We start from the raw sequence: 225,626 nt of genomic DNA, 5'->3' as shown, positions 1-225,626 counted from the left end.
TCGGCAATGGTGCGGGAATACGCCCCGCTATGTCGGTAGCGGCACGGCCACGGCCCTCATCACATTGCAAGGCTACCGCCTGACGACCGGAACGCCTGTCGATGTCAGCGCATGGGACGTGGCGGGCACCAGCTATGTCTGCTATCCGGACGCTGGTCCCGAAACGCTGCTTGCCGCGCTCCTCGAAGCCGCTTGTACCGATGCGGGTCTATGCGGCCTCGGTATTGCGGCACTCCGACGCCTGATCCTGGCAGACGCGCGGTTGCAATTTACCCTCAGCAACCAGAATGCATTGCGGTTTCCCCTATGTTTCGGGGCGGGCACACTGATCGACACACTCTATGGGCCGCGCCCTGTTGAAACGCTCCAAAAGGGGGATTTCGTGCAGACCGCCGATCACGGGCCGCAACCGATCCTCTGGATCGGGCATCGCCGTGTCGAGGCGAAAGACCGTTTTGCGCCCATCCGTTTTGCCGCAGGGACGCTTGGCAACACGCAGCCGCTTGAGGTGTCGCAACAGCACCGGATGCTGATGCGCGGCTGGCAGGCCGAATGTCTGTTTGACGAGGACGAGGTGCTTGTCTGCGCAAGCGATCTCCAGAACGACCGCACGATCTATATCCGGCAAGGCGGGATGGTCGATTATTTCCATCTGCTCTTCGACACCCACGAAATCATCTCGGCCAATGGCATTCCGTCCGAAAGCTTCCACCCCGGTCAGGCCGGACTGGCCAGTCTGCAACAGCCACAGCGTCGCGCTTTCCTGCAGCTTTTCCCAGAGCTTGCCGCATCGCCGCCCGCGCTTGCCCGCCCCTGTCTGACCGCGCATGAGGGCCGAATGCTTGCCGATTATCTGGGCCTGTAAAACAAAACCGCCCCCGAGGGGGCGGCGATGTCAATCATCCATTTTGAGCGCGGCGATAAAGGCCGATTGCGGAATTTCGACCTTGCCGAACTGCCGCATCTTCTTCTTACCGGCTTTCTGCTTTTCAAGCAGCTTCTTCTTCCGCGTCGCGTCCCCGCCATAACATTTGGCGGTCACGTCCTTGCGCATGGCCGAAAGGGTCTCGCGCGCGATCACGCGGGCACCGATCGCGGCCTGAATCGGGATCTTGAACATGTGACGCGGGATCAGGTCTTTCAGCTTCTCGCACATCGCACGGCCACGCGCTTCTGCACGGTCGCGATGGACCATGATCGCCAGCGCATCCACCGGCTCGTCATTCACGAGGATCGACATTTTCACAAGGAAATCCTCACGATAGCCGATCAGCTGATAATCGAAGGACGCATAGCCCTTGGTCACCGATTTCAGACGGTCATAAAAGTCGAAGACCACCTCGGACAGCGGCAGGTCATAAACCGCCATCGCGCGCGAGCCCGCATAGGTCAGGTCCATCTGGATCCCGCGACGGTCCTGACACAGCTTGAGCACATCGCCCAGATATTCGTCGGGCACCATGATCGTGGCCTTGATACGCGGCTCTTCGATATGGTCGACATAGGTCAGATCCGGCATATCCGCGGGGTTATGCAGGTCGATGACCTCGCCATCCTTCATATGCAGCTTGAACACCACCGAGGGCGCCGTTGTGATCAGGTCCAGATCATATTCGCGTTCCAGACGGTCGCGGATCACCTCGAGGTGCAAAAGACCAAGGAAGCCACACCGGAAGCCGAACCCAAGCGCCGCCGAGGTCTCCATCTCGGCACTGAAGGACGCATCATTCAGCTGAAGCTTTTCGATCGCGTCACGCAAGGCCTCGAAATCGGCAGCATCAACGGGGAACAGACCACAGAACACCACCGGAATCGATGGTTTGAAGCCCGGAAGCGGTTGCGCACAGGGCTTTTTGTCATGGGTGATCGTATCGCCCACCTTGGTGTCGCGCACCTGCTTGATCGAGGCGGTAAACACCCCGATCTCGCCCGGACCCAGCTCGGCAATATCGACCATCTGCGGTTTGAGCACGGACAGGCGGTCCAGCTTATAGGTGGCGCCCGTCTTCATCATCTTGATCTGGTCGCCCTTCTTGATCACGCCATCCATGACGCGGATCAGAACGACAACGCCCAGATAGCTGTCATACCAGCTATCGACCAGCATGGCCTTCAGCGGTGCGTCCCGCTCGCCCTTGGGCGCGGGCAGACGGTGGACAATGGCTTCCAGCACATCGGGGATACCAAGGCCGGTCTTGGCCGAGATTTCCACGGCATCCGACGCATCGATGCCGATCACGTCTTCGATGTTTTCCTTCACCCGTTCCGGATCAGCGGCGGGGAGGTCGATCTTGTTGAGGACCGGCACAATTTCATGGTCGGCATCAATGGCCTGATAGACGTTGGCCAGCGTCTGCGCCTCGACGCCCTGCGAGGCATCGACCACCAGAAGCGAGCCCTCAACGGCCTGCATAGAGCGCGAGACCTCATAGGCGAAGTCGACGTGGCCGGGGGTGTCGATCAGGTTCAGGATGTAGGTTTTGCCATCCTTCGCCGGATATTCGATCCGGACAGAGTTCGCCTTGATCGTAATACCGCGCTCGCGCTCGATATCCATCGCATCAAGAAGCTGCGCCTTCATGTCACGTTCGGCCACCGTCCCGGTCATCTGGATGAGCCGGTCGGCGAGAGTGGATTTACCGTGGTCGATATGCGCCACGATGGAGAAATTGCGAATACGGTCGAGATCGGTCATGGCGCGCGATATATATAGGTTTCGACGTTGCGGGAAGAGAAATTCACAGGGCAGGCCCTAAGCTACCCGAGAATGACCCGCTATGGCCTGTGGAAAAGTGTTTGGCAAGCCTTCCGCGCATGTCACGGGGCCAATTCATGCGAATCCATTGACCTTTCGCGAAGGCCGCGCAAGTTAAGGCAGGTATCATCCCAAGGAGACCGCCATGATCCTGTCCGTGCCCACTATGACCTGCAACCATTGCAAAGCGGCTGTCGAAAGCGCCATCGAAGAGGTTGGCGGCAAGGCGGACGTCTTTCTGGAAGACAAAGAGGTCGAAGTCACCGGCCTGCCCCCCGAGACCGTTCTGGCAGCCCTGAAAGGCGCGGGCTATCCGGCAGAAATCGTCGAATAAGACTTCACGTTCCGGCGAGCGGCACATGTGAGCTTTGAGATGTCATTCATATTTTGTTAACTATCTTGGCAAATTAAAGATGTGCGAGCAGCGCCCATAAAATCGACCCAAAAACATCGAGGCAGAGCATGAAAAACGTCATCCGGATCGCAACCACTGCGTTCACCCTGAGCCTGTGCATGGGCTCCATCGCCAAGGCCGGCCCGCTGGACCGCGCCTGCCAGCAAGGCGGACGCACCTCGAATTCCGAGCTGTGCAGCTGCATCCAGAATGTCGCGGACATCACGCTCAGCAATAGCGACCAACGCCGCGCCGCCAAGTTTTTCACCGACCCCGACAAAGCCCAGGAGGTCCGCACCTCCAGCCGCCCCTCCGATACGGACTTCTGGGCGCGCTACAAGAATTTCGTTTCTGCGGCAGAGGGCTATTGCGGCTAAGCTGCATCGCTCTGCATATGGATCGGGCCGGTTTTCCGGCCCGTTTTCGTCTCAGCCCCGCGCCTGAAGACGCTCTATCACATGCCGGGACCCCGCCTCGATCAGGTGCAGGACCCCGTCGAAATCACGGGTATAATAGGGATCCGGCACCTCGCCCGCGGCCAGATCCTCCGGCAGGAACAGCCGCAGCTCCGCCCCGCCAGAGCGCGGCGCCAAAGCGCGGGCATCCGCCAGATTTTGCCGGTCCATCGCCAGAATCAGATCGAATCGGGTAAAATCCGCAGCCTGCAACTGGCGGGCGCGCAAATCCGACAGATCATAGCCACACGCCCGTGCCGCAGCTTGCATCGGGCCATAGGGCGGTTCGCCCACATGCCAGCCACCGGTGCCCGCCGAATCGGTGACCACCGCCAGACCCGCCTCCCGCGCCATATCGCGAAACACGCCTTCGGCGGCAGGGGAGCGGCAGATATTGCCTAAGCATAGAAACAGGATACGCATAGGAGGACCCTAAAGCAGGAGAATACTATGGCCAAGCCCGTACAGAAGATCGTGATTCTCACCGGTGCCGGTATTTCCGCCGAAAGCGGCATCCGCACCTTCCGCGCGTCGGACGGGCTATGGGAAGATCACCGGATCGAGGATGTGGCCACGCCGGAAGGGTTCGAGGCCGACCCGGAGCTGGTGCATGAATTCTACAACATGCGCCGCGCGGCCTCCAGTGCCGCCCGGCCCAATGCCGCCCATATCGCGCTGGCCAGACTTGCGGCCGACCCGCGCTATGAGGTGCTGATTGTCACGCAGAATGTGGATGACCTGCATGAAAGAGGCGGTTCGCAAAATGTCATCCATATGCATGGCAGCCTGTATGGCGCGCTGTGCCATGCCTGCGGCGCACGCTGGCCCGCGCCCGAGGTGATGCAGGCCAGCACCCCCTGCCCCGAATGCGGCCAGCGCGCCACCCGCCCCGATATCGTCTGGTTCGGCGAGATGCCCTACCGCATGGACGAAATCTGGACGGCCCTGCGCGCCGCGGACCTGTTCGTCTCGATCGGGACCTCGGGCAATGTCTATCCGGCGGCGGGGTTCGTACAGGATGCTTCGCGGGCCGGAGTGGCCACGCTGGAACTGAACCTTGACCCCTCTTCGGGGACGTCACGTTTTGACGAATCCCGTCATGGTCCTGCCACAGAACTTGTGCCAGACTGGGTGGACAAGCTGCTGGCATAGGCAAACTGCGCAAAAACCTGCAGGGGAGGCGGCGTATTCAGCGATGAATCGCTTGACCTGAGCCGCGTTTGCTCGTATTTCCCGCGGACAGAATTCTGGGCGCTGCTCTTGCGGCGCCTTCATATGTTGCGAAAACGGGCGATCTTCGCCCATATGGAAACAAAGGATGATGCCATGTCGCGCGTTTGCGAACTAACCGGCAAAGGCCCGATGACGGGCAACACTGTAAGCCACGCGAACAACAAGTCGCGTCGCCGCTTCCTGCCGAACCTCAATGATGTAAGCCTGATCTCCGAGACCCTCGGTCAGTCGTTCAAGCTGCGCGTCTCGGCTCATGGCCTGCGCTCGGTCGACCACCGTGGCGGTCTGGATGCGTTCCTTGCCAAAGCAAAAGACGCAGACCTGTCGGTCAACGCTCTGAAAATCAAAAAGGCCATCGTCAAGGCACAGGCAGCAGCCTGATCCCCGCGATCCTGACGGATTTCCGAACCCCGTGCCTCAGGCGCGGGGTTTTTCATTACGACGACACGGCCAAGTTGATTGAAATCATTTGGCCGGCAGGATGGCACATCCTATAACCCGTTCCATGAGAATGCTGCGGCAACTGCCCTTTCTGATCCTTTTTCTGGCAGCTGTCTTCGCGCTGACCAGCGTTGAATTCGCGTCAGCACGTGGCCAGACCCGTGCGGCAGGCCAGATCGTGCTCTGTAGCGGTCAGGGGCTGGTCACTGTTACGGTCGACGCCAATGGCACGCCGATTCGCCATGTGAAGATCTGTCCGGATATGGCGTTGGCGCTTCTGGCATCGCTTGTACCGACAGCGCCGGCGCTTATCCGCCCCGAGGGCATGCACCGTTTCGCCCCTGCCCCGATCACGGCGCGCCTGCGCGGCACGCATTCCGTTCCTCCCAAAGCGCGCGATCCTCCTGCCTCGGTCGTCTGACATCCGTTTCTGTTACCGACACCCGACGCGATCTTTCAGGAGAGTTCCATGATCCGCTCTATGCTTCTGGCCGCCACGGCCACCCTTGCCTTTGGCCTGCCCGCTTTTGCTGATGGCATCCTTATCCATGACGCCTATATGCGCGTCTCTTCCCCCGTCGCCAAATCCGGCGCGGCCTTCATGACCATCGAGAACCAGTCCGACACCGCCGACCAGCTTGTTGCGGCGCATTCCGACATTGCCGACCGGACCGAGCTACATACCCATAAGGAAGCCGCCGACGGCATGATGCAGATGCTGGCCGTGCCGGAAGGATTCGCCATTCCGGCGCAGGGCACGCATGCGCTGGCCCGCGGGGGCGACCATATCATGTTCATGGGATTGAAAGCCCCGCTGAAAGAGGGCGATCATGTGCAGGTCGTGCTCGATTTCAAAAATGCCGATCCGGTCACGGTCGATATGAAAGTCACGATGGGCGAAGCCGGTATGGATCATAGCGCGATGCATGGTCAGAGCGCCATGCAGGGCCAGAACGCTATGCTGGGAATGTCGCATAGCGGCATGAACCATATGTCTCAGGGCAACTGACCCACCGCAAAGATGCGCCCTTCCGGGGCGCATCTCAGCCCAGCAGGTCCAGCATGCTGGCGGCCGCCACCGCAGGCGCGGTCCGGCCCTGCGCGACCTGATCCCCCAATCCGGCCATCTTCGCACGGATCTCGGGGTCGGTGCGAAGGCGGGCAAGCAGCCCCTCACGCACCTCGGCCTCGAACCAGTGGCGGGCCTGCTCGGCGCGGCGGGTGGCAAAGAACCCCTCCTCCTTGCGCCACTGCGCCAAGGCGCAGATCTCGTCCCATGCTTTTTCCAGCCCCGCCTCTTCCAGCGCGGAAACCGCCATCGCCTTGGGAAAGCCTTCGGGATCTTGCGGGCGCTTGCGCAAAAGCCGCAGCGCACCGGCATAATCGGCCACCGTGCGCATTGCCGTCATCTTCAGGTCCCCGTCGGCCTTATTCACCAGCAGGATGTCGGCCATCTCCATGATGCCGCGTTTGACGCCCTGCAATTCATCGCCCCCCGCAGGGGCCATCAGCAGCACGAAAAGATCGACCATATCGGCCACCAGCGTCTCGGACTGCCCCACCCCGACCGTCTCGATCAGGATCAGGTCGAAGCCCGCCGCCTCGCACAGCAGGATCGCCTCGCGGGTGCGCCGCGCCACGCCCCCCAGATGCGCCTGCGACGGCGAGGGGCGGATAAAGGCGTTGGGGTCGCGCGAGAGCTGCTCCATCCGCGTCTTGTCGCCAAGGATCGACCCGCCCGAACGCGCCGAAGACGGGTCCACCGCCAGCACGGCCACCTTCTTGCCCTGCCCTGTCAGCATCAGACCGAAGCTCTCGATAAAGGTCGATTTGCCCACACCGGGCGTGCCCGAAAGCCCGACCCGCAGCGCGGCCCCCTGACCGGCCAGCATATCCAGCAGCCGCAAGGCCTCGGCCCGATGGTCGGCACGGTTCGATTCGATCAAGGTAATGCCACGCGCCAAAGCGCGCCTGTCACCCGCAAGAATTCCCTGAGCCAGATCCTCGGCGGTATTGCGCATAGCTTTCCTCCCATCGGCCAATCGTCGCTACCAAGCGTAAAGATGTGAGCATGTGTGAAACGCTCTCTGTTTCTTGCATCGCGCAAAAGGTATATGTCCAGCCCATAGCCGAAAGGGCTGCAGATTTCGTCACGACGAAAGGACCATCATGAGATCACGGATTGCGCGCAAAATCGGCCTCGCCACAACACTGGCCCTGCTGGCCTTCGGGCAGATGGCACGGGCCGACCAGAGCGACCAGATCGTGTTCGATGTGCAGCTCAAGGGGCTGAAAGCGGGCGAATTGCTGATCAATGGCAAGGTCGAGAATAACGGCTACGGGGCCAATGGCACGTTGCAGACCTCGGGCCTGCTGGGGTTTCTGCGCAAGCTGCGCTATGATGCCACCACCAGCGGACATATCACCGGCAGCCGCTTCACCCCGACCCGCTATGTCGAAAAAGCCGACACCCCCGACCGCGACCGCGTCTCCACGATGGTCTATAACCGCGGCACGCCGATTTCGGTCAGTCAGGAGCCGCCGCGCAAGCCCCGCAGCACCGATCTGGACCCGACCCAGCAGCATGGCACGGTTGATCCGCTGACCGCGCTTTATTCGGTGCTGCGCTCGGTGACCCCCGATGAGGCCTGCAACCGCTCCGAGCAGATCTTTGATGGCACCCGCCGCAGTCAGGTCACGCTGAATGCGCCGCAAAAGCAGGGCAATACCGTGGTCTGCACCGGCGAATACCGCCGCCTTGCGGGGTTCTCGAAATCGGACATGGCCAAGAAATCCGTCTTCCCCTTCACGCTGACCTATAGCCCGACGGGCAACGGGCGGCTGGAAGTGACCGAGATCACCACCGACACGATCTATGGCGAAGGCCGTCTGAAACGGCGCTGATCCCGTGACCCGCCTGCCGATAGACACCGTCCTGCCCGAGCTGCAACAGGCCATCGCCCGCGAGGGTCGCGCCGTCCTGATGGCGCCGCCTGGCGCGGGCAAAACCACGCGGGTGCCACTGGCGCTGATGGATCAGGTCAAGGGCCGCATCCTGATGCTTGAACCCCGCCGTCTGGCCGCCCGCGCCGCCGCCGAGCGCATGGCCGACACTTTGGGCGAAACGGTAGGCCAGACCGTGGGCTACCGCATCCGTGGCGAGGCGAAGGTATCGAAAACCACCCGTATCGAGGTGGTCACCGAGGGCATCCTGACCCGCATGATCCAATCCGACCCCGAGCTTTCGGGCGTGGGCTGTGTGATCTTTGACGAATTCCACGAACGCTCGCTGAATGCCGATCTGGGGCTGGCCCTGGTTTGGGAGGTGCGCGGCGCGCTGCGCGATGATCTGGCGGTGGTGGTGATGTCGGCCACGCTGGACGCGGGTCCGGTGGCGGCCATGCTGGAGGATGCGCCGGTGGTGGTGTCGGAAGGCCGCGCCTTTGCGGTAGAAACCCGCTGGCTGGACCGCCCCGTAGACCGGACAATGCGCTTTGAACCTGCGCTTGCGGGGCTGATCGAACAGGCCGCACGCGAGACCACAGGCAGTATCCTTGCCTTCCTTCCGGGAGAAGGCGAAATCCGCCGTGTCGAGGGTCTACTGGCGGGCCGTCTGCCCTCCGATGTGACCATCCGCCCGCTCTTTGGCGCGATGGAATTTGCCGCGCAACGTGCCGCGATCGAGCCTGCCAAGACGGGGCGCAAACTGGTGCTGGCGACCTCGATTGCCGAGACCTCGCTGACCATTCAGGATGTGCGCGTGGTGATCGACGGGGGCCGCGCCCGCCGGATGCGCTTTGACGCGGGTTCGGGCATGGCGCGTCTGGTGACCGAACCCGTCAGCCGCGCCGAGGCCGAACAGCGTCGGGGCCGTGCAGGCCGTGTGGCCGAAGGGATCTGCTACCGCCTCTGGACCAAAGGTGCCGAAGGGGCGCTGCCCGCCTTCCCGCCCGCCGAAATAGAGGTGGCCGATCTGTCGGGCCTTGGGCTTGAGCTGGCGCAATGGGGGTCTGACGGCAGCGATCTAGCCTTTCTGACGCCGCCTCCCGCGCCTGCGCTGGCCGAGGCGCGGAGCCTGCTGGAAGGTCTGGGCGCGCTGGAAGGCATCAGCCTGACGCCCCACGGGCAGGCTTTGGCCCGCCTGCCGCTGCATCCGCGCCTTGGCCATATGCTGCTGAAGGCGGGCCAAGGTGCCGCCGATCTGGCCGCGCTTCTGGCCGAGCGTGACCCTCTGCGCGGGGCACCCGCCGATCTGACCCTGCGTCTGAAAGCCGTGCGCGACCCGCGCGGATTTGCCGCCGATCACCCGTGGCAGCCCCATCGCGGCACGATAGAGCGCATCCGTCAGGAAGCCCGTCGTCTGGCAAAGATGGTCGATCATACCACCGCGCTTGAGCCCGCCGAGATGGCTGCGCTGGCCTATCCCGACCGTGTGGGGCTACGCCGTTCCGGCGATCAGCCGCGCTATGTGCTGTCGGGGGGCAAAGGGGTGCAGGTGGCCGATGGAGACCCGCTTGGCTCGGCCCGCCTGATTGTCGCCACCGATACCAATGGCGACCCGCGCGAGGCCATGCTGCGCCAAGGCACCCAGATTTCCGAGGCACAGATCCGCGGGCTGTTTAGCGAGCAGATCCAATGGGTTGATCTTTGCGAATGGTCGCGCCGCGAGGGCCGTGTGGTGGCCCGCAAGCAGGAGCGTTTCGGCGCTTTGGTGCTGGATGACCGGATCTGGAAAGACGCCCCGCGCGAGGCTTTGGCCCTTGGCGCGCTGGATGGCATCCGCCAGATCGGCCTGCCCTTCTCCGATGCCGCGCGGCGCTTTCAGGCGCGTGTGCAACTGCTGCACCAAGAGGGCGCAGAGCTTCCCGCCTTTGACGATGCTTCCCTGATGGAACGCGCCGAGGACTGGCTTCTACCCTATCTGGGTGGCAAGCGGACGGAGTCGGACCTGCGCAAGATGGATATCACCGACGCCCTGCGCGGCCGTCTTGATTGGGAACAGCTACAACTGGTCGACCGCCTTGCGCCCGCGCATTTCGAGACGCCTCTTGGGCGGCGCGTGCCCATCGACTATGGCGGCGAACATCCCGGCATCGAGATCCGCCTGCAGGAGATGTTCGGCGTCACCTCCCATCCCAGCATCGGCCCCAAACGCCTGCCGCTGCGGGTGACGCTGCTATCGCCCGGCCATAAGCCGATACAGGTGACGCTGGATATTCCGGGCTTCTGGGACGGGTCCTATGCGGATGTGCGCAAGGATATGCGCGGGCGCTACCCCAAACACCCTTGGCCCGAAAACCCGCGCGAGGCCGACCCGACGCTGCGTGCCAAACCCCGAAACTGAAAAGGCGGCCCCGAGAGGGCCGCCCTTTTATTACTTCTTGCCAGGCTTGCCGTATTTGGCTTTCGGCTTGCCCTTATCCTTGGGGTTCGGCTTGTCTTTGAAGGACTTGCCGGCGGGCTTGCTGAACTTGCCCGCTTTCCCTTCGCCCGCTTCGTCGCGGCTTTTCCACGACTTGCGCGGCGCGCCATCGTCGGAACCACCCTTACGATGCGGCTTCTTGAACTCGCGGTCGCCACGATCACCACGATCACCAAAATCACGACGCGGGCCGCCCGGCTTGCGGTCCCATTTCGCGGGGCGCGGGTTCGGACGGTCAAGACCCTCGGGGGCTTTGTCCAGCACATCCACACCGCATTTATCCTCCAGCGACCGCTCGGGGCCGACAGATTGCAGGAAGCGGTCGGCCGCATCAGCATGGATCTGCACGAAGGTATGGTCATTCATGATACGGATCGCACCGATGTCACGGCGGGTCAGATCGCCCGCGCGGCAAAGCATCGGCAAGAGCCATTTCGGATCGGTGCCGCTGTCACGGCCCATCGACAGGCGCATCCAGGTCGAGCGCTCGAACTCGACCTTCGCACGCGGCTTCGGCCCGTCCACGCTGATCGGGGTGATGTCTTCGGGCGCGGAACGCCCCGCAATGAAGGCACGCGCCACGGCTGCGGCCAGTTCGGTCGCGTCGAACCGTTTGAGCAGCGCCTGAACCGCCTCTTTCTCGTCGTCCTGAATGGGCTCGACCAGCGACGGCTGTTCCAGCATCCGCACACGATCCCGCTCCAGCACTTCCTCGGCCGAGGGCGCGGGTGCCCAGTCTGCGGTGAGGTTGGCGAATTTCAACAGGCGCTCGGCCTTGGCCTTGATGTTGATCGGCACGACCAGAGCGGACACACCCTTGGAGCCCGCACGCCCCGTCCGGCCAGACCGGTGCAGAAGCGCCTCTTTGTTCTGCGGCAGATCGGCATGGATCACCAGTTCCAGACCCGGAAGGTCGATCCCGCGCGCGGCCACATCGGTGGCGATACAGACACGGGCACGGCCATCGCGCATCATCTGCAGCGCGCGCGAACGTTCCTCCTGGCTGAGTTCGCCCGACAGTGCCACCACGGCAAAGCCACGGTTCAGCAGCTTGGTCGTCAGGTGGGTCACCATCGCGCGGGTGCCACAGAAGACAATCGCGTTGCGGGCCTCGTAGAAGCGCAGCAGGTTGATGATGGCGTTCTCGCGATCCGAACGGTCCACGACCAGCGCGCGATACTCGATATCGCTGTGCTGTGCCTTGCGATCGATGGTCGAGATCCGCTGCGCATCCTTCTGGAAGGTGCCAGCCAGACGCTCGATCTCGGGCGAAACCGTGGCCGAGAACATCAGCGTGCGACGCTCTTCGGGGGCTTCGTTCAGAATGAATTCCAGATCCTCGCGGAAGCCCAGATCCAGCATCTCGTCGGCCTCGTCCAGAACCGCAACCTGCAGCTCCGACAGATCCAGCGCGCCACGGCGGATGTGGTCACAGATCCGGCCCGGCGTCCCCACGACGATATGCGCCCCGCGTTCCAGCGCACGGCGTTCGTTGCGCGGGTCCATACCGCCAACCGCGCCTGCGATGATCATGCCAGCGGCGCCATAAAGCCATTCGAATTCGCGTTTGACCTGCAGCGCCAGCTCGCGCGTCGGCGCGATCACGATGGCACGCGGCACATCGGCGCGGGTAGGCACACCCTCGGCCAGAAGCTGCGCCGACATGGCCAGACCGAAGGCCACGGTTTTCCCCGAGCCGGTCTGCGCCGATACCAGAAGGTCTTTCTCCGCCAGAGCAGGGTCACCCACAGCGGTTTGCACGGGGGTGAGGGTTTCGTAGCCTTTCTTCTCCAGCGCGGAGGCAAGCGCGGGGTGAATGGCGATATCAATGCTCATGGCGGGGACTTTCGGGTCTGGAATGGAACGGGCGCACTCAACTGCGGCGCAAGGGGCGGCTCATACGCCCTTTGCGGCCTTCTGTATAGGGGGAATCTGCGCCTTTGGTTACGCGCTCACACCCATTTGGCTATCGGCGGAAGGCTCATCAAGACCGCATCGGCATTGTGACCGGTTTCCAGACCGAACTTCGTTCCCCGATCGTAGACTAGATTATATTCGGCATAAAGCCCGCGATGGATAAATTGCGCCTCACGGTCGGCATCGGTCCAAGGCTGGTTGCGGCGTTTTTCGGTCACCGGCAGAAACGCCTTGAGGAACGCGCGGCCCACATCCTGCGTGAAGGCGAAATCCTTGGCCCAATCGCCGGTGTTCAGATCGTCATAGAAGATGCCGCCCACACCACGGGCGCGATTACGGTGCGGGATATAGAAATACTCATCCGCCCACTCCTTGAACCGCGGGTAGTAGCTTGCGTCATGCCCGTCACAGGCCGCCTTGAGTGCGGCGTGAAATTCGGCGGTGTCCTCGTCATATTCGATACAGGGGTTCAGATCCGCCCCACCCCCAAACCACCATGCCCCCGGCGTCCAGAACATGCGGGTATTCATATGCACCGCAGGGGTTTGCGGGTTCTGCATATGCGCCACAAGGCTGATCCCCGAGGCCCAGAAGCGCGGATCATCCGCCATCCCCGGCACGCCACGCGCGGCCATCGCCTTTTGCGCGCGCTCGCCCAATGTGCCCCAGACGGTCGAGATATTGACGCCCACCTTCTCGAAAACACGGCCTCCGCGCATGACGCTCATCTTGCCGCCGCCGTGGTCCTCGCCATTGGGGCCTGTGCGGACGGTGGGCGTGACCTCGAAACGGCCTGCGGGCGCTTCGGCATGGGGACCTGTGACCTGACTGTCCTCCAGCCCCTCGAAGGCCGCCACGATCTTGTCGCGCAAATCGGAAAACCACTGGCTGGCGCGGGCTTTTTCGTCTTCGAACAGGGGCTGGTCGGTCATGGGGTCTCCTTTTCCTGCCCGCAGTCTTAGCGGGCCGCAGCGGCAGGAGCAAATAGCAGTTTGGTGCAAAGCCCCCTAGCCGACCGCAGAGGCAGAAGCTAAGCTGATGGCCGGAGGAGGATCCCATGACCCGCATTTTCACCCCCGCCCTGCTTGGCCTGAGCGCCCTTGGCCTGCTGGCCGCCTGCGGCACCCCGCAGGAGCGCTGCATCAACCGCTCCACCAAGGAAATCCGCGTGCTGAACGGGCTTCTGGAAGAGGTGAACGGCAATCTGGCACGCGGCTATGCGTGGGAAAGCTATGAGGTCGAGCGCCAGCATTTCGGGATATGCGGCTATGAAACGCATGAAACGAAAGACGGCAAGAAGATCCGCCGTCCTGTCCATTGCTGGAAAGAGGTCACCGAAACATTGCAACGCCGCGTGCCGATCGATCCGGCCTCCGAGACGCGCAAACGTGACGGGCTGGTGGCCAAGATCCAATCGCTCGAGCCGCAGGCGCGCGCGAATATCGCCGCCTGCAAGGCAACCTACCCCGAAGAGTGATCAGAAAACCGGAACCTGCACCGCATCCAGCAACCCGCGCCCGCCGTCGATGCGGATGATCTGGCCGGTGGTGAAGCTGGCCCCCGAGGACGCCAGAAACTGCACCGTCTCGGCCAGTTCATTCGGCGCGGCGATCCGGCCCAAGGGCGTGCCCTCGATGATCTCTTCGCGCCATTCGGCGTTTTCCTTCAGCGCGTCCTGCAAAGAGCGGCTCATGACAGAGGCAAAGCTGACCCCGTTTACCCGAATGCGATGCGGCGCCAAAGCCACGGCCAGCCCGCGCACCGCTTGTTCCTGCGCCGCACAGGCGATGGAATAGGCCAGCGTTTCGGGCTGCGAGCGCGTCGAGGCCAGCGTCGAGATATTGATGATCGACCCGATCTCGCCCTCGGTGCGCCCGTCTTTCTCGGCCTGCGCAATCATACGCTTGGCGGTCAGCTGGGAAATCCGCAGCGAGGATTTCATATTCTGCTGCAGCATGTCATCCAGCACGGTCTGGTCAGGGTCCAGCGGGTCGCAGGGCGTGAAGCAGCGGTTGGTATTGACCAGAATATCCACCCGATCAAAGGCATCGATGGTCGCCGACAGAAGATTCGCCACATTCAGCTTCTGGCACAGATCACCGGCAAAAGTCCGCACCGGCCCCTCGGATGTGTCGGTATCGGCGAATTCGTCCTTCAGACGGCTTTCGTCGATATCGGCAAACATCACATTGGCCCCGCGATCCACGAAATGGCGCGCAATGGCAAGCCCGATCCCGTGGGCCGCGCCCGTCACAATGGCGGTCTTGCCGGAAATGGAAAGCGACATGCAGTCTCCTGCGGAGTGGTTGAAGCAAAGACGCGGCCGGTTAGCGGCCGCGTTTGGTCTGAGTATCGGCCTTTGCGGCCTGCGATTTCGTCAGCGGCTTTTCGGCATAGAACAGCTTGAACTGCGCATTGCCGCCGATGTCCTCGACATGGTGGAAGACCTGCCGCAGCGTGTCCTCATAGGGAAGATGGCGGTTGGCCACCATCCAGAGCTTGCCCGAAAGCGACAACATAGAGGCCGCTTTGCGGATAAAGGCCTGCCCGAGGTTCGGATCACCCGCATGGCCCACATGGAAGGGCGGGTTCATAATGATACCGGAATAGCGGGCGGCAGGCTCGTAGCCGGTGACATCCTCCCAATGGAAGCTGGCACGCGGGTCGGTGATATTGCGCTTGGCGCAGTCGAGGGCGGCATAATCGGCCTCGATCAGATCCAGCGTCTCGACGCCCTCGCGCGCAAGGATCTGCGCCGACAGCCAGCCCCAGCCCGCACCCAGATCGGCCAGACGCGCCGGAAGGCGGCCCGGCAGCGCCTGCGCCAGAAGGGCCGAACCCGCATCAACCTTATCCGCCGAGAACACGCCGGGGGTGGTGACAAAGCCCTCGGTCGGGGTTTGCGCCTGCACGACCCAATCAGCCAGCGCCCCGCGGCGCGCGGCAAAGCGGAAGACCTTCCCATGCGCCTTGGCAATCGCCGCCGAGGGCGCCACCAGAGGCTTGAGCGATTTCAGAACCGAATCCACACCGTCATTCTTGGCGCCATCCACCACGATCATCCCGCCGTCGATCACCAGATCGCATAGGCGTGCCAAAGCGTTGCGGGCCTCCTGCTTGGCGCGGGGCAGAAAGATCACCGCCGCCGCATAGTCAGATGACTGCGGCGCAGGGCTGACGGTATACCCGCGCGCGGACAGCCCCGCGTGATCAGGCGCAAAGCCCTGCACCAGCTCAAGCCGGTCTTTCGGCAGATCGGAGAGATCGGTTTCGGCCAGAGCGCCGATCACAAGGATGGTGCCGTCCTCCGGCAGGGGCGCCTGTTCCAGCGCCAGCGAAAGTCTGGGATGTGTCATGGGGTCGCGTCGCGGAGTACCGCGCTCATTCCTTTTCCATCGTGCATTGCAACGGGTGCTGATGGCGGCGCGCAAAATCCATGACCTGCGCAACCTTGGTCTCGGCGATCTCGAAGGAGAACACGCCAACAACCGCCAGACCCTTTTTATGCACGGTCAACATAATCTCGAAGGCCTGCGCATGATTGAGGCCGAAAAACCGTTCGAGGATATGCACCACGAACTCCATCGGGGTGTAATCATCATTCAGCAGCATCACCTTATACATCGGAGGCTTACGGGTTTTCGGCCGCGTTTTCGTAGCAAGGCCGGCATCGCCGTCATTGCCATTTTCATCATCGGCCATCATGCTGAAGGGCTTGAAGTCGCCTGTCATCATCGCTTTCCCGGGTTCCGAACATCTCAGGTCTCGTGGCGAATATAGGAAGACGGGGGCGGAAGGAAACCCCTTCTGCCTCTGCTCGCAATTCGAACGTTAAACTCTGACCTTACAATAGGGAGTAAATAGTGCCGCTGACAATGCTGGGTTTCGACGCCGATGACACGCTTTGGCAAAATGCGAGGTTCTTCCGGCTCACACAGGAGCGATTTGCCGAATTGATGGGCGAATTTGTCGAGAAGCCCCATCTGGACGCGCGGCTTCTGGCGGCAGAGCGCCGTAACATCGGGCGCTATGGCTTTGGCGTCAAAGGGTTTACATTGTCGATGATCGAAACCGCCATCGAGGTTTCCGAGGCCCGCGTCGATGCCACAGCGATCGCCGAATTACTGCAGGCAGGGCGCGAGATGCTGGCCCATCCCATCGAATTGCTGCCCCATGTCGAAGACACGATTGCCACGCTCAGCCAGGATCACAAACTTGTCCTGATCACCAAAGGCGATCTTCTCGATCAGGAACGCAAATTGGCGCAATCGGGGCTGGGCCCCTATTTTCAGGCGGTCGAGGTGGTTTCGGAGAAAACCGCCGCAACCTATACCCGCCTCTTCAACCGTCACGGGCGCGGGGCAACCAACGGCGTGATGGTTGGAAATTCAATGAAATCAGACATCCTGCCGATGCTTCAGGCAGGCGGCCATGCGGTCCACATTCCCGATGGTACACAGCCCTGGGCGCTGGATCATGCCGAACCGCCCGAGTCCCATCCTCGACTCACCACGCTTGGCTCTATGGCGAATCTGGTGGAGTCGATCCGCATTATCACGCGCCCGTGAATGAATGTGAGTAAAAACCTCTCACAGGCGCGTGAAAAATGATTAACTGCCGTAAGGGAATGGAGTGTTAAGGAAGGGTTAATGGCACAATATGATGCGCATATTGTCGACATGCCACCTACATGATGTGGTGATGCAAGAAAACCGCAGTAAAGGTGACTGAAACTTCCCAATTTTCACAAACGATTCCGCGTGTTATCGTTCTTTCCATAAGCCCCACTTTAAAATCAAACCGGGGCACCGAGGCAGATATAAGGATAAGAACCGTGACCACGCTTTTGCGCTGGATCCGAGCAGGAGTTTGCGCGTTCTTCACATTGTTGCTTTTGCCGTTGGCTGTGTATGCCGCGCCCTATGCAGCCTATGTGATGGACATGCGCTCTGGTGAGGTCCTCTACGAGAAAAACGCCGACACGCGACTCTACCCTGCGTCATTGACCAAAATGATGACGCTCTACATCGCCTTTCAGGCTATCGAAGCCGGTGAGGTCAGTCTGGATTCCGAAATCACCGTGTCGCAAAATGCGGCCTCCCAGCCCCCGTCACGGCTGGGGCTGCGCGCCGGTCAGAAAATCAAGCTGCGCTATCTGATCCGTGCAGCGGCGATCAAATCGGCGAATGACGCGGCCTCGGCCATCGGGGACGCGCTTGGCGGCAACGAGGCCAACTGGGCCGCACGGATGACCGCCACCGCCAAATCGCTTGGCATGAAAAATTCGACCTTTCTCAATGCCAACGGCCTGACCCGCAAGGGGCATATGTCGACCGCCCATGACATGACCATTCTCGGGCGTCATTTGTTTTATGATTTCCCGCAATATTACAACATCTTCTCGCGCCGTTCTGCCGATGCCGGCATGAAGACCGTCTATTCGACCAACCGCCGCTTCCTTGACGCCTATAAAGGCGCGGACGGCATCAAGACCGGTTACACCGTGGCTGCGGGTTTCAACCTCTGTGCTTCGGCGCAGCGCGGCGACGAGCGGATCATCGCAACCATCTTCGGCGGCACCTCGACCGCACAGCGGAACGCGAAAATGGCGGAACTGCTGGATCTGGGCTTCAAACGGGTTCAGGACCACAGCCCCGTCAACAAGCCCAACGCGCCCGACATGATCGAGCTGAACCAACCCAGTGCCGGTATGCTGGTGGCCAGCGCACCCATGCAAAGCAGCCCGCGCCCGCAATCGCGTCCCGGTGTGGCAACCCATGATGCGGATGCTATCGCAGCCGCCGTGGCCGTGGCCAATGCCGCCCCTGCGGTGGACACGGAGGCCGTGGAAGACGCCGTGGCAATGGCTTCGACCGATGGTCTGGAAGCCAGCCCGCGTCCGGTCTCGGCCCCCAATCGCAGCTTCGCCACCGCCAAACCCGCCGACGAGAGCGAGGATCTGGCAGGCGAGGAAGTCCAGATGGCCAGCGTTCAGGACAGCGCCGACGAAGAAGACGAGGCGCAGTTTGCAGGCGAGATCGCACAGGGCGATACCGATCCGGGTGGTCCTATCTTCCAGCAGACCAGCAAACCGCAGCCGGAAACTCTGGCGATGATGGGCAAGGGCAAGAAATCCGATACGGTGATTCTGGCCGCTCTGAACCCGCCGCAGGCAAGCGCCTCGGAGACGCCGCGTGTCGTGGCGCGTGCGTCCAGCTCGGGCGGGCGGAACTGGGGCGTGACACTGGGATTGAAGAATTCCGAATTCCACGCCCAGCAGGACATGCTGAAAGTGGCGCTGATGGAAAGCGACACCTTGGGCGATGCCCTGCGCAAAGTGGTCAAGCGCAAGCTCGGTTACGAGGCCACCTTTGTCGGCATGAGCCAGCAACAGGCCAGCCTTGCCTGCGCCCGCCTGGCCGCACGCAGCATGGAATGCGGCGTCGTCGGCCCCTGAAGCCACTCTTCTATCTGCCCAATCTCACGGACTGCATCCCTGATGCGGTCCGTTTTTCTTTGGTCTCCTGACGGCGCGTGCCCTTTCACGGCGCAAAGGGGGGCTCTGTGCCGGTGGACCTTGGTGAGGACGGTGGGGCGGGCACATTGCGGCGCGCCATTGATCCGCAGCACGCATATGCAAAAACCGCCGACAGGACGGCGGTTTTATCGCGGCAGGCACCCTGCCCTTGGCTGACGGCCCGCGCAAGTCCCGAGACTAGCCCTTGGGATGATCATCCCACGCGGTCGACAGGATACGTTCGGCATCGCCTTTCGGGTCTTCGAACTGGCGGCTTTTCAGCGCCCAGAAAAAGGCCAGCAGGCCCACGCCCCCGAGGAAAAGGGAAATCGGAATCAGAAATCCGAGGATCGACATTAAACCCGCCTTTCGAGATTACTTGAGCCGCAAGGAGTTGAGGGACACGGTAATGGAACTGGCCGACATCGCAAGGGCTGCAGCCAGCGGCGTGGCCAACCCCAGAAGCGCGATCGGCACGGCAATCATGTTATAGCCGATGGAAATCGCGAAATTCTGCTTGATCCGCGCACGGGCTTTGCGCGCAATCTGCAGGGCCTCGGCAATCGGCTCCAGATTCTGGCCCAAGAGCACGATATCGGAGGCCGTGCGCGCGGCATCAAGCGCCGAGGCCGGAGAGATCGACACATGGGCCTGCGCCAGTGCAATCGTGTCATTCAACCCGTCCCCCACCATCAGCACATGATGGCCTGCCCCGGACAAAGCGGCCAGCGTCGCAGCCTTGTCTTCGGGGCGTGCCTCGGCCTGCCAGTCGGCAATCCCCAGACGCGCGGCCAGTGCCGAGACCGCAGCTGTGGTATCGCCCGACACCAGCCGAACCGAAAGCCCCCGCGCCACACAGGCACGCACGGCTTCAGCCGCTCCGGGGCGCAAACGGTCCTGAAAGCGCAGGCGCGTCAGGTTCCCCTGCCCCGCATCAAGCCATGTGCCCTCGCCCTGTGCGCCTACCCAGTCGGCCCGTCCCAAACGGATCCTCCGCCCCTGATCGCGGGCCTCGACCCCACATCCCGGAACTTCGCAAAGGCCCTCCACCACCTGAGGCTCGACGCCTTCGGCGCGTAGCATTTCAGCCAGCGACACGGAAAGCGGATGCGACGAGGCCGCCGCAAGAGCAAGGGCAATGCGGCGCGCCTGTGCCTCCATCCCTGCCAGATCCGCCGGTTCGGGCAGGCCCATCGTCAGCGTGCCGGTTTTGTCGAACACCACGCAATCCACTTCGGCCAGCCGCTCGAGCGCGCTGCCATCCTTCACCAGAAGCCCCTGCCGGAACAGCCGTCCCGAGGCGGCCGTCACGACGGCAGGCACCGCCAGCCCCAAGGCGCAGGGACAGGTAATGATCAGCACGGCTGCGGCGATATTCAGCGCCAGACGCAGATCGCCCGAAAGCCACATCCATACCGCAAAGGCTGAAAAGGCCATCAGATGCACCAAGGGCGTGTAGGCACGGGTCGCCCGCTCGGCCAGCGTGGTGTATCGGGTCCGCGCGGTCTCGGCAGCGGCCACCAGCTGGGCCATCCGGTGGAGCGAACTGTCGCGACCGACAGCGGTCAGACGCACCAGCAGCGGCCCCGTCAGATTGACCTCCCCCGCCGAAAGCACAGCCCCCGGCCCGACGCTGACAGGCAGGCTCTCACCGGTCAGCAAGGACCGGTCCGTTTCCGAGCGCCCCTCGAGCACCACCCCATCCGCGGCGAGCCGCCCGCCCGGACGCAGGCGCAGGTGATCGCCCACGCGCAAATCCGCCACCGGCACTTCGGTTTCGCCCGCATCGGTCACACGCCATGCACGCGGCACCTCCAGCGCGGCCAGCTCCTCTGCGGCAGAACGCGCCGCCGAGCGCGAGCGGTAATCCAGATAGCGCCCGACCAGCAGGAAAAAGATCAGCATTACGGCTGCGTCGTAATAGGCATGCCGCCCTGAATGGATGGTTTCAAACAGCGACATCCCTGTCGAGAGCAGGATCGCCAGCGAAATCGGTACATCCATTCCCAATCTGCGCGCCCGCAGCGCCCGATAGGCCGAAGCGAAAAAGGGCTGGCCCGCAAAGATCACCGTCGGAAAGGCGATCGCTGCCGAAATCCAGTGGAACATATCGCGCGTGGCATCGCCCGCCCCCGACCAGACCGCGACCGAAAGCAGCATGATATTCATCATGGCAAAGCCCGCGACCCCGATCCGCATCAGATAATCGCGGCCCTGCCTGTCTGTCTCGGTGGCGCGCAGCACATCAGGGTCCAGCTCATGCGCCTCATAGCCGATGCCCTCCAGCGCGCCGATCAGCTGCGCGGCGGTGATCTCCGGCCCCGCCTGCACCGCAACACGCTTCAGCGTCAGGTTGACCCGTGCATCGCGCACCCCGTCAATCGCGCCCAGACAGGCCTCGACATCGGTGATACAGGCCGCGCAATGGATCGAGGGCAAAGACAACGACAGGCTGGGGGCCGCGATGGCACGCCGCGCCAGATCCTGCGCCGCAGGGGCTGCGATACAGGCCGGACAGGCCGAAACAGCGGTTTCGATATCTGGCGCAGCGCTCACCGCTCAGTTCCTGACAAACAGATCGATCCGCTGCCGGAAGGCCGTGCCATCCGCCGCCACCGCATCAAGATGCACAAGCCACGCCCCCGGTGCCAGAGTGAGATCGGCCAGATAGGCCCCGTTCACCCGACGGAATTGCGGGGTGACATCCTCGCGCGACATGGTGGTGCGCCCGACAAGCGCGGAAAACCGCGAGACCGGCGCGGGCAGGCCCTCCTTATCCGTCAGCCGGAAGCTGAGCTGGCCATTCTCGTAAAGCGGCTCGACCGTCCAGCCAAGCGCCTGTTGCGCCGCCCGCAATGTGTCGAATTGCTGGCTTGCCACATAGGAATTGGTCACCTCCAGCCCCGGAAAGCTGGAGATCGCATTATAGGCCATAAAGATATTGACCCCGATAATCACCGAAAAGGCCCCGACCACGGTCACCAGAACATGTTTACCGGTCAGTTCACGCGTCATCATCTCAGTTCCGCCCCTTGCCGTTAAAGACCGTTTTTTCGGTTACAGACCGGTCGCCATCCTTCTGGCTGACCCGTAGAACCAGATCGCTGCGTGTCGCATCGGCCAGCGCCGAACCGCGCACCGCTTCCAGATAGAGCCGCGCCGACAAGGTCGTATCGGCAGGCACGATCACCGACGCCCCGTCCCGTCCCTCGACCTTGACCCTCAGACCATCCACAGGCTGGCCATCCATACCGGTCACCGAAATGACATAGGCGGTCGGGTCATGCTCCTTGTTGCGCAGACGAAGCGCATAGATATTGCGGATCGTCCCGTCGGGCTGCGTGACATAAAGCGGCGAACGGTTCGGCGTAACGTTGAACTCGATCGGCGAGCGCACCAGCAATGCCACGATCAACCCGACACCGATCCCTCCCCAGAGCACAAAATAGATGATCGTGCGCAGCCGGAAGATATGCCGCCAAGGGCTGACACGGGCCTCGCCTTTCTTCTCGCGCTCCTCGTCGCGCAGCGCCATATAGCCGATCAGCCCGTGCGGCTGGTTGGTTTTGTCCATGATCTCGTTGCAGGCATCGATACACAGGCCGCAGGTGATGCATTCCATCTGCTGGCCGTCGCGGATGTCGATCCCCATAGGGCACACATTCACACAGGCATTGCAGTCGATACAATCCCCCTGCGCCGCATCGGCTTTCACGCCCTTTTTCAGCTTGCCGCGCGGTTCGCCGCGCCAGTTGCGATACCCGATGGTCAGGGTATCCTCGTCCATCATGGCGGCCTGAATGCGCGGCCACGGGCAGGCATAGATACAGATCTGCTCGCGGGCGAAACCGCCGAAGAAGAAGGTCGTCGCGGTCAGCACCAGCAGCGTAAGATAGGCCACCATCGCCGCCTGTCCGGTCACCAGCTGGCGCAACAAGGTCGGTGCATCGGCAAAATAGAACACCCACGCCCCGCCCGTGCCGACGGCGATCACCAGCCACAAGGCCCATTTCAACGCGCGCTTACGGATCTTTTCTCCCGTCCAGCGCGAACGCAGAAGGCGGATCTGCGCGTTCCGGTCCCCCTCGACCCAGCGTTCGACATGCATGAAAAGATCGGTCCAGACCGTTTGCGGACAGGCATAGCCACACCACACCCGCCCCATCGCAGCGGTAAACAGAAACAGCCCGAGCCCCGCCATGATCAGCAGGCCCGCCACGAAATAGAATTCATGCGGCCAGATCTCGATCATGAAGAAGAAAAACCGACGATTTGCCAGATCGACCAGCACCGCCTGATCGGGCAATGCCGGACCACGGTCCCAACGCACCCAAGGCAGGATGTAGTAGATGCCCAGCATCATCCCCATCAACCACCATTTCAGGCTGCGGAACTTACCACGGACATGGCGCGGAAAAATCGGCTCGCGGCTGGCATAGAGCGGCGGCGGGGCGACAGGATCTGGGGCGCTCACGGTGCAATCTCCTTGGGATCGTCGTCAGGTCGGAGTTCTGAATGCGCTTTCCAACCTCACCTTTCCTTGACTTGCGTCAAAATTCCACTTTGGCATGCATTTTTTCGAATACAATTGACCAAAGGTGCTACCCCCGCAGACGCCATAAAAAAGCGGCCCAAGCAAAGGCTTGGACCGGCAGTCATGATTGTGGATTTATAAAAAAGCACCGGCACCCCCATGGAAACGCGCGAACAGGACAAGGTGCCGGTGCACTCCGCGCCAAGCTTTAGGGCATGGCGCGGAGATCTCGTTTACTGGCCGCCGCCCAGACCGTGGACATAAGAGGCCACAGCGCGGATCTCGGCTTCGCTCAGGCGGGTGTTCCAGTTGGGCATCACACCGAAACGGGCGTCATGCACGGTCTTGGTGAGGGTGGCGACATCGCCGCCGTAAAGCCAGATCGCATCGGTCAGGTTCGGCGCGCCTTGGGACTTGTCACCGGTGCCATCTTCCATGTGGCAGCTCGTGCAGTTCTCTTCGAAGACCGCCGCCCCTTCTTTGGCCAGATCCGCATCGAAGTCCTGACCGGAGATCTGGCGCACATGCTGCACGACCTGCGCAATCTGCTCTTCATCCAGAATACCGTCGGTGCCGAAGGCAGGCATCTGGCTATAGCGCGCCTCGCCATCGGGATCGGTTTCGTTACGGATACCGTGGGTGACGGTGAAGTAGATATCGTCGATCGTCCCACCCCAGAGCCAATCGCTATCCAGAAGGCTGGGATAGCCCAGACCCTGCTGGCCACCGGCCCCTGCCCCGTGACATTGCGCACACCATGTCTGGAACACCGCAGCCCCCGCATTCTGGGTATAGTTCACCAGTTCGGGGTCCTGAGCGATGGCCGCGAGGTCGGTATTCACCAGTTTTTCCTCGACGGGCGCATTCATCGCATCGAAGCGCTCCAGATCGGCTTCAAGATCGGCGCGGGTCGATTTGTGCAACAGCCCCGGCGTTGCCCCGTTCAACAGCGGCCATGCGGGCATCGCAACCGAATAGCCCAGAGCGAAGATGATGCAGGCATAGAACGTCCACAGCCACCAGCGCGGCAGGGGGTTGTTGAACTCTTCGATACCATCCCAGCTATGGCCCGTGGTCGAAGGATCATTCGGCAGTTTCTTGGGTGTCTTGCTCATTTGCCCACCTCCTTGTCGGCTGCGGTTGCGGGACGGTCCTCGTGACGGAACGGGATGGAGGCGCTGTCGCGCTGTGCTTTGCGGGCACCGGGCCGGAAGGCCCATAAGATCGCGCCCACAAACATCATCACCATGAACAGCAGCATCCAGCTATCGGCAAATTCACGGAAGATATGATAGTCCATCATGCCCTCCTTACCGGCTTGCATCGCGTTCGAAGGTCGAGAAATCGACCATCGTGCCCAGAACCTGCAGATAGGCGACCAGCGCATCCATCTCGGTCACGGCGGGCTGACCATCAAAATTGCGCACATTGACACGGTCGTCATAGCGCTCGAACAGGCCATCGGTATCGGCATAAGGATCCAGCTGGGCCGCGAAATCGGCCTTGGCCGCCTCGATCATATCGGAGCTATAGGGCACCCCGACCGCCGCATCGGTTGTCAGACGTTCTTCCAGATGGGCCGTATCGATCAGACGGTTCTTCAGGAAGCCGTATTTCGGCATCACCGATTCCGGCACGACCGATTGCGGGTTGGTCAGGTGATCGACATGCCACGCATCCGAGTAACGCCCGCCCACACGCGCCAGATCCGGCCCCGTGCGTTTGGACCCCCATTGGAACGGGTGGTCATACATCGATTCCGCCGCCAGCGAGTAATGACCGTAGCGTTCATACTCGTCCCGCATCGGGCGGATCATCTGGCTATGGCAGACATAGCAGCCCTCGCGGACATAGATATCGCGGCCGGTCAGTTCGAGGGGGGTGTAGGGGCGGACCCCTTCCACCTTCTCGATCGTGTTCTCGAGATAGAACAGAGGCGCGATTTCGACGATCCCGCCGATGGTCACCACAAGGAAGGAGCCGATCAGAAGCAGCGTCGCGTTCTTCTCGATGATCCCGTGTTTATCCAGAATGGACATAGGTCTCTCTCCTTACTCTGCCGCAACAGGTGCCGCAGCCACGGCCTTGGGCTGCTTGGCAACCGTCGCCCAAAGGTTCCAGGCCATGATCAGCGAACCGGTCAGATACATCACACCCCCAAGAGCCCGCACGACATACATCGGGAATTTGGCGGAAACGGTGTCAGCGAACGAGTTCACCAGGAAGCCCTGCGCATCCACCTGACGCCACATCAGACCTTCCATGATACCGGTCACCCACATGGAGGCGGCGTAGAGCACGATCCCGATCGTCGCGAGCCAGAAATGCCAGCTGACGGCCTTGAGCGAATAGAGACGCTCGCGTTTCCACAGTTTCGGAACAAGGAAGTAGAGCATCCCGAAGGTGATCATCCCGTTCCAGCCAAGCGCGCCGGAATGCACGTGACCGATGGTCCAGTCCGTATAGTGCGACAGCGAGTTGACGGCCTTGATCGACATCATCGGACCTTCAAAGGTGGACATGCCGTAGAAGCCGATGGACACCACCATCATACGGATCACCGGATCGGTGCGCAGTTTGTCCCACGCGCCCGAGAGCGTCATCAGACCGTTGATCATCCCGCCCCAGCTGGGCATCCACAGCATGATCGAGAACACCATCCCCAGCGTCGAGGCCCAGTCGGGCAGCGCGGTGTAATGCAGGTGGTGGGGACCAGCCCAGATATAGAGGAAGATCAGCGCCCAGAAGTGGATGATCGACAGCTTGTAGGAATAGACGGGACGCTCGGCCTGTTTGGGCACGAAATAGTACATCATCCCGAGGAAGCCTGCCGTCAGGAAGAAGCCCACCGCGTTATGGCCATACCACCACTGCGTCATCGCATCCTGCACGCCCGAGAAGAGCTGCACGGATTTCGACCCGAAGATCGAGACCGGCAGAGCGAGGTTGTTGACGATATGCAGCATCGCCACAGTCACGATGAACGAAAGGTAGAACCAGTTGGCCACATAGATATGCGGCTCGCGGCGTTTGAGGATCGTGCCGAGGAAGGTGATCAGATAGGCCACCCACACGACGGTCAGCCACAGATCGACATACCATTCCGGCTCGGCATATTCTTTCGACTGGGTGGCCCCGAGGATATAGCCAGACGCCGCCAGAACGATGAACAGGTTATAGCCCCAGAACACGAACCAGCCGAGGCTGCCGCCAAACAGGCGCGCCGCCGAGGTGCGCTGCACCACATAGAAGGACGACGCGATCAGCGCGTTCCCGCCAAAGGCGAAGATCACCGCAGAGGTGTGTAGGGGACGAAGCTTGCCGAAATTCAGATAGCCCTGCGCCCATTCGAAATTCAGCGCCGGAAAGGCCAGCTGGAAAGCGATGAACACGGCGACCAGAAAGCCGACGATACCCCATAGAACCGTTGCCACCACGCCATAGCGAATGACACTGTCAAAATATTCCGTTTGCGAGACGGGTTTGGATTTTTCCATTCCCCGCATCACCCAGATCAGTGCAATCACAGCCGCCACAAATACTTCGATCGCATTCACGGTATAGGCGAGATCGCGGCCATAGCTGGCAGCAATCGCGGCAAGCACCGCGACGAGCCCCAGCATAGCTAGCTTGAGATAATCCCACATATTGCGTCCCTTCGTCTTATTCTCCCCTGCTCAAATGAAAGGGGCACGACTTCAGTCCCTTTTGCGGGGGACGCCTTCACTATGCATTGATCTGCATCAACTCTTCGAGAGGGCAAAAAGTAGGTCTTCAATCCATGAATTGATCCTTGTCAAAGTGGTGAATTAGAAGCAGGCATATGATATTTTCCGAACTGAAATGACGAGGCAAAGCCATGTCCTATAAATCTATTCTGACTATTGTTACCGATCTGGGCGCGGCGAAAGCCCAGTTGGACGCGGCCGTTGTGATGGCCCGTCAGGAGCAGGCGCATCTTGATGTGCTCTGCCTCGGCGTCGATGTTTCGCAGACGGGCTACTATTATGCAGGCGCAACTGCCTATGTTCAGAAGGAAATCATCGAACAGGCGCAAGACGAAGCCCGCAAGATCGAGGAAGGCGTGCTGGCGCGGCTGAAAGCCGAGGATATCCGCTGGGCCACCGAAACCATGGTCGTCCAGCTTGGTTCGATCTCTCCGGCTGTGGCGATCCGCGCGCGGTTTGCCGATCTGGTCGTGATGGGACGCCCCTATGGCGAAGATCGTGGACAGGAAATCGAGGCCACCATCGAGGCCGCCCTGTTCGAGGGCAATGTGCCGGTGCTGATCGTCCCTGACGATTTCAATGGTCGCCTGAGTGGCCGCCATGTGGTGGTTGCGTGGAATCAGTCCGACGAATCGCTCAATGCGGTGCGCGACGCCCTGCCGCTGCTGAAAGCTGCGGAGAAGGTGGATATCACCCTTGTCGCGCCGCCCGCACATGGGCCCGAACGCGCCGATCCCGGCAGTGCGCTTTGCCAGATGCTTGTGCGCCACGGTGTGGCCGCCGAAGTGACGGTGCTGCCCAAAACCATGCCGCGCATCTCCGATGTGATCAATCGCCATGTCAGCGACACGAGCGCCGATATGATCGTGATGGGGGCCTATGGCCATTCGCGCTTCCGCGAGGCGATTCTTGGCGGGGCAACCCGTCACATGCTGGAAATGGCTGCCGTTCCGGTGCTGATGTCGCATTAAACCGGCAAGAAATCTCTGATGGCACTCACGAACGGGCGGCTTTATGCCGCCCGTTCTACACTGTGCTGGACAGTCGTGCCGCCACACCCCAATCCTGCGGCTGTCACCCGAAAAACCGGCCATTGGAGACTGGAGAGACTGATGCGACTGCTCGCCCTGCCCCTGATAGGAACCCTCGCGCTTGCGGCCTGCATGCCGCCGGGCAGCGCCAAGCCGGATGCAGGGAACGTGGCCGCAGCCGGACCGATCCCCGCAGGGTTTCAGGGCCGCTGGGGCATGAGCCTGAACGACTGCACCTCGACGAAGGGCGATGCCAAAGGGCTGATGACGGTCAGCGCCGATACCCTGACCTTTTATGAATCGCGCGGTGTTCTGACCGAACCGCAGGAACAATCCGCAACCAAGCTTGCGGGCCTGTTCGACTTTACCGGCGAGGGCCAGTCATGGTCCTATCACGAAATGCTGGAATTGAAGGACAAGGGCCAGACCGTGATCCGCACCGAAACCGGCGATGGCGCGGCCCCTGCCCCGCTACGCTATACGCGCTGCCCGATCTGATCGGGGATCAGGACCGGGGGTGGCCTGAGCCTGCCGCGGCTGATCTCGACCGCCGCGCCGGACACATGGACCGAGGCCAAGCGCCCGCCCCGACAGATCACGCGCAGTCCAAGATCCGAGATGCGCCCCATCTCGACACCCTGCTGCAAGGCAAAGCAGGTCTCGCCATCCCGCAGAGCCCCTCGTGCCAGAAGCTGCGCGGCAAAAAGTGCGGTGGCAGACCCTGTCGCGGGGTCTTCGGGAATACCGCCCATCGGGTCGAACATCCGCCCCTGCCAGCGATACGCCCCTGTGGGCGCATAAAGATACACCCCCGCCGCCGCCAGCTCTGTCTGCAAAAGGTCGAAGGCGGGCTGCACCGGCCACGCCCGCGCCAGCGCCTCTGTATCGCGCAGACCGATAAATGCAAAACGCGGCCCGCCAGCAATCACCGCCAGAGGCGCGTCATCCAGATCCGCAGGGTCTAGCCCAAGCGCGGCGGCACAACGATCCAGCGCTGCGCTCTGCGGCAGGTCGTCGGGCAGGCATTCGGGCAGGCGTTCGGGCAGGACAGGTGCCTGAAATTCGGCACGGATCTCTCCGGCCTCACGCCAGACACGCACCGGCACAAGCCCCGCTTCCTCTTCCAGCACCAGCACACGGTCGAAATCGGCCCCGTCCGTATCCGGAGCAAGATCCTCAAGCGCCAGAAAGATCGCGCAGCCAATGGTGGGATGACCGGCAAAGGACATTTCGCCCTGCGGATAGAAGATCCGGACGCGGGCACGGTGGGCCGGATCGGCGGGCGGAAAGACGAAGATCGTCTCGGAGAGGTTGAACTCGCGCGCGATGGTCTGCATCTGCGCATCGCTCAACCCCGTCGCATCGGGCAGAAGGGCAAGCGGATTTCCCGCGAAGGGCGTCGTTGTAAAGACATCAAGCGTGACAAACGCCCTAGTTGAAGATCCCGCCATCCGCATCATCTCCCGCCTCAAGCTGCAACGCATCCATATCGGGCACGGTCACATGGCGCTTGCCTTCCAGCGAAATGATCCCGTCCCGCTTGAGCGCCGAAATCTGGCGCGACACCGTTTCAAGCGTCAGGCCCAGATAATCGGCCATCGCCTCGCGGGTCAGCGGCAGATCGAATGTCATACTTTCCGAGGGGTTTTTCATCTGCAAGGACGCATTGCGCCGCGCGATGATCGACAGCAGCGAGGCGATCTTCTCGCGGGCGGTCTTGCGCCCCAGAAGCAGCATCCATTCACGCGCGGCATCCAGCTCGTCCAGCGTCATCTGCAACAGGCGCTGCGCCAGATGCGGAGTGCGCTCGATCATCGCCTCGAAAGGCTTGCGCCGGAAGCAGCACATCAGCACATCGGTGGTGGCCGTCACGTTGTAAGCGGCGTTGGACCGCCCCGGACGCCCGACAAAATCCGAGGGCAGCAAAAGCCCCACCATCTGCGTGCGCCCGTCTTCCATCGCCTGCGTGATCGTGGCGATTCCCGTCACCACAGAGGCCACGAATTCCATTTCATCACCGGCCCAGACAATGGTCTGGCCCGCCTCGTAGGTGCGGTAGAACTTGATCGCCTCAAGCTCGTCGATTTCCTCCGCGCTACAGCGAGCACAGACCGCCCTGTGGCGGATGGTGCAGTCCCCACACTGAAGCGTGAGCGAGGGCACATCATCTTTCGTAATGGACATTTGATATGAGTCAATTTCTGCTGCGCGTTGATCTTCTAAACATATCTGCATGGAACACAAATCGCAACTCGCCCGTCTGGGATTGTTTGACGCACGCGTCCCCCGCTATACCAGCTATCCGACGGCCCCGCATTTCAGTGCGGATGTGGGACCGGAGGCCTTCTCCTCTTGGATCGAAGCCATCCCTGCGGGAAGCTCTATCTCGCTTTATATGCATGTGCCTTTCTGTCGGCGGCTCTGCTGGTTCTGCGCCTGCAGAACGCAGGGCACGCAAAGCGCCGAGCCAGTGCAGGCCTATTCCGAAGTGCTGCTGCGCGAGTTGAAAATGCTCAAACAGCGGCTCGCCCCAGGCGTCACTTTGTCGCGGCTGCATTGGGGGGGCGGCACGCCGACGCTGATGCCCGCCGATATGATGCGCCGTCTGGCCGAGGCCACCTTCAACGCGGTGCCTCTGGCCGAAGGGGCCGAATTCTCGGTCGAGATCGACCCGAACGAGATCGATGCCGCACGTCTGGATGCGCTGGCGCAGTCGGGCATGAACCGTGCCTCGATCGGGGTGCAGGATTTCGATCCTGAGATCCAGAAGATCATCGGGCGCGACCAGAGTTTCGAGGTGACGGCCCGCGCGGTCGAGATGATCCGGGCACGAGGCATCTCCAGCCTCAATGCCGACATCCTGTTCGGCCTGCCACGGCAGACGCCGCAGCGGATTTCGTCTTCGGTGCAGAAACTGCTGTCGCTGGCCCCCGATCGTGTCGCGCTTTACGGCTACGCCCATGTGCCGTGGATGGCCCGTCGCCAGAACATGCTGCCCTCCGACGAATTGCCCACACCGGAAGAGCGGCTCGACCTGTTCGACCGCGCGGCGATGCTGTTCCGCGCGGATGGCTATGACACAATCGGCATCGACCATTTCGCGCTGCCCGATGACGGTCTGGCCGTGGCGCAGAAGGCAGGCCAGCTACGGCGCAATTTCCAGGGCTATACCGACGATCAGGCCAATGTTCTGGTCGGCCTCGGGGCCAGCGCGATCTCCCGCTTCCCGCAGGGCTATGCGCAAAACGCCTCGGCCACGGGCAAGCATGTGGGCGCGATCCGCGATGGCAGCTTCTCGACGGCGCGCGGCCATATCCTCAGCCGCGAGGATCACCTGCGCGCACGTATCATCGAAGCCCTGATGTGCGATTTCGAGGTCCGCACGGATGACCTTCTCCGCCATCATGATGTGACGCTCGCCCATCTGACACAGATGTTCAGCCATTGTGCGGCCGAATTCGAGGACTGCGTCGAGATGACAAGCTTCGGCCTTGTGATCCCCGAGAAAGGCCGCCCCCTGACCCGTTTGATCGCGCGGTATTTCGATGCCTACGATCTCTCGAAGGCGGGCCATAGCTCGGCCATCTGAAACCAGCGTTAGGGGGCAAAGCCGGAGGGGGCAGTGCCCCCGACCGAAACGGAGCGGGGCTCGATGCCCTGCTCCGTTTCGCTCCCCCCGCAGGACAAGGGCGCGCCTGCCCCCGCTCCCCCACAAGGCGGCAACACGCTGGAACCGCCTCAGGCACGCCCTGCGGTTTCGACAAACTCGACAAGTCTGGGCAGACACTGGCGGCGCAGATCATATTGCGCGACCATATGGGCACGCGCGGCAAGCCGCATCGGGATAAAACGCTCGGGCGCGGCCAGAGCCGCGATCAGCCGGTCCGACCACCCCTGAATATCGAAAAAGCCGACCAGCTCTCCGGTCTCCCCATCCGCGATCATCTCGCGCACGGGGGCGGTATCGGAGGCCACGACATGGCACCCCGCACTCATGCTTTCCATCAGCGACCAGCTCAGCACAAAGGGATAGGTCAGATAGGCATGGGCACGGCTGACCTGCAGCATCGCGATATAGCGGTCATAGGGGATACGCCCCAGAAAATGCACCCGCGAGAGATCCAGCCTGTCGCGGACCTCGTTGAGATAACGCTCTTTCCAGCTGATCCCGTCTTTCGGGGGGCCGCCGTAACTCTGCCCTTCCTCGCCCACGATCAACACATGGGCCTCCGGACGCGCCGCCAGCACGTCGGGCAGCGCCCGCATGAAGCTGTGATAGCCGCGATAGGGCTCCAAGGAGCGGTTGACGAAGGTCAGCACCTCGTCTCCGGGACGGAAACGCAGCCCCTTTTGCGCAATCTCGAAAACCGCATCGGGGTTGGGGCACAGCCTGTCGGTATCGACCCCGTCATGACAGATGGTGATCTTGTGCCGGAATTCGGGCTGGAAGGTCTCGGCCTGAAACCGTGTGGGGCACAGGGCCGCATCGGCCTGCACCATGGTCTGGATCAGATGTGCCGAGCGCGCCACGGTCGAAATACGGCTCTCGAACATGTCACGGGCGAATTCGGGATCGAAATCGGTATCAAGCCCCGATGTCCGGTACATCAGTTCGCCATAGATCAGCAGTCGCGCTTCCGGCCAGACCTCGCGCAGATACAGGGTCTCGCCCCAACCGGGATGGCCGAAAATCACATCCGGCACATAGCCATGCTCGCTGCGTAATTGCCGCGCGGCACGGGCCGCCTTCATCCCGCGCTCGGAAACCTGCGCATACATCCGCGTAAGGTTCGACGACAGGGTTACCTCGTCGGGCTGGCGGTATTTCACCACCCTGACCGGTGAAGGGCGGGTGTTTTTCTCGGCCGTCAGGGCCAGAACATCATGGCCGCGCGCCTGAAGCGCCGGAGCCAGATGCGGAAACTGGCCGGGAAAGTTCTGGTGCGCGAAGAGGACCTTCACACCGCCTCCCCCAAAGCTGCCGCCATCAGGTTGCGGGTATAACCGGTTTTGGGGTTGGCAAAGACATCGCCCGCCGCGCCCTGCTCGACCACCTCGCCGCGCTTCATCACCAGAACCTTATGGCTCAGCGCCCGCACCACCCGCAGGTCATGGCTGATAAACAGATAGGCCAGCCCGTGTTTGCGTTGCAGGTTGCGCAGAAGATCGACGATCTGCACCTGCACCGTCATATCCAGCGCCGAGGTCGGCTCGTCCAGAACCACCACTTTGGGGCGCAGGATCATGGCGCGGGCAATGGCGATGCGCTGCCGCTGCCCGCCCGAGAATTCATGCGGGTAGCGATGCATCGCCTCGGGCGGCAGGCCGACCTCTGCCATGATCTCCGCCACCATTTCGGTGCGGTTGCGCCCGGGCTCGAGCCCATGCACGGTCAGCCCTTCGGCGATGATCTGTTCGACCGTCATCCGCGGGCTGAGCGAGCCGAACGGGTCCTGGAACACAATCTGCATATCGCGGCGCAGCGCGCGCAGGCGCTTGCCCTCCCACTGGGCGATATTCTCGCCCGCATAGATGATCGGCCCGTCGCTTTCGATCAGCCGCATGATGGCCAGCGCCAGCGTGGTCTTGCCGGACCCGCTTTCACCCACAATGCCCAGCGTCTCCCCCGCCCGCACCGACAAAGACGCGCCATTGACGGCCTTTACATGGCCGGTCACTTTGCGCAAAAGCCCGCGTTTCACGGGAAACCAGATCTTGAGATCCTCGGTGCGCACCAGTTCCGGCGCATCCTCGGGCACCGGATCGGCAAGACCTTTAGGTTCGGCGGCCAGCAGCTTGCGGGTATAGGGGTGCTGCGGATTGGCAAAGATTTCCTCGGCCGGCCCCTGCTCGACGATCTCTCCATTCTGCATGACACAGACACGGTCCGCGATACGGCGCACCACGCCAAGGTCGTGGCTGATGAACAGCAGGCTCATGCCCATGTCGCGCTTCAGATCGGCCAGCAGGTCAAGGATCTGCGCCTCGATCGTCACATCCAGCGCGGTGGTCGGCTCGTCGGCAATCAGCAGATCCGGCCCATTGGCCAGTGCCATCGCGATCATCACCCGCTGGCGCTGCCCGCCCGAGAGCTGATGCGGATAATCGGCCAAACGGCTTTCGGGGTCGGGGATGCCGACCTTATCCAACAGCTCGACAATCCGTGCCTTGGCCTGCGCGCCCCGCACACCCTGATGCAGCGCCAAGCTTTCGCCCAGCTGCTTTTCCAGCGTATGGAGGGGATTGAGCGAGGTCATCGGCTCCTGGAAGATGAAGCTGATATCATTGCCGCGCACCTTGCGCAGAAGGCGCTCGGGGGCGCCCACCATCTCCTGGCCCTTATAGCGCACAGACCCCGACAGATGCGCATTCGGCCCCAGAAGCTGCACCGAAGACAGCGCCGTGATCGACTTACCCGAGCCGGATTCCCCCACCAGCGCCACGGTCTCGCCCTGCCCCACGGTAAAGCTGACGCCCTTCACCACCTCCGGCCCGCGCCCGAAACTGATCTTCAGGTCTTTGACATCGAGGATCGTGGTCATTGGAACACCTTGCGCGGGTCGAAGGCATCGCGCACGCCCTCGAAGATGAAGATCAACAGCGACAGCATCGCCGCGAATGTGAAGAAGGCCGAGAGCCCGAGCCACGGGGCCTGCAGGTTTTCCTTGCCCTGCTGCGCCAGTTCCCCCAGCGAGGGCGCCGAGGACGGCAGCCCGTAGCCAAGGTAATCCAGCGAGGCCAGCATCGAGATCGTGGCGGTCACCACGAAGGGCAGCATGGTCAGCGTAGCCACCATCGCATTGGGCAGGATATGGCGGCGCATGATCGTGCCGTCACTCACCCCCAAGGCCCGCGCGGCGCGGACATATTCGAAATTGCGCGCGCGCAGGAATTCGGCGCGCACGACCCCCACCAAGGCAGGCCAGCCAAACAGGATCGACACAAAGACCAAGAGCCAGAAACTGCGCCCCAGAATGGCGAAAAGGATGATGATCACATAGAGCGAGGGCGTCGAGGCCCAGATCTCCAGAAGCCGCTGGAAGACGATATCGACCTTGCCGCCGAAATAGCCCTGCACCGCCCCCGCCGCGACCCCGATCAGCGAGCCGACGCCGGTGACGATCAAGGTGAACAGGATCGAGGTGCGGAAGCCGTAGATCACCCGCGCCAGCACATCATGGGCGGTGTTGTCGGTGCCCAGCCAATGGGTGCTGTCGGGCGGCGAGAAGGCCGGCGCGACATCGCTGATGGTGCGGTAATTATAATGGATCAACGGCCAGATCATCCAGCCGGTCTCGACCTTTTCGCCCTCGACCGTGCCTTTCTCCCGCGCCTCTTTCATATAGGTCTCGGGGTCGTCCCAGCAGGCCTCGTTACCGCCGGTGACAATCAGGCATTGCACCTCCGGCTCGCGATAGACGGCTTCGGTGCGGAAATCCCCACCGAATGTGGTCTCGGGGTAGAACCGGTAGGCCGGAAAATAGAAATGCCCGCGATAGTTCACCACGATGGGCTTGTCATTGGCCAGCACCTCGGCAAACAGCGAGGCGACAAACAGCACGCTAAAGATAACCAGCGACCAGAAGGCGCGGCGATTGGCTTTGAAATTCTGCCAGCGGCGCCGGTTGAGCGGGGAAAGTGCCATATCAGCCGCCCCTCTTCTCGAAATCGATCCGTGGATCGACAAAGACATACATCATATCCGACAGGATGCCGACCACCAGCGAGATCAGGCCGAAGACGTAAAGCGTGCCGAAGATCACAGGATAGTTCCGCTCGACCGCCGCCTGAAAGCCCAGAAGACCGAGGCCGTCGAGCGAGAAGATGGTTTCCACGATGATCGACGACCCGAAGAACACGCCCAGAAAGGTCGAGGGGAAGCCCGCGATCACGATCAACATCGCATTGCGGAACACATGGCCGTAAAGGACGCGATGTTCGGTCAGCCCCTTGGCGCGGGCGGTGACGACATATTGCTTGTTGATCTCGTCAAGGAAGGAGTTTTTCGTCAGCAGGGTCAGCGTGGCGAAACTGGAGATCGTGATCGCCGTGATCGGCAGCACGATATGCCAGAGGTAATCCTTGGCCTTGCCGAGCGTGCTCAGCGTGTCGAAATTATCCGACGTCAGGCCCCGCAGCGGGAAGAGCCTGTAACAGGTCGGGTTCCAGCTCTCGGGGATAAAGGGGATGTGGAAGCAGTTGCCCGACACAAACAGCACCAGCAGAAGCACCGCAAACAGGAACCCCGGAATGGCATAGGCCACCACGATCACCGCCGAGGTCCAGGTGTCGAAGGAGGTGCCATCGCGCACCGCCTTACGGATGCCCAGCGGGATCGAAATCAGATAAGCCAGCAGCGTCGACCAGAGCCCCAGCGTGATCGACACCGGCATCTTCTCCGAAATCAGCTGCATGACCGTCTCGTTGTGGAAGTAGCTCTTGCCGAAATCGAAGGTCAGATAATGCCCCATCATGATGAAAAACCGCTCGACCGCACCGATTTTTTCGGTGCGGCATTCGGGAGCGGTGACAGAAGGCACCCCCTGATAGCCCTCTTCGCAGACGATCCGCGAAAAGCCCATCTGCACTTCCAGCTGGGCGAGCTGCTGCGGCGAGATCCCCCGCGCGCCCTGATAGCCCTGGTCATCGCCGCCCTGCGCCTGTCCGGAATCGCCGCCGCCGCCGGTCAGGTTGCGCATGGAATCGCCGCCCCCCTCGACCCGCGCAAGGATCTGCTCGATCGGACCGCCGGGGACAAATTGCGTGAGGGTGAAGTTGACGATCATGATGCCGAGAAGTGTCGGTATCACAAGAAGCAACCGCTTCAGGATATAGGCGCCCATAAGTGGCCTCGCCCCTTTTCTGCCCGAGCCCCTACGCGCTTACAGCGCGCCGGAGGCCTTCAGTTTTTCTGCTTTTGCGGCGTCATACCACCAGAAATCCATCTCGCCCAGCGAATAGGGCGGAAGGGTCTGGGGGTGATCGAAGATGTCATAATACGCGACCGTATAGGTGTTCTTGTACCATTGCGGCACCCAGAAGCGGATCGCCCGCAGCACACGGTCCAGCGCATGGACACGGGTCGTCAGCTCGTCTTCCGCCGTGGCCTGCTCGACCAGCGTGATCAGCTTGTCGACCGCCGGATTAGCCAGACCCATCGCGTTGAAGACATCCCCCACGGATTGCGACCCGAAATATTGCTGCAGATCGGACCCCGGTAGCAGATCCTGCCCGAAATGGCTGATCACCATATCGAAATCATGGCTGCGTTCGCGGCTTTGATATTGCGCGTCATCGACACGCTCGTTGACCGCCTCGATACCAAGCTGTTTGAGGTTCTCGACATAGGGGTTGATGACACGGTCCATCGACTGGCTGTCATTGAGAATGTCGATATGCAGCACCTTGCCATCCTTGCGGCGCAAACCGTCGCTGCCCACGGTCCAGCCCGCCTCCTCCAGAAGCTTCGCCGCCTGACGCAGGTTCTTGCGATCCAGCGCACGTTCACCCGATACGGGGGCCATCACCGCATCCTCCGTCAGCACCCCTTCGGGCAGATCGGCCTTCAGCGGCTCGAGGATTTTCAATTCTTCGGGGCTGGGCTTGCCAGTGGCCTCCAGCGGCGAATTCTCCCAGATCGAATTCACCCGCTCGTAAAGCCCGTGAAACAGCGTCTTATTGGACCATTCGAAGTTGAACGCCAGCCCAACGGCCTCGCGCACCTTCGGGTCCTGAAACATGGGGCGGCGCATGTTCAATACGAAAGCCTGCCCCGAGGCCACATTCCCGTCGGGCAGTTCGGCCTTGACCACCGCCCCGCTTTTCACAGCAGGAAAGGTATAGCCTGTCGCCCAGCTATTGGACGACGCCTCGTTGCGGAACCTATAGATCCCCACCTTGAACGCCTCGAAAGCGGCGTTGTAATCACCGAAATACTCGATGCGCAGCTTGTCGAAATTGTTCCGCCCGCGATTGATCGGCAGGTCCTTGCCCCAGTAATCGGGATTGCGCTTCCATGTGATCGAGCGGTTGTTCTTATCGCTGTCATACATATAGGGGCCGGTGCCGACCAGCGCCTCGGGGAAGGTCTTGTCCAGCGTCAGATTGAGGCGCTCGAACTGCTTTTGCTCAAAGACGGGCAGCCCCCCCACCATCTGGATCACATCGCGGCGCGGCGCATCCTTGGTGAAGGTATATTTGATCGTATGGTCATCCAGCACCTCGGCAGAGGCCACCTGCTGCGCCACAAGCTGACGGAAGCTCGACAGACCATAATCGCGCAGCTGCTCGAAGGAAAACAGCACATCCTGCGCCGTCATCGGCGTCCCGTCCGAGAAAGTGATGCCCTCGCGCAGATGGAAGATCACCCAGTCCTTGGACACAGGATATTCAAGTGTCGTGCACATCAGGCAATAGCTCTGCCCCACCGTATCGGAGGTGCCGGTCAGAATGCTTTCCTGCGGCACCGAAGCCAAGGCCGCAGCGCGGCCTTGCACCGAGTAGGGGTTGAAATTATCGAAGGCCCCGACCGTCCATTCCGACATCTCCCCCCCTTTCGGAGCCTCGGGGTTCACATAGTCGAGATGCTGGAAATCTGCGGGATATTTCAGATCATTCAGGGTCGAGATCCCATAGGCTTTCACCACGGTCTGACCACCGACCTGCGCGGCCCCCACCTCGCCCGCAACCTCTTGCGCCGCCACCGGTCCGGCAAGCAGGGGGCTTGTGCATCCCAAAACGGCAATCATAGCAAAAGGCATCATATATCGCCGCGCTCCGCGCTCTTGCGGAACCGCCTCTACAGGCGCCTTTGTCATGTCATGCATTACCGTTCCTTTCACACAGGCTGGACCCCGTATAGGTAAAACTGCGAAAGGCCGCCTATCAAGTTGCTTCTGTGTGAAACACCTGTGAAGGCACGATTTTTCATGAGGATGCGCAGGATTGTGAAGCGGTGATGCAAAAAGAGCCACCCCCGAGGGCGGCTCTTGGAACGGTCTCTGCTTGGCGTGAAGGCCGCGGTTATTGCAGGCTTTCGATATAGGCGACCACATTGGCGCGGTCTTTGGCCTTTTTCAGACCGGCAAAGGTCATCTTGTTGCCCGGAGCGAAATCTTTGGGATTGGTCAGCCATGCATCCAGCGCCTCGTAATCCCATGTGCCGCCATGCCCCTTCAGCGCCTCGGAATAGGCGAAGCCATCGACACTGGCGATCTGGCGCCCGACCACGCCATCCAGATGCGGCCCCACAGCATTCGTGCCGTCAACCTTGTGGCAGGCCTTGCATTTATTAAAAACCTTGGCACCGGCGGCGGCATCCCCCTCGCCCATGACGACCTCGACCACATCCTCGGCCGGTGCCGCCGCACTGTCGCCGCCAATCAGACCACCGGGCGCATCGGTCATGCCCGCTGTCTGTGCATCATTGCCGCCCACAGTATAAAGCGCCTGCGCCGCCCAGCTTCCGACAAGAAAAAACAGCACAGCGCCCACCAGACCGAGGGCCGCTTTGAAGAGGTTAGAGAGTGTGAACATGGCTCATCCCGGGATGGATCATCGTCAGTAATTGCGACCATTTAATATCACCAAATGGTGAGCACTTTGACCGAGATCATGTTTTCGCTTTAAATCCGCATCTGCCGCAAGCCGGACCTATCCTGTCTGGCGACGGCGTCCCCGCCCTTCGTAAAGCCATGCCCCCACTGTCAAAAGTGCCGCCAGCACCAGCCATGCCCAAGCGGGGAGAACCGGCATCACACGGATATCGGCCACTTCGGACGCCCCGCGCGGCGTGATCCCGATCCAGCCCTGCCCGGCCGAAGGCCGGCCCTCGCGCACGCTGCGAATCTGCGGGATCCCCTCTTCCAGCCGCGTCACAGCCCCGCCAGAGCCCGCCACCGCCTGCGCCAGTGGCGCGCCCGAGGCAATGGTCTGCTCATATTCTCGCGGACTGGCCGGACCCAGCGCCACAACGCGGTCCATATCGCCCTGTTTCAGCCGGTACAGCCCCGCCTCGGACGCGGCCCATTGCGCGGTAAACCGCCCCGGTGCGGTTTCTTTCAGATCCACCTGCGCGGTCGTGCCATCGGGCCTGGTAATGGTGACAGGGCCGGTTTTCTCGGCCATGCTGCGACGGACAATGGTAAAGCCCATCGCGCCGGGCTGGACCTCGGCATACAGCGCCTCTTCCTCCAGCTCGGGCTCTTTCATCTCCCAATGGGCGATACGTTTGAGCAATTCCAGCTGCGGCCCGCCCCCGTCATAGCCGCGATCCCACAGCCATGCCTGATCGGATGCCAGAAGCGCCACCCGCCCCTTGCCTTCGCGGCTCATGACCAGAAGCGGCGCATCCTGCGCGCCCGTCAGCACGGTCTCGCCGCGCACATCACCCAGTTCGATCTGGCGCAGCCAATGGCCCCAATGCTTGGTCCCGCCATCCTTCGCGGGATCGACCGGCGGCATCCCTGCCAGCCCCGCCGTCACCGGATGGCGCATCCCCAGCTTGGTCGGGCGCGGCAGATAGCTCTGCGAGAATACCCGCCCCGTAGGCCGTGCCGGCAGAATGTCCTTGAGCGGCGTCTGCCAGAGGCTTTCGACAGTGGCGAATTCCGGCCCCGCCGATACCAGAACCGCGCCGCCATCGCGCACATATTGCGCGATATTGGCAAAATAGCTTTGCGGCAGGATGCCCCGCGCGGCATAGCGGTCAAAGATGATCAGATCGAAGTCATGGATCTTGTCAACGAACAGCTCGCGGGTCGGAAAGGCGATCAGCGACAGTTCCGACACCGGCACCCCGTCCTGCTTTTCCGGCGGGCGCAGAATGGTGAAATGCACCAGATCCACCGCAGCGTCCGATTTCAGCAGGTTCCGCCATGTGCGCTCGCCCGCATGCGGCTCGCCCGACACCAGCAGCACGCGCAACCTGTCGCGCACTCCGTTCATCTGCACCACCGCATCGTTATTGCGGTCGGTCAACTCGCCCGCGACCGGCGTCAGCGAGAACTGCACCACATTCTGCCCGCCGTGGTCCAGCACCAGCGGCAGCTCCAGATCCTCGCCCACATTCACCTGATAGCTTTGCGCGGCGGCCCCATCGATGGCAATCTTCAGCTCGGCCGTTTTGGGCGCCTTGTCAGGCACCTGCCCCATATCCTCGACCTTCAGCCGGATCGAGACGGGTTCTCCGATAATCCCGAAGCTCGGCGCGGACTGGATCACCAGACGGCGGTCCCAATCCGCCTTATGGCCCGTCAGCAGCACCTGAAGCGGCGCGGGCAGATCCGGCATCAGCCCCGCGTCATGCGCCTGCCCGTCGGTCACCATCAGCGCGCCCGCCACCCGTGCACGCGGCTCGGCAGCCAGCGCCTCGGCCATAGCCGAGCCCAGCAGCGTGCCCGCATTCTCGGGCGCATCGCCCACCGTGATCCGGCGCAACTCCGTATTGGGCCGCGCCTCGATCTGGCGGGTCAGGCTGGCCACCGCCTTGTCGGTCTGTGCGCTACGATCCGACAGGTTCTGGCTGGCCGAGCGGTCGTCCAGCAGGAACACGATATCCGAAAGGCTTTTGCCCTCTTCCGTCTGGATCGACGGTTGGGCCAGCGCAAGAAGCAGCACCGCAAGCGCCATGCCCCGCAAGGCCCAGCCGCGCAGCCCCCGCCAGAGCGCGACCCCCACGGCCAACCCGCAGATCACGCCCGCCAGCACCAGACTCTCCCACGGCACCAGGGGTGCCCAGATCACCGAGAGGGTGTTCATTACTGACCAAGCCTTTCCAGAAGTGCGGGCACATGCACCTGATCGGATTTATAATTGCCGGTCAGCACATGCATAATAAGATTGACCCCGAACCGGCGCGCCATCTCGCGCTGCTGGTCCCCGCCCATGCCGCGCCCGACCGGCAGCAGCGGGTTGCCGCGCGCATCCACGGCCCAGGCCCCCGCCCAGTCATTGCCACCAATTACCACGGGCGTCACCCCGTCATTGAGATCACGGAACGGCATCCCCTCGGCCTGTGCGGCCTTGCCATCCGCCGCCTCGACCCAGACCGGCCCGTCATAGCGCCCGGGAAAGCTGGCCAGCAGATAGAAGGTCCGTGTCAGCACATGGTCGGGCGGAATCTGTGTCAGCGGCGGAATATCGAGCGGCGCCGCCAGAGCCTTGAGCCGCTGCCCCTCGGGGGATTCGCCCATACCGGCGGTATCGGCATCGCGGGTATCGAACAGTATCATGCCGCCCCCTCGCAGAAAGCGGTTGAGCTTGGCATAGGCTTTGGGGCTGGGCGCAGGCTGGTCCGCTGTCACGGGCCAGTAGATAAAGGTGAAAAGCGCCAGATCATCGGTTTCCAGATTCAGCGCCATCGGTGTCGAGGGTTCGACGGTGGTGCGGGCATAAAGCGTGTCCGACAGCCCCTGAAGCCCCGCCTGCGCGATGCGGTCCACCTCGGCATCGCCGGTCACCACATGCGCCAGCACCACATTGGACGCGGCAGCAATCGCACGGTCAATCGGCATCTGGTCTTGCGCGCGGGCCTGCTGCCCCGCCAGTCCGCAAGCCAGCGCCACAACCGCCGCTCCGGCCAGATGCGTGGCCCGCGGCCCGCGCAGCCGCCCCGACAGCAGAAGCGAGGCCAGAATATCCACCACAAGCGCCAGCAGGGCCAGCCCGAGCAACGCGCCCTTCAGCGGCCGCGCAACCTGCGTCTGCGCCCCCTCGACGGGGATATCCGCAGGCCATATGGCGGGTGCCAGCCGCCGGTCCGGTGCCACGGCATTCAGGGCCACAGCGCGGTCATCGGCGGTATAAAGCCCCGGCTTCAGATCCGGACCTGCCGGCCCTGCGGCCAGCGTCTCGCCTGCGACACCGCCGGCGTTTTCGGCGGTCGAAAGCCGCCCGAACCCGTCAATCAGCTTTTGCGGCACCCATGTCGTGCCCGCCAGCTCGCCCGGATCGGGCTGCGCAGGACGGCTGGAAATAGCAAGACGTTCAAGCATTTGCGGGAAAAGTCCGGAAAGCGGAAGGGTAGACCATTCGGCATCCGCCGCCACATGGAACAGCACAAGCTGCCCGTCCCCCAGTCTGGAACGGGTCACCAAAGGCGTCCCGTCAGCCAGCGCGGCAATGGTGCGTGAAGCCAGATCCGGTGCCGGATCGGCCATCACCTGCGCCTTCACGGTCACATCGGACGGCACCGTCAGCCCCGCGAAGGGCGAACCGGCGGGAAACGGCGCAAGCTGGCGTGGCTGTCCCCAGCTCATCGTCCCCCCGATCGAGCGCCCGCCCGCCCGCAGATGCACCGGCAGAAGGGGGTCGCCGCTCAGATCGGCCGCGGCCATATGCGGCCCCGCAAAGCGTACCAGCAACCCGCCCTCCTCGACCCATTCGGCCAGACGGTCAGGAGCGGAAATCTCGGCCATATCGGCCAGAATGATCACATCGGGATTGGCCACCAGCACATCGTCCAGAGTGCCCTCGATCAGATCGGCGGTGGGCTTGAGAGCCTCACGCAGATAATGGGCAGGGTCCAGCAGCTCCAGCCCCTCGCGCGAATTGGTGCCCGACACCAGCGCCACCTTGCGCCGTTTGACCGCGTCATCGGTCAGGCTCACCGCCCCTGCGGAACGGAGGCCCACCACGGCAAAACGGCTCACACGATTGCGCAGCTCGGGCGGCAGATCAAAGAGCGCCACGCCAGCTGCCCCCGCCATCGTGACCGGCACACGGGCCAGTTCCCGCTCGATCCCGTTAGGGTCGAGCCCGATGGCCGCGACCTCGATGGTCGCGGTCAGCGGGGCTTGCGACCTGACCGGAACCTCGACGCCACTGTCCCTGATCCGCGCAGGCCCAAGCGCGATCACCGGCGCCTGAGACTGCCAGACGGTCAGCGGCCCGCGCGCCTGCAAGGCCTGCACCAATGCCGCGCGTCCGGCGCGGTCCAGCCCGTCCGAAATCCAGAGCGTCTCGAATTTTCCCTTCGGCAGGATCTTCGCCGGTTCGATATCCTGCGGCTCCCATGCCATAGGCTGCACGCCCGCCAGCCCCTGCGCCACGGTCTCGGCGCTCAGGAATGGCGGCGGCTCGGGCGGCGGGTCACTCAGCGAAATCAGCGCCACGGGCCGCCCGTCGGCCTGCGCCTGAGCCAGGGCCTGCGAGATCCGGTCCTGACGGCGGCTCCAGTCGCGCGCCGAGGCCCAGCTGCCATCGGTCAGAATGACCAACGGCCCCGATGCTCCCTGCACCGACATCGCGGGATGCAGCACCGGCCCCGCAAAACCGACAATCGCGGCAGCAACCGCCAGCATCCTGAGCGCCATCAGCCACCACGGCGTGCGCGCAGCCTGCACTTCCTGATCGGACAGCCCCAGAAGCAGTGCCACACCGGGAAACCGGCGGCGCACTGGCGCGGGCGGCGTGGCGCGCAGCACAAGATACAGCACCGGCAGGGCCACCAGCCCCAGCAACAGCCAAGGGGCGGTAAACCCGACGGGTCCAAGACCCCACATCAGCGCCCCCTTTCCAGCGCGGCATGCAGCCAAAGAAGCGCCGATTGCGCCGTCTCGCCGGTATGATGGGTTCCAAACTGCCAGCCCGCGGCCCGTGCCATCCGGGCCAGCCTGTCGCGCCGCTCGGCCAGACGCAAGCGGTAGCGCGCACGCAGATCACCGGCCTTACGGGTCTCGTGGCGCAGGCTCCCCGCCATCGATTCAAAAATCGTGCGGCCATCAAAGGGGAAATCCTCCTCGACAGGGTCCAGCACCTGCAGCATTACCCCCGTCACGCCGCGCTCCGAAAGGCGCCGCAGGCTTTCGGCCATACGTTGCGGATCGCCCAGAAAATCCGACAGGAAAACCACCTTCGATTGCGCCCGCACGGCAGAGGTCTCGGGCACGCCGTAATCATCCACCGCACCGGCCTGCGACATCATCTGCGCCAGCGTCATGATCTGCCCGCGCCCCGGCTTGGGGGTCACCAAGGCCCCCGTCAGCCCCACCCGCTCGCCCGAGCGGACCGACAGAACTGCCAGCGCCAGCGCCAGAAGCCGCGCCCGCGCGCCTTTTTCCGGTCGGGCATTGCGGCCGGTCTCGGCCCCTGTAAACTGCATCGACGCGGCATCATCCACCCATAGATGCAGCGTCTGCGCCAGTTGCCATTCGCGCTCCCGCACGAACTGGCTGTCCGAACGGCCCGACCGCCGCCAGTCGATAAACCGTGCCTCGTCGCCGCTATGGACAGGGCGGTATTGCCAGAATTCCTCGCCCGTTCCCGCACGGCGCTTGCCGTGAAAGCCCATCTGCACCGTGCGCGCAAGCTGTTCTGCCGCCAGAAGCAGGGGCGGCAATGTCGCCGCCTGCTGGTCGGCCTCGCGCCGCAAGCCCAGCACGGGAGCCTGCGAAACGGGCGCTTTTGTCATCGGAGCTTTGGAGGCGTTCACGCCGCAACCTCTTTCGCGGCTCTGGACGCCACCTCCTGCGCCACATCGGCAATGATCTGCGTCAGGTCGTCACCACGCGCCCGCGCCGAGAAACTCAGCGCCATGCGGTGCACAAGAATGGGCTCGGCCAAGGCCAGAACATCCTCGACCGAAGGGGCCAGACGTCCCTGCATCAGCGCCCGCGCCCGCACCGTCAGCATCAAGGCCTGTGCGGCCCGCGGACCGGGCCCCCAGGACAGTCTGTCCTGCACCAGCGCCGAGGCATCGGGCTCGTTGGGGCGGCAGGCGCGCACCAGATCAAGGATCATCTCGACAACCGAAGCCCCCACCGGCATCTGCCGCACCAGATTTTGCGCGCGCAGCAGCTCGTCGGGGGTGAACACCTCATGCGCCTCGCCCAGTTCGGCCCCCGTCGTGGCCAGCAGGATCGCACGCTCGGTTTCACGGTCGGGATAGACCACATTCACCTGCACCAGAAAACGGTCAAGCTGCGCCTCGGGCAGCGGATAGGTGCCTTCTTGGTCAATCGGGTTCTGGGTGGCCAGCACATGGAAGGGGCGGCCCAGCGGACGGCTTTCTCCGGCAATCGAGACCTCCTGCTCCTGCATCGCCTGCAACAGCGCCGACTGGGTGCGGGGGCTGGCGCGGTTGATCTCGTCGGCCATCAGAAGCTGGCAGAACACCGGCCCTTCGAGGAAACGGAACGCCCGCGCCCCGTCGGGGGCGGTCTCCAGCACCTCCGAGCCCAGAATATCGGCGGGCATGAGGTCAGGCGTAAACTGGATGCGGCTCGATTTGAGCCCCATCACGGTGGACAGCGTATCCACCAGCATGGTCTTGCCCAGACCCGGCAGCCCCATCAAAAGCGCATGCCCGCCCGACAGCATCGCCGCCAAAACCAGTTCCACCACGCGCTCCTGCCCGATGAAACGCTTATTGATCGATTCCCTTGCCGCCATCAGCTTTGCGCCAAGGGTTTCAATTTCAGCGACAAGATCGGTAGGCTCGGTCATGACAATGCTCCGCGAAAAGTATTACATATAGAAAACCAGATTACGCCTCAAAACCAAATAGCTAATTCAAAGGCCCGCATGACACAGACACACAAGCCCGTGAAGGCCCCCACCGCCGACGGGCTGGCAGCAGCGGCCCGTCAGGCCACGCAGAAAGGCCCGCCGCCCGTGCATCTCTGGAACCCGCCCTTCTGCGGCGATCTGGATATAGAAATCCGGCGTGACGGGACATGGTTCTACCTTGGCACCCCGATCGGGCGCGAGGCTCTGGTCAGGCTTTTCGCCTCGATCCTCAAGCGCGAAGGCGACGCGTATTTTCTGGTCACTCCGGTCGAGAAAGTGGGCATCCGCGTGGTCGATGCCCCCTTTCTGGCCGTCGATGCCGACGTGACCGGCACCGGCGAGACGCAGCAGATCCGCTTTACCACCAATGTCGGCGATACGGTCACCGCCAATGCCGACCATCCGATCCGCGTCACTCTCGACGCGCAGGGAGAGCCCTCCCCCTATGTACATATCCGGCGCGGTCTTGAGGCACTGATCGACCGAAAAACCTTCTACCGTCTGGTTGACCTCGCCCAAAGCGGGAAACATGGTGAAGAGGACTGGCTGGGGTTGTGGTCGGAAGGCCGATTCTTCCCCATCATCCCCATGGCGGAGCTTTGAATGCCGAAATTTGCAGCCGATCTGGATCATCTCTTCTCTGACCGTCCGCTCATGACCCGGTTCTCTGCCGCGAAATCTGCCGGTTTCGATGCCGTCGAGATGCGCAGCCCCTATGATGCAGCGGCCCCCGATCTGCGCTATCAGCTGGTGATGAACGACCTGTTCTGGACCGGGCTGGACGCTCCGCCACCCAACTATACCGGCGGCCTGCCGGGCTATGCGGGGGTCGCGGGCCAAGAAGACCGCTTCCTGCGCGATCTCAAGCGGGCCCTGCGGGTGGCCGACGTGCTGAAATCCGGTTTCCTGACACTGCTGGCGGGACCCGAAGCGCAGATCGGCACCCTGATCGGCAATCTCAAGGCCGCCTGCAAAGCCCATCCGAAAGCGCGTTTCATGATCACCCCAGAGGGGGCGGGCAGCCTGCTGCCCGATCTGGCAAGCTGTGCCCATGTGCTTGCGGAAGTCGGCGGCAAAAACCTGTTACTGGCCGCTGATCTGCGCAGCCCCCTTGCTTCCGGCGAAGACCCGATTGCATGGGTCACACCCTACCTGCCGCAACTTGGCCACCTTTGGCTGGCAGGGGCCGATGGGCACGAACCTGCGGGCGAGTCCCTTGATCTGGCGGGGCTTTGCGCCCATCTCGACGCGGGCGGTTATTCCGGCTATGTCTGCGCCAACTATACGCCGCGCGAGACCACCGAAGGCGGGCTTGCATGGCTGAGGCGCATCATAGGGGACACTCCCTCCGAGGAGCCCGCCCCCAAGAAGACACGGGGGCGACCCCGCAAGGCGAAAGGCTGAATTGCCATGATCAAGCAGGTGATCTGCATCAACTGGGGCACCAAATATGGCCCGCCCTTCATCAATCGCCTGTACGCTATGGTCGCGCGCAATATCACGCCGCCCTTCACCTTCACCTGCTTTTGCGACAACCCCGAGGGCATCCGCCCCGAGGTGAAGACCGAGCCCCTGCCCGAGATTCCGGTTGAAATCCCGAAGACCCGCAAAGGCATCTGGCCCAAGGCGCGCCTTTGGGGGCCGAAGCTGGGCAGCCTGACGGGCAATGTGCTGTTTCTGGATCTGGATCTGGTGATCACCGGATCGCTGGATGATCTCTTCACCTATGGCGACCCTGATGGCGTGGTGCTGTCGCGCAACCCCGCCAAACCCTTCGAGCGGCTGGGCCAGACCTCCTGCTTCCGCTTTCCGGTGGGCAAGCTCCTGCCCCTGCAAGAGACATTCTGTGCCGATCCTTTGGGCGTGGCCGAGGAATATGTCTATGAGCAGCGCTTTGTGACCCGTAATGCGCCGGGCGGCATCGACCTTTTCCCGAAGAACTGGGTGCAGCATTTCCGCTATCAATGCCTGCCGGTCTTCCCGCTGAACTGGGTGATGCCCGCGCGCAAACATCCCGATGCCCGCGTGGTGATCTTTCCGGGCGGGGTCTACCCGCAGACCGCCATCGAGGGCGGCTGGCAGGGGCGCGAGGGGTTTACCCTGCGCGACCATCTTGCCAATTTCCCCAACCGCCCCGAGAACGAGGGCTCGGCCTTCCGCTATCTGCGCCACTTCATGAAGCCTACGCCGTGGATCAAAGAGGCGTGGCGCGAATAGCACTCAGGCAGGGTGGGGATCGGGGCGGGCATCCGCACAGCCCAAAGCCGCGCTTTCGGGTTCAAGCGTCACATGGGCCAAGCCGAACCGTTCGACCAGCATCGCCTTGGCCCGCGCGATAACGGGCGCATATTCCACCCCTTCGGCCAGCACGATATGCGCCTCGCAAGAGGTACGCTTTTCATCGATCTGCCACAGATGCACATGATGGACCCCCGTCACGCCCTCGATCTGGCCCAAGGCCTCCTTGATCTCGGCGCTATCACGCGCGGCGGGCGCGCCCAGCATCAGGATGCTGGTGACGGGTTTCAGATCCGCGAAAATATGCCACAGAATGAAGACCGAGATCAGCACCGTCAGGATCGGGTCCACCAGCCGCCAGTCCCAGATCAGGATCACCGCACCGCCGATGATCACCGCAACCGAGGCCCCCGCATCCGCCAGATTATGCAGGAAGGCCGCGCGGATATTCAGGCTGTCTTTCGAGAGCTTGAAGGTCAGCGCAGCGGTGCCCAGATCAACGATCAGCGCCAGCCCTGCGAGAATCAGCACGGTCCAGCCCTCGACCTCGGGCGGGTCGATCATGCGCCCCACCGCCTCGGCCAGCAGCCAGATCGAGATCAGGATCAGTGCGATATAATTGGTGAAAGCGGCCAGCACCTCGGCGCGGGACCAGCCGAAAGTCATGCGCGCATCATGGCCCCGCCGCGCCAGCCTGCGCGCGCCAAAGGCAAGGATCAACGCCGCCGCATCCGAGAAGTTATGCACCCCGTCGGCCACCAGCGCCATCGAGCCTGCCAGCGCTCCGCCCACGACCTGCGCAACCGTCAACGCCATATTGATCGCCACCGCCCAGACCACGGCACGGTCGCCGCTCGCGGGGTCCAGATGATGGTGGTGGTGATGGTGGTGATCATGCGGCATGGGTGGCCTCCCTTTGGGACCACCCTAGCGCGGGGCTGGCGGCTGCACAGCCAGCCCGTATATCACGGTCGCGTGATCAATGCGCCTCGGCCCAGGAAAGCCCCTGCCCCGCATCGACAATCAGCGGCACATCAAGCTTCACCGCAGGCTCGGCGGCGCCTTCCATGATCTCGCGGGCGGTGGCGATCAGCCGGTCCACATCAGCCTCGGCCACCTCGAAGATCAGTTCGTCATGGACCTGCAGGAGCATGGTCGCGTCAATACCCTTGATCGCCTCGGGCATACGCACCATCGCGCGACGGATGATATCGGCAGCCGCCCCCTGAATGGGCGCGTTGATCGCGGCGCGTTTGGCAAAGCCCGCCCCCGGCCCTTTGGCATTGATTTCGGGGGTGTTGATCCGGCGACCGAAGAGCGTTTCGACATAGGCGTGCTCTTTGGCGAAGGCCGTGGTGTCCTCCATATATTGGCGGATGCCGGGGAAACGCTCGAAGTAGCGGTCGATAAAGCCCTGCGCCTCGGCGCGGGGGATGCGCAGGTTGCGCGCAAGACCGAAGCCAGAGATGCCATAGATGACGCCGAAGTTGATCGCCTTGGCCTGACGGCGGATCATCGGGTCCATGCCCTCGACGGGGGTGTTGAACATCTCGGAGGCGGTCATCGCGTGAATATCCACGCCCTCGCGGAAGGCCTGTTTCAGCGCGTCGATCTGCGCGACATGAGCCAGAATCCGCAGCTCGATCTGGCTGTAGTCAAGGCTGACGATCCGGCGGCCCTCGGGGGCGACAAAGGCCTCGCGGATGCGGCGACCCTCATCCGAGCGGACGGGGATATTCTGCAGGTTCGGGTCGGTCGAGGCCAGACGCCCCGTATTCGCCCCCGCAATGGAATAGGACGTATGCACGCGACCCGTCTCGGGGTTCACATGGGTCTGCAGCGCATCCGTATAGGTGGATTTCAGCTTGGAAATCCCGCGCCAGTCGAGCACCGCCGAGGCCAGCTTGGCGGCTGCGGGATTGCGGTCTTCCATCGTGGTGATGTCTTCGAGCACATCGGCGCCGGTCGAATAGGCACCGGTCTTGCCCTTCTTGCCGCCCTCGACGCCCATCACGTCAAAGAGGATCTCGCCCAGCTGTTTCGGCGAGCCTACGTTGAATTTCTGGCCTGCGATCTCGGTGATCTCGTCTTCAAGCTGCGCCATCTTCTGGGCGAAGACATTGGACATACGCGCCAGCACCGAGGCATCGACCTTCACCCCCGCCATTTCCATATCGGCCAGAACCGGCACGAGCGGGCGCTCCTCGGTTTCATAGATCGTGGTGGCCTTCTGCGCATGAAGCTGCGGCTTGAAAAGCTGCCATAGGCGCAGGGTGATATCGGCATCTTCGGCCGCATAGGCTACGGCTTTATCAAGCGGCACCTTGTCGAAGGTGATCTGCGATTTCCCCGAGCCGATCAGATCCTTGATCGGAATGGGCTGATGGTTAAGATACCTGTCCGAGAGCGTATCCATCCCGTGGCCATGCAGCCCCGCATGGAGCGAATATGACAGAAGCATCGTATCCTCGATCGGTGCCATGCGGATGCCGTGGCGGGCGAGGATTTTGAAGTCATACTTCATGTTCTGCCCGATCTTCAGGATCGAGGGGTCTTCCAGCACGGGTTTCAAGAGCGCAAGCGCCTCTTGCAGGCCCATCTGCTCGGGCACAAGCTGCGCGCCACCGAAGAGGTCATCGCCGCCTTCGGTATGGCCAAGCGGCAGATAGGCGGCTTCATTGGGCTCAATCGCCAGCGAGACACCGACCAGATCGGCCTGCATCTCGTCAAGCGAGGTCGTCTCGGTATCGATGGCCAGCCAGCCGCGTGCGCGGGCTTTATCGAGCCATTTGGCAAGCGTCGCGGCATCCTTGATATGGACGTAATTCTCGGGGGTGAAGGGGGCCGCCTCGGGGAGGGTCACTGCGCTCCCCCCCGCCTCGGCGGCCCCGCCCGTGGTTTTCACCACGGGCTCTGGCGCGGGTGGCGGCGTGGTGCCGGATTTCTCGGCGACACGGCGGGTGAGCGTGCGGAATTCCATCTCATTGAGGAATTTCATCAGGGTTTCCGGCTCGGGGTCGCGGACCTCGAGGTCGTCCAGCGTGAAATCGATGGGGGTCTCTGGGTCCAGCGTCACAAGCTGTTTCGACAGGCGGATCTGGTCGGCATTGTCGATCAGGGTCTGGCGGCGCTTGGGCTGTTTGATTTCACCCGCCCGTTCCAGCAGCGTTTCCAGATCGCCATATTCATTGATCAAAAGCGCCGCCGTCTTGATGCCGATCCCAGGAGCGCCCGGAATATTATCGACCGAATCGCCCGCAAGCGCCTGCACGTCGATCACCTTATCGGGGGTCACGCCGAATTTCTTCTCGACCTCTTCGGGACCGATCTGGACGTTCTTCATCGGGTCCAGCATCTCGACCCCGCCGCCGACAAGCTGCATCAGGTCCTTATCGGAGCTGAGGATCGTCACCCGACCGCCTGCTTCGCGCGCCTGACGCGCAAGAGTGGCGATGATGTCATCTGCCTCATAGCCCGCCATTTCCTTACAGGCGATATTGAAGGCCTCGGTGGCCGTACGGGTCAGCGGGATCTGCGGGCGCAGGTCCTCGGGCATGGCCTCGCGATTGGCCTTATACTGGTCATAGAGGTCATTGCGGAAGGTATGGCTGCCCTTGTCGAAGATCACCGCCACATGGGTCGGCGCATCCGCACCCTTGGCCTCTTCGACATATTTGAACAGCATATTGCAAAAGCCCGACACCGCTCCGATCGGCAACCCGTCGGATTTGCGCGTCAGCGGCGGCAGCGCATGATAGGCGCGGAAGATAAACGCCGATCCGTCGATCAGATGCAGGTGGCACCCTTTGCCAAAACCTTCCGCCATATGCTTCCCTCCGGTCAGCTTTTACATACCTGTATTTCGAGACGTTCTGCCATGATCCGCCGGTTTCTTCCAGTTCTACCGGGACTTTCTTTTCCCCCTCGGACAAGCAAGCCGCCCGACATCTGACCGGGTTACCGACAACCTTGCCCGAAGGGAGATACCCCTGCGAACTCTCCGAGGACACGACCAGTTACCCTACGGGATGCGCCTCTATCGGAGAGAAAGGGGATTGGTGAAATGACCGTGGCTCAGGACGCGGCGCATAGGGATCTGCGCGGCCGGATCCATTACAAGACCTTGTTTCATTACAAGACCTTCTACAGGCACATGGGCGCAACGCCAGTGACATGAGCCAGCCGATGTGGCCCGTGAGACCAGCAGACCGCACAGATCCTGTTCGCCGATCAGGGCACCTATACCGGCAGCCCCCCCACGGATAGGGCCGGACAGGGCGCCGGCAGATGTCCTGATGGGCGCGAAGTGCAGATCCGGAACCGGTCCGGCACTCACATTGCTGAATACGTCGCGCACAAATATGGCAGCCCGCCTCTGCGCTGCGATCGGGCTGAAATCCCGATTTTGCAACTCTCAGGCGGCTTCATCCGATGCACCGGCCAGCATCTCGCGACTGACAAACTCCAGAAAGCGGCGCCAGGCTGTTTCATAGGCCTCTGTCCAGTCGCGCCCCAACTGGATCGCCAGAGTCGCCACAAGGGCCTCTATCACGGCGGGATAATGTTCGGCCCGCACCCCGTGCCCGCGATGGTCACGCCCCAACTGGCGCAATGCCCGTGACAAGTCTTCGGGTGCGTTTTCATAAGACAGCAAAAGCTGCAGCGCCCCCGCAAACTTATCGGCCTGACGCGCGATAGATCTGGGGAAAAGCGGCTCCATCTCCGGATGGCGGGTCAGAAGATAAAGGTAGAAATCCTGCAAAAGGCAGGGCCTGCGCAAAAGCGCCTTTGCGTAGCTATCGCGAATAAGTGCAGTCAGGCCCTTGTCCAGCACGATCCTTCCCTCCGAAACGTGACGCAACGGTAGGAAGAATAGCTTAACAGGGGCCTAATCGCGATGCGGGCATTGGTTCAAATTGAATCAACCCGCAGGGTCAGTGCCCCGTCTTGGCATGCGCGCGGTCGATCACATATTTCTTGTCGCAATATCCGCATTCGACAAAGCCGGTTTCGGGCGGAATGGCCAGCCAGACACGCGGATGCCCCAAAGCCCCCACGCCGCCATCACAGCACACTTTCCACGTCGTCACGATTTCGGTTTCAGGGGCTTCCGGCACAGAAGGGGTCGGGGTAGCGGCAGTCTGGGTGGTGGCGGTCATCGGTGGCTCCACTATATTAGGGACAGGCAGCAAGCGCCCGGGTTCGGGCCCATGATACAGCAATGCGAAAAGGACCGGCAAGTGGCAGGATCGGCAATCGAGATCAAAGGTTTACGGAAAACTTACGCAGGCACGCGCCATGCGCCCCCGAAAGAGGCGCTGAAAGGGCTGGACCTTGATATTCCCGAAGGCTCGATCTTCGGACTGCTCGGGCCCAATGGCGCGGGCAAATCGACCACGATCAATATCCTCGCAGGGCTTGTGCGTAAAAGCGCAGGTCAAGTGAAAATCTGGGGCTTCGATCAGGATGAGAATCCCCGCCAGTCGCGGGCGGCCATCGGCGTGATGCCGCAGGAAATCAACATGGACCCCTTCTTCAAACCGCGCGATCTGCTGGAACTGCAGGCAGGGCTTTATGGTGTGCCCAAAGCCGAGCGCTGGACCGACGAGATCCTCGAACTGGTGGGACTGTCGGATAAGGCGGAAACCTATGCCCGCAGCCTTTCGGGCGGGATGAAACGCCGTCTGCTCTTGGCCAAGGCATTGGTCCATCGCCCGCGGATTCTGGTGCTGGACGAACCGACAGCGGGGGTGGATATCGAACTGCGCAGCATGCTGTGGCGCAATGTCCGCAAGCTGAACGAACAAGGCATGACGATCATCCTGACGACCCATTATCTGGAAGAGGCGCAGGAGATGTGCGACGAAATCGCCATCATCAATCATGGTGATCTGATCATACGCGACAGGACTGAGGCGCTTCTGGCACAGATGGACGCCAAAACCATGCTGATCACCCCAATGGGCGACGCCCCCGACATCACCCTGCCCCAAGGCGTGCAGCTGACCCGCCGCGAAGACGGGCTGCTGGCCTTCGACTACAACCGCCACAAGACCTCGGCCAATGCCATCCTTGATGCCGTGCGCGCCGCCCATATCGACATTGCCGACGTCAAAACCACCGAGGCCGATCTGGAAGACGTGTTCCTCTCCCTCACCTCGGGCCACTAAGGAGGGGGCAAGGCCCCCGACCGGTTTTGCCGGGGCCTCGATGGCCGCGGTGAAACCGTCCCCCCAACAGAAAAAGGGGCACCCCGAAGGGCACCCCTTTCCCGCATTCACAAACCCAAACTCAGGCCGCTTTCAACTGCAACTCGCAGGGCGCGATAAACTCGCCATGCAGCGCGGCAATCACCGGCTTCAGGCTCGGGCGCTCCAGCACGAATTGCACATCCACATTGCGCGGACCCTGCGTCGCGCCCAAAGCCTCATGGCCTGCTGCCGCAATCGCCTGCAGCCCGCGCGTCAACGTCGATAGCCCGTTCAGATCGCGCCCGATGATCGAAGCCATCGCCAAGGGTCGCGCCGAGACCTTGGCCGAGGGGTAGATCCGGTTCAGATCCTGCTCCACCTGCCGCGCCACCTTCAACGAGCAATCGACATAATGGGTGATCGTATTAGCATTCGACGCCTTGGAGATGATGCGCACATCATGGCGCGTCAGCACCTCGAGGATCGCCGCATCATAGCCCTTCACCCCCACCATATCCTGCTCGAACAGCTCAAGCGCCAGAATATCGAGGCCAGTGATGATCTCGACGGCTGGCGTATCCGCCGGCTTGTCGTCGATCAGCGTGCCCGGATCGTCAGGCTCAAAGGCGTTGGTCACGCGCAAAGGCACCTCGGCCTGACGCAGCGCCTTGGCTGCCTTGGGGTGGATCGCCTCCATCCCCATATTCGACAGCTGGTCGGCCACGTCATAATTGGTATGGCCCAGCTTGCGCACGGCGTCTTGGCCCACAAGGTTCGGGTCCGCCGAAGACAGATGGAATTCTTTATGGATGATCGCCTCGCGCGCGCCCGTTAAGGCCGCCAGCCGCGAGAAGGTCACCTCGGAATAGCCACGGTCGAATTCGGCCATCAGCCCTTCGCGGCATTGCGCATAACCCGTGACAATCGGCATCTCACAGGTCAGATCCACGCCCTCAAGCCCCGCTTTCAGGCGGCCCTCAAGATCGGGATCGCCCTCTTCGCGCCAGCCCGACAGGTCGACAAACCGCGCCGCCACGCCTGCGCGTTGCAGCATCAGCGTGGTGACATAGGCCGAATGCGCCTCGCCCAGACCCGACAGCATCTCGCGCATCGCCAGCATATGATCCGACAGCCGGAAATGCCCGTAAGAACACAGCCTTCCGAGATCGATCAGGCAGTTACGCGCGCCATCAATCCGGTCACGCACGAAACTATCGGCCTGCGCCAGATCGGCGGGGTGGTCCAGCACCTTGCGATGCGCCTCCCCCATGGCCTGCGCCACAACATCCAGCGCTTCCAGCCAGCCGTGATCATTATCGGCATCGGCAAAACGCGCATAGACGCCGCGCTCGCCGGTCTTCTTATGCTCAAGAAGCAGGTTGGTGATGCCGCCGAAAGCCGAGACCACGAAGACACGGCCATAAAGCGCGGCCCCTTCGCGGCCCCCGATAAACAGCGTGTCGCGCAATTCGCGCACGCGGCTCATCGAAGTGCCACCGATCTTTTCGACGGTATGAGCGGGATATTGCGGAGTACTGCCCATGCTGGCTTACGCCTTCTCCAACTCGTCCGCAGGCGCGTAAGAGCCGTCCTCGCGGTGCACTTCCTTGCCGGTCACCGGCGGGTTGAAGCAGCAGGCCATAACCAGATCCGCGCCCTCATCGGCAATCAGGCGGTGACGGTCATGGAGGTTGAGCGCATACATCACGCCGGGCTTGATCTCATGGGTCTTGTTGCCGTTATCCAGCTCGATGATGCGGCCAGTGCCGGACATGCAATAAACGCTCTCGAAGTGGTGCTTGTAGTGGAACTCATGCTCCGAGCCCGCTTCCAGCGTGGTGATATGGAACGAGAAGTTCATCTTGTCATCAGCCAGCAGCATGCGGACCGAGGTCCAGCGCTCATTGGCCACGGCTTTATCGGTGTTCTTCAGTTCGTTGAAATCACGTACAATCATAGTGGTCTCCTATTCATTGGGGGCTGGGTTATTCGCCAGTCCGGATTACTTGCCAGCGACTTCGCGGGCCGACTGGATCAGGATATCCAGCCCCTCGCGGAAGATCGCATCCGGCGTGGTCAGCGGTGCCAGCACCTTGACCACCTGGTCTTCATTGCCCGAGGTCTCGATCACGAGGCCCTTTTCAAAGCATTTGCCGCAGATCTCGGAAGCGCGTTCGCCGGTGCCGACATCCACGCCCTGCATCAGCCCGCGGCCCTTCAGGAAGGCGCCATCAAACATCTCGGCCACCTCTTGAAGCGCGGTGGTCAACACCACAGCCTTATCGGCCAGCTGGCGTTGGAAGGCGTTATCGGCCCAGAACTTCTCGATCGCGGTTTTCGCGGTCAGGAAGGCATGGGTATTGCCGCGGAAGGTGCCGTTATGCTCGGCGGGGCCCATCACGTCATGCTCGGGGCGCACCAGAACCAGCGCCATCGGCAGGCCCATGCCCGAGACCGATTTCGCCATGGTCACGATGTCGGGCTTCACACCCATTTCTTCAAAGGAGAAGAAGGTGCCGGTCCGGCCACAGCCTGCCTGAATATCGTCGATGATAAACAGCGCGCCATGCTTGCGGGCCACGGCCTCGACGCCGCGCACGAAGTCCGGCGATGCGGCATTCAACCCGCCCTCGCCCTGCACGGTCTCCATGATGATCGCGGCGGGCGCATCCACGCCACCCGAAGCATCCGACAGCATCTGGTCCAGCAGAGCGACCGAATCCACGCCCTCGGCATAGCCATCAAACGGCATGCGGGTCACGCCCTGCGGCATCATCCCAGCCCCACCACGATGATAGCCATTGCCGGTCGCAGCCAGCGCGCCCATGGTCACCCCGTGGAAGCCATTGGTGAAGGCGATGATATTCTGACGACCCGTCGATTTACGCGCGATCTTCATCGCGGCCTCAACCGCATTGGCGCCAGTCGGGCCGATGAACATCAGCTTATGGTCCATATCGCGCGGACGCAGGATCAGGTCGCGGAAGACCTCGATGAATTCGCCCTTGGTATCGGTATGGAAATCAAGCGCATGGCCCAGTTTATCCGCCATCAGGTGGTCAACCAGAGCCTGCTTCATATCGGGGTCGTTATGGCCGTAGTTCAGCGACGAACAGCCCGCCAGAAAGTCGATGTAACGTTTGCCATCAGCGTCGAACAGCTCCGAGCCACGGGCTTCGGTGAAAACGGTATCGAAACCACGGCAGTAAGAGCGGGCATCGGATTCGCGTTGGGTAAAAATCGTCCGGTCGTTTGCTTTGTCAAACGGCATAAAGAACCTCTTGGGTTTGATATGGGGGAAATGGGAAGAAGGGGGCGGATCAGGCCGCCGCCATCGCCTCTTCCTCGAATGTGATGGTGACCATGTGCTCGGTTGCAGCATGGCCTGCGAAGTGGTCATCGCGGTCGAAATGTGCAGCCGATGTCAATTCGCCGCCAACAGAGCGCGCGAAAGACCGGAACAGGCCCCATGAAGCCTCGTTCGATTTGGTGATGGTAGTCTGCAGGCGGGCACAATCCGCCGTCTCGGGGCGGTCAAGCAGATGGGCCAGCATACGCTTGCCCAGGCCAAGACCCCGCGCTTCGGGCGCCACGGCCACCTGCCAGACAAAAAGGGTATTGGGGGTCGAAGGCGGGATATATCCCGAAATCCAGCCAACCGGCAGGCCATCCTGTTCGACCAGAACACAGGTATCGCGGAAATGGTCGCATTGCAGGAGATTGCAATACATCGAGTTCTCGTCCAACGGCTTGCACCGCGACACCAGCGACCAAATTTCCGACCCGTCCTTCGCGTCCGGCTTTCGGAAGGTAAGCTTTGGCTGTTTCATGACTTCGACTGTCGGCACGATTCCACTTCCTCAGTTGCTTCGTCAATCTAATTAGATCATCAAAGTATAAATTTCAACATTCAAAGTAATTTTCTTTTCCATTGTTGAAAATGCGGGCTTAAATTTGCTATAAACCCATCGAAACCCTAAGTGACAAAGGGAATATCCGTTAGTCAAAGCAAAGGAAATCGTAATTGCCCACCGCCTCCGCCTCTGCGATATTAAGCCATTCGAAGCTTCTAACCAGTTATGGAGACGGTATGAGCAGCGACCGTACCGATATGAGTCTTATTGCCCTGCGCCGCATCCTGCGTGCGACCGAGCTTTTTGGCCGTGACCTTGCGAAATCGGCGGGGCTGACGCCTGTGCAGTTCCGTGTCCTGCAAGTGGTGGCCGAAAAGGGCTGGTCGACCGCCAAGGCGATCTCGACCCGCATGGGGGTCAGTCAGGCCACCGTCACCTCGCTTGTCGACAAGCTGGTCGATAAAGGCATGGTCGAAAGGAAGCGGTCCGAGATCGACCGCCGCCAGACCGATATTGTCATCACCGAAGCCGGCCACCACGCGCTGGACGAAGCCCCCGACGCCCTGCAGCAGCGCTTTGTGAAGAAGTTCGAAAATCTGGCCGACTGGGAGCAGGCCCAGCTTGTGGCCTCGCTGGAACGCGTCGCCGCGATGCTGGATGCGGGCGCGATCGATGCAGCTCCCGTGCTGCATTCAGGGGATATTACGCCAAGACAATAAGCAGATACGCGCCCTTCGGGGGCGTATGGGCCTTGGGTTTCCGCCAAGGCAGCCGATTTCCGTTTGACGCTCGCAGGGCATGCGGTGTCCCATATAGGCAAGGCAGCGCCCGAACAGGTGCTGCCCGCCACCGCACGCCCATCGGCCCCAGCCGGTTTACGCCAGCAATTTCAAGACGGAGACTCCATGCCCATCGAGAATGCCCCCTTCAGCCTGCCCGAATATCAACGTCGCATTGCGCTGGTGCGCCATTCGATGGCCGAGCGCGGGCTGGATGTGCTGTTTGTCACCAACCCCTCCAACCAGTTCTGGCTGACGGGCTATGACGGCTGGTCCTTCTACACCCATCAGGGCGTCATCCTGACAATGGAGGGCGACCCGATCTGGTGGGGCCGGATGATGGATGCCAATGGTGCCAAGCGCACCGTCTGGATGGGCGACGAGCAGATCCGGTGGTATGCCGACCGTATGGTGCAATCCGACACGGTGCACCCGATGGAAGACCTCGCCTCGCATCTGCGCATCCTTGGCCACGGTCAGGCGCGAATCGGGGTGGAGATGGAGACCTATTTCTACACCGCCCGCGCCCATGCCGTTCTGGCCGAGGGCCTGCCCGACGCCACGCTGGTGGATGCGTCGGTGCTGGTGAACTGGCAGCGGCTGATTAAATCCGACGAAGAGCTGCGCTTCATGCGCCGTGCCGCGCGGATCTCGGAGCTGGTGATCTCGCGCGCGGTCGAGCTGATCGAGCCGGGCTATCACAAGCATGATCTGGTGGGCGAGCTGTATAAGACCGCCGTTCAGGGCGAGGATGACAGCTGGGGCGATTACCCCGCCATCGTGCCGATGCTGCCCTCGGGCGCGGATGCCTCCGCGCCGCATCTGACGTGGAATGGCGAGGCGTTCCAGAAAGACCAGATGACCTTCGTTGAACAATCGGGGTGCTACCGGCGCTATCACGCGCCGCTGTGCCGCTCGGTTTACTTGGGCAAGCCGCCGCAGCATATGCTGGATGCGGCGCAGGCGCTGACGGCGGGGCTGAATGCCGGGATCGAGGTCGCCCGCCCCGGCAATCGCGCCTGCGACATTGCCCGCGCTTTGGACACGGAGCTGCTGAAAGTGGGGATCGAGCGCCCTGCCCGCTGCGGCTATGCGGTCGGCTGTTCCTACCCGCCGGATTGGGGCGAACATACCGTCTCGCTGCGGGCGATGGATGAGACCGTGCTGCAACCGGGGATGACCTTCCACTTCATGCCAGGCCTCTGGATGGACGATTGGGGGATGGAAACCACCGAAACCATCCTGATCCGTGAGGATGGGCCCGCCGAGCCGCTGTGCAATATCGAACGCAAGCTCTTCGTCAAAGACTGAGCTTGGAGGGAAATATGTCAGATCTTCAACATGCACGGGCTATTCTGGGAGACCTGATTGCTTTCCCCAGTATCTCTTCCGAGAGCAATCTTGATATCATCACTTATTGCGCCCGCCATCTGGAAGCGGCAGGCGCAAGGGTAGAGATCCTGCGCGATCCGTCAGGGAAAAAGGCCAATCTCTGGGCCACGCTCGGGGCGGAGGGGGATGGCGGGCTTGTGCTTTCGGGCCATAGCGATGTCGTGCCGGTGGCCGACCAGAATTGGCGCACCGACCCTTTCGAGATGCAGGAAGAAGACGGTCGGCTTTACGGGCGGGGAGCATGTGACATGAAAGGCTTCATCGCCTGCTGCCTGACCAAAGCCGAAGATCTGGCGCGCATCGCCGGTCAACACCCCATCCATTTCGCGTTCACCCATGATGAAGAGGTCGGCTGCCTTGGTGCGCGCGCACTGACCGACACGCTTGCCCAACGCAACCTCCGCCCCCGTCTCTGCATCATCGGCGAGCCGACCGAGATGCAGGTGATCGAGGGCAATAAGGGCTGTTGCGAATACAGCGTGACCTTTTCGGGGCTGGAGGGCCACAGCTCGGCCCCCGAACGCGGCGTGAATGCGGTGGAATATGCGGCGCGCTATATTGCCCGCCTGTTGGAGCTGCGCCAGCATCTGGTGACCCGCGCCCCTGCGCAGTCACGTTTCGACCCGCCTTGGACCACATTGAATGTGGGACGGCTGCAAGGGGGTGTGGCCCATAATGTAATTGCCAATCATGCGGTTCTGGACTGGGAATTCCGCCCCATTACCAGTGATGACATGCATTTCGTGAAATCCGAGGTCGCCAGCCATGTTGACACCCTACTGGCCGAGATGCGCCAGACCCACCCGCAGGCCAGCATTCTGACGGAAACCATAGGCGAGGTCGCGGGGCTGGAACCTATGCCGGAAAACGAGGCCCGCGATCTGGTTTTCGGGCTGACGGGGCACAACGAGGCGGCCTGTGTCCCTTTTTCGACAGAAGCCGGCCTGTTTCAGGCGCTTGGCACCGATGTGGTGATCTGCGGCCCCGGGTCAATCGCGCAAGCGCATAAGCCTGACGAATTTGTCAGCCTTGACCAGATGCAAAGCTGTCTGACCATGTTCGATCGGCTGATTTCCGACCGTTCATAGGCAGAAATCCGTTCATACGGGAATATTCACGATAATGACGGAACTTGCGGAACCTGCATGATTTTCGTGTGTTATGGCCCCAGAGACAAAGGAGTCGCACCATGACAAAACGTATTTTCCCCGCCCTTATTCTTGTTGCCGTCAGCGCGCTTTCGGCCTGTTCGACGGTGCACGGCTTCGGTCAGGACGTTTCGACCGCAGGTCACGTTGTCCAGCGCGAAGCGGTAGAAGCCCAACGCTGATCCCGCATGGACGGCAGCCCCCGGTGCATTCTGCTGTAGCGGGGGCTTCCGGATCGGGGCGGGTTTCGCCCCCTTAACGTCGGGCGCCCCAAGAGACAGAGGCGTATTGACGGGTATAAAATTCGCCCAGCAAACCGATCATCATCAGCGCCAGCCCGACATAAAGGGCATAGGGCCAGTTCGAGAAATGCGGATTGTAGTTGATGAACGTGTAGCCGCGTGCTTGGTCGATTGTGTGAAATAGCGGGTTCCAGCTGAACAGGACCAGCATCTTGTGCGGCAGGGTATTGGCCAGAAACATCTTGCCGGACGCGATCATATTGGCGCGGGAATAGACCTGCTGGATCACCCCCACAACATCGGGGGCCCAAGGCTTGGCCGCCAGAAACACCATCCCGATCGCCACACCGGTAAACCAGCTCAGCATCACCATCCCCAAGGCACCGACCCAGTTGTAAAACGAGATCGGCGTGAATGCGGCGTGATAGACATAGAGCACCGCCACAATCGACAGCATCTGGATATAAAGTGCGCCGAGAGCAGCCGCAGTAATCGAGACGGCGGTCGTCATCGGGGCGTGTTTCATCATGGCAGAGGTCGGCCCTTCCGCCCCGAAGACCGCGCTCATGGCCTTGGCATGGGTCATGAACAGGAACACCCCGCTCATGATATACAACAGGAAATCACCGCGCACCGTACTGCCGCGACCAAGCAGCGCATACATGACATAGAAGGTGAAAACGAGGATCATCGTCTGCATCATGTTCATCAGCAGCCCCACCAGCGCATTGCCGTGGGTTTTGCGGATTTGACGCACCGTCGCATGATAGATCAGCTCCAGAAGACTGAAGGTTGACCCGATTGTCGAATTACTTTGTTGCGCTCTGAACATAATTCCGCACTCTGCCTCGTAGGACTGAATATGTCTTGCAAAACTTGCTGTTTACTTGATGCCCTATCATAACTGTGACACCTAAACAGTACTAAGCGGCGAACGTGACGGATTGGAGACCTCATGGATTATGAAAAGCTCGTGCCAACCATTCGCAAACTGGCTCTGGAAGCCGGCGACCGAATCATGGAAATCTATGATGGTCCGGATTTCGAGATCAAATCCAAATCCGACGACAGCCCCGTAACGGCCGCTGACGAAGCGGCGGACAAGATCATCTCGGACGGGCTGCGCGCGGCGTTCCCCGATGTGGCTCTGGTGACCGAGGAACAGGCGGCAAGCCATGATCTGACAGTATCGACCTTTTTGATTGTCGATCCGCTGGATGGCACGAAAGAATTCATCAAGCGTCGCGGCGAATTCACCGTGAATATCGCCTATGTCGAAAACGGCGTACCGAAAGCGGGCGTGGTTTACGCCCCTGCGATCAAGCGCCTCTTCTACACGCTCGCCGATGGCCGCTCGGTCGAGGAAAAAGGCAGCTTCGACAAAGAGCAGCCCGGCGAGATCAGCCCGATTACGGTTTCGACCCCCGATAACCGCGCGCTGATGGTGGTGGCCTCGAAATCGCACCGCGATCAGGCGACCGATGACTATATCGGCCAGTATGGCGTGAAAGACATGACCTCGGCCGGATCGTCGCTGAAATTCTGTCTGGTCGCGACCGGCGAGGCCGACCTTTATCCCCGCCTTGGCCCGACGATGGAATGGGACACCGCCGCAGGGGATGCGGTGCTGCGTGGCGCGGGCGGCCTTATGATCAACTTCGAGGATCACAAGACCTTCTCTTATGGCAAAGACGGTTTCCGCAACCCCTTCTTCATCGCCTATGCACCGGGCGTCCTGCTGGTAAAATAATGTCGACCCTTATTGTTATTCCGGCGCGCTACGCATCGACCCGCTATCCGGCAAAACCGCTTGTGGCCCTGACCGGTGCCACAGGCGAGAAAAAGACCCTGATCCGCCGGAGCTGGGATGCGGCCATGTCGGTGCAAGGCGATCTGCGGGTTGTCGTGGCCACTGATGACGAGCGCATTAGGGCCGAGGCCGAAAGCTTCGGCGCCGAGGTGGTGATGACCTCGCCCGAGTGCCGCAATGGCACCGAGCGCTGCGCCGAGGCCCATGCCAATCTGGGCGGCGGCTTCGATTATGTGGTCAATCTGCAAGGCGACGCGCCGCTGACGCCCCCCTGGTTTATCGAGGCGCTGATTGCGGGCATCAAGGGCTGCGATCTGGATCTGGCGACGCCGGTCCTGCGTTGTGAGGGCGCGATGCTGGAGGCGCTGAAGGAGGACCGTCGCCATGACCGCGTAGGCGGCACCACGGCTGTCTTCGGGGCCTCCCATCAGGCGCTCTATTTCTCGAAAGAGGTCGTGCCCTTCACAAGCCAGACCTATGCGCCCGATGCACCGACGCCCGTTTTCCATCATGTCGGGGCCTATGCCTATCGCGCCGAAGCACTGGCACGCTATCCCGGGTGGGACATCGGACCGCTCGAACAGCTCGAAGGGCTGGAGCAGCTGCGCTTCCTCGAAAACGGCCATGACATCCTCTGCGTCGAGGTCGAATCACGTGGCCGCCAGTTCTGGGAACTGAACAATCCTTCGGATGTGAGCCGTATCGAGGCCATGATGGCGGAAATGGGACTCGCCTAAAAGTTTAGAACTGCTCGGTATTTGATCGAGCAGTTCTTATAAACATTTAAAAATTAGTTAATTCGCATAAAATTTCCGCAACGTTAACTCAACCTCAGGGTTATTTTCCATTCGCCAAAGCAGCGGAGATCAGCTTAAGCTGTGAGGGACGGCTTGATTAATCCGGAAATCTCAACAAATTAAAAATGCCGTGACACGTTGAACTAAATTGCGCGTTCGCGCGTTCTGGGAATTGATGCGACATCGCGATCTTGTTTGGAACCAAACTTCGTGTGTAACATTGATTAAACTGAAATGGATGCAACTCCGCATCCTAAACCAAAAAGGTGCTTGATGACACGTAAGGTCACTAAAGCGGTCTTTCCCGTTGCAGGTCTTGGAACCCGCTTCCTCCCCGCGACCAAATCTATTCCTAAAGAAATTCTGACGCTGGTTGACCGGCCGCTGATTCAATATGCCATCGACGAGGCACGCGCCGCAGGCATCACCGAATTCATTTTCGTGACCTCGCGCGGGAAATCCGCACTCGAGGACTATTTCGACGACGCCCCCGAACTGGACGCCTCCCTGCGTGCCAAGAACAAGACGGCGATCCTCGAAGAGCTTGAAAAAACCAATATGCCCTCGGGTGCCATCGCCTATGTCCGCCAGCGTCGCGCGCTGGGTCTGGGCCATGCGGTCTGGTGTGCGCGCCGGATGATCGGCGACGAGCCCTTCGCCGTGATCCTGACCGATGACGTGATCGCAGCCGACAAGCCCTGTCTGGCACAGATGATCGAGGCCTATAACGAAAATCCCGGGAACTATGTTGCCGCGATGGAAGTGCCCACCTCGAAGATCTCGTCCTACGGTGTGCTTGATTGCGAACAGGTCAACGGCAACACCTATAAGGTGAACGGCATGGTTGAAAAGCCGCCAGCCGAGGAAGCGCCCTCCAATCTTGCGGTCATCGGGCGTTATATCCTGACCCCCGAAATCCTGCATAACATCGATGCGGCGATCCAGTCCAACACCACCGGTGCGGGCGGCGAGTTCCAGCTGACCGATGCAATCGCGCAGGACATCGAAGCGGGCAATCCGGTTTACGGCTTCCGTTTCAACGGCCAGCGTTATGACTGCGGCTCCAAGGCAGGCTTCCTGCAAGCGACCGTGGCCTTTGGTCTGGCACGCGATGACCTCAAAGACGAATTCGCCGAATATCTGGGCGATGTCATGACGATGCGGGCTGCTGCAGAGTAAGATGACCAAACATGTTCTAGTCACAGGTGGTGCGGGCTATGTTGGTTCGCACGCTTGCAAGGCGCTCAAGCAGGCAGGGTATATCCCTGTCTGCTTTGACAATTTATCGACCGGCTGGAAAGAGGCTGTCAAATTTGGCCCTCTTGAAGTGGGAGATCTGCACGATCGCGCCCGCCTCGACGAGGTCATTGCCAAGTACCAACCTCTTGCCATCATGCATTTCGCGGCCCTGTCCCTTGTGGGCGAGTCGATGAAAAACCCCGCAAAATATTGGGCGACCAATGTGAATTGCGCGCTGAACCTGATTCAGGCAGCCACCGATGCAGGGATCGACAAATTCGTCTTTTCCTCCACCTGTGCGACCTATGGCGATCAGGATGGTGTGGTGCTGAATGAACAGACCCCGCAATTCCCGATCAATGCCTATGGCGGGTCCAAACGCGCCATCGAGGATATGTTGCGCGATTTCGGCAATAGCCACGGGCTGCGCTCGGTGATCTTCCGCTACTTCAATGTGGCAGGGGCTGACCCCGAGGCAGAGGTGGGCGAACAACATGTGCCGGAAACCCATCTGATCCCGCTGATGCTGGATGCAATCGCCGGAAAACGTGCAGCGCTGACGGTGTTCGGCTCGGATTACGAGACCCGCGATGGCACCTGCATCCGCGATTATGTCCATGTCTCCGATCTGGTCGATGCGCATGTTCTGGGGCTGAAATGGCTGGAAGAGGGCAAACCCTCCGAGGTCTTCTGCCTAGGCACCGGCAACGGGTTCTCGGTGCGGGAAGTCATCGCGCAATCGCGCAATGTCACCAATCGCGAAGTGCCCATCATCGAAGGCGACCGCCGCGAGGGGGATGCCGCCGTGCTGGTCTCGGGGTCGGTGAAAGCGAAAGACGTGCTGGGGTGGACCCCCAAACGTGCCGAGCTGGAAACCATGATTGCCGATGCATGGCGCTGGCATCAGGCGCCGGAATATGCAGAATAATTCCTGACCCAGTCAGGAGACCTGCCCGATGCAGACCCGAACGCTCTGGTCTGCATACCGGTTGCGGCAAAAACGACAAAACGCTCTTCTGCGCGCATGGATGGCGCGCAGAAGGCTTACGCCCCCGCCGCGCCCCTTTGCGGCCCCGTCCGATGCGCCTGTCCTCTTCTGTTGCCTGCGCAACGAGATGGAGCGTCTTCCCGCCTTTCTGGAGCATTATCGCCGCCTCGGCCTCGGCCATTTCCTGATGGTCGATAACGGGTCGGAGGATGGCAGCACGGCCTATCTCGCGGCGCAGCCGGATGTCTGGCTCTGGCAGACCGGTGCCAGCTACCGCGCCGCGCGGTTCGGCATGGACTGGATCAACGGGCTGCTTCTGGCCTATGGCCATGGCAGATGGTGCCTGACGGTCGATGCCGACGAGCTTCTGGTCTATCCCGACCACGACAGGCTGCCTTTGCCCCGGTTGACCCGCAAGCTGGATCAGGCGGGACAGGATGTCATGGCCGCGCTGATGCTGGATCTCTATCCGAAAGGGCCTTTGTCGGAGGCGCATGACCTGCACGATCTCACCGAATTCGACGCTTGGGGCTATGACTGGGAGTATCAGCCACGCTACGGCAATATCTCCATCCGTGGCGGCCCGCGCAAACGCCTGTTCTTTCGGGACCGTCCGGATCACGCCCCCCATCTGCATAAAACGCCACTGCTGCGCTGGCACTGGCGCTACGCCTATCTGAGCTCGACGCATCTGCTTCTGCCCCGCCGGTTGAATGGCGGCTTCGATGCACGGCGGAACCTGACGACCGGCGCGTTGCTGCATAGCAAGTTTCTGGCCTCGTCGATGGACCGCGCCCGCGAGGACCAGCACCGCAAGCAGCATTTCACCCATGTCGAGAACTATCACCGCTACTACGAGGCGCTTACCAAAAATCCGGCCCTTTGCGGCGCTCCCTCGCAAAGCGGCCCGACAGCGCCCCGCCTTGAAGCCTGCGGGCTGATCACCCGCGGACAGGCGCTTGCGCGGCGTTAGACGCACAGTCGCCAAGGAAATCCGTGCGACCAACCATGACTGATTTACCCGCCCGCCTATATGCCCTAGCGTGCAAGAACCCGATCAACCCGCCATGAGAAGACAGGCACTCTTGTGCACAACGAGGCCCGTTAATCCTGTTGAAAAGAAGATCGGGCAGAAAGACAAAATGCGGGCGCGAGACGGTTAGGTGAAACTGAAACAGCTTTATAAATTGCGATGGGAACGGAAAAAGTTCTTGTTCCGCGCGTTTCGCAAACGCCGCGAATTGAGCTGTCTGGCCGACAGAACCCGTGCCATACGCACCGAGGATATTCTGGTCTTTGTCACGCTGCGCAACGAGCGTATCCGCCTGCCCTATTTCCTGCGCTATTACCGCGAGATGGGCTGCCATCATTTCATAATCGTCGATAACGGCTCGGATGACGGATCGCGCGAATATCTCGAAACCCAGCCCGATGTCTCGCTCTGGCACACGAAAGCCAGCTATAAGGGCGCGCGCTTCGGGATGGACTGGGTCAACCATCTTCTGCGCCGCTATGGCACGGGGCATTGGTGCCTGACAGTCGATCCCGATGAATTCTTCGTCTATCCTTTCTGTGACACCCGCACGCTGGATGCCCTGACCGACTGGCTGGATACCTACGACATCCCGCATTTTCCAGCCATGCTGCTGGATATGTATCCCAAGGGGCGGCTGGAAGAGCAGCCCTATGAGGAAGGCCAGAACCCGTTCGAGATTGCCTGCTGGTTCGACAGCGGAAATTACACCATCACGAAAAACCGGCTCTACCAGAATCTCTGGATTCAGGGCGGACCACGCGCGCGCAAATTCTTCGCCAGCGCGCCGGCAGAGGCCCCTTCGCTCAACAAGATCCCGCTGATCCGCTGGCAGAAAAACTATGTCTATATCAGCTCGACCCATATGGCGCTGCCGCGCGGGCTCAATACGGTCTATGATGAATGGGGCGGCGAAAAACCTTCGGGCTGCCTGCTGCATGCCAAATTCCTGTCGGTGCTGAATGCGAAGGTGACGGAAGAGATCACCCGCAAGCAGCATTATTCGGCCTCGCGCGAGTATAAGGCCTATGCCGAGGTGCTGGCGGAAGATGGCGAGCTTTGGTGCCGCTGGTCCGAAAGATATATCAACTGGCGCCAGCTTGAGATTCTGGGCCTCATGTCAAAGGGCAACTGGGCATGAGCGTCGGGTTTGTCATGATGTGCCATACCGCACTGGACCGCGCCGCCGAAGTCGCGCGCCACTGGGCCGCGCAGGACGCGCCGGTGGTGATCCATGTCGACAAACGGGTTTCGGCCTCGGCCTATGACGGTTTTGTCGCGGCTCTGGCCGACCTGCCCAATATCTCGTTTTGCAAACGTTTCGCCTGCGAATGGGGCACATGGTCTCTGGTGGCGGCAGCCCAAGCCGGGGCCGAGCAGATGCTGGACCGCCACCCCGAGGCACGCCATGTCTTTCTGGCCTCCGGCTCCTGCCTTCCGCTGCGCCCCCTCGAGGAACTGCGCGCCTATCTCGATGCCCGTCCCTGGACCGATTTCATCGAATCCGTCACCACATCGGAAGTGGGCTGGACGCAGGGCGGGCTGGACATGGAACGTTTCACCCTGCGCTTCCCCTTCTCATGGCGCAAGCACCGGAAGCTGTTCGATGATTACGTCGCCTTCCAACGCAAGATCGGATTTCAGCGCAAGATCCCCGACGGGCTGGTGCCGCATATGGGCAGCCAGTGGTGGTGCCTGACCCGCAAGACCCTGATCGCCATCCTGAAGGACAAGGACCGCCCGCTTTACGACCGCTACTTCAAGAAGGTCTGGATACCGGATGAAAGCTATTTCCAGTCACTGGCGCGGATCTATGCCACCTCGATCGAGAGCCGGTCGCTGACGCTGACCAAATTCGATTTTCAGGGCAAGCCGCATATCTTCTATGATGACCACTTGCAGCTTCTGCGACGCTCGGACTGCTTCGTGGCGCGCAAGATCTGGCCCAAGGCCGACAGGCTTTATGCAACATTTCTCAAACAGCGCAAACCGGCGGCCAAGATCGCAGAGCCCAACCCCTCGAAGATCGACCGCCTGTTCACCAAAGCGGTCGAACGGCGCACGCGGGGCCGTCCGGGCCTGTATATGCAGTCCCGCTATCCCAATCGCGATCATGAGAACGGCAAGACGGCAGGCCCCTATTCGGTATTCCAGGGCTTTTCGGACCTTTACGAGAATTACGAAGGCTGGCTGTCGAAATATGTGGCGGGGCGCGTGCATGGCCATCTTTTCGACAAGGATCAGGTTGCGTTTTCGGGCCATGATCCGATGTTCAACGGCTGTCTGGGCGACAGCCCCGAGCTGCGCGACTATGCCCCCCGCGCCTTTCTGACAAACCTGATGTGGAATTCCCGTGGCGAGCGGCAATGCTATATGTTCAGCCCGCGTGACAATCAGGCGCTGAACTGGTTCACAGCGACCGACCCGAATGCACAGATCTCGGTGATTACGGGCGCATGGGCCATTCCGCTTTATCGTTCGACAGATCCATTCGCGACGGTGCGCAAAGAGGCCGCGCGCCTGCAGAAGATCGAACTGGCCCAGCTGGAGATCCTGCGCTCGATGTATGTCAAAGCGCGCATCCGGCTTTGGAATTTGCAGGAATTTCTGGAAAACCCGATGGAGCATCTGCAGATCATCATCGACGAGATCAGCCCCCGCGCCGCACGGCGTCTGGCGGAAGCGCCGCAGATGGTCGATCTTAGCGGCTTCGGGCAGTTTTTGCAGAACCTCAAGAACCAAGGCATGCAACCCCAGCTGATGGGCGATTTCTCGACCGTCTCGACACCGGATCCCCACGCAACGCGGCGCAGACGCTCGCAATTTTTAAAGTGATCTTATGGCAAATTTTGAAAGCTTCGTTATTCTGGCTGAAATGCGCACCGGCTCGAACCTGCTGGAAGCGGCGGTCAACATGCTGCCCGACACCCATTGCCACGGCGAGGCGTTCAATCCGGTCCTGATCGGCTATCCCAACAGGACCGATCTTCTGGGGATCTCCAAAGAGGCCCGTGACGCCGATCCCAAAGAGCTATGGAAGAAAATCCGCAAGGCGCCCGGTCTGAATGGCTGCCGCTATTTTCATGAACATGATCCGCGCGTGCTGGGCCTGATGCTCAATGATCCCAAATGCGCCAAGATCGTGCTGACGCGCAATCCGGTCGAAAGCTATGTGAGCCTGAAGATCGCACGCTCCACCGGCCAATGGAAGCTGGGCGATGCCAAGCACCGCCGCGTGGCGCAGGCCGAATTTGACGCGACGGACTTCGAGGACCATCTGGAAAGCTTGCAGAATTTCCAGATCAAAATCATGAACGCGCTTCAGGTTTCCGGCCAGACCGCGTTCTATATCGATTATGAGGATGCGCAGGACATTGCGGTGCTGAACGGGCTGGCGAAATGGCTGGGCGTGGCGGATGGCCCCGAGGCGCTGCCCGACAATCTGGTTGTGCAAAACCCCGAAAGTCTGGAAGAAAAGGTGCGCAACTTCCCCCAGATGGAAGCCTCGCTGGCGCGGCTGGACCGCTTCAACCTTTCCCGCACTCCCAATTTCGAACCCCGTCGCGGGCCGAATGTGCCGGGATTCATTGCCACCGCTGTTGACAAGGCAGGGCTTCTTTACATGCCGCTTCGTCCGGCCCCCGATGCCGAATTCCGCGACTGGTTGCAGAAACTGGGCGAGATCAGCGACGGTTTTTCGCAAAAGACCCTGCGCCAATGGAAGCGCCAGACGCCGCAGCATCGCAGTTTCACGGTGCTACGCCATCCGGTGATGCGGGTGCATCTGGCCTTTCTGGCGCTCCTCGACTGGCCGAATTTTGCGGAAACCCGCGAGACCTTGCGCAAAGCCTACAAACTGCCCCTCCCCAAAGAGGGCCAATCGCTCGAGCAAGACGCATATCGTACGGCCCTGACAGCTTTCGCCGTCTGGCTAAAATCTAGCCTCAACAGCCAGACCAGCCTGCCTGTCCACCAGCTATGGGCCAGCCAATCCACCATGCTGCAGGCCTTTGCCAGCTTCGCCACGCCGGATCTTCTGGTGCGTGAGGACCGTCTTCAGAAGGATCTCGCCTATCTTCTGGCGACGACGGGGCTTTCCCATGAGCCCCCCCTGCCGCAGCCCGATTGCGGGCGGATCGCCTTGGGCGATGTGTATTCGGCAGAGTTGGAACAGGCGGTTCGCGACGCCTATCCCCGTGATTACATGCAATTCGGATTTACCGACTGGTCGGCTTAGGCCGCCAGCCCCTGCGTGGTGGTCAACACACCATGCAACGCAGCCGGATCAGTGTTCGAGCGCAGCTTTTTACAGGTGTCTTCGTTACGCATTGTGCGCGACACCAGCGCAAGCGCCTTCAGATGGTCCACACCAGAGCTTTTGGGCGCCAGCAGACCGAACACCAGATCCACCGGCTGCCGGTCTACCGCATCGAAATCCAGCGGTTTCTCAAGGCGCATGAACACGCCCACCACGTGATCCAGCCCATGCAGGCGCGCATGGGGCAAGGCCACGCCATGCCCGACACCGGTCGGGCCCAGACTTTCACGCTCTTGCAGCGCATCAACGATGATCGCGGCATCAAGCCCGTAGGCCTGTGCCGCGATATCTGCCAGATCCTGAAACAGACGCTTTTTGCTAGCCACATTGGCAACCGCACGCACGGCGGCCGGGCGAAGCAGAGACGATAGATCCATCGGTCCTTTTTCCGCGCCCATTTCAGTGCAGGCGCTTACTTGCTGTGACGGGGGTCGATCCAGCCAATATTGCCATCTTCACGCTGATAAACAACGTTGACCCCGCCATGTTTTTCGTTGCGGAAGACCAAAAGCGGCTTATGCGCGAGTTCCATCTGCATCACCGCATCACCGACAGAGAGGGTAGGCACCCGCGTCTCCATTTCGGCCACGATGGTGGGCGCATCGCCCCCTTCGGCACCAGTCGATTCGTCTTCCTCTTCTGGAGCCAGCACATAAAGCCCTGCCGCCTCGAATTCAACTGCGGTGGTGCGCGCGGCCTGATGGTCTTTCAACCGGCGTTTATGGCGACGCAGTTGTTTGTCCATTTTCTCTTGCAAAGCGTCAAAGGCGGCATAGACCTCCGTTGCAACGCCCCGTGCCTGCGCGGTCAGTCCCGTCGACAGGTGCACGGTCGCTTCACAGATATACTCATGCGCGTTTTTCGAAAACACGACGGTGGCATCAGTCGGTCGTTGCGAATATTTCTCGACCGTGCTGCCCAGCTCGGTTTTGACATGGGATTGCAGAGCTTCACCGATATCAAGCTGTTTGCCGCTAATTTGGTAACGCATGGCGTCTCCTTCCTTGATGACTGTGTCACGGTGCTCGGCACCATATTTACAGTCGGTTAAATTCTGTGAGGGGGCACACCTTTCCTGCTCGTTCCCGACATCGAGCAAAGAAAAATACGGACCGGGCAGCCGAACCAAGGGCTGCGCGAAGCATCGGGAATATGATAGCCAGATCACGCATTTGACTACATTTGGGAACGTTCCCAAGAGGAAGTCAACGGGTGATCGTCGCTGCACTGCGGCGTATGACACAACTGTGACGGGCAGACGCCATGCCCTCACTTCTGTCTGGAATAGGGGATATTATTGAAAGCGGAAATCCTGCCCCAGATAGACACGGCGGACGTTTTCATCGTTAACGACCTCCTCCGTGCTTCCGGACATCAGCACAGCGCCATCATGCAGGATGTAAGCACGATCAACGATTTCAAGCGTTTCACGCACGTTATGGTCGGTAATCAGCACCCCGATACCGCGCTCTTTCAACTGCCCGACAAGATGGCGGATATCTCCCACCGCAATCGGGTCCACGCCGGCAAAAGGTTCATCAAGCAGCAAATATTTCGGGTCCGCCGCAAGGCAGCGCGCAATTTCGCAGCGGCGGCGTTCGCCCCCCGAAAGCGCCAGGGCGGGAGAGCTGCGCAGATGCTCGATAGAGAAATCGCTCAGCAGCTCCTCCAGCCGTTCGCGACGGCGGTGACGGTCCTGCACCGCTATTTCCAGAACGGCCATAATATTTTGCTCGACCGTCAACCCGCGAAAGATCGAGGCCTCTTGCGGCAGATAACCAATCCCGAATCGCGCGCGGCGATACATTGGCAGACCGGTGACATCGCGGCCATCAATGCGCACCTGCCCCGCATCCGGCGTGATCAACCCCGCAATATTATAAAAACACGTGGTTTTTCCCGAACCGTTCGGCCCCAGAAGCGCAACCACCTCGCCGCGGTCCAGCGTCAAAGAGACATCACGCAGAACAACCTTCTTGCGATAGCCCTTACGGAGGTTGCTGACGCTTAGCCCGTGTTCAAGCGTTTCGGCTGTGTGATCCATCACTGTCCTCCGGGTGCCAGAATGGTACGCACACGCCCGTCCATCTGCCCTGTCCCCGTGGTCATATCGACCGTCAGCTTATTCCCGGATAGCGCATTTTTCCCTTGGGTCAGCAGGACATTTCCCGTCATCACCAGATTGCCGCTGCGCACGTCATAGACCGCGTCCTGCGATTCCGCCGCATCGGTCTGGGACACAAGCGTCACCCCTCCAGATGCGATCAACTTGTTGATCTCGCTCTGGGTTTCTCCGTATTCCACATGCAGCTCTGCGGCTTTCAGGCGCATATCGCTTTGCACGACAAGAACATCTCCGCGGAAAACGGCCTCTCCGGTGCTTTGATCGACCTGCAGGCTGTCAGAGGTAATCTCGACCGGTGCCTTGGTATCCGTCGACAGCCCCCCGAAAGCCACCTGCTGCGCGACGCCCAGCGCCGGAAACGCCAGCCCTGCCCCCAAGATCATCACCGTCAAAAATTGCCGCATGTCACCCACCTTCATTCTTGGGGTTGGTATACCAGCTTCACGCCCTTGGTGAAGAGCAGATTATTCGGGCCACCGGGTTGGGCCTGCGACAGCTCCATCGCTCCGGCATCCAGAACGCCCATCGGCGCTTCGCCATGCACCGCCCCCGGAGAAACGATCTTGGTCCGGTCCGTCGTCATCTCGACCAGCTCGGATTGCATGCGATATCCGCTTGACGTCTGTAGCGCGACACGGTCACGCAGCTCGATCAGCCCCGCATCAGGACGCAATTCACCCGCCTTGGCGTTCAGATCCACCACAAGGCCGGAGCGCGCCTGAAGTTTCGCGACGAGCTGGGCCACCGAGCTGCCATTCGCGCCCATCGGTTGCAGAACGGCCTTGGAGGCGCGCACCGAAAGGGCAGCACCATCCTGCGTCAGCCCCGAATATTCCGGCGACACAACCTGCGGTTCCCGCGCCAGTTCTGCAATATCGACATCGGAATAGGGGATCACAGACCCCGGCTCGACCCGATGCCCGACCAGAAACACAAGCGACAAAAGCACCAGCGCCGCCAGAGGCAGTACTGTCTTGGCCCATGCGACCAGAATGGAATGTCGGTTATCGCGGATCATATCGAAGGAGATGCCGGCTTAGTGGTGGAAGATGTCGCTTGGCTCATCCCACCCCATCAGGTCAAGACGCGCACGCGCTGGCAGAAAATCGAAACAGGCTTGGGCAAGCTCCAAACGGTCTTCGCGGATCAGGCGCGGCAGCAAACCGGCCTTGAGTCTGTGCAGATGCAACACATCGGAGGCCGCATATTCTTTCTGGGCATCCGTTAACACCGCCGCCCCCCAATCGGAGCTTTGCTGCTGTTTGGAAATATCGACACCGACAATCTCCTGCAGAAGCAGCTTGAGCCCGTGACGTTCCGTAAAGGTCCGCACCATTTTAGACGCGATTTTGGTACAGAAAACCGGCGCGGTCACCACGCCGAACGCGTTATACAGCGCCGCAATATCGAAACGGGCGAAATGGAAGAGCTTCTCGACCTCGGGATCGGCCAGAAGGGCGCAGAGGCGCGGCGCGTCTTTCTGGCCTTTCGCGATCTTCACCAGATGGGCATGCCCGTCGCCGCTGCTGAGTTGCACAAGGCACAACCGGTCGCGACGCGGATCAAGCCCCATCGTTTCGGTATCAATCGCCACCACCGGACCAAGGTCAAGCCCCTCCGGCAGATCCCCCTCGTGCAAATAGATCGTCACACGCAATCTCCTATCTTTGGACCCATATAGGCGCTTTGACAGGAGCTTGCCAACGCAGGCTTCGCACATAGTCTGTGGAAAATACCCAGCCCGCGCGCAAATCGGCAAAGAAGCGCACAGGAAGGCGAGCATCCCTTATCCGAATGCGCTGCAAAGATCAGAAGGCCGCAGCTTGGCCCCGCTCTTCTCCTGCCGCGCCAGCTCCTAGCTATCCTGACGCAAGATATCCGAAATCAGGATGCTTTTGACATCCGGCCCGACCACCGAACGGGCATTTTCCAATAGGGCGCGACGCAGTTCGGCCATCTTGTCCGTCGAAGTATAAACCCCTTCGAACCCGCCATTATTGGCGTGATCAAACAGGACCTGAAGAAACGAATCTCTCAGACGCGGCTCCACGGCATAAACCCGTTCGGTGCCACCCACCGGCATCTCGATCGAGAGAGACATAATGACCATCGCGCGCACCCGGTTCGCATCCAGCAAAGGCACGACAAACTGGTTGTTCAGCTTAACAAACTCGGAGGTCGGCACACCTTCTTCCCCGCCCTCCTCACCATGACCTTCCTCGGCTGTGGCATGCGTCTCCCCTGTTGCGGCGGCAGCGGCTTCTCCTTCGGCCACCTCTTCCGGAGGCGGCGGCGCAGGACGCAGGAAGAACCCTGCTCCTCCGCCAATCGCGAGGCCGAGAATCACGAAGATGACCGGAAGCAATTTACCCATCGTGCCCTCCTTAGAACGGCATCACGATATCGGCGATCTGGGACCCGATCCGCGGCTGCTGCACATCCGAAATCTGTCCGCGGCCACCATAAGAAATCCGCGCGCCGGCAATCTTGTCATAGGTGATCTCGTTCTGGCGGCTGATATCTTCGGGGCGCACATAGCCGGTCACGATCAGTTCACGCACTTCGTAATTCACCCGAACCTCCTGACTGCCCTGCACACGCAGGACCCCGTTGGGAAGAACATCGATGATCGTCGCCGCCACGCGCAAGGTCAGCTGCTCGTTACGGGAGACATTCCCATCCCCTGCGAAAGACGAATTCGAATTGGTGGACACGGCGCTGGCCATGCTGGCCCCCTCCGGCAGGGATTTATTGATCTGCTCGGGAATACCGAACAAGGACGGGATCCCCATAGATTGCGATTCCGTCCTGCTGCGATCGCTGGAATTGGAAAATTTCGCGCTGTCATCGATTTCGATCACAACCGTCATGATATCTCCCTTGCGGGCCGCGCGACGGTCCCCCAGCAGCGATTTGGGCGTGCCGGACCAAAGCGAGGCCTGCGCGACCGGCGAGCGGTCCTCGGGCATTTCCGGCATCGGGATCGTGTTCATGGCGAAATATTCATTGGTGTCTTCCACCGGCGTAAAGCTCGGCGTGCGCCCTACTTCGCCAAGGCGCTGGCAGCCAAGGATCGAAAGGGTCATCAGAAGGAGGCTCAGGCGACGCATGACAATCAGTCCTTGTTCACATAGGCGGTACCATCCGCCGAAATAGTGGCCGTAACAGTGGTGCGGGAGGAGACATTCATCACGCGGATGCTGTCGCCGATAGCGGCGCGCTCCAGCGCGCGCCCCTCGGTGATAATGGTCAGAGAGCCACGATTATATGCCAGTGACACCGTCTGATTCCGTTCGACAATCGCAGGCTGGCTAAGATGTTCGGGGCGGATCGGGCGTCCGGCATAAATCGCGACACGCGTCTCAAGACCGACCGCGTCAATCGGGTCCACCAATGCACCGGGCACATCCATAGAGGCGATATCCAGATCATCCGGCGTCAGAATGGTCTGCGCGCGCAAGGTGCGCGTCGCCACAACGACTTCGGCCTGAAGGCTGGTTCCGGCAACCGCAAGCAACGCCACCAGAAGAGGGGCAAAGCTACGCATCAACGCACCTGTACCGTCGCGCTCAGAATCTGGTCCGCAGCCGATATCACCTTGGAATTCAGCTCGTAACCGCGCTGCGCCTTGATCAGTTCAGTGATCTCGCGCACCGGATCCACCGAGCTTTCCTCAAGATACCCCTGCCGCAGCGTCCCCAGCCCGTCCTGCCCCGGCTCTCCGACAACGGGCGGGCCGGACGCGCCGGTTTCCAGAAAGAGGTTCGAGCCAATAGCTTCAAGCCCCTTCTTGTTGGTGAAATTGGCCAGCGTCAGCTGCCCCATCAGTTGCGGCTGCACCTGATCGCTGAAATAGGCATAGACCTCGCCCGACGTATTGATCGCAACAGAGGTCGCATCATCGGGGATCGTAATGCCCGGCACGACCGGATAACCATCCGAGGTCACGATCTCGCCATCCGCCGAACGTTTGAGCCCGCCGTCACGGGTATAGGCCGACACACCCGAAGGCATCTCGACCTCGAGATAGCCGATCCCGTCAATGGCGACATCAAGATCACCGCCCGTGCTCACCAGAGATCCCTGTTCGAGAATCTGCGTCACGGCAGTCGGGCGCACACCCAGACCAAGCTGTACGCCGGACGGCACGACCGAGCCATCACTGGCGCTAATTGTTCCCGGACGGGTGAGCTGTTGATAGGTGAGATCCGCAAATTCCGCACGACGTGCGTTATAGCCGGTGGTCGACATATTCGCGAGGTTGTTCGAAATAACCTCGACGCGCATTTGCTGGGCGGCCATCCCGGTGGCGGCAATCTGTAGGGCACGCATAAGGCTTCTCCTTACTTCGTCAGCGTCGAAATGACGTTGCGGATGCGTTCGTCTTCTCGATCAAGGAATTTCTGTCCCATCTCGTAGGCCCGCTGCACTTCGATCATGCGCGCGACCTCTGTGATTGGGTCTACATTCGATTCCTCAACAAATCCTTGCAGGACCTGAGGAAATTCCTGCACCTGTGCGCCCCCTTCCGCATAAAAGAGCGTCCCGCCCGAATGCACCATGCCATTCGGGTCAGCAGGGTCGTAAACCCCAAGCTGCGCAATAGGTTGGCCGTCAACAGACATCGTGCCGTCCTGCGCCACCGAAAGCTGCCCTTCAGCGGGAATAAAGATCGGCCCTCCCCCCGAATCCAGCACGGGATAGCCGTCTTGGTTCTGCAAAATCCCCTCTGCGGAGGGCACGAAATTTCCGGCGCGGGTCAAAGCGTCGCCCTGCGGGGTCTGCACCATGAAATAGCCATCGCCCTGAATGGCGAAATCGAAGTTGTTTCCGGTGGATGTCAGGCCACCCTGCAGCGTCGAGATCTCGCGGCCATTGCCAAGCGCCATCGACAAAGACGGCTCGTCATTGCCCAACGCCTCGACATGTTCGGCAAAAATCACCCCTTCCTTGCGGAAACCGGTGGTAGAGGTGTTGGCGATATTATTCGCCACCACCTGCATTTCCTTCATCAGACCCGATTGACGGGTCAGCGTTGCATAAATCGCATTATCCATAAGTTAACTCCCGGCAATCATGGGGATGATGCCCGAGGTGAAAAAATCGACCAATCGTTCCGACATAAAAGACATAGACACCCAGAAAACGATGAGCATCGCACCGACTTTGGGCACAAAAGTCAGGGTCATCTCCTGCACCGATGTCAGCGCCTGAAACAGACCGATGGACACCCCGGCAATCAGGGCGACAGCCAGCATCGGAGCCGAAATCATCACCGCGACCCAAAGAGCCTCGCGCAACGTATCGAAGAAGATGACATCATTCATGGGTTACACCGGCATCCGCAGGATTTCCTGATAGGCCTCGACGACCTTATTGCGCAGCGTCACGGCCGCCTCGACCGCCAGTTCGGTCTGCGACAGGGCCTGCACCAATGTGTGGGGATCGGCATCGCCGGTCATTGCGGCCTTCGCGGTTTCCTCGCCATTCTTGACGGTATCCACGAAATCGCTGGCCAGAGCTGCAAACGGATTTTCGGTCGCCTCGGTGGCATTGCCCCCCGACCCCTCAAGCCCAAGTTGTGCAGCGGAACGGCCTTGGGCATAGCCCTGTGCGGCCAAGGAAGTTTTCACGTCCATTCTAGACTTCTCCTAGGTTAACGGCGCAGAATATCGAGCAGAGCCGAGGACATTTGCCGCGTCTGATCAAACATCTTGATATTCGCCTCGTAGCTGCGCTGCGCTTCACGCGCGTCAGCAATTTCCACCACCAGATCGACATTCGAGCCGTCATAGTAGCCATTCGCATCGGCCAGCGGGCTGCCCGGATCATAGATTTGCTTCAGATCCGAGCGATCCAGATCGACCTTGCCAAGCTCGACCTTGCCCGTAACTCCCTCCTCTTCCATCACCTGTTTGAACTTCGTCAGCTTGCGGTGATAGCCGGGGGTATCCGCATTCGCGATATTCTCGGACACATAGCGCAGACGCTGTGCCTGCGCCTTCATGCCCGATGCCGCGAGAGAAAAAGAATCGCCAAAGTCAGTCATAATCAGCTCCGTGCAACGCTTGTTCTCAGAATGTTCAAAGTTGATTTGTATATGGTTAACGCGAGATCATGCTGGCGCTTGGTCTCCACCGCTTTCACCATCTCGTCTTCCAGCGAAACCGTGTTGCCATTCGGGGAGGCCGTGCCGGGATCACTGCGGGTGGTCACCTCCGAGGTCACCAGATTATCCGCACCGATATGGCCCGCCCGCGTTGCCTTCATCGGCATCGCAACCTCTTCCTGATAGGTTTCGGCAAAAGGCGTCACATCCTGCGCCTTGTAACCGGGGGTATCCGCATTCGCCATGTTGCGCGAGACTGCGGATTGGCGCTGAGCGGCGTGGCGTGCCATCGACTCAGCCATATTCATCACATCGATTTTTTCGAACACCGAGGCTTCTCCTCTGAGATTTCAACCAAGGCTTAAGAGTGATTCATTAAAAAACATTTAGAAAACGAATGGAGGCCAGAATGGCTTATGCAGATTTGGACCTATTGCGGGCATCAATTTCAGACTTTGGCGCAGTGCATACAGTGGGCAGAATCAGCCGTGTCGGTCAGGGGGTGATCGAGGCAACAGGCCTTTCGCGCGTCGCAACCCTCGGAGATCGCGCGGAAATCCTCTGCCAGTCAGGGTTGAAAATTGGCGCCGAAGTGCTGTCGCTTGAAAAAGATCATGTCAAATTGCTGGCCGACGGGGCCGCGGACGGGCTGGCCATCGATGACCGGGTAGATTTGCTGGGCCAGACCGGAATCTGTCCCGACAGCTCTTGGATCGGGCGAATCATCGATCCGTTCGGCAATCCGCTGGACGGCCAGCCCCTGATGCGCGGCCCGATCGAACGCAACATACGGTCCCGCCCGCCGGCGGCCGCCCAACGCCGTCGTCTGGGCGCGCGGCTGGAGACCGGTCTTGCGGTATTCAACACCCTTCTCCCCCTTGTCAAAGGCCAGCGTATCGGCCTCTTTGCAGGGTCTGGCGTGGGTAAATCCTCGCTTCTGGCCAATTTTGCCAAGGGGGTCGAAGCCGATGTCGCGGTGATCGCCTTGATCGGTGAACGTGGCCGCGAGCTGCGCGAATTCGTTGAAAAGGTTCTTGGACCGGAAGGTATGGCACGCTCGATCATTATCGCTGCGACCTCCGACCAATCGCCACTGGTCCGGCGGCGCTGTGCGCTGGCGGCGATGACCGTCGCAGAGCATTTCCGCGACCAAGGCAAGCATGTGCTGTTTCTGGCCGATAGCATCACCCGATTTGCCGAAGCCCATCGCGAGGTTGCCCTTGCCGGTGGCGAGGCCGCGACCCTACGCGGCTTTCCGCCCTCGACATCCCAACAGATCATGGGGCTGGCCGAGCGCTCCGGCCCGGGGCCGGAGGGGGCGGGCGATATTACCGCCGTCTTCTCGGTGCTGGTCCCCGGCTCTGATATGGAAGAACCGGTGGCGGATATCCTGCGCGGGACGCTGGACGGGCACGTTGTCATGGACCGCAAGATTGCCGAACGCGGCCGGTTCCCCGCCATCGATCTACTCCGCTCGGTCTCGCGCTCCCTGCCGGATGCCGCGACAGCGCAGGAAAATGAACTGATCAAACAGGCACGACGGTTGCTTGGTGCCTATGACAAAGCCGAGATGATGATTCAGGCAGGGCTTTATGCCGCAGGCTCCGATCCTGTCGTGGATAAGGCCATCAAGGTCTGGCCGGCATTGGATGGCTTTATCGCCGAAGCCGAAACCAAAAACACCCAAGCCAGCTTCGAGCGGCTCAAGGCAGCACTGGCCAAGGCCTGACTCCGTGCAGCATTAAGGAATAAAGGGGCCAAACGGCCCCTTATTCTTCTTCATCCTCGTCATCATCTTCGTCGTCACGGGCATGGCGCAGCTCTGCCTCCTGCAACTCCGCCAGCTTGAACTCGGCGGTCAGACGATAGCGGCCATTTTCCTGCGAGGATTGCAAATCCCCGTTGAGCTGCTGCACGAAGGCCTGTGCAAGCTGCGATCCCAGCCCCGAGCTGGTATCCGGCGAGGCCGGCGGAGCATTTTCGTCCACGGAATTTTCCAGCGCCAGACAGGCATAGCCCTTCCGTGTCTTCCGCAGGGAAATCTGCAGATCGGGGCGCGACCCGTCCACCGTGCCCGCATATTTCATCGCATTGGTCATGGCTTCTGTCAGCAAGAGCGACAGCGGCACGGCCTGATCGGGGGTCAGCCGGATCTCATCCACATGACAACCGATATCGATCCTGCGTTCCGGCCCTGTTGCCAGCGCGGAAATCTGGCGCACGATATCGGGAAGAAGCTCGTTGGCCGTGATATCGGTCAAGCCCGATGTCTGATACAGCCCGCGGTGGATGGTTGCCAGACTGATCACGCGCTCCTGCAGCCCTTTCATCAGGTCTTTCGCCTCGGGCGAGCGGGCCTTGCGGATCTGCATCGAAATGATGGAGGCGATCAGCTGGAGGTTATTCTTCACACGGTGGTGGACCTCGCGCAGCAGCACCTCCTGATGGTGGATCATATCCTCCAGCTCGGCCTCGTCATGCAGGATGGTTTCTGTCATCTTCTCGTAAGACAGGGCCAGATCCTGAATTTCCTTCGGCGCACCGGCATAGTTCAGGTTCCCAACACGACGCGACCCCGAGGCAAAACCACGCAACGCACGCGACAGCCGCTTGATATGGCCGATCACCAGCTTTTGCATCGCGAAATACGCCACAAGCAGGCTGGCAAGCCACATCAGACCCGGCACCAGAATCGGAGACACATCGGCGATCGGGTTCATCGAGATCGAGGCTTTTGCAGGCCAGCTTCCCATTGCATAAAGCTGCCCCGGAAGTAGCTCCAGAACCGAATAGACCCGTTCCTGCCCCGAATTCGCCCGCGCGGTAAAGGTGACAGCATTGGTTCCCGCCAGCGCCTTCAGCGCGCGATGGGCGGGCAGATAGTCTTTGGTCAGGGCGAGATCGCCCGACGAGGTGAGCACCGCGCCACTGGTGTCGAATGTCAGGATCATCAACGAATTATCGACATCATATCCCAATGTGTCGTTCTCGTGATCACGGTGCAGCAACGAAGAATGCGGCAGGCTCAAGCTGACGAAGCCAAGCTTGTTCCCGTCCTTGTCATAGACCGGATGGGTCGCACCGATCACCGCCGTGCCGGAGACCGGCCCATGCGGATTGAGAATGAAATTCGGCGTGTCCAGTGGCAGAAGCTTCTGGAAATACTTGTTGTTCGAAAAATCATAGGACACGCTGCGGGACGAGCATTCCATCTGCCCGTCCTTATCCACGAAAGCGGCCAGGGAAAGCGCAGGATCGGCTTCCACGACTTTGCGCATCTGTGCGCTACAAGCGTCCATATCCCCCAGCAAGGGCGGTAGGGTATAGGCCAGAAAACGCGCTTCGGCCTGCGCCTGCTGCAAAAGCCGCGTCTCGCCCGTGACCGCCTGCAGGGTTTCGCCCATAAGCGCGGCTTCCGACCGCGCCCGAGCCTCTTGCAGCAGCGAATTCGACTGGATGGCCGAGATCAGCAGCAGTGGGAACAGGGCCACTGCCAGAAAGATCGCCAGACGCACACCGAGACGGTCGATGAACGACCCCGTCGATCCTTCTTTCCTTATCATGCAGCGGCAGTCCCCGATTTACTCATTACAGCCAGCGAAGTCGCATCCATACCGGAGAGGATATCCTCGCCCTCCTCCAGCTTCAGCATCTCCGCCAGTCGTGCACGCGCACGATTGGCACGGCTCTTCACCGTTCCGACCGCGACCCCCATGGTCTCGGCTGCCTCTTCATAAGAGAAACCGGATGCCCCAACAAGAATAAGAACTTCGCGATGTTCGGGGGTCAGCTTGTCAAAAGCCACCATGAAGTCATTCATCGCCAGACGCCCGTCATGGGCGGGCCGTTCACACAGGGCTGCGGCGTGAACGCCATCAGGGTCGGCCACCTCGCGCTTGCGTTTGCGGCGATCCGAATAGAACGTGTTCCGCAGGATCGTAAACAGCCAGGCGCGCATATTCGTGCCAACCTGAAATTTCTCGATATTCGACCACGCCTTGACGATCGTATCCTGCACCAGATCATCTGCGGTCGCGGAGTTGCGCGTCAAAGACATCGCAAAGGCACGCAGGGCCGGGAGATGTTCGGGCAGTTCGTCGCGAGGATCTTCGACCTTGTTCGTGTCAGAGGAGGGCGATGTCATTTGTCGCCCTCCTTAGCACGTAGTTGTGCCAGCAAATCTTTGAAGCGATCGGGAACATCTTCATTCAGGGCCTGCTCGTAAGCCTTCTTGAGGTTCCTGTTGATCTGTTCCTTTATGCTGGCTCGCGACTTGTCGTCAGCCATTTCGTTGGTCATACCTATGGTTCCGATCACAGCTATTTTGCATGGAACCAAACGCAGGACAATGGAGTTGGTTCCTTGGAAAACGAAAATTTGGGAGTTTTTACATGCCCACCGATATCGCCGGCGCCATCGCTGCGAACCTGCCCTACCTGCGCCGCTATGCCCGTGCGCTGACCGGGAGCCAAGACACGGGTGATCGCTATGCGGCGGCGACCCTTGAGGCGATCCTGGCCGAAGAAGCGATCTTCAAGAATGAAACGGATCCGAAGGTGGCTTTGTTCCATGCCTTCCATCTTGTCTGGGCCTCTGCCGGCGCGCCGCTGGGCGAAGCCGAGGGCAGCCTCGAGATGCGCGCGCAGGACCATATGGCAAGCCTGACGCCCAACACCCGCGAAGCCCTGCTTTTGCACACCATCGAGGGGTTCCGTTTTGAGGAGGTCGCCTCGATCATGCAGATCGAGACCGCCGAGGCCGAAGAGCTGGTGGAAATCGCCATGCGCGAGATGGAAAACTCGGTGGCCGGCAAAGTGATGATCATCGAGGATGAGGCGATCATCGCGATGGACATCCGCGCGATTGTCGAAGAACTCGGCCATCAGGTGACGGGCATCGCCCGCACCCGCACAGAGGCTGTCGAGCTTGCCGCCCGCGAGAAACCCGACCTGATCCTCGCCGACATCCAGCTGGCCGACAATTCCTCGGGGATTGATGCCGTTAATGACATTCTGGCCCAGTTCGACCAGTTGCCGGTCGTCTTCATCACCGCCTTCCCCGAGCGTCTGCTGACAGGCGAGCGCCCCGAACCGGCCTTCCTGATCACCAAACCCTATACCGAGACGCAGGTCCAATCGGCGGTCAGCCAGGCCATGTTCTTCAGCTCGACCGAAACCCTTCTGGCCTAACCGATACCAGACCGGCGCAAGTCCGGCGCGGAAAGACCCACCGAAAACCCCGAGCCCGTGCTCGGGGTTTTTTATTTTATTCCATAGGCATAAAACCGCCAAACCCGCCGGTTTCCCGCGCGGCCTCACAGCCGTTCAAGGAACCGTTCGCGTCAACATGCGTTCACTTTCCATAACAGCGGCGCTTATCGCAGCCCGCGCAGATGGAGAAACAAGATGAAACGCATCCTTGCTCTGACCAGTGTCATGGCCCTGTCGGCAGGCGCTGCTCTGGCCGCGTCCGGTCCGGTCACCAGCGTGACCGTGAATAACGAAATTCATGATCAGAACGGCCCCGCCGCGCAGGCGTTCTACACGAAAATGGCGGCAGATCTGCAAACACAGATCATCGCCGATCTCGGCCCCGCTTTCGACCCTGACAAAGCAGGTTCCAGCATCAAGGTGGATCTGGACGAGGCCGAAGTCGCAAGCACATGGGACACTCTTGCCAATATCGCGGATTCGAAGCTCGGCGCCCAGATCAACGTCTATTCCGCCACCGATAATGGCAAATTCGACCATTACGATCTTGATGTCGGCTTCCCCAATATCGCGGTTTCCCTGCCCGAGGGAACGGACGCCACCGCCCTCACGGTTGACGACCCGCTTTATTACAACGCCCTGATCGACCTCTTCTCGCAAGAAGTCGTCAAACGCCTGAAATAAGAAAAAGCCCCGGCCAGACCGGGGCTTTTTTCTGTGCGGCACCATCATTGCCGCCTGTCCGTGACCTTTCCCCGCATCATTGCGCATTACTCGGCCAAAACGGCGCGTTTCGCCCCCGTCTCATCCCTCAAGCCCTGAAGCCAAACCCCGGAAACGGCATCACGCCCCAGTCTCTGGCCGGATCTTCACGCATAAAACAGCCGGGCAAACGCCCGGCTTTTTCGCAGAGTAGACCTCTTACTTGGCCAGATGCGAACGCAGCATCCATGCCATTTTCTCATGCTGACCCGCAACGCCACCCAGCAGGTCATCGGTGGCGTGGTCATTATGCTCGCCTGCCAGTTCGATGACGTCCTGAATACGGGCGGCGATCGCCTCGTGATCCTTCACCAGATCGGCGATCATCTCTTCGGCGGTGGGCTTTGTATCAAGCTCTTCGATCTGCGAGAAGGCATTGAGCTGTTTGAGGTTCATCGGTGCCAGCTCGCCAAGCGCACGCACGCGCTCCGCAATCTCGTCTGCGGTTTCGAACATGATGCCATATTGCTCTTCGGTCAGCAGATGCAGCGGGCGGAACAGCGGGCCTTCCACGTTCCAATGGTAGAACTGCGTCTTGATCGCCAGCTTATACACATCCGCTGCGACCTGATTGACCGCCTTGGCGACAGCTTTCTTCCCTTCGACACCGGTGTTGACGGCTTCGGCTTTCGGTTTGACTTGAAGCACATTGTCCATGAGATCGGTCTCCTCTGATTGCGGACCGGGCACCTTAAATGCAGCGCCGCGCGGTCCTTTCCATGTTTCACTCGGACAACGAAAAAGGCGCCGCACCGTTCCGTGCGACGCCTGTTTTTTTCGTCTGATCCACCAAAGGGTCCGATCCTAGCGCATCAAAAGCACCGGAACCTTGCAGGCGCGGATCAGGGCCGTGGTGGTCGAGCCGATAATGAAGGACCGGATCCGCGAATGGCCGTAAGCCCCCATCACGATCAGGTCGATACCATCCGCATCGATATGCGAGCCCAGTGCTTTTTCCGGCTCGCCCGACAGTCCGACCGCACGCGGCTGCAACCCCGATTGTGCCAGAAGCTGGCAGCCCTCTTCGGCACGGGACCGAGCATTGTCTCCGACAGACACCACCTGCAGATCCAGATCGGTGAAAATCGGTGACTGGGCCAGCACCGCCATCGCACGCTTGGCCGAAACCCCGCCATCATACGCAATCGCCACACGCGCCACCGGTGCGAAAGCCCGATTGGCCACCAGCACCGGCACCTTGGTCGAGCGGATCGCACGCTCCAGATTGGAACCAAGATGGTCATGGGCAATATCGGCCTCATCCCCGCGCTTGCCGATGATGATCAGCCGTGCATCCGCCTCGCGCTCGGTGACGGCCTCCAGAATATCCCCATTGCGCAACTGCGTCGCCACGTCCTGCGCACAGCCATCCCGCAGACAGACTTCTTGCGTGCGGGCCTTGGCGTCTTCCAGAATTGCACGCCCGCGCTGCGACACCAGCTTCGCGCGTTGTTCGTCGATACTGGCAAGCTGCGCCATCAGCGCCGAGCGCGCCCCCAGCGCGATCGTTCCGGACAGATCCTCGCTTTGCTCGGGCGCGCGGCCCAGCACATGGATCAGCTCGGCAGGCACCCCCAGACGGGCCATCGCCCAAGCGGTATAGTCGCAGACGCTGGCCGAATAATGCGACCCGTCGACGAAAGAGATAATCTTCTTGTCCATGCGCTCCTCCTTAATGCCCGCCTGCCGCGACTTCGGCATCCGGCTTATCGGCCTGCCCCAAACGCCCGACCATCTGCCGCGACATCTCGTCCATACCGATCAACGTGACCTCCGCCCCGTCACGGCGGAATTTCAGCACCGCCATATCCAGTGCAGAGACGGCAGAAAGATCCCAGATCTTGGCGTCCGTCACATCAATCACCACATGATCAAGCGCTTCGTGGAAATCGAAAGCTGCCATGAAATCTTCCGTAGCACCATAGAAGAGCTGCCCATGCACATAATAGGTGCGCGCGCGGCCATCGGGCGACAGCTTGGAGGTCAGATGGAACTGGCGCGCGATCTTGGCCGCAAAGAAACAGCCCGACAGCAGCACCCCCACCAGCACACCGATAGCAAGGTTATGGGTGGCCACCACCACGGCCACCACCGCCAGCATCACCGCGCTCGAGGTTTTGGGATGCACCGTCAAGTCACGGATCGAGGACCAGCTGAACGTGCCGACGGACACCATGATCATGATCGCCACCAGCGCCCCCATCGGGATCTGGCTGACCCACGGCCCCAGTACCACACAGAAGATCAAGAGCATCACGCCCGCCACCAGCGTCGACAGACGCCCGCGCCCACCGGATTTGATGTTGATCATCGACTGGCCGATCATCGCACAGCCCGCCATACCGCCGATAAACCCGGTCAGACCATTGGCGATCCCCTGCCCCACACATTCCTGATTGCGCGAGGATTTGGTATCGGTGAGATCATTGATCAGGTTCTGCGTCATCAGGCTTTCCAAAAGCCCCACCACAGCCACGCCCAGCGAATAGGGGAAGATGATCTTCAGCGTCTCCAGAGTGAAGGGCACATCGGGGATCAGGAAGCTTGGCAGCGCATCGGGCAGCTTGCCCATATCCCCCACCGTGCGCACCTCCCAACCGAAACCGATGGAGCAGGCCGTCAGGATCACGATGGCCACCAAGGGCGAGGGCACCGCCTTGGTAAAGCGTGGCAGGATATAGATAATGGCCAGCGCCAGCGCGATCACGACAAAGGTGAACATCGGCACCCTCGCAGGGTCCATTTCGGGAAGCTGCGCCATGAAAATCAGGATCGCCAAGGCGTTCACAAAACCGGTCATCACCGATTTCGAGACAAAGCGCATGACGAAGCTCACGCGGCTTACCCCGATCACGATCTGGATCACCCCCGCCAGCACGGTCGCGGCCAGCAGGTAGTCCAGAGAATGCTCGCGCACGAGACTGCCCATCAGAACGGCCGTCGCGGCCGTCGCGGCCGAAATCATGCCGGGACGTCCGCCCACGATGGCGGTGATCACCGCGATGGAAAAGCTGGCATATAGCCCCACTTTCGGGTCCACACCGGCAATGATGGAAAAGGCGATGGCTTCGGGAATGAGCGCAAGCGCCACAACAAGGCCCGACAGCACGTCTGCGCGCAAGCTGCCGACCCATGATTTGCGATAAGCATCAAGGTTCATGTCATATCCTGACCGTTTCGGCCCGCAATTTCAGGCAGGCGTCTCGGACTTTGGGGTTTGTATTTAACGGGTTTCTCCGGCGGATCGGCGGCCGGAAGAGCCACCCGGGCATCTCACCCGGGTCCTGACGATTGCCCTTTGCATACGAAACCGTGACCAAAAGGGCAATCCGTCCGACACATTTTCCGCGCCCCATTGCTCCAAACCGTCCAACACGCTTAGGTATTTGGCAAAAGGAGATCACGTGTCGGTCACACCTGCTCATATCCTGCGTGTTTCGCTGAACTTTTCCCTTCAGCTTCTAGGGCGGCTTGCGGCCACGAATATCGGGCTGATCTCCGCCGGAGTGGCCTTCTATGCGATGCTGGCCATCTTCCCCGGCGTTTCGGCCACCATCGCGATCTGGACCGCCTTTGCCGACGCCAATACGATCCGGACCTATCTGGCCGTGGCCGATAATTTCATCCCGCCACAGGCGTGGAACCTGTTGTATTCGCAGATCCAGAGCTGGCTGATCTCGACCGATTCCACCATCGGCTGGGGCACGATCGCCTCGCTGGGCGTGACGCTTTTCTCCGCACGGGCAGGGGTCGGGGCACTGGTGCTGGGGCTGAATGTCATCCACGGCACCAAACCCCGCAACACGATCTGGAGCATCTTCTTTGCCTATTTCATGACCTTAGCGCTGGTGGCGGTCATGATCGGCGCATTGGCAACGATTGTCGCCGTGCCGGTCTTTCTCAACATCCTGCCCTTCCACAACACTCCCGCCCTGATCGCATTGACCAACCTCATGCTGTCATGGCTGCCTTGGGGGGCGATGTTTCTGCTTATGTTGACGGTGCTGGGGATCCTCTATCGTTACGGACCGCGCAAAATGGGCCGCCCGCGCGAGAAGATCTTCACCTTCGGGGCCGTGATCGCAACCCTCGTCTGGGGAGCAGCAAGCTTCGGACTAACTTTCTACCTGTCGCATTTTGCAAGCTACTCCAAGCTTTACGGCTCTATCGGCGCCGTGATCGCCCTTCTTCTATGGCTCTACCTGTCGGCCTTCGCCATTCTGTTCGGGGCCGCCTTCAATGCCGAATGGCGCAAGGAACGCACCGGCAGCACCAAGCCGCTGGATTGAAGAAGGGGCCCGAAGGCCCCTTGCTCAGTAGTCTTTCTCCAGGAACACCCCAAGCCCGCTATCTCCGTCCGACCCGACCGTGCCTTTTGCGGTGATCGTCTTGGTCAGATCCAGATTGAGATTGATCTCGGTCTGGCCGGACGATCCAAGCTCGACATCGGTATAGATCTTGTCCGAGATATATTTGCCCGCCGTCACGGTGGCATTCCCGTCACTATCGGTGCCGACATCCAGATCATCCAGCCCCGTGCTATTGCGCAGCTTGGACATGATGCCGTCGTCATTGCGGCCCGCAAGCGTCGCCACCGCAGATGCCAGCTCTGCCGCTTGCAAAGCCGAGATATTGCTCAGCCCCTGCCCGAAGAGAAGCTGGGCCAGCACCTCTTCCTGCGGCAGTTCCGGCGAGGAGGTCACGCTGAGATCCGGCGCGGTCGCCTGCCCCGAGATACCAAGCGTGATGGCGTAATCGTTCTTGGTCGTCGTGGCCGAGAAATCGATATAGGGCGTAAACTCCCCCTGAAGCTGGATCGACCCCTGATCCAGCGTAAAGCGCTGGTTCAGCACATCCAGCCGCCCGCGCACCAGCTCGAAACTGCCGATTGGCACAACATCGGCCGTGGTGCCGGTGATCCGCAGCTGGCCGCCCAGCTCGGCATCAAGCCCGCGCCCGCGCACGAAAAGCTGGTTGGGCGCGGAAATGGTGATATCCAGCGGGAAGGCCACCGATGACCCGCCCGAGGTGCTCTCGCTCTTCGATTGCAGCACCCCTGCCCGCGCACGGGTCTGCCGCGAGGCCGCGCTTTCGGCGACATGGGTGATATCGGGGATGGACTCCACCCCGCCCAGTCCGGTCGAAGGCACGCGGATCTCGGTGTCCGACAGGCGCAACTTACCGGCGATCTTCGCCCCGCCCGTCAGCGCCCCGTTGATCCCCAGATCGCCCGAGATACGGGTATCATACAGATTGGGGTCCCGCAGCCGCGCACGGTCCAGCGCAATCGCCAGATCCGAGCTGTAAGGCGCGGTGAGCCCGATCGGACCAGTCACCTTGGCCGTGCCGCCATCGCTGAAATTGGCGCTGGTCGTCAGATTGACCCGACCGCCGCCAAGCTGGGCGTTTACATTGATCGCCTCCAGCGCCAGCGAAAGGGTCGGCGCGCTAAAGCGCAGCCCCTGCCCCGTCACTTTGCCCGACACCGCGTTCAGCGCCAGCGGTCCGTTCAGCGCAAGGTCGAAATTCAGCGGCCCCTCGACAGAGCGCGGCGAGATGAACGCATTGGCCAGCGCCGATTGCGTCGCCCCTTTCACTGCCAGATTGGCCGTTTTGAAATCCGAAGCCAGCGTCCCCGATACTGTCGCATTGGTATTGCCCGGCCCGGTTGCGCTGATATTCACACCATAATGCTGACCGTTATCGGTGACATCGCCTTTCACCGTCAGCGGACCGGGGAAGCCCGGTGCCAGCAAAGCGGCATTGGCCAGACGTGCATTCAGGTCGATCTTGCGCGCCCCTGCGGTCACCGTGCCCTTGGCATCGGCACTCAGTTGCGGGTTCGACAGGGTGAATTTCTGTAGCTCGATATCATCGCCATTTTGCAAAACGGCCAGATCCAGCACAGAGTCCCCCGCCAGCAGCTTGTCGGCCTGCGACTGGCCCATCGCGACATTCTTGGCATTGGCCTTGAGCGTGATCAGGCGCCCTGCTGTCCCGTCGCTGACCGCCGCCTGCGCGGTGATCTTGCCGCGATAGGGCGCGCCCAGACCCGACAGATCGCTCTCGAGAGAGACATTGATCTCGCCCTGACCGCCCTTCAGCGCCCCTGCCCCCGTGGCTTTCAGATTGGGGTTAGAGATGTTGAAGGTATCCAGCGAGATATCGCCGTCCTTCTCCAGCGCGTTCAGGTCGATAACCGTCTTGCCTTGCAGGAACTTGTTCACCTGCGGCTGGCCCACGGCCACGCCGTTTCCGGTGGCATTCAGCACCACACGACGCCCCTCTTCGCCCTCGGTGTAATGCGCGTTCAGATCGACCGCGCCGCCATAGCCCGCCCCGAGAACGTTCAGGTTGGCCTTGGCCGTCGCCGTCACATCCGCATTGCCGGTGGCCAACGACCCCGAGGCCTTGGCACTCAGGGCTTTCGCATCCGCCGAGAAATTGCGCAGCACAAGGCCGTTTTCATCCCGTTTGGCGGATAGGACGATCTTCGATTGCCCTGCCAGCGCGGCATCCGCCTGCGGCTGCCCGATCGCGATATCCTGACCCGTCACATCCACATCGGCATCAAAAGCACCGCTCAGCACGGTAAAGCTGCCTTTGACCGTGCCCAGAACCGACCCCGAAAGATCGCGCCCCGAAACCTGCGCCAGACGTGCAAGATTATCATGGCGCACCTGCGCATCCGTGGTGATGGTCAGGCCGCCGGTCGGATCCTCAAAGGCCACGTCGCCCTGCAATGCGTAATCACGGCCAGCCACCTGCAAACCGCTCAGCTTGATCGGGCTGCCTTTAACCCAGTTGAAATCGGTCTGTCCGGTCAGCGTCGGCCCCACGGCCTCGGCCAGAGCGGCCTCGCCCATCGCGATGCCCTGCGTGTCAAAACTGACATGCCCCGCCACAGCCGGCTGGTCGGGATCTTGCGTAATGGTGCCCGTCCCGTCCAGATTGACCTTCTCAAGCGACAGTGTGGGGCTTTTGAGCGCATCGACCAGACCGGTCAGGGTCCAGTTATCGCCCGCCGCCGCGTCATAACTGAGCTTCAGCGAGGCATCCTGCAATGTGGTATCGGCCCCCGTCACCGGCAGCACGACCGGCTCGCCGGTCTCCAGCCCCACATTCATATCCAGATCGAACCGTTCGGGCAGACCGCTTGCGGCCAGCGACATCGACCCTTTCACATCCACCGCCTGCGCATCCAGTGACAGCCGGTTGATATCGGTGCCGCCCTTCGCCTTGGACACCCCGTCCACTTCCAGCGCGATATTCTTGCCGAAAAAGTCGTGATAGGCGGGCTCCAGCATCGGGGTAATATCCCCCGCAAGCGTGGCCTTGAAGGTCTTGTCGGTGCCATCCTCGCCTTTGGTCTGGCCAAGGATCACCTTCCCCGTCAGGCGCTGCTGGCCATCGGTCGACAATGCCATATCGGCCGAGAAATCGCTCAGCGGCCCATCACCCGAGACAGCCAGCGTCACGGCAGGGGCCCCCGGAAGGCCCAGTTTCTTCGAGACCAGCCCGCCCTGACCTTCCTGCGTCAGCAGGTCCAGCGACAGGGTCTGGGTGTCATTGGCATAAGAGCCGTTCAGCGAGAACTGTCCCTGCACCTGATCCGTGCGGTCAATGGTCAGCTTGGCATCACCACTGCCCCCGGCCAGTTTCAGCGACCCGTTCACCTTGAAAGTCAGCGGCTCCCCCAGAATGGACTCGCCCAGCTTCACCTCGCCCACATCCAGCTTGTCGACATTGAGCGACAGGGGCAACTCGGGCAGCGAGAAGGGTTTGGCCTCGGCGTCGGGCACTTCCACCCCTTCCTGCGCGGCAGGAAGGCGGGTCAGTTCGATCGAGCTGGCCGAAAGCTCCTTGATGTCGATATTGCCGCGCAAAATTGCGGAGCGGTTCCAGGACAGGCCCGCATTGCGGATCACCAGCCACGGCCCCTGATCATCCGAAATCGTCAGGCTGTCAAAGGTCGCCCGCGAGGACAGCGCACCCTTGAACCCGTCAAGACGGATGGTGCGCCCCTCGCCGGACAGCTTGTCCTCGATCAGACCGGTCAGATAGGACCGGTCGCGCTTGGATTCGTCGCTGGCCGCCGTATCGGTACCGGTGGTCTGGACGGTGGTGCCATCCTCGGTCTGGGTCGTTGTGGTTTCCTGAGCGAAGCCCAGCATGGGCCATAGCGCCAAAAATGCGATTGCGAGTTTCGTCTTCATCAGAATGCCTGCCCCAATCCGACGTAAAGCTGCACGCCTTCGCCTGTATCGCCATCCACCGGTGCCGCGACATCCAGACGGATCGGGCCGATACCGGTTTTGTAACGCAGGCCGATCCCCGCGCCCGATTGCCAGTCGCCGGTGCCATCATCCCCGACCCAGCCCATGTCATAAAATGCCACCGCGCCGATACTCTCGGTGATGCCCGCGCGGAATTCCCCCGAGAAGCCCATGAATTCAGTGCCGCCGGTCTTGAGCGTGCCGTTTTCCAGCTTTTCGACGCCAAGCGACTGGTAAGGCTGACCGCGCACGGTGCCACCGCCGCCGGAATAGAAAAGATAATCCCGCGGTGTTTCCGCAAGAGACGCGCCAAGCACCGCCCCGTATTGCGCCCGCCCTGCCAGCACGAAACGGTCATCCGCACCAAAGCCGAAATACCCGCGCAGATCGCCCGTGGTCTGGATCCCCGTGCCGGTCGCACTGTTCAGCCCCACGAAAGGCCGCAGGCCGATCTTGGCATAATACCCTTTGGTCGCATCGGTCTCGCTGTTGCGTTTGTCCAGCGTCAGCGTGCCCGGAGCAGCGATCTCGCTGAAATAGGTATCGCCCACATCATCCGTCACCATCGACCAGCGATAGGCCAAGCCCAGTTCGCCGGTGATCTGCTCGTTGAAATAATGCGTCAGACCGCCGCCGATCTCGAAGGAATTCTCGTCGTAATCGTCGGTCGATTCCCGCGCCAGCGTGGTTTCGGCATAGGCAGAGGTATCCGCCGAGAAGGTGGCCGGACGGTCCATGCGCACGCCAAGACTGTAATCGGCCCCGCCATCCGAGCCGCCAATCCCCGACACTTCGGCATCCACGCGCAGCCTCTCCGCCCCGCCAAAAAGGTTACGGTGCAGCCAATAGCCCGAGAGCGTCAGACCATCGACCGTCTGGTATTCGACCCCTGCGCCCAGACGGCGGCGTTTTTCCTCGACCACGCCCAGCGTATAATCAAGGGAATCATCGGCATTCAGCTTGTCGGCCTCGGTCATGGTGATCGAGCTGAACACGCTGGCACGGCGCAGGCGGGTGCGCACCAGTTCCAGTTCGTCAGGGTCGAACACCTGCCCCTTGGGGAAGCCTGCAATGGCGCGAATCCGTTCTTCGCGCATACGCTTATAGCCCGAAATGGTGAGGTCCCCGAAGGTCACTTGCGGGCCGGGATCAAGCCGGATATCGGTGGCCAGCGTCTCGTTGCGATGATCGGCGGTGATCTTCTGGCTGGCCACATCGGCCTTGGCATGGCCCGCGGCCTCCCAGCCATCCACCGCCGTCTGCGCCGCCGAGCGGATGACACTGGTGCGCGCGGTCTGCCCCGCCCTGAAGCCATCGGGCAACTCGGTTTTGGGGGCCAAAGGTGCCACCTGCGCCTGCGAAAAGGTGAATTTCGGGCCAGGATCGACCGTGATCTGGATCGATGAAATCGTCGCGGGTGCGTCAAGCGGGGCGATACTTGCGGCTTCTTTGCCATTCACCAAAATGGAGATCGAAGGGGCATAATAGCCCTCGTCGTAAAGCGCGCCCAGAAGACGGGCGTAATCGGCACGGGCAGAGCCGAAAAGATCCTGCGCATCGGGCGCATCCTCTCCGGTCTTGGCCTCGGCACTGACCACCAAAGACGCGCTTTTCAGCGTTTCGGTCAGGTCCTTGTCCCCACCGGACACCTGAAACTGTGCCATGTCCTGCGCAAATGCCGCACTTCCCCAAACGGAAAGCACTATCCCTGCCAGACCAATTTTCCTGCTGCGCACCTGATTGCCCCCAATCCGCATTATTTTCGGAAACAGTTGCAGCTATTGGCGGTTTTTTCCAGTGCAGCCGACACAATTTTGGGGGAAACTTGCCGAGATCGTCAAAAGTGATCCACTTGGCACACAGATCATCCCAAACTTTTGAAAATCCGGTCCTTATGCCCTGTCATATAGATCGAAAGCCAGCGCGAGAACCGTTCCGGATGGCGGGTCACCTCGGCGGCCAGATCATGCAGATCGACCCATTTCACCTGCGCCACTTCCCCGGGATCGGGGGCAAGCGCCAGATCGCGCGGCGCATCGGCCAGAAACACGTCCACGACCTCGTGCTCGATCAGGCCATTGCCCACATCGGCACGGTATTCCAGACGGTCGGCATGGCTGGGATACAGCCCCGTAATGCCCAACTCCTCGCGCATCCGGCGGATCGCGCAGTCATGCTGCGCCTCGTCCCAATGCGGATGGGTGCAGCAGCTATTGGCCCAAAGCCCCGCCGAATGGTATTTCCCTTCGGCCCGCTTCTGGATCAGCACATCACGGCCCGCCATGACGAATACCGACACCGCCTTGTGACGCAGCCCCAGACGATGTGCATCGAGCTTATCGACTGGGGTCAGCTCTTCGCCAATCCAGGCCGGAATAAGATCGGTCATCGCACACACCTCCATAGCGAACGCCGCCGCAAGATTTGCTTGCAGTGGCGTCATTTGTCACGGGGGCAGATCGTCACAGGGGGGGCGTTGTACCAGCACGCGCCCCCTGCCCGAACGCGACATTGGTCCGGACGCTTAGTTCGCCACCTCGCCCGAGGCCGCCTGCACTTCGGCGCGGCGCGCCAGCTCGGCACGGTAGAGCTGCACGAAATCGACCATTTCCAGATTGAAGGGTGGGAAGCCGCCATCGCGGGTGACATCCGACACGATCCGGCGCACAAAGGGGAACAGCTGGCGCGGGCATTCGATCAGCAGGAAGGGATGCAGCTGGTCGGCGGGCACGCCCTCGATGTGGAAAATCCCGCCATATTCAAGCTCCAGCAGATAGAGCGCGGTGTTGGTGGCCTTGTTGTTCGAGGTCACCTTGAACTTGCAGATCACCTCATACTGGTTATCCGCCTGACGCTTCTTCGCATCAAGGCTGACCTGCACCTGCATTTCGGGCTGCACATCCGCAGAGGTCAGACCTTTCTGCGCAACCATATTCTCGAAGGACATATCCCGCACGAATTGCGCAAGGATCTGCATCTTCAATGCCTGCTGGCCCTCATCAGCGCCCGGAGCGGTCGCGCCATTGGTTTCTTCGGTCATCTTGTTCTCCAAATCACTTTGACGAAATGTCTAGCACTGGCGTGCCGCTCTCTTCAATGCCGCGTCCAGCCGGAATTGCCCGGACGGGGCGGGTTTTCCGTATCAATTTCCTCAAATTCGCCGTCGATCACGCCCGGACCGTTTGCCGGACTGCGGCCCATACCCCGATTACGGCTGTCATAGCCCGCAGGGTCGTCAAAGCCCTGCGACGCCGCCCCGCCCATCTGGAAGCCCTGCACCCTGACACGCTTGGCAATCTGCCCCGTGACCCAGTCGCGCACGGCGGGGATCAGCAGCAGAAGACCGCAGGTATCGGTGAAAAACCCCGGCGTCAGCAAAAGCGCCCCCGCCAGCAGGATCAGCGCCCCATGCGCCAGCGGGCGTGAGGGATCATTCAGCTCGGCCATCGACCGCCGCAGCTCGGCCATCGCCTGCGCCCCCTGCGAGCGCACCAGAGAGGTGCCGATAATCGCCGTCAGCACCACAATCGCAAGCGTCGGCCACAGCCCGATCAGCCCGCCGACCTGAATGAACAGGCCGATTTCGATAATCGGAACCAGCAGAAAGGCCAGAAAGATCCACATGGGTTAGTCCTTGATCCAGTCTATAATATCGCACGCCAAATCCCTGATCTGCCGCTTTGATCACGGCATGGACTTGAACGACCTCGTGTCATACATATGTGCGCAGGAGCGAAATACCAAGTCGCCCACCAAAAGCCGTTCGCCCAAGGGACCCAGATGAACAACACAATCATCCAGCTTATCCTTCTTGCCGCCGTTGCGATCTTCTTGATCTTGCGGCTCAAAAGCGTCCTTGGAACCCGAGACGGCTTCGAACGTCCGCCACAGTCGCCCACCGCAGAGCCGGAGGCCGACCCCCAGAAATTCACGGTTATCGATGGCGGACCCGATCACGATATCATCGACCATGTGCCGGAAGGCTCCTCCTCGGCCAGCGCCTTGGCGGCGATGAAACGTCTCGAACCCAGCTTCGAGGTGGGCGGCTTCCTCAAGGGCGCACGTTCCGCCTACGAGATGATTCTCATGGCCTTCGAAAAGGGCGATCTGGACGAGGTCAGACCCTTCCTCTCGGCACAGGTCTATGACGCTTTCTCCGCCGCCATCGCGGATCGCAAAGCCCGTGGCCTGACCGTCGAGGCCGAATTCATGGGCCTGCGCGAGATGACCCTTGATGCCGCCACGATCGATGGCAGCAATGATGCCGAACTGACCGTGCGTTTCGTGGGCGAGCTGGTCTCGGTTTCGCGCGATGCACAGGGGAATGTGGTCGAGGGCGATCCGCGCATGCCGCGCAAACAGCGTGACATCTGGACCTTCGCCCGCAAAATGGGCGCCTCCGATCCGAACTGGCAGCTTGTGGCGACGGGCGGCTAAGGTGGCCCCCGCGACCATATATACGCGATGCGCCGCCGGAAGGGCGGCGTTTTGCATGGGGCTGCGGCCAGAAGCACGGGGCCGGTGATGGGGCGCAAACGCAAACTGACCGAGGAAGAGCGCGAGCTTTGGAACCGTGTGGCACGCACCACGCGGCTTTTTCACGGCCGCCCCTCCGAACCGGTTTCCATGCCACCCGATGACACGCCCCCTGCCAAACCGTCTTCTCCCGTTCAGCCCCCCCTGCCCGAACGCACCAAACCCGATCTGCCGAAAGCCGATCTGGGCAAGCTGCGGCTGGGGGGCGCGACCCCGCGTGCGGGATGGTCGCATGTGCCGCCCCATTCCATCCCCGAGACACTCAAGGCCCAGCCGCTGCGTATGGATCACAAGGCCCATAAGGCGATGACCCGTGGCAAGCTGGTACCCGATGCCAAGATCGACCTGCATGGCATGACACAGGCCGAAGCCCATCCCGAACTGATCCGCTTCATCCTGCGCGCCCAAGATCACGGGCACCGGCTGGTGCTGGTGATCACCGGCAAGGGCAAGGTGGTCGAGGATTGGGACCCCATTCCCACCCGTCGCGGCGTGCTTCGCCATCAGGTGCCGCAATGGCTGCGCCTGCCCCCGCTTGGTCCCGTGGTGATGCAGGTCTCGCAGGCGCATCAGCGCCACGGGGGCGAAGGGGCCTATTATGTCTATCTGCGCAGGCTGCGTGGCTAACCGCCGCGCCCCTTGGCCCACCCTGTGAACGGCCCCATATCCGGCAGTCGCGCAGCAGCCCCCCATGCGTCCAGAGACAGCATCGTTTCGGGCGCCAGCATCACAAAAGAGGCAGGCCGGATTTCCCGCAGCAATTTTCGCGTCATTGCCTGCTGATAGTCCTGATAGCTTGCGGCAATCTCCAGAAAAGCGTTCGGGCCATGCAGCACCTGCGCTTCGAAATAGGGGATGGGCGAGGGCTGCTCGCCCTCGATCACCAGCGCATTCACCGTAATCCCCGACATATCGGTCGCGCCATAGGCGCTTCGGGGCGGAAAACCTGCGTTATTGATTCCATCGCCCGCGATGTCGATAATCTGCCGGACGCATGTCTCGGGCGCGCGCCTCAAGGTGATCACGGCCTGACCGAGCGCATAGCCCAAAGCGGTGGGATAGTTGCTGACAGGTCTTTCCCCTGCCCCGATCCGCTCGGCAGCGCCCAGAATGGTCGCGCGCCCGTCCACAAAAACCCACGGCAGCGTTTCAAAAGTCTGGTCGGTGCCGCTCCATTCAAAGGCAGTCAGCCAGATACCGCCCCGTTCCTCGATGGCGGCCACCACCCGAGGATCGGCCAAAGCCCGTGCCATACCCTGTTTTTGCAACGCATATTCATGGCTGTCGATCGAGGCGGAAATATCAAGCGCCAGCACCAGAGCCAGATCACAGCGCGCCTGCGCCGAAAGGGGCACCATCCCCAGCGCCAAACCAATGGCAACCATCCATCGTTGGAGTCCCATGCGCTCTCCCCTCGATTTCCGGCCTCCCCTGCGGGGCCTGACCGAAAGGGTCGGCAAAAATAGTTAACGCACCAATAAGATTTGCCCCTGCCCCCGCGCCCCTCGCGCAAACGGGGCATAAAAAGGGGCGCGAAACCCTGCTTCGCGCCCGCATTTTGTGCATATGTTACAGAACATACCGGCTGAGATCCGAGGATTTTGCCAAGGCCCCCACCTCTTTCTCGACAAAGGCCGCATCGATTTTCACCGTTTCGCCGCCACGATCGGGCGCGGTGAAGGACAGCTCCTCGAAGACCCGTTCCATTACGGTATACAAACGGCGCGCGCCGATATTCTCGACGGTGGCGTTTACCTCGGCGGCAATGCGGGCCAGTGCGGCAATTCCGTCTTCGGTAAACTCCACCACCACCTCTTCGGTGCCCATCAGCGCGGTATACTGGCGGGTCAGGGCGTTATCGGTTTCCGTCAGGATACGCATGAAATCGGCCTCGGTCAGCGCGCGCAGTTCCACGCGGATCGGCAGACGGCCCTGAAGCTCGGGCAAAAGGTCCGACGGCTTGGCAATATGGAAGGCCCCCGAGGCGATGAACAGGATATGGTCGGTTTTCACCGGACCATGCTTGGTCGACACGGTCGTGCCCTCGATCAGCGGCAGCAGGTCGCGCTGCACCCCCTCGCGCGAGACATCGCCGCCACGGGTTTCCTGCCGCGCACAGACCTTGTCGATCTCGTCGATAAAGACGATCCCGCCATGCTGCACGGCCTCCAGAGCCGCCGCCTTGACCTTTTCATCATCCAGAAGCTTGTCGGCCTCTTCGGCGATCAGAAGGTCATAGCTTTCCTTCACGGTCACCTTGCGGCGCTGCTTGCGGCCCGAACCGAAGGCCTTGAACAGATCCTGCAGCCCCTGCATCTGTTGCTCCATGCCGGGCTGGCCACCCATCATGCCAATCGGCATACCGCCGGTGGGATCGGAGACCTCGATCTCGATCTCCTTGTCATCCAGCATCCCGTCGCGCAGCTTCTTGCGGAACATCTCGCGGGTCGACTCGCGGGCATCCGCTCCGGCAATCGCCTCGATCACGCGCTCTTCGGCAGCACTATGCGCGCGGGCCTTGACCTCTTCGCGCATATGCTCGCGGGTCTCGACCAAGGCCACATCGGTCAGGTCGCGGATGATCTGTTCCACATCGCGGCCCACATAGCCCACTTCGGTGAACTTGGTGGCCTCGACCTTCAGAAACGGCGCCTTCGCCAGCTTTGCCAGACGGCGCGAGATTTCCGTTTTACCGACGCCGGTCGGACCGATCATCAGGATATTCTTGGGATAGACCTCGTCTTTCAGGTCATCGGACAGCTTCTGGCGACGCCAGCGGTTGCGCAGCGCCACGGCCACGGCCTTCTTGGCCTCGGACTGGCCGATGATAAAGCGGTCAAGCTCGGATACGATTTCACGCGGGGTGAGATTGGTCATGGATTACTCCGTTTTATAGGGCGGCAGATGCGCTTTTCCGGGGAAGTCAGGCAAGGCGCGCATCAGCGCGATGCGCAGGTCCGTCCAGAACGCGCCAAGCGCGGTCAGCACAATGCCGGTGAAGAAGAGAACCGTGGCAGAGACCTCGAACCAGCTACGGGTCGGGGTTTCGGCATCGGTCAGCCAGCTGACCAGAAAGATCAGATAGCCGATGCCCACGGTCAGGAAAGAACGACGGTCGATGACCAGCGCCAGCATGGCGATCAACCCCAAAGACAGGCCCAGAAGCGCGTAGCCCAGACCCGGCCCCATACCGATAAAGGTCATCGCCAAGGTATTGACCAGCGCAGGGGCGGCACATAGGTGCAGCCAGAACCCGCTGGCCGAGGCCCGCCCCATACGGTAGGGGTCGCGCGTGTCAAACCACATCCCCCCTGCAAAGGCCACCAGCCCGAAGATCAGCGTGCCCAGAGCAAGGGTCGAATTGCGCAGATCCATCGTCTCGTTGAAGCTGGTGAAGGGCGCCGTGAACAGGTCATTGGTCGAGCCGAAGATCACAAAGCACCCCGCCAGCCCGCAAAGCGCGATCAGCACCATCGTGAAGGGCAGGCGGAAGCGGCGATACCACGCAACCAGTGCCCCCGCCATCAGCACCGCCAATGTCAGAACCACCGCTTTAGGGCTGGATTGCAGGTCGTAGACATGACCCAAAGCCCAGATCATCGGCGGCATCACCGAAGCCCCATAGGTCAGCACCAAGAGGATCGAGGGCAGCACCATCCGCCGTCTACGGGTAAAATACTCCGCCAGACACCAGGCGATCACCGCCCAGACGGCATAGATGGCCACCACGCCCGTGGCGAAGACCGTCTGCGGGTCGGGCAACAGCACCCCTGCGGTCAGCGTCAGCCCGAAGGCCCCCGCAATCAGGATGCCCAAGCCCACCGTGACGAAAATCTCGGCAAAACCGCGAAACAGCTCGAAAGGCTCGTCTTCGGCGGCGCGGTGGCTGGCCCGTGCCGCCGCCAGCGCCTGCACCGAGGCCGCCTGTGCCTCGGTCAGATGGCCCGCAGCAACAGCCGCGCGCAGATCGGCCTGTGTCAGATCAGCCAATCGTTTCCACCGTCACATTGCCATTGGTATAGACGCAGATATCGGCGGCAATCGCCATTGCACGACGCGCCACTGTTTCAGCATCCAGATCGGTCTCGATCAAGCCGCGGGCCGCCGCCAGCGCATAGTTCCCGCCCGACCCGATGGCCGCAATGTCATGTTCGGGCTCAAGCACATCGCCCGCGCCCGTGATGACAAACAGATCGGTGCCGTCGGTCACGATCAACATGGCCTCGAGGTTCTTCAGATATTTATCCGTGCGCCAGTCCTTGGCGAGTTCGACACAGGCGCGCGCCAGCTGACCGGGGGCCGCCTCCAGCTTGATCTCCAGCCGCTCGAGCAGGGTGAACGCATCGGCGGTAGAGCCCGCAAAGCCCGCCACCACATCATGCCCGCCGGGGCTGAGCCTGCGCACCTTGCGCGCCGTGCCCTTGATCACTGTCTGGCCAAGGCTGACCTGCCCGTCACCTGCCACCACAACCTTACCGCCTTTACGCACACCGATAATCGTGGTGCCGTGCCAGCCCGGGAATTTATCTTCCGACATATAGACCTCCGTTTGACCCTGATATGTAGGCGCAGGATTCCGCTTGCAACCCTGCCTTCGCTCTTGCCGAAACGGATAAGCGGTGGAAAGCTGCCGAAATGAGCCAGCCGCATCTTACACTTTACCTTGATCCCCCTGCCCTTGCCCGCTTGAAAGCGGGGCAGCACAATTTTTTCCAGCGCGTCACCGGCGCGATGGAATCAGTGGGGTGGACGGTCTCAGCGGAGGAAAGCACGCTGAATGCCCGCTTCGAAGCCCCCGAAAAGCCGGGCTATGCGCTTTATCATATGGAAGAGCCGACCCATGACAGGGCGCTGACCTGCCGCCGCAGCTATACCGGCGCCTATTGGCATGTCGAGGCGCAGGCCGCGCGCTGGGAATGGCCGGTGGCCCATGCCAGATTTCCCCTGCGCCAGATCGACGGCCCCGAAGCCAAGCATTTCTATCGGGCGCTGCGCGAACGTGTTCTGGGCAATGCCCGCGTCACCGACGAAGGGTTCGCCCTGATGCCGCTGCAAGGACGGTTGAGCGAACATCGCAGTTTCCAGTCGATGAGCCCGCTGGAGATGATCGAGACGGTGATGGTGCGCGTCACACAGCCAGTGATCGCAACGCTGCATCCGAACGAGGACTACACCCCCCTGGAGCGGCAGACACTGGTGGCGCTGGCCAATCGCTACCCGCATTTCCGTGTGCAGGAGGGGGGCACGCCCGAACTCCTGCGCCGTTGCTCCTATGTGATCACACAGAATTCCTCTGTCGCCTTCGACGGCTATATCCTGCGTAAACCGGCATTGCTTTTTGCGCAGATCGACTTTCACCATATCGCGGGGTCGGTGCCGCATATGGGCTTGGATGCCGCGTTGGAAATGCTTCAAAAACGGCAGAATTTCGCCAAATATCTTACATGGTTCCTGCGCGATCAGGCGCTGAATGCCGGACGACCGGAGTTTGAAACCCGTCTGCTGACCCATCTGCGGGAAAAGGGCTGGCCCGTACCCTCCATTGCCACGGCCTGACACGCGTCCTCTTGCCCCGAAAGCGCAAAACTGGAAACATCGCCCGATCACCGCCACAGCCGCGTGGCACAATGGCCGCAAAGGGGCTTCGCCGATGGTCTTCTCTCCCGTTCGCCAGATCGAGATCGACCCTTTCAGCCTGACCCTTATGCCGATGCAGCAAGAGCATCTCGGGGCGCTGCATGGCCTGTCCGTTGCGCTTGGATGGCCCCATCGACACGCGGATTGGGCGGCCAATCTGGATAGCGGCACCGGCATCGTGGCGGTGGACGAGGCAGGTCGGGTGCATGACTCGGCCATGACCTTTTCCTATCACAGGGATCTCAGCGCCATCGGTATGGTGATCGCCCATCCCAAACTCGCTCGCACAGCGCTGTTCCGGACCCTTGCGACCGAGGCACTGGAGCAGAGCACGGGGGCCGCTTTCCTGAATGCCTGTCAGCAAGACGTGTCTTTTTATCGCGATCTCGGGGTGCGTTCTGCGGCACCTGTTTTCAGATATGAGGGCTTTCTGCCTTGCGGATTTTCCCTTGCGCGCAATGTCCGGCCCTTCCGCCCGCAAGACCGCCCGCGCCTCCATCAGCTTGATCAAAGCGGCTATTGTGCCGACAGATCCCGACTGGTTGCCACCCTTCTGGAACAGTCCGAAACCTATGTGATCGAGACATGCGGCCATGTCACAGGGTTTGCGATGCGCCGCCGTTTCGGTCGGGGGCATGTGATCGGGCCGGTGATTGCCGCCAACGAGACCGACGCCCTCAGCCTGACCACCTCGCTTATGGCGGGGCTGGCGGGGCAGTTCCTCCGGCTTGACACCCGCCAGACCGAAGGAAGCTTCGTCGGGTTTCTCGCGGCTCTGGGCTTCCGCACCCGTCCGGATGTCACCACAATGACCACCACCAACCTGACCTTCAGCCCCGAAATCTATGCGATTTCCGGCCATTCTACGGGCTGAGCCGCCCACCATAGCAAAAAGGCGCCCCGAAAGACGCCTTTTCAAGCCTGACGGCCCCGTTTCAAACCCTAAGGGCCGTCTCCCTCAGCCGCGATCAGATCGCGCTGTTGATCCAGTTTTGCAGGGCCGCTTTCGGAGCCGCACCGATTTTATTCGAAACGACCTCGCCATCCTTGAACAGGAACAGCGCCGGAATACCGCGCACGCCAAGCGATGCGGGGCTTTCGGGGTTTTCGTCGACATTGACCTTTACGATCTTGACCTTACCGGCCATCTCGCCCGCGATCTCTTCCAGAGCGGGGCCGATCTGACGGCAGGGGCCACACCATTCGGCCCAGAAATCAACGACGACGGGAACGTCGGATTTGCGGACTTCGGCATCGAAGGTTGCGTCGGTAACAGCGACAGTTGCCATGGGATTTCTCCTGAATACTAAGTTGATGAGAACCTATGTATGCGACCCCGCCCCGTCAAGATGCAGGGTCACTGCACAAAGCCGCATCCATCTGTGCGTCAGTCAGCCAATCGATCCGTGCCTTTGCCGTCCATAACAGCCCGCAGTCGATCGCGCGGTCAGGGTAGATCTGGCGCAGCATCTCGCGGTAGGCGGCCAGCTGGCGCACCAGACCCAGCGGTGTTTGCGCCACATCCTCCGGCACGATCTGGTTGGATTTGTAATCCAGCACCCGCACACGGTCCGGCCCCACCAGCAGCCGGTCGATGATCCCATGCATCAGCTCGCCATTCATCCGCGCGGTCAGTTCCACCTCGGCCAAAGCCTCGGGCGCCAGGAAGGGCTGCATCTCGGGGGCGCGCAGCACCGCGCGCGCCTCCGACAGAAGCGCGGGAAGCTCATGCTCGAAGGCGGCATCCTCGCCGGTCAACAGCAGATCGCGCGCCCAATCCTCCCAGTCGTCCTCGGGCCAGTTGGGCAGATGTTCCAGCAAAAGGTGGATCTGCCGCCCGCGCCGTTTGGCGGCCTCTTCATCGAAGACACCGGGCAAATCCCCCGCCAGAGCCTTCGCCCCACCCAGATCCGAGGGCGTCAGCACGCGTTTGGGCCGCTCGGGGCGCAAGGCGGGCACCTGCGCCCAATCGGGCAAAGCGGGATAGGTATCGACCACCCTGCCCGCCTTGAACCCGTTTTCCGGCCAGTCGCCATGCTGCACACGGCGGATCTCGCCCAAGGCTTGCAAATCGGGCGACAGCCCCGTGGCAGGCCGGTCACCTGCCTGCAAAAGACCGTTGGAAATCATCGAATACCAGCTGTCATCGCCCTCTCCGACCTTCCCCTGAGCGCCCACAATCAGCCATTTCTCGGCCCGCGTCATCGCCACATACAGCAGCCGCATCCTCTCTTCGGTCTGGCGCGCGACATTGGCCGCCTGCGCATCCGCCTCTTCCGGCGGGCGGTCAGCCGAGGGCGCGGCCCAAGCCGCCGTGCCACCCTCAAGCCGGTAGATATTCAACGGACGCGCCTTGATATGCGGCTTGCCGGTATCGGGCAGAATAACCACGGGCGCCTCAAGCCCCTTGGACCCATGCACCGTCATCACCCGAATGGACCGCCCCGCGCCCTCAAGCTGGCGCTTCACCTCGACATCATCGGCATCAAGCCACACAAGGAACCCCGTCAGACTGGGCACCTCGGCGCGTTCAAAAGCCAGCGCCTGCGAGATCAGCTCGTCAATACCATCCTCGGCCTCGACCCCGAGCCGCGCGATCAGCTTCTCGCGCCCGCCGTGGCGGGTCAGCAGCCGTTCGATCAGATCATGCGGACGCAGGAAATCGGCCTGATCGCGCAGATCCTGAAGGATTTTCAACGTTTCGGGATGGCTTTCGGATTTGCGCAGGGCCTCCCACAGATAACCTTTCCGCGGCTGGGCAAGCGCATAAAGATCCTGCTCGCTCCAGCCGAAAAGCGGCGATTTCAGCGCCTCGGCCAAGGCCAGATCATCCTCCGCCGTCGCCAGAAACGCCAGTGTCGAGCGGATGTCCTTCACCGCCAGTTCGGCCCCCAGCTTCAGCCGGTCCGCGCCCGCAATCGCCAGTCCGGCAGCCTTGCACGAGCGGATGATCTCGGAAAACAACGCCCCGCGCCGCTGCACCAGAATGAGGATATCACCCTCATGCAGCGGACGGCTGTCCGCGCCATCCGGCAGGCGCACGCCTTGGTCGATCATCGCGCGGATCTCGGCGGCAACAGTGCGCGCCAGAACCACGGTCGGGTCGGTATCGGTCAAGAGGTCAACGGGGTTATCCCATGCTTCTTCCTGCTCGGTTTCGGCCTTCTCGACCAGCGGCCAAAGATCCACCCGACCGGGCATTTTATCAAAGAAAGCAATATGTTCAGGCGCACCACCCAAGCCCTCATTGGCCTCGCCCGAGAAGGTCATATCGGTCAGCCCCAGCACCGCCCGAGACGAGCGGAAACTATGCAAAAGCTGCGCCTCCTGCAGGGGCCGCCCGACGGCTGCGAATTTCTGCGCGAAATGCCGCTGCATCGCCTCAAAGGCCCGCAGATCGGCGCCTTGGAAGGAATAGATCGACTGTTTACGGTCGCCCACCACAAAGATCGTTCGGGTCTCGTCGCGTGCGCCCTCGCCTGCGGTAAACTCATCGGCCAGACGTTCGATCACCCGCCACTGGCTGGGCGAGGTATCCTGCGCCTCATCCACCAGAATATGGTCGATCCCGCCATCCAGCCGGAACAGCACCCATTGCGCCATGGTGCTATCCGACAATAGCCGCCCCGCCCGTTCGATCAGATCGTCGAAATCCAGCCAGCCGCGCGCCGCCTTCGCGGCCTCGAGCTTGGGCAGGAAGACCCGCGCGAAATTCTGCAAAGCCTCGGTACGATCAGCAGCCTGCAACCCAAGCCGCATCGGGCGGGCCTGTTCGACCCGCTCCATCAGCTCGTTGAACGGATCCATCAGCGCGCCTGCGGCCTTCTGCGTGGATTTGGTGGGCAGCGACCCGATCTTGGCACTAAAGGGCACTTTGGCCGATGCGCCCGTCAGGCAGACATCCTCCAGAATGGCCAGCGCGCTGAGGTCCGCCCCCGAGATCAGCCCCAGCTTCAGCGCGTTCTTGGCATCGGTCGAGGAGCCCTTGCCCATAACCGCCACCATATCGCGCAGGATCTTCAGGTCATGCGTGTCAAAGACCTCATCCACCAGCGCCTGCCCATCAAACCCAGCCGGCAAACCGTAAAGCGCGAGGATCTGGTCGCGGGTCAGATCTTGGGCAAAACCATCCTTATTACCCGCGATATTGGCCAGCAGCCCGCCCAGATCATCGGTTGAATAATACCGAACCAAGCCGTCCAGCACGGGGCAGTCCTCGCCCGTGGCGATATCCTCCAAAATCGCCTGACGCAGCAGATCGCCCGAGCGGTCATCCATTTCGGAAAACCCATGCGGCACGCCAGCCTCCAGCGGAAACCGCCGCAGAAGCGCCGCACAGAAGGAGTGGATCGTCTGGATCTTCAGCCCGCCCGGCGTCTCGATCGCCTTGGCAAAGAGCCTGCGCGCCTCGGCCAGACGGTCGGCGTCAATGGTAATTTCCTCACCCAGATCAAGCAGTTGCTGACGCAGTGCCGTATCGGACAGCATCGCCCATTCGCCCAGACGTTTCAGCAGACGGTTCTGCATCTCGGTTGCGGCGGCCTTGGTGTAGGTCAGGCACAGCACCTTCTGCGGCTCGGTCCCGTTCAGCAACAGCCGCGCCACGCGGTCTGTCAGAACCCGCGTTTTACCCGAGCCCGCATTGGCCGAAAGCCATGTCGAGGCCGTCGGAGAGGCGGCGCGGATCTGGCGGATCGTCGCATCATTCGGGGCGCTCATGTCAGATCCTCCCCATCGGGTGTCTCGCTCAGCTCCCATTCGCCGTAGCGCGACAGCTGATCATAATCGCTGCGGTCCTGCGCCCCATGCATTGCACGCCGCGCAGTAAAGCCTTGAGCGGGCTTCATATAGGTCGCCACAAGCTTGCAGAATTTGGCCCAAGCCTCTTCCGCCGTCTCGGTCTGGGTCTCGCCGCCGCGGGGCTTGAATTCGACGGTCGTGGTGTGATGGGCGGTCTCGCCCTCGCCGCCCAGACGGATATAGGTCATGCCCTCGACCTCACGCGGGCCGATCTGCTTGAAGGCGCCACGGGTGACCATCGCGGCCTCTAAAAGCATCTGCTTGTCAAAGTGGATCATCTCGCCTGCCGAGGGCGGAGAGCCTGATTTATAATCATAAATCCGGCTCAGCCCGTTTTCCAGAATATCGATCCGGTCGGGTTTGGCGGTCAGCTTGAAGTCCAGATCGGGCAAAGGCAGACCGGTCTTTTCCTCGATAATCGCAGGCGTGCCCAGCTTGGCCCGCGCGGCTTCGTCCACGGCAAAGCGCCGCGCGATCTTGGTGATCCGCGCCAGCCAGAGCCGCTGCACCGAGGGCCATGGCACCTCCTCGCGCAGGACCTCCTCGGCAATCGCTATCAGCCGCGCCTCGCCTAAAGCGGGGTCTTCATCCTCGGGGCGCTGGCGCACGAAACGCTCGACGATCTCATGCAGCACATTGCCGCGCAAAAGCGGGTCCGGTTCGGGCCGCAAAGGGTTCAAGGGATAGAGTTTTAGCACTTTGCGGGCGTAAATCGCGTAAGGATCACGGATCAGCGTCTTGACCTGCGTGACCGACAGATCCTTCGGGCGCGCCTCGACCGGAGGACGCGGCGAAGGGCGACGCGCGGGCTTGGTCTCGCCCTGCGGACGGTCAAGGCTGGAGGCAAACCCCAGCCATTTCGCGCCGCGCTCGCGCATCTTGGCCAGCGCCTCGGGGCCGCGTTTGTCGGGCAGGCCGGACATCAGGTTTACCATCCGGTTCACCCAGCGCGAGGGCACGGTCTCGGCCTCGGCATCGCGCCGCGCACGGGTCAGGACAACACGCGGCGCGCCCACCGCCTGCTGGAAGTCATGCGCCGAAAGCCCCGTTTGGCGTTCGGGAAGCAATAGCCCCGCCTGAAGCCGCATCTGCCGCGACAACCAAGGGTCGGGATCGGGCGCCTCGGGCCATGAGCCTTCGTTCAGCCCCGCCAGAATCACCAGCTCGGCCCCCTGCACCCGCGCCTCGAGCGCGCCAAAAATCGTGATGTCACGATGGGCCGCCAGCCCCGCCCGCGTCATCGAGCCTTGCAGCAAATGGTTGACCAGATCGGCATAGGAGGCCCGGGTATAGGCGCCGCCATGCACCGCCTCACGCGCCAGTTCGGAAAAGACGCGGAAGGCCTCGCGCCCGCCATCTTGCAGCCAAAGCTCGCTGGCCTCGACCGTGCCATCCGGCCCCGTCGCCAGATGCGCCGCAAGCGCCAGATGATGGGTCACACATTCGCCCAAGGGCATCTCGTAAGGCGCTTCCAGCAAAGGGAAAAACGCGCCCAGCCAATTTGCCCAGGTCAGCTTGTCCAGATAATCGGGCTTGTCATCATAGCGTTTCGCCCAAGCCACCAAAGCCGCATGATCGGGGAAAGCAGGGCCCTTGTTCCGCAGATCCAGTTCCAGCTCGCGGGTATAGCGCAGATGGGTGCCGCGCATGGTCGAGCCGGTCGCGGTCAGCGGATGCTTCAGCAAGATCAGCAGCCCGTCCAGCGTCAGAGCCTCGCCGCGCATCGCCGCCAGATGGCGCAAGAGCCGCCCCGGAGCCGTCTGTTGCAGCGGTTGCCCCGCCGAATCGTCAGGGATGATCCCCCAGCGGTCCAGCGCCACCGCCACCCGCCGTGTCAGCATACGATCCGGCGTGATCAGCGCGGTCGAGGTGCCGTTTTCCGCCGCCTCCCGCAGGATCAGCGCGATAGCATTGGCCTCGGCGCGGGGGTCTCGGGCCTCGATCAGGGTCAGGTCTTCGCAGGCCGCAACCAGATCCGGCAGATGCGCGCCCTCCTGCATCCATTGATCGGTCACAGGCGCAGGCCGAAGAGCAAGCGAAATCAGCGCATTACGCTCGGGCGAGGGTTCCGGGCGGTGATGCCAGCGGGCCACATCGGCGGGCATGGCTTCAAGCGCATCCAGCATCGCGCGATACCGGTATTGCGGGTGATCCTCGATCGGAAATGTACCGGATTTCAGACTGTTCCACGCATGCGGCGGCATGGAGAAATCGAACCCCGGCAGCACAAGCGCCCCCTGCGGCAACCGCGCCACCGCCTGCATGAACAGCCCCGTCGCCCCGCGCGAGCCCGTCGACCCCGCCACAATAATCGGGTCGGTCGGCCCTGCCTCGGCCCAATCCGCGATGATCTGTTCGACCACACGGCGCTGGCGGGCCTCGGCATCGGGGGTGGCGTCAGCCTCGAAGTAGCGCGCAACAATCCGAATGAAATCAAGGCTTAAGCGCCAGTGCTGCGCATGGGTATCGGCGATCTCCAGCGCCTCGAGGTCATCGGGGGTGACGCCTTCGCTTTGCATCTCGGCCATCAAAGTCGCCAGACTATCGGCCAGCCCGAAGATCCCGTGCCCCGCCTCGAACCCCGGAAGCCGGTCAACCAGCCCCGCCACCAACTGCGCCAGTTCCAACCGCCGCCGCAAAGCAGGTTCGGCAGGCGGAAGCCCCCGCACCGGCGCCCGCCCGAGGTCGGTCACCAGCTTCAGTTGCGGCAGAAACCGCGCGCCATGCAGGTCGAATTCCTCGCGCACACGCCGCAGCATCCGCCCCGAGTTCAGGTAAAGCCGCACCCGCGCCATCGCCTCGGGGGGCTGGTCCTGCATCCGCGCAATCAGCCCCGCAACCAGCTCGCGCGGGAAATCCACCCCGCAGGGCAGAGCGTAAATGCCCCGCTCAATCATCGCCGTGATCCAGAAGCGCCTCGGCCAGCGGAATGCTTTCGGGACGCCCGACATCACACCAGCCGCCGTCATGGACAACCCCGTAAACCCTGCCCTTAGCCAGAAGACGGTCCCAGAGAAGGTTCAGAGAAAACGCCCCTTCGGGAATATCTGAAAGTTCAGCAGGGTCGATAAGCTGTGCACCTGTATAGACAAATCCCGCACCTCGCGACAGGCGCCCCTCTGACAGAGTGAAATCCCCCGCGCCCTTGTGACCCGTCGCGCGTTCAGGCGGAACCAGCATCAACAGCGCCGACATCTTCGCCGGATCCCAAGCCGCCCGCAGCGCGGCCAAAGGATTCGGCCCCGTCCAGATCGCATCCGTATTCAACGTAAAGACCGGCCCCTGCCCCAGAAGCGGCAGCGCCTTGCGCAGCCCGCCGCCGGTCTCCAGAATCTCATCCGTTTCATCCGAAATCTCGACCGAGCGCCCCGCCAGATGCTCGACGATCTGATCACCTCGGTAATGGATATTGGCGACGACCTTCGAAATCCCTGCCTCTTCAACCAGTTCCAGCGCATGATCCAGCAAGGGGCGGCCTGCCACCTCGACTAGAGGTTTGGGGCGATCCGCTGTCAGCGCACCCATCCGAGTGCCGAAACCGGCAGCAAACAGCATCAGGCTATCGGGCGTGTCGCACATTGGAGGCGTATCTCCTCAATCAGGGGGGCGTCAGGGGCGGGCATCAGTTGCAGGACGTTCTGCCGCAATTCTGCCAGCGCCGGATGGGCCAGATTATGCTGCAAGTGATCCCAAACCCGCGGCATGAACTCAAGGTAGCGCGGCTTCCCAAGCCCCACGCATAGCCTGACGAAAATGCCCAGAATACGCAGGGCGCGCTGCGCGCCCAGACAGGCATAGATGGCAGAAAATACGTCCGCATTTTGTGCTGTCTTCCGGCAGTAAAATGCAATCTGCGCCGCTTCTGTCTCTCGCGAGACCTCCCGCCGCGCATCCTGCAGCGCCGAGACCAGATCATAGGCGGGATGGGCCAGAACCGCATCCTGATAATCCAGCAGCCCCAGCCGCGCGACCCCTTGGCGCCCTGCCAGAAGCAGCGCATTTTCGGCATGGAAATCGCGCAGGGACACAACGCGCTGCCCGTCATCCACCCGCGCGAAAGCCCGCCGGACGGCGGTGGACAGCTCGGGCCGAGCGGCACAGGGATACCATTCTTCGGTCAGCGCGGTCAGATCGGCCAATCCTTTGGCATCCAGCTCTGCCAACCCCTCCGGCGGAGCACAATCGCGCAGGCCGACCAGCACCTCGGTAATCAGACCGTACAGCTCGGCCTCGCGCGCGGGATCTTGCGCCACAAGCCGGGCGATCAGGTCATCCCCCAGATCTTCCAGCAGCAAAAGCCCCTGCGAAAGATCCTGCGCGTAGATTTGCGGAACAGAAAAACCCTGGCTCGCCAACCAGTTGGTCATATGGAGAAAACGGTCAAGCTCCTCTCCCGGGCAGGTAAGCATCAAGACCGCAGGCGGCGTTCCTGTGATACGTTCATAGCGGCGCGCGGAGGCATCTCCGGCAAGCGGCAGGCGCTTGCCCCCCGCCCAGCCAGCCCGTTCCAAAAAGGCGTCGACCCTATCCATCAGAATGCCCCCAACATCTCGGGCAGACGTGCGGCCCACGCGGCATCGCCCGAAAACACCACCTGACGCGACGCGCCCTCTTCGGTCAGGGAAAACGCCAGCGTCAGGGCCGAAGCCGGAGCCAGATCCCCCAGACGGTCAGGCCATTCCACCAGACAGATCGCCTCCTGAAAGGCCTCGTCCAGCCCGAGTTCCAGCACATCATCAGGGTGGGACAGGCGATAAAGATCGCTATGCCAGATTTCCGGATCCGCCTCATAGACCTGCACAAGCGTAAAGGTCGGGGATGGCACATCCTCATATAGCCCAAGCATCTCGAGACGATGCTGGATCAGGGCCCGCGAAAAATGGGTTTTGCCGGCACCGATCTGCCCGTCCAGCAACAGCACATCGCCCGCCTTGAGAAAGGGGGCGATGGTCCGGCCAAGCCGGGCAGTGGCATCGGGGTCGACAAGAGGAAGGGTCAGGATATCTGCGCTCATGGCGCCCGTTCTACCCTGCCTGCCTGCCCGTGCAAAGGATCATTGCGCGGCAATCTTGCGCAAAGGTTCCAATGTCGACAGCGCCTCTTTTTCTGCAAAGCTGGCCATCAGCGCCCCTCCGGCCAGCGGCACGAACCTACACCCCACCACGCGCCCGTCGCGCAGGGTCACCTCGCCTGCCAGAGGTTCGCGCTCGGCCATTGCCCCCAGACGCAAGCGGGCGCGGCTCCAGATCTCGGTCGGAACACAGGCTTCGGCCCAAGACCGCAGAGTGTCATGCAGCGACATGCCAGCGGATTGCACCGGCCAGAGCGCCCGATAGGCGGCATTGGCGCTGGTCAGCTCGCCCGAGGGCAGGAAAACGGCGACAGCCTCGGAGATATTGTCCAGCACAGAGCGGTCCAGATCCCGCTCGGAACGGAATTTGCGGGTCAGGGTCATCTCCGAGGTGATATCCTCGAACAGGAAAGCGATGGCCCCGTCAGGATGCGGACGGCCGGTGACACGGTAGGTCTGGCCATTGGGCAGGTTCCACGTCTCCGAATGATAGCCCGCTGCCGCCTGCTTTTCGAGCGTGGTCATCTGCTCGCGCCAGCTGCGGTAATCCTTTGGCTCCGCCATCATGCGGGTCTCGCGCAGACGATCCAGAAACGCGTAAAGTGTGGGACGTTTGGACAGGAAATCCACACCAAGCGCCGTCAGATCGCTCAGCGCAGGGTTGAATAGCTGCAACTGGCGTTGGCGATTGAAGATCGCCAGACCGATCGGCAGGTCGGCAAAGGTTTTGGTCAGGGTCTGCACGAAATCACGCAGAGCCTTTTCCGCATAGACCGTCGCGTCGGCAGATTGCGCGAAATGCATCCAGTTATCGCCCAGACGGTAGCTGTAGCAATCGAACCACGTATCAATGCCATCCTCGTCCTGCAGCATCAGCCGACGCGGCGCATATTCGGTCTGTTCGCGCTCGAACTGGAAAATCTGCGGCAAGGGCCAACTGAGCGTGACCTCTTCCTCTTCAAAGGTGCCGGCCCGCAGCAGATAGGCGCGGTTCGCCCAGATCGTTTCGCCTGCCGCGCTCTCCTGCCACACCAGCGATGGCGACAGATCCAGCGCATGGCGCAGGTTCTCCAGCTCGTCCTCGAGCGCGCGCTGGGAGAGACCATCGACCAAAAGCCCCTGCCCTTCGGCTTCGGGATCAATCAGGGTCACGCGGGTCAGGCCATTCACATCCTCGGCCAGCAAGCGCAGCGGTGCCCCCCCATTGGGTCCGGGAAAGCCGGTGAGTTCAAGCCGCCCCACCGTCCGCAGATCGGCAAGGCTTTCGCGCACGGTTTCGAAACGCGGCATCAGAAACGCAACCAGACGCCCCCAGTCGCTAGAGGCAAGCGGCGAGGCTTCAAGCAGGGTCCGCGCAGGCGCGGTCGCGTCGATCAGCTCTTCATCATCAAACAGAAGAACCGTCTGCTCGATCATGGGCTGAAGCGCGCGGGCGTCCTTCTTGCGCAAGCTGCGCTGCAATCGGGTCAGCACCAAAATCGCCACGACCGCCGCAACGGTTGATGCAATCGCAACCAGACCCGTGATGACCAAAACCTCTGACATATCCATGCCCCATGCCACAAACTGAAGTCAAAGATGCAACACAATGGTTAATGCGCCGTTAAGCTTAACAATTCCTTTTCGATCAGCTCTCTATCGGCACATTCTCCCCCAGAGCCTCGCGCTCGGGAGCCAGCAGCCGCTCGATCGGCCAAGCCAGCTCGACAATCGCCCCCGAACGCTCGGGCTTGCGATCTGCGGGCACAAAGGGGGTTGTTCCATTGCGAAAGGTGATCCGCGCGCCAGTGCGTTCCAACAGCGTCTTGGCGATAAACAGCCCCAGCCCCATCCCCTCATATTCCTTACGCGCGGTCGAATTCCGCCCGTGCAGGAAGGGGTCACCGATGCGCCCGATCACATCGGGCGCATAACCGCGCCCGTCATCACACACACGCACCACGATGGTCGAGCCACTCCACAGTGCGTCGACCCAGACCCTGCTGGCCGCAAAATCCACCGCATTCTGCACCAGATTACGCAGCGCATGGATCAGCTCGGGGTAACGATAGATGGCGGGCTGCTTATCGCTGCCATCGCCAATCGGTTCTGTCGTAAAGATAATTTCTTTTCCGCGATCCATATGCGGCTCGGCCGCCTCCCGCAGGACAGAAATCAGCGGCGCGGTCCGCAGATGCAGGTCATCCTTGCCCGCACGCCCCATCGAACGCAGGATATCGCGACAACGGTCCGCTTGCGCACGGATCAACAGCGCGTCCTCCCGAAGTTCCTCGTTATCGGAAAGCTCGTCAGCCAGCTCGCTCGACACCAGCTTGATCGTGGCCAGAGGCGTGCCCAGCTCATGTGCCGCCGCCGCCACAACCCCGCCCAGATCGGTCAGTTTCTGCTCGCGCGACAGGGCCAGTTGCGCCGCCAGAAGCGCCTCTGACATGACACGGCTGTCATTCGAGATCCGCTGCGCATAGGCGCCAAGGAAGACGACCCCGATGACAATCGCCGTCCAATACCCAAACTCGAACAGCGCCGGTAGCTGGATGACTTCGCCTTCGGTCGAGACCAGAGGCACATAAAGCCCTGCCACGAAGGTCGTCAGAACCACGGTCACTACCCCGATCAACATCGTCGCGCGCCATTCAAGCGTCGTTGCCGCGATGGTTGTCGGAACCAGAATCAACAGGGCAAAAGGGTTGTTCAGCCCGCCCGTCAGCAGCAACAACACCGCCAGCTGCGCGGTGTCGAACAAAAGCAACGCCAGCACCGCGTTATGTGACAATCTGCGGCTTTCCGGCGTCAGGAACAAAGCCAGCAGATTCACCAGAACCGAAGCCCCGACCGTCGCCAGACACCAGACAAGATTAAGCCCGATCTCCAGCAAAAACCACGCCACGAGGATGGCCATCAACTGGCCGATAATCGCCATCCAGCGCAGAAAGGTCAGCGTGCGCAGCCGCACCCATTCATGCGATGTCGTCCCGCGCACGGGGAGCGCCGTTTCAAACCCCGACATGACCGCGTCCTTCCCTTCCGTCAAAATGCCTTTAGGACATTCTGTCTGCTTCAAAACCAGCATCAATATTGATAACACTGCTGCAAAATCCGATCTGCTTCACAAATTCAACAGATGACCGGATCCGCATGGGAGAAAATTGATGAGCCTTTCCCCGAAAGTCTATGCCATTCTAGGGGCTGTTATCGTGGTCGGCGGCATCGCTATCGGCATCGGCATGACCCGCAACCAGCCTGCGGATGCATTTGCTCAATGTCGCGCCAAACCTGCTGCGGGCCATGTCAAACTGGGAGGGCCCTTCACGCTGACCTCGGAGACGGGCGAAACTGTCACGGATCAGCAGGTCTTCACAAAGCCGAGCCTGCTCTATTTCGGCTATACCTACTGCCCGGATGTCTGCCCTCTGGATTCCATGAGAAATGCGCAAGCCACTGATATCCTTGACGAACAAGGCTATGATGTGCAGCCGGTTTTCGTGTCGGTGGACAGCGCCCGTGACACCCCCGCTTCGGTGGCAGCCTTCACCGATGTCATGAGCCCCAAAATGCTGGGGCTTGTGGGCACACCAGAGCAGATCAAGGTGGCGGCCAAAGCCTATCGCGTGCTGTTTTCGGTGCAAAACCCGGACGACCCCTATACGCTGATCAGCCACTCCACCCAGACATATCTGGTGCTACCCAAGCTTGGCTATGTCGATTACTTCGATCGCGACACGACGCCGGAAGAGATGGCCGAGCGCGTCAGTTGCTATATCGACCACGCGAACGCAGAGTAACTTGCAAGCGAGAACGTATGGCGGCATTTGACCCTGTGCCATTCGCCGCCTAAAAGATGTCTGGTGCTTGGATTTTTTTGCGGACGACCCAATGGTTGATGATCTTTCTTCCGAAATCGGCTCTGATCGTAGCCTTTTGCTGGTCGATGACGATCAGGCTTTCCTGACACGCCTCGCGCGGGCCATGGAAAAACGTGGTTTCGAAGTCCAGATGGCTGGCTCTGTGGCCGAGGGGAAAACGCTGGTCGGCCAATCTGCCCCCGCCTATGCCGTCATCGATTTACGGCTGGAGGACGGCAACGGGCTGGACGTCGTGGAAGCTCTGCGTGAAAGCCGCGAGGATGCGCGTATCGTGGTGTTGACCGGCTATGGTGCGATTGCCACCGCCGTTGCCGCAGTCAAAATGGGGGCCACCGACTATCTGTCCAAACCGGCGGATGCGACCGATATCACCAATGCGCTTTTGGCGCGCAGCGACACGCAGCCCGCACCGCCGGAAAATCCGATGAGCGCGGACCGCGTCCGTTGGGAACATATCCAGCGGGTCTATGAACTTTGTGATCGGAACGTGTCGGAAACGGCGCGGCGCCTCCATATGCACCGCCGCACCCTGCAACGTATTCTGGCCAAACGCAGCCCGAAATAGCGGGCCAATCACCCTGCCTTGGGCGACATCACCTGTCCGTCAAAGCTGTCATCGGCAAGATTTTGGCGGAACACCAACATTGTTTGCTCCAGGCGCCCTGCCATCTCGTTCAGCGCATTATGTGCAGCAGTCGTTTCTTCGAGCATGGCGACATTCTGCTGCGTCGTCCGGTCCAACTGCTCCACAGAGCTATTCACCTCATTGACGGATCGCGATTGCTCGGCCGCGCTTTCAGCCAGTTCACGGATCTGGGTCGCAATCGTCCCGACATGCCGGATAATCCTGTCGAGTTCGGACACGGTGCGGCTGACCAGTTCGGCACCGGTTTTCACCTGCCGGCCCGAAGCCTCGATCAATTTGCTGATTTCCTGCGCCGAAGACGAAGAACGCTGCGCCAGTTCGCGCACCTCCGATGCGACCACCGCAAACCCGCGCCCAGCCTCTCCCGCTCGCGCAGCTTCTACACCTGCATTCAGCGCCAGAAGATTGGTCTGGAAGGCGATATCGTCAATCACAGAGGAAATCCGCGCAATCTGTGTCGAGCTTTCCTCGATAGCGGCCATCGCTTCGATCGATTCGGCCACCACGGTCGAGCTTTCCCCCGCCGCCTTACGCGCCTTTTCTGCCGATCCGGCAGTTTCACGGCTCACCAGAGCCGCCTGTTCGATCGCCACCGTAAGCTCGTTGATCGCAGCGGCGGCATCACCAAGTGCGCTTGCCTGCCGTTCGGACCGGGACGAAAGGTTGTCGGCGGCGGATGTGATTTCGGAAATCTGCGCCCGAATATCGACGGCGCATTCCAGAGCAGTGGTCACGGTGGCGGCAAGCTGCTCGACCGAAAGATTGAAATTCTGCGCCAGATCCGCATAGCCCGGATCGTCGGGCCGCACCATCCGCACCGACAGATCCCCCTGCGCAAGCTGCTCCAAAGCGCATTTCAAGGCCGCCACAAACTGCTCCTGCCGCTTGGCCGTCTCGGCGCGCTCCATACTTTGCTGACGTTCGGCCTCCAGCACCGCCATATCGGCAGCATGTTTTTCATCGGCCTGACGCGCGGCCAAGGCGCTGGCCTCCTGCGCGGACTGCGCGGATTTCTCGGCCACGGCACGATGCGCCTCGGCCTCGCGCGACATGGCCTCTGCCGTTTCCCGTGCCTGCGCGGATTGCGCCGAAATGGCCTCAAGTTCGGACATACGGTCCAGCGCATCACGGAACAGCTTCTGCCGTCGCCGGACCACCTCGATCAGCACGCCCGCCTCAAGGGCAAAGAGACCGCCATGTAACGCAATCCTTTCAAGATTCTCGTAAATATCCGTGCTGGGATAGACCAGAACCGGATAGATGATCCCGAGCCCTGCGTGATGCAGAACCGTACTGACGGTCATCACGATCAAACAGCGCGTATCCACAAGTGCCGTCACCATCGCGCACATCACAAAAAAGGCCATATGGGTGTCGATGATCCAGGGATGGCCTGCAAACGCGGCTGTAAAGGCGAAACATTGACCGATCATCCCCTGCGCCAGAAGCGAACGTCCCTTTTTCGTGTCCCCGATACGCCACCCCAAAAGGGCCAAAGCCGCAAAGACACCTGCCGCCCCTGTCGCGATCCAGAATGCGGTCCCGATGATCCAGGCCACAAGCGACACACCAAGCGCCGCAACCACCATCCCGAATGCCAGATATTTCATCGCCATATCGCGGCCTGCAAAAGGGAGATCGCTATCGTCGCTGAAAAAGGCCCCTACTTTATTCATCCGCAGATCCATTCCACTTTTCTGGCATCCAGAAGAAACCACGCCCCCGCCCTCTCGAGGCGGTCGAGCTGAGCTAAATCGTCAATCTCGATCAAAAGTCCGAAGGGCGCACGGGTTGGTCCGATCAGCCGCGCCTGTGCGACATCGGCCACCTGCACGGCATCTTCCCAAGGTGGCACAACCATGAGGGTCAATCCCGCATGATCAGGCCGTGCCCCTGTCAGATGTGCGATCGGCGCGACCAAGAGCGAGAAGAAAAGAATCAACGCCTCCAGCTTCATCCGAACCTCTTTCACAAGTCTCGGAATCTACCTAAGGAAGAACATTTAAGCTGCGATTAAATTATATCGGAAGCGCCGTGGTATTCTGCACCTCATGCAGCGAAAAGCTGGACTGAAGCTGCGCCACCCCCGGCAAGGAGGCAAGCCGCGCACGGTGTAATTGCGCGAAATCATCGGTATCCTGCGCCACGACTTTCAGCAGGAAATCGGCCTTGCCTGCCATCAGATGGCATTCCAGCACCTCGGGCACCTTGCGCACCTCGCTCTCGAAGGCACGCAGAACCTCGTCCTTCTGGCTCGACAGGGTAATCTCGACAAAAACCGTGGTGTTCCGCCCCAGACGGCGACGATCCAGAAGGGCTACGTAATCGCGGATAAAGCCTTCTTCTTCAAGCCGTTGCACCCGCCTATGACATGCGGACGCCGAAAGGTTCACACGCTCGCTGAGATCGGCATTGGAAATACGGCCCTGCTGCTGCAGCACCATCAAAATCCGGCGATCCGTCGCATCAAGTGACATACAGTTTCCTTCGGCCCAAAACGGTCTGGGCCGAAGAATCTTCTAATTTTGAAACTTGTTCAAGAAACTTTCCCTTTCTCACAGGAAAGAGTTCAGCTTTTTTTCAACGCGTCCCGAATATCGATCAGAACATCCAGCTCGCTCGGGCCGGTGGGCACCGCCGGTGCCACCTCATCGGGCTTCTCTGCGGCGGCGCGAATGCGGTTCACCATCCGCACCAGCATGAACACGACAAAGGCGATGATCAGAAAGTTGATGACAGCGGTCGCGAAGGCCCCATATGCAAAGATCGCAGCCCCCGACTCGCGCGCAGCCTCAAGGCTGGACCCCGCTGCGACATCGCCGGACAGCACCAGATACATATTGCTGAAATCCAGCCCGCCGATGACCAGCCCGATAATCGGATTCAGAAGATCGGAAACCATCGATTTCACAATCGCCGTAAATGCCGCACCAACGATAATCCCCACGGCCATATCCATCACATTGCCCTTGGCAATGAAATCCTTGAATTCCTGCAGCATAACGTTTCCCTCGTTCTAATCGAATTGCACATGCTTATCGTTAATCACATGCATATCCCGCGCGGGGCTTCAACAGAAACTTAATGCCGCAGGAAGCTCATCGGCAGCGTGAATGTCAGGCTGGCATTGCCCAGACCCGCCGGTGCTTTGGGGAAACGGCCCGCATTGCGCACCGCAGAAAGAGCCGCCGCATCAATGGCCGCATTGCCCGAAGACCGTGCCAGCGAAGCGGAAACCAGCTGTCCGGAGGCCGCAACCGTCAACCGCACGACGGCCTGCCCCTTGGCACCATTGGCCCCCGAGGGATAGCGTTTGCGCCGTTCAACCCGCTGACGGATCTGCGCGCCCCAACGCCCGCGCAGGCTTTCGCTTTGCGCATTGGACAGGGTCGCCGCATTCGAATGGCCATCATTGCCCCGCGCCCCGCGATTGCCCGACCCCGCCGCATGGCGCGCTGCGCGCCCTGCCGTATCGCGGTCCGATTTCCGGCCCTTGCGCTGGTCATCCCGCGCCTGACGATGCGGTTTGACCGGCTTTTCGGGCTTGGCCTCCGGACGCTCCGACGTTTCGGGCGCAAGCTCCGTCGGTTTTTCTTCCTGCACCACCTTCTCTTCAACCGGTGGCGTCTCGGGGGTCACTTCCGCTTCCTCGGTCACCTCCGGCAATGGCGGAGCCTCCGCAACCGTTGGCAAGGTCACTTTGGGCATATCGATCTTGGGCGGGGCAGCCGCAAGCTTTAGCTCCGGTTCGGGCATTTTGGGGTTTTCCCAAGCCTCGACCAATTCGGCGACCTGTGCATCCGCCGCCTCGATACTGACCAGCGCATCGCCTCCGGACCCTGCCGAAACCGCGCCTTCCGAACGGGAAACGAACCCGAACGCCATGACATGCAGCGCCGCAGCCACGGTCGCGAACCCCGCAAGCTCTATAAGAACACGCCCGCTTTTCATTCCGCCCCTCCCCGGGTCGTCACCAGTTCAACTTTGGCAAAACCGGCCTGCCCGAGCTTGGGCAGCAATCCCGCAAGATAGGTCGCTTTCACATGCTGATCCCCGCGAAGCAGAAGATGGGCGGGATCGGTCTCGCAATCGGTTGTCGCGCAATATTCTTCCCGCGCCTGAACCAACGCCCCGACCAGCGGATCCACATCTTCGCCCTGCGCCACGATCATGTCACGGAACCCAAGCTGCCCCTCGGCCCCGAGAAACACCGAGAATTCCCCCTCGGCTTCGGCCGCGGCCTCGGAGTGTGGCGGCTCTGTCGGGAAAGGTTCGGGCGGGGACAGTTTGGCTGAAATAAGAAAGAAAATCAGCAGAAGAAAAACGACATTGATCATGGGCAGAAGCGAAGAATTTCCGCCCCGACGCTTGGGCGCATCGAATTGCATAGCTCACTCCACCAAAATCAGATGGCTGAACCCGGCGGCGGTCAGACGGTCCATCACCGTCACCAGAGCCTGCAGCTCGGCCTCTTTGGCCCTCAAGATCACCGGATCGCTGCGCTCTTCGGTCAGACGGTCCAGCTCGGTGACAAGATCATCAAAGTCGCGCGGTGTCCCGTTCAGCATCAGCGTGCCGTCTTCCGCGATATCGACCAGTCGCGGGGCCCCTTTCCACTCGGAGGCGGCCCCGCTGGCTGCGGCCAGAGGCAGGCTGACATCTTGCGTAAAGCGCGATGCCAGCATGAAAAAGACCAGCAGCAGAAAGACGACATCGATCATCGGCGTCAGATCGGGGCGTCGGCGCACGCGCTCCGGAGCGAAGTTGAACATGACGTTTACTCCGCCGCCAGCGCCCGGATCGTATCTTGTTTGGCGTCACGCGAAACGAAGACCTGCGTTGCGGTATCTTCCATATCCTCGCGAAGACCGTCCACGATGCTTTCGAACCATGTCAAAGCCACCTGTGCCGGAATTGCAACGGCCATACCGGCTGCGGTGGTCAGCAGCGCCTCCCAGATCCCGCCGGCCAGTGTTGACGGGTCCGCACGAGCGCCCGCCTCCTGCAAAGCCTGGAAGGCCGAAATCATACCGGTCACCGTGCCCAGCAGACCGATCAACGGGCCGATCGTGGCCGCCAGTTCCAGACCACGCAAGCCACCGCGCGCCTTGGACAGCAAGAGCCGTGCCACTCGCCCGGTTTCTTCGCGCGCCTCGCTATCGGTCAGGTTCGAATCCGCCGCCAGCATCGCTGCGCGGGTCAGACGGGCGCGCAGGCTGCGGCGTTTCTTGAGGCTGTCAATCGCGGCGGCGCGCTGTCCGGCCTTCCACTGCACCAAGGCGCGGCGCGAATGGCTGCCCCCCGACCACGCACCGAAACAGGCAAAGCGGTAAAGCTTCCACAAGATCAGGGCCACGGTCAGCACCGAAAGAAGAGCGATCGCCCAAATCGCAGGACCGCCCATCTGGAGAAAATCTGTCAAACGGCTCAAGCCGGTTGCAGGATCGACTGCAATTGATTCGGGTTCCATCACGTCCTCAAATACCAGAGTGTTTCTATCAGAAATACAAACTGAGCCAGCTTGTCAACGAAGAGCCACCGGCAAAAGCGGAGCGGATTCAGTAAGCACCTGAATCTTATAGATTAAAAAATTAATGCCGAAGCAAAGCTCCGGCACGGGTCAGGGAAAGATTTCGGATAAGCCTTATGGCCACTGCGGCGCGACAGCCCCGACGCCCACAGTGGCCATTGGTCACGCAGCGGCAAAGCCTTGCGTGTCCCCACCCGGGCGGACAAGACGCGTTGCCTGCCACGCCGACCAGCCTTCCGGCTGGGTCATGTGAAATTCTTCAAGCGCCGGATCGGGCAGAGGTGCCCCTGCAAGCCGTGCCCGCGCCTCTTCACGCGCTTGCCGGATAATTTCGTCGGAGCGGCGCGACATCGCACCATCCACCAGATCATGCAGCATCTGCCGCAGGTCCTGCTTGCTGGCAGGGCGACATTCGTCGATCAGATCCATCAGCCTCTGAAGACGCTGACGCGCGCTCTCGAGACGGTCGATAGCACGGTCGCGCTGATCCGCACGGAACGCGAGTTCCAGCGGCAGGCTGTCCTGATAGCTTTGCAATTCCGCCCAGAGCGCCGCAGAAGCGGCTTCCAACGACGCATCGACCATATTCAACTGGGCAATCCGGTCTTCGACCCGCGCGATCCCGTCACGGATACGTGCCACGCGGTGATGCAGCATGGCCTCTGCCGCCTCGCAAGTTGCAATGTCACGCGCAGCGCGCCCGATCTCGATCAGGCCCATCGCCACGGCGACCACCTGATGGTCCACGACAACACGCCGGGCGGTCAGCCCCGCCAGAATCCAGTCCTGTTCCTGCTGCATGATGCACCTCGCTTTCTGCGTTGTTCAGAACATCGCAGAGCAAGGTGAACAAGTAGTGAACGGATTTACTCCGGCTTGCGCAAAATTTTCGTCAAAGGCTCGAACATCTCGGCATTGGTCGCCACAACCGAGCCGCTTTCGAAGATCTCGCGGTCCTCACGCACGGCCGAGACGAAGCCACCGGCTTCCTTCACGATGACCAGACCTGCGGCCATATCCCACGGCTGCAGCTCGCGCTCCCAATAGCCTTCGTAGCGGCCCGCCGCCACATAGGCCAGATCCAGCGAGGCCGCCCCCCAGCGGCGCACACCGGCACAAGCGGGCATAAGACGCGCCAGATCGCGCAGGGTCGCCGGTAGGGTATTCTTGGCCCCGAACGGCACGCCGGTTGCAAACACGGCCTCGGTCATCGAACGACGGCCCGAAACGCGCAGGCGGGTTTCGTTCATGAAGGCGCCAAAGCCCTTTTCGGCGAAGAACATCTCGTCTTTGGCGGCGTCGAAGATCACGCCGGCCACAACCTCGCCCTTATGTTCCAGCGCGATCGACACGGCCCAATGCGGCATACCGTGCAGGAAATTGGTCGTGCCATCCAGCGGGTCGACGATCCAGCGGCGGGTCGGGTCCTTGCCCTCTTCCTCACCGGTTTCCTCGCCCAGCCAACCATAGGTCGGGCGTGCGTTCAACAGCTCTTCCTTGATCAGCTTCTCGGCCTCGCGGTCGGCACGCGACACGAAATCCCCCGGCCCTTTGGCGGAGACCTGCAGGTTTTCGACTTCGCGGAAGTCCTTCACCAGCGACCGGCCTGCCTTACGGGCGGCTTTGATCATGAGGTTAAGATTTGCGCTGCCTTGCATGGGAGATCTCCTTGGGGGGTTCGAGGCGTTCGCTTATACCGTCGGGCACGCGATTCCAAGCGTTATATACGCTTCCGGCACAGCGTGATGCGAAAGCCCTTCTCCCGATGCCGACCCGCGCGCGTCAGAGCGCCACATCTCCGGAGACAGCGCCTGTCGTCATGGCCGCCGCGCCGCGCTGCAATTTGACAGGCTCGGTCCGCGCCAGCCGCAGGAAATAGGCCATATAGGGCTGCACGGCATCCTCCGTGCGGGTGGCGGCATATAGGCGCTTTTGCAACCCGTGCTCTGTCACAGGTTTCGTTATGTAATCAGGGCGATAGCGTACTTCGCGCAGCACCCAGTCAGGCAGGACGGCCACCCCGCGCCCGGCGGCTACCAGCATCAAGATCACAGCGGTCAACTCGACCTGACGGTGGGTTTTAGGCTCGATCCGTGCCGGCGTCAGCAAGCCCGAAAAAATATCCGAGCGCGCCCGGTCCACCGGATAGGTGATCAATGTCTGGTCCAGAAAGTCCTCGGCCTCGACATATGCCTTCTGCGCCAGCGGGCTATTGGCCGCTGCAATGAATGTCGGGGAATAATCGAACAGCGGGTTGAACACGACACCGTCAAGCTTTTCCGGATCGGACGAGATCACCAGATCGACCTCTTCGTTCTGTAGGGCCGGCAGGGCACGGAATGCCAGACCGGGGCGGATATCGATATCGACATCCGGCCACGCCCTGCGGAACTGCTCGAGCACCGGAAAAAGCCAGTCATAGCAGGCGTGACACTCGATCGCGATATGCAACCGCCCAGCCCGCCCCTGCCGCAGGGCCAGAAACTCGTCCTCGACCGCGCGCACCTCGGGCAGGACCCGCTGGGCCAGACGCAGCAGCCGTTGCCCCGCCGCCGAAAGCCGCATAGGCCGCGAGCGGCGCACAAACAGTTCGGTTCCGACCTGTTCCTCCAGCCCCTTGATCTGATGCGACAGCGCGCTTTGTGTAATATTGAGCGCCTCCGCAGCCCGCGCCAGCCCGCCCGTGTCTTCAATCGCTTTGATGGTTCGCAGGTGACGCAGCTCGAGATACATCAAATCTGACTCATGTTGTTGTTGAGTAATATGAGTTTGTCTCACATTACGGAATCTGGCACAAGATCTTCAATCAGTAAGGATAGCGCCATGACCACGCCCCGTTTGAGTTTTGAATTCTTCCCCCCACAAACGCTGGAAGCATCGTTCCGCCTGTGGGAAACGGTAAAGACTCTGGCCCCGATGCAACCGAATTTCGTCTCGGTGACCTATGGCGCAGGTGGCACGACCCGCAAGCTGACCCATGAGGCGGTGACCACGATCGGCAAGAATTACGGGCTGGATGTGGCCGCTCACCTGACCTGCGTCAATGCGACCCGCGCCGAGACGATGGAAATCGTCAACGCCTATGCCGAGGCAGGGGTCAACCAGCTTGTCGCACTGCGCGGCGATGCGCCAAAGGGGCAGGACCGCTTCACGCCCCATCCCGAGGGCTTTGCCTCCTCGGTCGAGCTGATCGAGGCGCTGGCCGCCGACGGGCGCTTCACCATCCGCTGTGGCGCCTATCCCGAGCCGCATCCCGATGCCGCCGACGATCTGGCCGATGTCCGCTGGCTCAAACGCAAATGCGAAGCCGGTGCGACTTCGGCGCTGACCCAGTTCTTCTTCGAGGCAGAGACCTTCTTCCGCTTCCGCGACCGCTGCGAGAAAGAGGGCGTGAAGGCCAAGATCATTCCGGGCATCCTGCCGATCCAGTCGTGGAAGGGCGTGCAGCGTTTTGCGGCAAATTGCGGCGCCAATATCCCCGAGCATCTGGGACCGGCCTTCGAGAAAGCCATTGCCGAAGACCGCGAGGAAGACCTCTCGATCGAACTTTGCACCAAGCTATGCGAAGAGCTGATCGCGGGCGGCGTGGAAGACCTGCATTTCTACACCGTCAACCGCCCCGTGCTGACGGGCCGCGTCTGCCAGAATCTGGGCCTTGCACAAGGGCTTGATCTGGGCGCGGTTGCCTGAGACGGCAGCGCCTGACACTATAGACGAAACGGGGGCCGCGCGGCCCCTTTTCCATGCAGGAGCCACGGATGACAGACACCGCCCTCTTTGCCGAAAGCGCCAAAGATTTTCTCTCGCGCGACGAGGTGACCTCGATCAGCGGTCTCGACTATATGCAACGGATCATTGACGGCAGCGCGCCACATCCGACGGTTGCCAAGCTCATGAATTTCCGCGTGATTGCCGCTGAATACGGCAAGGTGACCTTCCGCGCCTTTCCCGAACATGCCCAGACCAATGCCTTCGGATCGACCCAAGGCGGCTGGTACGGAATGGTGCTGGATAGCTGCATGTCGATGGCGGTGATCTCGGGCCTCAGGAAAGGCCAGTTCCAATCCACCATCGAATACAAGATCAATCTGATCCGCGCGATCCCGCCCGGAGCAGAGCTGACCATCACCGGCGAACTGACCCATATCGGGCGGTCAACCGGCGTCGCGGTGGGCGAGATCCGTGGCACGCAGGACGGCAAGCTTTACGGCCAAGGCTCCTGCACATGTTTCATTCAGGGCAGCCCGCAGGACGATGCCGGAAGATCGTAATAGACATAGGCCTTACCGATCACCCGCTGCCAGCGCCGCTCCCCCCATGCCGCGAACAGAGACTGGTCAAACCCCTCCGGCGTGAAAAGACCGCTTCCAATCATCCGGCCCTGCGCCAGAAACCGGTAGCGGATCGTGGGCTGGATATTCAGTTCGGGCACCTCATCGGCCGTCAGAATGCGCAACCGGTTTTTCTGTACGGCCCGGGCAACAGCCGGATCCTCTGCCTCTGTCACAAGGCGGGCCATAATGCCTGCCTTGTAACGTGCCTTGTCGCGCGGGATCAGAAAGCTGGAAATCATCACCTCGTCCACACCGGTCAGCCCGCCGACAAGCCGCGCCATCGACGCCCGCCCCCCAAGCGCCGTCATGGCCTCTTCCACGCCCAGCCGAAGGGTCAGCACATCCGCTGAGGCCTGCCGTGGCCATTGCCCCCGACGTTTTTCCGGCAAAGGCTGGCCCGCCAGAAGACGCAGCACAAGATGGTTCAGACGGAACTGGCGTTGGGTCAGGACAGCCATGCACACCTCCACAAGAGACACCCTTACCCTGGGGCAACGGCATGAATGCGAGATTAATCCTGACAAAAAAGGGGCCGACCGGCCCCTTTTCGCTTACATATTGGGATAGTTCGGGCCGTCGCCGCCCTGAGGCGTGGTCCAGTCGATATTCTGGGACGGGTCCTTGATATCGCAGGTCTTGCAATGGACGCAGTTCTGGAAGTTGATCTGGAAGCGCGGGCCCTCCTCGCCTTCCAGCACCTCATAGACGCCTGCGGGGCAGTAACGCTGCGCGGGTTCCGCATATTTCGGCAGGTTGACCGAGATCGGCACCGAAGGATCGCGCAACTTCAGGTGGCAGGGCTGGCTTTCCTCGTGGTTGGTGAAGGAAAAGCTCACATTGGTCAGCCGGTCAAAGGACAGCTTGCCATCGGGTTTGGGATAGTCGATGGGCTGGAAATCCTTGGCCTCGCCGGTGGCCTGCGCATCGGTCTTGCCATGTTTCAGCGTGCCGAAGACCGAGAAGCCGAAGAGCTCGTTCGTCCACATGTCGAACCCGCCCAGCACGGTCGAGGCATACATCCCCCATTTCGCCCACATCGGCTTGACATTGCGCACCTTTTTCAGGTCGCGGCCAATCGCGCCATCGCGGACCTCGGCCTCATAGGCGGTCAGTTCATCGCCCGAACGGCCCGCCTTGATCGCTTCGGCCGCAGCCTCTGCCGCTGCGATCCCCGACAGCATCGCATTATGATTACCCTTGATGCGCGGCACATTGACCATGCCCGCCGAACAGCCCAGCAGAACACCGCCCGGGAAGCTCATCTTGGGCAGCGACTGGTAGCCACCTTCGGAGATCGCCCGCGCCCCGTAAGCCACGCGCTTGCCGCCCTCCAGAAGCTTGGCCACCTCGGGGTGATGCTTGAAGCGCTGGAATTCCATATAGGGGAAGACATAGGGGTTCTCGTAGTTCAGATGGACCACGAAGCCCACATAGACCTGATTGTTCTCAAGGTGGTAGATAAACGACCCGCCGCCCGCATTATTGCCCAGCGGCCAGCCCATCGTATGGGTCACGGTGCCTTGCGCGTGCTTGGCAGGGTCGATCTCCCAGATCTCTTTCATGCCAAGGCCGAATTTCTGCGGGCAATGGCCTTCGGACAGGTTGTAACGGTCGATCACGATCTTGGCCAAAGACCCGCGCACGCCCTCGCTGAGGAAGACATATTTGCCGCGCAGCTCCATGCCCGGTTCATAGGCAGGCCCCGGCGTGCCATCGGCCTCGCGGCCAAATTCGCCCGCAACGACCCCCGCCACGCGGTCGCCCTCCATCACCAGCTCGGACGCCGCCATACCGGGGAAAATCTCGACGCCCAGCTCCTCGGCCTGCTCGGCCAGCCAGCGGCAGACATTGCCCATCGACACGATATAATTGCCGTCATTCGACATCAGCTTGGGCATCGGCCAATGCGGGATCTTGGTGGCCTTGGTCTCGGTCAGCAGCAGGAAGTTATCTTCCGTCACCGGCGTATTCAGCGGCGCGCCCTTTTCCTTCCAGTCGGGGATCAGCTTGTTCAGCCCTACAGGGTCCAGCACCGCACCCGACAGGATATGCGCCCCCACTTCCGAACCTTTTTCCAAAACGACCACTTCAAGATCGGGGTCGATCTGCTTCAGACGGATGGCAGCCGACAGGCCAGAGGGGCCAGCGCCGACGATGACAACGTCATAATCCATCGATTCGCGGGTGATTTCGGTCATAAAATTAGGGCTCCCTGGCTGGCCTTCGCGCGTGCTTTTACGTTTTCAATAGCTTACCTTCAGTCTCAAGGCAATCTGGGCCTAAGTCTAGAGGCTTGTTCTGCACGGTGGAAATGCGAAACCGACACTTTACTTCTGGAGAGCGAAATTTCGCATCTGCCTCGGGCTGGCCCTTGACACCACGGCGTCATCCCCGATTTACACTTCTTCGACCGCCCAAGGAAAAACAAAACGGCAAAGGGCCTTGTTTATGGAAAAGATACCGCTGACCCGCGCGGGATTTAATCGGCTGGATGCCGAGTTGAAGAAACTGAAATCTGTCGAGCGTCCTGCTGTCATTCAGGCGATCTCGGAAGCACGCGAACTGGGCGACCTTTCGGAAAACGCCGAATACCACTCGGCGCGCGAAAAGCAGAGCTTCATCGAGGGCCGCATCAAGGAAATCGAGAGCATCCTCGGCCTCGCACAGGTGATCGAACCGAAAACGATGTCGGGCGCGGTGAAATTCAGCGCCACCGTCACGATTGTCGATGTCGATACCGACGAAGAGAAGACCTACCAGATCGTCGGCGAACATGAAGCCGATCTGGAAAAGGGGCTTTTGAACATGAAATCCCCTCTGGCCCGTGCGCTGATCGGCAAGGATGAAGGCGATACCGTCGAAGTCCGCACCCCCGGTGGCACGCGCAGCTACGAGATCCTCGAGATCCTCTTCGTCTGACGGAGCCTGAAGATGACACCCGAAAGATCCGACCCGCTGAACCGGCAGCCCGATCAGCCCCGACCCGCTACGGATACGGGCTTTGGCCGCACGGAAATGATCGCTGCGGCGCTCAGTGTCCTCTGGCTTGTTCTGGTGATCGGGGTCTGGGTCTTCATTCCCTCCGGAACTGACGGGCAAACGACATCTGTCATCTTCACTGTGGTGGGTATTTTCCTGCCTTTCGCCATGATCTGGGTGGCGGCCCTAACGGCCAAAGCCTCACGGGAAATGCGCGCCGAGGCGCAGTCGCTGCGCGCCTCGGTGGATGCGATGCGGCAGGCATGGGTCACCGAGGCCCGCGCCCGCCGCGACGGCTCTGTGGAGAAGAAGCTTGACGAGATCGTGCTGGCCACCCGCCAGACCGAAACCGCCTTGCTGAATCTTGCGACGCAGGGCAGCGGCCATGCTCTGGAGGCCACCGCCGACACCAAGATGGCCCTTGTCAGCCCGCCACCGGCCCACCCTCTGCACGAGGAACAGGCCACGTTCGAACTTGGCGCACCGGCAGAGCCGCTGGGCACGCCGGTCACTGTGGGCGATTTCGTGCGTGCGCTAAACTTCCCCGATACGGCAGATGACCGCGAGGGGTTCCGTGCGCTACGCCGCGCGCTGGAAGACCGGATGATGGCCAAGCTGATCCGTGCCGCGCAGGATGTGCTGAACCTGCTATCGCAGGACGGCATCTACATGGATGACCTCAAACCCGACCGCGCCCGCCCCGAGCTCTGGCGCCGCTTCGCCAAGGGCGAACGCGGACGCGAGGTGGCGGCCCTGGGCGGGGTGCGGGACCGTTCGTCACTGGCGCTTTCGGCGGCGCGGATGCGCAATGACACCGTGTTCCGCGATGCGGCCCATCACTTCCTGCGCCAGTTCGACAAGACCTTCGCCGGTTTCGAGCCCAATGCGACCGATATGGAGATCGTCGAACTCTCCGACACCCGCTCGGCACGGGCTTTCATGCTGCTGGGGCGCGTGGCTGGCACCTTCGACTAGGGAGCCATGCCCTGCGCCCGACGCAAGAGCCGCGCCTTAAGAGCTGCGGCTTGAGCCACGGGGGGCCTCGGAGGTATCCCAAGGCCGTAGCGGGCAGACCATCACAAAGGCCGTGCGATAGGCGAAGAGCAGCTCTGTCAGGCGGCTCTCCCGCGCACGGATCACCCGAAAGCCCAGACGCTCGTATAATGCGCGGGCCCGCATGTTCTCTTTGACCACGTCCAGACGCAGTTGCACGTAACCACGGCGTCTGGCCTCGGTGCAGACCGCCGTGATCAAGGCCGCACCAATCCCGCGCGAGCGCTGATCGGCCCGCACCGAAAGCCCGTCCACCACCATCGCCCTATGTTCCTGATCACGGGCCAGCACCCACAGGCAGGCCCAGCGCCAGACGGCCCCGCCCAGCCCGTAAATGGCCCTCAGATCGCGGTGATCACCGCCCACAAAGGCCCCCTGCGCGGTGCGGAAGCCCGCAACGGCCAGTAGGGTTCCGCTGTCATCCTCCACGGCGCAATATCCGTGTGTTCCGTCCATCACCCGCGCAATGAAGGCCAGCGCCTGCGGCTCGGGGCCCAGAACACGGCCCAGCTTGCCGCCGAAGGCCTGCCAGTAAAGCTGCGCGGCAGCCTTGCGGTGATGCTCGGGAACCCCGCGACGGATATGATAGCTCATTTCCCTGTCCCCAACGCGTCATGGCGTGCTTGCGCCAGTTGCAGGTCTTCGGGCGTATTGATGTTGAAAAACGGGTCAGGCAGGTCGGCAAACTCCACGCGCCGCGCCCGTGCAAGCCGCGCCCCAAGACGCCGCTCCCCTGCTGCCAGCGCCTGCGCCACCTGCCCGCGCCACGCACAGGGCCAATAGGCAAGGGTCGGATGCCCCCGCCCCTGCGAGACCGCCTGCGCGGGCTCTGCCTGCGCGCCCGCGCCCGCGCCTGCGCCTGCGGGCACAAGCCGCGCCACAAGATCGGCGGGAATAAAGGGCGTATCCACGGCCACAGTCACCAGCCCCGCCGCGCCAGCAACACTTGCCCAGTCAAGCCCTGCCAGAATGCCCGCCAGAGGCCCGTCATGCAGATGCGCGGGCGGATCGGGCAGAACGGGCAGATCCTTGCACCAGGCGGTGAAACGCTCGGGCGTGCCATTGGCCGAAACCGCAAGCCGCGCGACCTGTGGCGCAAGCCGGTTATGGACATGCGCAAGCAGGGGCTGGCCGCCCAGCGAGAGCCATGCCTTATCGACGCCCCCCATACGGCGCCCCTCTCCTCCGGCAAGGATCAGGCCGAAAATCTCCAAATTGCCTCCAATACAATTCTGCGCTTGTCGCCCTTGAGAGCGTGCTTATGACTGCCTGCATGAACACCGACTTACAAGAGCAAAGCATGCACGCGCGTCACGCCTTTCTTCGCGGTATTGTGGCCACCCTGCCCTTTACGCTGGTCATCGCCCCTTTCGGCCTACTCTTTGGCGTGGCCGCAACCGAGGCGGGCCTCGATCTTGGCGAGGTGATGGGATTCACCATTCTGGTCATCGCCGGTGCCTCGCAGTTTTCCGCCATCCATTTGATGGAAGAACATGCGCCCGTGATCCTCGTCATTCTGACCTCGCTCGCCATCAATCTGCGGATGGCCATGTATTCCGCCGCGCTGGCACCCCATCTCGGGCAGGCAAAGCGCTGGCAGCACGCGCTGGTTGCCTATTTCATGGTCGACCAGACATTTGTGACCGCCGAAACCGAATATCGCCTGCGCCCCGAGATGTCGCTGCCCGCAAAACTCGCCTTCTATGCGGGCTGTTCCACGGTATTGCCACCGCTATGGTATCTGTCAACGCTTCTGGGAGCCGTCGCGGGCGCGGCCATCCCGCCGGAATTCGCGCTGGATTTCGCGCTGCCCATCACGTTTCTGGCGATGATTGCCCCCGCACTAAGGTCGCTGCCGCATATCGCGGCCACTTTGATGTCGGTCTGTGCGGCTCTGCTACTGGCTTTCCTGCCCGCAGGTATGGGCCTGCTGATCGCCGCGGTCTGCGCGATGGTGACCGGCGCACAGGTTGAACTGTTTCTGGCACGGAGACGCGCAGCATGACCGGCTATTCCCCGTTCGAGATCTGGACCATCATCATCGTGCTGGGCATCGGCACCTTTGCCCTGCGCTATGTGTTTCTGGGACTGGCGGCGCGCAAACCGATGCCCGAATGGCTCTTGCGCTATCTGCGCTACACCCCCGTGGCCGTGCTGCCCGGCATGGTCGCCCCGCTTGTCCTGTGGCCCGAAGCGACAGGTGGCATGCCCGAACCCGCACGCATGCTGGCCGCCCTCCTGACCCTTGGGGCAGGCATTGTGACACGCAATGTGCTGCTGGCCATTCTGGCAGGCTTTATCTCGCTTTATCTGGGCCTGTTCCTGATCTTCTAGGCGCCCTGTCAGGCCAAAGCCTCCCCCCTTTGTGCCAACAGCCAGCCTGCCGCACAAACCCACGCAGCAAAAAGGGCCCCGAAGGGCCCTGTCCGCTGGAGGGGAACGGCGTATTATTTGCCGTCCTGTTCTTCAAAAGCCTTTTCGCGGATCTCGGCGGCCCGCGGGTCCGATTGCTGGATCATCAGCACGCCCGAGTTATTTTCGGGATCGTTATCATGATACACGCGGTAGGTCGCGCCCGGCAGCTGTGCGAAATACCGCGACAGTTTCTTGGGCGACCATGTGTGATGGATCGCCTCGAACCCGGGAACATCCTTGAGCACGGTCGAAATCGCATTGGCACAATAGGATTTCTTCGCGGCACCGTATTTTTCGGCATTGGCACGGATCATCTGCGCCTGCGCCATAGTCACCGGCACCTTCTGCTCGATCACGTCCCACCGCTCGCGGGCATGGTAATCGATGTAGAATTTCCGCATCCGCTCGGTGATCCCGAAATGCAGGTCGTTCCGCTCGGGCGCGTAGGGGTGATACCACGTCCCCGCCGGATCATAGAGCACCCGCTCGGGACCATCGATCATCAGCCCCGAATGGCCACCGGCACCGGTTTCACGACTGACAACCGTGTAAAGCGTGATCGAGGGCGGATCGCCCGACACATAATGCGCCTTTGCCACAGCATCATCCGGTGCCCAATGCGGTTCGGCAGCACAGGCGACAAGGCCAAGCAGCATGCCCAAACAAATAAGTAGTCGGCGCATCAGCCAGACCCCCTTGTAACTTTTTCACGTATAAAGAGCGGCAACCGCCCTCACTCGACCTGGCTTTTGAAACACGGAAATCCAGCACAAGACAACCGCCGCAGAAGTCAGGCTCCAGATAAAACCCGAAGCTGTTCCGCCAAGGGCACGGTTTCAAAAATCCGCCCGCCTGCAAGACGGTCCCTATATGGCCCCGATGCCGCGCCGCTGCGCGCGGCTAAAGCAGATGCCAGAGCCACGCCCCGTCAGCCCGCGCGACCCGCCCGACCTCGCCGCGGTGGTGGAGATGGTTGAGATGCGCCACCGCCTCGACCATCGCCAGCCCGTAGACCGCCTCGGTGATCTCGCGCTTGAACAGGGGCGGAAAACAGTCGCAGGCCGTCTTCGGCCCTCCACCCGGATGGGCACCTAGATGGGCGCGCAGACGTTTCAGCGCCCCCTCGTGGTTCTGGATCATCTGATCAAGCCGTGTCGGCAGCCCATAGAAAGGTAGCTTATGCCCCGGCAAGACCAGCTGGCGTTCCGTGGCATAGGGCCGGAAGCCGCGCGTGCTGTCCATCCAGCCCGCCACCGGATCGGCCTCGGGTTCCGTGGCATAGACCCCGAGATTGGCCGAGATCGACGGCAGGATCTGATCCCCGCCCAGCACCAGATCCTCGCTCCAGAATGTGGCATGTTCGGGCGCGTGGCCATGCCCCATCCGCACGGTCCAGTCGCGCCCCGCCATGCGCAGCACCTCGCCCTCAACCAGCCGCCGGTAGCCCAGCGGCAGGGGGGCCGTGCAATCGGCGAAGTTGAACGGGCGCTCCGCCAGCCGTTTGGCCAGAATATCGGCCCGCATTCCGGCGGCCTTCCAGAAAGCCACCGTCTGCGCGTCAGGGCGTTCCTGCACATCCAGTTGCAGCATCCGTGCCATCAGCCAAGCGGTGCGCGTGGTCCAAAGCTCGGCCCCCTGCGCCTGCAACCAGCCCGCCAGCCCGATATGGTCCGGATGATGATGGGTCACCACCACGCGGCCAACCGGCTTGGACGAAAGCGGCCCCTCCAGCAGCGCCTGCAGGGCCGCGCGACAGGCCGGGCGGTCGATGCCCGTATCGACCAGCGTCCAGCTGTCCCCCTCGTCCAGCGCATAGCCGTTCATATGGTCCAGTGCCATCGGCAGGGGCAGGCGGAACCAGTAGACATCAGGCGCCACCTCGCACAGCGCGCCCTGTTCGGGGGGCGTGGTCCAAGGGTAGCGCAGCGAGCGGGGGCGGGTCTCGGTGTCGTTCATAGCCCCAAATCTGAAAGCGAAAGCGCCCGAAGTCCAGAGGCCGCCCGCATCGCGGCCAGAGCCGCCGCATGGCGCGGCAGCACCCGCCCGATATGGATCGCGGCCAGAGCCAGACGGGCCGGATCGGCCAGAACAGCCTCAAGATGCGCCCCAGCCCCCAGCACGAGGGCAAGCGCCTGCAACATATCATGCGCACATGCGGCCCGCATCTCGGGCGGTTGGCCAACCAGCCAGTCGACAGCCTCGGCCACGGCCTCGGCCGCTTCCCAGACCGGCTCGGCCAGATCGGGATGGTCCAGGCGTGCCCGTGCGGCCAAATCCTGCACCTCCTGCAACAGAAGGCCGGCCATCTGCCCCTCATCGCGCATCTTGCGCCCCACCAGATCCAGCGCCTGAATGCCATTGGTGCCTTCATAGATCGCACTGACCCGCACATCACGGAAAAACTGCGCAGCCCCGGTTTCCTCGACATAGCCCATGCCGCCATGAACCTGTATTCCCGCATCAGCCGCCCGCATGCCGGTTTCAGTGCCATAGGCCTTCACGATCGGGGTCAGGAATGCAGCGCGCACCATCCAGTCCGCAGGGGCAACGGGCTCTCCCCCAGCCGTCTCACGTGCAAGGGCACCGCTTTCGCACAGGCGCGCCATATCCAGCGCCACCCCCGCCTTCAGGGCCAGCGCCCGTGCGGCAAACAACTCGGCGCGCGCCTCTGCCAGCAGCCTGCGGATATCGGGGAAGGCGATAAGCGGCTGCCCCTGCACCCGCTCGGCAGCAAAGGCCGCCGCTTTCTGCACCGCCGCCTCGGCCACCCCGATCCCCTCGACCCCGACCGACAGGCGGGCATTGTTCATCATGGTAAACATGGCTGCCAGCCCCTGCCCCGCCCCGCCCACGATCCAGCCCTTGGCCGCATCGAAAACCATGACGCAGGTCGGAGACCCGTGCAGCCCCATCTTGTGTTCCAGTCCCGCGACATGCAGGCGGTTGGCCTCGCCTGAAGCCCCCTGTTCGGCGGGCAGGTATTTCGGCACCAGAAACAGGCTGATCCCCTTGGTGCCCGGAGGCGCATCGGGCAGGCGGGCCAGAACCAGATGACAGACATTCTCGACCAGATCGCTATCGCCCCAGGAGATAAAGATCTTCTGGCCGGTGATCTCGTAACTGCCATCGGCGCAGGGCATCGCCCTTGTGCGCAGATCGCCCAGATCGGAGCCCGCTTGTGGCTCTGTCAGATTCATCGTCCCCGACCATGTGCCAGACACGAGCTTTGGCAGATACAGCGCCTTCTGGGCCTCGCTGCCATGATGGTGCAGGGCTTCGATCTGGCCCTGTGTCAGCATCAGTTTCAGATGTAGCGCCATATTGGCACCGGCCATCATGTCATTGACCGCCAGTCCCAGCGCATTCGGCAACCCCATACCGCCATACTCCTGCGGGGCCGCCAGCGCGATCCAGCCCCCTTCCGCCAAAGCGGCATAGGCTTCGGCAAAACCGCGCGAGGTTTTCACCTGCCCGTCGACAAGATGCGCCGGATCGAGATCTCCGGCGCGGTTGCTGGCCGCAAGCACCGTATCCGACAGCTTCGCTGCCTCGCTCAAAATCGACGCGACAAGATCGCCGGAAAGATCCCCGAAAGGCCCGGCCCCGTAAAGCGCCGGAAAAGATGTCAGGTGATTTAGGATAAAGGCGATATCTCGGGCCGCCGCGCAGTAGGTCATCATTCCTCCCTCTCCTGCAACAAACGCAGCCCGCTTGGCATTTGAGGCGGACCGGCTTATGCACAGGACAACACAAAGCGAAGGTTATCGCCTTCCCCCTCCTCAGCAATCAAGACGCTACGTCAGATACATCCGATGCCCCTCACGACCGAATTGCTTGCCCCAACCACCGAAGGCTATGCCCGCGCCGCCCAATATCTTGGCACCGGCGCGCTTGTGGCCTTTGCCACAGAAACCGTCTACGGGCTGGGCGGCGACGCCCGGAACAGCGCGGCAGTCGCGGCGATCTACACCGCCAAGGGACGGCCAAGGTTCAACCCGCTGATTGTCCATGTGCATTCGGTCGAAATGGCCGAGCGCTATGTCACGATCCCCGATGCCGCGCGCCCGCTTATTGCGCGCTACTGGCCGGGGCCGCTTACGCTGGTCTTGCCGCTGCGCCCCGATGCGGGCATCTCCGATCTGGTAACAGCCGGACTGGAGACACTGGCGATCCGCATGCCCGCCCATCCGGTCGCACGCAAGCTTTTACAAGCATTTGACGGCCCCGTGGCGGCCCCCTCGGCCAATCCGTCAGGCCGAATCAGCCCGACAACCGCCGCCCATGTGATGGACGGGCTGTCCGGCAAAATCGCGGCTGTGCTGGATGGCGGGCCCTGCGATGTGGGAGTGGAATCGACCATTCTCTCGCTCGATCCTCTGGCCCTCCTGCGCCCGGGCGGACTGGCTCTGGAAGAGATCGAGGCCTGTCTTCGCCGTGCCCTTCCCACGGGCGGCGATAGTGACAAACCCAATGCGCCGGGCCAGCTGAAATCGCATTACGCGCCGGGGGCTGCGGTGCGGCTGAATGCCCGTGCGCGCCAGAGCGGGGAAATCTGGATCGGCTTCGGCCCCGATTGTGCGGGGGCCGAGTTCAACCTATCGGAAAAAGGCGATACAACCGAGGCCGCAACCCGCCTGTTCGGCCTGTTACGGCAGGCCGACAGGCTGGCGCAGGAAAAAGGCGCCAACTGCATTGCCGTGGCGCCGGTGCCGGTGACGGGGCTCGGGCTGGCGGTCAATGACCGTCTGGACAGGGCCGCTGCGCCGCGTCCCTGACCTGCGGCCCCAAACCAAACCCCGTATCAGGCCCCCGTGTCAGGCCCCCTTATCAGGCATGCCCTGCGGTTGCGGATAAGGTGCGCGGATCGATCCCCATCGTATTGAGCGCGCGCACCCATTTATTGGCGTAATCGCCCGACAGGGCCAGATCGGCATCGCCATCGGCAATCAACCAGCCGTTATCAAGGATTTCCTGCTCGAGTTGGCCCGGCCCCCAACCGGCATAGCCAAGCGCCAGAACGGCGCGATCCGGCCCGTTTCCGGCGGCGATATCTTCAAGGATATCCCGCGTTGCGGTCATGGCCAGTTCGTCACTGACTTCCATCATCGGACCACCACCATCCCATTCGGTGGAATGCAGCACGAAGCCGCGACCGGTCTCGACCGGCCCGCCGAACAGAATCGGACGATCTCCGCTTTCGTCGGTGGCCGTCATGGTGATGCCAAGCTGTTCCAGCAGATCCGGCAGGTCGGGCTTGGGCAGCGGTTTGTTGACGATCAGCCCCATTGCCCCCTCTTCCGAATGGGCACAGATCATGATCACCGAATGCTCGAAACGCTGATCCCCCATACCGGGCATTGCAATCAAAATCTTGCCGCTCAGATCCATCGGGGCCTCCTCGTGCCATGTCCATCGCTACCGTGACGCCTATCGGATGACAGACCGCCTATGTCTTTTAACCAAACTGGAGTGCAAAAGATCCAGGTTCAAGATGGCAATGTTGCCAAAAGGCCGCCATCAGAGCAGTTGGCGCGTTTGTGACTTCCCGAAAGCGCCTCGGGCGCGATAAGCGAAGATCATGAGCATTCGGTCAAAACTTACCCGTTTGGGGCCTCGTTTCGGGCTGTGTCTGGGCGCGCTCGCGCTGGTTTCCGGCGCGGGAGATCGCACCTTCGCGCAAGATCTCGAACCGATGCCCGCGTCCCTGCCGGCCGATGCGCCGACGGGCCTGCCCATGGGGCTCGACAGGGCCGAGGTGCTTGATGGCTGGCAGACCAGCGACGGCACGCGCATGGCGGCAATCCGCGTGACGCTTGATCCGGGCTGGAAAACCTATTGGCGCCACCCCGGAGATGCGGGAATTCCTCCCAGTTTCAGCTTCCGCGCCTCCAGTAATCTCAAGGATGTGAAAATCTATTGGCCACGGCCCGAGGTTTTTACCCAAAGTGGCACAAGATCAATCGGTTACAAAGACCAGATGATCCTGCCGATAGAGCTGTCCCCGATTGATCCCACCCAACCGATCCGGCTGGATGCCGATCTGGATCTGGGGATCTGCCACGATATCTGTGTGCCGGTCTCGCTGGAACTTGACGCCGATCTGGCAGGGCCGGGACGCCGCGATCCGGTGATTTCCGCAGCCCTGCAGGCGCAGCCGCAGAAAGTCGCCAGTCGGGCCAGTTGCCAGATAGAGCCGATCCGTGACGGGATGCGGGTCACCGCCCGCCTGCCTGTCAACAGCCTGCCCTCCAACAACCAGCCCTCCAACAACCAGCCTGCGGGTCAGACCCCGCATCAGGTGGCCCTGTTCGAACTGCCCTCGCAGCCGGTCTGGGTGTCTGATTCGCGGATGAGCCTCGAAAATGGCGCGCTGGTGGCCACCGCCGATTTCGTTCCCCCCGATGCCGCGCCATTCGATCTTGACCCGAAGGATCTGCGGATCACGGTTCTGGACAAGACCCATGCCATCGAAATGGACGGCTGCGCCAGAATGTGATCAGCGCTGCCGCCGCGTGCGCCATGCCGCCACGGCCAGCGCGCCCAGAATGAAGGGCGTGTAGACCAGCCAGCTTTGCGCCAGGCTCCCGCCCGCCAGAAGCACCAGCCCGAAGGCCAGCCCGAATCCCGCAACGATCAGCCCGACCCCCAGCCAGAGCGCCCCCGCCAGCCGAGGGGCCTTCAGCCCGCGGCGCGTCGATGCGCATAGTCGCGCGATATCGGCCTGAATAGCCAGCACCGCCGGCACCAGAAGCAGCACGATCACCATGCCGAAGCCAAGTCCGTAAACCAGCGTGATCACTGTGGATTTCAGAAACTGCGCCTCGGCGCTGCCTTCATAAAGCAGCGGCGCAAGCCCGAGCACGGTGGTCAGCGTCGTCAGCAGAACAGGCCGCAGCCTGTCGGCCACCGCATCCACGATGGCCGGTCGCAATCCGCGCGTGCGGGCATAATCATCCACCGTCGAAATCAGCACGATGGCATCGTTGATGATAATCCCCACCATCCCCAGCCCGCCGACCACGGCAAACATCGACATCGGGAAATCCCAGATGTAATGGCCCCAGACCGCGCCCACCAGACCGAAGGGGATCACCGACATCACCACCAGCGGACGCGCCCAGCTGGCCAAGATCCATGCCAGCACGACATAGATCCCCAGCAGACACAGAACCAGCCCGACCTTTGCATCCGCCATAAAGGCGCGCTCGTCCGCAGCCTGCCCCGTTTGCAGCCATGTCACTCCCAGCCGCTGCGCGATATCGGGCAGGATACGGGTCTGCATTTCGGTCAGGATGGCATTGGCGCGTTCGGGGTTGTCTTCGGAAATATCGCCCGTCACCTCGACCTGCCGTAGCCCGTCATCGCGGCGGATGGTGGAAAACCCCGCCTCGCGGCGCACCGTGACAATATCGGACAGGGGCACCCACTGTCCGTTCGGGCTTTGCAGCAGCATCCGGTCCACGAAATCGGCGGTCTTCTCGGCATCGGGCAGCTCGACACGGATCGAGGCAGAGCGCACGCCATCGGGATAGGTTGCGGCCTCGGTGCCGTTCAGACGGGCGCGCAATTCCTGCCCCAGCGTCTGGGTATCAAAGCCCAGCGCCTGCCCCTGCGGGGTCAGCGCAAGGATCAGATCCTCTTTGTCATAGGCCAGATTATCCTCTAACGCCGAGACCTCGGGATAGACGGCAAGGGCGGCTTTCAACGCTTCGGCGGCCTCCTTCAGCACGCGGGTTTCCGCGCCGGTAAACTGAACCGAAAGGCTGTCCCCCGCAGGGCCCGCACGGAAACTGCGGAAGGCCAGCTCTTCCAGCATCGGATCATCGGGAAGGTGTTCCTGAAGGCGGCGGATGAAATCGGCGCTGCTATAGGGGCGCAGATCCTGATCGATCAGCTCGATCGAGATCGAGCCCAGCTGGTCGCTATCCTTGGTATCCGCCGAGGCCAGATCCCGCCCCGACGCGCCGCCGATCTGGCCGATCACATAGGTCACCGGATTGCGGCCATATTCGGCCTCGTATCCGGCAGCGACACGGCTGACCAGATCCTGCAATTCCCCCATCACCGCAAATGTGTCCTTTCGCGTGGTGCCGTTGACCATTGCGAAGGCCCCCGACACGCTCGAGCGTTCTGGAGGCGCGAAAAACCGCCATTGCACCTGCCCCGTCCTTAGCAGGAACACCTGCACCGCCAGCAGCAGCACCGCAAAGGCCAGCACCGGATAGCGCGCATGGATGATTCCGCGCAGCAAGGGGCGCATCACCTTGCGCCGGAACCAGTCCAGCCCGCGATTGGTCACCCGTGACGGCGCATCATACCAGCGCGGCTGACCCAGATGGGTCAATGCGTGATACATATGGTTGGGCAGGATCAGGAAGCATTCCACCAGTGACGCCGCCAGCACCGCGATCACCGTCAACGGAATATCGACGATCATATCGCCCATCCGCCCGCCAATCACCACCAGCCCCGCAAAGGCGATCACCGTGGTCAGGGTCGAGGCGAAGACCGGCGCAAGCATCCGGCGGGCACCGTTTTCAGCGGCAATCGCGGGGGCCTCCCCCAGATGGCGGGCACGGAAATCGGCATGTTCGCCCACCACGATCGCGTCATCGACGATGATCCCCAAAGTCAGGATCAGCGCAAAGAGCGACATCATGTTCAGCGTCATCCCCGAAACATACATCACCGCCAGCCCCGCCGCGAGCGAGGCCGGAATCCCCATCGCCACCCAGATCGCCGTGCGCGCATTGAGAAAGAGGAACAGCAGCACCAGCACAAGCACCAGCCCGATCACGCCGTTATCGACCAGCAGATCGAGCCGCGCGACGATCTGCTCGGTCCGGCTGCGCACAAGGGCGATGGTTGTGCCTGCGGGCAGGTCGGGGCGCATTTGCGCGACCACCTGTTCGACCTTGCGTTGCAGGGCAATGGCATCCCCCTGCGCGGAACGGGCGACATTGAGTGTCATGGCGGGGGTCTTGCCCACGTAATAGGCGCGGTCGCGCGCCGCCCCCTCGACGCGGATCTGCGCCACATCCCCCACGGTCAGCACAGCCCCGTCGGCATCGGTGCGGATCACCAGATCGCGGATCTGCCGCGCCTCGCGCCGCTCTTCGCCCGCCCGGACCCGCGAGGCTCCGGAGGCCACATCCCCCGCAGGCGTCGCATCAGCAGCCGCCCCGATAACCGAGATGATCTGCGTCAGGCTGACATTATGCGCCATCAGCGCGGTGGTCGGCACTTCGACCACGGTCTGCGGGGCTGCCATGCCCGATAAGGTGGTGCGCGTCACGCCCTGCGCATAAAGCCGCACCATCATCTCGTCGGCCAGACGGCCCAGCTGTTCGGGCGCCAAGGGGCCGGTGATAACCACATCGGTCACCGTATCCCGCCAGACGCTCTGGCGGATCTCGGGCGTTTCGGCGGCCTCGGGCAGATCGCCTGCCAGCTGGATGGCGTTTTCCACATCATCCATCGCGCGGCCCATATCCCAGCCGGGTTCGAATTCCAGTTCGATTTCGGCACGCCCCTCGCGGGCCGTGCTTTCGCTCGAGGCGACCCCCTCGACCGTCAGCAGCGAGGGTTCCAGCACCTGCACGATCGCGCGGTCCACATCTTCCGGCCCCGCCCCCTCCCATGCGACCGTCACATCAATCTCGTCGGTGACGGTATCGGGAAAGAATTGCGCCCGCAGTTTGGGCGCGGCAAAGACACCGGCACACAGCATGACCACCAGCACGATATTGGCCAGCGTGGCATGGCGGGTAAACAGGCTGATCAGACCACGCGGCGCGGGCATCTTACCCCCCTGCCTGTTCAAGCCGCGCCACCATCGCCGCCGGAACCCGTTCCTGCTGCAACTGCGCCAGCAATCCGGCGCGGTCGGGGCCGCTCAGCGTGGCATCCTTCTGCACCACCGCCACCAATGCCTGACGCCGCGCGGGGGTCAGATCGATCATGCTCTGATCCAGCGATGCTCCCTGATCCAGCGGGCGCAGCTTGATCCCCTGTCCCAGAAGCGGGCTGCGCCGCGCCACCACCTGCGTGCCCTGCGGCAGATCGGAGCGCACCAGAATGGTATCGCCCTCGCGCCGCAGGATCCGGGCCTGCGCGCTATACAGGCGGTTCTCGTGATCCAGCGCCAGAAGTGCGCCATTGCCATCCACCGCCTGCGCAGGCAAACGCGCGACATGCTCCAGCAGCGGTTCGTCCAGCGTGACGGTCACGAAATCCCCCGGACGGAACCCCCGCGCGCTCTGGAGCTGGGCATAAAGCAGCCGCCCCGCCGTGCCGGTTTCCACAGCCGCCCCGACCCGCAGCAGCTTGGCCGCCGAGCGCACCTGCGCATCCGCAGTCTCCAGCGCCACCTGCGCGGTCAGGGGCAGCACCTCGCCCTGTGCATCGGTCAGACGCAAAAACTGGCTGGTCGATACCCGAAACGAGACTTCCAGCGCCGAGGGGTCGATCAGTTCCCCGAGCATCTCGTTGACCGAGACCAGCCCCCCCTGCACCACACTGACCGCCGCCAGATTGCCATCAAACCCCGCCCGCAGCGTGGTCAACGACAATTCGCGTTCGGCTTCGGCCAGATCGATGCGCGCGCGGCTGAGCGCGGTTCCGGCCTGATCCAGCGTGGCCTGCGCCTGCGACAGCGCCGACCGGCGCGACAGGACGGCCTGATCGGCGGCGGAAGCGGCAAGCTCGGCCTCTTCGGTCACTGCCGCAGAGCCGATGCCGCGCGCATTCAGATCCAGCTGGCGCTGCAAGGCCTTCTGGCGCAATCCCGCCTGCGCGCGGGCGGCTTCCAGATCATCGCCCGCAATCGCCAAGGCCCGTTCGGCCTGCGCCAAGGCGGCTTCGGCTTCGGTACGGCTGGCCACGGCACTGTCGCGCACGGCCTGCGCCTGTGCAGGATCAAGCTGCACCAGAACATCCCCCTTACGCACCATGCCGCCATCTTCGAAAGCCGGCGCAAGTGCGAGGATCGTGCCCGCCGCCGAGGCCCGCAATTCCAGCCGCCGGTTCGACCGGATCTCGCCATAGGCGACAAGCTTGGGCTGAAGATCCCGATAATCGAGCGCAACCACATCGGCGGCGAAGATGCGCTCTGCCGCAGGCGGCGGCCTATGGCCCTGCCCCTCGGCGGAAGGCGTGGCCCGCATCAGCGCCACGGCACTTCCCAAAAGACCGAGAGTCAGCGCAAAAAGGAAAATTCCGCCAAGGCTGCGTGAAAGAAAATGCATCTCTATGCGTATCCGGGGCTATGGGCGAGGTGGGCTTATAGTGCCAGCCTTTCGCCTTTAGGGATAGATATATCTGCATGGGAATGCGGGCAAAATTGTCCTAGCCCAGACTGTCCAGCTTGGCCCGCAGCGCCAGAAGATCGGCCCATGTGTCGCGCTTGGCCTCGGCGCTGCGCAGAAGCTGCACCGGCGAGAACATCGCGATGGCGGGCTTGCCGAACGCCTCCGACCACTCGCCGCGCAGGCGGGTAATGCCGCGCCGTGCCAGCCCCGCCGAGCAGGCGGCATTGCCCATCAGCACCACGACATCCGGATCGACCAGCTCGACCATCCGCGCCAGAAACGGACGCATCATCGCGATTTCCGATGCCTCGGGCTCGCGCTGGCCAGGCGGACGCCACGGCAGGACGGGGGCCAGAAACAGCGCCGCCGCCCTATCGGGCGTGTCGCGCCGCAACCCGATGGCGGCAAACATCCGGTCCAGCATATGCCCCGAACGGCCAATGAAGGGCCGCCCCGCACGGTCTTCCTCGCGGTCGGGCGCATCCCCGATGATCATGACGCGGGCCGCCTCGGGCCCTTCGGCACGCACGGTGCAGCGCGCGCCCTTGCGCAGATCGCAGGTCTCGAAACCGTCCAGCGCCTCGTGCAGATCGGCCAATGTGCGCGCCTGCCCTGCCGCCTGCCGCGCAAGCCCGACCTGATCGACCTTCGGCGGGGCCTGCCGCTGTGGCAAAGCCGTCGCCTGCGATGCGGCCAGCATGCCCGCCGTAGCTGCCGCACCCGCCGGAACAGGAGCGGGAACGGGAAGATCGGGCTTTGCCAGACGGTCGGGCAAAGCATAGCAATCCATCGCCAGATCGCCCTGTGCCTCGTCCGCCCCCAGCTCGCACAGCCATTCCAACGCCGCCAAAGCGGCATCATAGCTAAGATCGGAAGGCGAGAGAACTTCAGGCGTCATGCGGCGCATCTTAATCCTGCTGGCGGGTCCGGTAAATACCCCTCCTGCCGCCCTGCCGCACGCGCCGCGTGCGGGACATGCGCGTTTTCCCTTTTCTTGCGGGCGATCTGGCGCTAGGCACCATGCAAACAGACAGGAAGATCCCGATGACCAAGACCGGAAAAATCGCCTTTCAGGGCGAGTTGGGGGCCTATTCCCATCAGGCCTGCCATGATGCCCTCCCCGAAATGGACCCCCTGCCCTGCCGGACCTTCGAGGATGCGATCGAGGCCGTGCGCTCGGGCGCGGCGGATCTGGGGATGCTGCCGGTCGAGAACTCGACCTATGGCCGCGTGGCCGATATCCACCAGCTTCTGCCCTCGTCGGGGCTGAAGATCATTGGCGAAGCGTTCGTGCGGGTGCATATCAACCTGCTGACCGTGCCCGGCACGAAGCTGGAAGAGGTCACATCGGCCATGTCGCATACCGTGCTTCTGGGGCAGGTGCGCAACTTCCTGACCACCCATAACCTGCATCGCATCGTCGGCGCGGATACCGCAGGCTCTGCCAAGATCGTGGCCGAAAAAGGCGATCCGAGCATCGCCGCGCTGGCGTCGGAACTGGCGGGCGAGATCTACGGGCTGGATGTTCTGGCCCGCCATATCGAGGATGCCTCGAACAACACCACCCGTTTCCTCGTGATGTCGCGCATGCCCGATTTCGAGCGCCGCGCCGAGAAGATGATGACCAGCTTCATCTTCCGTGTCCGCAACATTCCGGCGGCGCTGTATAAAGCCTTGGGCGGCTTCGCCACCAATGGCGTGAACATGACCAAACTGGAAAGCTATATGGTGCGCGGCCAGTTCACCGCGACGCAGTTCTATGCCGATATCGAGGGCCACCCCGAGGACCCCAATGTGAAACTGGCGCTCGAAGAGCTGTCCTATTTCACGGATATGCTAGAGATTCTCGGGGTCTATCCGGCCGATCCGATCCGTCAGGAAATCGGCTGATCACAAAGCCTATCACATTTTTCGGGGCCTGTTTTTTGGGCCCTGAATTTTTGCCCCTGAACTTTCGGCCCTGATTTTTCGGGGCCGGTTGGTCGGGTCGGCTTGGGGCCGCCTCGGGATAGGCAAAAGCGTGAAACGGGCGCAAGGAAAGGGCGGGCAAACCTGCCCTCCCCTACGTCGGGTCGCGCTGTTTTTCAGTCCTGATCGGGGGCCTCGTAACGCGCCGCAATCTCGCGGATCTGCTTGCCGACGCGGTCCGCGAATTTGCGGTCAAGGCTCGACCGGCCCAGCTTGGCCGATTGCAGCATGAGCCGCGCCCCCAAAGTGCGCGGACGGATATCCAGACCGACCTGCAAACGGGTCCGGCTGCGCGACAGCGCCGTCAGCAGAATCACGGTCTCGACCTGAAAACTGGATGACTGCCCGGAAAGCGCCACCACCTCGGGGCGCTCGAAACGGGTCACCTCGGCCTCCAGCTTGCGCATTTTGCCTCTGAGCCTGAACTCGATTTCCCAGCTTACCCCTTTGCCCGGGAACTCGAGCTGGTCGGTCCGGCGCAGCTTCACACCCCGCTCGCGCGCCGCCTCTTCCATTGCGTCGAACTGGCTCAACTCGTCGAACACGAACTCGACGGGAACAGAAATATCTTCTCGGGTCGAGAATTTCATCCGACACTCCTGGAAGGCAGCACCAAGCAAAAGGTGACACTGATCATGACGTTAGGGCTGATCTAGCCGTCAATCGAGCCGGTCTGCAAGCCATTCCCGCATTAACCACCCCGCAATCGCACCGGGTCGTGGCGCACGTATCACGCTGTCACCGCCCGCCATAATCCGCAGCAGCCTTTCACGGCTGACCCAAAGCGCATCCTCGATTTCCACCGGATCGGTCATGATCTCGCGGCTGGTCGCCTCGGCACGGCACCCCATCATCAACGAGGCTGGAAAGGGCCAGGGCTGCGACGCGACAGGCCGGACCCTGCCGGTGCGGATCGCGGTTTCCTCATAGACCTCGCGGCGGACCGCCGCTTCGACGGTCTCTCCGGGCTCCATGAACCCCGCAAGACAGGAATACATGCCCTCGGGCCAGTTGGGATTGCGCCCCAGAAGCGTGTCATTGCCTTGGGTGACCAGCATGATCACGCAAGGATCGGTGCGCGGAAAATGATCCGCCCCACAGCTCGGGCAATGGCGCTGCCACCCCGACTGCACGATCTCGGACGCTGCCCCGCAGGCCGCACAGAACCCATGACTGCGATGCCAGCCCAGAATCCCGCGCGCGGTTGCCGCAAGCTCTGCCTCCAGCGGCGGCAGGCCCAGCATCACATCGCGCAGATCCCGCAAGGCGACCGCACCGGACAGGACGGGCATGTCCTGTATGTCCTGCGCAAACACGGGCTCTCCCCGTGGCCCGCCCGCCCCGAGAAACACCCGCGCGCCGAGAGCCTCCGACATCAGCGGATGATCCGGCGGAAAAAGCGCCAGACGGGGGGCCGCATCGCCTGCCGCGTCCCCGTCTTGTGTGCACAATACCTGTCCGTTACACATCAAAAACCCCCGCGCGCCCGTCATATCGGGGCCAGCGCGCCTGTGGGCGGCACGATCCAGACCGCTGCCCGCAAAGGCCAGACCGGGGTGTCTATCGTAGAAAAACGGCCCTTCGGCGACAAGAAAGCGGTCTAGAAACGGGGCTGGCATTGCGAAAATATCTCGATCTTAAGGTTGCTGCTGCATTAGGCTTGCCTAAGGTTAGAAATTTAGTCCTTAATCGTCAAAGAAGTATAGCCGCACCTGACCTAATGACAGCGACGACGCGCATCCCGGTTCAGCAAGTAAACGTGTTTTTTAAGTGACGTAAGGGGCGGCGCAAGATCGCCCGGACGAAAGGAGAGCGATGTCCTCGCACGCCGAAACTCCGTCGCATGCCGAGCGGCCCGCTGCGGTGGTCAGACTGCGTCTGCTGGCGACCACCGACCTGCACGGCCATATCCGTGGCTATGATCTGTTTGCCGACAGGGAAGACACCGGTTGCGGCCTGTCCCGCGTGGCCACCCTGATCGAACGGGCCCGCACCGGCTGCCCCAATACGCTGCTCTTCGATAATGGCGACTTTCTACAGGGCACACCGCTGACCGAATATTGGGCGCGCGACCGTCAGGGCCGCGCAGACGCCCCGCATCCGGTGATTGATGCCATGAACGCGCTGGCCTATGACGCCGTCGGGCTTGGCAATCACGAATTCAATTACGGGCTGGACTTCCTGACACGCAGCCTGCGCGATGCCCGTTTCCCCTGTCTGTCGGCCAATGCCCTGCGCCTGCGCGCCCCCCGCCCCGAAGAGGACGTGCCCCTGACGCAGGCGCATGTCGTGCTGGAAAAAGACCTGCACGACGAGAACGGAGACCTGCGGCGGGTGCGTATCGGGGTGTTCTCGGTGCTGCCGCCGCAATTCATTCTTTGGGATAGCGCCATTCTGGCAAGCCGCCTGCAAAGCCGTTCCATCATCGAGACGGCCAGGGCGCAGGTGGCCCAATTACGGGCACAGGGCTGCGATCTGGTGATCGCATTGGCCCATACAGGCATTGATCCCCTTGCCAGAGCCGATGATCCCACCTGCGAGCATGCCGCCACCCTGCTGGCACAGATCGACGGGATCGATGCGCTGATCGCAGGGCACGACCATATCGCCTTTCCCGGCCCCGATGTCGCGCCAAGTGCAGATGTGGACCCCGTGGCAGGCCGGCTCTACGGCGTTCCGACGGTAACACCGGGCCGCTTCGCCAGCCATCTGGGCCAGATCGATCTGGATCTGGTGCAAGGGGCGCGGGGGTGGCAGGTTGCTGCCTCTTGCGCAACCCTGATACCGGTGGCGCAAGAGCCCCCCGTGCCCGAAGCCGAGCGGATTGTCACGCGCAATGCCAAGGCCCATGCCGAAGTGCAAAGCTACACATCGCGGCGCGTGGCACGGCTGGACGTGCCGCTGCACAGCTATTTCTCGCTGGTGGGCCCCGATGCCGCACTCAGTTTCGTGGCACAGGCGCAGCGTGACCATGTGCAGAGCCTGCTTGCGGACCGCCCCGAGGGCGAGCTGCCGCTGCTATCGGCCGTCGCCCCGTGCAAATCGGGCGGGCGCGCGGGGGCGGACTATTACCTTGATATCCCGCCCGGCCCGCTAAGCATCCGCCATCTCAGCGAGATCTATCTCTTTCCCAATATCGTCACCGCCGTGGTCATTGACGGCAAGGGGCTGAAAAGCTGGCTGGAACGCGCCAGCATCATCTTCAACACCATTGCGGACGGGACACGGGGGCTGCCCCTGATCCGGCCCGAGATCCCCGCCTATAATTTCGACATCATGCTGGGCGTCACCTACGAAATCGACCTGTCCGCCCCGCCCGTCTTCGACCTGCACGGCATGCAGACCACCCAATCGCGCGGACGCATCCGCAACCTGTGCTATCAGGGGCGGCCCGTCGATGACCGGCAGAGCTTTGTGGTGGCCACCAACAACTACCGCTCGGCCTTTGCGGGACAGTTTGCCGGTCTGGATGGCCTCAGGGTGGATCTGGGCCCCGATATCGCCTCGCGCGATGTGCTGATCCGCGCCGCACGCGCGTGGGACACGCTGCATCCCGCCGCCATCCCCATCTGGCAGTTCCGCGACCAGCCCCAGACATCGGTCACGATGGTCACCGGCAAAGGCGCGCTGGCCTATCACCGCCAGATGGAAGATTTGGGGATGAGCCTGCAAGACACCCATGCCGATGGCACAGTCACCCTGTGCAAACAGCTCTTTTACGCGGATGCCTGCACCGGCACTCTGGGCTAGCCTCCCTGCCGCCCACCAGCAGCGCCCATCAGGACGGGATCAGCCCTCGTGGCTTTGGCGGCAATGGTCGCGGAAGGCGCGCTTGAGCAGATCCAGTTCGGCCTGCAACCTGTCCACCTGCGCGGCCAGATCCGGCACGAGCATCTCGCCCGCCGCAATGGACAGGCTGGCCACAACACCGCTTTCGGCATCCGACAGCAGCAGGCTTTGCGTGCCGTCTTCCAGCAGATCGACCGGAAGCCCCTGACGCAAGCGCCAGCGCCCGTCCCCGAGATCGGTCCAGTCCCCCTCGGCCAACACTGTCGCACGGTAGGACGCGGTCAATGCGGGGCGCATGGCGGATTGCAGCACCACCACCCATTCTCCGGCCTGCAAACGGGAATACTCAACAATCATCAACAGACTCCTTTAGAGATCGGCGCGGGGATGGCGCAGCAAGGTCAGATCCTGCAAGGTGATTTTGTTCATTGCCGGTGCCTCGAAAATCAGGTCGATCCACGCCTTTTCAAGGCGCTTCTCGTTCAATTTGGTATAGGCCAGATCGAACTGCACCACACCGCCGCCAACCGGCATCTGGCTGACAAGCTGGTCACTATTGGGACCATGCTGGATGTTGAAACGGCAATAGACGGGACGCGCCTCTTCCATGCGGACATCAAGGCCCAGTTGCACGAGATGGTGCAAACGGAAGCCCTGCACAGCCTCGGGCGGAAGATCGACCACCAGCGACAGGAAACTGCCCTGAAAGCCGAAAACCTCCAGTTCGGCCCCGAAGGGGGAAGGTCTGCCGCTATTGCGGATCTGCCGCAGGGAAAGCTGCTGCAGCGGGCAGTCGTGAAACAGCGTCAGATCCTCGCCCAGACAGCACCCGGATGCCGCGCCCACATAGGCCTGCGGCGCCACCGGCATTGAAAAGGCCTGCGGTCGCCACGCCCAGTCACACCCCAAGGGCCGGTCGATGGCATCGGCGGCATTAAAACGCTGCTCTGTCTGGCGGTCGATCCGGCCCAGAAGCCCCGAAGCGGTCGCGGCCATAGACCCGGCCTTCTTGCGCAGCAGCGCCAGATCCTCGCCGGTCATATCCGGTGCTGTTGCCGCACAGTCATGCCAATGCTTCATCACGCGGCTATATGCCAGCCGGTTCAGGAGACCGCCCTGAGCCTGCCCAACCTGCTTCTGCCCCATTTCAAAACCCGTTTTTGTCTCGCCAGACACATAATAGCCGGCGTCATGTCTAAAATCTTTGCGCAGCGTCAAGACTGCGCCCGCAAGACCAAAAGTGCAAGCTGTCTTCTGGCGGATATGCAGGCTCCGCAGGCCCCCATTACCGCATCATATCCCCGTGCGGGAGCGCCCGCAGACCCGCTTATTGCGCCGGTTTGGCCTGCCCTGCACTGGCGGCATGGGCTTTGGTCGCCGCTTCGGACCGGCCGACAAATTCTTTCAGCAATCGCAACTGTGCGGCATCGCTCATGGGTTGCGAGCGCAGCGCCATTACCGACAGCGCTGTCAGATGCCCGTCAAGCGAGGTCACGCCGCGCCAATACTCAGCGGTGACAGGAAATTCTTCGGCCAGCGACCTGTCGCGCACCTTCAAAAGCAGAAGATCACCCGAAACCTGCGATTTCAGGATATCGACATCATCGCTGCGGCCCGAACGCGCAATCGCCGCCTGCCCTGCCGCCGAACGGAAGAAGGCCTCGATCATCGGGAACCGCTTGGTGATCGAGCCGGTCATTTTCGGCCCGACCGTCGCCGATAGCATGGCCGGATGGGGGGCCGAGGCATGGGTCGCGTCATTGGTCACCGCCGCGCAGTCACCGAACAGGATGACGTTATTCTCTGCCTGCCCCGGATGCCCCTGCCCCGCCACACAATAGCCCGCCGGTGCACTGAGCACGGTATCTCCGGCGATGACGGTGCCTGTCGCCTGGGGGCCCGTCGTGGTCTGGCAACCGGCAAGAGCCGAAGCCACAAGCGTCACACACAAACCGAGCTTCACACGAGACATCGCCATATTGCCACCTTTCCGGAACACAGAGCTTACGCAAGGCTTAGTAACTACCGGCCCAAAGAGCAAGTTCCCCCACAGCCCTGTGACAGCCCCCGCCGGAACGGAGGCGAAAGACCGCCTCAGGCAAACTCCGCCTGTGCATAGCCTTGCAGATACAGCAGCGCCGAAAGGTCACCGTGATTGATGCGGATGTCGCATTGCGCCGCGACCGAGGGTTTTGCATGCAGCGCCACGCCGAACCCTGCCAGTTGCAGCATGCCCAGATCATTGGCCCCATCCCCCACCGCCATCACCTGATCCGCCGACAGCCCGAGCCGCGCGGAAATCTCGTGGAACGCCTGCACCTTGGCTTCACGGCCCAAAATCGGCAGGCCCGGCTTGCCGGTCAGCTTGCCCTCTTCGACCAGCAGCGTATTGGCGCGGTTTTCATCAAAGCCCAAAGTGGCCGCGATACGGCTGGTGAACGCCGTGAACCCGCCAGACACCAGCGCACAATACGCCCCGTCGCGCTTCATCGTCGCCAGCAGGGCCGGACCGCCGGGCATCAGGGTGATACGGGTGTCGATGACCTCAGCGATCACCGTCTCGGGCAGGCCAGCCAGCAGCCCCACACGCTCGGTCAGAGCGCCTTCGAAATCCAGCTCGCCATTCATCGCCTTGGCGGTGATCTCTTTCACACGTGCCCCGACACCCGCCACATCGGCCAGTTCGTCGATACATTCCTGCTGGATCATGGTGCTGTCCATATCGGCCAGCAGCATCTTCTTCTTGCGGCCTTCCGCCGGGATCACCACAAGGTCGATCCTCAGCGCCTGCAGGTCCGCCCAGACGGTCCAGCGGTTATCGGGGATCACTTCCATCGGAAATTCGGCAGCGCACCCCTCGGCCAGCCAAGTGACCTCGCCTCCCCCCCACGCATTACGCAGCGCCACAAGCGTGGTTTCGTCAAGCTTGGGCGTTTTCGGGCAGGTCATGAGAAGGGCGACGAACATAGCTAGATCTCCGGATCACAGGGTTGGGGGCGCTATAGCGCAAAAACAACCGCCGTTTCCAGCCCCGCCCGCACCGCAAAAGCCCGATCCGCATGATCCGCGCCAACCGCCCCGCTCCTCGCGGTTTTGTCCCTGTTAGAAGCGTTAGGAGCAGATAGCAGATCCGTCCTCTTTTCCGAGGCCGTTTCCGACGCGCGCTCCGAATCGCAGACCCAACTCGCAGGCCCGAGGCGTATAGCCGCCACTCAATCGGTACGCGCGGCACTGCCCGCCGCCTCTCCGACGGGGTCCTCTCCTTGGATCAGCGCGCTTCCCCTTTGGCAGGGTCGCAGCAGGTTTGCCGGAATGGAATCAGAGAGTATCAGGCCTTCGGTCACGCCCGCGAAAGGCCGCCGCTGCGCCTGTGTCGGTTCTGCGCCACAACGCCTCACATTTTACGGTTTTCTCTTGTCCCGAAGCGACATTTTTTGCGGTCGATACGACTTTGTCACTTGCATGAATCAAGGTGCAGGCGTAAGTCCCAACGCGGGACACCCCTCCCCAACGAGGGGCGTTTATCTGAGAGGATACCAGATATGGCTATTGAAGCACCGGCTACGCGGCCGGCAAATCCGCGTTTTTCTTCGGGCCCTTGCACGAAGATCCCCGGTTTCTCCCTCGACATGCTTGCCGACGCGCCTCTGGGCCGTTCGCACCGCGCAGCTGTTGGCAAAGCCAAGCTGAAAGAGGCGATCGAAACCACCCGTGAAATTCTCGGCGTTCCGGCAGATTACAAGATCGGCATCGTTCCGGCTTCCGATACCGGCGCCGTCGAAATGGCAATGTGGTCGCTTCTGGGCGCACGCAAAGTCACCATGTGCGCATGGGAAAGCTTCGGCTCGGGCTGGGTCACCGATGTCGTGAAGCAGCTCAAACTCGATGCGGATACCAAAACCGCCGATTACGGTGATATCGTCGATTTCACGACCGTCGATTTCAACACCGACGTCGTCTTCACCTGGAACGGCACCACCTCGGGTGTGCGCGTGGCCAATGGCGATGCGATCCCCGCCGACCGCGAAGGCCTGACCATCTGCGACGCCACCTCGGCGGCTTTTGCAATGGACCTGCCGTGGGACAAGCTCGATGTCACCACCTTCTCCTGGCAGAAAGTGCTGGGCGGTGAAGGCGGTCATGGCGTTCTGATCCTGTCGCCGCGCGCCGTCGAGCGTCTGGAAAACTACACCCCCGCATGGCCGATGCCGAAGATCTTCCGCATGACCAAAGGCGGCAAGCTGATCGAAGGTATCTTCAAAGGCGAGACGATCAACACGCCCTCCATGCTCTGCGTCGAGGATTACATCGTTGCGCTGAACTGGGCCAAATCCATCGGTGGCCTCGAAGGGCTGATCGCCCGCGCCGATGCCAATGCGAAAGTGGTCTGGGATTTCTGCGCCGCCAAGCCGTGGATCGCAAACCTCGCCAATAACGCGGCAAATGCCTCCACCACCTCGGTCTGCGTGAAATTCACCGATGACCGCATCAAGGACGGGGCAACCTTCGCCAAAGCCGTTGCAAAACGTCTGGACGCCGAAGGCGTGGCACTGGATGCCGGTGCCTATCGCGATGCGCCCGCCGGTCTGCGGATCTGGTGCGGTTCCACGGTCGAGAAAGCCGATCTGGAGGCGTTGATGCCCTGGATCGAATATGCCTTCGAAGCCGAAATCGCAGCGCAAGCCTAAGCGTTCGATCTTTCTCTGAACCTGAGGTGGGCAGTGCTTTGCCCACCCGTTTTCCCAGATTTCAGAAAATTCAAGGAGCCCGCACATGGCCCCCAAAGTTCTCGTCTCTGACAGCCTGTCGGAAACCGCCGTCCAGATCTTCCGTGACCGTGGCATCGAAGTCGATTTCGAACCCAAACTCGGCAAGGACAAAGACAAGCTGGCCGAAGTGATCGGCAAATATGACGGCCTTGCGATCCGTTCGGCCACCAAAGTGACCGCAAAACTGCTGGAAAACGCGACCAACCTGAAGGTCGTGGGCCGCGCAGGTATCGGCACCGATAACGTCGATAAGGAAGCCGCTTCGAAAAAAGGCGTGATCGTCATGAACACGCCCTTCGGCAACATGATCACCACCGCCGAGCATGCCATCGCGATGATGTTCGCCGTGGCGCGCCAGATCCCCGAAGCGTCCGCCTCGACCCATGCGGGCAAGTGGGAAAAATCGAAATTCATGGGTGTCGAGCTTTCCGGCAAGACCCTTGGTGTGATCGGTGCCGGTAACATCGGTGGCATCGTCTGCGACCGTGCCCGCGGCCTGAAAATGAAGGTCATCGCATTCGACCCCTTCATGAGCCAGGAAAAAGCCGACAAAATGGGCGTGGAGAAAGTCGAGCTTGAGGATCTGCTCAAGCGCGCCGATTTCATCACCCTGCACGTGCCGCTGACCGAGCAGACCAAGAACATCCTGTCGCGCGAGAACCTCGAGAAGACCAAGAAAGGCGTGCGTATCATCAACTGCGCCCGTGGTGGTCTGGTCGATGAGGAAGCGCTGGCCGATCTGCTGAAATCGGGTCATGTTGCCGGTGCCGCGCTGGACGTGTTTGCCGAAGAGCCCGCGACCAATAACGTGCTGTTCAACCTGCCCAACGTCGTCTGCACGCCCCACCTTGGCGCGTCCACGACCGAAGCGCAGGAAAACGTGGCGCTGCAAGTCGCAGAGCAGATGTCGAACTACCTGCTGGACGGCGCTGTCGAGAACGCGCTGAACATGCCGTCGATGACCGCCGAAGAAGCCAAGGTCATGGGCCCGTGGGTCAAGCTGGCACAACATCTGGGTGGCTTCATCGGTCAGATGACCGAAGATGCGATCAAGGCGATCAACATCACCTATGACGGGTCGGCCGCCGAGCTGAACCTCAAGGCGCTGGATGCGGCCGTTGTGGCCGGCATCATGAAAGCCAGCCAACCGGAAGTGAACATGGTCTCGGCCCCCGCTCTGGCGAAAGAGCGCGGCATCCAGATCTCGACCACGTCGCAGACCCAATCGGGTGCCTATGATGGCTACATCAAGGTCACCGTCGTGTCGGAAACCAAAGAACGTTCGATCGCGGGCACCGTGTTCTCGGATGCCAAGCCGCGCTTCATCCAGATCAAGGGCATCAATATCGATGCCGAAGTGGGCGAGCATATGCTCTATACCACCAATGAGGATGTCCCCGGTGTGATCGGCAAGCTGGGCACGCTTCTGGGCGAACATGGGGCAAACCTTGCCAACTTCACCCTTGGCCGCGCGAAAGCCGGCGGGGAAGCCATCGCCATTGCCTATCTCGACGAAGCCCTGAAACCGGAAACGGTCGAGGCCATGAAAGCCACCGGTATCTTCAAGCAAGTAAAACCGCTGGAATTCATTCTCGGCTGAGCCATAATAGGTTCATGAACGCCAAGGCCCCTGCGACCCGCGGGGGCCTTTTTCATTTGTAAGGAAAGAACTATGCGCGCCTATGCCATCGGAGACATTCACGGACATCTCGACAAGCTGAAGATTGCACACGATCTGATCGAGCAGGACCGTGCGGCCTTTGGCGACCAGTCCGCCCCTGTGATCCATGTCGGAGATGTTGCCGACCGTGGCCCCGAGAGTGCCGGCGTCATCGATTACCTGCTCAACGCGATGCGGGCGGGGAAAAACTGGGTGGTACTGAAAGGCAATCACGACAGGATGTTCTCGATTTTCATGAACGACCCTTTCGACGCCGATCCGATGCTGCGCAAGGATCTGACATGGCTGAACCCACGATTGGGCGGCAATACCACACTGGCCTCCTATGGCGTGCCCAATGCCGATGAACGCCCCGCCGATATCGTCCATGCCGAGGCGCTCCGGATGGTTCCCGAATCGCACCGGCTCTGGCTGGCCAGCCGCCCCAACCACTTCATCTTCGGTGAATTGCTTTTTGTGCATGCCGGCATCCGTCCGGGGGTCAGCATCGGCAACCAGACCGAAGACGATCTGTGCTGGATCCGCAAAGGCTGGCTGGAAGATACCAGCGATCACGGCATGCTGGTGGTGCATGGCCATACCGCAATCGATCAGGTGACGCATTATGGCAACCGCCTCAACCTCGATAGCAGTGCGGGCTATGGCGGCCCTGTCTCGGCAGTGGTGATCGAAGGCCGCGACGCATGGCTGCTGACCGAAAACGGGCGCCAACCGCTTGTTCCGGTTGCCACTATCGCCGCCTGACCGCGGTATATCGCGCGTAGCGGCCCCGAAGGCGGGCAGGATACAGAATCGCCCGGGGCCGAAACCGGGGCCTTCCCTGACGCGGCGATACTGCCGCTGCGTCAATATGCCAACGGTCATGTTGAGCCCGTTATATGCAGGCTGTAAAACCGCAGGAATTTCTCCTTAAGGTAGAAATTTGTGAGGGATTTTCTATAGCTGGCCCGCGATCAGCCTTAAGGATTAAGCCTAAATTTACTGGACGTCACCAAGATGCTGGTCGAACGGAATGGGGACTGAACCAGCATGCCGACAGGCACCAGAAACACGATCGCTGACAAGCTGGCTCAGGAGCGTCGCGCCCGTCTGGCGGCGGAACGGCTGCTTGACCAGAAGAAGCGTGAACTGTTTACGGCCAATCAGAAACTGGCATTGCATGCCCGCGCCCTGTCCGACCAGATCGTGGAGCAGCGCCACGGCCTGACCCGCGCCCTGACGGAAGCCGCCTCTTTGAAGGGCGAGAACCATCGCGTGATGGATGATCTCGCACGGGCCAATTCCGTTGCCATAATAGCCCAACGCAGGCTGTGGGACGCGCTTGAGACGATTCCCGACGGGTTTGCCGTCTATGACGCCGATCTGCGGCTGGTGGCCGCCAATAAGGTCTATCTGGATTTCTTCGAGGGCGAAGTGGCCATCGCTGCGGGCGTGACCTACGATTCGGTGCTTAATATCGTGGCCAAGCACCGGATGGTGGATCTGGACGGGCGCGACCCTGCCGACTGGCATCATGACATGATCGCGCGCATCCGCCGCAATCCGATCGAACCGATCACGATCATCACCCGTAAAGGGGCCCATATCCGGCTGATCGACCGGTGGGGCGAAGGCGGCGATCTGGTCTGCATCGCACAGGATATCTCGACCCATGTCAGCCGCGAAGCGGAACTGGAAGAGGCACGCGAAAAGGCCGAATCCGCCAATCGCGCGAAATCGGCCTTCCTTGCCAATATGAGCCACGAGATCCGGACGCCGATGAATGGCGTGGTGGGCATGGCCGAACTGCTGACCGAGACAGAGCTGACAGAGGATCAGCGTCTTTATGCGGAAACCATCCGCTCTTCCGGCGAGGCGCTGCTGACGATCATCAATGATGTGCTCGACTATTCCAAGATCGAGGCGGAGCGCCTGAAGCTCTATCCCGAGATTTTCGATCTGGAGCGGTGTGTGCACGAGGTGACCATGCTGCTGCAACCTTCCGCACGCGACAAGAAGCTGAGGCTTCTGGTCGATTACGACATGTTCCTGCCGACACGATTCGTGGCCGATCCGGGGCGTATCCGCCAGATTCTGACCAATCTTCTGGGCAATGCGGTGAAATTCACGCTTAGCGGCCATGTGCTGACGCGCGTGGTCGGGATAGAGCGGAAGCAGAATAATTACGAGCTGCATATCACCGTCGAGGATACCGGCATCGGCATCAATCCCGAACAGATCGACCATGTTTTCGGCGAGTTCAATCAGGTCGAAAGCGAAACCAACCGCAAGTTCGAGGGCACGGGGCTTGGCCTTGCCATCACCAAGCAGTTGATCGAGATGATGGGCGGCGAGATCTGGGTCGATAGCGAGCTGGGGCGCGGTTCGTGTTTCGGGTTCAAGATTCTGGTGCCCGCCGCCGAACCCGCGCCGCATGTCTCGACCCCCGGTCCGCCGATCACGCTGCGGGCCGCGCTTGTGGTCGATGATCTGATGGTCAACCGTGTCATTCTCGAACGGCAGCTGGAAACCTACGGGCTGAAGGTGACATTGTGCCGGAACGCACAGGAAGCGCTGACCGCTTTCGACAGGGGCGCGAAATTCGACATTATGCTCAGCGATTTCCGGATGCCGGATATGGATGGCCTGCATCTGTGCCAGACCTTGCGGCAACGCGGCGTGAAGATTCCCGTGGTGCTGCTGAGTTCGGACCCCGATGCGATCACCCCCGAAGAGGCCCACGCGGCCCAGATCGAATGTCTGGAAAAGCCGGTGCTGCGGTCGCATCTGTTCCGCACCTTGCAAAACCTGTCGTATCCGGTTGCAAGAACGGTGCCACCGCCCGCGCCGCCGCCCCCTGTTGGCCAACGCAAGATGCGCATCCTCGCCGCCGAGGATAATCGCACCAACCAGCTCGTTTTTGGCAAGATGGTAAAAGATCTGCCCATTGATCTGGTCTTCGCCAATAACGGTCTGGAAGCGGTCGAGAAATGGCAAAGCTTCCAGCCCGACCTGATCTTCATGGATATTTCCATGCCCGAGATGGATGGCAAGGAAGCCACCCGCCGCATCCGGTCTCTGGAAAGCGGCAGCCACGTGCCGATCTGCGCCCTGACGGCCCATGCGATGGACGGCGATAGCGAGGGCATACTGGCCTCGGGTATGGATCACTATCTGACCAAACCATTGCGCAAAACGGCGATCATCGACCATATCGTGGCAAATTGTCCCCCGACCGCACAGTCGCTACAGGACGGGGCTGCCTAGGTCTCGGAAATAAGCTGCAGGAAGGCGGCACCGAAACGGTCGAGCTTGGCGTCTTCCAGACCAAGCCGTTCCAGCCCCTTCAGGTCGCCTGGCCGCATCTCGGCAATCTTGCGCAGCAACGACGAAGACACGCTCAGCATCCGCCCTGTCCCGTCCTCGCCACGCTCCAAACGGAGTTGCTCTGCCAGCAGCGCATCAAACAGAGGTCCGGCCTGACGCCCCGCCAAAGCACGGCGCGCGGGATGCATTTTCTGCATCTCCTCCCCCACCAGCACCTCAAGGAATGCCGTGCCATAGCTTTCCAGCTTTTTGGCCCCCACCCCGTTGATCCGCGCCATCTGGTCCAGCGTTTGCGGACGGGCCTCGACCATCTCGATCAGGGTGCGGTCGGGGAAGATCATATAGGCCGGAAGCCCCGCCGCCTCGGAAAGCGCCCTCCGCTTGGCCTTCAGGGCCGACAGCAGCGGCGCGTCCTCCTCGGACACAAGCGCCTTGACCACCGTCTGCTTTTTCGCCCCGCGCACAGGGTCACGCCGGAAGGTGATCTGTTCCTCGCCGCGCAGGATCGGATGCGCGGCCTTGGTCACGAATAACGCGCCGTGACGTTCGGCATCGGGGCGGATCAGGTCATGCCCCATCATCTGCCGGAAGATCGCCTGCCACTGCGGGCGCGTCCAGGCCTTACCCACCCCGAAGGTCGGCAGGCGGTCATGCCCGCGCGAGGAAATGCGCTCGTTCGACTGGCCCAGCAGCACCTCGATCAGATACTGGCTGCCATAGCTCTGGTCGCAGCGCAGACAGGCCGACAGCGCCATGCGCACCGGTTCGGTCGCATCAAACAGATCGGGCGGCGTGTCGCAGATATCGCAGTTGCCACAAGGGCTTGCCTCTTCGCCGAAATAGGCCAGCAGCCTCTGGCGGCGGCAGGCGGTGGCCTCGGCCAGACCCAGCAGCGCATTCAGCCGCCCGTGATCGGCGTCCTTGCGTTCGGGCGGCGCAAGCCCCTCGTCGATCTGGGCGCGGCGGATGCGGATATCGTCGGGGCCAAAGAGGGTCAGCGTCTCTGCAGGGGCGCCATCACGGCCCGCGCGGCCAATCTCCTGATAATAGGCCTCGATGGATTTCGACAGATCGGCATGGGCCACCCAGCGGATATCGGGCTTGTCGATCCCCATGCCGAAGGCCACAGTCGCCACCACGATCAGCCCGTCTTCCTGCTGAAAGCGCGTCTCGACGGCGCGGCGGTCATCGGGGTCCATGCCGCCGTGATAATAGCAGGCCGTATGCCCCGCCTCATTCAACGCCTGCGCAAGGCTCTCGGTCTTTTTGCGAGTGGCGCAATAGACAATGCCCGACTGCCCCTTGCGCGCGGCGGCAAACTGCAGGATCTGCCCGCGCGGCTGGTTTTTGGGCTCGAACGCCAGATGGATATTGGGGCGGTCAAAGCCACGCAGGAAGGTCTCGGGCGCATCGCCGTCAAACAGCCGCGTGACCATCTCGGCGCGGGTTTCTTCATCGGCGGTGGCGGTAAAAGCGGCCAGCGGCACCTTCAGGTCGCGGCGCAATTCCCCGATGCGCAGGTAATCGGGGCGGAAGTCATGGCCCCACTGGCTGACGCAATGCGCCTCGTCCACGGCAATCAGCCCGACCCGCGCACGGCGCAGCAGATGCACCGCCCCGCCCGAGGCCAGCCGTTCCGGCGCCATATAGAGGATCTTCAACCGGCCTTCGTCGATGGCACGAAAGACCTCTTCGGTCTCGTCCTCGGTATTGCCCGAGGTCAGGGCGCCGGCCTCGACCCCCGCCTCGCGCAGCGCCCGCACCTGATCGCGCATCAGGGCAATCAGCGGCGAGATCACCACCGTCAGCCCCTCGCGGCACAGCGCGGGGATCTGGAAACACAGCGATTTGCCACCGCCCGTCGGCATGATGGCCAAAGTATTGCGCCCCGCCATGACGGAGCGCACGATTTCTTCCTGTCCGGGACGGAATTCGCGGAACCCGAAGATATCGGTCAGGACTGCATGACAGTCGGGCAGCGTGGCCTCGACCATAGGATCAATACCCGTAGAAGAAGCCCGCGTTATTGATCAGCGCGCGCTGCAGGATCATCAGGATCACGAAAGCCACCAGCGGCGCCAGATCAAGACCGGGGGTATTGGGCAGAATGCGGCGGATCGGCGCATAGATCGGCTCCAAGAGCGAATTCAGGCCATACCAGATTTGGCGGACCATCTGCTGGTTCAGGTTCAGGACATTGAAATTGATCAACCAGCTCATGATGATGTGGACAATCATCACAAACCACACAATATCCAGTATAAGATTGAGCGCCTGAAACAGCGTGACCATATGCAAAAGACCTCCGGCTGGGTGAGTAACTACCTATGCGAGCCGCAGTCATCTTGCAACCTTGCAACGCATGTCCGTGATATCGATTTTCGGTAAATTCTTCCGGGCAGAATGCTTGCATCGCCGGTATCATGACGCTTTACGCAGTCCCGTTACCATTCAAGAGGTCTCTCATGCAGCGCGACAGGAAAGCTCTCTGGGGCTGGTTTTTCTTCGACTGGGCCAGCCAGCCCTATAACACGCTTCTGCTGACCTTCACCTTCGGCCCCTATATGAAGACGCTTCTGGGCGATGGCAGTGTGGCGCAGGCCGTCTGGGGCTATGGCATTGGCGCGACAGGGGTGGTGATTGCGCTGGCCTCCCCCTTTCTGGGGGCGGTCGCCGATAGAAGCGGGGCCAAACGCCGGTTCCTGTGGCTGTTTTCCGCGATGTATGTGCTGGGAGCTTCCGGCCTGTGGTGGGCCATTCCGCAGGATTACAGCCTGCTCTTTATCCTGACGAGCTTTGCGATCGGGCTGATCGGCATGGAATTCGCGACCACCTTCACCAATGCCTACCTGCCCGAGCTTGGCCCCCGCAGCACATTGGGCCGGATCTCGGGGGCGGGCTGGGCCTTCGGCTATGTCGGCGGGCTGATCCTGCTGATCCTGATGCTGACCCTGTTTCAGGCCAGCCCCGAAACCGGCCATACCCTGATCGGGCGCGCCCCGATCTTCGGGCTGGATGTCGGCAGCCGCGAGGATACGCGCATCGTAGGCCCCCTGACGGCGCTATGGTATGCGGTCTTCATGATCCCGTTTTTCCTCTGGGTGAAAGACCGCCCGAAGCCGGATGCCCTGACGATCAGGGCAGCCGTGGCGCAAGGCTGGCCCAACCTGCGTATGACGCTCGGGTCGCTGCCCAAGCGCCCGAGCCTGATGGCATGGCTGGCGGCGTCGATGCTCTATCGCGACGCGCTCAACGGGGTCTATGTCTTTGGCGGGCTTTATGCAGCGGGCGTGCTGGGCTGGTCGATCACGCAGATCGGCATCTTCGGCATTCTCTCGATTATCGCAGGTGCGATCTTCGCATGGCTCGGCGGGCGCGCGGATGACGGGTTCGGCTCCAAACCGGTTATCATCGCCTGCCTGCTGATACTGATCGCGGCGGTGCTGGGCATCATCTCGATTACCCCCGATCATGTTTTCGGCCTGCCCGTCACAGCGGAGTCCGCAGCCCCCGATATCGCCTTTTTCGTTCTGGGCTGCGTCATCGGCGGGGCAGGCGGTGCCCTGCAATCGGCCAGCCGCGTGATGATGGTGCACCAGTCCCCGCCCGAGCGGATGACCGAATATTTCGGCATCTATGCGCTCTCGGGCAAGGCCACCGCATTTATCGCGCCGCTGTCCATCGGAATCGTGACCTCGGTGACGGGGCAGCAATCTCTGGGCATCACCCCGGTTTTGGCACTTTTCGTGGCGGGGCTTGTGCTGTTAAGCTGGGTCAGACCGACGGCCACCGCCTCTGCCCCCTCTCGTTCGTAAAACAGGACATTCCGCCCGTGCAACTGTCTCGTCTTCTTCCACTGGTTCTGGTTCTTCCACTGGTTCTGGGGATCTCTCTGGCCTCCGGCCAGATGGCGCAGGCCGAACCGCTTGCACGGCAGCTGTTCGGTGCCAAATCCACCCCCACCACCCAAGCTCCCGCCGCTGTGGGGTTCTATTCCAAGGGCTGTGCTGCGGGTCTGGCCACCATGCCCGAAAGCGGCCCGACATGGCAGATGATGCGCCTGTCGCGCAACCGCTATTATGGCCAGCCCGAAACACTGGCCTTCCTACAGGATCTGTCGCGCTATGCGGCCACCCTGCCCGGCTGGTCGGGGCTTTATATCGGCGATATCGCACAGCCTCGCGGTGGCCCGATGACCGGCGGCCATGCCAGCCACCAGACAGGGCTGGATGCCGATATCTGGATGCTGCCGCCCAAACGGCTGACCCTCAGCCGTGCCGAGCGCGAGAAAATCTCGTCGATCTCCATCCGCACCGCTGACCAGACGCGGACCAATGGCAACTGGACCCCCGCCCATATGGCATTGCTGAAGGCCGCCGCCTCCGACCCGCGGGTGGACCGGATCTTCGTGGCCGCCGCAGCCAAGATCGCCATGTGCAATGCGGCGCCGCGTGGGGACCGCGCGTGGTTGCAGAAAATCCGCCCCTATTGGGGGCATAACACCCATTTCCACGTGCGGCTGAAATGCCCGCCCGGTGCGAAATATTGCGAAGCCCAGACGCCGACCGTGACCCAGCTCTCCAAAGGCGGCGACGGCTGTGACGAGACGCTGAACTGGTGGGTGACCGAAGCCCTGCACCCGACCAAACCCGCCGCCCCGCAAAAGCCCAAAGGCCCTGCACCGCGCACGGCGAAAACCTATACGATGGCGGATCTTCCCGCCCAATGCCGGACGATCCTATCTGCGCAATGAAACCTTTCCTTTTCACCCTGATCGCGCTTTGCCTCGCCTTGCCGGCAAAAGCGCAAACCGCAGGGCCCGCCGAATTCCTGCAGACCTATGTCTGGAAAGTCGACCACCCGCAATTCGGCGGGTTCTCCGGGCTGGAACTGACCGAAGACGGGCGCGAACTGGTCACGCTGTCGGACCGGACAAGCCTCTGGCGTGCCACGATCACCCGAGACGCATCAGGCAAGATCACAGCGGTCAGCCCCAGTGCCAATCCGCTTACCCTGCATGACAATCACGACCGCCCGATGACCGTCTCGCGCGGTGATTCCGAGGGGTTGGCCCTTGCCCCCGATGGCGGCGTCTATGTCTCCTTCGAGGGCGACCTGCCGCGTATCGATTATTATGCCAAAGGCTCCAGCAAGGCGGTGCCGCTGCCACGGGCGGCCGAGTTCCGGCATCTTCAGGCCAATGCCTCGCTGGAGGCGCTCGCGATCGACGGACGCGGCGCGCTTTACACCCTGCCCGAACGGTCGGGGCGCTCGGGGCGGCCCTTTCCGGTGTTCAAACTGGCCGATAGCCGCTGGTCGCGCCCCTTCTCCATCGCCCGCGAGGGGGAATGGCAGGCCGTGGGCGCAGATTTCGGACCGGACGGGCGCTTCTATCTGCTCGAACGCGATTTCTGGGGGCTTCTGGGTTTCCTGACACGGGTCGAGGTATTCGAGGTCAGGGATGGCAAACTGGGCCAAGGACAGGTTCTGCTACAGACCACAGCGGGCCATCACGACAATCTCGAAGGGCTTTCCGTCTGGCGCGATACAGAAGGGTTCATCCGGCTGACAATGATTTCGGATGATAATTTCCGCATGCTCCAGCGCACGGAAATCGTCGAATACCGTCTTCCCAAATAAGCATGACCCACGTTTTTTCTTGACCGCAAGGACGGCGAGGCGGTATGCGCGCCTATCGTCCGGCACATCGGACCATGTCTCCGCTACCATGTAAAAACGGTCAAAATCATGAAACACTTCCTCCCTGGCGTTCTCGCTATGGCCATCATTGTCGTGGCCTCCAATATTCTGGTGCAGTTCCTGTTGGGCGACTGGCTCACTTGGGGCGCGGTCACCTATCCTTTCGCCTTTCTCGTCACCGATCTGATGAACCGCTTCTACGGCCCCCGACAGGCGCGCCGCGTCGTTCTGGCGGGGTTTGTCACCGGCGTCCTGTGCTCGCTGATCGGCAGCCAGATCGAAGGCCAGTTCGGCCCGCTCGTTTCGGTGCGCGTCGCCATCGGGTCGGGGTCGGCCTTCCTGCTGGCACAGATGGTGGATGTCGCCATTTTCGACCGGCTCCGCAGCGGCAGCTGGTGGCGCGCACCGCTTGTCTCCTCGCTGATCGGATCCTGTCTGGATTCCACGATCTTTTTCTCGATGGCCTTCGCGACCCAGCTCGCCTTCATCTGGCCTGCCGATGATGTCTCATGGGCCAATGAAACCCTGCCGGTTTTGGGCGTCGGACCGATGGCACCGCTTTGGGTTTCGCTTGCGATTGCAGATAGTTCGCTCAAGTTTGCCTTATCTTTGATCGCCTTGCTGCCTTTTAAGGCAGCTGTCACGAAACTATCACCCAAAACAGCATGAATTAACTTGTCATAAACCAAATATGTGCCACCTTTGAGCTATCGGTAACGCAATGAAAGGAGGTGATCCAGTGTCTAGAGTGATATTGGAGAGAGGTATCGGGACATTCAGGGGGGCCGAGGCCTGAGGGCAATCCCTAAGGCAATTTGAACCCTGGGTGGGCTCCGTTTCGGATCGTCTTCAGACCCCTAACCGGACCATCTCCTTAGAACTCGGGGGCCGTCTTTCTCAAGACGGCCCTTCAAGTTGCTTCCCCGCCAGGCTTTGCTTTGGGCGGGGTTTTGCTTTTTAGCGCCCTCGCCTTCCCTCATCGCACCGCTTTCCCCTTATGGGGGCTGGACCCGCGCGGCATTTGGTGGCATCCCAAGCCCAACGAAGGAGTGGGCGATGACCGACGTGACACGCGATGTTTCCGCAATGAGCTTCGAAGAAGCGATGAAGGAATTCGAGCAGGTCGTGAACCAGCTTGATCGGGGCGATGTGCCTCTTGACCAGTCGATTGCACTATACGAACGCGGTGCCGCGCTGAAAGAGCGCTGCGCCACCCTTCTCAAGACGGCGGAAGAGCGCGTCGAGAAAATCACGCTGGCCGCCGATGGCACCCCCGCTGGCACGGTGCCGACCGAAGGGCTGTAAATGTTCACCGACCGTCTGACAAATGTCCAAACCGCCGTGCAAGCGGCGCTTGACGCGCATGTGGCGCAATATCCGGCAGGCCAGCTGCGTGACGCGATGCATTACGCGCTGCAGGGCGGCAAGCGGCTGCGGGCGTTTCTGGTGCTGGAAGGGGCTGCCATTTTCGACATCCCGACCGAGAAAGCCATGCCTGCGGCCTGCGCGGTCGAGGCGCTGCACGCCTATAGCCTTGTCCATGACGACATGCCCTGCATGGATAACGACGACCTGCGCCGCGGCATGCCGACGGTGCATGTGCAATGGGACGAGGCCACCGCCGCTCTGGCAGGCGATGCGCTCCAGACAATGGCCTTCGAACTGCTGACCAGCCCTGCGCTTGGCACGGCAGAGACCCGTATCAGGCTGGTGGCCGATCTGGCGCAGGCATCTGGTGCGGAGGGCATGGTGTATGGTCAGGCGCTGGATATCGCCGCCGAGACCGCCCCGACCCCGCTGACCATCGAACAGATCATAGAGCTGCAGGAAGGCAAGACCGGCGCGCTGATCGGCTTTGCCGCGAAGGCCGGTGCCGTGCTTGCCGAAAAGGACCCTGCGCCTTTTGCTGCCTATGCCAAGGCTCTGGGCCTTGCTTTCCAGATTGCCGATGACATCTTGGATATCGAGGGCAATGAGGATCTGACCGGCAAGCGCCTGCATAAGGATGCCGAGGCCGGTAAAGCGACCTTTGTGTCGTTGCTGGGGCTTGCGGGCGCAAAGACCCGCGCCACAGAGCTTTGTGACCTCGCCATTGCCGCCCTTGCCCCCTATGCGCAAGGTGCCGATAGCCTACGCGATCTCGCGCGCTTCACCATCGCGCGCAAACACTGACGAAAGCGGATAGCCACAGATGAGCGACCTCCCGCAAAACCAAGCCTCGACCACGCCCGTTCTGGACCGTGTGCGCCTGCCTGCCGATATGAAGGGCCTCAGCGACCGCGAGCTGATCCAGCTGGCCGGAGAGCTGCGCCGTGAAACCGTTGCGGCCGTGTCGGAAACCGGCGGCCATCTGGGCGCGGGTCTGGGGGTGGTCGAACTGACCGTGGCGCTGCATGCGGTCTTTGACGCCCCGCGCGACAAGATCATCTGGGATGTGGGCCACCAGTGTTATCCGCATAAGATCCTGACCGGACGCCGCGACCGTATCCGCACCCTGCGGATGGAGGACGGTCTGTCGGGCTTTACCAAACGCTCGGAAAGCGCCTATGACCCCTTCGGCGCGGGCCATAGTTCGACCTCGATCTCGGCGGCTGTGGGTTTTTCCACCGCGCGCGAACTCGGGGCCGAGACGGGCGATGCGATTGCGGTGATCGGTGATGGCGCCCTGACCGGAGGCATGGCCTTCGAGGCGCTCAACCACGGTGGCCATCTGAAAAACCGCATGTTTGTGGTGCTGAATGACAACGAGATGTCGATTGCGCCGCCTGTCGGGGCTTTGTCGACCTATCTGACGCGGCTGTATTCGGAATCGCCCCTGCAGGACCTCAAGGAGGTCGCCAAGGGTGCCGCCCGCGCCTTCCTGCCCGAGCCCTTCAAGGAAGGGGCGAAACGCGCCAAGGAGATGCTCAAGGGCATGGCCATGGGCGGGACGCTGTTTGAAGAGCTGGGCTTTACCTATATCGGCCCTGTGGACGGGCATGATCTGGAAAGCCTGCTGCCGCTCTTGCGCACGCTGAAGGCGCGCGCCCGTGGGCCGGTGCTGATCCATGCGCTGACCAAGAAGGGCAAGGGCTATGCGCCTGCCGAAAGCCGCCCCGATGGCGGCCATGCGACCGCGAAGTTCAACCTTGCGACCGGCGAGCAGAAGAAAGCACCGTCGAATGCGCCCTCCTACACCAAGGTCTTTGCCGAGGCGCTGATTTCCGAGGCCGAGCGCGACGAGAAGATCGTCGGCGTGACGGCGGCCATGCCCGATGGCACGGGGCTGAAAGAATTCGGAGCGCATTTCCCGCGCCGGATGTTTGACGTGGGCATTGCCGAGCAGCATGCGGTGACTTTCTCGGCGGGGCTTGCGGCCTCGGGGATCAAGCCCTTCTGCGCGATCTATTCGACCTTCCTGCAGCGCGGCTATGACCAGATCGTGCATGATGTGGCGATCCAGAAGCTGCCGGTGCGTTTCGCGATTGACCGCGCGGGGCTGGTGGGGGCTGATGGCGCGACCCATGCAGGCGCCTTCGACACGGCCTTTCTGGCGAACCTCCCCGATTTCGTGGTGATGGCGGCGGGTGACGAGGCCGAGCTGGTGCATATGGTGGCGACCGCCGCGGCCATTGACGACCGTCCCTCGGCTTTCCGCTATCCGCGTGGCGAGGGCATGGGCGTGGATATGCCCCAGCGGGGCGTGCCCTTGGAGATCGGGAAAGGGCGCATCATTCAGGAGGGCGCGAAGCTGGCCATTCTCAGCTATGGCGCGCGCCTGTCGGAAGTGCTGAAGGCCAGCGAGGCACTGCGCGCGCGCGGCATCGTTGTGACCGTGGCTGATGCCCGCTTCTGCAAGCCTTTGGACAAGGATATGATCTTGCAGCTTGTGGCCGAGCATGAGGCCATTCTGACCATCGAGGAAGGCGCGATTGGCGGCTTTGCCAGCCATGTGCAGAACTTCCTGATGGAAGAAGGCGTGTTCGATCGCGGGTTCCGTCTGCGGTCGATGGTGCTGCCTGATGATTTCATCAACCATGCCTCGCCCGAGAAGATGTATCAGGTGGCGGGCATGAATGCCGCGCAGATCGAGGCGAAGGTCTTGGAGATGATGGATGTTTCCGTGGCCAAGCGGGCCTGACGAAAGACAACGGCCCCTTTACGGGGCCGTTTGCTTTAGCGCGCCTCTTCTGCCGTCAAAAGCCCTTCTGCCACCAGCCTGTCGGCCCATCCTTGAGGTGTGGTGAAGAGATGGGTTTGCCAGCCGCGTGCCTTGGCCGCCGTGATATTATCGGAGCGGTCATCGGCAAAGAGAAGCGCCTGAGGGGCCACGCCACAATCCTCTTCCAGCATCTGGTAGATTTTCGGATCGGGTTTGATGACCCCCATATGGCCCGAGATATAGCGGCGGTCGAAGTCCTGCAGGAAGTCGTATTTCTCTTCCGCCATGGCGAAGGTGCCGATGCCGAAGTTACTAAGCGCGAAGACAGGGATACCCTTGGACCGCAGGGCTCGCAACAGGCGGACGGATTGCGGGATCGCGGGGCTGGCCATCTGCAGCCAGTCGGCGTTCCAGCGCAGGATCTGCTCGCGCCACTCGGGGTGACGCTCGGCCAGTGCCGCGCAAAGCTCGGAAAGGTTGCCGCCCTTGTCGACGGCATCATTCATCGCGTGCAGGTCGACCTCGGCAAAGAGGCGCTTGCGGTCTTCGGGGGCCATGAAGGTATCGAAATGGCGCTCGGGTTGCCATTCGATCAGCACGTTGCCGATATCGAATACGACGGCCTTGATCATTTCCACAGAGCCTCGGCATGGAAGGCCAGATGGTCGGCCATGAAGCTTTGCACGAAGAAATAGCTATGGTCATAGCCCTTCTGCATGCGGAAGGTGCCCTCTTGGTGGCGTGCCATCATGGCTGCGGCCAGTGCTTCGGGGCGCAGCAGGTCAAGGAATTGGTCAGACGCGCCCTGATCCACCAGAACAGGGCCATCAAAGCCGAGTTCGGTCATCAGATGAGTGCTGTCATGGTCAAGCCACGCGGCCTCATCGGCGCCCAGATAGGCGCCCAGCTGCTTGCGGCCCCAATCGCTTTGCGTGGGTTGCGCGATGGGCGCAAAGGCCGAGACCGACCGGAACCGCCCCGGAAGGCGCATCGCTAGGGTCAGCGCGCCATGCCCGCCCATCGAATGGCCGGTAATCGACTGACGGTCGGGGTCGATGGCGAATTCCGACAGTAGGAGCGCAGGCAGCTCTTCTGCCACATAGTCCCACATGCGGAAATGCGTGGCCCAAGGGTCCTGCGTGGCATTGACGTAAAAGCCCGCGCCCTGACCCAGATCATAGGCCTCGTCATTGGCAACGCCTTCGCCACGCGGTGAGGTATCGGGGAAGACCAGCCCCACACCATGTTCCGCCGCCCATGCCTGTGCACCGGCCTTAGTCATCGCGTTCTCATGGGTGCAGGTCAGCCCCGACAGATACCACAAAAGCGGCACGGGGCCGTCTTCGGCCTCTTCGGGCAGGAACAGACCAAAGGTCATCTCGGTGCCGGTGGCCTTGGAGTCATGCGCATAGACGCCTTGGACGCCCTCGAAGCAGCGGTTTTCGGAAATAATGCGCATGGCACCCTCTCTTATTGGACCCAGTGCAGAATGACTGGCAGCGTTAGAATACTGGCGGCCGTTGACACGAAGATGGCAGCAGAGACCCGCGGCGCGCCGATGTTATAGTTTTGCGCCAGCATGTAGACATTTCCCGCGACAGGCAAGGAGGCGGTGGCCACCATCACCCCCGCATCGAAACGGTCCACGCCAAAGACGAAAAACGCCGAAAGCGCGATCACGCATGGATGCAGTGCCAGCTTGCAGACCGACAGCCACGACGCGGGGCCAAGCCGGTTCAGCGTCAGCGCCGCAAGGCTGGCCCCTATGGCAAAAAGCGCACCTGGGGTGGCGGCGGCGCCCAGCATGGTCACGGTCTGGGACAGCCACTCGGGGATCGGCAGGCCGGAGGCCGACCAGATAAGCCCCGCCGCCATCGAGACCGCCATCGGGTTTTTCACCACGCCCAAGGCAAGGGGCCAAAGAGCGACCCGCCCTGTGCGGGCCGCGCTGATCACCACCGTAAACAGCACCGAGAATACGATCAGATCGACGCAGAGCACCATGATGATGGCGGGCACCGCCTCCGGCCCCAGCACGGCGGCCAGCATCGGCACCCCCAGAAAGCCGGTATTGCCGATCATCGCGGTCTGCGCTTCGATGGTGGACATATCGGTGGCCTCGCCGCGCAGCTTTGCCACCGCGAAAGCCATCAGCCAGATACAAAGCGATCCCGCAAGATAGGCACCCATAAAGCGGGCCTGAAACACATGGCCGATCTCCAGCCCCGAGGTGAAGTCGAACAGCATCGCCGACAGCGGGAAGAAGAAGATGAATTTCGTCAGATAGGCCGTTGCAGCGGGCGGGAAAAAACCGATGCGTCCGGCAGACCAGCCAAGCCCGATCAGGGCGAAAAACGGAAGCAGCTGCAGGAATATCGCGAACATAGGATGTCGCTAGCACGGCTCTTGCAAAAGCGCCAGCCTGTCGACTTTAAGCCTGCTTGGCGCTTAGCCGCCGCCGATCAGCACACCTGCGGCAAAGACCAGCGCGCCGCCCAGCACCACTTGGAAAACCGCTCGCAGGAAGGGCGTCTCCATATAGCGGTTCTGGATCCAGGCAATCGCCCAGAGTTCGACAAAGACCACCATCATCGCGATGATGGTTGCGGTCCAGAAATCGGGGATCAGATAGGGCAGCGCATGGCCCAACCCGCCCAAAGCCGTCATCACCCCCGAGGCCAGACCGCGCTTGAGCGGCGAGCCACGGCCCGAGATCACCCCGTCATCATGGGCGGCCTCGGTGAAGCCCATCGAGATCCCCGCCCCGACCGAAGCCGCAAGCCCGACCAGCAGCGTCGTCTTCGGGTCCTGCGTGGCGAAAGCGGTGGCAAAGATCGGTGCCAGAGTCGAGACCGACCCGTCCATCAGCCCCGCCAGACCGGGTTGCACCCAAGTCAGCACGAATTGACGATGCGCCGCGCGGTCTTCCTCGGCACGGGCGTCGGGGGTCAGATGTTCTTCCACAAGATGCTCGGCCGTGGCTTCATGCCCCGCCTCGGCAGCGGCAAGATCGCCCAGCAGCTTACGGGTCGCGGCATCGGTGGCACGTCCGGCAGCAGCGGTATAGAAACGCTCGGCCTCGCGTTCCATCGCAGCCGCTTCCCCGCGCATGGCGTCCAGCGACATGGTCTCGGCCATCCAGACCGGCTTGCGCGAATAGAACCCCGCGATATGTTCGCGCCGGATCAGCGGGATCACCTGACCGAACCGCGCCTGATGTGTTTCAATCAAACGGCGGCGATGTTCGTCTTCCTCCAGTGCCATCCCGTCGAACACCTTGGCCGAGGCGGGAAATTCCGCCCGTAGATGCTCGGCAAACTGACGGTAGATGCGGGCGTCATCCTCTTCCGACGAAATCGCCAGCGCGAGGATCTCCTGCTCGTTCAGGTCCGAAAAGCGGCGACGGTTACCGAGGAAGGAAAACATGGATGCGGCCCTCAACTTTAGAACAGTTCTAAGGTAGGCGAGGCGCGGTTCTTTGCCAAGACCGAAAACCTCACAGGCCCTATTTTACCTTCTCTGCCCCTCTGTCGAGTGCTAAAGACGCCATGCTTCATAACAAACCACGGATTTTAAGATGAAATCTTTGACACTCGGCCTTGGCGTCTGGTTGCTGGTCGCCAGTGCGACCACCATCGGGATAGGCCTGCTACCGGTCGATTTCACGCATCACTTCGATTATTTCAACAGCCCCGGCGAGGCCGTCGTTGCGATCTTGGGCGTTGTCGCCTTGCCCGGTGTGATCGCTGCGGGGATAACGTTTACGCTTGCCGCAAACCGCCGCCCCGATGTCGCCTGTATCTTGGGGACATGCGGCGTGAGCATCTGCCTAGCCAGCATATCGCTCGGCATAGGTTATAGCGCCTATTACCATCTTACGGGAGACATCCCGACCCCTATCGCCATCATCCTGTTTCTGACATTCTGGCTATGCCTCTATGCAGGCTTTTTCTTCAGCCCGATCATGCGGCTTGACGATCCGGCGATCAGCGCTGCCAACTGGCGCAGGCTACTCAGCTTTGTAGCAATCTGTGTCGTGTTTTTCGTTCTCGGCCTCGTCAGCAAAGACACGCCATTCGAACTTATTCACAGAGCAATCGCCGCATTGGGCGTCAACAGCCTCCAACCCGTGGAAAAATCCTCGATCGATATCGGGGCGGCGCTGACCATTGCCTTTGGCGTGGAAACAGGGCTGGCGTGGGCGCGGCGTTACGAGGCGGCACAAGGGGCGGCCAAGGCCGCCTGAGGCCGGAAGGGGATCAGACCTCCGAGGCCTCTTCCCGACCGATATGGCGTTCGCCGCGGGCCTTCGCCAGCTGGATCTGGTGCTCGCGCTCGCGGAAACGGGCGCGGTCTTCCGGAGAATACTCGCCCACGCAATGGTGACATTGCACGCCCTGCTCGAATTCGGGGCGGGCGCGGTCTTCGGGGGCAAGCGGGCGGCGGCAGGCATGGCAGACCTCGCGGTGCTTGCCCTGCTCCAGCCCGTGGGTCAGCGCCACACGCCCGTCAAACACAAAGCAATCGCCTTCCCAGAGGCTGTTTTCCTTGGGCATCTCTTCGAGATATTTCAGGATGCCGCCCTTCAGGTGGTAGACATCCTCGACACCCTGCCCGATCAGATAGTTGGTCGATTTCTCGCAGCGGATACCGCCGGTGCAGAACATCGCCACGCGCTTGTTGTGGAAACGCTCGCGGTTCTCTTCCCACCATTTCGGGAAATCGCGGAAGGTCTTGGTTTTGGGGTCTACCGCGCCTTTGAACGTGCCGATATCGACCTCGTAATCATTACGCGTATCGATCACCACAACATCAGGCGCCTGAATGAGTTCGTTCCACTCTTCCGGCGTGCAGTAATTACCGACCGAGGCCGTCGGATCCACGTCCGGCTGGCCCATCGTCACGATCTCTTTCTTCAGCTTCACCTTCATCCGCAGGAAGGGTTCATCCTCGGCGGTGCTTTCCTTCCAGTCCAGATCGGCACAGCCCGGAAGCGCGCGCACATGGGCGAGCACGGCATCGATCCCTTCGCGCGGGCCGGCGATGGTGCCATTGATCCCCTCATGGGCCAGTAGAAGCGTGCCCTTGACGCCCTGCGCCTGTGCCAGCGCCAAGAGCGGGCCACGGATAGCGGCCAGATCATCGAATCGGGTGAAGTGATAGAGTGCGGCTACGATATACATGCGCCTGCGTTTACTGCCTTGAGCCCGCTTCAGGCAAGCCTGATATAATCTGTATTACGGCCACAGCTTTTCCGTGCCAGTTGACCCTTGGCCCAGCGCCGCCTAGCCTGCCTGACACAACAGCGGAGCCCTCTCATGACCACAGCCCTGATCGTCATCGACATGCAGAACGACTTCTGTCCGGGCGGCAAACTTGCCGTTACTGCAGGCGACGAGATTGTCACAGAAATCAATGCGCTGATGGGCGAGCATGACGTGACCGTACTGACGCAGGACTGGCATCCCGCCGACCACCAATCCTTTGCCTCGAACCACGGGGCCGATCCCTATTCGGTGGCGCACATGCCTTATGGTCCGCAGGTCCTGTGGCCGGATCATTGCGTGCAGGGCACGCAAGGCGCGGCGTTTCACCCCGATCTGGCCACGGATGCCGCCGATCTGGTGCTGCGCAAGGGCTTTCGCCCCACGATCGACAGCTATTCGGCCTTTTTCGAAAATGACCGGACCACGCCCACCGGCCTGCATGGCTATCTGCAAGAGCGCGGTGTGACGGATCTGACCTTCTGCGGGCTGGCCCTGGATTTCTGCGTCGCTTGGTCCGCGCTGGATGCGGCAAAGCTGGGCTATGGGGTCCGCGTCCGGCATTCGGCCTGCCGTGGCATCGATCTGGACGGTTCACAGGCGGCGGCGCTGGGCCGGATGGAGGCGGCGGGCATTTGGCTTGCCTGACCCCCGGCTCTTGCCAAGTGCCTGATTTATCGGTTTAGTCCCTGCCATAACGAGGGAGGGGCCGAGTATGGTCGATATCGCGACGCGCGTTTATAACCACAAGTGGAAGATCGACCCGATCATCCGCTCCCTGATCGACACCGATTTCTACAAGCTGCTGATGTGCCAGTCGATCTTCCGCAACAGCCCCGATACGGTGGTGCGGTTCTCGCTGATCAACCGCTCGAAAGACATCAAGCTGGCCGAGCTGATCGACGAGAATGTCCTGCGCATGCAACTGGATTACGCCCGCTCGCTGAAACTGTCGCGCGGGGAAAGCACATGGCTGCGCGGCAATATGTTCTATGGCAAGCGCCAGATGTTCCGCCCCGACTTCATGGAGTGGTTCGACAACTACCAGCTGCCGGAATATGACCTACAGGTCAAAGACGGCCAGTACGAGCTGACCTTCGAAGGCCGCTGGCATGAGGTCATGCTTTGGGAAATTCCCGCGCTGGCAATTCTGATGGAGCTGCGCTCGCGCGCGATTGTCAACCAGATGCGCCGTTTCGAGCTGCAGGTGCTCTATGCCCGCGCGATGACCCGCATCTGGGAAAAGATCAATGCGCTCAAGGATCTCGAAGGGCTGAAAATCGCGGATTTCGGCACGCGCCGCCGCCATAGCCATCTTTGGCAGGACTGGTGCGTGCAGGCGATGCTGGAAGGTCTGGGCGACAGTGCGGCGGGCGGAGCCTTTACCGGCACCTCGAACTGCCTGATCGCCATGCGCCGCGACATCGAGGCGGTGGGCACCAATGCCCATGAACTGCCGATGGTCTATGCCGCCTTGGCCGATACCGACGAAGCGCTCAAGCAGGCCCCGTACAAGGTGCTTGCGGACTGGCACGAAGAGCATGACGGCAACCTGCGCATCATCCTGCCCGACACTTACGGCACCGAAGGCTTCCTGCGCGATGCACCAAGCTGGCTGGCAGGCTGGACCGGCATCCGTATCGATAGCGGCGATCCGGCCCCTCTGGCCGAGGCCGCGATCCGCTGGTGGGAGTCGAAAGGGGAAGACCCGCGCAAGAAGCTGGTGATCTTCTCTGACGGGCTGGATGTCGAGGAGATCCGCAAACTGCATGGCCAGTTCCACGGGCGGGTCAAATGCAGCTTTGGCTGGGGCACGCTGCTGACCAATGACTTCCGCGGCTTCGTGCCGGATGACGGGCTGGCTCCGTTCAGCCTTGTCTGCAAGGCGATCTCGGCCAATGGCAAACCGACGGTGAAACTGTCGGACAATCCCAATAAGGCGATGGGCCCGCTCTCCGAGATCGACCGCTACCGCCGCGTGTTCGGCATCGGCCAGCAAATCGCGCGCGATGTGATTGTCTGACCGTAAATGCATGACAGGCTGTGCAATTCAGCCACAAGCTGCCTCTTGCACCCGCCCGTGAAACGCGCCACTTTCGCGCTGTTCTCAGGGCGGGGCGAAATTCCCCACCGGCGGTAAGCAGCAGGTCTGCAAGCCCGCGAGCGCCCTCACCAAGAGGGGTCAGCAGATCGGGTGCAATTCCCGAGCCGACGGTCATAGTCCGGATGGAAGAGAATGTGTCAGGCGCGCGCCCTTCGCGAAGCGTTCTGGCATGTGATCGCCTTGGGTGACGTGTTGTTGCGAAAGGAGATCCAGATGACACCCACCCGTTATGCTTTCGTCAAAGCGCAGTGGCATGCCGATATTGTCGATCAGGCACTGAAAGGATTTTACGAACTGATCCCTGCCGATCAGGTTGACGTGTTCGATGCGCCGGGGGCGTTCGAATTGCCCTTGGCCGCCAAGAAACTGGCCCAAACGGGGCGCTATGCCGCCATCGCCTGTGCGGCCTTCGTGGTGGATGGCGGGATCTACCGTCATGATTTCGTGGCCCAGACCGTGGTCGACGGCCTGATGCGCACCGGCCTTGAAACCGGTGTTCCGGTCCTGTCGGTCTCGCTGACCCCGCATCACTATCAGGAAACCGACCACCACAACCGGATCTACAAAGACCATTTCGTGCAGAAAGGCCGCGAGGCGGCGCAGGCCGCTCTGGGTGTCACGACGCTGCATGACCAGCTTGCGGCGCTTGCAAAGGCCTGAGCGGCCTGCGCCACACGCCCCAGCAGGGTCTGGCCGGAACGCTCTGGCCCCGCACATGGAAAAGACGCAAGCGGGGCTTGCGTCTTTTGCGTTTCAGGCTGTGGCCGCGCTCAGGCGACCAGCGTCAGCAGCAGATAGATGCCGATGGCAAGGACCGCCGAGAAGGGCACGGTCACCACCCAAGCTGCGGCCACCTGCAGGATATGCGCGCGGCGCACCAGAAGGCGGCGCTTGCGTTCTTCGGGCGGCACAGGCTTGCCCTTTTGCAGCGCACCGGGACGGGCAGCCCGACGCTGAGCGTGGAACTCACGGTAAAAGCCCACGCCGAAGATCCCGCCGACAGCGATATGGGTCGAGCTGACCGGCAGCCCCAGCCAGCTTGCAACGATGACGGTGATCGCCGCCGACAGCGCCACACAGAAGGCCCTGACCGTGTTGAGCTTGGTGATCTCGGAGCCGACCAGCTTGATCAGGCGCGGCCCGAACAGCAGCAGACCGAAGGAGATCCCCATTGCGCCCACCAGCAGAACCCAGAGCGGCAGACCGACCGAAGACGAGATAGACCCCACCTCGACGGTATGCACGATGGCCGCCAGCGGCCCGACCGCATTGGCCACATCATTGGCCCCATGCGCAAAGGACAGCAGCGCCGCCGCCGCGATCAGCGGGAAGGAGAACAGCGTCTTGACCGACTTCTTGCGGTTTTCCAGCCCTTCGGACTGGCGCCGGATCAGCGGGATCGAGATCAGCCAGCAGGCCACGCCAAACCCAACCCCCAGCAAGCAGGAGACGTTGAGCGGGATCGGAAACACATGCTTGAGGCCCTTATACAGGATATAGGCCCCGAAAGCGCCCGCCATGATCCCGTTCCAGACCGGCACCCAGCGCCGCGCGGCCTGAATGCGCTCTTCGACATCCAGCATCTGGCGGCGGATCACCGCAAGAAAGGCCGCCGCAATCACCCCGCCCAGCACAGGCGCAATCACCCAGCTGGCCGCGATCCGGAAGATCATCGTCCAGTCGATCGCATGGAACCCTGCCGCCATCGCCCCTGCCCCGACGACACCGCCCACGATCGAGTGGGTGGTCGAGACCGGAGCCCCGATCCATGTCGCAAGGTTTAGCCACAGCGCCGCTGCCAGCGACGCGGCCATCATCACCCAGATATATTTTGTGGGATCTTGCAGCGCGAGCGGGTCCACAATGCCTGTGGCCACGGTTTTCACCACATCGCCGCCCGCCAGAAGCGCCCCGCTGGTCTCGAACACGGCGGCAATTACCAGCGCGCCCAGCATCGGCAATGCTTTGGAACCGACCGCCGGCCCCATGTTGTTGGCAACGTCATTGGCCCCGATATTCAGCGCCATATACGCACCGATCGCGGCCCCGACAACCACAACCCCCTGCCCCGGCCCGGCCCCCATCAGCAGCGCGGCCACAAGCCCCGCCAGACCGATAAAGGCCAGCGCAATTCCCGGTGCAACCAGACTGCGCGACACATGCTGTGCGCCATGCTCAAGACGCCCGAGCCGCTTCAAATCGCGGTCAAGCGTCTTCCACTGGTTTACACCCTTGCCGTCTTGTTCGTTCAAAGACATGAATCCGCCACAAAACTGTTACATTCAGGGGCGGGCCATAAAAGGGACGCGGCTAGAAATCAACGTTTGATACTGGTCAATGACAGAATTATGTCAGACAGCCCCTCTTCGGCAACGGCCTGTGCCGCTGCTTCCGGTGCAAACCAGCGCCGTTCGCGCTCTCCCGCTTCGGGGAAATCCGGCGACAGTTCTGCCTGCGACAGATGGAACACGGCCACCTCCACAGCAATATCCAGCCCGCTATCCAGCCCCTTGTCATAGGTGAAATGGCCAACCGCCCGCTCGGTGATGCGCCCGCGGGCCCCTGCCTCTTCCCATGCCTCCTGTGCCGCCGCCCCCGAAAGCGACCGGCCACGCATCGGCCACCCTTTCGGGGTCACCCAGCGCCCCGTCCCGCGCGAGGTAATCAACAGGACTTCGGTTTTTTCGCCGCGTCCGCGCGTGCACAGCGCCGCCACCTGCAAGGCGGCAGGGCGACGGCCCAGAAGGCTGCCCAGCACATCCATCAGGCGGCGGATCATGACCTTTCCCTTTCCACTTGCGTCGGTTCCTGCCAGAGCCGCCCTACCATGCGGCCCCCGCAGGCGCGATGTCCAGCAGCACCTCGGAGATCATCTCGACCAGCAACGCCGCATTCTGCAGGGAAAACCCTGCGCTGGGGCGCAAGGACAGCCGCGCCCCCTCCGGTACAGGCAGCACCAACAGGTGTTCCAGCAAGCCTGCCCGCAGCTGTCGGGCCTTCTCCGCCCCGTCCGGCGGTGCGAAAACAAGGCCGATCTCTGCCGGTGCAGGGTCAATAGTGATCCCCCGAAACGGCAGCGCCGCCAGCCGGACGGCCAGAAAGGCCAGAACCTGCGGGTCCACCGCAACCGCCCCGTCCCCCTTACGGTCCAGCTCCTCACCATAAAGCCCGTCACAACAGAGATAACGGGTCTGCGCCGCATCCCAGCCCCAAGGGCCATCACGCCGGATCAGAGAGACCACCTCACTCATCGCCACCCACCTTTCCTCGTAGGGCCTTCACCTCGCCACGGATCGTTTTGGCCTTCAGCCGCCGCCGCTGACTGCCCTTGGTGGGCTTGGTTGCGATGCGGCGCTTCGGACGATGGGTGGCCGCCAGCACCAGCTCGGCCAGCCGTTCGCGCGCCAGTTCGCGGTTGCGCGCCTGCGAGCGGGTTTCCTCGCAGCGGATCAGCACCGCCCCGTCCTGTGTCCAGCGCCGCCCTGCAAGCGTTTTCAGCCGCGCCTTCACCATCGCGGGCAGGTGCGGCGAGCGCTCCGCCTCGAAGCGCAATTCGACCGCCGTCGAGACCTTGTTCACATTCTGCCCGCCCGGCCCTTGGGAACGGGTGAAGCTTTCGGTGATCTCCCAGTCGGCAATCGAAATCGTATCGGTGATTCTCAACATGGCGCGAAGGTAACGCGCCTGACGGCAATAGAAAGGCCCAAGCCGCGAAAACTGCGGATATCGCGGGCGGACCACCTGCCCCGCCAATTATCAGAACGATGCCCGAGACACGCCCCCCGCGACAGCCCTTGCCGCCACCGTCTTGCAGCACTAGGCTCGGGATACCGGCGATATCGCCTCAATGAATGGTTTCTACATGCTGATCGGCATTCTCAAGCTCGGGCCTATGGCCGAGCCGCTTCGCGAAAAACATGGCCAGTATTCTGACATGTTCCAGCGCCTCTTCTCCCGCTACGATTTCACCTATCGCATCTATGATGTGGACGAAAAAGGCGAACTGCCCGCCCGTCCCGATGAATGCGATGGCTGGATTCTCAGCGGCTCGAAATACGGTGCCTATGAAGACCACGCCTTTATCCCGCCGCTCGAAGCGTTCATCCGCAAGGTCGCGGCCTCGGGCGTGCCGATGGCGGGGATCTGCTTCGGGCACCAGATCATCGCGCAGGCGCTGGGAGGCAAGGTCGAGAAATTTGCAGGCGGCTGGGCCGTGGGCGCACAGCATTACCTGATCGACGGCACCCCCGTCACGCTGAACGCATGGCATCAGGATCAGGTGACGCAGATGCCGGAAGGCTTCGACTGTGTGGGCAGCAATGACTTCTGCCGCTATGCCGCAATGGTCAAGGGCAACCAGATTTTCACCATCCAGCCGCATCCCGAATTCGACGATGCGCTGATCGGCGATATGCTGGCCACCCGCCGCGACGGACCGATCCCGAATGCGCTGATTGACGCTGCCGAAACAAAACTGGACGAAAGCAAGAATTCGTCGGCCATCGCCGACCGCATCGCACAGATGTTCCTTGCCGCAGAAAAAAGGAAAACCGCATGAGCGACTGGATCAAGAAATGCCCGCAGGCCGCGCAGGACTATCTGGAAGGCCGGCGGCTGGACGAGGTCGAATGTATCGTCCCCGACATCGCGGGGGTTGCGCGCGGCAAGGCGATGCCTGCCTCGAAATTCGCGCATCAGAAACATTTCTACCTGCCGAACTCGATCTTCCTGCAAACCATCACCGGCGAGTGGACGGATAACCCCTCGGGGGCCTTTACCGAACCGGATATGATCCTTGAGCCCGATTATTCCACCGCCACGGCCGCGCCCTGGACCGCCGACTGGACGCTGCAGGTGATCCATGACGTGAAGGATCAGGCCGGTAATCTGGTGCCCATCGCGCCGCGCAATGTGCTCAAACGGGTGGTCGATCTGTATAAGGCCGAAGGCTGGACGCCGATTGTCGCCCCCGAGATGGAATTCTTCCTTGTCGCGCGCAATACCGACCCCAACCAGCCGATCATCCCGCCGATGGGCCGCACGGGGCGGCGCGCTGCGGCCAAACAGGCCTATTCGATGTCGGCGGTGGATGAATATGGCAAGGTGATCGACGATATCTACGACTTTGCCGAGATGCAGGGGTTCGAGATTGACGGCATCCTGCAGGAAGGCGGCGCGGGCCAGATCGAGATCAACCTCGCGCATGGCGACCCGATCGAGCTGGCCGACCAGATCTTCTTCTTCAAACGGATGATCCGCGAGGCGGCGCTGCGTCACGACTGTTTCGCCACCTTCATGGCCAAGCCCATCGAGGGCGAGCCGGGGTCGGCCATGCATATCCACCAGTCGGTGATCGATACCAATGGCAACAACATCTTCTCGGACGAGAAGGGCAACGAGACGGAAACCTTCCTGCATTGCATCGGCGGGCTGCAACGCCACCTGCCTGCGGTCATCGGCTTGCTGGCGCCCTATGTGAACAGCTACCGCCGCTACATTCCGGATTTTGCCGCCCCCATCAACCTTGAATGGGGCCGCGACAACCGCACCACGGGCCTGCGCGTGCCGATCTCCAGCCCCGCTGCGCGGCGGATCGAGAACCGGCTGGCAGGGATGGATTGCAACCCCTATCTGGGGCTCGCGGCGACGCTGGCCTGCGCCTATCTGGGCATGAAGGAAAAACAGCTGCCCCGCCCCGAATATCTGGGGGACGCCTATTCCGGCACCGACGAGCTGCCTGCCAACCTCGGCGATGCGCTGGATCTTCTGGCCGGTCACGACCCGATCCGCGATGTGCTGGGCGAAGAGTTCTGCATTGTCTACGAGGCCGTCAAACGCAATGAATACAAAGAGTTCCTTCAGGTCATCAGCCCGTGGGAACGCGAACACCTGCTGCTGAACGTCTGACAAGGCCCCCGATGAACCTGCTTTTTGCCAATGATACCACGGGCGAACATGCGCCCAGCTATTACGCCGCCACCGCTTTTTCCGACAAACGCCGCCCCAAGCTGCGCGGTGCGGAAAAAGCGGATGTCGCGATCATCGGTGGCGGGTTCACGGGGCTGTCGGCGGCCCTGCATCTGGCCGAACGCGGCTGTTCGGTGCGCCTTGTCGAGGCGCATCGGGTGGGCTTCGGAGCCTCGGGGCGCAATGGCGGGCAGGTCGGCTCCGGCCAGCGGCTGGAACAGGACGATCTCGAGGCCGCCTATGGCCGCGAGATGGCGCATCGGCTGTGGGAATTCGGTCAGGAAGCCAAAGGCTTGGTCAAATGTTTGATTGCCGCGCATGATATTCCGGTGACCTTCCACGAGGGCATCGTGCATGCCTGCCTGCACAAGCACGAGGTCCGCCATTCCCACCATATGGCCGAGAAACTCTCCCGCGATTACGGCTATGATCTGGTCGAACCGCTGACCAAGAGCGAGTTGCAGGAAATCCTGCCCTCCGACCGCTATAAAGGCGGCGATATCGACCGCGGTGCCGGACATCTACATCCGTTGAACTTTGCCCAAGGGATTGCCCTTGCCGCCGAAAAGGCGGGGGCGGTGCTTTACGAGGAAAGCCATGTTCAATCGGTGGAAACGGGGCCAGAGGTCACCATCACCACCGATGACGGCGTGCTGCGGGCGGAGTATCTGGTGCTGGCCTGCAACGGCTATCTGGGCGATCTCAAGCCCAAGGTCGCGGCCCGCGTCATGCCGATCAACAATTTCATCGTCGCGACCGAGCCATTGGGCGCGCGGGCCTCGGAGGTGCTGCGCGAGCATGTCGCCGTGGCCGATACGAAATTCGTGGTCAATTACTGGCGGCTTTCAGAAGATAACCGGCTGCTGTTCGGGGGCGGCGAAAGCTATGGCTACCGTTTTCCCGACATCGTGAAAACCGTGCGCAAACCGATGCTTGAGGTCTATCCCGGCCTCAAGGATATCCGGATCGACTATGCGTGGGGCGGGACTTTGGCAATTACCATGAACCGCATGCCCGCCTTCATCCGCCCTGCAGGCGATAACATCCTGTCGGCCTCGGGGTTTTCGGGGCATGGGGTCGCAATGGGGGTGCTGGCGGGGCGGATCATGGCCGAAGCGATCAGCGGTCAGGCCGAGAAATTCGACATCTTCGCATCCCTGAATGTTCCGAAATTCCCCGGTGGCGCGATGCTGCGCAGTCCGCTTCTGGCAGCCGCCATGACATGGTATGCGATGCGCGACCGGCTGGGCCTGTAACGGCCCCACCAGCAACGCCCCCGGCCAGTAGGGGAATTTGCTGCGGCTCTTGTAAGCCTGCACACGGGTTGACACATTAGTTTCACTTGGCCTTAGCATACTGCTCGGGCAATGAAGCTGCAAATTGTGTCAGGAGACCCTCATGCCACGCGATGCACAGATCGCCCCCAACTGCTATGACGCCGAGCCGATCCCCGAAGCCGCCCGCGCCGAGATCGACCGCCTGCTGACCACGGGAGACCTGTTCCGCTATACCTCCGAAGGTTCGCCTGTCGCGCGGCTCGAAGAGGCCTTCGCCGCCCATATGGGGGTCCGCTATGCGGTGGCTGTGTCCAGCTGTTCGCAGGCGCTGTTTCTGGCGATGAAGGCGCTGGATCTGCCTGAGGGCGCGCGGGTTCTGGTGCCGGCCTTCACCTTTGCCGCCGTGCCCTCGGCCATCGTTCATGCGGGCTGCGTGCCGGTTCTGGTCGAGGTGGGCGAGGATTTCCGCATCGACCTAGAGGATTTCGCCGCCAAGATCGCCAGCGCCGATGCCGTGTTGATCAGCCATATGCGGGGCCATACCTCGGATATGGATGCCATCATGGAACAGGCCGAGGCGCATGGCCTGCCGGTGATCGAGGATGCCGCCCATAGTCTTGGCACCCGATGGCACAACCGCAAGATCGGCACGATCGGGCGCATCGGCTGTTTCTCCTTCCAAAGCTACAAGCTTCTGAACGCGGGCGAAGGCGGGGTGATGATCACCGAGGACCCCGATCTGGCCGCACGCGCCATCATCATGTCGGGCGCCTATGAGCATAACTGGAAAAAGCACTCGGGCCTGATGACGCGCTGCGAGGCGTGGCAGAACAAGCTGCCGCTCTATAACTGCCGGATGCAGAACCTGTCGGCGGCGATCCTGCTGCCGCAGATCGGGGAAATCCCCCGCCGCGCGCGCGATGGGCTGCGCAACCATGACCATGTGGCCGCCCGTCTGGGAGAAAGCCGCTGGCTGAAGGTGCCGCCCGCTCTGCCGCCTGAAACCCGCGCGCCGGATTCGCTGCAATTCCTGCTGGCAGGGGAATGGAGCGTCGACGAGGCCCGCGCTTTTCAGGCCGAGGCAAAAGCACGGGGGGTCTCGGTGTCGGTCTTCGGGCTATCGACCGATAATGCCCGCGCCTTCTGGAACTGGCAGTTTTTGGGCGAGCTGCCCGAGCTGCCCAAGACCCGCGCCATGCTGATGCGCGCCTGTGACATCCGCCTGCCGGCGCGGCTGACGCAGCCCGATCTGGAGTTCATCTCAAAGGCTCTGCTAGAGGCCGTGGCCCAAATCAAACCCGCCTGAAGAAAAAGCCGGAGCGTGAGGCTCCGGCTTTCCATTTTTTCAGGCCAGATATCCGGCCGGATTATTCGGCAGCGTAACCCGAGATCGCGATCACATCGCAGAACTCTTCGATACCCCAGCGCCCGCCTTCGCGCGCACGACCCGAGGCCTTGATCCCGCCAAAGGGCGAACCCGCCCCGCGCGATTGACCGTTCAGCTCGATCATGCCCGCCTGAAGCTGCATGGCCATGCGGCGCAGACGCTCAGGGTCTTGGGTCTGTGCATAGTTGGTCAGCCCGTATTCGGTGTCATTGGCCACTTTCACGGCCTCTTCTTCCGTATCGAAGGGCATGATCGACAGCACCGGTCCGAAGATCTCTTCGTTCATGATGCTCATATCCGGCGTACAATCGGCAAAGACCGTCGGGCGGACGTAATAGCCGCGGTTCACACCCTCGGGCAGACCCGGACCACCGGCCAGAAGGGTCGCGCCCTCGGCAATGCCCTTCTCGATCAGCCCCTGAATCTTGTCGTATTGCGACTTGTTGATCACCGGACCGATATGTTTGCCATGCTCGCGCGGATTGCCGACCTTGGTTTCCTCGGCCACTTTCTTCGCGATTTCCAGCGCTTGCGGATAGATCGCGCGCTCGACCAGCATACGCGAGGGCGCATTGCAGCTTTGGCCGGAGTTGTTGAACATATGCTTCACGCCACGTTCCACAGCCGCATCATCGGCATCGGCAAACACAAGGTTCGCGCCCTTGCCACCCAGCTCAAGCGCGACGCGCTTCAGCGTCTCGGCGGCATTTTTCGAGATCGCACGGCCTGCGCGGGTGGAACCCGTGAAGGAGATCATCTCGATATCCACATGGCCCGAAAGCGCGGTGCCCACGCCCATGCCATCGCCGTTCACAAGGTTGAACACGCCTGAGGGGATGCCTGCCTCATGCACGAATTCGGCGAAGAGCATCGAGCTGAGCGGCGCCTCTTCCGAAGGCTTCAGCACCATCGTGCAGCCCGCCACAAGCGCCGGAGCCACCTTCAGCGTGACCTGATTCATCGGCCAGTTCCACGGGGTGATCAGACCCACAACGCCAATCGGCTGATAGCCGATCATCGCGCCCGGCGTGCCATCGCCCAGCGGGTGCAGCCACTCGAAGGATTTCGCCGCCGTCAGGCAGTTGGTGATATGGCTGATACCGGCACCGGCCTGCGCGGCGAAGGCCAGATCGATCGGCGCGCCCATTTCAAGGCTGATCGCCTCGGCCATCTCCTGCTGGCGGGCCTTATAGACCTCGAGCAGACGCTCGACATAGGCGATACGCTCGGCGGGGGGCGTCGCGCGCCATGCAGGCAGCGCGTCCTTGGCGGCCTTGACGGCGACATCGACATCGGCACTGGTGCCAAGGCTGATAATGGCGCAGGCTTCTTCGGTGGACGGATCAATGACGTCGTGGTCGCGCGGGGCCAGCGGCGCAACCCATTCACCATTGATGTAAAACTGACGTTTCTCGATCATGAGCAGACTCCTATTTCGCGCGCAGCCTGTCTGAAAGCGGCCAGAGACGCAAGGGACCGAAAGCGCATTCCGCCATGCAAAGCGGGAATAGAGCCGTGCAAATTTGCGCAATTCAATGGCACAGGCTGGGCAAAGCCGGAGGCTGCGCCTATATCTGGGGCAGAGATTTCAGATGGAGGACTCTATGGGACTGCGCATCAACGATATCGCCCCCGATTTCACCGCGCCTTCGACCGAAGGCGAGATCAAGTTTCACGATTACATCGGCGATGGCTATGTCGTGCTGTTCTCGCATCCGCGTGACTTCACCCCTGTTTGCACCACCGAATTCGGCGCTGTCGCACAGCTGGCCGATGAATGGGCCAAGCGGAACACCAAGGTTATCGGTGTGTCGGTGGACACGGTCGAAGAGCATGTGAAATGGAAAAACGACATCGAGTCCTTCTCGGGCGCGAAAGCCGGTTTCCCGATCATCGACGACACCTCGCTGACCGTGTCGAAAGCCTATGACATGCTGCCCGCAGATTTCTATCTGCCCGAAGCCAACCGCACCCCCGCCAATACCGCGACCGTGCGTACCGTCTATATCATCGGGCCGGACAAGAAGGTCCGCCTGACGATGACCTACCCGATGTCGGTGGGCCGCAACTTCGCCGAGATCCTGCGCGCGCTGGATGCCGTTCGGGCAACCGATGGCGTGCCGTTTGCCACCCCCGCAAACTGGGTGCCGGGGCAGGACGTGATCGTGGCGCTTTCGGTGTCGGATGACGATGCCAAGGCGAAATACGGCGATCTGGATATCAAGCTGCCCTATCTGCGTTTCGCAAAACAGCAGAACTGAAACACGGCACATGGTTTGAAAAAGCCCGCATCGATATGCGGGCTTTTTTATGGGCTTGGCTCAACTGCGCGGCTCGGGCAGGCCGTAATGGCCCATCATGCCCGCGATTGCCTGATCATTGCCCCGCGTCTCTTCGTTGATATTGAAGGACTTCAGGCTGACCTCCTGCGAGCCCGGCCATTCGATGATCCGCGTCCGCCCCCCGACATGCCGGATCAGCGTGCCCTGCATCCGTGCCATCCAGTAAAGCCAGACATCATCGGCCATCGGCGCGAGCGTCATGAACAGCTCTTTGCGCGTCACATCCTTATACAGGCTATGGGGCGGGTAAAGCACCCCATGCACCCCCGTCAGAAACACATCCGCGGCGCTTTCCGTTTCCGAGATATTCTTTTGCCACGCGCCATAGGGCAGAGGCTGCCCGTCCCTAACCGTAAACCGATGGGCGCGGTGCACCATGATCTGGCGCGGAGACGCCTTGGCGGCCTCGACCAGCCGCTCCAGCCAGTCGCGAGGGTAATAGACATCGTCATCGAAGGTCACGATGGTCGCTTCCGGATAGGCCAGAAGCGTCGGGATGATCTTCATATACGAGCGCAGGAACTCGTGGCTGCGGATACTCAGCCCCGGCAAGGCACGGATGGCAGGCGGCAGTTGTTCTTCATGGCCGGGTTCCAGCCACAAGATAACCTCGTCAGGAGCAACGCTCTGCGTCAGGATCGAGCGCAGCGTGATCTCCAGCGAGCCGAAACGTGCCGGATAGCTGGTCAGCGACACGATCAGGCGCCCCGCCAGCCCATGCGGCCTGCCCTGCCCCTTGCGAGACAGAACCTCGCGCCGTGCCTTGGCCACGCGCCTGCGCCATTTCAGATAGCGAAACCAGTTCGGCTCAGCCATTCGGGGCCTCCCATGCCTGTTTCAGCCAAGAGACATCCCCGATCCGGCGATACCATTTCCCGCCCCGCCCGTTCAGCGCATCGGTCATTTTGGGATTGCCCGCGAAACAGACGATCTTGGCGCCCTCCGGCAGCGTGGGATCGGCCAGATAGCTTTTCAGCCCGCGCGGCACGCAATCATTCTTGAAACTCACGCACCAGCCCTTGGGCCAATAGGCCAGATGACCATGCTTTGCCAGTTGCGCCGACTGGAACTGCTGGCTGATCTCGTAATCACGGGTCGCGGCCTCGGGATCGGCCAGATAGGCGTCAAGGATATAGCTATGCGCGCCGATTTCGTAACGGAAGACCGAGCTGTTGCCGACCGAATGCAGGAAGGCATCGCGTTCGGCATTCACCTTGCGCAGGGGCTTGTGCCGGAAAAGATCATCGTCGCGGATGATGCGGAAGGGGCCGTCCAGCTCGAAAAACGCATCGAGCGGCCCCACGATCACCTGATCAAGGTCGAGAAACAGCGCCGTCCCCGATAGCCCCGCCAGATCCTCGCGAAACAGCGCCAGCTTGCGCCAACGGGTGTCGGTCTTGCCCTTCGCCAAGCCCAACTCGGGCAAAGGCAACGCCTCGATCCGGCTGTCCAGCCCCGAGGCATCATCGGTAAAGCAGATGAACCGGTGCGGGCGGCCCAGATGCTGCCGCACCCCCGCCGCCAGCCGGTTGACATATTCGGGACCATAGAGCGTGCCCCATTTCATGGTGAGGATCAGCACCGGATCGGTCATCCCGCTCTCCCTAGAGATTTCAGTTCTTGTCCCAGACCGCGACCTCATCGCGGATTGCGGGCGGAAACTCGGCTTCCAGCCCCAGTTCAAGGATCTTGGCCCGTGCCCCGATCATTTCAGCCACCCGCTGTTTTTTCAGGAAAGGAAAGCCCAGAGACCGCATCACATAGGGATGCAGCGCCGTAGAAAAGACAAACAGATTGGTTGCCTCGATCTTGTCGCTCAGCGCATCACGGATCTGAAGCGCGGTCATATCCCCCCGCTCGAGAAGCGGCTGGATAATCCGCGCATCATGGCGCTTCACGCTGCATTGCAGGCGCAAGATCGCGTCCATCATCTCTTCATCGTCGAGATTGATCAGGAAATCGCGCACCTCTGCCCAGCTATGCAACCCGCCAACGCTGAAACCGAGATCCGCAAAATGGTTGGCAAGTTTCAACTCGCGCATCTTGATCACAAGGCGCTTGTCATTAACGATCGACATCTTGCGCCAATACCGGTCAAATCGCGGGTCCTGCACAACCTTCTGCGAGAAGCGGAAGAAATAGGACTGCACATGGGTCCGGTGATGGTTTCCCGCCTTCCGGTGCCGCCAGTCCAGATCGACAAACAACCCCCAGACATCTTCGGGCGCAGCACGGCTTTGGTCGATCACATCGGAGTCTTCCGAAAGCGGGAACCACATACTGTCATTCATGACATAGAGGTTGCGCGGGGCCATCTTGCGGTCGAGAACCTGCAAGACGCCCTCGCGATAGCCACCGAAATCATAGCCGATATTCGGGCGCTCCACGATGAGACGGGTCAGCGGGGAAAGCTTTGCCTTATCGGCATCGGAGATCTTGGTATTCGAGACCAGAACCACCGACAGCCCCTGCTTGGCCAGCCAGTCGAGTTGCCAATAGGTCGACGCCAGAATGCCTTTAGGCTGATAGACCAGCAAAACGACCACATCCTGCGTTGCGACCTGCTGCCCTTCGATCACATGAACCTTACGACTGCGCTGCAAATCACAGATCATGCGCGTCACATGCCCCCAATAGGGCATGAACTTGAAATAAATCTGACGCCCGAGCCGTTTTATTTCACGAACAAATTTTTCCGAGGGGGTTTTCTTGGGCGGCAAATAGGATGTCTGCGTCACTGTCCTGCTCCACAGGCCATTGCACGAAAGCGCGCGGGGCAAAGGGCCTGAAATAGTAAATGAGGGGCATGAACCACGCCCCTCACAATCATCGAAAAGCGCAGATCAGTCTGCTTTTTCTTCTTTTTTCTCCGGCGCGATTTCTTCGCCGGTTTCTTGGTCGACCATCTTCATGCCAAGGCGCACCTTGCCGCGATCGTCGAAGCCCAGCAGCTTGACCTTCACCTCTTGACCCTCTTTGAGGATATCCGAGGGGTGGTTCAGGCGCTTGTTGGCGATCTGCGACACGTGGACGAGGCCGTCACGCTTGCCGAAGAAGTTCACGAAGGCGCCGAAATCGACGAGCTTCACGACTTTACCAGTGTAGATCTTGCCTTCTTCCGGCTCTGCCACGATCGAATAGATCATGTCATAGGCCTTCTTGATGGCTTCACCATTGGCCGAGGCGATCTTGATGATGCCGTCGTCATTGATGTCGACCTTCGCGCCCGAGGTTTCCACGATCTCGCGGATGACCTTACCGCCCGAGCCGATCACTTCACGGATCTTGTCGGTCGGGATCTGCATCGTCTCGATGCGCGGTGCGTGCTCGGAGAACTCGGTGCGGCCCGCGGACAGCGCCTTGTTCATCTCGCCCAGAATGGTCATGCGGCCGTCTTTGGCCTGCGCCAGAGCCTGCTCCATGATCGCGGGGGTGATGCCTGCAACCTTGATGTCCATCTGCAGCGAGGTGATGCCGTTTTCGGTACCCGCCACTTTGAAGTCCATATCGCCAAGGTGGTCTTCGTCACCCAAGATGTCGGTGAGGACCGCATAGCGACCGTCGTCTTCAAGGATCAGGCCCATCGCAACGCCTGCCACCGGAGCTTTCAGCGGAACGCCCGCATCCATCATCGACAGCGAGCCGCCGCAGACCGAAGCCATCGAGGAAGACCCATTCGATTCGGTGATCTCGGAGACAACGCGGATGGTGTAGGGGAAGTCGGTTGCTGCCGGCAGCACCGCTTGCAGCGCGCGCCATGCCAGCTTGCCGTGACCGATTTCACGACGGCCCGGCGAACCCACGCGGCCAACTTCGCCCACCGAATAGGGAGGGAAGTTATAATGCAGCAGGAAGTTCGAGCGGTAGTTGCCTTCCAGCGCGTCGATGATCTGCTCGTCATCGCCGGTGCCCAGCGTGGTCACGACCAGACCTTGGGTCTCGCCACGGGTGAACAGAGCCGAACCGTGGGTACGCGGCAGGATGCCCACTTCCGAGGTGATCGGACGCACGGTGGTTTTGTCACGACCGTCGATACGGGCGCCACCATTGATGATGTCACCGCGCAGGATGCCCGATTCCAGCTTCTTGATCGCCGAACCGAGATTCGCGTCTTCGCGATCTTCTTCCGACAGCGCGTCCTTGATGGCGGTCACGGCAGCAGAGATCGCATTCGAACGCTCTTGCTTGTCCTTGATCGCGAAGGCGGCGCGCATCTGGGTCTCGCCAGCCGCTTTGACCTTGCCATACAGCTCGTCATAGTTCGGCGGAACGAAGTCGAAGGGCTCTTTCGCGCAGGCTTCGGCCAGATCGATGATCAGGTCCAGAACCGGCTGCATCGCGTCATGGCCAAACTTGACCGCGCCGAGCATTTCTTCTTCCGACAGCTCGTAAGCTTCGGATTCCACCATCATAACGGCGTCTTTGGTGCCGGCGACAACCAGATCGAGGCGCTGCTCGGGGTTGTTGCGCAGTTGGGTCATGTCCTCGCATTCGGGGTTGAGGATATATTCCCCATCCACGAAGCCAACACGCGCCGCTGCGATCGGGCCCATGAAGGGCACGCCCGAGATGGTCAGAGCCGCCGAGGCCGCGATCATCGCGACGATATCGGGCTCGTTGACCAGATCGTGGCTGAGCACGGTGCACATGACCAGCACTTCATGCTTGAAGCCCGGAACGAACAGCGGGCGGCAGGGACGGTCGATCAGACGCGCGGTCAGCGTCTCTTTTTCCGTCGGGCGCGCTTCGCGTTTGAAGAAGCCACCCGGGATCTTACCGGCTGCGTAATATTTCTCTTGGTAGTGAACCGTAAGCGGGAAGAAATCTTGACCCGGCTTCGGTGCCTTGGCGAAGGTCACATTGGCCATGACCGAGGTTTCGCCCAGCGTGGCGATCACGGTTCCGTCGGCCTGACGTGCCACCTTGCCGGTTTCCAGCGTCAGGGTCTCTTCGCCCCACTGGATGGATTTTTTCGTAACGTTGAACATTCAGCGTATCCTGTCTGGAAACCTCACAGGCGTATCCCGTGGGCTCCCGTTTGCATGGCGGCCCCATTGCCGCCGCCCCTCTATCCTGTGCATGTGCCCCGGGGGCTCGGGCGTCACGTCTCAGATGCCTCGCCTCATACAGGAAAATGCGGCTTATGAAAAGCAATCCTTGCATGCCCTCTGCCGCTCTTCGGGAAAGGCGGCTGCCAACGTTCCCCGTGAAACATTGCCCCAATGAAAAAAGCCGCAGCAAATGCCGCGGCCTTTTCCTTTTTCTGTGTCGCGCCTTATTTTGCGCGGTATTCGCCGGCATCCCGTGTGATCAGCGTCACCACGACAATAGCAACGAAAGCCGCCACAAACCCCGGAATGATCTCGTAAAGACCGGTCGACGCCGCCAGACCCGAATAGATCCAGAAGATCACCGTTCCGGCACCGACAACCAGACCGGCCAGCGCGCCTGCCCCGTTCATGCGCGGCCAAGTCAGCGCAAGGATCACCAGCGGGCCGAAGGCCGCACCGAAACCGGCCCAGGCATTGGACACAAGCCCCAGCACTTCGGAGCCCGGATCACGGGCGATCCAGATCGCGACCGCGCCGACAAGAACCGTCGCCAGACGCCCGACATTCACCAGAGCGCGGTCGGAGGCGGTACGATTGAGCACGATGCGGTAGAAATCTTCCGAGATCGACGAGGCCGAGACCAGAAGCTGCGAGGACACGGTCGACATGATCGCCGCCAGAAGGGCTGCGTAGAGGAAGCCGGTGACCAGCGGATGGAACAGCAGGTTCGACAGCAGGATGAAGATGGTCTCGGGGTCATCAACGGTGATGCCGTTGCGCTCTACATAGGCGCGGCCGAAGATCCCCACGCCGATCGCCCCCAGCAGCGAGATTGCCATCCAGCCCATGCCGATATTACGGGCCTTCGGTACATCCGCGACCGAGCGCACAGCCATGAACCGCACGATGATATGCGGCTGGCCGAAATAGCCCAGCCCCCATGCCATCGCCGAGAGCCAGCCAATCGCGGTCAGGCCATGCGTCATCGACAGATAGCCCTCCTGCATATCCGACAGGCGTGCCGCAGCCTGATCAACGCCATTGCCCTGCCCCATATACAGGATCACGGCAGGCATGATGATCAGCGCGAGCATCATGATGAAGCCCTGCACGAAGTCGGTCAGCGACACGGCAAGGAAGCCACCGATGACCGTATAGACCAGAACGATGCCCAGCGTGATGCACACGCCCACCATATAGTCACCGCCGAAGGCGCTGGCATAAAGCTTGCCGCCGCCGACAAGGCCCGACGCCGTATAGACCGCAAAGAACACCACGATGATGATCGCGGACACCATGCGCAGCGCGGTGGCATGGGTCGGGAAGCGGTTGGCAAGGAAAGCCGGAATGGTCAGGCTGTTGGAATAGCGCTCGGTCTGCTCGCGCAGGCGCGGTGCCACGATGATCCAGTTGAACAGCGCCCCGATGAACAGGCCGATGCCGATCCAGGCTTCGACCAGACCCGATGCGTAAAGTGCGCCCGGCAACCCCAGCAGGAGCCAGCCGCTCATATCCGAAGCGCCCGCCGACAGGGCTGCAACCGACGGCGGCAGATCACGGCCACCCAGCATATACTCTTCGGAATTCGATGTGGATTTACGCCATGCGTAAACGCCGATGCCCAGCATCAATGCAAAATAGGCGATGAGACTGATCCAGATACCGATACTCATCAATTCCCCCTCTGTTTTTCGTTACGGGTCTCTTGCACGGACCAGCCAAAAAACGAAGAAAAAAGACATAACACACAGCCAGATCATGCAAATAAGTCAAATAGACCAGATGATACATTCATATTGGTCACTATGATCAGATATTGGGCTGATTTGGTCGATTTGCACTTTTGTCAAAATGCCAAAATTTTCAGCATGTCTTTGCATAATGATTCGCCAGACCGCGCAAAAAGAAAACGCCCGCTGAAACCAGCGGGCGTCCCGATCCTTACAGACCAGCGCGAGGCGCTTAGCGACGGATACCCAGACGCTCGATGAGCGATTGGTAACGTGCTTCTTCTTTGCCCTTCAGGTAGTCCAGCAGCTTGCGGCGCTGAGCAACCAGCATCAGAAGGCCACGACGCGAGTGGTTGTCCTTCTTGTGGGTTTTGAAGTGCTCGGTCAGGTTGGCAATACGCTTGGTCAGGATTGCAACTTGCACTTCGGGCGAACCGGTGTCGCCTTCTTTGGTTGCATATTCTTTGATCAGGGCGTTCTTGTCTTCGACGGTGATCGACATCGGAATCTCCTTGGTTAAGGGTGGGGGCACAAGCCGGGATGTCGTCCAGCAGGGTCCATAAAACACGCTCTCTTGCAAAAGCGATGGGCGCCTTTACACCGAATCCGCTCAAAAATAAAGGGGCAATCAGCCAAAGCCGGTCTGCTGTTCGAAAACAGCGCGGGTAACAAGTTGCAGATCTTCCAGCAAGAGCCCCTCTGCCCCCTGCACCTGCGCCACGCGCTGGCCGTCAAGCGTCACCCATGTGCCCTGCGCATCCTCTTCCAGTGTCAGGCTGGGCGAAAGCGACTGCGCCGGATCATAGACCACAAGGAGACGGTCCTCTTGCGCATCGAAATCGGAAATCACGGCAGGGCGATCGGCTGAAATCCAGGACCCGAGTGCAAAACTGTCCGCATCTTCCCCGCCAGAGAGGCTGTCGCCGCTGCCCGCCACAAGCGTGTCGGCCCCCGTGCCGCCATTCAGATAATCCGCGCCATCCAGATCCTCCTCGGGATCGGACGCACCGATCAGAAGATCATCGCCGCCATTGCCATCCAGCTCGTCCGCACCGGCCCCGCCATGCAGCGTATCCTGCCCCGCCCCGCCTTGCAGGACATCATCGCCCGCGCCCCCCGAAAGGAGATCATCGCCTTCGCCGCCCTGCAGACAATCCTCGCCCGCCTCACCCGACAGCGTGTCCTGCCCCGGCCCGCCACGCAGAAGATCCGCCCCGTCCGCGCCCCGCAAGCTGTCATCGCCACGCTCTCCCGACAGGGTGTCCTCTCCCGCCTCGCCCCAAAGGGCGTCATCGCCCTCGCTGCCCCAAAGCTGGTCGTCGCCCGCACCGCCATACAGGCTGTCATTCCCGCCATAGCCGTTGATCTGGTCATCGCCCCCGGCCCCGCTGACATGGTCATCCTCCGCACTGCCGGACAGGATCTGGTCTTCGACCACCGCATCGGCCAGAGCCTCGTCCGCTTCGGGAGCGGCAAGATGGTCCTCCTCCGTGTCCTCCGAACGGTGACTGCCCACAAAAGCCGCCCCTGCACCGGCCATCAACAGACCGACCAACCCTGTAAAGAACAACATCCCATTCTCCTCGCGGCACCTGCGCGCGAGAACATTACAGCAACACCCGCAGATTCCCTAAGGGCAAAATAAGCGGTGGTGATGAAAAATCTACGGATGGTTAAGTCAGGCCCAGAGCACCGGCTGCTGCGCATAACCGATATAGAGCGGATGTTTCGGCGCACCGGCCTGCGTCAACCCAAGATGATAGAGCGCCCGATCCGCCCCGCGCAGCAGCGCCTCCACCGCCGCTCCGCGCCCCAGATGCGCCCCATGCGCCCCCCATGCGCAGATCACACGGTCCTGCGGGCCGGACACCCAGTCGAGGCTCTCCAGAATGGCACGGTCGTTTTCGGGGCCGACAGGGTCGGGCTGGGCGCGCATCACCTTGGGATCGGTCGCGCGATAGGCGAAGATATTGGTCACCCGAAAGGCACCAAAGCCCAGAACCCGCGCGCGCCTCTCGCAGCGTTCGACGGTCGGGTCGTTCTGCACCTCGGTCGCGGTCGAGGGGTTGAGCATGACAAACAGCGCCCTCGGCCCCTCGGGGTCCCAGACACGGGTGAGAAGATAACGATACTGCTCGTCGTCGGAATAGACCGCCACCGAGGCCGCATCGCCTTTCAGGAATTCACGCGTGATCATGGGGCATCCTCTCGCCAAGGAAAAGGCCGGAGGAGATCCACCGGCCCGTCAGGTTACAGGTTGAACACGCGGCTCGGATGCAATTCGCCCGCCTTGTAGACCCCCACGGCCAAGGGCACGCCCTCATAGGACACCCAAGCCTCGTCGCCATATTCGCAGGCCGAGGCCAGAACCATGCCCGGATTGCCATTGCGCAGACGGACCGCGCCATCGGGGGTGCATTTCAGCTCTGGCAGGTCGGCCAGACCGATCTCCAGCGGCAGGACCTTGGCATCAAGCTCGGGCGTCTTGGCAAGCTGGTCAACCTCGTCAAGGCTGACCCCCTGCGCCGCCTCGAACGGGCCGGACCATTCGCGCCGGAGCCAGAGCACATGGCCCAAGCACCCCAGCGCCTGCCCCAGATCGCGGGCGATCGAGCGCACATAACCGCCCTTGCCACAGACCATCTCAAGCTCGATCGTATCGGCATCCACGCGCGAGACCAGTTCGAGGCTCTCGACCCAGAGGGGGCGCGCGGCCAGTTCCATCTCCTCGCCCTTACGGGCCAAGGCATAGGCACGCTCGCCATCCACCTTCACGGCGGAAAACTGCGGCGGCACCTGCATGATATCGCCGGTAAACTGCGGCAGAGCGGCACGGATCTCGTCATCGCTCGGGCGCGTCTCGGAGGTCTCGATCACCTCGCCCTCGGCATCATCGGTATTGGTGGCCGCCCCAAGACGCACCTGAAAACGGTAGCATTTATCGGCATCGGTAATATAGGGCACAGTCTTCGTGGCCTCGCCCAGAGCCACGGCCAGAACCCCCGTTGCCGCAGGGTCCAGCGTGCCCGCATGGCCCGCCTTCTTCGCGCCAAGCGCCCAACGCACCTTGTTGACAACGGATGTCGAGGTCATCCCCGCAGGCTTGTCGATGATCAGCCAGCCCGAAACATCGCGACCTTTTTTACGTGCCATTGCCTTGTCCGCCCTTCGCTTGCGCCCGTTTGCAAGGCGTCCTGCTAGCCGAAGGGGGACGGATGGTCAACCGGCCCCTATCCGGCCCTTATTCAGACTGTGATGCAGCAGGCTTGGCCGCGCGCACCAGCCCGACAATCGGCCCCATCGGCACACCGAAATCGGCGCGGTTTTCCGACGGATCGACCAACCGCGAGATCTTGCCATCGAAATAAAGCGCATTGCGTGCGCCCAGTTTGTCGCGGAACAGGCGCGCGAACAGGTGGAAGTTCACCGGCGTTTCGGAAATGGCGAACCACGCGTGCTGGCCATCGGCAGACACACCCACCCCGTTACGGATGTTCAGACTGTCACTGTCGGGCAGAAACTTCGGATGCAGAGCCCCGTCGATCACCAGCATCGGCCCCGATTGCGTCGCGTATTTGCACGCGGGCGGATTGTCGCGATAGCTGCGCGATTCGATAACCTGCAGCCGGTCCTCGCCGATGCAGAAAACCCCGTTCGGCAGCAGGCCGAAATTGCCCGGCCCCTCGGAGGTCACAATCGGACGTTCTTCCCGCCCCTGCTCCACGAACAGCCCCACGGGGCGGCGATCCGCATGATACATGCCCGCATTCATCGCAAAGGCCAGAACCTCGTCCGGCTTGAGCTGCTCGGTCAGGCGGTCGGGCGTGCCGATCAGCGCGCCCTGCGGATCATTCCACCACAGCCGCAGATCATCGCCAGCCTCCGCCTCGCAGACGGTAAAGACGGCCGAGTCGAACTCGACCCGATGGCACGGGTCATCGGAGGCCGCCAGAACCGGCCCCGCCCCCATTGCCAGAACTCCCAGAAAGGCGAGTTCAGTCCAGATCTTCGTCATCTTCGTCATCGTGACGGGCCACATCGCGCTGCACCTTCTCATCCGAGAACAAACGGCGGGTTTCATCCATGCGGTCATAGGTCTCGTCCAGACGGAACCGCAGATCGGGGGTGAATTTCAGGGTCAGGCTCTTGCCCACCATATGGCGGATCTCGCCCTTGTTGCGGGCCAGCGCCTTGATCAGGCCTTCCTCGCCCTTGCCGCCCAGAGGGGTAACATAGGCGGTCGCGACTTTGAGATCGGGCGAACAGCGCACCTCCCCCACCGTCACGGACACGCCGGACAGGTCGGGATCATGCACATCGCCGCGCAGCAGGATGTCAGACAATGCACGACGGATCAGCTCGCCCACGCGGAGCTGCCGTTGAGAGGGCCCTTCGGCCGAAGTGAAGCGGTTCTTTGCCATACTCCGCACATACTCATTTGCCGCGTCTCGTGCAATGGCCGCGTGGCCCCTGTGCGCGGCGCAAGGTCGCATGAGGCTTTGCCAAGCCCCTGCCCGCAGGATAAGCAAGAGCCCAACTGAAAGGCCAATAACGAAAGAGAGAACCATGGGTGAACTTCCGGGCATCGTCATCACCGGCGCGTCGGGCCGTATGGGGCAAATGCTGATCCGCAGCGTCGTGGCGTCGGATAAGGCGCGCCTTGTGGGCGCGGTCGTGCGGGCGGGCCATGACTGGGCCGGCCGCGATCTGGGCGCGCTGATGGGCGTGGGCCGTGGCGTCGTGGTGACCGACGATGCGCTTGAGGCCTTTGCCAAGGCGCAGGCGGTGATCGATTTCACCACGCCCGAAGCCACGCTGGAATTTGCCGAACTGGCAGCCCAGGCCCGCGCGACCCATGTGATCGGCACCACGGGCTTTACCGACGCCCAGCTCGAGGCGCTGAAGCCTGCCGCCTTCCACGCCGTGCAGGTGCGCGCAGGCAATATGAGCCTTGGGGTCAACCTGCTGACCCAGTTGACGAAAAAGGTTGCTCAGGCGCTGGATGAGGATTGGGATATCGAGGTGATCGAAGCCCACCATAACCGCAAGGTCGATGCGCCCTCGGGCACTGCGCTGATGTTGGGCGAGGCCGCCGCCGAAGGCCGTGGCATCACGCTTGCCGACCATAAAGAATCGGGGCGCGACGGCATTACAGGTGCGCGCGAGAAAGGCGCCATCGGGTTTTCGGCCATTCGTGGCGGCGATATCGTGGGCGAACATGACGTGCTGTTTGCCGGCATGGGCGAACGGATCGTGCTGCGCCATATCGCCACCGACCGCGGCATCTTTGCCCGTGGCGCGGTGAAGGCCGCGCTCTGGGGGCAGGATAAAGACCCCGGTCAATATGACATGATGGATGTGCTGGGGCTTTAAGCCCCACGCGAACCGCAAGGCGGGCCAATCTGCCGCATGGTGAGACCCAAAGCAGGCCCGTTTCGCATCCGCTTCCCGATAGGCACTCTTCGGGCTGGCGGGCATCGGGGCTGCCCCGCCCCCGAGCAACAGACGGGGCCTCGCAACGGCCTTTGCCACCGGATCCACGCGCATAAAAAAGGCGGCCACGCGGGCCGCCTTTTTCTTTTGGATGTCAGACCGCCGATCAGAGCGAGCGTTCGATCTCTTCGCGCTCGAAGATCTCGATCACATCGCCGGGGCGGATATCTTCGTAGCGTTCGAACGCCATACCGCATTCCTGACCGGAAATGACTTCCTTGACCTCGTCCTTGAAGCGCTTGAGCGTCTTCAGCGTGCCTTCGTGGATCACCACGTTGTCGCGCAGCAGACGCACGCCAGCCGAACGGCGGGCAACGCCTTCGGTGACCAAGCAGCCTGCGACCTTGCCGACGCCGGTGACCTTGAAGACTTCCTTGATCTCGGCATAGCCGATGAAGTTCTCGCGGATCTCTGCCGACAGAAGGCCCGATGCGGCCGCTTTGATGTCATCCACCAGATCATAGATGATCGAGTAATAGCGGATCTCGACACCCTTCTGGTTGGCCGAGCTGCGTGCCGGCGCATTTGCACGGACGTTGAAGCCGATGACCGGTGCCTGACTTGCTTCGGCCAGACCGATGTCGGATTCGGTGATCGCGCCCACACCCGAATGGATGACACGCACGCGCACTTCGTCATTGCCGATCTTTTCAAGCGCCTGAACGATAGCCTCGGTCGAACCCTGCACATCGGCCTTGACCACAACGGCCAGTTCCGAGACGCTTTCATCGGCCTTGGCTTTCGCCATCAGCTGTTCCAGCGTGGTGGCGGCACCGGCTGCGGCACGTTTGTCCTTGGCCGCCGAGATACGGTAATCCGCGATCTCGCGGGCCTGTGCCTCGGTTTCGACCACGTTGAGCACGTCGCCTGCTTCCGGCGTTCCGTTAAGGCCAAGCACCTCGACCGGAACCGAAGGGCCGGCTTCATCAACACGGTCGCCGCGGTCGTTGATCAGCGCGCGGACCTTACCCCATTGCTCGCCCACAACGAAGATATCGCCGCGTTTGAGAGTACCATGCTGCACCAGAACAGTCGCGACCGGACCACGGCCCACATCGAGCTTGGCCTCGATCACCGCACCCTGCGCCTGACGGTTCGGGTTGGCTTGCAGTTCCAGAATTTCGGCCTGAAGCGCGATGGCCTCCAGCAGGGTATCAAGCCCCTTACCGGTCTTGGCCGACACTTCAACCGTCTGCACGTCGCCGCCCATCTCTTCGACAACAACGTTATGCTGCAGAAGCTCGGTGCGCACACGCTGCGCATTGGCCTCGTGCTTGTCGATCTTGTTGATCGCCACGATCATCGGCACATTCGCCGCTTTCGCGTGATTGATCGCCTCGATGGTCTGCGGCATGACCGAGTCATCCGCCGCCACGACCAGAATGACCACGTCGGTCACATTCGCACCGCGCGCCCGCATCGACGTGAACGCCGCGTGGCCGGGGGTGTCAAGGAAGGTCAGAACCGACCCGCGCTCGGTGGTCACCTGATAGGCACCGATATGCTGCGTGATCCCGCCCGCTTCGCCCGAAACGACATTCGCATTGCGGATCGCATCCAGAAGCGAGGTCTTGCCGTGGTCAACGTGGCCCATGATGGTCACGATCGGCGGACGCGGCTGGAGGTCTTCCGGCTTGTCCTGAACCGTGTCGATCACCTGTTCCACATCCGAATCCGACACGCGGACGGCGCGGTGGCCGAACTCTTCGATCACCAGCTCTGCGGTGTCGGCATCCAGCGGTTGGTTCGCGGTCACCATCATGCCCATTTTCATGAGCGATTTGACAACATCCGCGGTGCGCTCGGCCATACGGTTGGCCAGTTCGCCCACCAGAATGGTTTCCGGCAGCTGGACATCACGCGCCTGTTTCTCGGCGCGCTGCGTGCCCATGCCCTTCTGGCGCTGACGTTCCTGCTTGCGCTTCATCGACGCGAGCGAGCGCTGACGCCCCTCGGTGCCCGAAAGCGCTTCGTTCAGCGACAGCTTGCCAGCACGGCGGCTGTTATCCTTGGCCGCCTTGCCGCGTGCATCCCGCTCGTTGCGATCACGCTCGCGGTCGGTCTTGCGCGGACCCGAGGCCGAAACGCCCTTGGTCTCGGCACGGGCAGCGGCCGCTTCGGCCGCAGCGCGGTCTTGCGGTGCGGCAGGTGCGTCGGCCTTCGGTGCCTTGCGGACCTCTTCTTTTTTCTTGGCGCGCAGTTCGGCCTCGCGTGCTTTACGCTCGTCCTCTTCCGCTTTCAGGCGCAGCGCTTCTTCACGCTCGCGCTCTTCTTTCTCTTTCGCTTCCTGCTCGGCACGGCGACGCTCGCGCTCTTCCTCGCGGGCCTTTTCCTCGGCTTCGCGGGCAGCGGCCTCTTCGGCCTCACGTGCTTTTGCAGCCTGCAGCGCCTTCAGGCGGCGCTCCATCTCGGCATCCGAGATGCCTGCAGGGCGTTTTTTAGGGTCGCCCAAATTCGGGCGCGAGCCGGAGGGCTTGCCACCGGCCGCCGCGGCCGCAGGCTTGTTCACGACCCGTTTCTTGGTCTTGGTTTCCACCACCACGCTCTTGGTGCGCCCGTGGCTGAAGCTTTGCTTCACCGAACCGGGGCGTGCGCCACCAAGACCGAGGGTTTTTTTGCCGTCCGTATCGCTCATGCCGTCTTCGTATCCTTACTGGCAGCCGCTTTGCCGCCGTCCTGCCTGCGCATCCCCGCAAGCCTTGCCGCTTCTGTTATGACACGCGGAGTGAGTCCACCAGAACCAAGCGCGCCGTGTATTGCACGATCGCGCCCAAAAGCCAAACCCAATTCCGCGCTGGTCAGACAGCCGAACCATCGGCCGCCCTCGGGGGTCCAGAGCTTACCCTTCCCGCGCTCCGATCCATCGGAGGCCTGGAAGAGCACTTTTGCCCGACCTTCCGCGAGCCAGCCCTTGACCTTTTCAAAGCCACAAACGGCTTTGCCAGATTTCCTGACCAAGGAGATAAGCTCAACCACGCGATGTGCAAGGGCCTCTTCGACAAGATCTGCCAGATTATCCGGCACCTCCGCCTTGGCCTTTGCCCCGCGGGAGAACAATCCCTTGGTTGCAGCTTTCTCGATCACCTCGCGATCCGAGGTCACCCAGATACCCCGACCTGGCAGCTTTTCTGCCACATCGGGATAGATCAGACCGTCCGGCCCCAGCACGAAACGCACAAGCCCGGCCTTGGGCTGCACGTCTTGCGTGACGATGCAGCGCCGTTCCGGCTCGTCATTTACTTTGTCTCGCCCACCACGGCTCATGATCGGTCTGATCCCCTTCTCTTAGGCCTTGGACTCTTCGCCCTCGGCCGCATCTTCTTCTGCGGCATCCGCCTGTACTTCCAGCTCGGTCGGGTCAACCCAGCCCAGCTGCACACGTGCGGTCATCACCATATTCTGCGCATCTTCCAGCGACACATCGAAGGATTCCAGCAGACCGTCATCCTTCTGGCGCTTGCCATCGACGGTGGTCCAGCCACCGGCCAGCTCCCAGTCGGCGCAGGTCGCGAAATCTTCCAGCGTCTTAACGCCGTCTTTCGCCAGTGCCTCGACCATCGGTGCGGTCAGACCCTCGACCTCGAACAGGCTGTCCTCGGCACCAAGCGCGCGGGCGCTCTCGATGGCCTTGCGATTGAGCTCTTCGATATAGTCACGCGCGCGGGCCTGAAGTTCCTCGGCGGTGCCTTCGTCGATCCCCTCGATCGACAGCAGCTCGTCGCTTTCGACATAAGCCACTTCTTCGAGGTTCGCAAAACCTTCCGCGACCAGAAGCTGGGCGAAGAACTCGTCGATATCAAGTGCATCCACGAACAGCTTGGTGCGCTCTGCGAATTCGGCCTGACGGCGGCTCGATTCCTCGGCCTCGGTCATGATGTCGATATCGAGACCGGTCAGCTGCGAGGCCAGACGCACGTTCTGACCACGGCGACCGATGGCCAGCGACAGCTGTTCGTCGGGCACAACCACTTCGATCTTCTGGGCTTCCTCGTCGAACACCACTTTCGACACTTCTGCCGGTTGCAGCGCATTCACAAGGAAAGTCGCGGTGTCTTCATTCCACGGAATGATGTCGATCTTCTCGCCCTGCAGCTCGCCCACGACGGCCTGCACACGGCTCCCGCGCATACCGACGCAAGCGCCGACGGGGTCGATCGAGTTATCATAGGAAATCACGGCGATTTTCGCGCGCGATCCCGGATCACGGGCCACGGCCTTGATCTCGATGATGCCGTCATAGATTTCCGGCACTTCCATCTTGAACAGTTCCGCCATGAATTGCGGATCGGTACGCGACAGGAAAATCTGCGGGCCACGGGTCTCGCGGCGCACGTCTTTCACATAGCAGCGGATACGGTCGCTCGGGCGGTAGGATTCACGGCCGATCTTCTCGTTGCGGCGCAGGATGCCTTCGCCACGACCGATATCGACGATGATATTGCCATATTCCTCGCGCTTGACCACACCGTTGATGATGGTGCCCTTGCGATCCTTGAATTCCTCATACTGGCGGTCACGCTCGGCCTCGCGCACGCGCTGCAGGATGACCTGCTTGGCGGATTGCGCGGCGATACGGCCCAGATCGACAGGGGGAACCTCGTCGATGATCTCGTCCCCGATCTCGGGCTCGGCCTTATATTGCTTGGCCTGCTTGACGGTCAGCTCTGCCTGATAGTTCTCAAGCTCCTCATCCGCCACAACGGTGCGCACACGGGTGAAGGTCGCACGACCGGTCTTGCGGTCGATATGGACGCGAATGTCCATTTCCGAGCCGTAACGGGACTTTGCCGCACGGGCCAGCGAATCTTCCATCGCCTCGATCACCAGATCGGGGTCGATCATCTTTTCGCGGGCCACGGCCTCGGCGGTCTGCAGCAGTTCAAGCTGGTTGGCAGAGGTGATTGCCATCACTCTTTCTCCTCGTCGGAAGCATCCGTATCCGTTTCGATCTCGTCGAATTCGGTCTCATCAATTGCGCCAGAGGCCTTTTTCTGGCGCAGCATCTCGTCAATCAACTCGTCGGTCAGCACAAGTTTCGCATCCGACAGCCAGTCGAATTGCAAACCGATGGTCACCGGCTCGCCCTGCTCTTCGATCTCGAGCAGAACCTCTTCCCCTTCCGTCCCGCGGATGAAGCCCTTGAAGCGGCGACGCCCGTCGATCATCTCCGACGTCTCGACCTTGGCCTCATAGCCTTCCCAGACATCGAAATCCTTCAGACGTGTCAGTGGGCGGTCGATACCGGGGGAAGACACTTCGAGGTGGTAATTATCCTCGATCGGGTCTTCCACATCCAGCACAGCACTGACAGCCGTCGAGATCTTGGCGCAATCATCCACGATGATGCCACCCTCGGGGCGATCCGCCATGATCTGGAGCGTTGCCGTCTTGCCGCCCTGCAGGCGGATACGAATCAACTCGAAACCCAGCCCCTCGATGGTGGGCTGAACAATATCTGCCAGACGCCGGTCGATGGCGGTCTTTGCGATGAGGTCGGTCATGTCCGTCCTTCGTTGAAAGCCTTGACCCGAAAACAGAAAAACGGGCCAAGCGGCCCGTTGCATAGGTTCGGTGGATGCCGAGCCAAGCCCGACACGCCGCTGTTGGGCAAGTCTATAACCCATCGCGGGCTTGTTTGCAAGCGTTTCGCGCAAGCCCCCGCACATACGCCTTACAATCGCCACGCTCAGCGCCGCAGCCTGTCCATGATCCCCACAAGGCTTTGGGTAATCCGCGGCTCCGACAACGCATGTCCCGAGGCGGGCACCATCTGCAACTCGGCCAGCGGCCAGTTCTGCGCCAGACGCCATGCCGAATAGGGCGGGCAGATCATATCCATACGGCCCTGCACGATCATCGTCGGGATATGCTCGATCTTGTGACGGTCGCGCAGGATCTGGCCATCTTCCTCAAGGAACGCCTGATTGGAAAAATAATGGTTTTCCAGCCGCGCGAAAGCACGGGCGTAATCGGCAGGGGCCTCGCCCATATGGCCGTCGGTATCCACCGAGGCCAGCGCGTTCTCCCACATCGTCCAGATACGGGCATGGCGGGCCTCGGTCACATAATCGCCACTGAAGAGCCGCTTGTGATAGGCGGCCACCATATCGCCCCGCTCCTCTTCGGGGATCGGCTCGCAGAACCGTTTCCACAGATCGGGGAAGAACTGCCCCGCTCCCCCGCCATAGAACCAGTCGATCTCGCGCGCCATCGCCAGAAACACTCCGCGCAGCACGAGTGCGCGCACATGGTCGGGATGCGTCTCTGCATAGATCAGCGCCAGAGTCGCCCCCCAGCTACCGCCGAAAACGATCCAGCGTTCAATGCCCAGAACCTGCCGAATCGCCTCGATATCGGCGACCAGATGCCATGTCGTGTTATTCTCGACCGACGCCTGCGGCTTGGACAGCCCGCAGCCGCGTTGGTCAAACAACACGATCCGGTAATGCGCGGGGTCAAAGAACCGCCGCATCGCAGGGCTGCATCCGCCCCCTGGCCCGCCGTGAAACACCACCACGGGCACCCCATGCGGATTGCCCGATTGCTCGATATACAGCTGATGACCATCGCCGACGTCCAGCATACGCCGGTCGAAAGGCTCGATCGGCGGGTAAAGATAAGACGTCGGTTGGCGTTTTTGACCTGCAGTTCTATCCATGATCAGACTATATAGCGCAAAACGGTGCTCCACCACGGGGCAGAGGCAGATATTTCGAGGTAAGCCATGTCAGACGTGAAATCGACCATCAACCCTGACGAAGTTGCCAAATTCGAGGCTATGGCCGCCGAATGGTGGGATCCAAACGGCAAATTCCGCCCGCTGCACCAGATGAACCCCTGCCGGTTGGACTATCTGACCACGCAGATCGCCACGCAATTCGGCCGCAACCTGCGCGATGCACGCCCTTTTGAAGGGCTGCGTATCCTAGATATCGGCTGCGGCGGCGGACTGCTGTCGGAACCGATGGCACGGCTGGGTGCCACGGTGGTCGGGGTGGATGCCGCCGAGGGCAACCTGCCCGTGGCGCGCCTGCATGCCGAGCAGTCGGGGCTGGAGATCGACTATCGCCACGGCACCGCCGAGGCGCTGGCCGCCGATGGCGAAGCGTTCGACGTGGTTCTGGCGATGGAGATCGTCGAACATGTGGCCGTGCCGCAGGAGTTCATCGACACCTGTGCGGCGCTGGTAAAATCGGGCGGGATGATGTTTGTCTCGACCCTCAACCGCAATGCCAAAAGCTATATGTTCGCCATTGTCGGCGCGGAGCGGATCCTGAAATGGCTGCCCAATGGCACGCATGACTGGGCCAAGTTCATCACGCCCGACGAGCTGGAGGATATGGTCCTGAACGCGCAGCTGGATATGGTCGACCGCAAGGGCATGGTGCTGAACCCGATCACATGGCGCTGGTCCACCTCGGCACGAGATCTGTCGGTGAATTACGTCACCACCAGCCTGAAAGCCTGATCACACCAAGCTCAGGGCCGTGACGATCTCCATTTTGCCGAAGCCGCTGAAATGGGTGTTGGTCACGGCGCTATAGGCCCCCATGCCGTGGAAGACGATAAAGTCTTCCTCGGCCAGATCGTCGGGCAGTGCCAGCTTGCCCGGCAGGCGGTCCACAGGGTCGCAGGTCGGACCAAAAATCATCCGCGGCAAAGGTGCGCCCTCACGCTTGCGGCCCTCGGGATCATAGACGGCCAGACGCTCGATATTGCCCACCAGAGGCAATTCGGCAAGGCCACCGTAAATCCCGTCATTCAGGAACACATCGCCGCCATCGCGCAGGGCTTTCACGCGGGTGATATGGGTGAAAGCATCGCCCACCAGCCCCCTGCCCGGCTCGCAGACCAGCGCGGGGCGGCTCTCGCCGAAAGCCTCGCACGTCGCCTGCCCGATCGTGGTAAAGATCGCCTCGAGATTGGGGGCCGGGCCGGCCTTGCGGTGGTTCGGGAAGCCGCCCCCCACATTCAGCCGGTAGAGCCGCACGCCCGCCTGCCCCGCGATAGCGGCTGCCGCGCGGATGAAGCGGTCCCAGACCATCGGGTCGGTCACCTGCGAGCCGGGCTGGAAGGTCAGCGAGGGCCTGAACCCCGCCGCCTCCACCTCGCGCAGCAGATCAACCGCCAGTTCCTGCGTCGCGCCAAACTTGGCGGTCGGGTTGTAATTGCCAGCCTCATCGGCCAGTTTGAACCGCACCGAGATCTCGCAATTCTCATAGGGCACCAGCGCGACCAGCTTGGTCAATTCGCTCCGGCTATCGACCGACCACGCCCTGACGCCCGCCGCAACGGCATGGGCGATCTCGGCGCGGCCCCGCACGGGATTGTGGTAATGCAACGCACAGCTGGGCGCGAGACGGCGGATCAGGTCGATCTCGTCGGGCGCGGCCACATCAAATCCACGCAGCCCCGCTGCGGCGAGGTTTTCAATCACCATCTCGGCAGGGTTGGATTTCACATCATAGGTCACAAGCCCCGGAAAGCCGCGGATGAAACGCACCGCCGTCTGCTGCAACATGGCGGGCGAAAACACCAAGACCGGATGATCGGGCTTGTTCACACGGATGATTTCGGACGGATTGCTCCAGATTGTCTTCGACACGCCCATCGGCTTTCCTCGCACAATGAGTGGCAGCCACCTCTTGCCCTGCGCGCGGCCTTTGGCCCCGCATGGGTTGGGAAAGCGCTTACGCGGTTTATCCAACCAGACGGGCCTCTCGCAAGGCCCCGCCTGCCTCTGTGTCGCGCCATATGGGGCCAAAACCTTGTCATGGAAAGACCAAATCTGTAGCCTATCTTCGTTAAACTGACGGCTTTCACGACAAAAATGGCAGGCATGCGATGGATGAGCTGGATCGTGCCCTTCTGGGGCTTCTTTCGGGGGATGCGCGGCTTTCCCTCTCGACCGTGGCGCGGCGGCTGAAGGTGGCGCGCTCGACCGTGCAGGCGCGGCTCGAGCGGCTGGAATCCGAGAAGGTGATCGTGGGCTACACCGTCAAACTGGGGGAAGCCGCCCGCAGCCAGCGCCTGCGCGCCACCGCCCTGCTGGAGATTGATCTGAAGGTCCAACAGGCCATTCTGGGACGCCTCAAAGCCATCCCCGAGATCGAGCGCATCGTGACCTGTTCGGGCCGGATCGACCTGATGGCACAGATCGCCGCCGATACCACAATGCAGCTTGACCGTGTGCTGGACCTGATCGGCGAGATTCCGGGCGTGCTCAATTCGGAAAGCCTGATCCATCTGACCACAAAGCTGGATCGGGCGGTCTAATTTTCGCGCATCGCGACGGGCGCGCGCCCGCTGACGCCACGTGCAGCGCGCATTTGTCGTGAAACCGCAGGGAAACTGCGCCAGTTTAAGGGCAAGATCACGAAAGGACCCACCATGACCGGAATTTCTCGCCGTTATTTTCTGGCGGCAAGCGCCGCAACCGGAGCCTATCTGGTCCACCCGTTCAAGGCCGAAGCCGCCGCCGGACAGATCCATCTGCGGCTCATCGAAACGACAGATATCCATGTGGCCATCGACCCCTATGATTATTACGGGGACAAGCCCGATGACACACAGGGGCTGGCGCGCACGGCGACCCTGATCGAAAGCCTCAGGGACGAGGCCGAGAACACCCTGCTGCTGGATAATGGCGACCTTTTGCAGGGCAATCCGCTGGGGGATTACATCGCGCATCGGAAAGGGGTGGGCGATGACGTGCACCCGATGATCAAGGCGATGAATATTCTGGGCTATGATTGCGCGACCCTGGGCAATCATGAATTCAATTACGGGCTGGAGTTCCTGCAGGCCTCTTTGGCCGATGCCGCCTTTCCCTTCGTATGCGCCAATGTGGTGGTCGGCCCCGAACTGGGGCAGATCCCGACGCAGGACGAGACCCTCTTTCCGCCCTATTACGTCATGGATCGCGGTCTTGTGGACGGGGCGGGCGAGGTGCATGAGGTCAAGATCGGGGTCATCGGTTTTGTGCCGCCCCAGATCCTGCAATGGGACGAGGCCAATCTGAAAGGCCGCGTGTCGGTACGAGACATTGTTGCGGCGGCTCGGGCATGGGTGCCCAAGCTCAGGCAGGACGAAGGCTGCGATCTGGTGATCGCGCTGGCCCATACCGGCATCGAGGGCGGCGGCTATACCGCAGGCATGGAAAACGCCGCGCTGTATGTGGCCGAGATCGAGGGCATTGATGTCGTCCTGACCGGCCATCAGCACCGCGTCCTGCCCGGCCCCGATTACGAGGGCATCGAAGGGGTTGACGCCCAGAAAGGCACCTTGGCCGGAAAGCCTGCCGTGATGGCAGGGTTCTGGGGCTCGCATATGGGGCTGATTGATCTGATGCTCGAAAAGCAGGGCGACAAATGGCAGATCGTGAGCCATACCTCGGAAGCGCGCCCGATCTACAAGCGCGAAGACCGCAAGGCGGTGGCGCTTGTCGGGAGCCTGCCGATCATCCTTGATGCGGTCGAGGCCGACCATGAAGCAACGCTGGCCTATATCCGCGCGCCCGTGGGGAAGACCTCGGCACCGCTTTACAGCTATTTCGCGCAGGTGGCCGATGATCCTTCGGTGCAGATCGTGTCACAGGCGCAAAGCTGGTATGCCGCTGATATGCTGAAGGAAACCGCCTATAAGGATCTGCCGATCCTCTCGGCGGCAGCGCCTTTCAAATGCGGCGGGCGCGGCGGGCCGGACTACTATACCAATGTCGCCAAAGGGCCGGTGGCCATCAAGAATGTGGCGGACCTCTATCTTTATCCCAATACCTTCCGCGCGCTGAAGGTCACAGGGGCCACTGTGGCCGACTGGCTGGAGCGTTCGGCTGGGGCCTTCAACCAGATCACGGCGGGCGCACAGGACGCAGCGCTGCTGAACCCCGATTTCCCCAGCTATAATTTCGACGTGATGGATGGGGTGAGCTATAGGATCGACCTCTCGAAGCCCTCGAAATTCGACAGCGACGGCAAGCAGATCAGCGAGGGTGGGCGCATCAAAGACCTTATGTTCAACGGCAAACCCATCGACCCTGACCAGGAGTTTATCGTGGCCTCGAACAACTATCGTGCAGGCGGCGGCGGAAATTTCCCGGGCATCGAGCCCTCGAAAATCATCTTCGAGGGGCCGGATACCAACCGCGACATCCTTCTGCGCTTTATCCAGAAGGAAGGCACGATCAACCCCTCGGCCGATAGCAACTGGGGCTTTGCGCCGATGGCTGACACCACAGTCACCTTTGCCTCCGGTCCGGCAGGGCGCGACTTCATGGAGGCGGTGAAAGGCGTGCAGATCGCGGATGCGGGCGAGGCCGAGGGGGGATTTGCGCTTTATCGCATCACGCTCTGACACATTTGCCCTGCGTCAAAGGCTTTTCCTCGCGCCTGCCCCACGTTAAAGAGGGCCAAGCCTTAAAAGGATCAGACCCATGCCGATGGAAAAGAATTTCAACGCCGCCGAAGCAGAACCCCGCATCTCCGCCAAATGGGAAGAGGCAGGCGCCTTCAAAGCAGGCGCCAATGCCTCGCGCCCCGAAACCTTCACCATCATGATCCCGCCGCCGAACGTGACCGGCGCGCTGCATGTGGGCCATGCGTTCAACAATACCATTCAGGATATTCTGGTGCGCTGGCACCGGATGCGCGGCTTTGACACGCTCTGGCAGCCGGGTCAGGACCATGCGGGCATCGCCACCCAGCTGATGGTGGAAAAAGAACTGGCCAAAACCGGCCAACCGGGCCGCCGCGAGCTGGGCCGCGAGAAATTCCTCGAGAAGGTCTGGGACTGGAAGGGCAAATACGGCTCGACCATCGTGGGCCAGCTGCAGCGCCTTGGGTCGTCCTGCGATTGGTCGCGCAATGCTTTCACCATGGCAGGCGCACCGGGTGACCCGCGCACCGGCCACGAGAACAGCCCCAATTTCCACGACGCCGTGATCAAGGTCTTCGTGGATATGTATAACAAGGGCATGATCTATCGCGGCAAGCGTCTGGTCAATTGGGACCCCCATTTCGAAACCGCGATCTCGGACCTTGAAGTCGAGAATATCGAAGTGGCCGGCCATATGTGGCACTTCAAATACAAGCTGGCAGGCGGCGAGACCTATACCTACCGCGAGAAGGACGAAGACGGGAACGTCACCTTCGAGGAGGTCCGCGACTACATCTCGATTGCGACCACCCGCCCCGAGACCATGCTGGGCGATGGCGCCGTGGCCGTGAACCCGAAGGACAAGCGCTATGCGCCCATCGTCGGCAAGATGGTGCATCTGCCGCTCTGTGACCGCTTGATCCCGATCGTGGCCGATGAATATCCCGATATGGACTTCGGCTCGGGGGCGGTGAAGATCACTGGTGCGCATGATTTCAACGATTATCAGGTCGCCAAACGCTGTAACCTGCCGATGTATCGCCTGATGGATATGCAGGGCGCGATGCGCGCCGATGGCCTGCCCTATGACGACTGCGTGGCCCGCGCCCGCGAGATTGCGGCAGGGGCCACGGCCTCCGAGATGGAGATCGACAGCCTCAACCTCGTGCCCGAGAAATACCGTGGCATGGACCGGTTTGAGGCCCGCAAGGCGGTGATCGACGATATCAACGCCGCAGGTCTGGCGGTGACCATCGAGAAGATCATCACCGATGACGAGGGCAATGAGGCTGGCCTTTGGGTTCCTTACGTCGAGGACAAGCCGATCATGCAGCCCTTCGGCGACCGCTCCAAGGTGGTGATCGAGCCGATGCTGACCGACCAGTGGTTCGTCGATGCCGAAAAGATCGTGGGCAAGGCGCTGGATGCCGTGCGCGATGGCCGCACCAAGATCATGCCCGAGTCGGGCGAGAAGACCTATTTCCACTGGCTGGAAAACATCGAGCCGTGGTGCATCTCGCGTCAGCTCTGGTGGGGTCACCAGATCCCCGTGTGGTACGGGCTTGACCTCTCGGCGCCGGAATTCCGTGATGACGAGGGCGATGGCGATCTGGACGAGGTCGAACTGGGGCGCCTGCTGAATGAAGGCGGCATGCTGCACCGTGGTGACATCCACCATTGCGCCGCCGATTTCGATGCGGTGACCGAACTCTTCCGCGATGCCAATGCCGATCTGCCCGTGCCTCTGTCGGCGGCGCGTGTCGTTGAAGTCGCCGACCGTAAGGCGGCGATGGAGACGCTGGCGGTATCCTTGGCCGAATATAACGTGTCTCAGGACCCGACCCATCTGGTCTATCCGGTCTGGCGCGATGGCGATGTGCTGGATACGTGGTTCTCCTCGGGTCTCTGGCCGATCGGCACGCTGGGCTGGCCGAATTGGGACGAGAGCACCTCGAAATACTTCCCGACCGATGTTCTGGTCACCGGCTTCGACATCCTGTTCTTCTGGGTCGCGCGCATGATGATGATGCAGCTCGCCGTGGTTGATCAGGTACCCTTCCACACCGTCTATCTGCACCAGCTTGTCCGTGACGAGAAGGGCAAGAAGATGTCGAAGACCACGGGCAATGTCATCGACCCGCTGGAAATCATTGACGAGTTCGGCGCCGATGCGCTGCGCTTTACCAATGCGTCCATGGCGGCTCTGGGTGGCGTGCTGAAGCTGTCGAAAGACCGGATCGCAGGCTACCGGAACTTCGGCACCAAGATATGGAACGCGACCCGCTTTGCCGAGATGAATGGCGTCTTCGAAGGTGCGCCGGTGGCGATGCCCGCGCCGACCCATACGGTGAACCGCTGGATCGTGGGCGAGGTCGCAAAGGTTCGCGAAGAGGTCGATGCCGCCTTTGACACCTATCGTTTCAACGATGCCGCCAATGCGCTTTACGGCTTTGTCTGGGGCAAGGTCTGCGACTGGTATGTCGAATTCGCCAAGCCCCTGTTTGACGGCGAACATGCGCAGGAAACCCGCGAGACCATGCGTTGGGTTCTGGATCAGGCCTATGTCATGCTGCACCCGATCATGCCCTTCATCACCGAAGAGCTGTGGGAGTTGACCGGCGAGCGCGCGAAGCTTCTGGCCCACGCCGATTGGCCGACCTACACGGCGGCGGATCTCGTTGACCCGGCAGCCGATGCCGAGATGAACTGGGTGATCGCGCTGATCGAGGAAATCCGCTCGTCGCGGGCACAGATGGGCGTGCCGGTCGGGCTGAAACTACCGATGATTCTGGCCGAGGCCGACGCCTCTGCCCGTGCGGCGCTGGCCAATAACGAGGCGCTGATCCTCAAGCTGGCGCGTATCGACAGCATCACCGAAGGGCCGATCGGCAAGGGTGCGATCTCGATCCCTGCGCATGGCGCGCTCTTTGGTCTGCCGCTGGAAGGGGTGATCGACGTCAAGGCCGAGAAAGCCCGTCTGGAGAAAGCCTTGGCCAAGATCCAGAAAGAGATCGGCGGGATGGAGGGTCGCCTGAAGAACCCGAAATTCCTTGAGAAAGCCGATGCCGAGGTGATCGAGGAAACCCGCGGCAATCTGGCGCTCCGTCAGGAAGAGGCGGATAAGATTGCCGCAGCCGTCAAACGCTTGGCTGAACTGGGGTAAAACAAAGGGCCGGATCTTCCGGCCCTTCCCTTTGAGAACACCAAAAAAGCGGCCCCGAGAGGCCGCTTTTTATTTAGAAATCAAGGTTTTCAACGTTCAGCGCGTTTTGCTGGATAAAGTCGCGGCGGGGTTCGACCACATCGCCCATCAGCTTGGTGAAGATGTCATCGGCCTCGGCCACATCATCCACTTTCACCTGCAACAGCGTCCGCGCCGAGGGATCCAGCGTGGTTTCCCACAGCTGCTCGGGGTTCATCTCGCCCAAGCCTTTATAGCGCTGCAAGGACAGACCTTTTTCGCCCTCTTGCAGGATCGCGTTCAGAAGTTCCAGCGGGCCGTGGATCAGCTGGTGACGGTCCTTGCGGTGCAGACGGGCGGGCTTGCCATAGATGTCCTGCAGCGCCTTCGTATGCGCGCCAAGGCGGCGGCTTTCACCGGCGCGCATGACCTGACCATCCAGCGTGCGGACCTCTTCGACACCGCGCAGAATGCGGGTCAGGCGCAGCCCGTGATCTTGGGTCTGACGGCCCTGCCAGCCACGCTCGTATTCCAGCGCGACCAGATCCAGACGGGCGGCCACAGCATCCGCCGTGCCCTGCGCGTCATTATCCAGCACGCCCGGCACCATCGCACCGGCGATTGCGGCCTGTTCAAGGATGTGGCGCGGGTAAAGCGTCGGGAAGGTGCCAAGGATACGCTTGATCACGCGAGCCTCTTCGACCACACGCTGCAGGTCATTGCCGACGATCTCTTCGCCCGTGCCCAGCTTCAGCACAGCCCCCTCAACCCCTTGGGCAATCAGATAATCTTCCAGCGCGTTCTGGTCCTTGAGGTAAACCTCGGACTTGCCGCGTGCGACCTTATACAGCGGCGGCTGCGCGATATAGAGATAGCCGCGTTCGATCAGTTCCGGCATCTGGCGGAAGAAGAAGGTCAGCAGCAGGGTGCGGATATGGGCGCCGTCGACATCCGCATCGGTCATGATGATGATCTTGTGATAACGCAGCTTGTCGATGTTGAATTCATCGCGGCCAATGCCGGTGCCAAGCGCGGTGATCAGCGTCCCGATCTGGTCCGACGACAGCATCCGGTCAAACCGCGCGCGTTCCACGTTGAGGATCTTACCACGCAGCGGCAGCACCGCCTGATTTTTCCGCTCGCGCCCCTGTTTGGCAGAACCACCTGCCGAGTCACCCTCGACGAGGAAGACTTCGGACAGAGCGGGGTCTTTTTCCTGACAATCCGCCAGTTTCCCCGGAAGCGAGGCGACATCCATCGCCGTCTTGCGCCGCGTCAGCTCGCGCGCTTTGCGGGCGGCTTCACGGGCAAGGGCTGCCTCGATGATCTTGCCAACGATCTGCTTGGCCTCGGCGGGATGCTCTTCGAACCATTCGCCCAGCTTCTCGTTCACGAGGTTCTCGACCGCAGGCCGGACCTCGGAGGAGACCAGCTTGTCCTTGGTCTGGCTGGAGAATTTCGGGTCCGGCACTTTCACCGACAGCACGCAGGTCAGGCCTTCGCGGGCGTCATCGCCGGTAAAGTTGACCTTTTCCTTTTTGGCGATGCCAGACGACTGCGCGTAATTGTTGATGGTGCGGGTCAGCGCGCCACGAAAGCCCGCCATATGGGTGCCGCCATCGCGCTGGGGGATGTTGTTGGTAAAGGGCAGCACGGTCTCGTGGTAGCTGTCATTCCACCACAGCGCGACCTCGACGCCAATGCCGTTCACCTCACCGATCATATAGACAGGACTGTCCATCACAGCGGTCTTCGAGCGGTCGAGATATTTCACGAATTCCCGCACGCCACCGTCATAATGCAGCTCGGACTTCAGCGGCTCGGCAGGGCGCTCGTCTTCGACGATGATCCGCACGCCCGAATTCAGAAAGGCCAGCTCGCGCAGGCGTTTTTCCAGCGTTTCAAAGCTATAATCGAGGTTCGAGAAGGTGCCCTCGGGGTCGGTTTCCTTGTTCGACGCAAGGAAGCGCACCTCGGTGCCGCGGCCGCCGACCTCTTCACCCACAACATGGACATGCTCGACGCATTCGCCCTTTTCGAAACGGGCCTTATAGATCTTGTCATCGCGCCAGACGGTCAGCTCCAGCCAGTCGGAAAGCGCGTTCACCACCGACACGCCCACACCATGCAGACCGCCCGAAACCTTATAGGCATTGCCGTCGGTATCGGTGTTGTTGAACTTACCGCCCGCATGCAGCTGGGTCATGATGACCTCGGCCGCCGAGACGCCCTCTTCATGGTGCATATCGACCGGAATCCCGCGCCCGTTATCGCGCACCGAAACCGAGCTATCGGCGTGGATTTTCACATGCACATAGTCGGCATAATTGGCCAGAGCCTCGTCGATGCCGTTATCGACGACCTCATAGACCATATGATGCAGGCCCGACCCGTCATCCGTATCCCCGATATACATGCCGGGGCGTTTCCGCACAGCTTCCAATCCCTTCAAAACCTTGATGGAATCGGCGCCATATTCGGATTTCTTGACGTGTTCTTCGGTCATGCCTGCTCGTCCTTATTTACGTGCATGATTTATAGAAGTTTCGGGCCACAATGTCACGCCTTAGCCTCAAGTTTCGGGGCTTTCTTACGGGGGATGCAGGGGCTTCAGAGAAAGGCGATCACGATGGCGACGACAATCATCAGGCTGCCGGCAATGCGGTTCAGGCGGGCCATTGCCCGAGGGCTCGAAAGCAGCCTGCGCACCTGCCCGACACAGGCCGCGAGGATCAGATTGCCGATCATGGGAACAAGGGCCGATAACAGCGCGATGGCGGCCACATCCAGCGCCGTAAGCGCATCAAGCGTAAAAAAGCCCGGCACGACGCCCATATAGAACAGGATCGCTTTCGGGTTGCCCAGAATGGCGACGATCCCCACAAGGAAGCCTGCCCAGCGGCCGGGTCGGGTGAGCGTGCTGTTTTTCGAGATGCCTGCCTTGGCATGTCGGATCATCAGGCAGCCCATAACGCCAAACATCCCCACCGCCACCCAGCGCAGGATGTCGAGAAAACCGGTGACATGGCCCACCACCCAACTCATGCCGACAAGGGCAAGGATGGACCAGAAGGCGTCGCCCAACGCCACACCCAGCGCCAGCGGCCATGCGGCGGCAAACCCGCCCGAAACCGTGCGCGCCAGCATGGCCAGCCAGACGGGGCCGGGCGTCAGGAAGACCACCAGAAGCGCCCCCGAATAGAACAGGGCCTGTTGCAGGGTGATGCTCATGCAGGCAGTCTCAGGCTGCCATCGGCCTCAAGCGGCCAGAAGGGGTTCATCGCGATTTCCCAGACATGGCCATCGGGGTCGGCCCAATAGCCGGAATAGCCGCCCCAGAAGACCTTTTCGGGGTGTTTGAGGGCGGTCGCACCTGCGGCCAAAGCGGCGGCGAAGGCCGCATCCACATCCGCCTCTGTGTCGAAATTCTGGGCCAAAGTGACCGCGCCCGTGCCCAAGGAAGCCCCCTCGCAGCCCTGATCCTTGGCCAGATCATCGCGCCCGAAGAGTGCAAGCCCCTGACCATGCATCTGATAGAAGGCCACGCCCTCCTGCTGCGCGGCAGGCACCCAGCCAAGACGCGCGTAAAAGGCGCAGGACGCGGCAAGGTCTGCCACGCCCAAGGTGATCAGCGTGACGCGCTGCAGGGGGTAGGTCATGGCACTTCCTCCAGAATCGAGGTCGCGGCATCCTCCGAGACCTGCAAATACTGCCCACGCGGGCCCAAAGCGTCAAACAGCGCGCGCTCGGTGCCCGTCATGAACACCTGCGCCTTCAGCGCACAGATTTCATCGTAAAGCGCCGCACGGCGGGCAGGGTCCAGATGGGCCGAGACCTCATCCAGCAAAACGATGGCCGGTGCCCCGTCGATGGCGCGCGCATTGGCCAGCACCAAAGACAGCAAAAGCGCCTTCTGCTCGCCCGTCGAGACCTGATCGGCGGGCATGGATTTGGCGCTATAGATCGCCTGAAGATCGGCGCGATGCGGGCCTTCCAGCGTGCGTCCGGCCGCCATATCGCGGCGGCGGGTTTCGGCCCAGTAAGCCGGAAGATCCCCGACATCATCGCCAGTAATCGACAGATCGGCGGCAGGAAAGGCCGTTTGTGCCGCGTCCTGGGCCTGCGCGATACGAGCCAGCGCGGCGGTCCGCGCGCCACGGATATCGGCTGCGGCCTCGGCCATACGGGCCTCAAGCACCTGATACCAATGGGCATCCCCTGCCCCGTCTTTCAACAGACGATTGCGTTCGCGCATGGCCTTTTCATAGGCCAGACTGGCTTCGGCATGATCGGGAAAGAACGACAGGGTGATCCGGTCCAGAAAACGACGCCGTCCTTCGGGGGCCTCGATCCACAGACGGTCCATCGCGGGCACCAGCCACTGGATACGCACCAGCCGCCCCAAGGCCGTCTGCGGCACAAGTTTCCCATCCACCCGCACCTGACGCGGCTGGGCGGGGGCGGCTTCTGTCAGGATATCGTGACCGGAAAGCTGCGCGGTGATCTTCCAGCCGACAGCCTCTGCGCGGCGCATCAGATCAGGGGCCTGCGCACGGCGCAGCCCGCGTCCCGGAGACAGCAGGGAAATGGCCTCGAGAATATTGGTCTTGCCCGCCCCGTTGGCCCCGAAAATCGCGACAGGGCGTGTATCAGGGGTCAGAACGGCACGACGATGCGACCGGAACTGATAGAGGTTCAGGTCCGATAGCATCGCGGGAATTCTTGAAAAACGCGGATCTTACACACGCATCGGCATGACGACATAGACCGCCGATGTATCGCCACCTTCGCGCATCAGGGTCGGGTCGCCCGAGGAATTGAACAGGAAGACGGCATTCTCGCGGTCGACCTGATTGGCGATTTCCAGCAGGTATTTCGCGTTGAACCCGATTTCCAGACGCTCGTCGGCATAGGCCACGACCAGCTCTTCCTCGGCGGCACCGGCATCGGGCGCATTGACCGACAGCACCAGCTTATCGGCATCCAGCGTCAGCTTCACCGCACGCGAGCGTTCCGACGACACAGTCGCCACACGGTCCACCGCCTTGGCGAATTCGCTCGCATCGACCTCCAGGCGGCGGGTATTGCCCATCGGGATGACGCGCGTGTAATCGGGGAAGGTGCCATCGATGACCTTGGAGGTCAGCGTGATACGCGGCGTGGCGAAACGCACCTTGGTTTCCGAGACCGAGACTTCGATCGGGGTCTCTTCATCATCCAGCAATTTGCGCAGCTCGCCCACGGTCTTACGCGGCACGATCACCCCCGGCATGCCCTCGGCACCCGCAGGAAGCGGCGCATCGATGCGGGCCAGACGGTGACCATCGGTCGCGACCGCGCGCAGCATCTGGCCTTCTTCGGCGGTGGCCACATGCAGATAGACGCCGTTCAGATAATAGCGGGTCTCTTCGGTGGAGATCGCGAAACGCGACTTCTCGAACAGGCGCTTCAGCTCGCCCGCCTTGGCGGTGAAATTCGCGGTGTAATCCGAGCTGGCCATCACAGGGAAATCCTCGCGCGGCAGCGTCGCCAGCGTGAAACTCGACCGGCCCGCCTCGATCACCAGACGCCCAGACGCCGGATCATCCATCAAGGTCACCAGCGCCCCATCGGGAAGTTTGCGCACGATTTCATGCAGCATCACGGCAGAAACGGTCGTAGCACCCGCCTTTTCGACCTGCGCGGGAGCACGGTCAACCACCTCGATATCGAGATCGGTCGCACGGAAAGAGATCGTGCTTCCCTCGGCCTCGATCAGCACATTGGCCAGAATCGGGATCGTGTTACGGCGCTCGACAACCGATTGCGCTTGCGCGACGGCTTTCAACAGCTCTGCGCGTTCGATGCTGATCTTCATTTCAATCCCTCACGGCTGTCCGGACCGTGACGTTACCATCTAAGACACCGGACACAAGATTTTTTGCGACAATCACTCGCAAAGCCCGACAGGTCAAGAGACCCGCCCGTTTTCCCGCAGATTTTGCTTAGTTTTCCAGAAGACGGCGCAGAAGATCGATATCCTCGGCCAGCTGGCGGTCATCGCCCTTCAGCTCTTCGATCTTGCGGATACCATGCATGATGGTCGTGTGATCACGGCCACCGAACCGACGCCCGATATCGGGCAGCGAGCGGGTGGTCAGCTGCTTGGACAGATACATCGCCACCTGACGCGGACGCGCGATGGTGCGCACGCGCTTCGGCCCGATCATATCGGCCAAGCGGACGTTATAATGTTCGGCCACTTTGCGCTGGATCTCTTCGATGGTGACCTTGCGGTCCGAGGTGCGCAGGATATCGGTCAGACATTCCTGAGCCAGATCCAGCGTGATCTCGCGGCCCACCAGCGAGGCGAAGGCGAACAGACGGGTCAGTGCGCCTTCCAGCACGCGCACGTTGGTCGAGATGCGATGCGCGAGGAATTCCAGCACGCCATCGGCAATCATCAGGCCCGGATATTGCAGGCGGTAGTTTTCGGTCTTGGTCTGCAGGATGCCAAGGCGGAGTTCGTAATCGGTCGGGTGCAGGTCAACCACAAGGCCGCATTGCAGACGCGATTTGATCCGCTCTTCCAGTTCCTTGATCTCGCCCGGCGCGCGGTCGGCGGAAATCACGATCTGCTTGCCCTGATCGACCAGCGCGTTGAACGTGTGGAAGAATTCTTCCTGGGTCGAATCCTTGCCCGCGATGAATTGCACGTCATCCACCATCAGCACATCGACCGAGCGGAACATCTCCTTGAAATCCATGATCTGACGCTCGCGCAGGGCCTGCACGAAACGATACATGAATTGCTCGGCCGAGAGATAGAGCACGCGCAGATCGGGGCGCTTGGTCTGGAGCTCATGGGCGATGGCATGCATCAGGTGCGTCTTACCAAGACCGACGCCACCGTAAAGGAACAGCGGGTTGAAGGTCACCACGCCGCCTTCGGCCACACGACGGGCCGCGGCATGGGCCAGCTCGTTCGGCTTGCCGACCACGAATGTGTCGAAGGTAAAGCGCTGATCCAGCGGTGCACCGGGAAGATCATCGTCCTGCGTCTGGGCAAGACGCGGCTTGATCGAGGCAATACGGGGCGAATTGCTGACAGTGGTGGCCTGCGCAACAGGATTGGCGGAATTGGCCGGACGGATCATCGGTGCCGTGGACACGCGCAGATCGATACGTTCGACAATGATCCCGAATTTGCGCAGCTCGTTCTGGATCGCTTCGGAAAAGTTCCGCTGGACCCAGTCACGCATGAATTTCGTCGGTGCTTCAAAGGCGGCGATGCCGTCTTCGACTTCAATGACCTTTAGCGGTGCAATCCAGGTGAGGAAGTTGTTCTTCCCAACGCTTTTCTGGAGTTCATCACAGACCCGCCCCCAAGTATCTTCGGTCATCATTCTTGCCCATTTTTATCACACCATTAGACCAACCTCTCTCGGAAAATACGACCCAACACGCCAAACACATTTTGGCGCGTGGTGCATTTTCTGCACTTAG

Annotated in this window: 214 protein-coding genes, 1 riboswitch and 1 other annotated feature (1 of these 216 running past the window's edge); of the genes, 76 read left to right on the top strand and 138 right to left on the bottom strand. The window is 61.6% G+C overall.

Annotated elements, in window-relative coordinates:
* Positions 1-865: the 3' portion of a Hint domain-containing protein gene (locus tag AC2ISB_RS01070; protein ID WP_486575641.1), read on the top strand. The gene continues 161 nt to the left of window position 1, outside the view; only the last 865 of its 1,026 coding nucleotides appear in the window; the start codon falls outside the window, past its left edge; the stop codon is at positions 863-865.
* A gap of 30 nt (positions 866-895) precedes the next feature.
* Here AC2ISB_RS01070 and lepA read toward each other — a convergent pair whose 3' ends face one another.
* Complete coding sequence (lepA, locus tag AC2ISB_RS01065; RefSeq protein ID WP_339109002.1) at positions 896-2,695, bottom strand: translation elongation factor 4; 1,800 nt, start codon at positions 2,693-2,695, stop codon at positions 896-898.
* A gap of 205 nt (positions 2,696-2,900) precedes the next feature.
* Here lepA and AC2ISB_RS01060 point away from each other — a divergent pair, with 205 nt between their 5' ends.
* Together AC2ISB_RS01060 and AC2ISB_RS01055 are read left to right on the top strand one after the other, a co-directional pair.
* On the top strand, positions 2,901-3,089 hold the full coding sequence (locus AC2ISB_RS01060; RefSeq protein ID WP_406720260.1) for a heavy-metal-associated domain-containing protein: 189 nt from the start codon (positions 2,901-2,903) through the stop codon (positions 3,087-3,089).
* A gap of 128 nt (positions 3,090-3,217) precedes the next feature.
* Positions 3,218-3,526, top strand: a complete 309-nt coding sequence (locus AC2ISB_RS01055) for a hypothetical protein (protein ID WP_486575639.1) — start codon at positions 3,218-3,220, stop codon at positions 3,524-3,526.
* Positions 3,527-3,577: 51 nt separating this feature from the next.
* Here AC2ISB_RS01055 and AC2ISB_RS01050 read toward each other — a convergent pair whose 3' ends face one another.
* Entirely contained in the window at positions 3,578-4,027 is a 450-nt protein-coding gene (locus AC2ISB_RS01050; protein WP_339108999.1) for a low molecular weight protein-tyrosine-phosphatase, read from the bottom strand.
* Positions 4,028-4,054: 27 nt separating this feature from the next.
* Here AC2ISB_RS01050 and AC2ISB_RS01045 point away from each other — a divergent pair, with 27 nt between their 5' ends.
* The 4 genes from AC2ISB_RS01045 to AC2ISB_RS01030 all read left to right on the top strand — a co-directional run bounded on the left by AC2ISB_RS01045 (position 4,055) and on the right by AC2ISB_RS01030 (position 6,287).
* The gene (locus tag AC2ISB_RS01045) at positions 4,055-4,756 is read left to right on the top strand and encodes an NAD-dependent deacylase (RefSeq protein ID WP_486575637.1); all 702 of its coding nucleotides are present in this window, start codon (positions 4,055-4,057) and stop codon (positions 4,754-4,756) included.
* A 174-nt stretch (positions 4,757-4,930) separates the two neighbouring features.
* Positions 4,931-5,218, top strand: a complete 288-nt coding sequence (gene rpmB / locus AC2ISB_RS01040; protein WP_339108997.1) for a 50S ribosomal protein L28 — start codon at positions 4,931-4,933, stop codon at positions 5,216-5,218.
* A gap of 100 nt (positions 5,219-5,318) precedes the next feature.
* Positions 5,319-5,699, top strand: coding sequence for a hypothetical protein (locus tag AC2ISB_RS01035; protein WP_486575635.1), 381 nt, complete (start codon positions 5,319-5,321; stop codon positions 5,697-5,699).
* A 48-nt stretch (positions 5,700-5,747) separates the two neighbouring features.
* Positions 5,748-6,287 carry a copper chaperone PCu(A)C gene (locus AC2ISB_RS01030; protein WP_486575633.1) on the top strand — a complete coding sequence of 180 codons (540 nt, stop codon included), beginning with the start codon at positions 5,748-5,750 and terminating at the stop codon, positions 6,285-6,287.
* 34 nt (positions 6,288-6,321) lie between these two features.
* Here AC2ISB_RS01030 and meaB read toward each other — a convergent pair whose 3' ends face one another.
* Positions 6,322-7,299, bottom strand: coding sequence for a methylmalonyl Co-A mutase-associated GTPase MeaB (gene meaB, locus AC2ISB_RS01025; RefSeq protein ID WP_406735645.1), 978 nt, complete (start codon positions 7,297-7,299; stop codon positions 6,322-6,324).
* Between the two features lie 148 nt (positions 7,300-7,447).
* Between meaB and AC2ISB_RS01020 the strand changes: the two genes are divergently transcribed.
* Positions 7,448-8,182 carry a DUF3108 domain-containing protein gene (locus AC2ISB_RS01020; protein WP_406720257.1) on the top strand — a complete coding sequence of 245 codons (735 nt, stop codon included), beginning with the start codon at positions 7,448-7,450 and terminating at the stop codon, positions 8,180-8,182.
* A gap of 4 nt (positions 8,183-8,186) precedes the next feature.
* Positions 8,187-10,622: an ATP-dependent helicase HrpB gene (gene hrpB, locus AC2ISB_RS01015; RefSeq protein ID WP_486575631.1), complete on the top strand. Its 2,436-nt coding sequence runs from the start codon at positions 8,187-8,189 to the stop codon at positions 10,620-10,622.
* Between the two features lie 30 nt (positions 10,623-10,652).
* On the opposite strand, the gene AC2ISB_RS01010 is transcribed toward hrpB, so the two are convergent.
* Both AC2ISB_RS01010 and hemF read right to left on the bottom strand, forming a co-directional pair.
* Complete coding sequence (locus AC2ISB_RS01010) at positions 10,653-12,536, bottom strand: DEAD/DEAH box helicase (RefSeq protein WP_339108991.1); 1,884 nt, start codon at positions 12,534-12,536, stop codon at positions 10,653-10,655.
* 116 nt (positions 12,537-12,652) lie between these two features.
* Complete coding sequence (gene hemF, locus AC2ISB_RS01005) at positions 12,653-13,549, bottom strand: oxygen-dependent coproporphyrinogen oxidase (protein WP_486575629.1); 897 nt, start codon at positions 13,547-13,549, stop codon at positions 12,653-12,655.
* Between the two features lie 125 nt (positions 13,550-13,674).
* Here hemF and AC2ISB_RS01000 point away from each other — a divergent pair, with 125 nt between their 5' ends.
* Positions 13,675-14,094 (top strand): hypothetical protein, encoded by a 420-nt coding sequence (locus AC2ISB_RS01000; protein WP_339108989.1) that lies wholly within the window; start codon positions 13,675-13,677, stop codon positions 14,092-14,094.
* Here AC2ISB_RS01000 and AC2ISB_RS00995 read toward each other — a convergent pair whose 3' ends face one another.
* Genes AC2ISB_RS00995 through clpS form a run of 3 tightly spaced genes read right to left on the bottom strand, consistent with a single transcriptional unit; the run spans position 14,095 to position 16,349 of the window.
* Positions 14,095-14,904 carry an SDR family NAD(P)-dependent oxidoreductase gene (locus AC2ISB_RS00995; RefSeq protein ID WP_406720253.1) on the bottom strand — a complete coding sequence of 270 codons (810 nt, stop codon included), beginning with the start codon at positions 14,902-14,904 and terminating at the stop codon, positions 14,095-14,097.
* A gap of 40 nt (positions 14,905-14,944) precedes the next feature.
* Positions 14,945-15,973, bottom strand: a complete 1,029-nt coding sequence (locus tag AC2ISB_RS00990) for a class I SAM-dependent methyltransferase (RefSeq protein ID WP_486575626.1) — start codon at positions 15,971-15,973, stop codon at positions 14,945-14,947.
* Positions 15,974-15,998: 25 nt separating this feature from the next.
* Positions 15,999-16,349 carry an ATP-dependent Clp protease adapter ClpS gene (gene clpS, locus AC2ISB_RS00985; protein WP_406721637.1) on the bottom strand — a complete coding sequence of 117 codons (351 nt, stop codon included), beginning with the start codon at positions 16,347-16,349 and terminating at the stop codon, positions 15,999-16,001.
* Positions 16,350-16,492: 143 nt separating this feature from the next.
* On the opposite strand from clpS, the gene AC2ISB_RS00980 reads away from it, so the two are divergent.
* Both AC2ISB_RS00980 and AC2ISB_RS00975 read left to right on the top strand, forming a co-directional pair.
* The gene (locus AC2ISB_RS00980) at positions 16,493-17,185 is read left to right on the top strand and encodes an HAD family hydrolase (protein WP_486576725.1); all 693 of its coding nucleotides are present in this window, start codon (positions 16,493-16,495) and stop codon (positions 17,183-17,185) included.
* Positions 17,186-17,553: 368 nt separating this feature from the next.
* The gene (locus AC2ISB_RS00975) at positions 17,554-19,074 is read left to right on the top strand and encodes a D-alanyl-D-alanine carboxypeptidase family protein (RefSeq protein ID WP_406721635.1); all 1,521 of its coding nucleotides are present in this window, start codon (positions 17,554-17,556) and stop codon (positions 19,072-19,074) included.
* Positions 19,075-19,332: 258 nt separating this feature from the next.
* Here the strand turns inward: AC2ISB_RS00975 and ccoS are convergent, their stop codons facing one another.
* The 8 genes from ccoS to ccoN all read right to left on the bottom strand — a co-directional run bounded on the left by ccoS (position 19,333) and on the right by ccoN (position 27,315).
* A complete protein-coding gene (gene ccoS, locus AC2ISB_RS00970) occupies positions 19,333-19,491 on the bottom strand; it encodes a cbb3-type cytochrome oxidase assembly protein CcoS (RefSeq protein WP_339108985.1) in 159 nt (52 codons plus the stop codon).
* A gap of 18 nt (positions 19,492-19,509) precedes the next feature.
* The gene (locus tag AC2ISB_RS00965) at positions 19,510-21,690 is read right to left on the bottom strand and encodes a heavy metal translocating P-type ATPase (RefSeq protein WP_339108984.1); all 2,181 of its coding nucleotides are present in this window, start codon (positions 21,688-21,690) and stop codon (positions 19,510-19,512) included.
* Positions 21,691-21,693: 3 nt separating this feature from the next.
* Complete coding sequence (locus tag AC2ISB_RS00960) at positions 21,694-22,152, bottom strand: FixH family protein (protein ID WP_339108983.1); 459 nt, start codon at positions 22,150-22,152, stop codon at positions 21,694-21,696.
* Position 22,153: 1 nt separating this feature from the next.
* Positions 22,154-23,608: a cytochrome c oxidase accessory protein CcoG gene (ccoG, locus tag AC2ISB_RS00955; RefSeq protein ID WP_486575623.1), complete on the bottom strand. Its 1,455-nt coding sequence runs from the start codon at positions 23,606-23,608 to the stop codon at positions 22,154-22,156.
* Positions 23,609-23,901: 293 nt separating this feature from the next.
* Positions 23,902-24,783: a cytochrome-c oxidase, cbb3-type subunit III gene (gene ccoP, locus AC2ISB_RS00950; protein ID WP_339108981.1), complete on the bottom strand. Its 882-nt coding sequence runs from the start codon at positions 24,781-24,783 to the stop codon at positions 23,902-23,904.
* Positions 24,780-24,971 carry a cbb3-type cytochrome oxidase subunit 3 gene (locus AC2ISB_RS00945; protein WP_406720250.1) on the bottom strand — a complete coding sequence of 64 codons (192 nt, stop codon included), beginning with the start codon at positions 24,969-24,971 and terminating at the stop codon, positions 24,780-24,782. Before AC2ISB_RS00945 ends, ccoP begins: the two co-directional genes overlap by 4 nt.
* A gap of 7 nt (positions 24,972-24,978) precedes the next feature.
* Positions 24,979-25,707 carry a cytochrome-c oxidase, cbb3-type subunit II gene (gene ccoO / locus AC2ISB_RS00940; RefSeq protein ID WP_339108979.1) on the bottom strand — a complete coding sequence of 243 codons (729 nt, stop codon included), beginning with the start codon at positions 25,705-25,707 and terminating at the stop codon, positions 24,979-24,981.
* Positions 25,708-25,719: 12 nt separating this feature from the next.
* Positions 25,720-27,315, bottom strand: coding sequence for a cytochrome-c oxidase, cbb3-type subunit I (ccoN, locus tag AC2ISB_RS00935; RefSeq protein ID WP_406720249.1), 1,596 nt, complete (start codon positions 27,313-27,315; stop codon positions 25,720-25,722).
* 212 nt (positions 27,316-27,527) lie between these two features.
* Between ccoN and AC2ISB_RS00930 the strand changes: the two genes are divergently transcribed.
* Complete coding sequence (locus AC2ISB_RS00930; protein ID WP_339108977.1) at positions 27,528-28,367, top strand: universal stress protein; 840 nt, start codon at positions 27,528-27,530, stop codon at positions 28,365-28,367.
* 18 nt (positions 28,368-28,385) lie between these two features.
* On the top strand, positions 28,386-28,925 hold the full coding sequence (locus tag AC2ISB_RS00925) for a hypothetical protein (RefSeq protein WP_339108976.1): 540 nt from the start codon (positions 28,386-28,388) through the stop codon (positions 28,923-28,925).
* On the opposite strand, the gene AC2ISB_RS00920 is transcribed toward AC2ISB_RS00925, so the two are convergent.
* On the bottom strand, positions 28,904-29,878 hold the full coding sequence (locus tag AC2ISB_RS00920; protein WP_486575619.1) for a PhzF family phenazine biosynthesis protein: 975 nt from the start codon (positions 29,876-29,878) through the stop codon (positions 28,904-28,906). The genes AC2ISB_RS00925 and AC2ISB_RS00920 overlap by 22 nt on opposite strands.
* Positions 29,859-30,605 carry a transcriptional regulator FnrL gene (gene fnrL, locus AC2ISB_RS00915; protein ID WP_406721634.1) on the bottom strand — a complete coding sequence of 249 codons (747 nt, stop codon included), beginning with the start codon at positions 30,603-30,605 and terminating at the stop codon, positions 29,859-29,861. Before fnrL ends, AC2ISB_RS00920 begins: the two co-directional genes overlap by 20 nt.
* Before the next feature lie 55 nt (positions 30,606-30,660).
* On the opposite strand from fnrL, the gene hemN reads away from it, so the two are divergent.
* Positions 30,661-32,016 (top strand): oxygen-independent coproporphyrinogen III oxidase, encoded by a 1,356-nt coding sequence (hemN, locus tag AC2ISB_RS00910; RefSeq protein ID WP_339108973.1) that lies wholly within the window; start codon positions 30,661-30,663, stop codon positions 32,014-32,016.
* Positions 32,017-32,165: 149 nt separating this feature from the next.
* Here the strand turns inward: hemN and AC2ISB_RS00905 are convergent, their stop codons facing one another.
* From AC2ISB_RS00905 to AC2ISB_RS00860, 10 genes are all read right to left on the bottom strand, one after another.
* Positions 32,166-33,389, bottom strand: a complete 1,224-nt coding sequence (locus AC2ISB_RS00905) for a glycosyltransferase (protein ID WP_339108972.1) — start codon at positions 33,387-33,389, stop codon at positions 32,166-32,168.
* Entirely contained in the window at positions 33,386-34,969 is a 1,584-nt protein-coding gene (locus tag AC2ISB_RS00900) for an ABC transporter ATP-binding protein (protein WP_406735654.1), read from the bottom strand. Before AC2ISB_RS00900 ends, AC2ISB_RS00905 begins: the two co-directional genes overlap by 4 nt.
* Entirely contained in the window at positions 34,966-36,072 is a 1,107-nt protein-coding gene (locus tag AC2ISB_RS00895; RefSeq protein ID WP_406735655.1) for an ABC transporter permease, read from the bottom strand. The genes AC2ISB_RS00900 and AC2ISB_RS00895 overlap by 4 nt, the downstream gene beginning before the upstream one ends.
* Position 36,073: 1 nt before the next feature.
* Positions 36,074-37,270, bottom strand: coding sequence for a microcin C ABC transporter permease YejB (locus tag AC2ISB_RS00890; RefSeq protein ID WP_339108968.1), 1,197 nt, complete (start codon positions 37,268-37,270; stop codon positions 36,074-36,076).
* Positions 37,271-37,309: 39 nt separating this feature from the next.
* Positions 37,310-39,190 carry an extracellular solute-binding protein gene (locus tag AC2ISB_RS00885; protein ID WP_486575617.1) on the bottom strand — a complete coding sequence of 627 codons (1,881 nt, stop codon included), beginning with the start codon at positions 39,188-39,190 and terminating at the stop codon, positions 37,310-37,312.
* Between the two features lie 259 nt (positions 39,191-39,449).
* On the bottom strand, positions 39,450-39,962 hold the full coding sequence (locus AC2ISB_RS00880; RefSeq protein ID WP_406720245.1) for a c-type cytochrome: 513 nt from the start codon (positions 39,960-39,962) through the stop codon (positions 39,450-39,452).
* A 117-nt stretch (positions 39,963-40,079) separates the two neighbouring features.
* Positions 40,080-42,185: a hypothetical protein gene (locus AC2ISB_RS00875; RefSeq protein ID WP_486575615.1), complete on the bottom strand. Its 2,106-nt coding sequence runs from the start codon at positions 42,183-42,185 to the stop codon at positions 40,080-40,082.
* The gene (locus tag AC2ISB_RS00870) at positions 42,185-44,929 is read right to left on the bottom strand and encodes a DUF4159 domain-containing protein (RefSeq protein WP_486575613.1); all 2,745 of its coding nucleotides are present in this window, start codon (positions 44,927-44,929) and stop codon (positions 42,185-42,187) included. Before AC2ISB_RS00870 ends, AC2ISB_RS00875 begins: the two co-directional genes overlap by 1 nt.
* The gene (locus AC2ISB_RS00865; RefSeq protein WP_486576723.1) at positions 44,929-45,837 is read right to left on the bottom strand and encodes a DUF58 domain-containing protein; all 909 of its coding nucleotides are present in this window, start codon (positions 45,835-45,837) and stop codon (positions 44,929-44,931) included. Before AC2ISB_RS00865 ends, AC2ISB_RS00870 begins: the two co-directional genes overlap by 1 nt.
* Positions 45,838-45,854: 17 nt before the next feature.
* On the bottom strand, positions 45,855-46,871 hold the full coding sequence (locus AC2ISB_RS00860; RefSeq protein ID WP_406735660.1) for an AAA family ATPase: 1,017 nt from the start codon (positions 46,869-46,871) through the stop codon (positions 45,855-45,857).
* Positions 46,872-46,949: 78 nt separating this feature from the next.
* Here AC2ISB_RS00860 and AC2ISB_RS00855 point away from each other — a divergent pair, with 78 nt between their 5' ends.
* The 3 genes from AC2ISB_RS00855 to AC2ISB_RS00845 are packed head-to-tail and all read left to right on the top strand — an operon-like array spanning position 46,950 to position 49,151.
* Entirely contained in the window at positions 46,950-47,537 is a 588-nt protein-coding gene (locus AC2ISB_RS00855; protein WP_406720241.1) for a DUF1285 domain-containing protein, read from the top strand.
* Entirely contained in the window at positions 47,538-48,338 is an 801-nt protein-coding gene (locus tag AC2ISB_RS00850; RefSeq protein WP_486575610.1) for a TIM barrel protein, read from the top strand.
* Between the two features lie 6 nt (positions 48,339-48,344).
* The gene (locus AC2ISB_RS00845) at positions 48,345-49,151 is read left to right on the top strand and encodes a glycosyl transferase (protein WP_339108960.1); all 807 of its coding nucleotides are present in this window, start codon (positions 48,345-48,347) and stop codon (positions 49,149-49,151) included.
* A 3-nt stretch (positions 49,152-49,154) separates the two neighbouring features.
* Here the strand turns inward: AC2ISB_RS00845 and AC2ISB_RS00840 are convergent, their stop codons facing one another.
* The 4 genes from AC2ISB_RS00840 to AC2ISB_RS00825 all read right to left on the bottom strand — a co-directional run bounded on the left by AC2ISB_RS00840 (position 49,155) and on the right by AC2ISB_RS00825 (position 54,331).
* Complete coding sequence (locus AC2ISB_RS00840) at positions 49,155-50,075, bottom strand: cation diffusion facilitator family transporter (protein ID WP_406720239.1); 921 nt, start codon at positions 50,073-50,075, stop codon at positions 49,155-49,157.
* 76 nt (positions 50,076-50,151) lie between these two features.
* Positions 50,152-52,998, bottom strand: coding sequence for a DNA polymerase I (gene polA, locus AC2ISB_RS00835; RefSeq protein ID WP_486575608.1), 2,847 nt, complete (start codon positions 52,996-52,998; stop codon positions 50,152-50,154).
* A 588-nt stretch (positions 52,999-53,586) separates the two neighbouring features.
* On the bottom strand, positions 53,587-54,006 hold the full coding sequence (locus AC2ISB_RS00830) for a globin domain-containing protein (RefSeq protein WP_339108957.1): 420 nt from the start codon (positions 54,004-54,006) through the stop codon (positions 53,587-53,589).
* Between the two features lie 100 nt (positions 54,007-54,106).
* Positions 54,107-54,331 carry a zinc-finger domain-containing protein gene (locus AC2ISB_RS00825; protein WP_339108956.1) on the bottom strand — a complete coding sequence of 75 codons (225 nt, stop codon included), beginning with the start codon at positions 54,329-54,331 and terminating at the stop codon, positions 54,107-54,109.
* A gap of 81 nt (positions 54,332-54,412) precedes the next feature.
* Between AC2ISB_RS00825 and AC2ISB_RS00820 the strand changes: the two genes are divergently transcribed.
* A complete protein-coding gene (locus AC2ISB_RS00820; RefSeq protein ID WP_486575605.1) occupies positions 54,413-55,342 on the top strand; it encodes an ABC transporter ATP-binding protein in 930 nt (309 codons plus the stop codon).
* A gap of 121 nt (positions 55,343-55,463) precedes the next feature.
* On the opposite strand, the gene AC2ISB_RS00815 is transcribed toward AC2ISB_RS00820, so the two are convergent.
* The 4 genes from AC2ISB_RS00815 to ectA are packed head-to-tail and all read right to left on the bottom strand — an operon-like array spanning position 55,464 to position 59,193.
* A complete protein-coding gene (locus AC2ISB_RS00815) occupies positions 55,464-56,906 on the bottom strand; it encodes an aspartate kinase (protein ID WP_486575603.1) in 1,443 nt (480 codons plus the stop codon).
* A 6-nt stretch (positions 56,907-56,912) separates the two neighbouring features.
* Positions 56,913-57,320 carry an ectoine synthase gene (locus tag AC2ISB_RS00810; RefSeq protein ID WP_486575601.1) on the bottom strand — a complete coding sequence of 136 codons (408 nt, stop codon included), beginning with the start codon at positions 57,318-57,320 and terminating at the stop codon, positions 56,913-56,915.
* 45 nt (positions 57,321-57,365) lie between these two features.
* Positions 57,366-58,634, bottom strand: a complete 1,269-nt coding sequence (gene ectB / locus AC2ISB_RS00805) for a diaminobutyrate--2-oxoglutarate transaminase (RefSeq protein ID WP_406735665.1) — start codon at positions 58,632-58,634, stop codon at positions 57,366-57,368.
* Between the two features lie 49 nt (positions 58,635-58,683).
* Positions 58,684-59,193, bottom strand: coding sequence for a diaminobutyrate acetyltransferase (gene ectA / locus AC2ISB_RS00800; protein ID WP_486576721.1), 510 nt, complete (start codon positions 59,191-59,193; stop codon positions 58,684-58,686).
* Between the two features lie 260 nt (positions 59,194-59,453).
* Between ectA and AC2ISB_RS00795 the strand changes: the two genes are divergently transcribed.
* The 4 genes from AC2ISB_RS00795 to AC2ISB_RS00780 all read left to right on the top strand — a co-directional run bounded on the left by AC2ISB_RS00795 (position 59,454) and on the right by AC2ISB_RS00780 (position 62,718).
* The gene (locus tag AC2ISB_RS00795; protein ID WP_486575599.1) at positions 59,454-59,936 is read left to right on the top strand and encodes a MarR family winged helix-turn-helix transcriptional regulator; all 483 of its coding nucleotides are present in this window, start codon (positions 59,454-59,456) and stop codon (positions 59,934-59,936) included.
* A gap of 186 nt (positions 59,937-60,122) precedes the next feature.
* Positions 60,123-61,307, top strand: a complete 1,185-nt coding sequence (locus AC2ISB_RS00790) for a M24 family metallopeptidase (RefSeq protein WP_406720234.1) — start codon at positions 60,123-60,125, stop codon at positions 61,305-61,307.
* 14 nt (positions 61,308-61,321) lie between these two features.
* The gene (argE, locus tag AC2ISB_RS00785) at positions 61,322-62,476 is read left to right on the top strand and encodes an acetylornithine deacetylase (RefSeq protein ID WP_486575596.1); all 1,155 of its coding nucleotides are present in this window, start codon (positions 61,322-61,324) and stop codon (positions 62,474-62,476) included.
* A 101-nt stretch (positions 62,477-62,577) separates the two neighbouring features.
* A complete protein-coding gene (locus AC2ISB_RS00780) occupies positions 62,578-62,718 on the top strand; it encodes an entericidin A/B family lipoprotein (protein WP_339108947.1) in 141 nt (46 codons plus the stop codon).
* 73 nt (positions 62,719-62,791) lie between these two features.
* Here the strand turns inward: AC2ISB_RS00780 and AC2ISB_RS00775 are convergent, their stop codons facing one another.
* On the bottom strand, positions 62,792-63,610 hold the full coding sequence (locus AC2ISB_RS00775) for an ABC transporter permease (RefSeq protein ID WP_339108946.1): 819 nt from the start codon (positions 63,608-63,610) through the stop codon (positions 62,792-62,794).
* Positions 63,611-63,733: 123 nt separating this feature from the next.
* Here AC2ISB_RS00775 and cysQ point away from each other — a divergent pair, with 123 nt between their 5' ends.
* The 8 genes from cysQ to AC2ISB_RS00735 all read left to right on the top strand — a co-directional run bounded on the left by cysQ (position 63,734) and on the right by AC2ISB_RS00735 (position 72,882).
* Positions 63,734-64,528, top strand: coding sequence for a 3'(2'),5'-bisphosphate nucleotidase CysQ (gene cysQ, locus AC2ISB_RS00770; protein ID WP_339108945.1), 795 nt, complete (start codon positions 63,734-63,736; stop codon positions 64,526-64,528).
* Entirely contained in the window at positions 64,528-65,325 is a 798-nt protein-coding gene (locus AC2ISB_RS00765) for a 3-deoxy-manno-octulosonate cytidylyltransferase family protein (RefSeq protein WP_406735669.1), read from the top strand. Before cysQ ends, AC2ISB_RS00765 begins: the two co-directional genes overlap by 1 nt.
* 333 nt (positions 65,326-65,658) lie before the next feature.
* Positions 65,659-66,564, top strand: a complete 906-nt coding sequence (gene galU / locus AC2ISB_RS00760) for a UTP--glucose-1-phosphate uridylyltransferase GalU (protein ID WP_339108943.1) — start codon at positions 65,659-65,661, stop codon at positions 66,562-66,564.
* A 1-nt stretch (position 66,565) separates the two neighbouring features.
* Complete coding sequence (galE, locus tag AC2ISB_RS00755) at positions 66,566-67,552, top strand: UDP-glucose 4-epimerase GalE (protein WP_406720231.1); 987 nt, start codon at positions 66,566-66,568, stop codon at positions 67,550-67,552.
* Positions 67,553-67,739: 187 nt separating this feature from the next.
* Entirely contained in the window at positions 67,740-68,585 is an 846-nt protein-coding gene (locus AC2ISB_RS00750; protein ID WP_486575592.1) for a glycosyltransferase family 2 protein, read from the top strand.
* A gap of 238 nt (positions 68,586-68,823) precedes the next feature.
* Positions 68,824-69,786: a glycosyltransferase family 2 protein gene (locus tag AC2ISB_RS00745; RefSeq protein WP_406720229.1), complete on the top strand. Its 963-nt coding sequence runs from the start codon at positions 68,824-68,826 to the stop codon at positions 69,784-69,786.
* Positions 69,783-71,480, top strand: a complete 1,698-nt coding sequence (locus tag AC2ISB_RS00740) for a DUF5927 domain-containing protein (protein WP_406720228.1) — start codon at positions 69,783-69,785, stop codon at positions 71,478-71,480. Before AC2ISB_RS00745 ends, AC2ISB_RS00740 begins: the two co-directional genes overlap by 4 nt.
* A 4-nt stretch (positions 71,481-71,484) precedes the next feature.
* A complete protein-coding gene (locus AC2ISB_RS00735) occupies positions 71,485-72,882 on the top strand; it encodes a nodulation protein NodH (RefSeq protein ID WP_486575589.1) in 1,398 nt (465 codons plus the stop codon).
* On the opposite strand, the gene AC2ISB_RS00730 is transcribed toward AC2ISB_RS00735, so the two are convergent.
* From AC2ISB_RS00730 to AC2ISB_RS00660, 15 genes are all read right to left on the bottom strand, one after another.
* The gene (locus AC2ISB_RS00730; protein WP_406720226.1) at positions 72,879-73,340 is read right to left on the bottom strand and encodes a PTS sugar transporter subunit IIA; all 462 of its coding nucleotides are present in this window, start codon (positions 73,338-73,340) and stop codon (positions 72,879-72,881) included. The two genes, AC2ISB_RS00735 and AC2ISB_RS00730, sit on opposite strands and share 4 nt — an antisense overlap.
* 35 nt (positions 73,341-73,375) lie before the next feature.
* A complete protein-coding gene (gene hpf / locus AC2ISB_RS00725; protein ID WP_339108936.1) occupies positions 73,376-73,954 on the bottom strand; it encodes a ribosome hibernation-promoting factor, HPF/YfiA family in 579 nt (192 codons plus the stop codon).
* Between the two features lie 303 nt (positions 73,955-74,257).
* Positions 74,258-75,007, bottom strand: a complete 750-nt coding sequence (gene lptB / locus AC2ISB_RS00720) for an LPS export ABC transporter ATP-binding protein (protein WP_406720225.1) — start codon at positions 75,005-75,007, stop codon at positions 74,258-74,260.
* On the bottom strand, positions 75,007-75,492 hold the full coding sequence (gene lptA / locus AC2ISB_RS00715; protein WP_486575586.1) for a lipopolysaccharide transport periplasmic protein LptA: 486 nt from the start codon (positions 75,490-75,492) through the stop codon (positions 75,007-75,009). The genes lptB and lptA overlap by 1 nt, the downstream gene beginning before the upstream one ends.
* A gap of 11 nt (positions 75,493-75,503) precedes the next feature.
* A complete protein-coding gene (locus AC2ISB_RS00710; RefSeq protein ID WP_339108933.1) occupies positions 75,504-76,106 on the bottom strand; it encodes a hypothetical protein in 603 nt (200 codons plus the stop codon).
* 18 nt (positions 76,107-76,124) lie between these two features.
* On the bottom strand, positions 76,125-76,739 hold the full coding sequence (locus tag AC2ISB_RS00705) for a ribonuclease D (protein ID WP_339108932.1): 615 nt from the start codon (positions 76,737-76,739) through the stop codon (positions 76,125-76,127).
* A 204-nt stretch (positions 76,740-76,943) separates the two neighbouring features.
* Positions 76,944-77,462, bottom strand: a complete 519-nt coding sequence (locus tag AC2ISB_RS00700; RefSeq protein ID WP_339108931.1) for a flagellar basal body-associated FliL family protein — start codon at positions 77,460-77,462, stop codon at positions 76,944-76,946.
* A 10-nt stretch (positions 77,463-77,472) separates the two neighbouring features.
* Positions 77,473-78,198 (bottom strand): flagellar basal body L-ring protein FlgH, encoded by a 726-nt coding sequence (gene flgH / locus AC2ISB_RS00695; protein WP_339108930.1) that lies wholly within the window; start codon positions 78,196-78,198, stop codon positions 77,473-77,475.
* A gap of 5 nt (positions 78,199-78,203) precedes the next feature.
* A complete protein-coding gene (flgA, locus tag AC2ISB_RS00690) occupies positions 78,204-78,635 on the bottom strand; it encodes a flagellar basal body P-ring formation chaperone FlgA (RefSeq protein WP_339108929.1) in 432 nt (143 codons plus the stop codon).
* Positions 78,635-79,420: a flagellar basal-body rod protein FlgG gene (gene flgG, locus AC2ISB_RS00685; RefSeq protein ID WP_339108928.1), complete on the bottom strand. Its 786-nt coding sequence runs from the start codon at positions 79,418-79,420 to the stop codon at positions 78,635-78,637. Before flgG ends, flgA begins: the two co-directional genes overlap by 1 nt.
* 11 nt (positions 79,421-79,431) lie before the next feature.
* On the bottom strand, positions 79,432-80,145 hold the full coding sequence (locus tag AC2ISB_RS00680; protein WP_339108927.1) for a flagellar hook-basal body complex protein: 714 nt from the start codon (positions 80,143-80,145) through the stop codon (positions 79,432-79,434).
* Positions 80,146-80,148: 3 nt separating this feature from the next.
* Complete coding sequence (locus AC2ISB_RS00675; protein ID WP_339108926.1) at positions 80,149-80,415, bottom strand: flagellar biosynthetic protein FliQ; 267 nt, start codon at positions 80,413-80,415, stop codon at positions 80,149-80,151.
* A gap of 3 nt (positions 80,416-80,418) precedes the next feature.
* Positions 80,419-80,727: a flagellar hook-basal body complex protein FliE gene (gene fliE, locus AC2ISB_RS00670; RefSeq protein WP_339108925.1), complete on the bottom strand. Its 309-nt coding sequence runs from the start codon at positions 80,725-80,727 to the stop codon at positions 80,419-80,421.
* A gap of 17 nt (positions 80,728-80,744) precedes the next feature.
* Positions 80,745-81,137, bottom strand: a complete 393-nt coding sequence (flgC, locus tag AC2ISB_RS00665; RefSeq protein ID WP_339108924.1) for a flagellar basal body rod protein FlgC — start codon at positions 81,135-81,137, stop codon at positions 80,745-80,747.
* A 2-nt stretch (positions 81,138-81,139) separates the two neighbouring features.
* Complete coding sequence (locus AC2ISB_RS00660) at positions 81,140-81,526, bottom strand: FlgB family protein (RefSeq protein ID WP_339108923.1); 387 nt, start codon at positions 81,524-81,526, stop codon at positions 81,140-81,142.
* An 80-nt stretch (positions 81,527-81,606) separates the two neighbouring features.
* Between AC2ISB_RS00660 and AC2ISB_RS00655 the strand changes: the two genes are divergently transcribed.
* A complete protein-coding gene (locus tag AC2ISB_RS00655; protein ID WP_339108922.1) occupies positions 81,607-82,926 on the top strand; it encodes a FliI/YscN family ATPase in 1,320 nt (439 codons plus the stop codon).
* A 40-nt stretch (positions 82,927-82,966) separates the two neighbouring features.
* On the opposite strand, the gene AC2ISB_RS00650 is transcribed toward AC2ISB_RS00655, so the two are convergent.
* The 3 genes from AC2ISB_RS00650 to AC2ISB_RS00640 are packed head-to-tail and all read right to left on the bottom strand — an operon-like array spanning position 82,967 to position 85,496.
* Entirely contained in the window at positions 82,967-84,760 is a 1,794-nt protein-coding gene (locus AC2ISB_RS00650; RefSeq protein WP_486575581.1) for a histidine kinase dimerization/phosphoacceptor domain -containing protein, read from the bottom strand.
* Positions 84,757-85,341: an RNA polymerase sigma factor gene (locus AC2ISB_RS00645; protein ID WP_339108920.1), complete on the bottom strand. Its 585-nt coding sequence runs from the start codon at positions 85,339-85,341 to the stop codon at positions 84,757-84,759. Before AC2ISB_RS00645 ends, AC2ISB_RS00650 begins: the two co-directional genes overlap by 4 nt.
* Positions 85,338-85,496 (bottom strand): NepR family anti-sigma factor, encoded by a 159-nt coding sequence (locus tag AC2ISB_RS00640; protein ID WP_339108919.1) that lies wholly within the window; start codon positions 85,494-85,496, stop codon positions 85,338-85,340. The genes AC2ISB_RS00645 and AC2ISB_RS00640 overlap by 4 nt, the downstream gene beginning before the upstream one ends.
* Before the next feature lie 92 nt (positions 85,497-85,588).
* On the opposite strand from AC2ISB_RS00640, the gene AC2ISB_RS00635 reads away from it, so the two are divergent.
* Positions 85,589-86,386: a response regulator gene (locus tag AC2ISB_RS00635; RefSeq protein ID WP_339108918.1), complete on the top strand. Its 798-nt coding sequence runs from the start codon at positions 85,589-85,591 to the stop codon at positions 86,384-86,386.
* 216 nt (positions 86,387-86,602) lie between these two features.
* Positions 86,603-87,091, top strand: a complete 489-nt coding sequence (locus AC2ISB_RS00630) for a hypothetical protein (RefSeq protein WP_339108916.1) — start codon at positions 86,603-86,605, stop codon at positions 87,089-87,091.
* Between the two features lie 237 nt (positions 87,092-87,328).
* Here AC2ISB_RS00630 and AC2ISB_RS00625 read toward each other — a convergent pair whose 3' ends face one another.
* From AC2ISB_RS00625 to AC2ISB_RS00615, 3 genes are all read right to left on the bottom strand, one after another.
* Positions 87,329-87,826 carry a Dps family protein gene (locus tag AC2ISB_RS00625; RefSeq protein WP_339108915.1) on the bottom strand — a complete coding sequence of 166 codons (498 nt, stop codon included), beginning with the start codon at positions 87,824-87,826 and terminating at the stop codon, positions 87,329-87,331.
* Between the two features lie 147 nt (positions 87,827-87,973).
* Entirely contained in the window at positions 87,974-88,831 is an 858-nt protein-coding gene (locus AC2ISB_RS00620) for a universal stress protein (protein ID WP_486575578.1), read from the bottom strand.
* 10 nt (positions 88,832-88,841) lie between these two features.
* Positions 88,842-90,329 (bottom strand): SulP family inorganic anion transporter, encoded by a 1,488-nt coding sequence (locus AC2ISB_RS00615; RefSeq protein ID WP_339108913.1) that lies wholly within the window; start codon positions 90,327-90,329, stop codon positions 88,842-88,844.
* 70 nt (positions 90,330-90,399) lie between these two features.
* Positions 90,400-90,457: a sequence feature (sul1 is cis-regulatory element that is thought to sense ions involved in sulfur or methionine metabolism; They are found in Alphaproteobacteria), on the bottom strand.
* A gap of 116 nt (positions 90,458-90,573) precedes the next feature.
* Between AC2ISB_RS00615 and AC2ISB_RS00610 the strand changes: the two genes are divergently transcribed.
* Complete coding sequence (locus tag AC2ISB_RS00610; protein ID WP_339108912.1) at positions 90,574-91,458, top strand: YihY/virulence factor BrkB family protein; 885 nt, start codon at positions 90,574-90,576, stop codon at positions 91,456-91,458.
* A 24-nt stretch (positions 91,459-91,482) separates the two neighbouring features.
* Here AC2ISB_RS00610 and AC2ISB_RS00605 read toward each other — a convergent pair whose 3' ends face one another.
* The 5 genes from AC2ISB_RS00605 to AC2ISB_RS00585 all read right to left on the bottom strand — a co-directional run bounded on the left by AC2ISB_RS00605 (position 91,483) and on the right by AC2ISB_RS00585 (position 99,069).
* Complete coding sequence (locus AC2ISB_RS00605) at positions 91,483-95,385, bottom strand: translocation/assembly module TamB domain-containing protein (RefSeq protein WP_486575576.1); 3,903 nt, start codon at positions 95,383-95,385, stop codon at positions 91,483-91,485.
* Complete coding sequence (locus AC2ISB_RS00600; RefSeq protein WP_486575574.1) at positions 95,385-97,109, bottom strand: autotransporter assembly complex protein TamA; 1,725 nt, start codon at positions 97,107-97,109, stop codon at positions 95,385-95,387. Before AC2ISB_RS00600 ends, AC2ISB_RS00605 begins: the two co-directional genes overlap by 1 nt.
* Positions 97,110-97,309: 200 nt before the next feature.
* Positions 97,310-97,834, bottom strand: coding sequence for an isopentenyl-diphosphate Delta-isomerase (locus AC2ISB_RS00595; protein WP_339108908.1), 525 nt, complete (start codon positions 97,832-97,834; stop codon positions 97,310-97,312).
* A 135-nt stretch (positions 97,835-97,969) separates the two neighbouring features.
* The gene (gene secB, locus AC2ISB_RS00590) at positions 97,970-98,485 is read right to left on the bottom strand and encodes a protein-export chaperone SecB (RefSeq protein WP_406720219.1); all 516 of its coding nucleotides are present in this window, start codon (positions 98,483-98,485) and stop codon (positions 97,970-97,972) included.
* Positions 98,486-98,538: 53 nt separating this feature from the next.
* Positions 98,539-99,069 (bottom strand): FxsA family protein, encoded by a 531-nt coding sequence (locus tag AC2ISB_RS00585; RefSeq protein WP_339108906.1) that lies wholly within the window; start codon positions 99,067-99,069, stop codon positions 98,539-98,541.
* A gap of 156 nt (positions 99,070-99,225) precedes the next feature.
* Here AC2ISB_RS00585 and AC2ISB_RS00580 point away from each other — a divergent pair, with 156 nt between their 5' ends.
* Together AC2ISB_RS00580 and AC2ISB_RS00575 are read left to right on the top strand one after the other, a co-directional pair.
* Positions 99,226-99,882, top strand: coding sequence for a Tim44/TimA family putative adaptor protein (locus AC2ISB_RS00580; RefSeq protein ID WP_339108905.1), 657 nt, complete (start codon positions 99,226-99,228; stop codon positions 99,880-99,882).
* An 87-nt stretch (positions 99,883-99,969) separates the two neighbouring features.
* Positions 99,970-100,608: a Smr/MutS family protein gene (locus tag AC2ISB_RS00575; protein ID WP_406720218.1), complete on the top strand. Its 639-nt coding sequence runs from the start codon at positions 99,970-99,972 to the stop codon at positions 100,606-100,608.
* Here the strand turns inward: AC2ISB_RS00575 and AC2ISB_RS00570 are convergent.
* The 4 genes from AC2ISB_RS00570 to hslV form a co-directional block, all read right to left on the bottom strand.
* Positions 100,605-101,384 (bottom strand): DUF1194 domain-containing protein, encoded by a 780-nt coding sequence (locus AC2ISB_RS00570; protein ID WP_486575570.1) that lies wholly within the window; start codon positions 101,382-101,384, stop codon positions 100,605-100,607. The two genes, AC2ISB_RS00575 and AC2ISB_RS00570, sit on opposite strands and share 4 nt — an antisense overlap.
* Before the next feature lie 166 nt (positions 101,385-101,550).
* On the bottom strand, positions 101,551-102,858 hold the full coding sequence (hslU, locus tag AC2ISB_RS00565) for an ATP-dependent protease ATPase subunit HslU (RefSeq protein WP_406720216.1): 1,308 nt from the start codon (positions 102,856-102,858) through the stop codon (positions 101,551-101,553).
* Between the two features lie 3 nt (positions 102,859-102,861).
* Positions 102,862-103,971 carry a hypothetical protein gene (locus AC2ISB_RS00560; RefSeq protein ID WP_339108901.1) on the bottom strand — a complete coding sequence of 370 codons (1,110 nt, stop codon included), beginning with the start codon at positions 103,969-103,971 and terminating at the stop codon, positions 102,862-102,864.
* Entirely contained in the window at positions 103,964-104,518 is a 555-nt protein-coding gene (hslV, locus tag AC2ISB_RS00555; protein WP_339108900.1) for an ATP-dependent protease subunit HslV, read from the bottom strand. The genes AC2ISB_RS00560 and hslV overlap by 8 nt, the downstream gene beginning before the upstream one ends.
* A 98-nt stretch (positions 104,519-104,616) precedes the next feature.
* Here hslV and AC2ISB_RS00550 point away from each other — a divergent pair, with 98 nt between their 5' ends.
* Together AC2ISB_RS00550 and AC2ISB_RS00545 are read left to right on the top strand one after the other, a co-directional pair.
* Positions 104,617-105,537 (top strand): hypothetical protein, encoded by a 921-nt coding sequence (locus AC2ISB_RS00550; RefSeq protein ID WP_339108899.1) that lies wholly within the window; start codon positions 104,617-104,619, stop codon positions 105,535-105,537.
* 94 nt (positions 105,538-105,631) lie between these two features.
* The gene (locus AC2ISB_RS00545) at positions 105,632-106,492 is read left to right on the top strand and encodes a GNAT family N-acetyltransferase (RefSeq protein ID WP_486575567.1); all 861 of its coding nucleotides are present in this window, start codon (positions 105,632-105,634) and stop codon (positions 106,490-106,492) included.
* Between the two features lie 94 nt (positions 106,493-106,586).
* On the opposite strand, the gene trxA is transcribed toward AC2ISB_RS00545, so the two are convergent.
* The 8 genes from trxA to regB form a co-directional block, all read right to left on the bottom strand.
* A complete protein-coding gene (gene trxA, locus AC2ISB_RS00540; RefSeq protein ID WP_486575565.1) occupies positions 106,587-106,907 on the bottom strand; it encodes a thioredoxin in 321 nt (106 codons plus the stop codon).
* Positions 106,908-106,962: 55 nt separating this feature from the next.
* Positions 106,963-110,337 (bottom strand): double-strand break repair helicase AddA, encoded by a 3,375-nt coding sequence (gene addA / locus AC2ISB_RS00535; RefSeq protein ID WP_486575563.1) that lies wholly within the window; start codon positions 110,335-110,337, stop codon positions 106,963-106,965.
* Positions 110,334-113,387: a double-strand break repair protein AddB gene (gene addB / locus AC2ISB_RS00530; RefSeq protein WP_486575561.1), complete on the bottom strand. Its 3,054-nt coding sequence runs from the start codon at positions 113,385-113,387 to the stop codon at positions 110,334-110,336. The genes addA and addB overlap by 4 nt, the downstream gene beginning before the upstream one ends.
* A complete protein-coding gene (locus AC2ISB_RS00525) occupies positions 113,308-113,997 on the bottom strand; it encodes a nucleotidyltransferase family protein (protein WP_486575559.1) in 690 nt (229 codons plus the stop codon). Before AC2ISB_RS00525 ends, addB begins: the two co-directional genes overlap by 80 nt.
* Positions 113,973-114,950 carry an aminoglycoside phosphotransferase family protein gene (locus AC2ISB_RS00520; RefSeq protein ID WP_486575557.1) on the bottom strand — a complete coding sequence of 326 codons (978 nt, stop codon included), beginning with the start codon at positions 114,948-114,950 and terminating at the stop codon, positions 113,973-113,975. Before AC2ISB_RS00520 ends, AC2ISB_RS00525 begins: the two co-directional genes overlap by 25 nt.
* The gene (gene tsaE, locus AC2ISB_RS00515) at positions 114,950-115,432 is read right to left on the bottom strand and encodes a tRNA (adenosine(37)-N6)-threonylcarbamoyltransferase complex ATPase subunit type 1 TsaE (protein WP_486575555.1); all 483 of its coding nucleotides are present in this window, start codon (positions 115,430-115,432) and stop codon (positions 114,950-114,952) included. Before tsaE ends, AC2ISB_RS00520 begins: the two co-directional genes overlap by 1 nt.
* A gap of 39 nt (positions 115,433-115,471) precedes the next feature.
* A complete protein-coding gene (locus AC2ISB_RS00510) occupies positions 115,472-117,034 on the bottom strand; it encodes a PAS-domain containing protein (RefSeq protein ID WP_486575554.1) in 1,563 nt (520 codons plus the stop codon).
* 82 nt (positions 117,035-117,116) lie between these two features.
* Positions 117,117-118,496, bottom strand: a complete 1,380-nt coding sequence (regB, locus tag AC2ISB_RS00505) for a sensor histidine kinase RegB (protein WP_339108890.1) — start codon at positions 118,494-118,496, stop codon at positions 117,117-117,119.
* Between the two features lie 142 nt (positions 118,497-118,638).
* Between regB and AC2ISB_RS00500 the strand changes: the two genes are divergently transcribed.
* On the top strand, positions 118,639-119,271 hold the full coding sequence (locus AC2ISB_RS00500) for an SCO family protein (RefSeq protein WP_339108889.1): 633 nt from the start codon (positions 118,639-118,641) through the stop codon (positions 119,269-119,271).
* Positions 119,272-119,362: 91 nt separating this feature from the next.
* Complete coding sequence (locus AC2ISB_RS00495; protein WP_339108888.1) at positions 119,363-119,917, top strand: ActR/PrrA/RegA family redox response regulator transcription factor; 555 nt, start codon at positions 119,363-119,365, stop codon at positions 119,915-119,917.
* Positions 119,918-119,925: 8 nt separating this feature from the next.
* Here AC2ISB_RS00495 and AC2ISB_RS00490 read toward each other — a convergent pair whose 3' ends face one another.
* From AC2ISB_RS00490 to AC2ISB_RS00440, 11 genes are all read right to left on the bottom strand, one after another.
* Entirely contained in the window at positions 119,926-121,674 is a 1,749-nt protein-coding gene (locus AC2ISB_RS00490; protein WP_339108887.1) for a methyl-accepting chemotaxis protein, read from the bottom strand.
* Positions 121,671-121,955 carry a hypothetical protein gene (locus tag AC2ISB_RS00485; protein ID WP_339108886.1) on the bottom strand — a complete coding sequence of 95 codons (285 nt, stop codon included), beginning with the start codon at positions 121,953-121,955 and terminating at the stop codon, positions 121,671-121,673. The genes AC2ISB_RS00490 and AC2ISB_RS00485 overlap by 4 nt, the downstream gene beginning before the upstream one ends.
* Positions 121,956-122,016: 61 nt before the next feature.
* On the bottom strand, positions 122,017-122,475 hold the full coding sequence (locus AC2ISB_RS00480) for an Lrp/AsnC family transcriptional regulator (protein WP_339108885.1): 459 nt from the start codon (positions 122,473-122,475) through the stop codon (positions 122,017-122,019).
* A 92-nt stretch (positions 122,476-122,567) separates the two neighbouring features.
* The gene (gene mscL, locus AC2ISB_RS00475; RefSeq protein ID WP_339108884.1) at positions 122,568-122,999 is read right to left on the bottom strand and encodes a large conductance mechanosensitive channel protein MscL; all 432 of its coding nucleotides are present in this window, start codon (positions 122,997-122,999) and stop codon (positions 122,568-122,570) included.
* 80 nt (positions 123,000-123,079) lie between these two features.
* A complete protein-coding gene (gene tolA / locus AC2ISB_RS00470) occupies positions 123,080-123,949 on the bottom strand; it encodes a cell envelope integrity protein TolA (protein ID WP_339108883.1) in 870 nt (289 codons plus the stop codon).
* A complete protein-coding gene (locus AC2ISB_RS00465; protein ID WP_339108882.1) occupies positions 123,946-124,386 on the bottom strand; it encodes an ExbD/TolR family protein in 441 nt (146 codons plus the stop codon). The genes tolA and AC2ISB_RS00465 overlap by 4 nt, the downstream gene beginning before the upstream one ends.
* A gap of 3 nt (positions 124,387-124,389) precedes the next feature.
* The gene (locus AC2ISB_RS00460; protein WP_339108881.1) at positions 124,390-124,770 is read right to left on the bottom strand and encodes an ExbD/TolR family protein; all 381 of its coding nucleotides are present in this window, start codon (positions 124,768-124,770) and stop codon (positions 124,390-124,392) included.
* 5 nt (positions 124,771-124,775) lie between these two features.
* On the bottom strand, positions 124,776-125,420 hold the full coding sequence (locus AC2ISB_RS00455; RefSeq protein ID WP_339108880.1) for a MotA/TolQ/ExbB proton channel family protein: 645 nt from the start codon (positions 125,418-125,420) through the stop codon (positions 124,776-124,778).
* A gap of 270 nt (positions 125,421-125,690) precedes the next feature.
* Entirely contained in the window at positions 125,691-126,329 is a 639-nt protein-coding gene (locus AC2ISB_RS00450) for a hypothetical protein (RefSeq protein WP_339108879.1), read from the bottom strand.
* Between the two features lie 65 nt (positions 126,330-126,394).
* Entirely contained in the window at positions 126,395-127,186 is a 792-nt protein-coding gene (locus AC2ISB_RS00445; RefSeq protein WP_339108878.1) for an inositol monophosphatase family protein, read from the bottom strand.
* A gap of 124 nt (positions 127,187-127,310) precedes the next feature.
* Positions 127,311-128,261 (bottom strand): LysR family transcriptional regulator, encoded by a 951-nt coding sequence (locus tag AC2ISB_RS00440; RefSeq protein WP_406721631.1) that lies wholly within the window; start codon positions 128,259-128,261, stop codon positions 127,311-127,313.
* 90 nt (positions 128,262-128,351) lie between these two features.
* Between AC2ISB_RS00440 and metF the strand changes: the two genes are divergently transcribed.
* Positions 128,352-129,218 carry a methylenetetrahydrofolate reductase [NAD(P)H] gene (gene metF, locus AC2ISB_RS00435; protein WP_339108877.1) on the top strand — a complete coding sequence of 289 codons (867 nt, stop codon included), beginning with the start codon at positions 128,352-128,354 and terminating at the stop codon, positions 129,216-129,218.
* A 68-nt stretch (positions 129,219-129,286) separates the two neighbouring features.
* Positions 129,287-129,799, top strand: coding sequence for a PaaI family thioesterase (locus AC2ISB_RS00430; protein WP_339108876.1), 513 nt, complete (start codon positions 129,287-129,289; stop codon positions 129,797-129,799).
* On the opposite strand, the gene AC2ISB_RS00425 is transcribed toward AC2ISB_RS00430, so the two are convergent.
* Both AC2ISB_RS00425 and AC2ISB_RS00420 read right to left on the bottom strand, forming a co-directional pair.
* Positions 129,763-130,320, bottom strand: a complete 558-nt coding sequence (locus AC2ISB_RS00425; RefSeq protein WP_486575546.1) for a hypothetical protein — start codon at positions 130,318-130,320, stop codon at positions 129,763-129,765. The two genes, AC2ISB_RS00430 and AC2ISB_RS00425, sit on opposite strands and share 37 nt — an antisense overlap.
* 93 nt (positions 130,321-130,413) lie before the next feature.
* Positions 130,414-132,060 carry an electron transfer flavoprotein-ubiquinone oxidoreductase gene (locus tag AC2ISB_RS00420; RefSeq protein WP_339108874.1) on the bottom strand — a complete coding sequence of 549 codons (1,647 nt, stop codon included), beginning with the start codon at positions 132,058-132,060 and terminating at the stop codon, positions 130,414-130,416.
* Between the two features lie 250 nt (positions 132,061-132,310).
* Here AC2ISB_RS00420 and greA point away from each other — a divergent pair, with 250 nt between their 5' ends.
* Together greA and AC2ISB_RS00410 are read left to right on the top strand one after the other, a co-directional pair.
* The gene (gene greA, locus AC2ISB_RS00415; protein WP_339108873.1) at positions 132,311-132,781 is read left to right on the top strand and encodes a transcription elongation factor GreA; all 471 of its coding nucleotides are present in this window, start codon (positions 132,311-132,313) and stop codon (positions 132,779-132,781) included.
* A gap of 12 nt (positions 132,782-132,793) precedes the next feature.
* Positions 132,794-133,816 (top strand): hypothetical protein, encoded by a 1,023-nt coding sequence (locus AC2ISB_RS00410; RefSeq protein ID WP_406720200.1) that lies wholly within the window; start codon positions 132,794-132,796, stop codon positions 133,814-133,816.
* A gap of 36 nt (positions 133,817-133,852) precedes the next feature.
* On the opposite strand, the gene AC2ISB_RS00405 is transcribed toward AC2ISB_RS00410, so the two are convergent.
* Complete coding sequence (locus AC2ISB_RS00405; RefSeq protein WP_486575543.1) at positions 133,853-134,488, bottom strand: GNAT family N-acetyltransferase; 636 nt, start codon at positions 134,486-134,488, stop codon at positions 133,853-133,855.
* On the bottom strand, positions 134,485-135,108 hold the full coding sequence (gene mobA, locus AC2ISB_RS00400; RefSeq protein WP_486575542.1) for a molybdenum cofactor guanylyltransferase MobA: 624 nt from the start codon (positions 135,106-135,108) through the stop codon (positions 134,485-134,487). Before mobA ends, AC2ISB_RS00405 begins: the two co-directional genes overlap by 4 nt.
* 86 nt (positions 135,109-135,194) lie before the next feature.
* Between mobA and AC2ISB_RS00395 the strand changes: the two genes are divergently transcribed.
* Together AC2ISB_RS00395 and AC2ISB_RS00390 are read left to right on the top strand one after the other, a co-directional pair.
* Positions 135,195-135,899, top strand: a complete 705-nt coding sequence (locus AC2ISB_RS00395) for an AzlC family ABC transporter permease (protein WP_339108869.1) — start codon at positions 135,195-135,197, stop codon at positions 135,897-135,899.
* Positions 135,896-136,228 (top strand): AzlD domain-containing protein, encoded by a 333-nt coding sequence (locus tag AC2ISB_RS00390; protein ID WP_339108868.1) that lies wholly within the window; start codon positions 135,896-135,898, stop codon positions 136,226-136,228. Before AC2ISB_RS00395 ends, AC2ISB_RS00390 begins: the two co-directional genes overlap by 4 nt.
* A gap of 113 nt (positions 136,229-136,341) precedes the next feature.
* Here the strand turns inward: AC2ISB_RS00390 and AC2ISB_RS00385 are convergent, their stop codons facing one another.
* The 3 genes from AC2ISB_RS00385 to AC2ISB_RS00375 all read right to left on the bottom strand — a co-directional run bounded on the left by AC2ISB_RS00385 (position 136,342) and on the right by AC2ISB_RS00375 (position 139,986).
* On the bottom strand, positions 136,342-136,992 hold the full coding sequence (locus AC2ISB_RS00385; protein ID WP_339108867.1) for a hypothetical protein: 651 nt from the start codon (positions 136,990-136,992) through the stop codon (positions 136,342-136,344).
* Positions 136,993-137,209: 217 nt separating this feature from the next.
* Positions 137,210-138,265 (bottom strand): MBL fold metallo-hydrolase, encoded by a 1,056-nt coding sequence (locus tag AC2ISB_RS00380; RefSeq protein ID WP_406720198.1) that lies wholly within the window; start codon positions 138,263-138,265, stop codon positions 137,210-137,212.
* Complete coding sequence (locus tag AC2ISB_RS00375) at positions 138,262-139,986, bottom strand: acyl-CoA dehydrogenase family protein (protein WP_486576719.1); 1,725 nt, start codon at positions 139,984-139,986, stop codon at positions 138,262-138,264. Before AC2ISB_RS00375 ends, AC2ISB_RS00380 begins: the two co-directional genes overlap by 4 nt.
* Positions 139,987-140,121: 135 nt before the next feature.
* On the opposite strand from AC2ISB_RS00375, the gene AC2ISB_RS00370 reads away from it, so the two are divergent.
* Positions 140,122-141,084 (top strand): L-threonylcarbamoyladenylate synthase, encoded by a 963-nt coding sequence (locus AC2ISB_RS00370; protein WP_486575539.1) that lies wholly within the window; start codon positions 140,122-140,124, stop codon positions 141,082-141,084.
* 52 nt (positions 141,085-141,136) lie between these two features.
* Here the strand turns inward: AC2ISB_RS00370 and AC2ISB_RS00365 are convergent, their stop codons facing one another.
* The gene (locus AC2ISB_RS00365; protein WP_339108864.1) at positions 141,137-141,697 is read right to left on the bottom strand and encodes a YqgE/AlgH family protein; all 561 of its coding nucleotides are present in this window, start codon (positions 141,695-141,697) and stop codon (positions 141,137-141,139) included.
* Between the two features lie 190 nt (positions 141,698-141,887).
* Here AC2ISB_RS00365 and AC2ISB_RS00360 point away from each other — a divergent pair, with 190 nt between their 5' ends.
* Positions 141,888-142,805: a protein-disulfide reductase DsbD domain-containing protein gene (locus AC2ISB_RS00360; protein ID WP_486575537.1), complete on the top strand. Its 918-nt coding sequence runs from the start codon at positions 141,888-141,890 to the stop codon at positions 142,803-142,805.
* Here the strand turns inward: AC2ISB_RS00360 and AC2ISB_RS00355 are convergent, their stop codons facing one another.
* From AC2ISB_RS00355 to AC2ISB_RS00345, 3 genes are all read right to left on the bottom strand, one after another.
* A complete protein-coding gene (locus AC2ISB_RS00355; protein WP_486575535.1) occupies positions 142,806-146,111 on the bottom strand; it encodes an efflux RND transporter permease subunit in 3,306 nt (1,101 codons plus the stop codon). It lies immediately after the preceding gene.
* Between the two features lies 1 nt (position 146,112).
* Complete coding sequence (locus AC2ISB_RS00350) at positions 146,113-147,555, bottom strand: efflux RND transporter periplasmic adaptor subunit (RefSeq protein ID WP_339108861.1); 1,443 nt, start codon at positions 147,553-147,555, stop codon at positions 146,113-146,115.
* A 100-nt stretch (positions 147,556-147,655) separates the two neighbouring features.
* Positions 147,656-148,516, bottom strand: a complete 861-nt coding sequence (locus AC2ISB_RS00345) for a uracil-DNA glycosylase (RefSeq protein WP_486575533.1) — start codon at positions 148,514-148,516, stop codon at positions 147,656-147,658.
* A gap of 146 nt (positions 148,517-148,662) precedes the next feature.
* Here AC2ISB_RS00345 and AC2ISB_RS00340 point away from each other — a divergent pair, with 146 nt between their 5' ends.
* Positions 148,663-149,508: a prephenate dehydratase gene (locus tag AC2ISB_RS00340; RefSeq protein WP_339108859.1), complete on the top strand. Its 846-nt coding sequence runs from the start codon at positions 148,663-148,665 to the stop codon at positions 149,506-149,508.
* A gap of 194 nt (positions 149,509-149,702) precedes the next feature.
* On the opposite strand, the gene AC2ISB_RS00335 is transcribed toward AC2ISB_RS00340, so the two are convergent.
* Together AC2ISB_RS00335 and nudC are read right to left on the bottom strand one after the other, a co-directional pair.
* On the bottom strand, positions 149,703-150,176 hold the full coding sequence (locus AC2ISB_RS00335; RefSeq protein ID WP_339108858.1) for an SRPBCC family protein: 474 nt from the start codon (positions 150,174-150,176) through the stop codon (positions 149,703-149,705).
* A gap of 69 nt (positions 150,177-150,245) precedes the next feature.
* Entirely contained in the window at positions 150,246-151,205 is a 960-nt protein-coding gene (nudC, locus tag AC2ISB_RS00330; protein ID WP_486575531.1) for an NAD(+) diphosphatase, read from the bottom strand.
* A 196-nt stretch (positions 151,206-151,401) separates the two neighbouring features.
* On the opposite strand from nudC, the gene AC2ISB_RS00325 reads away from it, so the two are divergent.
* Positions 151,402-153,336 carry a bifunctional 2',3'-cyclic-nucleotide 2'-phosphodiesterase/3'-nucleotidase gene (locus AC2ISB_RS00325; RefSeq protein ID WP_406720193.1) on the top strand — a complete coding sequence of 645 codons (1,935 nt, stop codon included), beginning with the start codon at positions 151,402-151,404 and terminating at the stop codon, positions 153,334-153,336.
* Positions 153,337-153,375: 39 nt separating this feature from the next.
* Here the strand turns inward: AC2ISB_RS00325 and AC2ISB_RS00320 are convergent, their stop codons facing one another.
* The 4 genes from AC2ISB_RS00320 to serB all read right to left on the bottom strand — a co-directional run bounded on the left by AC2ISB_RS00320 (position 153,376) and on the right by serB (position 156,342).
* Positions 153,376-153,732 (bottom strand): hypothetical protein, encoded by a 357-nt coding sequence (locus tag AC2ISB_RS00320; protein WP_339108855.1) that lies wholly within the window; start codon positions 153,730-153,732, stop codon positions 153,376-153,378.
* A gap of 12 nt (positions 153,733-153,744) precedes the next feature.
* The gene (locus AC2ISB_RS00315) at positions 153,745-154,521 is read right to left on the bottom strand and encodes a DUF6478 family protein (RefSeq protein WP_406720192.1); all 777 of its coding nucleotides are present in this window, start codon (positions 154,519-154,521) and stop codon (positions 153,745-153,747) included.
* Between the two features lie 181 nt (positions 154,522-154,702).
* On the bottom strand, positions 154,703-155,353 hold the full coding sequence (locus AC2ISB_RS00310) for a hypothetical protein (protein WP_486575528.1): 651 nt from the start codon (positions 155,351-155,353) through the stop codon (positions 154,703-154,705).
* A gap of 116 nt (positions 155,354-155,469) precedes the next feature.
* Positions 155,470-156,342, bottom strand: coding sequence for a phosphoserine phosphatase SerB (serB, locus tag AC2ISB_RS00305; RefSeq protein ID WP_486575526.1), 873 nt, complete (start codon positions 156,340-156,342; stop codon positions 155,470-155,472).
* A 575-nt stretch (positions 156,343-156,917) separates the two neighbouring features.
* Between serB and AC2ISB_RS00300 the strand changes: the two genes are divergently transcribed.
* The 4 genes from AC2ISB_RS00300 to AC2ISB_RS00285 all read left to right on the top strand — a co-directional run bounded on the left by AC2ISB_RS00300 (position 156,918) and on the right by AC2ISB_RS00285 (position 163,071).
* A complete protein-coding gene (locus tag AC2ISB_RS00300) occupies positions 156,918-158,063 on the top strand; it encodes a phosphoserine transaminase (protein WP_339108851.1) in 1,146 nt (381 codons plus the stop codon).
* Positions 158,064-158,148: 85 nt separating this feature from the next.
* Positions 158,149-159,744: a phosphoglycerate dehydrogenase gene (gene serA / locus AC2ISB_RS00295; protein ID WP_339108850.1), complete on the top strand. Its 1,596-nt coding sequence runs from the start codon at positions 158,149-158,151 to the stop codon at positions 159,742-159,744.
* A gap of 72 nt (positions 159,745-159,816) precedes the next feature.
* Positions 159,817-160,569, top strand: a complete 753-nt coding sequence (locus tag AC2ISB_RS00290) for a metallophosphoesterase (protein WP_339108849.1) — start codon at positions 159,817-159,819, stop codon at positions 160,567-160,569.
* Between the two features lie 285 nt (positions 160,570-160,854).
* Entirely contained in the window at positions 160,855-163,071 is a 2,217-nt protein-coding gene (locus AC2ISB_RS00285; RefSeq protein ID WP_486575524.1) for a response regulator, read from the top strand.
* Here AC2ISB_RS00285 and recQ read toward each other — a convergent pair.
* Positions 163,068-165,125 carry a DNA helicase RecQ gene (gene recQ, locus AC2ISB_RS00280; protein ID WP_486575522.1) on the bottom strand — a complete coding sequence of 686 codons (2,058 nt, stop codon included), beginning with the start codon at positions 165,123-165,125 and terminating at the stop codon, positions 163,068-163,070. The genes AC2ISB_RS00285 and recQ overlap by 4 nt on opposite strands.
* A 4-nt stretch (positions 165,126-165,129) precedes the next feature.
* Entirely contained in the window at positions 165,130-165,423 is a 294-nt protein-coding gene (locus AC2ISB_RS00275) for a YggT family protein (RefSeq protein ID WP_339108846.1), read from the bottom strand.
* A gap of 173 nt (positions 165,424-165,596) precedes the next feature.
* Between AC2ISB_RS00275 and AC2ISB_RS00270 the strand changes: the two genes are divergently transcribed.
* The 7 genes from AC2ISB_RS00270 (at position 165,597) to dxs (ending at position 172,951) form a co-directional block, all read left to right on the top strand.
* On the top strand, positions 165,597-166,946 hold the full coding sequence (locus tag AC2ISB_RS00270; RefSeq protein WP_406720187.1) for an MFS transporter: 1,350 nt from the start codon (positions 165,597-165,599) through the stop codon (positions 166,944-166,946).
* 41 nt (positions 166,947-166,987) lie between these two features.
* Positions 166,988-167,884 carry a penicillin-insensitive murein endopeptidase gene (gene mepA / locus AC2ISB_RS00265; protein WP_339109463.1) on the top strand — a complete coding sequence of 299 codons (897 nt, stop codon included), beginning with the start codon at positions 166,988-166,990 and terminating at the stop codon, positions 167,882-167,884.
* Positions 167,881-168,771 (top strand): esterase-like activity of phytase family protein, encoded by an 891-nt coding sequence (locus AC2ISB_RS00260; protein WP_406720186.1) that lies wholly within the window; start codon positions 167,881-167,883, stop codon positions 168,769-168,771. The genes mepA and AC2ISB_RS00260 overlap by 4 nt, the downstream gene beginning before the upstream one ends.
* Positions 168,772-168,879: 108 nt before the next feature.
* Positions 168,880-169,500, top strand: a complete 621-nt coding sequence (locus AC2ISB_RS00255) for a queuosine precursor transporter (RefSeq protein ID WP_406720185.1) — start codon at positions 168,880-168,882, stop codon at positions 169,498-169,500.
* Positions 169,501-169,887: 387 nt separating this feature from the next.
* Complete coding sequence (locus AC2ISB_RS00250; protein WP_339108843.1) at positions 169,888-170,136, top strand: exodeoxyribonuclease VII small subunit; 249 nt, start codon at positions 169,888-169,890, stop codon at positions 170,134-170,136.
* Positions 170,137-171,003, top strand: a complete 867-nt coding sequence (locus tag AC2ISB_RS00245) for a polyprenyl synthetase family protein (RefSeq protein WP_339108842.1) — start codon at positions 170,137-170,139, stop codon at positions 171,001-171,003.
* A 19-nt stretch (positions 171,004-171,022) separates the two neighbouring features.
* Positions 171,023-172,951: a 1-deoxy-D-xylulose-5-phosphate synthase gene (gene dxs / locus AC2ISB_RS00240; RefSeq protein ID WP_486575518.1), complete on the top strand. Its 1,929-nt coding sequence runs from the start codon at positions 171,023-171,025 to the stop codon at positions 172,949-172,951.
* 35 nt (positions 172,952-172,986) lie between these two features.
* On the opposite strand, the gene AC2ISB_RS00235 is transcribed toward dxs, so the two are convergent.
* The 4 genes from AC2ISB_RS00235 to mbfA all read right to left on the bottom strand — a co-directional run bounded on the left by AC2ISB_RS00235 (position 172,987) and on the right by mbfA (position 176,398).
* Positions 172,987-173,604, bottom strand: a complete 618-nt coding sequence (locus tag AC2ISB_RS00235; RefSeq protein WP_486575516.1) for an HAD family hydrolase — start codon at positions 173,602-173,604, stop codon at positions 172,987-172,989.
* Positions 173,601-174,431, bottom strand: coding sequence for an S-formylglutathione hydrolase (fghA, locus tag AC2ISB_RS00230; protein WP_486575514.1), 831 nt, complete (start codon positions 174,429-174,431; stop codon positions 173,601-173,603). Before fghA ends, AC2ISB_RS00235 begins: the two co-directional genes overlap by 4 nt.
* Positions 174,432-174,442: 11 nt before the next feature.
* A complete protein-coding gene (locus AC2ISB_RS00225) occupies positions 174,443-175,357 on the bottom strand; it encodes an AEC family transporter (RefSeq protein ID WP_486575512.1) in 915 nt (304 codons plus the stop codon).
* A 63-nt stretch (positions 175,358-175,420) separates the two neighbouring features.
* Positions 175,421-176,398 carry an iron exporter MbfA gene (gene mbfA / locus AC2ISB_RS00220; protein ID WP_486575510.1) on the bottom strand — a complete coding sequence of 326 codons (978 nt, stop codon included), beginning with the start codon at positions 176,396-176,398 and terminating at the stop codon, positions 175,421-175,423.
* 151 nt (positions 176,399-176,549) lie between these two features.
* On the opposite strand from mbfA, the gene AC2ISB_RS00215 reads away from it, so the two are divergent.
* A complete protein-coding gene (locus tag AC2ISB_RS00215) occupies positions 176,550-177,218 on the top strand; it encodes a hypothetical protein (protein ID WP_486575508.1) in 669 nt (222 codons plus the stop codon).
* A 13-nt stretch (positions 177,219-177,231) separates the two neighbouring features.
* On the opposite strand, the gene trhO is transcribed toward AC2ISB_RS00215, so the two are convergent.
* Positions 177,232-178,155, bottom strand: a complete 924-nt coding sequence (gene trhO / locus AC2ISB_RS00210; RefSeq protein WP_339108834.1) for an oxygen-dependent tRNA uridine(34) hydroxylase TrhO — start codon at positions 178,153-178,155, stop codon at positions 177,232-177,234.
* Positions 178,156-178,290: 135 nt separating this feature from the next.
* Between trhO and pncA the strand changes: the two genes are divergently transcribed.
* From pncA to AC2ISB_RS00195, 3 genes are all read left to right on the top strand, one after another.
* Positions 178,291-178,884 (top strand): bifunctional nicotinamidase/pyrazinamidase, encoded by a 594-nt coding sequence (pncA, locus tag AC2ISB_RS00205; protein ID WP_486575506.1) that lies wholly within the window; start codon positions 178,291-178,293, stop codon positions 178,882-178,884.
* A gap of 67 nt (positions 178,885-178,951) precedes the next feature.
* The gene (pncB, locus tag AC2ISB_RS00200; protein ID WP_339108832.1) at positions 178,952-180,259 is read left to right on the top strand and encodes a nicotinate phosphoribosyltransferase; all 1,308 of its coding nucleotides are present in this window, start codon (positions 178,952-178,954) and stop codon (positions 180,257-180,259) included.
* A 76-nt stretch (positions 180,260-180,335) separates the two neighbouring features.
* A riboswitch (FMN riboswitch) is annotated at positions 180,336-180,478 on the top strand.
* Between the two features lie 75 nt (positions 180,479-180,553).
* Positions 180,554-181,000 (top strand): 6,7-dimethyl-8-ribityllumazine synthase, encoded by a 447-nt coding sequence (locus AC2ISB_RS00195; RefSeq protein ID WP_339108831.1) that lies wholly within the window; start codon positions 180,554-180,556, stop codon positions 180,998-181,000.
* Between the two features lie 110 nt (positions 181,001-181,110).
* On the opposite strand, the gene AC2ISB_RS00190 is transcribed toward AC2ISB_RS00195, so the two are convergent.
* Genes AC2ISB_RS00190 through arfB form a run of 4 tightly spaced genes read right to left on the bottom strand, consistent with a single transcriptional unit; the run spans position 181,111 to position 184,006 of the window.
* Positions 181,111-182,598 (bottom strand): inorganic phosphate transporter, encoded by a 1,488-nt coding sequence (locus AC2ISB_RS00190; RefSeq protein ID WP_339108830.1) that lies wholly within the window; start codon positions 182,596-182,598, stop codon positions 181,111-181,113.
* 59 nt (positions 182,599-182,657) lie between these two features.
* Entirely contained in the window at positions 182,658-183,119 is a 462-nt protein-coding gene (locus tag AC2ISB_RS00185) for an NUDIX hydrolase (protein WP_339108829.1), read from the bottom strand.
* Positions 183,120-183,162: 43 nt separating this feature from the next.
* Positions 183,163-183,591 (bottom strand): hypothetical protein, encoded by a 429-nt coding sequence (locus AC2ISB_RS00180; protein ID WP_486575504.1) that lies wholly within the window; start codon positions 183,589-183,591, stop codon positions 183,163-183,165.
* Positions 183,584-184,006, bottom strand: coding sequence for an alternative ribosome rescue aminoacyl-tRNA hydrolase ArfB (gene arfB, locus AC2ISB_RS00175; RefSeq protein WP_339108827.1), 423 nt, complete (start codon positions 184,004-184,006; stop codon positions 183,584-183,586). Before arfB ends, AC2ISB_RS00180 begins: the two co-directional genes overlap by 8 nt.
* A gap of 181 nt (positions 184,007-184,187) precedes the next feature.
* Between arfB and AC2ISB_RS00170 the strand changes: the two genes are divergently transcribed.
* The 4 genes from AC2ISB_RS00170 to AC2ISB_RS00155 all read left to right on the top strand — a co-directional run bounded on the left by AC2ISB_RS00170 (position 184,188) and on the right by AC2ISB_RS00155 (position 188,890).
* Positions 184,188-184,898: a type 1 glutamine amidotransferase gene (locus AC2ISB_RS00170; protein WP_339108826.1), complete on the top strand. Its 711-nt coding sequence runs from the start codon at positions 184,188-184,190 to the stop codon at positions 184,896-184,898.
* Entirely contained in the window at positions 184,895-186,247 is a 1,353-nt protein-coding gene (locus AC2ISB_RS00165; protein WP_406720174.1) for a glutamine synthetase family protein, read from the top strand. Before AC2ISB_RS00170 ends, AC2ISB_RS00165 begins: the two co-directional genes overlap by 4 nt.
* An 11-nt stretch (positions 186,248-186,258) precedes the next feature.
* Positions 186,259-187,563, top strand: a complete 1,305-nt coding sequence (locus AC2ISB_RS00160) for an NAD(P)/FAD-dependent oxidoreductase (protein WP_486575502.1) — start codon at positions 186,259-186,261, stop codon at positions 187,561-187,563.
* Positions 187,564-187,705: 142 nt separating this feature from the next.
* Positions 187,706-188,890: a DegT/DnrJ/EryC1/StrS family aminotransferase gene (locus AC2ISB_RS00155; RefSeq protein WP_486575500.1), complete on the top strand. Its 1,185-nt coding sequence runs from the start codon at positions 187,706-187,708 to the stop codon at positions 188,888-188,890.
* A 61-nt stretch (positions 188,891-188,951) separates the two neighbouring features.
* On the opposite strand, the gene AC2ISB_RS00150 is transcribed toward AC2ISB_RS00155, so the two are convergent.
* Complete coding sequence (locus tag AC2ISB_RS00150; RefSeq protein ID WP_486575498.1) at positions 188,952-190,391, bottom strand: aldehyde dehydrogenase family protein; 1,440 nt, start codon at positions 190,389-190,391, stop codon at positions 188,952-188,954.
* Positions 190,392-190,575: 184 nt separating this feature from the next.
* On the opposite strand from AC2ISB_RS00150, the gene AC2ISB_RS00145 reads away from it, so the two are divergent.
* On the top strand, positions 190,576-191,232 hold the full coding sequence (locus AC2ISB_RS00145; RefSeq protein WP_339108821.1) for a peroxiredoxin: 657 nt from the start codon (positions 190,576-190,578) through the stop codon (positions 191,230-191,232).
* Between the two features lie 60 nt (positions 191,233-191,292).
* Here AC2ISB_RS00145 and AC2ISB_RS00140 read toward each other — a convergent pair whose 3' ends face one another.
* The 11 genes from AC2ISB_RS00140 to rbfA form a co-directional block, all read right to left on the bottom strand.
* Positions 191,293-192,129, bottom strand: a complete 837-nt coding sequence (locus tag AC2ISB_RS00140; protein WP_486575495.1) for a glycosyltransferase family 2 protein — start codon at positions 192,127-192,129, stop codon at positions 191,293-191,295.
* Positions 192,122-192,907 (bottom strand): hypothetical protein, encoded by a 786-nt coding sequence (locus AC2ISB_RS00135; RefSeq protein ID WP_339108819.1) that lies wholly within the window; start codon positions 192,905-192,907, stop codon positions 192,122-192,124. The genes AC2ISB_RS00140 and AC2ISB_RS00135 overlap by 8 nt, the downstream gene beginning before the upstream one ends.
* A gap of 19 nt (positions 192,908-192,926) precedes the next feature.
* Positions 192,927-193,928: a rhamnan synthesis F family protein gene (locus tag AC2ISB_RS00130; protein WP_406720170.1), complete on the bottom strand. Its 1,002-nt coding sequence runs from the start codon at positions 193,926-193,928 to the stop codon at positions 192,927-192,929.
* 228 nt (positions 193,929-194,156) lie between these two features.
* A complete protein-coding gene (gene pnp / locus AC2ISB_RS00125) occupies positions 194,157-196,301 on the bottom strand; it encodes a polyribonucleotide nucleotidyltransferase (RefSeq protein WP_406720169.1) in 2,145 nt (714 codons plus the stop codon).
* 287 nt (positions 196,302-196,588) lie between these two features.
* Positions 196,589-198,037, bottom strand: a complete 1,449-nt coding sequence (gene putP, locus AC2ISB_RS00120) for a sodium/proline symporter PutP (RefSeq protein WP_339108816.1) — start codon at positions 198,035-198,037, stop codon at positions 196,589-196,591.
* Between the two features lie 289 nt (positions 198,038-198,326).
* Entirely contained in the window at positions 198,327-198,596 is a 270-nt protein-coding gene (gene rpsO / locus AC2ISB_RS00115; RefSeq protein ID WP_339108815.1) for a 30S ribosomal protein S15, read from the bottom strand.
* 126 nt (positions 198,597-198,722) lie between these two features.
* Positions 198,723-199,667, bottom strand: coding sequence for a calcium-binding protein (locus tag AC2ISB_RS00110; RefSeq protein WP_486575492.1), 945 nt, complete (start codon positions 199,665-199,667; stop codon positions 198,723-198,725).
* Between the two features lie 105 nt (positions 199,668-199,772).
* Positions 199,773-200,291, bottom strand: coding sequence for a DUF1643 domain-containing protein (locus AC2ISB_RS00105; RefSeq protein ID WP_339108813.1), 519 nt, complete (start codon positions 200,289-200,291; stop codon positions 199,773-199,775).
* Between the two features lie 53 nt (positions 200,292-200,344).
* Positions 200,345-201,247 carry a tRNA pseudouridine(55) synthase TruB gene (gene truB, locus AC2ISB_RS00100; RefSeq protein ID WP_406720166.1) on the bottom strand — a complete coding sequence of 301 codons (903 nt, stop codon included), beginning with the start codon at positions 201,245-201,247 and terminating at the stop codon, positions 200,345-200,347.
* An 88-nt stretch (positions 201,248-201,335) separates the two neighbouring features.
* Positions 201,336-202,109 (bottom strand): phosphodiester glycosidase family protein, encoded by a 774-nt coding sequence (locus AC2ISB_RS00095; RefSeq protein WP_406735724.1) that lies wholly within the window; start codon positions 202,107-202,109, stop codon positions 201,336-201,338.
* Positions 202,090-202,515 (bottom strand): 30S ribosome-binding factor RbfA, encoded by a 426-nt coding sequence (rbfA, locus tag AC2ISB_RS00090; RefSeq protein ID WP_339108810.1) that lies wholly within the window; start codon positions 202,513-202,515, stop codon positions 202,090-202,092. The genes AC2ISB_RS00095 and rbfA overlap by 20 nt, the downstream gene beginning before the upstream one ends.
* A 145-nt stretch (positions 202,516-202,660) precedes the next feature.
* Between rbfA and dapB the strand changes: the two genes are divergently transcribed.
* Entirely contained in the window at positions 202,661-203,467 is an 807-nt protein-coding gene (gene dapB / locus AC2ISB_RS00085) for a 4-hydroxy-tetrahydrodipicolinate reductase (RefSeq protein ID WP_486575490.1), read from the top strand.
* Between the two features lie 226 nt (positions 203,468-203,693).
* On the opposite strand, the gene infB is transcribed toward dapB, so the two are convergent.
* The 5 genes from infB to pip form a co-directional block, all read right to left on the bottom strand.
* Complete coding sequence (gene infB, locus AC2ISB_RS00080; RefSeq protein ID WP_339108808.1) at positions 203,694-206,222, bottom strand: translation initiation factor IF-2; 2,529 nt, start codon at positions 206,220-206,222, stop codon at positions 203,694-203,696.
* On the bottom strand, positions 206,219-206,851 hold the full coding sequence (locus AC2ISB_RS00075) for an RNA-binding protein (RefSeq protein WP_339108807.1): 633 nt from the start codon (positions 206,849-206,851) through the stop codon (positions 206,219-206,221). The genes infB and AC2ISB_RS00075 overlap by 4 nt, the downstream gene beginning before the upstream one ends.
* A 21-nt stretch (positions 206,852-206,872) precedes the next feature.
* The gene (nusA, locus tag AC2ISB_RS00070; RefSeq protein WP_486575487.1) at positions 206,873-208,495 is read right to left on the bottom strand and encodes a transcription termination factor NusA; all 1,623 of its coding nucleotides are present in this window, start codon (positions 208,493-208,495) and stop codon (positions 206,873-206,875) included.
* Positions 208,495-209,088, bottom strand: coding sequence for a ribosome maturation factor RimP (gene rimP / locus AC2ISB_RS00065; protein ID WP_339108805.1), 594 nt, complete (start codon positions 209,086-209,088; stop codon positions 208,495-208,497). Before rimP ends, nusA begins: the two co-directional genes overlap by 1 nt.
* A gap of 185 nt (positions 209,089-209,273) precedes the next feature.
* Positions 209,274-210,245: a prolyl aminopeptidase gene (gene pip / locus AC2ISB_RS00060; RefSeq protein ID WP_406720163.1), complete on the bottom strand. Its 972-nt coding sequence runs from the start codon at positions 210,243-210,245 to the stop codon at positions 209,274-209,276.
* Between the two features lie 66 nt (positions 210,246-210,311).
* Between pip and ubiG the strand changes: the two genes are divergently transcribed.
* Complete coding sequence (gene ubiG / locus AC2ISB_RS00055) at positions 210,312-211,055, top strand: bifunctional 2-polyprenyl-6-hydroxyphenol methylase/3-demethylubiquinol 3-O-methyltransferase UbiG (RefSeq protein WP_406720162.1); 744 nt, start codon at positions 210,312-210,314, stop codon at positions 211,053-211,055.
* On the opposite strand, the gene AC2ISB_RS00050 is transcribed toward ubiG, so the two are convergent.
* Complete coding sequence (locus AC2ISB_RS00050; protein WP_486575484.1) at positions 211,056-212,198, bottom strand: type III PLP-dependent enzyme domain-containing protein; 1,143 nt, start codon at positions 212,196-212,198, stop codon at positions 211,056-211,058. It lies immediately after the preceding gene.
* A 233-nt stretch (positions 212,199-212,431) separates the two neighbouring features.
* Here AC2ISB_RS00050 and AC2ISB_RS00045 point away from each other — a divergent pair, with 233 nt between their 5' ends.
* The 3 genes from AC2ISB_RS00045 to AC2ISB_RS00035 all read left to right on the top strand — a co-directional run bounded on the left by AC2ISB_RS00045 (position 212,432) and on the right by AC2ISB_RS00035 (position 218,123).
* The gene (locus tag AC2ISB_RS00045) at positions 212,432-212,863 is read left to right on the top strand and encodes an Lrp/AsnC family transcriptional regulator (RefSeq protein WP_339108801.1); all 432 of its coding nucleotides are present in this window, start codon (positions 212,432-212,434) and stop codon (positions 212,861-212,863) included.
* A gap of 114 nt (positions 212,864-212,977) precedes the next feature.
* Positions 212,978-214,939, top strand: a complete 1,962-nt coding sequence (locus AC2ISB_RS00040) for a bifunctional 2',3'-cyclic-nucleotide 2'-phosphodiesterase/3'-nucleotidase (protein ID WP_486575482.1) — start codon at positions 212,978-212,980, stop codon at positions 214,937-214,939.
* Positions 214,940-215,018: 79 nt separating this feature from the next.
* The gene (locus AC2ISB_RS00035) at positions 215,019-218,123 is read left to right on the top strand and encodes a valine--tRNA ligase (RefSeq protein WP_486575480.1); all 3,105 of its coding nucleotides are present in this window, start codon (positions 215,019-215,021) and stop codon (positions 218,121-218,123) included.
* A gap of 73 nt (positions 218,124-218,196) precedes the next feature.
* Here the strand turns inward: AC2ISB_RS00035 and gyrB are convergent, their stop codons facing one another.
* The 6 genes from gyrB to dnaA all read right to left on the bottom strand — a co-directional run bounded on the left by gyrB (position 218,197) and on the right by dnaA (position 225,523).
* Positions 218,197-220,647, bottom strand: coding sequence for a DNA topoisomerase (ATP-hydrolyzing) subunit B (gene gyrB / locus AC2ISB_RS00030; protein ID WP_339108798.1), 2,451 nt, complete (start codon positions 220,645-220,647; stop codon positions 218,197-218,199).
* 104 nt (positions 220,648-220,751) lie between these two features.
* On the bottom strand, positions 220,752-221,372 hold the full coding sequence (locus tag AC2ISB_RS00025; protein ID WP_339108797.1) for a LysE family translocator: 621 nt from the start codon (positions 221,370-221,372) through the stop codon (positions 220,752-220,754).
* On the bottom strand, positions 221,369-221,800 hold the full coding sequence (locus tag AC2ISB_RS00020; protein ID WP_486575477.1) for a VOC family protein: 432 nt from the start codon (positions 221,798-221,800) through the stop codon (positions 221,369-221,371). Before AC2ISB_RS00020 ends, AC2ISB_RS00025 begins: the two co-directional genes overlap by 4 nt.
* Entirely contained in the window at positions 221,797-222,852 is a 1,056-nt protein-coding gene (gene recF, locus AC2ISB_RS00015; RefSeq protein ID WP_486575475.1) for a DNA replication/repair protein RecF, read from the bottom strand. Before recF ends, AC2ISB_RS00020 begins: the two co-directional genes overlap by 4 nt.
* 27 nt (positions 222,853-222,879) lie before the next feature.
* Positions 222,880-223,998: a DNA polymerase III subunit beta gene (gene dnaN / locus AC2ISB_RS00010; protein WP_339108794.1), complete on the bottom strand. Its 1,119-nt coding sequence runs from the start codon at positions 223,996-223,998 to the stop codon at positions 222,880-222,882.
* Positions 223,999-224,125: 127 nt separating this feature from the next.
* Positions 224,126-225,523, bottom strand: a complete 1,398-nt coding sequence (dnaA, locus tag AC2ISB_RS00005; RefSeq protein WP_339109460.1) for a chromosomal replication initiator protein DnaA — start codon at positions 225,521-225,523, stop codon at positions 224,126-224,128.
* Positions 225,524-225,626: the final 103 nt, after the last annotated feature.

This window comes from Thioclava sp. NS-SX20 (genome assembly GCF_057380695.1).
The sequence above is the reverse complement of the archived record's forward strand: the minus strand, read 5'-3'. Positions and strand labels throughout refer to the sequence as shown.

What these genes read in the sequence shown, in the direction of transcription:
- lepA (WP_339109002.1), bottom strand. Translation starts at nt 2,695, where the DNA reads ATGACCGATCTCGACCGTATTCGCAATTTCTCCATCGTGGCGCATATC.
- AC2ISB_RS01060 (WP_406720260.1), top strand. Translation starts at nt 2,901, where the DNA reads ATGATCCTGTCCGTGCCCACTATGACCTGCAACCATTGCAAAGCGGCT.
- AC2ISB_RS01055 (WP_486575639.1), top strand. Translation starts at nt 3,218, where the DNA reads ATGAAAAACGTCATCCGGATCGCAACCACTGCGTTCACCCTGAGCCTG.
- AC2ISB_RS01050 (WP_339108999.1), bottom strand. Translation starts at nt 4,027, where the DNA reads ATGCGTATCCTGTTTCTATGCTTAGGCAATATCTGCCGCTCCCCTGCC.
- AC2ISB_RS01045 (WP_486575637.1), top strand. Translation starts at nt 4,055, where the DNA reads ATGGCCAAGCCCGTACAGAAGATCGTGATTCTCACCGGTGCCGGTATT.
- rpmB (WP_339108997.1), top strand. Translation starts at nt 4,931, where the DNA reads ATGTCGCGCGTTTGCGAACTAACCGGCAAAGGCCCGATGACGGGCAAC.
- AC2ISB_RS01035 (WP_486575635.1), top strand. Translation starts at nt 5,319, where the DNA reads ATGGCACATCCTATAACCCGTTCCATGAGAATGCTGCGGCAACTGCCC.
- AC2ISB_RS01030 (WP_486575633.1), top strand. Translation starts at nt 5,748, where the DNA reads ATGATCCGCTCTATGCTTCTGGCCGCCACGGCCACCCTTGCCTTTGGC.
- meaB (WP_406735645.1), bottom strand. Translation starts at nt 7,299, where the DNA reads ATGCGCAATACCGCCGAGGATCTGGCTCAGGGAATTCTTGCGGGTGAC.
- AC2ISB_RS01020 (WP_406720257.1), top strand. Translation starts at nt 7,448, where the DNA reads ATGAGATCACGGATTGCGCGCAAAATCGGCCTCGCCACAACACTGGCC.
- AC2ISB_RS01010 (WP_339108991.1), bottom strand. Translation starts at nt 12,536, where the DNA reads ATGAGCATTGATATCGCCATTCACCCCGCGCTTGCCTCCGCGCTGGAG.
- hemF (WP_486575629.1), bottom strand. Translation starts at nt 13,549, where the DNA reads ATGACCGACCAGCCCCTGTTCGAAGACGAAAAAGCCCGCGCCAGCCAG.
- AC2ISB_RS01000 (WP_339108989.1), top strand. Translation starts at nt 13,675, where the DNA reads ATGACCCGCATTTTCACCCCCGCCCTGCTTGGCCTGAGCGCCCTTGGC.
- AC2ISB_RS00995 (WP_406720253.1), bottom strand. Translation starts at nt 14,904, where the DNA reads ATGTCGCTTTCCATTTCCGGCAAGACCGCCATTGTGACGGGCGCGGCC.
- AC2ISB_RS00990 (WP_486575626.1), bottom strand. Translation starts at nt 15,973, where the DNA reads ATGACACATCCCAGACTTTCGCTGGCGCTGGAACAGGCGCCCCTGCCG.
- clpS (WP_406721637.1), bottom strand. Translation starts at nt 16,349, where the DNA reads ATGACAGGCGACTTCAAGCCCTTCAGCATGATGGCCGATGATGAAAAT.
- AC2ISB_RS00980 (WP_486576725.1), top strand. Translation starts at nt 16,493, where the DNA reads ATGCTGGGTTTCGACGCCGATGACACGCTTTGGCAAAATGCGAGGTTC.
- AC2ISB_RS00975 (WP_406721635.1), top strand. Translation starts at nt 17,554, where the DNA reads ATGGACATGCGCTCTGGTGAGGTCCTCTACGAGAAAAACGCCGACACG.
- ccoS (WP_339108985.1), bottom strand. Translation starts at nt 19,491, where the DNA reads ATGTCGATCCTCGGATTTCTGATTCCGATTTCCCTTTTCCTCGGGGGC.
- AC2ISB_RS00960 (WP_339108983.1), bottom strand. Translation starts at nt 22,152, where the DNA reads ATGATGACGCGTGAACTGACCGGTAAACATGTTCTGGTGACCGTGGTC.
- ccoP (WP_339108981.1), bottom strand. Translation starts at nt 24,783, where the DNA reads ATGAGCAAGACACCCAAGAAACTGCCGAATGATCCTTCGACCACGGGC.
- AC2ISB_RS00945 (WP_406720250.1), bottom strand. Translation starts at nt 24,971, where the DNA reads ATGATGGACTATCATATCTTCCGTGAATTTGCCGATAGCTGGATGCTG.
- ccoO (WP_339108979.1), bottom strand. Translation starts at nt 25,707, where the DNA reads ATGTCCATTCTGGATAAACACGGGATCATCGAGAAGAACGCGACGCTG.
- ccoN (WP_406720249.1), bottom strand. Translation starts at nt 27,315, where the DNA reads ATGTGGGATTATCTCAAGCTAGCTATGCTGGGGCTCGTCGCGGTGCTT.
- AC2ISB_RS00930 (WP_339108977.1), top strand. Translation starts at nt 27,528, where the DNA reads ATGTCCTATAAATCTATTCTGACTATTGTTACCGATCTGGGCGCGGCG.
- AC2ISB_RS00925 (WP_339108976.1), top strand. Translation starts at nt 28,386, where the DNA reads ATGGCACTCACGAACGGGCGGCTTTATGCCGCCCGTTCTACACTGTGC.
- AC2ISB_RS00920 (WP_486575619.1), bottom strand. Translation starts at nt 29,878, where the DNA reads ATGGCGGGATCTTCAACTAGGGCGTTTGTCACGCTTGATGTCTTTACA.
- hemN (WP_339108973.1), top strand. Translation starts at nt 30,661, where the DNA reads ATGGAACACAAATCGCAACTCGCCCGTCTGGGATTGTTTGACGCACGC.
- AC2ISB_RS00900 (WP_406735654.1), bottom strand. Translation starts at nt 34,969, where the DNA reads ATGACCACGATCCTCGATGTCAAAGACCTGAAGATCAGTTTCGGGCGC.
- AC2ISB_RS00895 (WP_406735655.1), bottom strand. Translation starts at nt 36,072, where the DNA reads ATGGCACTTTCCCCGCTCAACCGGCGCCGCTGGCAGAATTTCAAAGCC.
- AC2ISB_RS00890 (WP_339108968.1), bottom strand. Translation starts at nt 37,270, where the DNA reads ATGGGCGCCTATATCCTGAAGCGGTTGCTTCTTGTGATACCGACACTT.
- AC2ISB_RS00885 (WP_486575617.1), bottom strand. Translation starts at nt 39,190, where the DNA reads ATGATGCCTTTTGCTATGATTGCCGTTTTGGGATGCACAAGCCCCCTG.
- AC2ISB_RS00880 (WP_406720245.1), bottom strand. Translation starts at nt 39,962, where the DNA reads ATGTTCACACTCTCTAACCTCTTCAAAGCGGCCCTCGGTCTGGTGGGC.
- AC2ISB_RS00875 (WP_486575615.1), bottom strand. Translation starts at nt 42,185, where the DNA reads ATGAACACCCTCTCGGTGATCTGGGCACCCCTGGTGCCGTGGGAGAGT.
- AC2ISB_RS00870 (WP_486575613.1), bottom strand. Translation starts at nt 44,929, where the DNA reads ATGTGGGGTCTTGGACCCGTCGGGTTTACCGCCCCTTGGCTGTTGCTG.
- AC2ISB_RS00865 (WP_486576723.1), bottom strand. Translation starts at nt 45,837, where the DNA reads ATGACAAAAGCGCCCGTTTCGCAGGCTCCCGTGCTGGGCTTGCGGCGC.
- AC2ISB_RS00860 (WP_406735660.1), bottom strand. Translation starts at nt 46,871, where the DNA reads ATGACCGAGCCTACCGATCTTGTCGCTGAAATTGAAACCCTTGGCGCA.
- AC2ISB_RS00855 (WP_406720241.1), top strand. Translation starts at nt 46,950, where the DNA reads ATGACACAGACACACAAGCCCGTGAAGGCCCCCACCGCCGACGGGCTG.
- AC2ISB_RS00850 (WP_486575610.1), top strand. Translation starts at nt 47,538, where the DNA reads ATGCCGAAATTTGCAGCCGATCTGGATCATCTCTTCTCTGACCGTCCG.
- AC2ISB_RS00845 (WP_339108960.1), top strand. Translation starts at nt 48,345, where the DNA reads ATGATCAAGCAGGTGATCTGCATCAACTGGGGCACCAAATATGGCCCG.
- AC2ISB_RS00840 (WP_406720239.1), bottom strand. Translation starts at nt 50,075, where the DNA reads ATGCCGCATGATCACCACCATCACCACCACCATCATCTGGACCCCGCG.
- polA (WP_486575608.1), bottom strand. Translation starts at nt 52,998, where the DNA reads ATGGCGGAAGGTTTTGGCAAAGGGTGCCACCTGCATCTGATCGACGGA.
- AC2ISB_RS00825 (WP_339108956.1), bottom strand. Translation starts at nt 54,331, where the DNA reads ATGACCGCCACCACCCAGACTGCCGCTACCCCGACCCCTTCTGTGCCG.
- AC2ISB_RS00815 (WP_486575603.1), bottom strand. Translation starts at nt 56,906, where the DNA reads ATGGGCAGTACTCCGCAATATCCCGCTCATACCGTCGAAAAGATCGGT.
- AC2ISB_RS00810 (WP_486575601.1), bottom strand. Translation starts at nt 57,320, where the DNA reads ATGATTGTACGTGATTTCAACGAACTGAAGAACACCGATAAAGCCGTG.
- ectB (WP_406735665.1), bottom strand. Translation starts at nt 58,634, where the DNA reads ATGCCGTTTGACAAAGCAAACGACCGGACGATTTTTACCCAACGCGAA.
- ectA (WP_486576721.1), bottom strand. Translation starts at nt 59,193, where the DNA reads ATGAAACAGCCAAAGCTTACCTTCCGAAAGCCGGACGCGAAGGACGGG.
- AC2ISB_RS00795 (WP_486575599.1), top strand. Translation starts at nt 59,454, where the DNA reads ATGAGCAGCGACCGTACCGATATGAGTCTTATTGCCCTGCGCCGCATC.
- AC2ISB_RS00790 (WP_406720234.1), top strand. Translation starts at nt 60,123, where the DNA reads ATGCCCATCGAGAATGCCCCCTTCAGCCTGCCCGAATATCAACGTCGC.
- argE (WP_486575596.1), top strand. Translation starts at nt 61,322, where the DNA reads ATGTCAGATCTTCAACATGCACGGGCTATTCTGGGAGACCTGATTGCT.
- AC2ISB_RS00780 (WP_339108947.1), top strand. Translation starts at nt 62,578, where the DNA reads ATGACAAAACGTATTTTCCCCGCCCTTATTCTTGTTGCCGTCAGCGCG.
- AC2ISB_RS00775 (WP_339108946.1), bottom strand. Translation starts at nt 63,610, where the DNA reads ATGTTCAGAGCGCAACAAAGTAATTCGACAATCGGGTCAACCTTCAGT.
- cysQ (WP_339108945.1), top strand. Translation starts at nt 63,734, where the DNA reads ATGGATTATGAAAAGCTCGTGCCAACCATTCGCAAACTGGCTCTGGAA.
- AC2ISB_RS00765 (WP_406735669.1), top strand. Translation starts at nt 64,528, where the DNA reads ATGTCGACCCTTATTGTTATTCCGGCGCGCTACGCATCGACCCGCTAT.
- galU (WP_339108943.1), top strand. Translation starts at nt 65,659, where the DNA reads ATGACACGTAAGGTCACTAAAGCGGTCTTTCCCGTTGCAGGTCTTGGA.
- galE (WP_406720231.1), top strand. Translation starts at nt 66,566, where the DNA reads ATGACCAAACATGTTCTAGTCACAGGTGGTGCGGGCTATGTTGGTTCG.
- AC2ISB_RS00750 (WP_486575592.1), top strand. Translation starts at nt 67,740, where the DNA reads ATGGAGCGTCTTCCCGCCTTTCTGGAGCATTATCGCCGCCTCGGCCTC.
- AC2ISB_RS00740 (WP_406720228.1), top strand. Translation starts at nt 69,783, where the DNA reads ATGAGCGTCGGGTTTGTCATGATGTGCCATACCGCACTGGACCGCGCC.
- AC2ISB_RS00735 (WP_486575589.1), top strand. Translation starts at nt 71,485, where the DNA reads ATGGCAAATTTTGAAAGCTTCGTTATTCTGGCTGAAATGCGCACCGGC.
- AC2ISB_RS00730 (WP_406720226.1), bottom strand. Translation starts at nt 73,340, where the DNA reads ATGGATCTATCGTCTCTGCTTCGCCCGGCCGCCGTGCGTGCGGTTGCC.
- hpf (WP_339108936.1), bottom strand. Translation starts at nt 73,954, where the DNA reads ATGCGTTACCAAATTAGCGGCAAACAGCTTGATATCGGTGAAGCTCTG.
- lptB (WP_406720225.1), bottom strand. Translation starts at nt 75,007, where the DNA reads ATGGATCACACAGCCGAAACGCTTGAACACGGGCTAAGCGTCAGCAAC.
- lptA (WP_486575586.1), bottom strand. Translation starts at nt 75,492, where the DNA reads ATGCGGCAATTTTTGACGGTGATGATCTTGGGGGCAGGGCTGGCGTTT.
- AC2ISB_RS00710 (WP_339108933.1), bottom strand. Translation starts at nt 76,106, where the DNA reads ATGATCCGCGATAACCGACATTCCATTCTGGTCGCATGGGCCAAGACA.
- AC2ISB_RS00700 (WP_339108931.1), bottom strand. Translation starts at nt 77,462, where the DNA reads ATGGGTAAATTGCTTCCGGTCATCTTCGTGATTCTCGGCCTCGCGATT.
- flgH (WP_339108930.1), bottom strand. Translation starts at nt 78,198, where the DNA reads ATGCGTCGCCTGAGCCTCCTTCTGATGACCCTTTCGATCCTTGGCTGC.
- flgA (WP_339108929.1), bottom strand. Translation starts at nt 78,635, where the DNA reads ATGCGTAGCTTTGCCCCTCTTCTGGTGGCGTTGCTTGCGGTTGCCGGA.
- flgG (WP_339108928.1), bottom strand. Translation starts at nt 79,420, where the DNA reads ATGCGTGCCCTACAGATTGCCGCCACCGGGATGGCCGCCCAGCAAATG.
- AC2ISB_RS00680 (WP_339108927.1), bottom strand. Translation starts at nt 80,145, where the DNA reads ATGGATAATGCGATTTATGCAACGCTGACCCGTCAATCGGGTCTGATG.
- AC2ISB_RS00675 (WP_339108926.1), bottom strand. Translation starts at nt 80,415, where the DNA reads ATGAATGATGTCATCTTCTTCGATACGTTGCGCGAGGCTCTTTGGGTC.
- fliE (WP_339108925.1), bottom strand. Translation starts at nt 80,727, where the DNA reads ATGGACGTGAAAACTTCCTTGGCCGCACAGGGCTATGCCCAAGGCCGT.
- flgC (WP_339108924.1), bottom strand. Translation starts at nt 81,137, where the DNA reads ATGACTGACTTTGGCGATTCTTTTTCTCTCGCGGCATCGGGCATGAAG.
- AC2ISB_RS00655 (WP_339108922.1), top strand. Translation starts at nt 81,607, where the DNA reads ATGGCTTATGCAGATTTGGACCTATTGCGGGCATCAATTTCAGACTTT.
- AC2ISB_RS00650 (WP_486575581.1), bottom strand. Translation starts at nt 84,760, where the DNA reads ATGATAAGGAAAGAAGGATCGACGGGGTCGTTCATCGACCGTCTCGGT.
- AC2ISB_RS00645 (WP_339108920.1), bottom strand. Translation starts at nt 85,341, where the DNA reads ATGACATCGCCCTCCTCTGACACGAACAAGGTCGAAGATCCTCGCGAC.
- AC2ISB_RS00640 (WP_339108919.1), bottom strand. Translation starts at nt 85,496, where the DNA reads ATGACCAACGAAATGGCTGACGACAAGTCGCGAGCCAGCATAAAGGAA.
- AC2ISB_RS00635 (WP_339108918.1), top strand. Translation starts at nt 85,589, where the DNA reads ATGCCCACCGATATCGCCGGCGCCATCGCTGCGAACCTGCCCTACCTG.
- AC2ISB_RS00630 (WP_339108916.1), top strand. Translation starts at nt 86,603, where the DNA reads ATGAAACGCATCCTTGCTCTGACCAGTGTCATGGCCCTGTCGGCAGGC.
- AC2ISB_RS00625 (WP_339108915.1), bottom strand. Translation starts at nt 87,826, where the DNA reads ATGGACAATGTGCTTCAAGTCAAACCGAAAGCCGAAGCCGTCAACACC.
- AC2ISB_RS00620 (WP_486575578.1), bottom strand. Translation starts at nt 88,831, where the DNA reads ATGGACAAGAAGATTATCTCTTTCGTCGACGGGTCGCATTATTCGGCC.
- AC2ISB_RS00615 (WP_339108913.1), bottom strand. Translation starts at nt 90,329, where the DNA reads ATGAACCTTGATGCTTATCGCAAATCATGGGTCGGCAGCTTGCGCGCA.
- AC2ISB_RS00605 (WP_486575576.1), bottom strand. Translation starts at nt 95,385, where the DNA reads ATGAAGACGAAACTCGCAATCGCATTTTTGGCGCTATGGCCCATGCTG.
- AC2ISB_RS00600 (WP_486575574.1), bottom strand. Translation starts at nt 97,109, where the DNA reads ATGGCACAGTTTCAGGTGTCCGGTGGGGACAAGGACCTGACCGAAACG.
- AC2ISB_RS00595 (WP_339108908.1), bottom strand. Translation starts at nt 97,834, where the DNA reads ATGACCGATCTTATTCCGGCCTGGATTGGCGAAGAGCTGACCCCAGTC.
- secB (WP_406720219.1), bottom strand. Translation starts at nt 98,485, where the DNA reads ATGACCGAAGAAACCAATGGCGCGACCGCTCCGGGCGCTGATGAGGGC.
- AC2ISB_RS00585 (WP_339108906.1), bottom strand. Translation starts at nt 99,069, where the DNA reads ATGTGGATCTTTCTGGCCTTTCTGCTGGTTCCGATTATCGAAATCGGC.
- AC2ISB_RS00580 (WP_339108905.1), top strand. Translation starts at nt 99,226, where the DNA reads ATGAACAACACAATCATCCAGCTTATCCTTCTTGCCGCCGTTGCGATC.
- AC2ISB_RS00575 (WP_406720218.1), top strand. Translation starts at nt 99,970, where the DNA reads ATGGGGCGCAAACGCAAACTGACCGAGGAAGAGCGCGAGCTTTGGAAC.
- AC2ISB_RS00570 (WP_486575570.1), bottom strand. Translation starts at nt 101,384, where the DNA reads ATGGGACTCCAACGATGGATGGTTGCCATTGGTTTGGCGCTGGGGATG.
- hslU (WP_406720216.1), bottom strand. Translation starts at nt 102,858, where the DNA reads ATGACCAATCTCACCCCGCGTGAAATCGTATCCGAGCTTGACCGCTTT.
- hslV (WP_339108900.1), bottom strand. Translation starts at nt 104,518, where the DNA reads ATGTCGGAAGATAAATTCCCGGGCTGGCACGGCACCACGATTATCGGT.
- AC2ISB_RS00550 (WP_339108899.1), top strand. Translation starts at nt 104,617, where the DNA reads ATGAGCCAGCCGCATCTTACACTTTACCTTGATCCCCCTGCCCTTGCC.
- AC2ISB_RS00545 (WP_486575567.1), top strand. Translation starts at nt 105,632, where the DNA reads ATGGTCTTCTCTCCCGTTCGCCAGATCGAGATCGACCCTTTCAGCCTG.
- trxA (WP_486575565.1), bottom strand. Translation starts at nt 106,907, where the DNA reads ATGGCAACTGTCGCTGTTACCGACGCAACCTTCGATGCCGAAGTCCGC.
- addA (WP_486575563.1), bottom strand. Translation starts at nt 110,337, where the DNA reads ATGAGCGCCCCGAATGATGCGACGATCCGCCAGATCCGCGCCGCCTCT.
- addB (WP_486575561.1), bottom strand. Translation starts at nt 113,387, where the DNA reads ATGACGGCGGCTGGTGTGATGTCGGGCGTCCCGAAAGCATTCCGCTGG.
- AC2ISB_RS00525 (WP_486575559.1), bottom strand. Translation starts at nt 113,997, where the DNA reads ATGTGCGACACGCCCGATAGCCTGATGCTGTTTGCTGCCGGTTTCGGC.
- AC2ISB_RS00520 (WP_486575557.1), bottom strand. Translation starts at nt 114,950, where the DNA reads ATGGATAGGGTCGACGCCTTTTTGGAACGGGCTGGCTGGGCGGGGGGC.
- tsaE (WP_486575555.1), bottom strand. Translation starts at nt 115,432, where the DNA reads ATGAGCGCAGATATCCTGACCCTTCCTCTTGTCGACCCCGATGCCACT.
- AC2ISB_RS00510 (WP_486575554.1), bottom strand. Translation starts at nt 117,034, where the DNA reads ATGTCAGAGGTTTTGGTCATCACGGGTCTGGTTGCGATTGCATCAACC.
- regB (WP_339108890.1), bottom strand. Translation starts at nt 118,496, where the DNA reads ATGTCGGGGTTTGAAACGGCGCTCCCCGTGCGCGGGACGACATCGCAT.
- AC2ISB_RS00500 (WP_339108889.1), top strand. Translation starts at nt 118,639, where the DNA reads ATGAGCCTTTCCCCGAAAGTCTATGCCATTCTAGGGGCTGTTATCGTG.
- AC2ISB_RS00495 (WP_339108888.1), top strand. Translation starts at nt 119,363, where the DNA reads ATGGTTGATGATCTTTCTTCCGAAATCGGCTCTGATCGTAGCCTTTTG.
- AC2ISB_RS00490 (WP_339108887.1), bottom strand. Translation starts at nt 121,674, where the DNA reads ATGAATAAAGTAGGGGCCTTTTTCAGCGACGATAGCGATCTCCCTTTT.
- AC2ISB_RS00485 (WP_339108886.1), bottom strand. Translation starts at nt 121,955, where the DNA reads ATGAAGCTGGAGGCGTTGATTCTTTTCTTCTCGCTCTTGGTCGCGCCG.
- AC2ISB_RS00480 (WP_339108885.1), bottom strand. Translation starts at nt 122,475, where the DNA reads ATGTCACTTGATGCGACGGATCGCCGGATTTTGATGGTGCTGCAGCAG.
- mscL (WP_339108884.1), bottom strand. Translation starts at nt 122,999, where the DNA reads ATGCTGCAGGAATTCAAGGATTTCATTGCCAAGGGCAATGTGATGGAT.
- tolA (WP_339108883.1), bottom strand. Translation starts at nt 123,949, where the DNA reads ATGAAAAGCGGGCGTGTTCTTATAGAGCTTGCGGGGTTCGCGACCGTG.
- AC2ISB_RS00465 (WP_339108882.1), bottom strand. Translation starts at nt 124,386, where the DNA reads ATGCAATTCGATGCGCCCAAGCGTCGGGGCGGAAATTCTTCGCTTCTG.
- AC2ISB_RS00460 (WP_339108881.1), bottom strand. Translation starts at nt 124,770, where the DNA reads ATGTTCAACTTCGCTCCGGAGCGCGTGCGCCGACGCCCCGATCTGACG.
- AC2ISB_RS00450 (WP_339108879.1), bottom strand. Translation starts at nt 126,329, where the DNA reads ATGCAGCAGGAACAGGACTGGATTCTGGCGGGGCTGACCGCCCGGCGT.
- AC2ISB_RS00445 (WP_339108878.1), bottom strand. Translation starts at nt 127,186, where the DNA reads ATGCAAGGCAGCGCAAATCTTAACCTCATGATCAAAGCCGCCCGTAAG.
- AC2ISB_RS00440 (WP_406721631.1), bottom strand. Translation starts at nt 128,261, where the DNA reads ATGTATCTCGAGCTGCGTCACCTGCGAACCATCAAAGCGATTGAAGAC.
- metF (WP_339108877.1), top strand. Translation starts at nt 128,352, where the DNA reads ATGACCACGCCCCGTTTGAGTTTTGAATTCTTCCCCCCACAAACGCTG.
- AC2ISB_RS00430 (WP_339108876.1), top strand. Translation starts at nt 129,287, where the DNA reads ATGACAGACACCGCCCTCTTTGCCGAAAGCGCCAAAGATTTTCTCTCG.
- AC2ISB_RS00425 (WP_486575546.1), bottom strand. Translation starts at nt 130,320, where the DNA reads ATGGCTGTCCTGACCCAACGCCAGTTCCGTCTGAACCATCTTGTGCTG.
- AC2ISB_RS00420 (WP_339108874.1), bottom strand. Translation starts at nt 132,060, where the DNA reads ATGACCGAAATCACCCGCGAATCGATGGATTATGACGTTGTCATCGTC.
- greA (WP_339108873.1), top strand. Translation starts at nt 132,311, where the DNA reads ATGGAAAAGATACCGCTGACCCGCGCGGGATTTAATCGGCTGGATGCC.
- AC2ISB_RS00410 (WP_406720200.1), top strand. Translation starts at nt 132,794, where the DNA reads ATGACACCCGAAAGATCCGACCCGCTGAACCGGCAGCCCGATCAGCCC.
- AC2ISB_RS00405 (WP_486575543.1), bottom strand. Translation starts at nt 134,488, where the DNA reads ATGAGCTATCATATCCGTCGCGGGGTTCCCGAGCATCACCGCAAGGCT.
- AC2ISB_RS00395 (WP_339108869.1), top strand. Translation starts at nt 135,195, where the DNA reads ATGCACGCGCGTCACGCCTTTCTTCGCGGTATTGTGGCCACCCTGCCC.
- AC2ISB_RS00390 (WP_339108868.1), top strand. Translation starts at nt 135,896, where the DNA reads ATGACCGGCTATTCCCCGTTCGAGATCTGGACCATCATCATCGTGCTG.
- AC2ISB_RS00385 (WP_339108867.1), bottom strand. Translation starts at nt 136,992, where the DNA reads ATGCGCCGACTACTTATTTGTTTGGGCATGCTGCTTGGCCTTGTCGCC.
- AC2ISB_RS00380 (WP_406720198.1), bottom strand. Translation starts at nt 138,265, where the DNA reads ATGAACGACACCGAGACCCGCCCCCGCTCGCTGCGCTACCCTTGGACC.
- AC2ISB_RS00375 (WP_486576719.1), bottom strand. Translation starts at nt 139,986, where the DNA reads ATGACCTACTGCGCGGCGGCCCGAGATATCGCCTTTATCCTAAATCAC.
- AC2ISB_RS00370 (WP_486575539.1), top strand. Translation starts at nt 140,122, where the DNA reads ATGCCCCTCACGACCGAATTGCTTGCCCCAACCACCGAAGGCTATGCC.
- AC2ISB_RS00365 (WP_339108864.1), bottom strand. Translation starts at nt 141,697, where the DNA reads ATGGATCTGAGCGGCAAGATTTTGATTGCAATGCCCGGTATGGGGGAT.
- AC2ISB_RS00360 (WP_486575537.1), top strand. Translation starts at nt 141,888, where the DNA reads ATGAGCATTCGGTCAAAACTTACCCGTTTGGGGCCTCGTTTCGGGCTG.
- AC2ISB_RS00355 (WP_486575535.1), bottom strand. Translation starts at nt 146,111, where the DNA reads ATGCCCGCGCCGCGTGGTCTGATCAGCCTGTTTACCCGCCATGCCACG.
- AC2ISB_RS00350 (WP_339108861.1), bottom strand. Translation starts at nt 147,555, where the DNA reads ATGCATTTTCTTTCACGCAGCCTTGGCGGAATTTTCCTTTTTGCGCTG.
- AC2ISB_RS00345 (WP_486575533.1), bottom strand. Translation starts at nt 148,516, where the DNA reads ATGACGCCTGAAGTTCTCTCGCCTTCCGATCTTAGCTATGATGCCGCT.
- AC2ISB_RS00340 (WP_339108859.1), top strand. Translation starts at nt 148,663, where the DNA reads ATGACCAAGACCGGAAAAATCGCCTTTCAGGGCGAGTTGGGGGCCTAT.
- AC2ISB_RS00335 (WP_339108858.1), bottom strand. Translation starts at nt 150,176, where the DNA reads ATGAAATTCTCGACCCGAGAAGATATTTCTGTTCCCGTCGAGTTCGTG.
- nudC (WP_486575531.1), bottom strand. Translation starts at nt 151,205, where the DNA reads ATGCCAGCCCCGTTTCTAGACCGCTTTCTTGTCGCCGAAGGGCCGTTT.
- AC2ISB_RS00325 (WP_406720193.1), top strand. Translation starts at nt 151,402, where the DNA reads ATGTCCTCGCACGCCGAAACTCCGTCGCATGCCGAGCGGCCCGCTGCG.
- AC2ISB_RS00320 (WP_339108855.1), bottom strand. Translation starts at nt 153,732, where the DNA reads ATGATTGTTGAGTATTCCCGTTTGCAGGCCGGAGAATGGGTGGTGGTG.
- AC2ISB_RS00315 (WP_406720192.1), bottom strand. Translation starts at nt 154,521, where the DNA reads ATGGGGCAGAAGCAGGTTGGGCAGGCTCAGGGCGGTCTCCTGAACCGG.
- AC2ISB_RS00310 (WP_486575528.1), bottom strand. Translation starts at nt 155,353, where the DNA reads ATGGCGATGTCTCGTGTGAAGCTCGGTTTGTGTGTGACGCTTGTGGCT.
- serB (WP_486575526.1), bottom strand. Translation starts at nt 156,342, where the DNA reads ATGTTCGTCGCCCTTCTCATGACCTGCCCGAAAACGCCCAAGCTTGAC.
- AC2ISB_RS00300 (WP_339108851.1), top strand. Translation starts at nt 156,918, where the DNA reads ATGGCTATTGAAGCACCGGCTACGCGGCCGGCAAATCCGCGTTTTTCT.
- serA (WP_339108850.1), top strand. Translation starts at nt 158,149, where the DNA reads ATGGCCCCCAAAGTTCTCGTCTCTGACAGCCTGTCGGAAACCGCCGTC.
- AC2ISB_RS00290 (WP_339108849.1), top strand. Translation starts at nt 159,817, where the DNA reads ATGCGCGCCTATGCCATCGGAGACATTCACGGACATCTCGACAAGCTG.
- AC2ISB_RS00285 (WP_486575524.1), top strand. Translation starts at nt 160,855, where the DNA reads ATGCCGACAGGCACCAGAAACACGATCGCTGACAAGCTGGCTCAGGAG.
- recQ (WP_486575522.1), bottom strand. Translation starts at nt 165,125, where the DNA reads ATGGTCGAGGCCACGCTGCCCGACTGTCATGCAGTCCTGACCGATATC.
- AC2ISB_RS00275 (WP_339108846.1), bottom strand. Translation starts at nt 165,423, where the DNA reads ATGGTCACGCTGTTTCAGGCGCTCAATCTTATACTGGATATTGTGTGG.
- AC2ISB_RS00270 (WP_406720187.1), top strand. Translation starts at nt 165,597, where the DNA reads ATGCAGCGCGACAGGAAAGCTCTCTGGGGCTGGTTTTTCTTCGACTGG.
- AC2ISB_RS00260 (WP_406720186.1), top strand. Translation starts at nt 167,881, where the DNA reads ATGAAACCTTTCCTTTTCACCCTGATCGCGCTTTGCCTCGCCTTGCCG.
- AC2ISB_RS00255 (WP_406720185.1), top strand. Translation starts at nt 168,880, where the DNA reads ATGAAACACTTCCTCCCTGGCGTTCTCGCTATGGCCATCATTGTCGTG.
- AC2ISB_RS00250 (WP_339108843.1), top strand. Translation starts at nt 169,888, where the DNA reads ATGACCGACGTGACACGCGATGTTTCCGCAATGAGCTTCGAAGAAGCG.
- AC2ISB_RS00245 (WP_339108842.1), top strand. Translation starts at nt 170,137, where the DNA reads ATGTTCACCGACCGTCTGACAAATGTCCAAACCGCCGTGCAAGCGGCG.
- dxs (WP_486575518.1), top strand. Translation starts at nt 171,023, where the DNA reads ATGAGCGACCTCCCGCAAAACCAAGCCTCGACCACGCCCGTTCTGGAC.
- AC2ISB_RS00235 (WP_486575516.1), bottom strand. Translation starts at nt 173,604, where the DNA reads ATGATCAAGGCCGTCGTATTCGATATCGGCAACGTGCTGATCGAATGG.
- fghA (WP_486575514.1), bottom strand. Translation starts at nt 174,431, where the DNA reads ATGCGCATTATTTCCGAAAACCGCTGCTTCGAGGGCGTCCAAGGCGTC.
- AC2ISB_RS00225 (WP_486575512.1), bottom strand. Translation starts at nt 175,357, where the DNA reads ATGTTCGCGATATTCCTGCAGCTGCTTCCGTTTTTCGCCCTGATCGGG.
- mbfA (WP_486575510.1), bottom strand. Translation starts at nt 176,398, where the DNA reads ATGTTTTCCTTCCTCGGTAACCGTCGCCGCTTTTCGGACCTGAACGAG.
- AC2ISB_RS00215 (WP_486575508.1), top strand. Translation starts at nt 176,550, where the DNA reads ATGAAATCTTTGACACTCGGCCTTGGCGTCTGGTTGCTGGTCGCCAGT.
- trhO (WP_339108834.1), bottom strand. Translation starts at nt 178,155, where the DNA reads ATGTATATCGTAGCCGCACTCTATCACTTCACCCGATTCGATGATCTG.
- pncA (WP_486575506.1), top strand. Translation starts at nt 178,291, where the DNA reads ATGACCACAGCCCTGATCGTCATCGACATGCAGAACGACTTCTGTCCG.
- pncB (WP_339108832.1), top strand. Translation starts at nt 178,952, where the DNA reads ATGGTCGATATCGCGACGCGCGTTTATAACCACAAGTGGAAGATCGAC.
- AC2ISB_RS00195 (WP_339108831.1), top strand. Translation starts at nt 180,554, where the DNA reads ATGACACCCACCCGTTATGCTTTCGTCAAAGCGCAGTGGCATGCCGAT.
- AC2ISB_RS00190 (WP_339108830.1), bottom strand. Translation starts at nt 182,598, where the DNA reads ATGTCTTTGAACGAACAAGACGGCAAGGGTGTAAACCAGTGGAAGACG.
- AC2ISB_RS00185 (WP_339108829.1), bottom strand. Translation starts at nt 183,119, where the DNA reads ATGATCCGCCGCCTGATGGATGTGCTGGGCAGCCTTCTGGGCCGTCGC.
- AC2ISB_RS00180 (WP_486575504.1), bottom strand. Translation starts at nt 183,591, where the DNA reads ATGAGTGAGGTGGTCTCTCTGATCCGGCGTGATGGCCCTTGGGGCTGG.
- arfB (WP_339108827.1), bottom strand. Translation starts at nt 184,006, where the DNA reads ATGTTGAGAATCACCGATACGATTTCGATTGCCGACTGGGAGATCACC.
- AC2ISB_RS00170 (WP_339108826.1), top strand. Translation starts at nt 184,188, where the DNA reads ATGAATGGTTTCTACATGCTGATCGGCATTCTCAAGCTCGGGCCTATG.
- AC2ISB_RS00165 (WP_406720174.1), top strand. Translation starts at nt 184,895, where the DNA reads ATGAGCGACTGGATCAAGAAATGCCCGCAGGCCGCGCAGGACTATCTG.
- AC2ISB_RS00160 (WP_486575502.1), top strand. Translation starts at nt 186,259, where the DNA reads ATGAACCTGCTTTTTGCCAATGATACCACGGGCGAACATGCGCCCAGC.
- AC2ISB_RS00155 (WP_486575500.1), top strand. Translation starts at nt 187,706, where the DNA reads ATGCCACGCGATGCACAGATCGCCCCCAACTGCTATGACGCCGAGCCG.
- AC2ISB_RS00150 (WP_486575498.1), bottom strand. Translation starts at nt 190,391, where the DNA reads ATGATCGAGAAACGTCAGTTTTACATCAATGGTGAATGGGTTGCGCCG.
- AC2ISB_RS00145 (WP_339108821.1), top strand. Translation starts at nt 190,576, where the DNA reads ATGGGACTGCGCATCAACGATATCGCCCCCGATTTCACCGCGCCTTCG.
- AC2ISB_RS00140 (WP_486575495.1), bottom strand. Translation starts at nt 192,129, where the DNA reads ATGGCTGAGCCGAACTGGTTTCGCTATCTGAAATGGCGCAGGCGCGTG.
- AC2ISB_RS00135 (WP_339108819.1), bottom strand. Translation starts at nt 192,907, where the DNA reads ATGACCGATCCGGTGCTGATCCTCACCATGAAATGGGGCACGCTCTAT.
- AC2ISB_RS00130 (WP_406720170.1), bottom strand. Translation starts at nt 193,928, where the DNA reads ATGATCTGTGATTTGCAGCGCAGTCGTAAGGTTCATGTGATCGAAGGG.
- pnp (WP_406720169.1), bottom strand. Translation starts at nt 196,301, where the DNA reads ATGTTCAACGTTACGAAAAAATCCATCCAGTGGGGCGAAGAGACCCTG.
- putP (WP_339108816.1), bottom strand. Translation starts at nt 198,037, where the DNA reads ATGAGTATCGGTATCTGGATCAGTCTCATCGCCTATTTTGCATTGATG.
- rpsO (WP_339108815.1), bottom strand. Translation starts at nt 198,596, where the DNA reads ATGTCGATCACCGTCGAAGACAAGAACGCCCTGATCAAAGAATATGCA.
- AC2ISB_RS00110 (WP_486575492.1), bottom strand. Translation starts at nt 199,667, where the DNA reads ATGTTGTTCTTTACAGGGTTGGTCGGTCTGTTGATGGCCGGTGCAGGG.
- AC2ISB_RS00105 (WP_339108813.1), bottom strand. Translation starts at nt 200,291, where the DNA reads ATGATCACGCGTGAATTCCTGAAAGGCGATGCGGCCTCGGTGGCGGTC.
- truB (WP_406720166.1), bottom strand. Translation starts at nt 201,247, where the DNA reads ATGGCACGTAAAAAAGGTCGCGATGTTTCGGGCTGGCTGATCATCGAC.
- AC2ISB_RS00095 (WP_406735724.1), bottom strand. Translation starts at nt 202,109, where the DNA reads ATGACGAAGATCTGGACTGAACTCGCCTTTCTGGGAGTTCTGGCAATG.
- rbfA (WP_339108810.1), bottom strand. Translation starts at nt 202,515, where the DNA reads ATGGCAAAGAACCGCTTCACTTCGGCCGAAGGGCCCTCTCAACGGCAG.
- dapB (WP_486575490.1), top strand. Translation starts at nt 202,661, where the DNA reads ATGGGTGAACTTCCGGGCATCGTCATCACCGGCGCGTCGGGCCGTATG.
- infB (WP_339108808.1), bottom strand. Translation starts at nt 206,222, where the DNA reads ATGAGCGATACGGACGGCAAAAAAACCCTCGGTCTTGGTGGCGCACGC.
- AC2ISB_RS00075 (WP_339108807.1), bottom strand. Translation starts at nt 206,851, where the DNA reads ATGAGCCGTGGTGGGCGAGACAAAGTAAATGACGAGCCGGAACGGCGC.
- nusA (WP_486575487.1), bottom strand. Translation starts at nt 208,495, where the DNA reads ATGGCAATCACCTCTGCCAACCAGCTTGAACTGCTGCAGACCGCCGAG.
- rimP (WP_339108805.1), bottom strand. Translation starts at nt 209,088, where the DNA reads ATGACCGACCTCATCGCAAAGACCGCCATCGACCGGCGTCTGGCAGAT.
- pip (WP_406720163.1), bottom strand. Translation starts at nt 210,245, where the DNA reads ATGGATAGAACTGCAGGTCAAAAACGCCAACCGACGTCTTATCTTTAC.
- ubiG (WP_406720162.1), top strand. Translation starts at nt 210,312, where the DNA reads ATGTCAGACGTGAAATCGACCATCAACCCTGACGAAGTTGCCAAATTC.
- AC2ISB_RS00050 (WP_486575484.1), bottom strand. Translation starts at nt 212,198, where the DNA reads ATGGGCGTGTCGAAGACAATCTGGAGCAATCCGTCCGAAATCATCCGT.
- AC2ISB_RS00045 (WP_339108801.1), top strand. Translation starts at nt 212,432, where the DNA reads ATGGATGAGCTGGATCGTGCCCTTCTGGGGCTTCTTTCGGGGGATGCG.
- AC2ISB_RS00040 (WP_486575482.1), top strand. Translation starts at nt 212,978, where the DNA reads ATGACCGGAATTTCTCGCCGTTATTTTCTGGCGGCAAGCGCCGCAACC.
- AC2ISB_RS00035 (WP_486575480.1), top strand. Translation starts at nt 215,019, where the DNA reads ATGCCGATGGAAAAGAATTTCAACGCCGCCGAAGCAGAACCCCGCATC.
- gyrB (WP_339108798.1), bottom strand. Translation starts at nt 220,647, where the DNA reads ATGACCGAAGAACACGTCAAGAAATCCGAATATGGCGCCGATTCCATC.
- AC2ISB_RS00025 (WP_339108797.1), bottom strand. Translation starts at nt 221,372, where the DNA reads ATGAGCATCACCCTGCAACAGGCCCTGTTCTATTCGGGGGCGCTTCTG.
- AC2ISB_RS00020 (WP_486575477.1), bottom strand. Translation starts at nt 221,800, where the DNA reads ATGACCTACCCCCTGCAGCGCGTCACGCTGATCACCTTGGGCGTGGCA.
- recF (WP_486575475.1), bottom strand. Translation starts at nt 222,852, where the DNA reads ATGCTATCGGACCTGAACCTCTATCAGTTCCGGTCGCATCGTCGTGCC.
- dnaN (WP_339108794.1), bottom strand. Translation starts at nt 223,998, where the DNA reads ATGAAGATCAGCATCGAACGCGCAGAGCTGTTGAAAGCCGTCGCGCAA.
- dnaA (WP_339109460.1), bottom strand. Translation starts at nt 225,523, where the DNA reads ATGACCGAAGATACTTGGGGGCGGGTCTGTGATGAACTCCAGAAAAGC.